We start from the raw sequence: 228096 nt of genomic DNA, 5'->3' as shown, positions 1-228096 counted from the left end.
GTCGCAAGGTGATCGACCCTCTCGGGTGACTGCGGGTGATAGGGCACCACGCAAACGAACTCGTCGCCGCCGAGACGGGCGAGCGATCCGCCTTCCGGCAGGAGCGAGGCGACGCGTCGTGCAGCGGTGCGCAGTACGAGGTCGCCAGCAGCATGGCCGTTGAGGTCGTTGACCTGCTTGAAATTGTCGAGGTCGATCGCAATCGCGGCCAGCGCGCGTTCGTCCCTGGGGCTGCTCTCCAACAGCGCGCCAAGCGTTTCGGCAAAACTGCGGCGATTGAGGCAGCCGGTAAGATCGTCGATCTCGGCGAGGCGGCGGGCCTCTTCCTCGGAAAGGCGGGTGCACTCCAGTTCGGTGTTGAGCGCCTTGTAGCGCTGCCAGCCAAGCAGGATCAGTGCGATATTGAGGAGAAGCGCATTGGTGAGCGCCACGTCGGGTCCCGCTCCGAAGCCCCTGAGTGCCTGGATGGCGAGGGGAAGGACCGAACTCGCGGTTGCGACGAACAGCATGGTCGCGGCAAGGGCGATGCCGAGAGTGACGAAATCGGTACGTTTGCGGACTTTCGACAGCGCACGCGCGGGACGTCCCGCATCCAGCACTGTCTTGCTCAAACGATTCACGCGAACCCCCGGGAAATTCCTGCGTGGAAAGGTGAGTAATTCGGCAAGCCTAAAAAGCGGTTAATCCTGCGCGCAAAGGAGCGCTCAGGGTGGCCAGCGCAGGGACGGCTCGCTAACGAGGCGCGGTACACGATAGTTCGACAGGAGAATGATGCAGATGGCGCGCTACTGGCTGATGAAATCCGAACCGTTCAAATACAGCTGGGACGACCTTGTTGCCGAAAAGGAAGGCACTTGGGATGGCGTTCGCAACCATCGTGCAAAGAACAATCTCGCGGCCATGGAAGTCGGCGACCAGGCGTTCTTCTACCATTCGCGCGAGGGTCTGGAGATCGTCGGGATCTGCGAGGTCAGCGTGGCAGGCATGACCGATCCGACCGATCCGGAAGGCAAGTGGGCGGCAGTGAAGATCGTGCCCAAGACCAAGCTGCCCTCTCCGGTCACGCTCAAGCAGATCAAGGCCGAACCCAAGCTTGCAGATTGCGAACTGGTCAAGCTGTCGCGCCTGTCGGTAGCCGAGATCAAGCCCGACGAATGGTCGATCATCTGCTCGATGGCAGGTATCTGAGCTTCGTCGCTCAGGGCAACCGGTTGGGCGCAAAGGTGCGGAACTGAATGCCCGGTGTGGCCGTTATCCTTTTGTAACCGCGCCGGATTTTCGGCGCATGCCAGACAAGAGGAGAAGCCACATGGGCGAACTGACAGAGAAGATCAAAGGCAACACCAACGAAGCCATCGGTAACCTGAAGCAGCATTCGGGCGATGCCGAAACGCGCGCCGAAGGCCGCCAGCAGGAACAGAAGGGCGAAGCCCAGCAGTTCAAGGGCGAAGTCGAAGGCGAGCTCGGTAACGACATCTGACGCACACCGTCGCGCTGACTTACAGCGAGAAAAGGCCGTTTCCCTATCGGGGACGCGGCCTTTTGCTTTGGCCTAGCGGTCGCGCAATCCGCTTACGGTGGCGCCGCTGGCAGCGAGCTGTTCGATCTCGATCTTGCAGTGGATCAGGCGCAGTCCGGAACGGCCCTCTGCCGCCACGAGTGCGTCCTTGAATTCTTCCGTCGTCGTCGCGGCTGCAGACCAGCCTCCGAAGGCTGAGGCAAGCGCGGCGAAATCGGGATTGGCCAGACGCGTACCGCTGATCCTTTCCTCGCCCGGGAATTCGCGTTCCTGGTGCATGCGGATGGTGCCGTAAGCCGAATTGTCGACCACGATTACCAGCAAGTTCGCGCCATGCTGGACCGCCGTGGCCAGTTCCTGCCCGTTCATCAGGAAATCGCCGTCTCCTGCCACGGCGACCACTGTGCGCTCCGGATGGCGCAGTGCGGCGGCGACTGCCGCAGGTACGCCGTATCCCATCGCGCCGCAGGTCGGGGCGAGCTGGGTCGGGAAGCCCTCGTAACGCCAGTAGCGGTGCCACCAGCCAGCAAAATTGCCCGCTCCGTTGCAGATGATCGTGTCGGCGGGCAGCGTATCGCGCATGAACTGCACGCACTGACCCATGTCGAGCGCATGGTCGGCGGGGTGCGCGGTCGCCCATGCTTCCCATTCGGCGTGGGCCTGCGCGCCCGCATCGAAGTCGATTGCGTCGCCATCGTCCCACAGGGCGGCGCTTTCGGCGAATTCGGCCATTCCCGCGCATATGGCGAGATCGGCGGGATAGACGCTGTTGAGCTCGTCCGCATCGGGATGGATGTGGATCAGCTTGCGATCTTCGGCCACCAGAGGCGGCACGGTGTAGCCATCGGTGGTCGCTTCACCCAGCCGCGCACCGACTGCGATGATCAGGTCGGCGTTCTTCACCCGCTCGACCAGCTTGGGGTTCGGGCCATAGCCGAGGTTGCCGGCATAGACGCGGCTGGACGGCGAGATCGCGTCCTGCCTGCGGAAGGCGGTGGCCACGGGAATGCCGAGCCGCTCGGCGAAGAGCTGGAAATGCTCGCGTGCCTTGGGATTCCAACCCGCTCCGCCGACAATGGCGACCGGCGATGCGGCATCGGAGATGAGCGCCATCATGGCCTGCATCGCGTCGGGACAGGGCGCCTGTGCCGGCGCATCGACCCGCGGACGCGGTGGGGACGCGGTGTCTCGGCTCAGCATGTCTTCGGGGAGGGCAAGGACAACCGGTCCGGGACGACCGGACACTGCCGTGGCATAGGCACGGGCAACATATTCCGGGATACGGTCCGCACTGTCGATCCGTGCCGCCCATTTCGCGATCGGGCCGAAGAAGGAGGCGAAATCGACCTCTTGGAAACCCTCCCGGTCGCGCATCTCGCTGTCGACGTCGCCCACGAACAGGATCATCGGCTGCGAATCTTGCATGGCCACATGGACGCCAATGCTGGCGTTGGTCGCGCCGGGGCCGCGGGTTACGAAGGCCACGCCAGGGCGCTGCGTCATGGCTCCGTCGGCACAGGCCATCATCGCGACTCCGCCTTCCTGCCGGCAGGTCACAAGGTCGATCTGGTCCTGCTGCCCCAGAGCGTCGAGCACCTGTAGGAAGCTCTCGCCCGGGACGGTGAAGATGCGCTCACATCCCTGTTCGATCAGGCAATCGACGAGAAGGTTGGCGGCGGCTGGCGTGGCGCGAGTGGTCATGGTTCCGGCGGTTAGCGGCGCGCGGGCCGCCGTGCAATTACCGTCTTCGAATGCGCTGTTTATCCACCGGATGTCGGGCCGCTGTCCCATTTTGGGGCAGGGTGGAATTTTCGGGAAACCAATGGTTAAAAAAGCGTTAAGTTGCCATCATGAGACGCGCACTTGTCCTCTCCAGCGAAGCCGCACGCCATTGGATGCGGGCCGGGATTCCCCAGCGACGCCGCCTGTTCGCGGACGCTCCGCAGGCGGAGCCGGTCGACTGGAAGCTGACTGCGAACGACGTCCGCGGTGTTGCGACGACCTACTTCGCGACTCTCGCCGCAGTTCTCGCCTTGATTATCTGAATTCAGGCAGCAGCCGCCGCAGCTGCATGGCGTTCCGCATTGAGCAGCCTGCGTCCGAGCCAAGCCGAGATGAGGCACATGCCCGCGCTGATCAGCACCTGTTCGACAATCGGGATGCCTGCCGCACTCATTCCCATCACCAGCAGCGACCCGATCACCATCGCACCCGAATTGACGATATTGTTCGCCGCGATCGTGCGCGAGGCCTGATCGGGCGCGGCGCGCGTCGTCAGGAAGGCGTAAAGCGGGACGACGAACATGCCGCCCGCGACTGCTATCCCTAGCAGGCACAGCAAGAGGACCGTGGCCATTGGCCAGGCAAGGAAACTCGCAACATCGAGCAGCTCGGTCGGCTTGTCTGCCGCCCAGAACTTGGCGACGAAGTAGAACGCCACCACGAAGAGCCCCATCGCGATGACCGATTGCGGGGCATAACGGGCCGACACATTGCCCTTCAGGAGCGCGTTGATGGCGACCGATCCGATCGCCACACCGACGGAGAAAACGACGAGGAAGATGCTCGCCACTTCCTTGCTCGCCATGATGACGTTCTTGGCGAGTGGCGGGAACTGGATGAACAGGACAGCGCCGATGGTCCAGAAGAAGCTGATGGCGAGGATCGCGTAGAACACTTCGCGATTGTGCATCGTGTCCACCACCAGTTTTCGCGATGCCCGCAGGATGTGCCAGTCGAGCTCTTCGACCTTGCCCAGCGGCGGCGCCTCGGGAACCTGGCGGCTGATGAGATAACCCACGATCGAGGTCGCAATGATAGCGATCGCCGCGACTTCCACGGGGATCCAACCGGCGAGGATCGTGCCCGCAAGAATGGCGATATAGGTTCCCGCTTCGACCAATCCGGTACCGGCCAGCACTTCGTCCTTGCGCAAGTGCTGCGGCAGGATTGCGTATTTGATCGGTCCGAGGAAGGTCGACTGGATGCCGGTCATGAACAGCGCCAGCAGCATGAGCAGGACGGGTATGCTCGTCTCGATACCGAAAAGGGTGACCGGCAGCTCGTAACCCTTCCACGCCAGCAATAGGCCGCTGGCGCCGATCACCATCAGCAGGATTTCGCAGGCCTTCACCTTGCGGATGATCGAGGCCTTGTCGCGCATGTCCGCCAGCTGGCCCGCCAGCGCGCTGAGGATGAAGAATGGCAGGATGAACAGACCCGAGGCGACGGCCGAGAACATCCCTTCCGCCTCTTCCGAATTATAGATCTGGTAGACGACGAACAGGACCATCGCGGTCTTGTAGAGATTGTCGTTGAAGGCGTTGAAAAGCTGCGTGACGAAGAGCGGCAGGAACCGCCTCGTGCGCAGCAGGTGTGTGGATGTAAACATGACCCCCCGGGAGGATACCTCTCGTCTCGGCAACCCTCGTAAAGACATCATGGCAGCGGACAACCCCGTGTGAAAGCTTTTGCGCCGCGACGTTTGGCGTTAGGGGAGGCCAAAGATGCTGACTTTGCCCAACATACTGACGCTGTCGCGCATCGTGGCGATCCCTCTCCTGGCCTTCCTCTTGTGGTGGCCAGGCTGGGAAGCAGGCTACCTGATGGCCTTCGCGCTTTATGCCGCCATGGGCATTACCGACTATTTCGACGGTTACCTCGCTCGTTCCAGCGGCGCGGTCTCGAAGCTGGGTATCTTCCTCGATCCGATTGCCGACAAGATCATGGTGGCTGCCGTCATCCTCGTGCTGGCAGCACAAGGCGTCCTGCGCGGTCCCTATGTTGGGGATGCGCATGTTATTGCAGGACTGATCATCCTCGTGCGCGAAATCGCCGTGTCCGGTCTGCGCGAATTCCTCGGCGGGCTGCAGGTGTCGGTTCCGGTCAGCCGGCTGGCCAAGTGGAAGACCACCTTCCAGCTGCTGGCGCTTGGCTCGCTTATCCTCGGACAAGGCTTGCCCAACTGGAACGTGATGATCGGTACAGTCGATGCCAATGTGCCGCATACGGTCGGGCTGGTCACGCTTTGGGCAGCGGCGGTGATGACCGTCATCACCGGTTGGGATTACCTGCGGGTCGGCCTCAAGCACATGGATTGAGGCCCGGCCCGGCCCGCGAATAAGGCGGGTTTCGCCACAATCCTGCGACGAAACGGTTCATCCCATAGATGCAACGCTGGTTGCATGATGAACTTTTTCTCAACCATTAGCGTTCATCTAGTAACCCATGAACGCAACGCTACACATGATCCTCGGCGCGCTCCTCAAGCTTGGAGGCATTGCCATCGCCTTTAACGAAGTGCGTGGCCTCGTGCTCGCGGCACCCGTTCTTTACGGCATGTGGACCTCGGGCGGAACGGCCATGGCCATCTGGCTGGGCTTCTGCGCTCTCGGGGGAATCGCGCTGAGCGTTATCGTGCCGCTGTTTGCGTACAAGAAGCTCGACAAATACGTGCAGTCGAAGGCGCCGGCCTGAACGAACCCGCCTAACCGGCGCGCAGTTCTTCAGCCAGTAGCTCGAAATCCTCGCGGCGCGGTGAATTCTTGCGCCAGATAAGCGCGATCTCGCGGCTCGCCTGATCCGATTTCAGCGGGCGCGCGACGACGTCCGTCCCTTCCAGAATACCTGCATCCACAGCCATCTTGGGCAGCATGGTGAGGCCGAGGCCGTTGTCCACCATCTGCACCAGCGTATGCAGGCTGGTCCCGATCATCGTGGTCGAACCGCGCAACTCGGGGCGGTTGCAGGCCGCGAGCGCATGGTCTTTCAGGCAATGCCCGTCCTCGAGCAGCAGCAGCCGCCCGTCGTCGATCATGTCCGCAGAGATTGTCGCAGGTGGATCGCGCGGGTCGTCCTTGGGAAAGGCGACGTAGAGCGGATCGTCCGAGATGTGCGCCTTGTCGACCTCGCCTGTCGTGAAGGGCAGGGCGAGCAGAACGCAGTCCACGCGCCCATGCTGGAGCGATTCTACTGCATCGTGGCTGGTCTCTTCACGCAGGAACAGTTCCAGGTCGGGCCGTTCCTTGCGTAGGCGCGGCAGGAAACGCGGCAGCAGGAACGGCGCGATCGTGGGGATCACGCTCATGCGCAGCTGGCCGGCGAGCGGCTTGCCAGCGGCCTGCACCAGATCGGCCAGTTCTTCCGCCTCGCGCAGCACGCGATGCGCCTTCTCGACAACCTGGTTGCCCAGCGCCGTGAACCGCACGACGCGGCGACTGCGCTCGACCAGTGTCACACCCAGCAGCGATTCGAGTTCGCGGATGCCCGCGGAAAGGGTCGACTGCGAGACGAAGCTTGCTTCCGCCGCACGACCGAAATGGCCGTGTTCGTGAAGCGCCACGAGGTATTGCAACTGCTTCAGAGTAGGGAGGTAGGTGCTCACTCTGCCGGAGCCCCGGCCTCTTCTGCAGGACCGGTGATGACTTCCTCTGCCGCGGCTTCGACCATGCCTGCATGGACATCGTCGACATGGGTCATGAGCAGCTTGCCGTCCTTGACTGCGAATGCGAGGCGGCCCTCGACGAGTTCGAGCGCATCCTTGCCGAACACCTCGTAACGCCAGCCTTCGAGGATCGGCAGCTTGCGGACACCTGCCGCAAGCGCCTCCATCTCGTCGGCGCGGGTCAACAGGCGCGCGGCCACGTCGATTTCGCGGGCACGGATCTTCAGCAGCAGCTTGAGGAGGTCGGCCACCAGCGCGCCTTCCTTGCCCAAGGGCGCGCCACGCTTGGGCTTGTCGGGCATTTCTTCCTTGGACAGCGGCTCGGCCTTGTCGATCACCTTGAGCAGGCGCTTGCCGATGTCGTTATCCTTCCACGCATTCGACAATCCGCGGACCTTGGTGAGATCGGCCTGCTTCTTGGGCGGGTGGCTGGCGATGTCTGCCAGCGTTTCGTCGCGCATGATGCGGCCGCGCGGGATATTCTTGTGCTGCGCCTCGCCCTCGCGCCACGCGGCCAGCGCCTTGAGTCGGCCGAGGACGGCGGGATTGCGGCCCGGCGAACGGATGCGTTTCCATGCAAGCTCCGCGTCATTGGCGTAATTGGCCGGGTCGGCGAGCTTGTCCATCTCGGCATTGAGCCATGCGCCGCGACCGGTCTTGATCAGCTTGCGAAGCATCTTGGGGAAGATGTTCGACAGGTGCGTCACGTCGCCGATCGCATATTCGATCTGGCGATCGGTCAGCGGACGGCGGCTCCAGTCGGTAAAGCGCGCGCCCTTGTCGACCGTGATGCCGAGCCAGCTTTCGACGAGATTGGCATAGCCGATCTGTTCGTTCTGGCTGATCGCCATCATCGCGATCTGCGTATCGAAGATCGGATGCGGGGTCTTGCCGGTGAAGTTGTAGACGATCTCGACGTCCTGCCCGCCTGCGTGGAAGACCTTGAGGACATCCTCGTTCTCGCACAATAGGTCCCACAGGGGAGTAAGGTCGATCCCGTCGGCCAGTGGGTCGATTGCCGCGGCTTCTTCCTCATTGGCGATCTGTACCAGGCACAGTTCCGGCCAATAGGTGTTCTCGCGCATGAATTCGGTGTCGACGGTGACGAATTCGCTTTCCGCAAGCCGCTCGCATAGGTCGCTGAGGCGTTCGGTATCGGTAATCAGGTCGTGTATTTTCATCGTTTCGTTTCTGTCTGTCGAGCGGAGTACCGCTCCCGCACCATCCAATGCCTCTGCCAAAACCTTGACAAAAGCCCGCTGGTGCCCTGTTAGCGCGCGCGATTCCTGCTAAGGAGCGCGGCGCCTGCGCCCTAGCGGCATAACTCCGAAAATGGAAAGATTTTAGATGCACGCCTATCGTACCCACAACTGCGCACAGCTGACGAAGGAAAATGTCGGCGATACCGTCCGCCTCTCGGGCTGGGTGCATAACAAGCGTGACCATGGCGGCGTGCTGTTCGTCGATCTTCGCGACCACTACGGTATCACGCAGATCGTTGCTGACAGCGACAGCCCGGCACTGCCCGTCCTCGAAAAGATGAAGCTGGAATCGGTCGTCACCATCGACGGCACGGTGAAGGCGCGTGACGAAGTGGCGGTGAACAAGAACCTACCGACCGGCGAGATCGAGGTCTTCGCCCGCGAAATCACGGTCCAGAGCCGCGCGGACGACCTGCCGCTGATCGTCAACCAGGCAGAAGATTATCCGGAAGAAACGCGCCTGAAGTACCGTTTCGTCGACCTGCGCCGCGAGCGTGTTCACAAGAACATCATGCTGCGTAACCAGGTCATCACGAGCCTGCGTCGCCGCATGACCGACCAGGGCTTCAGCGAGTTCCAGACGCCGATCCTCGGTGCATCGAGCCCTGAAGGTGCGCGAGACTACCTCGTGCCCAGCCGCCTCCACCCGGGCCGTTTCTACGCGCTCCCGCAGGCGCCGCAGATGTTCAAGCAGCTGCTGATGGTTGCCGGTTTCGACCGCTACTTCCAGATCGCACCCTGCTTCCGCGACGAAGACCTGCGCGCCGATCGCAGCCCCGAATTCTACCAGCTCGACTTCGAAATGAGCTTCGTGACGCAGGAAGACGTCTTCCAGGCGATCGAACCCGTCCTCGCTGGCGTGTTCGAGGAATTTGCGAACGGCAAGAGTGTGACGCCTGCCGGTGAATTCCCGCGTATCCCCTATGCGGAATCGATGCTGAAGTACGGCACCGACAAGCCGGACCTGCGCAACCCGCTGATTATCAGCGACGTCACGCACCACTTCGAAAAGTCGGGTTTCGGCCTGTTCGAGAAGATCGTCGGTACTGGCGGCAAGGTTCGCGTGGTCCCGGCTCCGAACACGCATGAGAAGAGCCGCAAGTTCTTCGACGAAATGAACGACTGGGCCCGCAAGGAAGGCTTTGCCGGCCTCGGCTACGTCACCCGCAAGGGCGGCGAGTTCGGTGGTCCGATTGCCAAGAACCACGGCACCGAAGGCATGGAAAAGCTCTATGCCGAGCTGGGCCTCGGTGAAAACGACGGCCTGTTCTTTGCTGCCGGCAAGGAAAAGGACGCTGCCAAGCTGGCAGGTGCCGCGCGCACCCGCGTTGCCGAGGTTCTCGAACTGATCGAGGAAGGCTGCTTCAAGTTCTGCTGGATCGTCGACTTCCCGATGTTCGAGTATGACGAAGAGGCGAAGAAGGTCGACTTCAGCCACAACCCCTTCTCGATGCCGCAGGGCGAGATGGAAGCGCTGGAGACCAAGGACCCGCTCGATATCCTCGCATGGCAGTACGACATCGTCTGCAACGGCTACGAACTGTCCTCGGGCGCCATCCGTAACCACCGCCCGGACATCATGTACAAGGCGTTCGAAATCGCTGGCTATACCCAGGCCGACGTGGACGAGAACTTCTCGGGCATGATCGAGGCTTTCAAGCTCGGCGCACCGCCGCATGGCGGTTCGGCACCGGGTATCGACCGCATCGTGATGCTGCTCGCCGACGAGCCGAACATTCGCGAAGTGATCGCTTTCCCGCTGAACCAGAAGGCGCAGGACCTGATGATGGGCGCACCGTCGCTCGTCTCGCCGCGCCAGCTGCGCGATGTGCATATCCGCACCATCGAGGCACCCAAGCCCGAAGGTGCAGAGGCCACTCGCGTCGACCGCGCGGGCGACGCGTAACTAACATCGGGTGCGGCACTTCGTCGCACCCACACCATACAATCTGGCGCAAAACCGGCTGCGGGATCGGCTTGGGGGAATTGCGTCCTGTTCATATTCCGATCACTTTTTCTGACTAAAAATGATGTTAGACACCACAGGGGGCGTCGACAAATGACTTTCAAGATCAACATTACCGCGGCTGCGACGCTTGCAGCCATGACCACCTTCGCCGCTCCGGCAACTGCGGAAACCCTTCCGGTTTCGGGTATTTATGCTGCAGGCGAAGATGCACCTTCGGAATTTAGGACCGTCGTAGTCGAGCGTTTCGATGGCAATGAGGGCACGAAGTTCGAACTCGAGCTGCGCAATGCGATTGCGCGCGCCACCATCGATGGCGAGGACTATTTTGACGTGCGCCGCAACACCGGCCCGGGCGAGGGCGCATCGCCCGTCGCATGGATCAGCGGGACCGCTTTCTCCGAAGTCGAACGCCTGCCCTCGGGCACCACCGAAGAAAGCAAGTGCGTACGTGAAGACAAGGATGGCAAGTGCATCCAGCGTCGCACGGTCACCTACAAGTGCCGCGAACTCAACGTGCGCTTCACGGGCGAAGTGCAGATGCTCGATGCGCGTGACGAGCTTGTCTATGATCGCGGCTATTCGACCAGCGGATCGCAGCGCTACTGCGCCAATGAGACCTCCGTTCCGACCGTCAGCAGTATGGTTTCGGGCATGATCGAACGGTTCGCATGGGAAGTGCGCCGCGATCTCGCGCCGATCCAGCGTAATGAGGACATTCGCGTGCTCGAAAGCCGCAGTGATATGGAAAAGGCGCTGCGCAAGCCGTTCAAGAAGGCGCTTAAGCTGACCAAGTCCGATTGGGGTGCTGCTTGCGCCGAATTCGATCGCCTCAACACGCTGCAGCCCGACAACGTCACCCTGACCTTCAATGCCGGCCTGTGCCGCGAAGTGGTCGGCGACCTCGACGGGGCCGCAGACCTGTATCGCCGCACGCTCGAACTCGAAGCGGGCAAGGACTATCCGACGGCCGGCCTGTCGCGCATTTCGTCGCGGCGCCGGGCGGAAACCCAGCTGGCTGCACATTTTGCCGAGCCCGAAGACGAACTTCTTGCAGATGGCGAAGAAGCGCAGCCTTCCGCCGATTCTCAGGGAAGCGGTGCAGGGCAGGACTGATCCGACGGCGCGTGCCGGTTTACGCTGGGTCAAGTGGCCCTTGCGCTAGCGCGCGCCGTTGATTAGGGCGAACCGCAACTATCAAACCCCCAAGATGAGAGGGAATAGAATGAGCGATACTGCCGACCGCGTGCAGAAAATTGTCGTCGAGCATCTCGGCGTCGAAGCAGACAAGGTGACCCAGGAAGCCAGCTTCATCGATGATCTGGGCGCAGACAGCCTCGACATCGTCGAACTCGTGATGGCCTTCGAAGAAGAATTCGGCGTGGAAATCCCCGACGATGCGGCTGAGAAGATCACCACCGTCGGCGACGCGACCAAGTACATCGAAGAGCACAAGGGCTAATCCCCAGGGGGGCTAAGCCCCCAGCTTTTCATTGCCCGTGCCAGTGCATGGGACCGGACAGGCCCGACCCTGAAGATGGGCCGGGCCTGTTGTCTTTTTTGCGGAGAAATTCATGCGTCGTGTGGTCGTTACCGGACTTGGCCTCGTCACCCCGCTGGGCGGCGACGTCGAAACCACCTGGTCCAATCTTATCGCCGGCAAGAGCGGGGCGGGACAAATCACCCGTTTCGATACCGAAGGCCAGAAGGCGACCATCGCCTGTGAAGTGAAGGGCAAGGACCACGAGTGGGGCTTCGACCCCGACAAGCGCGTCGACCACAAGGTCCAGCGACAGGTCGACCCGTTCATCGTGTACGGCATCGATGCCGCCGGGCAGGCGATCGAAGATGCCGGCCTTGTGGACGTGGACGATGACACCAAGCTGCGCGCGGGCGTTTCGATTGGGTCGGGCATCGGCGGCTTGCCGGGCATAGAGAGCGAATCGATCGTCTTGCATGAACGCGGCCCGGGTCGTGTCAGCCCGCACTTCGTCCACGGACGCCTGATCAACCTCATCAGCGGCCAGGTCTCGATCAAATACGGCCTCATGGGTCCGAACCACGCCGTTGTGACTGCCTGCTCGACCGGCGCACACTCGATTGGCGACGCTGCGCGCATGATCGCGCTCGACGATGCCGACATCATGCTGGCGGGCGGTGCGGAAAGCACCATCAACCCGCTTGGCGTGGCCGGATTCGCGCAGGCCCGCGCGCTCAACATGAGCATGAACGACCAGCCCGAAAAGGCGAGCCGCCCTTACGACAAGAACCGTGACGGCTTCGTCATGGGCGAAGGCGCAGGCGTCGTAGTTCTCGAAGAATACGAACACGCCAAGGCGCGCGGTGCGAAGATCTATGCCGAAGTCGTCGGCTATGGCCTTTCGGGCGATGCCTATCACGTCACCGCCCCGCATCCCGAAGGCAAGGGCGCGGAACTGGCGATGAAGATGGCACTCAAGAAGTCGGGCCTCGAGCCCTGCGACATCGATTACGTCAATGCGCATGGCACCTCGACCATGGCCGACACGATTGAACTGGGCGCGGTCAAGCGCGTGCTTGGCGATGATCTGTGCGGTGCTTCGATGAGCAGCACCAAGTCCGCCATCGGTCACCTTCTCGGTGGCGCAGGCGCGGTTGAAGCGATCTTCTGCATCCTCGCCATCCGCGACCAGATCGTCCCGCCGACGCTCAACCTCGACGATCCGGACGAAGGCACCGAAGGTGTCGATCTCGTGCCGCATAAGGCGAAGAAGCGCGAAGTGAAGGCTTGCCTCAACAACAGCTTCGGTTTCGGCGGCACCAATGCCTCGCTGATCGTCAAGCAGGTCGAGGACTGACGGTCGCTCCGCGGGTGACGCCGGACAGGTTCCAGCCGCTTCCCGTTGCGCAGAAGAGGCCGGCGAACGAGGCTGCTCGCCGGTGCCTGCGGCTGCTCGGCATGCTGCATGAATTGCACAAGGTCGGTTATCAGCGGCTGCGTGCGGACATGGGCATGTCGCCCAGCGGGATCCATTGGCGGTGCAAGATCTTCGTCGCCGACCGGCACGATATCGAACCCGCCTGTTACACCAGCGCCGACCAGACGAACTACTATCGCTGGACCGATGCGGACCACGATACCGCGCGCCAGATGGCCGCAAAGTTCATCGACCGCTTTCCCGAGCTTTGCGAAGCAGGCGCGGGGCTCGATTTCGCCAATGCCGGCTGGCTCACATGGATGCTCGGCAAGGCGGAGAGCGGGGCGCTGCCGGTATTTTTTGCCGATTACCCGATAGAGATCGATCCGCACGACCGGCCGCCGCCACCGGCTGCCGATTGAGCTTTCCCTTCCCCGCGCCGAACCGCTAGGGCGTTCGTGCTCAATTCAACCGAGGTATAGTTACGACGTGAAGAAGCTGGGTTGCCTGATTGCCGTGATCCTTCTTGCAGGTGCTGCGCTGTTCGCCGGCTCGCACATGGGTTCCGCGACGATCGAAGAGGATACGCCTTTCATCATCCCTGCCGGTTCCTCGCTGACCTCGGTCGCGCAGAAGCTCGAGGACGAAGGGCTCATCACCTCTTCCGACGGATTCCTGCTGCGCTCGAAGATATTCGGCGGTTCGGACCCGATCCAGGCCGGCGAGTTCATGCTTTCGGCGGGTATGTCTCAATCGGAAATCTTGGACGCCTTCCAGAACGGGGACGTCATCCGGCGCTTCGTGACGATCCCGGAAGGACTTCCCTCGATCCTCGTCTACGAAAGGCTGATGGCTGAAGACCTGCTCACCGGCGAGATCGAGGTGCCCGAAGAGGGCTCTATCCTTCCGGATACCTATGATTTCGAGCGGGGCGAAAGCCGTGCATCCGTCATCGCGCGCATGCAAAAGGCGATGGACGATTATCTTGCCGAGGCATGGGAAAAACGCACCGACAAGGCGGTCGTGAAGTCGCCTGAGGAAGCCCTGATCCTCGCTTCGATTGTCGAGAAGGAAACCGCGCAGGCTGACGAGCGACCGATGGTGGCCGGTGCCCTGTCCAATCGCGTGCGTATCGGGATGATGCTCGGCGCGGATGCGACCACGATCTATCCGATCACCAAGGGCAAGCCACTGGGGCGGCGGATCCGCGTTTCCGAGCTCAAGAGCACCAATCCTTACAACACCCGCGCTGTTGCGGGATTGCCGCCGGGGCCGATCACAAATCCGGGGCGCGAAAGCATCGCGGCCGTGCTCGACCCGGCTGAAACGAAGGCTCTCTATTACGTTGCCGACGGAACGGGAGGGCACGTCTTTTCCGAAACGCTCGAAGAGCATAATCGCAATGCCGCCAAATGGCGCGCGCTGCGCCGTGAACGTGGCGAGATGTGAGCGAGGGTGACGCGCCCCTGATCCTGACGGCGGAACTCCCGCCTGACTTGCATCGCCGTTATACCGACCTGCGAACCCAGTATTTTCCGCCCGAGCGGAATTATCTCGAGGCGCATGTCACCTTGTTCCACGCGATACCTTCCCCGTGCGAGGATGAATTGCGCCGCTATCTCGCGCGCCTTGCGGGCGAAGTCCCGCCGATCGAGGGGCAGGTGGAAGGCCTCATGTCGCTCGGCGGAGGTACCGCGATAAAGCTATCGAGCCCGCAATTGCTCGAGCTGAGAGACGAGATTGCAGAGCATTTTCGAGGAATGCTGACCCAGCAGGACCAGCACCGGCCGCGTCTTCATGTGACGATCCAGAACAAGGTCACCTCGAAAGAGGCAAAGGCGCTGCAGGCCCAGCTTTCCGGACTGATCGAGCCCAGTGGATTCGCATTTCCGGGCCTTGCGCTCCATGCCTATCGCGGTGGCCCTTGGGAATTCCTGCGCCGCTTCGCATTTCGCGGGAATTGAGTGTTGACCGTAGGCGAAGCGCGCCCTAAATGCGCCGCCTGCCGAGCGGGCGTATGCGCCCGCCGCATGGCCTTTCGGGGCGGAGTAGCTCAGGTGGTTAGAGCAGCGGAATCATAATCCGCGTGTCGGGGGTTCGAGTCCCTCCTCCGCTACCAATTTCAGGCATTGCGAGGCTCGCCAGCCAACACGACTGGCGAGCGACGCAGACAGCTATCGGATCAATCGTCGGAGCCGGAGCTTTTCGTCTCGCACAGCCAACCGAGAAAGCGCCAATCGCCGCCACGCTTGATGAGAGTATCGGCACATCGCTCGACGCTCGTCTCGCGCTCTCCCTTGTGGTTGGTCTCGACGATATTGGCGTAGTAATACGCGATTGCCGTATCTCCACTGACAGATATCTTGATGGGATCGAGCCGGTAATAGAGCACCTTGCCTTCGGCGCCGAAGACCCTTGTGCGTTCCGCCATCTGTTCGCGGGAGGTGGGGACGGGATAATCCGTGTTCCAACCGTAGCCTGCGGGATCCAGTTCTTCCGCCCATGTTCCGGCGTCGGAATGCTCCGACCATGCAGATGACACGTAGTTCCAGACCTCGGCCTGACCGCTATCCCATTCCTGTGCAAGAAGTGGGGCGGAGCTCATCATCAAGCCGATGCTTGCGATTGGAAGAATTAGGTTTTTCATGGAGTTTTCCCCTAGCTTAAGTCCGGAAGAAACCGGACTTTCGGACAGGGAGAAGGCGACCCTCAATCTTCAGGCAACCCCCAGTAGCGGCGATAGTAGAGACAAACCTAGTAAAGTCAAAAGCTGGCCAAGTGCCATTGGACTGCATCGTGTCTGGAGCCCTCCCGAACAATCGATAGAACGCGACCACTCTGCGCGTGTCGGGGGGCGAGTCCCTCGTGCGTTAGCAGGCATGCAACCATGATCGCCGCGCTTCGCGCCTGAGCCGGCACCCACGGCTGCGCGAACCTGTTGCATTGCGTGTTACCCGTCCTCCGTATAGCAAGGCCCTTCGCCCTTTGCCGGAGAGGCTTTTTTGGCTCAGATATTTATCTCTTATGCGCGGTCCACCGCCGAGCAGGCGCAGGCGGCCGCGCGCGGCCTGCGAGACGAGGGGTATGAGGTCTGGATCGACGATGCCTTGCCCGCGCATCGCGAGTTTTCGGTCGTCATCGAGGAAAAACTGCGCGAGGTCGACGCCGTGCTCGTCGTGTGGTCGGACGACGCGCGCCGCTCGCGCTGGGTGCTCGCGGAAGCGGACCTCGCGCATGAGCAGGGCAAGCTCGTACAATTCAGCCTCGACGGGACCATCCCGCCCTTTCCATTCAACCGCGTGCATTGCGAACAGGGAACCGGCTGGTCGGGCGACATTACTGCGGCCCCCTGGCGCAAGATCGTCGCATCGGTCGAGGAGTTGGCGGGTACCTGCGCGGATGCCTTGCAGGGTAGCGGCCAGGATTCAGGAAGTCCGACATCACGCGATCCCCTGCTCGCCGTCATGCCGTTCGACAATTTCAGCGCGGATGCCGAGCTCGACTTCTTCTGCGACGGGATTTCGGAGGAAATCCAGCGGACAGTGGCGAGCGGGAGCAGCCTCAAGGTCGTCGCGCGGGCATCGAGCTTCCAGTTTCGGGGCGCGGATAAGGACACTGCGCGCGTCGCCACGGCGCTGGGCGCGACCCACCTCCTCGATGGATCGGTGCGCCGGTCGCGAAACCGCGTGCGTATCAGCGCCGAACTGGTCGAATGCACTACGCGCAGCGCCGTCTGGGTCGACGGCTTCGACGGGGATCTGGACGACGTCTTCGATCTGCAGGAACGGATCGCGGAAAAGGTGGCCGAAGCGCTGAAGGTTGCGCTTACGCCGGCGCGCAAGGAAGAGGCACTCGATCCCGCCTCTTACGAAGCCTACATGCGTGCCCGCGGCATCATGGCCGAAGGCGATCCGCTGTTCGACGATGCCTATCGCGAGGCCATCCCCCTGCTAGAACGGGTGGTGGAGACTGCGCCCAGTTTCGCGCCGGCGTGGGAAAGCCTCGCCGAATGCCGCGCCTGGACGCTGCGCTCGGGGCGCTACGACAAGGCCTATCACATTGGGCGCGACGGGGTCATTGAGGCGGCGAAGACTGCGCTGCGGCTCGATCCGAAGAGCGGCGGCGCCTATGTCGCGCTCGCCATGCTCGAACCCTGGGGCGCTTATGCCGAGCGCGAGGCGCTGCTGCTGAAGGCGCTGGAAGTCTCCCCGCGCGATACGGCCGCGCTGACCGACATGAGCACCTTCTGCTGGAGCGTGGGCCGGTTCCGCGATGCGCTGCGGTATGCCGAGCGGGCCTGCGAGCTCAATCCGCTGATGCCATCCGCACGGCTCAACGTGGCGCAGATGCGCGCCTATGTCGGCGATATCGACATTTGCGTGGCGATGCACGAGCAGCTTCACAAGCAATGGCCGGAAAATCCCGGCATCCTGATCTCGCTGGTTAATACGGCGGGTACGCTCGGCTATTGGGACGCCTTCGACAGGGCAGTGCCGGATGTCAGCCAGCTCAACGAATGGCAGAGCCGCGACATGCGCGCCGCGCTCGCCTTTGCGCAGGCGGTGCGCACGAAAGACCCGGAGCTTATCGATCGGCGGATGACGCGTTATCGCGAATATCTCGACAAGACCGGCCATCTGCAGCTCAACCTGGTGGTGTCGATCGGGGAATTCGGACTGGCCGACGAAGCGCTCGATATGGCCGAGCGGGCGTCGTACGATTTCGTCTTCAACCCCGACGGTGCGCGGCCGAGCGCCTATTTCCCCGGCACCATCATGGGGCCATGGAGCAAGGTGCTGCAATTGCCGCGCTTCGTACATCTGTGCACGAGGCTGGGCTTTTCCGATTACTGGAAAAGCACCGACAAATGGCCCGATTGCGAGGACTGGGTGGAATATGATTTCCGCAGCGAGGTCGAGGCTTCGCTGAAAGCGGCTCAGGGAGAGAAGACGCCCGCTCCATAGGTGTGGAGCGTTTCCAGCACTTCGAATTCGGCGTCCGATTGGAAGGTGAGGGCGAAAACCACGTCCTTGCTGATGATCGGAAGATGCCAGTCGGTTGCCAGTTCGGACGGCGTAGCGTCGGAGAACGCGAAGTCTTCCTTTCCAGCGGCAGGCTCGTCGATATCGAAGAGTGTCTTCAATTGCTCGCCCATCGTTTCCGACCAGGCGAAGGCCAGCTTGACATCCGAGCCCCGGAAATAGCGCAAGTCCTTCACGTTTTCATGAGTTGCGCGCGAAGCGATAATGGCGCGATAGGCGGCCACCCGCATGTCGAACGCGTCGCGGAACTGCTTGAGCGTATCGATATGCACACCGTCGGCAGGTTTGTTGCGGTCGTGGCCAATGCCGGGGATCGACCTGCCCCATGTGTCGAGCAGGTCCTGCGCCTCGGTGTGAGCTTCGGCATGAGCGATCATGGAATCATAATCGACATCCTCGGTCCCGGGAGCGAGATTGATGCGTAACACTCCGATCGAATGCGAGCGCGAGCGAGGCTTGAACTTGGTAAAGCCCTGTATAGCCACGTCGAGGTGCAGGTCGTCGGTCTTGTCACCCGTGTGGAAACCGATGTCAGCCATCTGCTTCTCGCTCCCCCATATTTCGCGGCTGGCGAACATGACGGTCGAATTGTCGACGAGGTAAAAGGGCTGGATCCAGACGAGGTCCGGCTCCGTCGATGCAAGGTTGTGCCCATCGACTGCATAGCGATGGGCGGGAAACTGCCAGAAGACCTCCCGGAAGGCGACCGTGTCCCACCCTTCGCGGCGCCCGCCTGCACAAGAGAATTCGGGATGATCGGTCACCATCAATATGCCGTGCGTCGGTTCCTCCAGAGCCTCGTAGCGGTAAGGAGGTAGGTCGGGTCCCGGCGCATTGAGATGGGTGTCGAGATAGCCTTGCATGCAGCTGCGCGACACCTTGAGGACAAAGGCCCAATGCTTGCTGCGCAAGGTACGCCAGGGCGGGATGAGCGACTGGTCGGAAAAGGAGGGGACGAAATCGGTCATCGTTTGAAAAGACCCTCGAGCAGTCCCTTCATCGGCCGGAACAGGGGAGCAGTCAGGTCGCTGCGAGCAGCGCGCGGCTGGATTCCGTCGATCCCGTCGATCGGAAACTCGTGGATTACACGCATCTGGTCGTAATCGATATCGGCGCAAAAGCGGAAGGCTGCGACAGGATGGGTGCTCATCGTGGCGCCGAGGCCGACCTTGGGGCTGGATATCAGCGTCGAGATGATCTGGCGGAAACTGCCTTCGCTGTTGAAGCTGATGTCGACATCCTGCTCGTTGTAGAACTCGATCGAGCGCAGGTTTGAGAAGTAGGACCGGCACGTCACCAGCGCCTGGTAGACGGCCTTGTCGGGATGTTTCGCATCGCGATACTGCTTCAATCCGACGGTACGCATCACGGTCGGGATAGTCCCGAGAGATACGAAATTCATGAAGTTGGACAGCTTCGACATGGTCGCGATGAGCGCGGAGGCCTGCGGCGTGTCGAGCAGGGAAAAGAGCGATTGCTCGTCTCCCTGCGGCGTGGCGGTCGGCATCGGTGCTCCGGTGGTGACGGTGACGAAATCGCGATATGCCTGCACCTCGTGCGGAGCCCCGTCCTTCCAACTGGGCAGGCGGACCTTGCCAAAGAAACTGTCGGGCTCCTGGTTCTCGCCAAAGTCGATCTCGGCCAGCAGCTTGCCGAGGCCGAGCATCTCGCGCCCGCACACGCTCGACCACGGCTCGCTCACCACGATAACGGGGACGATCCATTCCACCGCCGCGCGGGTTATCGCCGTCAACGGGTTGGTCCCGTATCGCACCACGGGGATGGCGACGAATGCTTCGCGTTGGCTGGTGATCCCCCGGTCGGGATAGGGCGTCTCGCCGAAATCGAAGACATCGCGCGCCGAGCTGATCATCTCGGGATAGTCGAGGAACATCAGCGTGGCGTAAGGCCAGGCGGCGAGCGGGCGGTAGTGAAAGCCGCGCTCGGATGCGGTGCCGAGGTTGAGATAGGTATCGCAATAGGCCTGCACCTTGGCCATGTCTGCCGCCCAGATGAAGGTGTTCACCCGCACATTCGGGAAGTGATAAGGGGGCGGCACATCCTGGCTGATCGCCGACTGGACGTAGGGCACGAAGGTTTCGCCGCCGATCATGGCGCCGTCTCTGCCGGGGTGAGGCTTTCGAAAACTCCGGCGCCGGCGTCGACCACCAGTTGTGCCCCGAAAGCGCTGGCAGGCGTCTGGAAACCGGCGGGAGCCTCGCCGCCGAGGACACGCCGGACCACCTCGCCTGCACAGAGCACGCTTGAGGTGTACCCGTCGAGCGTATGCAACTTCAGCCGCCGCACGCGCCGCCATTTGTCGAGCGCTTCGACCACCATGGCAAAGCGCGCCCGTTCGCGCGCTTCCGGCGAAGGCGAGCGCGGCCAGGCCATCGAAAGCTGGTCGGCAAACTCGCGCGCCTGCCGTTCGCCCGTCACGCGCATGCCGATGCCCGACATGCGGTAGGCGGCGCGCTCGTGCCACCTCATCTCGGTGTAGACCTCGATATTGGCGACGTCGGTGGATACCGGGCCGGTGACGACATCCGCCCAGCTCATCGCGACGCAATCGCTAAGGCCGCTGCCGAAGTCGAACGGACGCTTCAGACTGCCGGCAGGCACGCGTTCCAGCTTTTTGTCGCGGCATATCATTGCGTCGGCATCGAGCAGCCGGGCGGCCGTCGAGACGCTTCCGCGCGAAATCACCTGCGCGCGTGAGATGCCGAGGCACATCCGATCCGTATCGGGCCACAGCTCCACCGCTCGTTTCATCAAGCAGTCGGTCGCCGCGACAGTCAGGCCGATCCCGGGGAGGATCATGACATTGGCATCGAACGCCTCCCGGTCGTGCGTTTTCAGCTGCTTGAATACGGGCCATTCGCCGCCAAGGTCGAGATAATGCGTTCCGTTCGCCGTGCAGGCGCGCACGAGGTGGCCGGCGGTCTCGTTGAAAGGACCTGCTGCGTTGAGCACGGCCCCGGCCTCGCCAACATGCTGCGCGGTCGCCTTGGTATCGTCGAGGCCGAAGGCAACCCAGGGGACGCCCAGCTCCTCGGCAATCGCACGGATCGCCTCGGGATTGCGCCCGGCAAGCTTCAGGTCGACCTTCCCGGCGAGGTGGTGAGCCACTTCGAGGCCGGTGACGCCGTTGGCGCCATAAAGAAGGAGGTGTCCGCTCATGGCCGGTCGAACACCCAGCTGGGCAGCATTTCAAGGAAGTCGAGTTCCACGCTTGGCGGCAGGCCGTCATAGGCAGTACGGAATTCCATCATGGCCACACCCGCCATCGCATCGGCGACTTGCCGCGCGTGGCGGATGGAACCGCGCTCTTCCATGAGGGCGGCAAGCCAGTCGATCTCTTCCGTCGCGCGTTCGGCGCGCGGCAGGCCGAGCAGGCGTTCGAGCCGCGTCCTTTCGACCGCCGAACAGGCTCCGTGGACATGGATCAGCATCAGCGTGCGCTTGCCCTCGTAAAGGTCCCCGTTGCGCTCCTTGCCGTAGCCGGGATTGTCGGTGAGATTGCGCAGATCGTCCTCGATCTGGAAGGCGAGACCGAGGAAATGCCCGAAGCGCATGACCCGCGCCGGGTCGATCCGGCCACGTCCGCCCATCAGCACGCCGAGCTGGGCGGGCCAGATCATGCCCATCCATGCCGTTTTCTTCAGCGCCATGCGCAGGTAATCGGCTTCGGTCAGGTCCAGCACGTTGCAGTCGCGCCAGCCGAGTTCAAGCGCCTGGCCCTCGGCAGTCTGCCGGGCCATGGCGATGGTGACTTCCAGCACGCGCTGACCGACCTCCGCGCCCAGCGGCCGGATGGCATCGAGAAGGGGCTGGAAAGCCGTGAAGAGGAGGGCATCCCCGGCGTTGATCGCCAGCGACACGCCGTGCTGGGCGTGCAGTGTGGGCAGGCCGCGACGAAATTCGCTTTCGTCCTGTACGTCGTCATGAATGAGCAGCGCATTGTGGAGTAATTCGACTGCCGCAGCACAGCGCGCCGCCTGTTTCAGCTCGCCGCCGAAGATCAGCGCATTGGCGATGCAGATACCCGGGCGCAGCATCTTGCCGCCGCGCTTGGGGTATTCGGCCATGAGCGTATCGAGATACGGCGCCTCGGTATCGGGAGTGAGGTAATGCTGCAGGTAGACGCGCGTCTCTTGCCCGAAGCGCTGCAACAGGCTCGCGGCCTCGCGGTGCTGGCGGTCGAAGCCCTGATGCGCTTCGGCGTTCATGAGGCTCCGAGGACTTCGATCGTGAGAACGCCCAGCGGCACATCCTGCCCGTCGGCCATGATGAGGCCGTTATAGAAGCCGGGCGGCTGGTCCTTGGGTATGCGGACGCTGATGGAAGGACACTCGCCCAGCGCAGCCGAAAAGGCGGTGCATTGGAGCGGTTCGGCCTTGGTGCCGTGCGGCTCGAGCCTGGTTGGCCGTATCTCTTCAGGGCGCGTCGGGCGCTTGGGTTTCAGCATGCGGTTCGAATGGCTGACCGCTTTGCCGTGGCCGGTGAAATGCGTCTCGAACTCTATCTCGCCGACATTGCGCGGCGCGGTATACGTGCCTTCGGCGTGACTGCCACCCTTGGGCATGGTGCTGCGGAACGGCGGGACCTGCGCGGCGACCACGCCGGGTTCGGGCGGGGCCGATGCAACGCTCATCTGCGTGACCATCTGTTCGCACAGGTTCAGTGTCGAGGTGCTGAGCTGGCGCACGGCCTCGATGGCTTTGAGCGAGATCGAGGCGAGATCGCCGGGCAGGGCGTTCATCGACATATCGCCCTTTTGCAGCCGGTCCATGTTGCTTCGAGTGTTGCGCACCGCTTCATCGAACACGTCCATACTGCTCTGCACCGCTTGGGCGACGGCCTCGTCCATGCTGGCTACCGGATCGCCTTCAGGGGTGTGGGAGGCAGTGCGCGAGCGGACGCCCGCTCCGCTGCGGATGGGCCGCGTGCGCTCGGCCTTAGGGGTTGTCTTGCGCGCGGAAGGATCACGGGTGGTCATAGGCGGTAATGTCCTCGAGCCTGGGTGAACCGGAAAGGGCGTGGGCGGCCAGCAGTCCCGACATGACCGCGCCCTCGACGCAGCCGGAGTGGAACCCGCTGTCGGTCCAGTCCCCGGCGATGGTAAGATTGTCGTAGGTGCGGTCGAGCGGCGAAATGCGGTAGCGGAAGCTGCCCGGCGTATGGATCACATAGCGGTCGGAAGGGTTGACATTGGCGCGCCAGTACTGGGTCGCGAACCGTCCTTCGTCGTTGAGCTTGCGGTCGCCGCCATATTCCTCGGCAACCGACAGCAGGTTCCACCGGAAATGACCGTGTTCGTCATAGGCGCCGGGCCACACTTCGCGCACCGGCCCTTTCAGGAAGCCTTCCGCGTTTGCGCGCACTTCTTCGGTCCGCAGCGAAAGATAGTCGGTGTCGTCATCGCTCGGCGGCGTCTCCGGATCGGGCAGGACGGCGCAGAAATAGACCGAGGTTGCCGGCGGCGTCTTCCACGCCTCTTCCGGGACGACATGGGCCATGTCGCACCATGTATCGAAGGGCTTGGCGAAGGCGCCGGTGATATAGGCGGGCCCCGGCCAGCCGAGGTCTTCGAGGCTCTTGTCCATCCAGATCTGGAAGGCCTGCGAGGCGACCGTCTTCACATGGAGGCACATGTCCGCCCAGCGCTGATCGTGGGCGACGATTTCGGAGGCGACATGCGGGATTGCGCCGACGCCGACGGTAAGCGCCACGAAGTCGAAATCTTCCGCAACGCGAAGGGTCTTGGTGCCGGCGCGCCGACGGTCCCAGTGGGATTCGAAATGCCAGCCCTCGGCCTCGATTTTCTTGCCGTCCTTGAGCTGTGCGTAATCCGGCTTTGACGGCCAGCACGGCTTGCCCGCCACTTCGACCAGCGGCTGGTATTCGCCATCGCGCTCGATCTCGGCCTGTACGTCGAAGGTGAGGCTGTCGACGTGATCCCCGCTTTCCGAAAGGCCGGTGTTGGTGAGGCGGTGGAAGAATTCGAACTTTACCCCGCGGTCGCGCATGGCGGTGTAGAGCGGGGCGAAGACCACATCGCCCATGCCGGCGCGCATCCGCCACATGAAGGCGCCGCGATAGCCGAAGAAGGTGCGCAAGGTCCCACGCAGGCCCTGACCGGCGGATAGGGCAGGCTTGCTCTCGTCCCCGTTCTCATAGCCCATCGACAGGTCGTAGAGGCCGCGCAGGAAGGGCGATTGCAGCGCCCGGATCGAAGCGCCGTTGATGCGCATCCATTCGCGGCATTCGTAATCGTCGATCGCGTCGAGGCCGCGCTCGTCGGTAAGGATGCCATAGCGGATCATGCCGGTGATCGTCGCCACCGTCAGATCGGCCACTTCCCACATGAAGCGGTGCTGGTCGTCGGCGATCCACTGGTCCTCCACCCATTGCCGCAGCTGCGACAATATGCCTTCGGACGCCTTGAGCAGCCCGTCCGACCTTGCCGGGGTGACCGACCGCAGGAGTGCGGCAAGAACGCCGAGCCCTTCGGCCAGGGCCGCCGCCCCGGCAAACCGGCCGAGCCGGGCAAGATGGGCGAGGCGGTGCGAAATATCGCCGGAGGCGGGATGCTCGAAATCGGTAACGGGCGTCTTGCCGTCGACCCTGGTGTCCAGCACCAGGGCCTGCATCAATTCGAAGGCCCGCGCCATGTAGTGGGGGAGCGAGAAACCAGTATCGGGGGGTAGCGGATCGCCGGGCAGGCCAGCGCGCGCGGGCATATGCACGCTCCAGCTGGTGAAGCCGCCGTGCTCGTCGGAAGAATGGAGGGCGATGTCGTTTTCAGGCGTCCAGGCGTCGCGCCAGTCGCCGTAGATGTGACCCTTGCCGGCGGCCTCTAGCTCGGCATGGCACTCGCGCATCATGCGAAAGGAATTGTCGTAGAAGCCAAGCCAGATGTGGAGGCCATGCTCTTCGATCCGGCCTGAAACGCCGCGGCCCGAAGCACCCTTGCCGCCCAGTCGCCAGCCTTCCTGATAGACGGTGACCTCATATTTCCCGCGGTGTTCGGGGCGAGAAAGTTCCCATGCCAGCGCCATTGCAGCGCAGCCACCGCCAATGACGGCAACCCGTGTGGGCGAGCCGCTCAAGCCGTCATTCCCGGCACGAATCGGCCAGCGTTTCTACAAATATTCCGCGCACGAGTTTTCGCCTCCCCAAGCGACCTAGCTGGAAACCTATAGAAAATTATTGGCGCTGGGAAGTCGCCCCTCCCGAATGGCGCCTCGGACTACGAATGAATTACAAATTCACCGCTGTTCTGCGTCGCCTGAGGCAATGTCCGGACTGGCGACATCGCTCGCTTGTCGATCGGGTGGCAGCAGGCGCGCGACCAAGCTTCGCCATTCTATGTTCTTCGGGCTGGTGCCTGTCCTGGCCTATGTATCTGGGGGTTCGGGCCAAGTAATGCGTGCAATGGCCGTGCTATTTTCTTGCAATCCATGGTTTACGTGGTTCGAGAACGGTCTTTTCAAACGCCTCTCGAAAGGAGAGGTCGGCAATGATTCGACTCGGTCCGTTCGATTCGAACAAAAGCGACGAATCTTTTTTGAGCAAGATCTAATATATTGGAAATGATAACGTTATTTCGAGCTCGGAATGTCGTTTTTGACCAAAGATTGCAAAAAAGTTTGACCACTTTTGGCCAATGGCTGCCGGTAAAAACTGCGTTGCATTTCAGTTAACTGGCGAGGGACGTGTAAGGGTTGCCGACAGTTTGAGAACGTTTCCTGCCCGGCGAAACGAGGGTGTCTGCCGTTTTGGCGCTTGTAGTCCCCGTGGAATCACGTATCTTAAGTATCGAAATCACAGATCGCTGGGTATTAGGACGGGATTCCAACCGCATCGCGATGTCGATTTCTTACAAAAAATAAAATTCTTACCCTGGGTTCGCGTACTTCCAATTACTTGGTCGGAGTACTCGAATATGTTGGACAAATCTGAAGTAAATGTGGCGCTTGTCTGTGCCAATTCTATCATGCGTGAGGGATTGCGTCGAATTCTTGATGAAGAAGAATTCGTAGTCGGTCATTCCTACAAAAACTGCGAAGCGATGCTCACTGGCGAGTTGGAGCCGGTCGATGGATCCGAACTGATCGTCATCGATGTGAGCGCTGCCCAGGACGTGAAGGCCGAAGTCCACGCCCTCCGCAAAGCCTATGCCAATTCGCGTCTCGTCCTGTTGACCGACGAGTTCGAATACGAGGTGATGGTCGATTCCTTCCGCGCCGGTGTCGACGGCTATATCGTGAAGGAAATCGCCTGTCGTTCGCTTGTGGAATCGCTGCGACTGGTCACCCTTGGTGAAAAGGTCCTGCCGAGCGCACTGCTTGAGCATCTGGCCGACCGTAGTGTCATGCCCGGACCGAGCGGCAAGAGCGGCGCAGACCTGGTCAAGCTGCTTTCGGAACGCGAAATCGAAACGCTGCGCTGCCTGATCATGGGCTATCCCAACAAGGTCATCGCGCATCGTCTCGATATCAGCGAGGCAACCGTGAAGGTCCACGTGAAGGCGATCCTGCGCAAGCTGATGGTCCAGAACCGCACCCAGGCAGCCATCTGGGCCGTCAATAACGGTGTCGATGCAAACGCGGCGTGTGCCACCGTGGCCGCAGAGGCCGCTCCTGCAGAGCAGGGCGAGGTACCCGAAATGGCGGTCGGTCAGCACGCTTAAGCGTCGATCCGATCACACGATCCAAGAGGGCGCGGGAAGCGGATTTGGTTCCGTTTCCCGCGCCCTTTCTCGTCGGCCCAGTCTCCGCATCGCGCCGCCCATTTGCCCTATATTTCCTAGCCTTAAGGACAATTGCAGGACCGACCCGGCTTTCGCATCATCTGGCTGACCAAGGACTGGAAAGGCAGTGGGAAATGCGGATCGGAGTTGTAGGTTCGGGCTATGTCGGATTGGTATCCGGTGCTTGCTTTGCCGATTTCGGCCATGACGTTGTCTGTGTCGATAATGACGAGGCGAAAACCGCCGCATTGCGCGCCGGGAAGGTCCCCATTTTCGAACCGGGACTCGATGCCCTGATCGAACGCAACGTGGCGGCCGGGCGGCTGTCCTTCACTACCGACCTTGCTTCCACCGTGGCCGGCAGCGACGTCGTTTTCATTGCCGTCGGGACGCCTTCAAGACGCGGAGACGGTCATGCCGACCTGACCTATGTCGAGGCAGCTGCCCGGGAGATCGGCAAGGCGATCGAGGGCTTCACGGTCGTTGTCACGAAATCGACGGTCCCCGTCGGCACCGGAGAGCGAGTGGAAGAGATCATCCGGGACGCGAATCCGGATGCCGACTTCGCCGTCGTATCCAATCCCGAGTTCCTGCGCGAAGGCGCTGCTATCGAGGACTTCAAGCGGCCCGACAGGATCGTGATCGGAAGCGACGATCCACGCGCCCTGGAGGTCATGCGGGAGGTCTACCGGCCCCTGTTCCTCAACAAGTCGCCCCTCGTGGAGATGAACCGGGCGTCTGCCGAGCTGGCGAAATATGCGAGCAACGCCTTCCTCGCCACCAAGATCGCCTTCATCAACGAGATCGCCGACCTTTGCGAGAAGACAGGCGCGGACGTCCAGAATGTTGCCCATGCCATCGGGCTGGACAAGCGCATCGGGCCGAAATTCCTCAATGCCGGTCCCGGCTATGGCGGAAGCTGTTTCCCCAAGGATACGCTCGCCCTGCTCAAGACGGCGCAGGACTATGACGTGCCCCAGCTGATCGTGGAATCGGTCGTGTCCTCGAACGACAAACGCAAGCGCGCGATGGGAAGGCGCATCGTCCATGCGATCGGCGACATGGCGCGCGGGAAGAAGGTTGCGATCCTCGGCCTCACTTTCAAACCGGAAACCGATGATACGCGCGATAGCCCTGCAATCGCGATCATCCAGGCGCTGCAGGATGCAGGGGCCAACGTGTCAGCCTACGATCCCCAGGGGACGGATCAGGCCAGACAGGTCCTGAGCAATGTTGACTATTGCACTTCGCCTTACGACGCGGCCGAGAACGCTGATGCGATAGTAATCGTGACCGAATGGGACGAGTTCCGCGCCCTCGACCTGTCGCGCATCCGTGACCAGCTGCGTGACCTCGTGTTGGTCGACCTGCGCAATATCTACCACCGCACTGAAGTGGAGCGGCTCGGCATGAAATATGTCGCAGTGGGACGCTAGGGGTGGACGACGGAACACCCGATCGCGCCGTACCGTACGATCTTGCCGAAATTGCGCGGTTCATCGCCGTTGGGGCACTGAATACGCTGGTCGGCTATGGCTTCATCCTTGCGGGACTGTTCCTCGGCGCAGGCGATTACCTCGCAAATGCGGTCGGCTTTGCGCTGGGCATGCCGGTCTCATGGTTGCTCCACCGCAAGCTGACTTTCCGCGTTCGGCGTCGGGTCTCGGCAGGCGAAATCGGACGCTATGTTGTCGCAGTAGCCATTTCCTATGGAGCGAACCTTGCGGTCGTGACGGCAGGACGCATGGCGGGGTTCTTCGAGAACCCGCTGGTCCAGTTGGCTGCGGTGTGCTGCTACGCTGCGGTGTTTTACGTGCTCAGCCGCCGTTTCGTATTTCGCGGAGGTGAGGGGGACGCGGCGGCTCGCGAAAATTGAGCCTCGTCTCGATGATCGGGTCGGCATCCGTGCGCGACTGGATGAACAGCCGGCCGATATATTCGCCCAGTATCCCCATGAAGATCGCGTTGATCGAGATCGACATCAGCAGGAGGATAGTGGTGGTTGCAAAACCGGCCGGCCATGCCTGTCCGAAAAACACCCTTCCCAGAATATAGACGAAGGACACGATCATGCTGATCAGGCCGACGGTTATGCCGGCAAAGGACGCAAGCCGGAGCGGCAGCAGCGAATGGTTGAGCAAGCCGTCGACTGCCAGCGAGACCATCGACCTGAACGGAAACTTGCTTTCCCCCGCAACCCGGTCGGCGCGGTCGTACTCGATGCCGATCTGCGAGAAGCCCATCGAGCTTATCAGTCCGCGCAGGTACGGGGTCGTGTCCTCGACCTTGTGCAGCTCATCCAGGATGCGGCGGTCGCACAAACGGTATTCGCCCACATTGATCGGCAGGTCGTCGTCGCTAATCTTGGAAATGAGCCGGTAGAAGCCGCGGCGAAGCTGACGAACGACAAATCCGTCGGGCAGCGAACGGCGGATGCCGTAGACCACCTGATGATCCATCCGCCACAGCTTGAGCATTTCGGGGATGAGGGAAGGTGGATCCTGCAGGTCGCAATCGAGCTGTATCGAACATGCCCCTGTCGCTGCCTTGTAGCCGCACAGCAGGGAGCGCTGGTACCCGAAATTGCGCGAGAACCGGATGACCTTCAACCGGGGGTCCTGTCGTGCCAGCCCCTCGAGGATCGCGAAGGTGCGATCCGTCGAGTGATTGTCGGTGAAGATGATCTCGTAATCGTAATCGGGCAGGCGCTCGAAGGTGTTCACGATGGCCTTGTAGGCCCGTTCGACATTGTCCTCTTCATTGAAGGCGGGGACGAGTACGGAGACGAGGGTGCGCGCGGTTTCAGGCATGGTGCTGCCTCAATGGCTTGTGCTCCTGGAGGTAGGAGTTGGCGAGCATCTCAAGACCTCGGTCGATACCGATCCTCGACCTCCAGCCGTAGATCTGGCCCGCGAGTGCCGCATCGGAAAGCAGGACGCTTGGCTTTTGCGAAGGTGAGTTGTCCTCGACGTCAACCAGATCGGCATTGCAGCCCATGACCTCGAGAATGCGCGAGGCAACCTGCCTCATTGTCGGTGCCTGACCCGTGCTGACATTGATGTGGCGGGCACCGGGAAGCGGGGCTTGCCCCATGACTAGCAGGGCATCGATCACATCGTCGACATGGATCAGGTCGCGCCGGTCATCGGGGTGTCTGAGCTTTATCGGGCGGCCCGTCTGGCAAGCCTCGAATAGGGCAGGCACGAAGAAATTCGGGGACTGGCCCTCGCCATAGGTCAGGGCGAGGCGCGCAGTCACGCTCGGGAAGGGGAGGTCGTCCTGCAGGAGCGCGAGGTAATGCGTGCCTGCAAGCATCGCCGTGCCATAAGGCGTCACCGGTGCTTCGCGCTGCTCTTCGCGATAGGGGAATGCCACGTTGCCATATTCCGCGATGGTCCCCGTCCGGACGAAATTGTCTGGCGGGCGGGGCAGATCGGCGAGAGCTGCCACTAGTGCGATCAAAGTCTGGACGATCGTTTCCATCGATGCGGCAGCATTGGCGACGGGGTCGCTGCCGGCAAACCTGGTCGGGGTTGCGAGGTGATAGACAACGTCCGGCTCTGCCTGTGCGAGGCAAGTAGAAAGCGCATCGCGATCCGCGACGTCGGCCCGGTGGATGACTAGCCTGTCTGCGAAACCCGCAATCCGCTCCAGACCCGTCCCCGGGCGGACCAGTGCATGAACCTGCGCCCCTTCATCGAGCAGCCGACGGCAAAGATGCGAGCCGATAAAGCCCGCGGCACCTGTCACAAGGCAGTTCTTCCCGTCCATGCTGGTTGCCTCCCTCGCAGTCAGGAAACCAGGCGGGGTTTCGGATACGGCACTATGAACTGGCCGCCACGCTCGCGGAATGCCTCTTGCTGCGCATAGATCTCGTCGAAGAAATTCCACGCCAGCATGAAGAGGACGTCCGGCTTCTCTTCCTCGATCGCTTCGACCGGCTTGATCGGAATGCGCGTGTTCGGGGAATAGAGGCCGTGCTTGAGCGGGTTCTTGTCGGCAAGGAAGGTCAGGTCGTCCGCACCAATCCCGTAATAGGTGATGGTGGTGCTGCCCCGGGCCGAAGCGCCATATCCGGCGATGGTCTTGCCCTCGGCCTTCAGCGCATCGATCATCTCGCGCAGTTCGCGTCCGATTTCGTCGAATTCCTGGGTGCGCCGGTCGTAGGTTCCCTGGTCGAGCATTCCGACCGCTGCTTCGTCGGCGAGCATGGCGGCGACATTCGGACCGATCGGAAAGCCAGCGCTCTTGCGGGTCATGAATGTGCGGAACGAGCCGCCGTGGATTCCGTCGAGATAGGTGACATCGCTCACTTCGAGATCGAACTTCTCCGCGAGCTTGACCATCGAGAGCACGCTGAATTCGGACACGTGCTCATGGTACATGTTGTCGAATTCAGCCTTCTCGAGCATCTCCTTGGCCCAGGGTACCTCGATGATGAAGGTGCCATCGTCCTCCAGCAGGATGCAGACAGCCTCCATGAAATTGTCGAGATCGCCGATGTGGTTGAAGGTGTTGGTGGTTGTGATGACCTTCGCCTTGCCGCGCGCATCGCGAACCTCGGTGGCGGATTGCGGGTGGAAATAGGCGATATGCGTTTCGACACCGCGCTCTGCCGCGATCTCGGCGATGTTTTCTGCCGGGTCGAAGCCCAGTGTCTTGCAGCCGCGCGAATTGCAGGCGGCCAGCAACAGTCCGTCATTGCTGCCGATATCGACCACAAGCCCGCCGTCGGCACGCTGTGCGATGACATCGGCAAAACTGTCGAAATGCGAATGCATCGTCGCCGCGCCTGAAGGCACGTAGAGATAGTGCGAGAAGAAACCTTCGGGGATCTGGTCGGCCACGGCGATGAGACCGCATTCGAGACAGGCATGGGCGTTCAAGGGGAAGGCGGGCTGTGCCTTGTCCATGTCCTCCGGACGGATCAACATCTGTCCGGGCGAATGCTCGCCATAACTCAAGAACAGGTAGGGATCCTTCGCTCCGCAAGCGCGGCAGGTGTCCATGGTGGACTTGGCAAGACGGTCTGTGGACTGGGGATCAAGCATGGGCGGCCTCGCTGACTGGTGAAGAAAGGCGAGACTTCGCGAACGCTTCGAATGTCTCGTGCATGTAGTCGATCTGCGCATCGTTGAGGCCGTGGTGGCAGGCGAGCAGGATGCCTCCACGCATGACAGCATCCGACACCCCATAATCGTCGGCAGATGTGCGTGATTCCACGTTCTGCATGGCCGGCTGGCGCAGGATATTGCCGGTGAAGACCGGGCGTGTTTGCACGTCCCGCTCCTCGAACCAGATCTGGAGCTCGCGACGCTCGAAGGGTGCCTCGGGGCGGATGGTAAGCGGGAACGACAGCCAGCCAGTGCGCGATTCCGGCATCTGGCGCGGCAGGATGAACCATTCCTCGTACTGGCGGAAAAAGTTCATCTGGCGGTCGAAATTGTATTCCCGGGCAGTGATATTGCCTTCCAGCTTGCCCAGCTGGACGAGGCCGAAAGCCGCGCCCATTTCGGATGGCTCGACGTTGTATCCGAGCTCGTCGAACAGGAATTTCGCATCATAGCTGATCCCGTCCACGTCGACGTTGAAGCGCTTCTCGATGCTCTCGCTGTCCTGGTACAGGGACGATGTCCGTCCCCAGGAACGCAGCAGCAGCGCCTTGCGTGCAAGCTCTTCGTCGGTGACGCAGAGCATTCCGCCGTTCCCGGCCGCATTGATGACATGCGAGCCATAGAAGCTGGTGGTGCTGATATCCGAGCGCGTACCGGTGCTCGTGCCGCGCAGGGTGGCGCCGAGCGTGTCGGCGCTGTCTTCGATGACCTTCAGGTCATGGGCATCTGCCAGCTCGCGGATACGGTCCCAGTCGGGCAGGTTGCCGATCAGCGAGGGGATCATCATCGCCCTGGTCTTCGGGCCGATCATCTCTTCGATCTTGTCGATGTCGATATTGTAAGTTCCCACGGCGGCGTCGACGAAGGCGGGGACCAGCCTGCCCCGCACGATCGGCGCCACCGTGGTGGCAAAGGTAAGAGCTGGCGTGATGACCTCGCTCCCCTCTTCCAAATCGAGCAGCTCCATCGCCAGGTAATTGGCGGAGGAGCCGGAATTGACCATGATGCCATGCTTCTTGGCGAAAAGCTTGGAGACACGCTCCTGCATTTCGCGCACCTTGGGGCCCATCTGTGTTGAGGTGCGCAGCACTTCGACAACGGCTGCAATTTCCTCTTCGCCGTGGACGGTTTGTCCGTAATTCACGCGCATACCGGGCGTTTCCCTTCAGGCTGGTTGATAGTTGTTTCCGTGCCGCAAAAGCGGTCAATCTGGGTAAGGGTGAGCGCGCGCATGTCGACTTCACCCTCGGCATAGGCGCGGTACCACTGGGCGATCATGGCGATCGCTTCGTCGGTGGAGAGGCGCGAGGCCCAGCCGAGACGTTGCATCGCCTTGCTGCTGTCCAGTGTGAGCATGCGGGCTTCGTGCGGTTCACCGCTGCGCTTGCCGAATGCGATCTGTGCCGCACCCGGACCCCACTCGGCCTGAAGCTTGCGCGCGATCGGTTCGACTTCCTGGAACGCCGCAGGAGGCGGCCCGAAATTCCAGGCCTCGGCGAAACGAGCGCCGTCGTCGGAGAGCAGCTTTGCCGCAAGCTCGAGGTAACCGGAGAGCGGTTCGAGGACGTGCTGCCACGGGCGCACGCTTGCCGGATTGCGGATCGTGACTGCGGTTCCTGCCAGAGTGGCGCGAATGATATCCGGGATCAGCCGGTCGACGGCCCAATCGCCGCCACCGATGACATTGCCGGCCCTGACCGTCGCGAGGTGCGGGCTGCCCGCTTGCGAGAAATAGGAGCGGCGAAACGAGCTGGCGACCAGTTCGGTGCAGCCCTTGGACGCGCTGTAGGGATCGCTGCCACCCAACTGGTCGCTCTCGCGATAGGGCCATTCCCACTCGTGGTTCTCGTAGCACTTGTCGCTGGTGACGACGACGATACCCTTGAGCGACGGCATTCGGCGCGCACGGTCGAGGACCACGGCGGTGCCCGTCACATTGGTGGCAAAGGTGTCGACCGGATCGTCATAGGACGGGCGCACGAGCGATTGCGCGGCAAGATGCAGGACGAGATCGGCATCGACGCCTTGTGTCGCGCGCCCGAAGTCTTCGCCAGAACGGACATCGCCGATCCGGTGATCGACCAGTTCGGCAAGGCCGACGCTTTCGAACATGGACGGGCCCGGCGGCGGTTCAAGCGCAACGCCGATGACCTCAGCGCCCATCTGCGCGAGCCACAGCGACAGCCAGCATCCCTTGAAGCCCGTGTGCCCGGTGACGAGCACGCGTTTGCCGGAAAAGCAGCTGGCCAACGCCTCCATCGGGACGGGGGGTATGTCAGGCATTGACCAGCTGCACCTGGGAATCGGTGGATAGGACGGGCTTGCCGTTTTCGAAATCGAGCCAGGGCGGATTGTCGCTCGCGGCATATTTGTTGAGCGTATCGCGGTCGCGGACGGTGTCCATCGGGTGCCAGAAGCCCTTGTGCTTGTAGGCCATCAGCTCGCCGTCGCGGGCGATCTTGGTCAGCGGGGCCTGCTCGAGCGGCTCGTCGTCACCGGTCAGGTAATCGAGCACGCCGGGCTCGAAGACGAAGAAGCCGCCGTTGATCCATGTTTCATGCTTGCGCACCTTCTCGGTGAATTCAGAGACCTGATCGCCGTCGAGCTCGAGGTTGCCGAAGCGTGCGGGCGGCTGGACGGCGGTGACCGTAGCCAGCTTGCCGTGCGACTTGTGGAACTCGACCAGCTTGCCGATGTCGATATTGCCCACCCCGTCGGAGTAGGTGACCATGAAGGGTTCGTCGCCGATCCAGTCGCGCAGGCGCCGCAGGCGTCCGCCGGTCATGGTCGAAAGGCCCGTATCGACGACCGAAACCTTCCAGTCGACCTTGGACGTGGGCTTGAGATCCATCTTGCCGTTCCCGATGCCGACCGTGAAGTCGTTGGTCATCAGGTGCAGGTCCTGGAAGAAACTCTTGATCGAGATCGCCTTGTATCCGCAGGCGATGATGAAATCGCTGAAGCCGAAGTGGTCGTAGATATCCATCACATGCAGCATGATGGGACGACCGGCGACCTCGACCATGGGCTTGGGAATACGGACGGTTTCTTCCGCAAGTCGGGATCCGAGTCCCCCTGCCAGTAGAACCACCTTCATCTCAGTTTCCTTTCGCCTTCAACGGTGGCGGGAGCCGTTTGAAGGCCCCCGCCGTGGTTGAAGTCTACGGAAACCGCGGGTTTTGCCGAAATGGGCATCGGGGTTAGGCAGGTTTAGCCAGCGCCCCTCCCAAGGGGCTAGCACCATACGAAAGGGTCAGCGCCCGGCGACGTAGAGATCGAAGGAATTGCCGGAATCCGGGCCACCGACCGGCTGATAGCCGCGCAGGCGGGCATATTCGGCCAGATCGGCCTCCATTTCCTCATCCCGATTGACCAGAATTGCCTTGGGCTGCTGCGCATCGAGGAAGCGGTTCAATTCGGCGGGCGAGGTGGTGCGGTAAAGCTTGCGATCCTTATCCGTCATGTAGGGCGCGACACGGTAGACGAACTGGCCCGCCGCGAACTCAGGATAGATCGAGTAGCCGCCTTCCAGCGCGAGGAGGGGTGATAGCGTTGCGATCCTTTCGCCCTGGTCCAGCCCTGCGTTGGCTCCTGCACCCTGGACATCGCGAGCGAGCCGGAGCGTGTCCCAGGACCCCGTGGAGGCAAAGCTGGCGAGCCCGCCTGCCAGCCTGGGCGCGGCGTTGAGTACGCTCAGAACCGCTGCAATTGCCATGAGCATCGTCACGGCCCTGCGGTGCTCGCCCGCGATTTTTCCGGCGAGGATGAGGATCAGCAAGACAAGGAAGGGGAGCGGCGGGACGTAATAGTGATCGAATGAGGGGGTCGGGACGAAGGACACCACGAAACCGCACAGCGCCATTCCGGCTACCACGAGCACTTTCCAGTCGGTCAACGCGCGCAGGCCTTTCGTGACGGTGGCGAGAGCTGCCATGGTGCCGACCATGACAAGCGCAAGCAGGCTCGTATTGCCCAGCCACATACGCTCGGCCAGCAGGATCTTGTCCTTGATGCCCACGGCTTTCGGCAGGTCTGCATCGGCCCAGTAGACCGGGTGCAATTCCATGAAATAACTGAGGGTATGCGCGAAGAATGCCTCGGGATCGGACAGCATGTGGGCGAGCGTGGGCAGGCCTGCGATGATGCCCCCGGCTGCCAGGGGCAATAAGCCGCGGACCAGTTTGTCCTTCAGGGAATGGACACTCGGCGCGATCAAGATCGCCAGCGCAAAAAACGGAGCGATGAAAATGTAATTCGCTTTGAACCCGATGGCGAACGAAGCGATCAGTCCGGCGAGAAACAGGCGGGTGGTCGAGAGACTTTTCCGCTCGATCCCGGAGGCCAGCAAGGCGAATGCCGGAAAGACGAGCGCGACCGGGATGAAATTGTTGGTCGCCAGCGCGCCCGCACCGGTCAGCAGCATCGTGTTGCAGAGCAGGACGAACGAAGCGGCAAGAAATGCCGTGGTTCCGGAAGACAGTTGCCGCGACAGCTTCCAGATCGATGCGATCGCGAGAAGCCAGAATCCGACCAGCAGCACGCGCGCGGAAAGGAGCGGGTTCGAGGTCCCGACGATCTCGTAAACCAGCCCGAGAAGATAGGGCAGGTTCGGCAGGTGGTTGTAGCCCAGGTCGCGATAGATATCGCCATTGCCGATATTGGCTGCGACCGTGACGAACAGGTTCTCGTCGCGGTTGAGCGGGTAGGACAGGATGCGGCCTGCAAGACCCGCCAGCACAAGGCCAAGCACGGCAAAACCGGCGAGGCGCAGCCTGCTGCTTGTACCTTCGATTGGCTCCTGGATCGCCATCGTCCCTGTTTCGACCGGTCTATGCATCTCCTGTCAGGATGGTCCCAAGCGCCCGCCATGACGAGCGCAAAGACGGGCTACCCCTTTAGGACGGCAAAGTGCCTGTCTGCCGGAGGTTGGCGAAGAGGGGCAGGGCATAAGGGGTTAGACCGTTTGCCCACCTCAACCGCCCGATCATGTGTGCTAGTTCAGGGGTTCCCGAGCGGCGGAGAGCGAAGACTTCAGGCGTGGCGCAGCATATTGCAATCTTGATCACTGCTCTTGGCGCAGGGGGTGCCGAGCGTGTTATCGGCCAGCTGTGCGACCATTGGCATGGCGCCGGACGCCGGGTGACCGTCATCAGTTTCGATGCGCCGGATGACCCCATCTATCACTCGATACCCGCTGGCGTGGAGCTTGTTCGGCTGAACTGCAATGGCGGCGGCGTAACCTCCGTCCTGCGCAAGATCTGGCGTCTCAGGAAGGCCCTCGTGCAGCTACGGCCCGACGTATTGCTGTCATTCCTCACGAAGAACAATTTGATTGCCGGACTTGCCGGTGCAGGGTTGGATCACGGCTGGGTCGCCTGCGAGCGTAACAATCCCGAGGTACAGGGCGCACATCCCCTGTGGAACCGGTTGCTTCGCCGCGCCTACCGTCGTGCCGATGCGATCGTGTGCCAGACCAGGGGTGTGAAGCGGTGCTTCCCGGTCGGCCTGAGGGATCGACTGGTGGTGATCAACAATCCCGTTTCGCCCCCGGTATTTGAGGCGGGGCGCGAAACACGAAGGATTGCCGGCGTCGGCAGGCTCGATCGGCAGAAAGGCTTCGACCTACTCGTAAAGGCCTTTGCCCGGATCGCACCGCGCCACCCGGAATGGCATCTCGATATCTGGGGTAGCGGAGATGAACAGGGGAACCTCCAGGCCCTGATCGTCGAGCGTGGTTTGCAAGCCAGCGTAACCTTGCGCGGGACGAGCGAGGTTCCCGGTGCATGGCTCTCGGAAACCGAGCTTTTCGTCCTGTCCTCCCGCTACGAAGGTTTTCCCAACGTCCTTGGTGAGGCCATGGCGGCAGGCCTGCCGGTGATCGCCACGCAATGCGATTTTGGGCCGGAAGAGATGCTTCACAACCAGGCGAGCGGCTTGCTGGTGCCGGCCGAGCAGGTCGGGCAACTGGCCGCCGCGATGGAGCGGCTGGTCAAGGATCCCGAACAACGTCGCCAGCTGGGTGAAGCCGCTCAGGAAGCTGCCCGGGCCTTCGCGCCCGAGAAGATCTTTCCGCAATGGGACGAGTTGCTCGACCATTTTGCCCGCCGCAAAGGTGTTGGCGCACCGGCCGGGACCCGGCGGCGGGAGGCGATGGCGGAAGGATGAGCGCTGAAGGCTTTCCCATTCTCTTCACCTCGGCCGGGCGAAGGGTCGAACTCATCCGCTGCTTTCGCGCGGCGGCAGGAAAGCTCGGTCTTGAGCTGGAAGTGCATGCCTGCGACTTGCAACCGGACCTGAGCGCAGCCTGCCGCGATGCCGATGCGCGTTTCGCCGTACCGCGCTGCACCGACGATGGATATGTCGAACGCCTTATCGAATATTGCGAGGCGAAGGGGATCAGGCTCCTCGTCCCGACAATCGATCCGGAACTGCACCCGCTGGCGTTGGCAAAGGACCGTTTCGCTGCGATCGGAACCATGGTCCATGTCAGTTCGCCCGAGACGATCGAGATCGTGCGCGATAAGGCACTGACGGCCGCGAGGCTGGCGCAAGCCGGCGTGCCTGTCCCGAAGACCGCCACGGCAGACGAAGTGCGCGCCGATCCGGCATCCTGGCGCTGGCCGTCCTTCATCAAGCCATCGGGTGGTAGCGCGAGCAGGGGGATCGGAGAGATCGCTTCGCCCGAAGAACTGCTGCCGCATTATGACGAGCCGATGATCCTGCAGGACCTGCTCGATGGCGAGGAATATACGGTCAATATCTACATCGATGCCCACGGACGGCTTGCCTCCGTCATCCCGCATGTCCGCCTGTCGGTCCGGGCTGGCGAGGTCGAAAAGGGGCGCACCACCAGATGCCCCGATATCGGGAAGATCGCCGAAAGTATCGTAGAGGCGCTGCCGGGGCTCAGGGGAGTCTCCTGCTTCCAGCTGATCGACGATGCGCGTTTCGGCATGCGCGTGTTCGAAATCAACGCCCGCTTCGGTGGGGGGTATCCCCTGGCGGACCATGCGGGCGGACGTTTCGCCGAAAGCGTCCTGGCGCTTGCAAATGGCCGTTCGGAATGCGCCAGCAATGTCTGGCAAGATGGCGCCACAATGCTGCGCTATGACGGGGCGGTATTCGTTTGATCGAGCTGACTGCGCGGACGGTTGTGCTCGATCTCGACGACACGCTCTATCTTGAGCGCGATTTTGCTCGCAGCGGTTACGCTGCGGTCGGGCGCTCGCTATCGCACCTCCTGAATAGCGAGCGCTTTGCGACTGTCTGCTATGAACTGCTCGCCATCGGCCATCGCGGCGACATCTTCGACAGGGCGCTCGATTATTGCGGCGTTGCGCCGGAAGATCGCGATATGCCCGAGCTCGTGCGCATCTATCGCACGCATGACCCCGACATCGCGCTATGCGACGACGTGGCCGGTTTCCTCGAGAGGTTTTCAGAGCGGCGGATCGGCCTGATCAGCGATGGGCCGGCTGACATGCAGGCGAGGAAGCTTGAGGTTCTCGGACTGAAGGATAGGTTCGATCACTGCATCCTGACGGGCCAGTGGGAAGGGGATTTCGGCAAGCCGCATCCACGCGCGTTCGCCGAGATACAGGAACGCAGCGGCCACTCTCCCGAAGAGCACGTCTACATTGCCGACAATGCGACCAAGGACTTCCTTGCGCCCAACCAGATGGGGTGGCTGACGATCCAGTTATTCCGACCCGGTCGCATACACAACAAGCCCCCGCCGAGCGACGATCACGCGCCGCGGCTTTCGCTGACGGATTTGAAGGGACTGAAGCCCGCCTGAGGTTTCAGCGATGCTGCGAAAGGTCGGGCTTGGCCCTGCCTGCCGCCGAAGTACGGCGCTCGCCCCCGATCATCACCCAGAACGTCCGCGTTATGATGACCAGATCCCGACCGAGGCTCGGGTTGCTGACGTAGTCCAGGTCGAGAGCGATTTTTTCGTCGAGGCTGAGCAAGGTGTTGCCGTTCACCTGCGCCCAGCCTGTCAGGCCGGGCCGGACCTTGCCCCGTTGCTTCCCCCGTTCTCCCAGTGAAGCGATCGTCTCGGGAAGAAGCGGTCTGGGGCCGACGAATGCCATGTCGCCCCGTGCGATCGACCAGAGGCCGGGCAGTTCATCCAGCCGCGAGCGGCGCAGGAACCTGCCCCATGCGGTGACCCGCTCGTCGTCAGGCAGCAATTCGCCGTTTGCATCGCGCCTGTCGGTCATCGAACGGAATTTCGCGATGCGGAAAGGCTTCCCGCCGCGTCCCGAACGCAGTTGCCTGAAAAGGACGGGCGAGCCTTGGCTCATGCGGGTGATAAGACCCAGAATCCCCAGCAGCGGGGACAGTCCCACCAGCAGGATTATGGCCAGTAGGCGCTGCATCCGGCCGGCAGGTCAGGCTGCGCGCGGGGTGCGCCTGAAGACCCTGCGCACCTGGTCGAGGAAGCTGATCTTTTCGGGCACGTCGTCGACGTAATACTCCGATGCCTCCATGTAGAACTGGACCGAGTCCCCGTACTTGCGGCGGGCGTGTTCGGCATAGTCGACATGGTTGTAGACCACGCCGTTGACCTGATCCCCCAAGAGCTCGAGCGTCGCCTTCATCTGGTCGACCGTTGTCTGGCCCCAGTGGGCGACGACCACCGTGTTGTCCGTGTAATCGCACATCGCGCGCGCATCGCGGACGGCGAGCGCTGCGGGCGCATTGATGATGACCTTGTCGAACATCTGGCTGAGCTTCTCGATCAGCATGGTCAGGCGATAGCTGGTCAGGATCGAAGCAGGATCGCTCACGGGACGGTTTGCGCTGAGCAGGACGATCCGGGGTTTCTCTTCCTCGCTCTCGTCGCCCTTGCGATGCCATTCGATCATGTCGGGCGCGGGATTGGACAGCAGCGCATCGAGGTCGGCGCGGCCGGTGATCACATCGACGATGTCCGGCGTGTCGAGCTCGTTCTGCAGCGTCTGCAACAGGCCGTGGCGGCGAAGGTCGAGGTCGACCACGACTGCCGTCTGCCCCATGCTGACCGCCGCTGCCGCCATGGTGAGCGACACGGTGGATTTGCCATCGCCGGGCAGGGGCGATGTGATGAGGACAGACTGGGAATCGGAATTCGGCGAGAGCGCCTTCAATTCGGCATAGGCCGACCTTGCCGCTTCGCCATAAAGCGACTGCGGGTTTCGCAATACCAGGTTCTCGTCGATCTTGTCGGATACGCCGCTCTGGATCGTCGGCAGCATGCCGAGGGTCGGCACGTTCACGAACCTGCGGATTTGCGCGGCGGTGCGCAGCCGGTCGTCGATAAGGTCGCGCGCGAAGGCGATCAGCATGGCGATCACACCCGATCCCAAAATGGCAAGCAGGATCATCTTTAGCGGTTCGGGCGAAATGCGATCGAAATCGGGGACGGCCGGCGACACGACGAGGGTATTGACCCCCTGGAGCTGCATCTGTGCTTCGATCTGCTCGATGCGATCCGCGATCTTGGCATAGGCGGTATCGGCCAGCACGCTGGCACGCTCCAATTGCGAAAGCTCGGCCATGTTCGCATTGTTCTGGTAGGCCTTCGCCGTCATCGAGGCGAGCGTACCCTGGAGACGCGAGGCGCGAGCAGCGTCCATCGCGGCATCGCTCCGGGCCAGGGCGGTCATGCGGGCGGCATCGGCAGATGCAACCTCGTTTGCAGCCGCGCGGGCACGGGCCTGCTCGCCTGTCAGGGCGCTATTGACCGATGAAAGCTGCGAATTGACGCGCTGTACGTCGGGGTGATTGGGACCATAAGTCGCACCGAGGCGAGCCTGTTCGGCAATCAGCTCGGATTGCTGGCGTTCGAGCTGCTGGACCGCTGCCGAGGTCGCCTGTGCAGTGCTGCGAAGGCGTGCGGCATTCGAGATACCGGCACTGCGCGAGGCAGAACCGCTGCTGGAGGCGCTCGCCGATGCTGCTTCGACAGCGATGCGGTTGATCTGTTGGAGGTCTTCCTGGCTACCGGCTCCGACAAGCATGCCCGTGCGCGCGCGGAAATCGGATAGCTCACGCGCCGCGTTTTCTGCGTCTGCCGCGCGGCTGGCCTGTTCCGACTTCAGCGATGCGAGCAATTCCTCCCGGCGCTGGTTGCTGTGCGAATTGCGCACGTCACGGACCGATTCCGGAAACTGGTTGGCGATACGGGCCGAGAGCGCAGGATAGCGGGTCGTTACAGCGACCTGTATCAGGTCGGACCCCGGCTCGCTCGCAACCGACATCATCGACAGCAGCAGGTTCGTCGCAGCCTGCATCTGGGCAGTGCGGCCCTCGGGCAGGCTGCCGAGTTCGTTCAGGAATGCCTCGTCTTCGAGGAGCGACAGATCGTCGATCACCCGCTCGGCTGAAGCACGCGACCGATAAAGGCGCACCGCATTGGCCACGCGCTGCTCGTTACGCGAATTCACATCGGCCTGGTTGGTCCCCACCTCGTCAACCAGTTCGACCTGTACCTGTGCCACCGAGCGGTACTGGCTTGGCGCCAGCAGCTGCTGGGCGGCCACGGCAAGTGTGGTCAGCCCGACGATCGCGATAATCAGCAGCTTGTGACGCTCCAGCAGGCGCAGCATGTCGCGCAAGGACATGACCTGCGGGGCATGCGAGCCTTCGTGGCTTATGGCACTCGCATAGCGGTGATCGACTGCCGTATTTCCGGAAGCGGTTTGTGGAGCAAGGTATTGGGACATGGTGGCGTCTCGGCTGCTAAAAAGGCTTCCGCCAAGGCAGCATAGCCCGGGCGTTTCCACCCGCAGTATGAACGTTCCGAGACGCTCACCATATCACCCATAGGATAAAATGATGGCTATTGAGATTAGCCAGACCACTTAGACCATAGGGCTATTAAACCATCGGACGACCGCAATTATAGGCAGGAAGCGCACCGGTTCCGGCATCGTAGATACCGCGATAGCGATTGTGATCCTGGGCCACGAAATTGAGGTATTCCTCGATGTTGGGATAGCCGTCACCGTCAGCATCGTCGTTCGCATCCCACTTGTCGGGATCGGTGCTAGTGAACTGCTCTTCCCACGCATCGGGCATGCCGTCGTTGTCGCGGTCGGGCAGTGCCCCGCCGGTCGCCGACAGGTTCGCATAGCCGGCGATGGCCGTGCGAATGTCGTTGGGCAGGTCGACCAGATAGGGAGGTGCATCGCAGGTCCGCACATCTTCGATGAAAGCCTTGTCGACATTGTCGCGGCAGCTTCCGTCACGGCACAGGTCCGCACCGGCGAATGCAAGCACGTTGCGCATGCCCTGCATCGGGCTGGAGATCATCCAGTCCTCGAACGTCCTGGTAAGTCCCGGTGCCAGCGCGAACTTGACACCCTGGACGACGTCCTTGCCCTGAATGGCGCAGTTTTCGAGGCCATTGGAAGTCAAACCGCAGACCGTCGTGGAATCGACACCGTCGAGGAAGCCGACCGAATCAAGATAGTTGTCGGTCACCGTCGACCCGAACTGGCCGGCAATCCGGGTCCGCGGGGTCACGTTGTTCTTCATGTATACGTCGAAACCGTAGGGCAGGCCGCTGACCGCGCGGTTGTACAGCGCGGGCCAGTAATTGCCCTTGCGGTTGGTGAAATACGAACCACGGAACCAGGTATTGCCGATGTAGTTGACGTACACCGAACCGAACTGGTTCGACAGCAGGCCGCCTTCTTCGGTAAAGTTGTAAAGGACGTTGTTGAGCACGTCGATCTGGCCGGTATCTCCGACCCCGCCGTTACGCACGCCCGGAGACAGGTTCATCCCGCGCTGCACGCCGTGCTGCGACAGGTTGTAGGCGATCGTCATGCGATTGCCCGGCTTGGTGAACCAGGTCTTGCAGTGAAGCGCCGAACTGTGTCCCGCATCGCGGCAGATGTTCGGGCCGGCAATCGACCACTGCACCGTGCAGTCGGAGCAGGTTACATCCATGCTCTCGTCGGTGCCGTACATGGAAGATACGTGGTCGACGACCTGGTAGCGGGTGTTGTTGAGGCGGATCGGGTCGCCGTTATCAGACGGCCGGTTGGGGTGTGGAGCAAACCGCAGCCTGATATGGCGCGCGATCATGTGGTTCCCGTCGCGGCGCGTATCGAGCAGCGAGTCCACCGGATTGTAGTTGTCGCCCAGGCGAAGCTCGATCCCGCCGGGCGAAGTCTGGCCCGCGATGTAGATCTTTTCGGTCGTAATCCACGCTTCGGACTGGAGCGTGATGGCGCCGGACACGTCGAACACGCAGTAACGCGGGCGACCTGCCGGGATGCTGTAGGGCGAATTGACCGGCAGCGCCTTGGCGCATTCGCGATAGGTGATCTTGCCGTCGTTCGGATCGGCCGTGTCTTCGAGCGAGTTGATCTTGTAGACCACCGCGTTCGGCGAACGAACGCTGGTGACGCGGCCATAACCAATGGCCGTCGGGAAGGCGATCGGGTGGATCGCCTTGTCGGGGATCCCGCCATCGTCCGGGTTCGCGAAAGCCGCCGCCGCACCGGCCGTTGGCGTTGGAGTAGGCGAGGGGCTGGGGCTCGGGCTCGGGCTGGGGCTCGGACTCGGGCTCGGACCGGGTACGCCCGTCGTAGGGGGAGCGCTGGAATCGCCGCCGCCACATGCGGCGACAAGGAGGGTTGCTGCGGCAGTCCCAAGTAGGACGCCGGGGTTTAACTTGGCCATTTGCCAACCTTTGCAGGGTATTTCAGGTGGATAGGGGAAGGCCTGGCGCAAATTGTACCGGCGACCCTCCTGCACTTAATGTTATCGAGAATATTTCTCTGACCGCGATGGTTAATAAATCAACACCGAACCGCGGAATTCCGCCAAACAGAGCACTATTTAGGGCGAGTTGTTTGGTTAGGTGGGTTCATTTCAGGCAACACATGGGCTAGCTTGGGAAATCAGCTTAGCGTGTTCGAGTTGCCGACCGAATGCTCCCCACGATTCGCGTTCGCTGTCCGGTTCGCCCGATTGCTGCTCACTTCCCGATATAGACGCTCGTAGTGCTCCGTGATCGCATTCAGCGAGTAATTGTCGACAATCCGTTCCCTGCCGGCGAGGCCGAGGCGGCTGCGCTCCTCACCCGACAGCTCCAGCATTCGCGCTATCGCCGCGGCAAGTGCCTCCGGGTCCTCGGGCGGAACGATCTCGCCTGCCGGGCCGACTATGGCCCTGCTGTCACCCACGTCGGTGGAGATGACCGGGACACCGCATGAGAATGCTTCCCCGATCACGTTCGGGAACGCCTCTCCCCACCCCGAGGGCACCACGAGTATGTCGAGACCCGGCAGCCATTCGGCAACGTCGAGCCGGGCGTCGCTGGTCGTGACGCGACCGGACGGCAGCTTTTCGATCATCTTTCGCAGGTCATCCGGCGGCTCGGCCAGCCCGTGTCCGACCATCAAAAGGTGAAAATCGCTGCCTTGCTGCATCGCGATTGTCGCAGCGGCCACAAGGTTCGCATGCCCTTTCATCGGGTGGAACCTCGCGATGCAACCTATGATAGGACGGCCAGCCGGTATCCCGAACAGGGCTTCGACCTTTTCTCGCGCCCCAGGATCGGGACGGAAGAGGGAACAGTCGAAGCCATTCGGAATGACTGTCCGCTGCGCGGTAGAAAAGCCATGGACTTCGTGCTGCGCTGCCGACGCGGTGGAGTTGTAGACGATGGCGCGGGGGCGATGCGAGAGGCGCCGGCTGATGGCCAGCAGGGCCCTCGTGCGCAGGGTCTCGCGCTGTGCATTTTCGAGGGAATGGCGAATATTCCAGATGGTCGGCATATCGCTTCGGCTGGCGAATTGCGCGTAGGTGACTGCCAGGTTCCCGTGATACATCCAGCCATGAAGGACATCGGGGCCGAGCTTTTTGACGAGCCTCATCAGGCGCCTTGCCGCACCGATGGTGGGCAAACCGCGCTTCATCCCAAGCGTATGAACTGTTGCCCCCGCCGCCGTAATTCGTTCGGCCAGCGGGCCGGGCTTGAGCAGGGAAAGCACGTGCTGCGTTTGCGACCGGGAATCGTTTTCGATCAGCTTGGCCAGCATGTTCTCGGCGCCACCCACGTTCAGTCCCGTGATGACGTGCAGGATCTTCATGCAGCGATTTCCGTATACAATTCCTCGATCGCACGGACGTGCTTGCTGATCCCGAAACTGCTCAACGCATGCTTGCGCGCGTTCGCCGCGATACGTGCGCCGAGGCCGGGATCGTCATCGAGACGCGCGAGCTGTTTCGCCATGTCTTCGGGATCGTCGGCCTTTGCCAGCAGGCCGGTCTCGCCATGTTCGATAGCCTCGATATTGCCTCCCGACGCCGCGGCGACGACCGGTGTGCCGACCAGCATGGCTTCGACGAGCGTGCGCCCGAAGGGCTCGTTGACGGCGGGCACCAGCAGCGCGTCGCAAGCCGCAATCCACCGCTCGGCAGGCTTGCGGAACCCCATCATGAGCACGCGCTCCTGAAGGCCGTTATTCTCTATCGCCTTGCGGACCTTCTCTTCGAAGCCGGCCTCATACTCTTCTCCAAAGAGCAGCCCGTAGATTTTCCTTTCGGGATTTTCGCGAAGGGCCGCGGCGATAGTTTCGACGAAGGTTTCCGGCCTCTTGCGGTCGCCGAACTGGGCGAAGAACCCGACGATGAAGCTGTCCGCGTCGAAGCCCAGCTCTTCCAGAGCTTCGCGCCTGCTTTCGTTGCGGTCGATGTCGGCACAGGACGTATCGAAAGGAGAATGGATGACGCGGCACCGGTCTCCGGCCGAATAGTTCGATGGCTGAGGCGATGCGTAATGCGATACGGAAACCACGGCCCTGGCCGTCAGGGGCGCGACGAAGCGCAGCCCCTTCGCCCGTGGATGGCCGCGATGATGCCAGACCTGTTCCACGCCGGCGATCTTCGCAGCGAGGCCCCAGACGACGTGGTTGCGGCCCTCGTTGGTGTGCACATAGTCGAAGCCGCCTTCTTTCAGGTGGGCGATCGCTGCGCGCACACTGGAAGTTATGCCGAAGAGCGTTTCGGAGCTCGGATCGGGCATGGCGATGCGGGAATAGGGTATGCCCTCGTCTTCCAGCATCCTTCCCAGATCACCCTCCGGCCCGGAAAGGAGCACCTTTGGCTCGAACCGCGCCGGGTCGAGTTCGCGCAGCATTGTCAAAGCCGAGATATGGCTGCCTCCGACCATTCCGTCGGTGAAAGGGAAACATATTCTGATCGGCATTCAACTGGCCTCGCCGTTGCGGCACGGTGAAATCCCGCGCTGTGTCGCCCACGATTATGGCGCAATCCCGGACCTCATGGGCAGATAAATAGGCCAATATCCAAAAGGCTACCAAGGCTTGTGACCGGTATCTCGGAGTGGCAGCGCCTCGCTCGCATGCTCAATTGCGACTTGGCACCGGATAGGCTGTTTATCGTGATGAAAAGAGCATCCTGAATCCATGTCCATCGCAGCTTCGCGCTTCTTCTCGCTGCCGCCCGAGCAGATCACACCGGCCCTGGAGGCCGCGTTCTTCAGCAGTTTGAAGACGGGTAACGATACCTTCAAGAAAACCGACGTCCGCCGGTTCGAGGAAATCGACGGCGTCGTCGCGGCCGAGCTTGCGAAGGCATTTCCGGGACAAGCGCTCGAACTTCTCGACGTCGGCATCTCCTCCGGCACGACCACGCTGGAACTTGCCGAGGCTCTCGAAAGCACAGGTCTCGACTTCCGTATCACCGCCACGGATCGCAGCTTTGCCGCGTCCATTCTCGACGGACCGCTCGGCAGTCGTGCGCTTGTGGAGGACAGTGGGCACATCTTGCAGTTCGAGATAATGGGCCGGCCGCTGCGAGCGTGGGACAGGCGGCTGGACCGCTTTACCGGAAGGTCGATCCTCAATGCAGCCTTGCGCAAGGTCATCGGCAGGTCGGCCAGGGAACAGGTGGGCGTTCGGCCAGTCGAACTCGTCAGTCCGCGCCTCAAGGAACAGCCCGGCGTCACCATAGCCGAAGATGATATCTTCACGCGGACCCCTGCGTTCGAGCACAAGTTCCACTTCGTTCGCGCGGCCAATATTCTCAATCTCGATTACTTCGACAAGGACCGGATCTCGACCGGAGTGGGCCATCTGCGCGCGTATCTGCGCAGTCCGGGTGCGCTGCTGCTTCTCGTCAGGACCGACAAGGTCACCAGCCGCAACCATGGGACGCTGTTTCGGCTCGATGAAGACTACCGTTTCGAGGTCGTCCGTAGGTTCGGCGACGGGAGCGAGGTCGAGGACCTCGTGCTGGCTGTCGCCTGAGGGCGGAGCCCCAATCAGCCAGCTACGAGCTGGTCGCTCAGGTCATCCAGGAATTGCTCGAGATTGGAGATCCCGTCTCCATCGCTGTCCGACCAGGAATCCGGCGTTTCGGGATCGGCTCCGTGGTCGCGTTCCCACCAGTCGTCCATGCCGTCTGCGTCCGCATCGGGATAGGGCGTGCCGGCCTCGATCGCGGGAATGCTGCCGGGCGCCTTTGCCAGTTTGCCGCCCCGGCGCTGGACTTCCGATACCACCTGGCGATCGAGCGCATCCCTCGGATGAGCGCCTGCAGATTGCAGGACCTGCGTATAGGCGTCCTGCGCTAAAAGAGGCTGCATGGTGAATTGGCAAGGCGGTGTATCCGTAGCGATGTCCGCGACCGAACCGTCGAGATGGGTGAAAGCACCGTCGAACAGGTTTCCGCGCATATAGGCACTTGCCTTGCCCTTGCTGCCGATTGTCTGCCGCACGATCCCTACGGCATCGCGCCTCGTGTCGGGCCCGGCGATGAAGCTGTTGCCGACAATCGAGACCGGGCTTCCGCCGTGGCTTTCCCAGACCTCCGCAAACTCGGATTCCGCATTGTAGAAGACGTTGTTGAAGATCTCGATGCACGAGCCCGGCGTGAAATTGATGTCCGGATTGCGGTCTCCATTGTGCGCGCACAAATTGCCGATGAAGCTGACTCGCTGTGGCTGGAAGGAATCCGCAGCGAGCAAGGCGCACTTGTCGTGCCGCGGGATTCCCCAGGAGAAAATCGAATTGCTGATCGTGATCTCGTCATTGTCGGCATAACCGTTGACGATCTCGTCCCGGGCCCAGCTGGCGCTGACATGGTCGACTATCACCCGCGAGCTATTCTCGATCGTGACGGCGTCTTCTGAGCCACGTTCGTTGCCGACGCGATCGGTCCGGACCCGCAAGTGCCTTACCACGACATCGTGCGTGTCCTTGATCACCAGCGGAGTCCTGCCGGCATCGCCCCCGCCGTGCGCCAGGGTTATGCCTCCGCCCGGCGCAGTTTGGCCGGCAATCGTGATGTACGGGTTGCGTATCCGCGGAGGGCGCTGGGTGAAGCGGATAACGCCGGAGACCCGGAATACGCAGACGCGCGGTTCACTTTCTTCTATACAGGCGCGCAGGCTGCCCGGGCCCGAGTCCTCGAGCGTTGTAACTGCGATCACCCTACCGCCGCGCCCTCCCTCGCTAACCGCGCCGAAGCCCTGCGCGCCCCGGAAAGCTAGCTTTGTGGCAGGCGAGGTTACCTGTTCCGCGTCGGTGTCGTCGATCTGCTGGGCAAGCCCGTTGCCCGGCCCCGAACAGGAAGTAACTGCAATGCATGTCGCGCTGAGCAAGGCTCGCATCTTGCTAGCTTTCCCGTGACCGTACGACGGCTTTCGCGATGAACTTTGAAGCGGTGGTGTCATGGCTACCCTTCAGACCCGCCATGGGGCAGGAAATCAGCGTATCCATACAGTATTTTAACAGTCGGAACGGGTCTCTTTGGGGGTAGCGGCATGACACCCTTGCGAGACCTGCGGTTCAAATGCGCCAATCCACTAGCCGCCTGACCCTTGGGCGCGGAGCGCAACTGGCGGTAGGTTCGCCGATATCGCGCAACCGAAAATCCCGGGATGACCTTGGCAAGCTCGACAGCAGACCAGCATTTCCTGCCTCCGGGCGGTGCCGTGAGGCGGGCAGAGCCTCGCACCTATGCATCGCGCTGGGAAAGGATCGCCTATTTCTGCCTGCTGGGAGGCATGTTCACGCTGACCTGGAACATCGTGCGGCTTGGCGATGTGAACCTTAGCCTGTCGGACGGACTGTTCCTGTTCGTGATCATGTTCCTTGTTGCGCGCGGGCACCTCAACGTACAGCCTTTTGGGGCTGCCACTCCGCTCTGGCACATCGGTCTGCTGCTGATGCTGGGCGGGTTGTTGATCAGCTCGATCGTCAATGGCGTCGCAACGCGCTGGATAAGCGTAGCCGCGCAATATTCCTTCGCGTTCCTCGCCATTCCGATGACGCTGGCGAGCTGGCGACGGCAAGTGCTCGACCGATGTATCGTCGCGTTCGCTCTCGGGGTGGTGCTTTCCCAGGCGATCGCCTTTGGCGCGAACATCTTCTTCACCTACCACGATACGTGGATGGTCATGGGGCGCGACTTCATTACCGCCACTGGGCGGGTCGGCGCGCTGTCGGGCAATCCGAATACCAACGGTGCAGTGGCGACCTTCTGCCTGCTGAGCCTGATCTATATCTTCCACCGGGGCCTCCTCCCGCGCTGGCTTATATTCCAGTGCGCAGCACTTGCCGGTTGGGGGCTGATCACCAGCGCGAGCTTTACCTCCTTCGTGCTTGCCTGCATCGCCCTGCCGCTAGCGTCGCTGATCCTCTGGCCGCGAGGCACGCTGGTTGCGATCCTCGTGATCCTGTTTGCCGTAGCGGTCGGAGTGACGTCCGAAGTTCCCCTGCCTGCCGTGTTCGAGCAACGCGTTGCGGAGGCACTTGCGCAAGGCAATCTGGACCAGGCAGGGACTTTCTCCGGCCGCTGGGAGATGGCGCTCGAGGCATGGCGCCTGTCGGGTGACACTGCGCTGATCGGCTTCGGTGCCGACGGCTATCGCGCTGTCAGCTCTCATCAGGCTCCGGTGCATGTTCTCCCGCTATTGCTGATGACCGAGGGTGGCCTTCTGTCCCTTCTCGGACTGATCGTGCTGCTCATCATGCTCTGGGTACTCGGTTTCAGCATCCTGCGGAGCATGAGGGCCGATGCGGCGCTGGTGCTCGGCCTGCTCGTCGTCTTCACCGGTTTTACCGTTTCGGTGCCGCACATGTATGCCCGCATGTGGATCGTACCCGTGCTGCTGGGCCTCGTGCATGCCCTCAAGTGGCGCGAGCAATTGCCTGTTCCATCGTGGGGTGATCCAAAACCACCAGGAGCCGCGAGCATGGGTGCCGAAGCGTCCGGCAAGGAAGCGTTCGCAGCCGGAGGGGCGCGCGAGCAGTGAGCCAGCCCACCCGATATCCTGCCGAGATAGCGGATACTCCGGCGGCCCAGGATGCAGATGTGCCTTCCGGTAAGCCGGGCAAATCCTTCTTCGGATCACGCTTCGTGAGCATCCTCCACCTGTTCGGCGGAAATATCGCCAACAGCCTGCTCATGCTACTCGGGACGGCATTGGCTGCGCGCACGCTCGGTACCGAGCAATTCGGGGTCTTCGTTCTCGTCCTTACACTGGGCCGGTTCAGCGAGCGTCTCGTCAGGTTCGAATCCTGGCAGCCGCTGATCCGTTTCGCGGCCAGCGAGGAACAGTCCTTCGACAGCGACCGCATGGGCTCGCTTTTCCTCTACGGGCTCCTGCTCGACACGGCGAGCTGCCTGCTGGCCGCCGCTCTCACCATTGGTGGCGGGTTGTTGCTGATGCAAACGATCGGCCTGCAGTCGGAAGATTTGCCCTTCGTCATGATCTTTGCCGCTGCGATCGCCCTGAACATTCGCGGATTTCCCACGGCTGCCCTGCGCCTTGGCGGCCAGTTCCGCACGCTTGCCTATCTGCAGACCGTTTCGAGCTTCGTTCGCATCATGCTGGCCTTTGCAGCCTTCCTCATGGGCTGGGATATTCTGGCATTCATCCTAATCTGGACCGGCGTGCAGATCTTCGACACTGCGCTTTTCCTGTTCATCAGCTTCAGGAGCCTGAAGAGGCAGGGCGTGGCAAATCCCCTGAAAGCCGATTGGAGAAACCTGCCGCAGCGTTTCCCGGGCTTCATGAGCTTTGCATGGTCGACGAATATCTCCAGCACGCTGCGGACCATGACGCAGGAAGCGGACACCCTGCTCGTCGGCGCCCTCGGAGGTGCGTCATCGGCCGGACTTTACCACATCGCCAAACGGGTCGCGAAAGTGGCGATGCAGATCGGGGCGAACGTACAGGCCGTGATGTATCCCGATATGGCGCGCCTGTGGGCCAGGCTTGAAATTCATGCATTCCGCACAGTCACCTTTCGTTTGCAGCTCGCCTTGATGGCGATCGGCCTTGCGGCGCTGGTCGCGACGATCCTGTTCGGCAAACAGGCACTCGCCCTGGTCCTGGGAAGCGAGTTCGTGGCGGCGTACGGGCTGCTGATCGCGCAGATGGTGGCGGTAATCCTGATCCTTCACGCGGCACCCTCGCGATCGGCCCTGCTTTCTATGCACAGGCCGGGTGTGGTCCTGATCGTTGCCGCACTGTCCACCGTCCTCTTCTTCATCACGGCGTTCGTTACGATGCCGATCTATGGCGCCCTGGGCGCCAACCTTGCACACATCGCATTCGGACTGCTGACCGCCGTCGCGCTCGACGTCTTCTGGTGGAGGGAATCGCGCAGGGCGATGGAAGGCACGACCGACTAGATTTCAGGTGGAGCTGCGGATGGCGGTTTGCGCCGGGTGTCAGAACCTGAGCCTGAGGCCGACCCCGCCACGGAAGCGGTCGAACTCTTCATTCACAAGGTCGCTCTGGCGGTCTCCATAGCTGGCATCGGCAACGATCGACACGTGCCGGCTTACGAGAAACTCCAGCTCGCCGCGCACGATCGCGGTTTCCTGATCGATGCCCGTTCCACGGAAGCGGCTGCGACGATACCCCGCCGAGAGCGAGGAATAGAGATTGTGGCGGATTTCCTGCTGCCAGGTCAGGCGCACAGTCGTGTCGGTTCGCCCGGTCGCCCCATTGCGGAACGTGGCGACATCGCCGCTCGAACCCGATAGCGTCAGCGCGGTGCGCCGCTGTGGCCGGTAGGTGACGTTGGCGGCAAGCGAAAACCCGGTCCGATCATCGAAAGTCGGTTCGTCGGGTTCGAAGCGGAAGATACCGGCCGAGATTGCACCTTCGACAAGCCCGCCCGGTGCGAAGCTGAGTCCTGCACGGCCGCCCCATGTCGTGGAATTGCGTTCCATCCCGGCAAGATCGGTCTCGAGCCGGAAATCGCGGCGGCTGGCAAACCCTGTCGCAGTCACGAAGACAGAGCCTGCGATCTGGAAACCGACGGTTGCGCTGCCGCTGTAGGAAGTGAAATCGCGGTTGTCGTCGACCACGGAGCGCGCGTCGTATTCCGCGACATCGGCCCTAAGGTCGAGCAGGATCCGTCCGCGTTCGCGGCGGTAATAGGCATTGCCGCTCAGGATATCGATCTCTCGCGGTCCCGGCGCCAGGAGATCGCGAGCTTCCGGGTCGCCCCTGTCCTCGATGGCGCGTTCGAATTGTGCGCCGAACCCAAGCGACTCTCCCTCGACGGGCGTCCAGGTGAAGTCGCCGAAGAAGCGTGCAGCCTCGGCATCCTCGGTTGTCTGCTCGGCATGGCGCCGAACGAGCGATTGCGTCCCGATTTCGAAGCGCGATTTCCCGTTGTCGATTGCTGCAACGACGAAGGGGGACAATTCGAAAACGACGTCGTCGATCTCGTTATCGGGCAGGGCATAGAGGTTGCTGTCGTATTGCGTGGTCGCGCGCACGCCGACCGTCACGTCGAATGGGCCGATGCGGGTCGGGTCGATCTCGTACTCGGGATCGTCGCGCGGGATAGCAGGTGCCGTATCGGGGAGCGATTGGGCGGCCAGCGGCGCATGGACGAGCGCCGCTGTTGCGACCGAGAGCGAGAGAAATGTTGCCCCCCGCATCGATCAGAACCAGCGCTCGTAGACGCGGATGCGGTCGCCCGGCATGACCAGCGTCGTTTCGTCTGCCTTGCCCACGACTTCGCGCCCATCGATGTTGCGCGTCACTTCCACCTCTCCGGAATCGGCGCGATAGGTGTAGCCGCCAGCTGCGGAAACGGCTGCGAGGACGGTCATCCCCTGACGGTAGGTGAATTCGCCGGGACGGTTCACTTCACCCAGAACATAGAACGGGCGCAGGGCCGCTGGTTGGACATTGACGACCGGCGCATTGAGAATGCCGGCGCTGCGATACTGGTCTTCGACCTTCGAGCCGATTTCGCGGAAGGTAAGTCCGCGAACGTCGATCTGCTTGACCATGGGAAGGGAAATGGCCCCGGAATCGTCGACCGTGTAGTCGCCTGATGCCGCATCGAGGTCCTGCACGGTGATCTTCAGCGTATCGCCGGTATTGACGCGGTATTCGCCGCCCGGAGGTGCCGGAATTGCCGCGAGTCCACCCGGTCCGCCGCACCCAGTGAGCGCTGCGCTTGAAAAGGCGGCGAAGAACGCCATGCCGAGCAATCCGAGTAAGCGGGACATTGTTTTCTCCGTTATTATTGCACCCGTCCTGATGGACCTTCACTGGTGACCCTAGCGCACACGGGGCGTGTGCTGGTGGTCAATTAAGTCGATGACCACAAAGCGGTTCTCGCGGCTAATCCTTATGGGGTAGGCGCGCTCAGGCGACGGCACTGGTCGCCGGCGCCTTCCATGCCGACAGGTCGAGGCCGGTCAGCTGCTCGGTCAGTTCAATATCTTCGCGGTAGAAGTCCTCCATATGCTCGCGAAGACCGGCATCGAGAGGGGGGTAGCGCACTTCCCGGGCAAGCAACGACCGGGCGCTTTCGAACCAGAACTTGCCCCTGAAAGGGCGCACAGGCTCCTTGAAAGGCGCCAGAACCTTGCGCATCAGCAGCGGGAGAAGCATTTCGCGGCTGTTGTTCTCGCGCTTGTAGATCAGCTCGTCATTAATGGTGATCGGGGCGCCGATGTGGCCGCATACCCGCTCGATGACGCCGATGGGATCGCGCGAGACATCTTCGTAGGTGAAGACGAGCAGCTGTTCGCGCGGGAAATGTTCGAGCCAGCCGGACAGATGCTTTCCGTAGAGCCCGTCCAGAAGGAAGCGTGGGTGGGGATTGTCCGGGTCGGAAAGGTAGTCCTCCGGCTGATCGTTTACCTCACCGCGGCGGTAGAACATCTTGTAGTCCGAATAGGCCCTGCCGACCGGATTGCGCAGCTGGACTACCAGGCGTGCGTCCGGGAGCATCTGTGCCATCCGTTTGGCAACATGTGCATCGGACAGGTAATCTGCGGATTTTTCACCCAGCAAGGTCGCCCGGGCAGGGTGGTTGCGGAACCAGTCGAGATAGTGATCCTCGCCCTTTTCATATTCGCGCGAAAAGAAGTGCGGCTCCGGATCGGGCATGAAGATTGCCGGATTGGCCTGAAGCTGCAACTGGATCCAGGTGGTTGCCGCCTTGGCTGCTCCGATGATGACAAAGTCTGGCTTGCGTGCTGCTGTCACCCGGCTTCCCCGTCCAGCGCGAGGAGCAGGGCAGTGGCAGTCGCGCGCATGTCGTCACACAGCAGCGTATGATCCGCTTGCAGCATCAGGGACCTGCGGCCGAGGTCGCGGGCGACCGGAAGGTCGCCATCCCGTTTCACCTCCAGCCCCTCGAATGCCCGCTCGAGGCTCATGTCGGGGCAGGAGCCCGTTCCGATGGCGATCCCGGTTGCGTGCAACCGCTCGATCAGGCGTGAACGCAGGTCTTCCACCGTCTCGCCAACCGGATCGGTGAGGGCGAAGTTGAATTTGTAGTAAGCGTGCTCGTAGCCCGCTGGCGTCTGTTGCAGGGAAACGCGAGGATCGCCTTCGAGCGCGCGGGTGAGGATCTCCGCATTCATCCGGCGACGAGCCAGCCAGCCTGGCAAAGTATGGAGTTGTCGGCGGCCGATCGCCGCCTGCATCTCGGTCATGCGGAAATTGGTCCCCGGCTGGTGGCAGACATAGCGAAATTGCCCCGGCTTGCCTTGCCCGTCGCGCATTGTTGCACGGCACTTGCCGTGATCCTTGTACGACCAGCCGCGTTCGCAATCGTCCTCTTCGCGGAACAGGCACATGCCGCCTTCGCCGCCCGTCGACATGATCTTGTCCGTGCAGAAGGAGAATGCCGCCGCATCGCCCCATGAGCCTGCCTTGCGGCCATCGATCGCAGCACCATGGGCCTGTGCGCAGTCTTCAATCACCTTCAATCCATGCCTGTCCGCAATCGCGCAGATGCTCCGCATGTCGGCGGGCAATCCGCCGAGGTGCACGCAGAGGATGGCCTTGGTTCGGGGGCCCACCAGCCGTTCGATCGACGCCGGATCGATATTGTGAGTGCTGGCGTCGATGTCGGCGAACGCGGGTGTCGCTCCCACGGCCAGCACCGCGCTGGCTGTCGCGAAGAAGCTGCGGGCAGGGACGATCACCTCGTCGCCCGGACCGATGCCGAGCGCCCGCATGGCTACCTCCAGCGCGACCGTGCCATTGGCCACGCAGAAGCCATGGGGCATGTCGATGTATTCGGCAAACTCCTGTGCAAACAGCGTCGTCTGCTGTGCATGGACGAGGCCGTTCACTTGCCCGGTGGCGAGAACCGAGACGACGGCATCTATCTCGTCCTGTTCGTGACGCGGCCAGTGGCTGGCGCGTGGACGCAGCGCTGCGACGGGTTTCTCCTTGGGGGTGAAGATGTTCATGGGGTCGCAGCCGTATCGACCAGGCTTGGCTTCTTTTTGGGCGTAATGAGGTCGAAGCGTGCCCCGCTGCTGGGAATTTTTACGAGGTGGTGGGCGATGCGCTCTGCCTCTGCCGCGTCATTGCGCTTCACGGCTTCGAACAGCCGGTCGATGCTCTTGTTGATGAAGGGCAGCGGGATCGGGTGCGAGCGTGCTTCGAAGATGCCGCCGATCTTGGAAGGCACCTCTTCCTCGCAATCGTCGAACAATTCCTCGTAGAGTTTTTCGCCCGGTCGCAGGCCGACATACTGGATTTCGACATCGACTTCCGGCTCGAGGCCGTACTGCGCGATCAACCGATAGGCGAGATCGACGATGCGGACCGGTTTGCCCATGTCGAGGACATAGATGCTGCCACGCTCCAGGTCTTCGGCCAGCGCCGATGCACTGCTCTGCAGGATGAGCTGCACTGCCTCGCGTACGGTCATGAAAAAGCGTTCGATGTCCGGATGGGTAACGGTGAGCGGCTTGCCCTCTTCCAGCTGACGCCGGAATAGCGGCAGGATAGAGCCGCTGGAGCCAAGGACGTTGCCGAAGCGCACGGTCATGAAGCGCGGTGCATCGGGATCATCGACACCGCACATGTCGAGCGCCTGGCTGTAGAGTTCACCGACACGCTTGGTGGCACCCATCATGCCGACGGGGTTCACTGCCTTGTCGGTCGAGACCTGGACCATCGCCCGGGCGCCGAATTCGGTGACGGCGTCGGCGATGTGCTTGGTGCCGATGATATTGGTGTGCACGCCCGCGCAGGGATTGAGCTCGACAATGGGCACATGTTTGAGGGCTGCGGCGTGGTAGACGACCGCAGGACGATGCTTCTCGAAAACGCGGTGCACTTCGTCGCGGGAGCGGATGTCGCATAGTTCGGGATGGATCTCGAGATCGGGATATTTTTCCCGCAGCGTCATCTCGATCGAGTAGAGATTGAACTCGCACAGCTCGAGCAGGATGAGATGCGATGGCCGGAAGCTTGCAAGCTGGCGCGCCAGTTCGCCGCCGATGGTGCCGCCGGCTCCGGTGACGAGAACGCTCTGGCCCTCGATCTGGCGCGTGATGACGTCGCCCTGCATTTCGAATTCGTTTCGACCGAGCAGGTCGGGGACCGAAAGGTTCTTGGGGTCTTCGGCGCCGGGACGCTGGAGGATCTGGCTCCAGTGGTTCTTGATGCGGGAGAGCTCTAGCCCGAGCTCGCGCGCCCGGTGCGTGAGCCGGGTCATCTCGCGATTGCCGAGATACATTCCATCATCCAGCGTGATTGCGAGCGAGAACGGTCGACCCTGCGCTTCTGCTGCCTTGGCGATTTCAACCAGCTTGTCATGACTGCCAAGGACGCGCACTCCGCCGATCCGGTCGATCACGTCGGCTTCGGACGGCAGCAGGATACCAGCGATGGCGAATTGCGGGTCGTCCTCGGCCCGCATCAGTTCGATGACCGACATGGCCCATTGAGCGGGGCCGATCAGCAGGGCTTGCGGAAGGTCGGCCCTGACGGCCGTGCCAAGCCTTATCTTGGTGCCAGCCATGTTTTCACGGGCGATCCTGCGCAGGGACCGGAGGCCTATCAGCAGTCCGGTCGCAAGCATCCACTGGGTAAGCGCAGCGGCGACCAGGCCAAGCCCCAGCGTCGCTTTCTGGCCGAGGATCAGCAGCGTCCAGCCCAGTGCCGAGCCAAGCAGTCCCAGGCCGATAACGGCTGCAGCATGAGCGAAGCCGAAGAAGCGCCAGCTCTGGCGATAGATGCGGAACACCAGCAGGGTCGCCGTCGCGGTCGCGGCAAATCCCAGCAGCGCGGGAGGGAAGGTGACGTCGAGGCCATATCCCGACAGCGGAACCATCATTCCCACCGCGAGCAGGCTGACGACGAATGCCATCATGTCGAGCAACGCCAGCAGCACTGTCCTCAGCAGCCAGCGGATGGAGGTGCGGCGATAGGGACGCATCTGGCGGTGCGCACGTCCCAGGCCGACGACCTTGCGGATCGGAGGAGTCACGCCGGCGTCGGCATTCCAATCGTCGTTCGCGGATCTAACCTTGTCGGTCATGCTGGCGATCGGCCTTCCTGTGCGTGCGGATGGTGGGACAAGAAATCGGTGAGGCTCAGGGATAGTCGATCACGGCACGCTGGGCAGCGGCGCAATGAGACATCAACCGGAATGGTCGCAATCAGCCCAAGGTGGTGGTGGGGCTAATCCCATGTCGGAACGGATGGGCAGGTCCTTACCCATTTGGCCTGATCGTCCCGGTGCCATCTCAAAGGAGTATGCCCCCTATTGCCGATTGAACCCGCGCCCGCTTCGCGCCGATTATGTCCTTGCGTGGAGGACGAATTTTCCCGTCCTCCGGAGAACATGGCACGAGAACCGGCCGGAAGGACCCGCGAAGTTGAAGATCGTCGTATTATCGAGCCTCGCATATTCGCTGACGAATTTTCGCGGCGACTTGCTGCGGGCGATGAAGGCGAACGGACACGAAGTCGTGGCTGTCGCTCCCGATCACGATGAGAAGGTCGAACGCGAACTGGCCGAAAGCGGCATCGCGTTTCGCACGGTCCCGATGAGCCGGGCAGGGATGAACCCATTCGCCGATCTCTGGCTGATGCTCCAATATTTCTTCCTGTTCCTGCGCGAGCGGCCCGAACTGGTTCTTGCCTATACGCAAAAGCCGATCGTCTACGGTGGCCTGGTCTCGCGGCTGCTCGGCATTCCGCGCTTCTTCCCGCTGATGTCGGGACTGGGGCATGTCTTCAGCCCGGATAGCGGCGTCCGCCCGCTGATCCGTTCGGCAGTGGCGCGCCTCTACCGGCTGGCGGTGCGCCGGGCGCAGACGATCTTCGTTTTCAATTCGGACGACCGTCGGGACATGCTGGACCTGGGCATTATCGGGCCCGATCAGAACGTCCTTCAGGTCCCGGGTTCCGGGGTCGACCTGCAGCGCTTTCCCAAGGTCGAGCCACCTCATGGCAGGATGCACTTCCTGCTGGTAGCCCGCCTGTTGCGCAACAAGGGCATCCTCGAATTCCTCGAGGCCTCAAGCGTGGTGAAGCGGTCTTGCGATCGCTGCGAGTTTACTGTGCTCGGACATATTGATGGGGAGAACCCCGCGGGCTTCACAAAAGACGAAATAGCCGGCTTTGCGCGGGATTATCCTGTCGAATTCGTGCCGGGGACCGACGACGTGCGGCCTTTTCTAGCCGACAGTTCGGTATTCGTCCTGCCATCCACTTATCGCGAGGGGCTTCCGCGCACGATCCTCGAAGCGCTTTCGACGGGGCGGGCCGTGATCACGACCGACATGCCCGGTTGCCGCGATGCGATCGACGACGGGTCAAACGGGTTTCTCGTAAAACCCGGCAATGCGGATGATCTTGCGCGCGCGATGATGAAATTCGTGGCCGAGCCGAACCTCGTGTTCGACATGGCGACGCGTTCGCGCACGCGTGCCGAGCGCACATATGACGTCGAGATCGTCAATCGCATGCTGCTCTACGAGATGGACTTGCTCAGACTTTCCGGCGGGCCGACCAAGCCTCGTCCGACCGACAAGCCCGCCGAAAACCTCGCGCCGCGTCCTGCTTTTGCGGAAAAGCGCAAGGTGGGCTGAGTGGAGCAGCGAACCAAGCGCGCAGTGGTGGTGGGAGCCGTCGGTAGCACCGAAGTGGTGCTGGATGCCTTCGCCCAGGCACAGGGCTGGGAAGTGGCGCTGGTGGTGACGCTTCCGCTGGAATTGAGTTCACGGCACTCCGATTTCGTCGACCTTGGCCCGCAGGCGGAAACGCTCGGAGCAGAAGTCTTCCGCACGGGGAAAACCAATGATCCCCAAACTCTCGATGCAATCCGCGAGGCACGGCCCGACTACATCTTCGTCGTCGGTTGGTCGCAGCTGTGCGGGAGCGAGTTCCTTGGCATTCGCCCCGGCAAGGTGATTGGCTACCACCCGGCAGCTCTGCCCAGGCTGAGGGGAAGGGCGGCTCTTCCCTGGACGATCCTGCTCGACGAGAAGATCACTGCCGGAAGCCTGTTCTGGATGGAGGAGGGGACCGATGACGGCGATATCCTCGCCCAGTCCTATTTCCACCTTGCGCCCGACGAGACTGCCGCTCAGCTATACGAAAAGCACATGGTCGCGCTGCGCGAGATGCTGGAACAGTGCCTGCCGCTTCTTGCCGACGGCAATGAACCGCGCCGCGTGCAGGACGAGCGTTATGCCACATGGGCAGCGAAACGGACCGCGCGTGACGGGCTGATCGACTGGAAAGCCGATGCCGCTGCGATCGACCGGCTGGTCCGCGCTGTCGGCCGTCCATATCCCGGTGCGTTCACGAATGTGGGCGGGGATCGCCTCGTGATCTGGAGCAGCGAACCTGTCTTGGGCGGAAGGCTTCATCATGCAGCGCCCGGACAGATCGTCGAACGCGAGGGGGATAGGCTTACTGTCCAGACAGGATCCGGCCTTCTTCGAATTCTCGAATGGGAATGTGATAGCGTGAAGCCTCTTCGCATGCATGAAATCCTCGGGAGGGACGATTGAACAAGATTCACGATCTCGGACGCGTGCTTGTCGTGGCTCCGCATCCTGACGACGAAGTGCTGGGGTGTGGCGGAACCATGGCGCGCCTCGCCGAGGAAGGGCATGCGGTCCATGTGCTCGTCGCAACGCGCGGCCAGCCGCCCGCTTTCCCGGAGGAGGGCGTGGCGCGGGTGCGTGCCGAAATGAAGAAGGCCCATGCACTGCTGGATATCGCCGAAACGCATGAACTCGACCTCCCGGCTGCCGCCCTCGACACTGTTCCGGCAGCGCAGGTGAATGCAGAGATCGGCGATATCGTCCAGGCGGTTTCGCCCGATACGCTGTTCCTGCCCTTCTACGGGGACATCCACGGCGACCATGCGATCGTGTTCCAGGCGGCAATGGTGGCCGCCCGGCCGCGCCACAACCGTGCCCCGGCCCGCATCCTGTGTTACGAAACGCTCTCGGAAACGAACTGGTATGCGCCGCCGGTGACGCCGGCTTTCATTCCCAACGTCTACATCGACATCGCCGATACGCTGGAGCGCAAGCTGGACGCATTCAAGTGCTTTGAATCGCAGGTCCGACCATTTCCTGAGGAGCGCTCCGTCGAAGCTCTGGAAGCGCTCGCCCGCTCGCGTGGCGCAACGGTCCATCTGCGCGCCGCCGAAGCCTTCGCGAATATCCGCCAGATAGTCCGTTAGGTCGGTCTTCCAGACAGATGTTTCAGCGGTAGGAGAAGTTGGCCTGCATCGCTGTCACGCCGTCGCATCGCACTGCCTCGACGCTGTCATCGGCTGCTTCGCGCAGATAGACAGGCTCACCCAGGAATAGCGGTGCAGTGGCGCGGAAACTGAAGCTGGCAAGGTCGCCCTTGCGCATGGCGAGGTCCGCCAGCTTGGCGGCAGTGAAGGGGCCGTGGATTATCAGGGCCGGATAGCCTTCGACACCTGTCGTATAGGGATAATCGTAATGGATACGATGGCCGTTGCAGGTCGCGGCGGAGAAGCGGAACAGCGAAACCTCGTCGGGTTGCCAGGCTTCGCCATCAGGAGCTTCGGCAGCGGGCTGCGGCATGGGCACGGGATCGCCTGCGTCGCGGTAGACATAGGTCTGGACTTCGCGCACCCGCAGCTCGCCGCCCTGTTCGATCCGCTTCTCGACCTTTGCGAAAACCAGATCGCCCGTTCGTCCGCTCTTGTGAGTAAGCTCGGCGACGCGGCTGGTCTGCTTGGCGGAAGCGCCGAGATCGAGTTCGCCGGGAAATTCGATGCTGGATGCTGCGAACATCCGCCTTGGTAGTGTGACGTCAGGAAGGAAACCGCCGCGTTTCGGATGTCCGTCAGGCCCGATTTCTCCGTTTAGCGGATTGGGCAGGAAAAATGCCCAATGCGGCAAGGGCGGCCGATCGTGTTCGTCTTCCTTTCCGACTGAGCGGGCGAAGCGGCAAAGGACGAGAGGGGCCAGAGTTTCCTCTTCCACAATCTCGCGGCCAACGGCCTTCTGCCATTCGCTCAACTGGGCTTCGGACACGCCCGTCATGTTCAGGCGCCCTTGAACGCTGCCTTGCGCTTCTGGAGGAAGGCAAGCGCGCCTTCGACGGCATCCTGCGTGCTGCCCGCCTTGCGCTGGGCCTTCGCCTCAGCGGCGAGAGTGGCGGCGAAATCCATTTCCAGCCCGTCGCGAAGTGTCTGTTTCATGAGGCCGAGGGCTACCGTCGGCCCATCGGCCAGTCGCTCGACCAGCGCCTTCGCTTCTCCGGCGAGCGCATCGTCCTCGACACACTTATAGATCAGGCCGATACGCTCCGCTTCTTCGGCGTGGATCTTCTCGCCCAGCATCACCATGCGGGTCGCCTGCGCCGTGCCGATCAGGCGCGGCAACATCCAGCTGGAGCCGCCATCGGGAACCAAGCCGATATTCGCGAAGGCCTGGAGGAAATAGCCGCTCTTGCCGGCAATCACGAAGTCTGCCGCCAGCGCGATGGAACAGCCGACACCGGCTGCCGGACCCTGGACCACCGAGACCACCGGAACGGGCAGCGAGGCGAGCGCCTGGACCATCGGGTTGTAATGCTGGCTGAGCGAAGCATAGGCGCGGTCGCCGCCGCTGACCGACATTTCCGCATTCGCTGCAAGGTCTGCACCCGAGCAGAAGGCCCGGCCTTCGCCTTTCAGCAAGACTGCGCGGGCATCGCCCAGATCGCGGATGGCGGTAAAGATTTCGTCCGCCATTGCAGGCGGGCAGGCATTCAAGCGCTCGGGGCGGTTCAGCGTGATGGTGAGGACATTGCCCTCGCGCTCAGCCCGGATGGTTTCGAAATCGCTCATTGCCTGCTCCCAAGATTCTCGTTGCCCGAACCTCTTGGGCAAGCCGGTCTGGAAAAGCAACCGATCGAATGGCTCAGGCGGGCTCGTACTGGAAAACCTTCGTAGCCTCATCCGAGAGGCGGTGGCCCAGAACGAAAGCGTGAGGCGTAGTGGTAAAATAGCGCCAGAAAAGGTGTCGGGGATTGATGATCATACGATGCAGCCATTCCAAGCTCGCATCTTGCATCCACTGCGGAGCCCGACTGTAGTCGCCGGTGATGAAGTTGAAGCAGCCACCACAAGTGATGGTCCAAACCGCATCCAGACGATCCTTGTATTGCACACAGAATTCCTGCTCGAGTGGCTTACCTAAACCAACCCACAAGAAGTCGGGCTTCTTCTCCTCGATGTCCGCGAGTATCTCTTCCTCTCTACCTTTGAAGAATCCATGGTGTCGCCCCACGATCTTCAGTTTCGGATACATCCTCTTGAGTACGCGTGCGCACTCGGAGTTGATCTCCTCGGGAGCTCCGAGAAGGTAGAAAGTGCGACCACTTTTCTCGCAAGCCTTGGCGAAATCATGGATCATATCCGTTGTCGGTGTGCGCTCCGGAATAGGCTCAGAGCAGTATTTTCTGGAGACATCGACTATGAACTGGCCATCAGCGTGAATCACATCTGCGTGTTCGAGCGCTTGGCGAAACTTCGGGTTCGTTCGGGCCATGGAAACGCCTTGGCCGTTTGAATCGAAAATCAATCGCGTGCGCACACGCCCATGCTCGTCGGCGAAACTTGCATCACTGTGGGCGGCGTCGACGAAATCCTGTCTGCTTGCCGCAGCAACCCATTGGTCAGCGACGCGCACATGTTTGATAGGCGTCCATACTTTGTCAGTCATCACTCTCTTTCGGGTAATCTTTAGCGTAGCGCCCTGCCCTTTTTATGCATTGGCCCGTTGCCAAATTCCCATGCCCTTTTCGTCCCGGAGGATCAATCCCGCTGTGCCGACCGGCTCGTGTGAGCCATCGGTAAACCACGCCAGGGCGGCGCTATCGCTTCCCGGCACCAGCGCGAGAGTGCGTTTGCCTTCGGGGGTGCGGGCAACCACGACGCCCGAGCGAGGCGATCCGTCCCTCGCGTAGTGGACCGTATAGGTTTCGACCTCGGCCTCGCCTTGATATTCCTCGTCCAGTTCCGGAACGGCCCCGCGCTTTGCATCGGCTTCCTGCTGGTAGTCGAATTCCTGCGGGAAGCTTGCGCCTGTAGGAGCTCCGGACAGGAGTATGGTGTGATTGTGCGTGGCATATCCGCCATTGGCGAACAGCAATCCCTTGTCGGTCGTTCCGCGCAGGCGGAGCACCATCTCGGCGACCGCATGGCTCATATAATTGCCGATCGGGCCGCCGCCGAAAGTCAGCCCGCCAAAGACGGTGGCCGGGCGATCGAGCGGCCAACCGAGGACGCGCCGCGCCATCTTGGGGACACAGGGGAAGCAGGAATAGAGCTCGACATGGGCGAGGTCGTCGGCGCTCACACCGTTCAGTTCCAATGTCCGCTCGATCGATGTCGAGAGGCTGGGCGAATGGTCGTAGCGGTCGCGGGCGAGGAAATTGCCGTCCTCATGCGCCGCTGCGCCGTGGCCGACGAACACCAATTTCTCATCCGGCACTCCATGCTCGCGCGCCTCGGCAAGGCTGGTGACGATGAAGCCCGCGCCCTGGTTTACCGATGAGTTGGCGACCTGGAGCTTGGTGTAGGGGAAAGCGATCGGGCGGTTGGTCGGCGAGGGGGTGATGACCTCTTGCGCGCTGACTGCCTCGCGTATCCACGCGCTGTCGTTGCCCGCGGCCACTTCGCTCATGCCCGACCAGATGGCGCCGCTTTCGGCCTGCCCTTCGGCGAGCGACTGGCCATAGGCAGCGCGTCCGGCATTTTCGTAGAGCGGATAGACGTCGGTCGGCACGACGAGGCCGTAACTGGGCGCATAGCCGCTCCGCTTGCGGTGGCTCGCATCGCGCAAGGCATTGGGCTTTTCGCCATCGTCGCGTGGTTTGAGTGCAGCGAGCTTTGCCGCAGTACGCAGCGCCTCGCCGCCGACTATTGCGCAAACGCTCGCTTCGCCGCGAGCGATGCGGTTGGCCGCTTCGTGTAGAAGCAGGATCGGACTGTCGCCATTGGGCATGGCAGTCTGCATGCGATGGGCAGGATCGATACCGAGCGTCTCGGCGAGCGTCCCGTCCACCGGATTGAGCTGGGGCCAGGCCAATTGGGCCACGACCGAAAGCGAATCGCAGCGAGCCAGCCAGTCGCCACCGGCGTCTTCGTCGGCATGGCGCAGGGCTGCTGCCATCAAGCCGATCGGATCGAGCCCGTCTCCGGGATCTTCGGGGCGATCGTTGATCTGGCCAACGCCAATGATGACGGGAGTTTTGCGCGGGTCGGCTTCGCTCATCCGCACAGGCTTAGCGATGCGCAGCGATTTCGCAAATGAAGGAGGCTGGCTGGGGTGGCAGGGATCGAACCTGCGAATGGCGATACCAAAAACCGCTGCCTTACCACTTGGCTACACCCCAGCAGCGGGCGCTCCTATAACGCCCCCATCGCGAATGTGAAGGGGTAGCAGTTCGCGTTTCTATGGGCGATAGCGCTTTTCATGACGGACTTGGCCAAGGCACGATCGATCCTCGAAACGCTGGTGGCATTCGACACCACTTCGGCGCGCAGCAACCTTGCACTGATCGAGTGGGTCGAGGCCTATCTGGGCGAACATGGCATCGCCTCGAACAGGGTGCCGAACGAGGGCGGCGACAAGGCAAACCTGTTCGCCACCTGCGGCCAGGTGGTCGAGGGTGGGGTCATCCTTTCAGGACATAGCGACGTGGTGCCGGTGGAAGGGCAGGACTGGAGCAGCGATCCGTGGATCGTCCGGGAAGCCGACGGGAAATACTTCGGGCGCGGGACCTGCGACATGAAGGGTTTCCTTGCCCTCGCGCTGGCATGGGTCCCGCAGTTCGTGAAAGGGTCGAGGCCGGTCCATCTGGCGATCAGCTATGACGAGGAAGTCGGCTGCAAGGGGGCACCCGCCATGATCGAACGGATGGCTGTCACCATTCCCGCGCCGCGCCTTGCCGTCATCGGCGAACCGAGCAGCATGAAGATCATCACCGGCCACAAGGGAATTTGCGCTTTCGAGGTGAATATCCGGGGGCACGAGGCGCATAGCTCGCTGGTCGACCACGGCATTTCGGCCAACATGGTTGCGGTTCACCTGATGTCGAAGCTGGCCGAGATCGCGCGCGAGCTCGAGGCTTGCGCCAATCCGGACAATGGCTTCGATCCGCCGCAGGCGACGCTTACCATCGGCGAGATGCAGGGCGGGACGGCGGTCAACATCCTTGCCGGGCATGCACGTTTCGTGTTCGACCTGAGGTGCCCGCCCGATGTCGATCCGGACGCCGCGATCGAGCCCTTCAGGGAGCTCTGCGGCAAGGTCGATGCGGAAATGAAGGCGAAGTTTCCCGCCACCGGTGTGGAGTTGCAGCAGCTCGCATCCGCGCCTGCGATGACGCATGCGGGCAGCGATGACGCCGTGGAGTTCGTCCGCAAGCTGACAGGCGAGAATACCGCGCCTTCGCAAGTGGCCTATGGCGCGGAGGGCGGGCAATTCCAGAGGGCCGGCTTCCCGACGCTGATCTGCGGGCCGGGGTCGATCGAGCAGGCGCACCAGCCCGACGAATGGCTTGCGATATCGCAGTTCGAGGAAGGCGCCCGCTTCATGGAGCGCCTTGCCCGCGAACTGGCCTGATCAGAGCTTCTTGCCCTCGAAATCGGCGGCGGAGTGGCGTTCGAGGAGCTGCGTATCCTCGTCGCCCCAGGCCTTGTTGACGATGCGTCCGCGCTTCACTGCGGGACGTGCAGCAATCTGTCTGGCCCAGCGTCCGACGTTCTCGTATTCGTCGATCGAGAGGAACTTGCGCGCCTCGCCATAGATCGTGCCTTCGACGAAAGGTGCCAGCCACGGCCAGGCCGCGATATCGGCGACCGTGTATTCGTCACCGCCGAGATATTCGGTCTTGGCGAGGCGCTGGTCGGCAACGTCGAACAGGCGCTTCACTTCCATCGCATAGCGGTTGATCGGGTATTCGTACTTCTCCGGCGCATAGGCGTAGAAGTGGCCGAAACCGCCGCCGATGAAGGGGGCGCTGCCGATCTGCCAGAACAGCCAGCTCAGCACTTCTGCGCGGGTATGATCGGTGGGAAGGAAGGCGCCGAATTTCTCGGCCAGATGCAGCAGGATCGCACCGCTTTCGAAGATGCGAACGGGCGTTTCGCCGCTGCGATCGAGCAGGGCAGGGATCTTGCTGTTGGGGTTCACATCGACAAAGCCGCTGGTGAACTGGACGCCGTCGCCGATGTTGATCGTGTAGGCGTCATACTCGGCACCCGAGTGCCCTGCTTCGAGAAGCTCTTCGAGCATGACGGTCGCCTTCACACCGTTGGGCGTGGCAAGCGAATAGAGCTGGAAATCATGCTCGCCTGTGGGCAGGTCCTTATCTTCTCGCGCGCCTGCCGTGGGGCGGTTGATATTGGCGAACTTGCCGCCGTTTTCGGCGTCGTGGGTCCAGACTTCGGGCGGTGTGTAGGTCGGATCGGCCAAATCTCATCTCCTGTTGGCTGGGTCGCTATTACGCCCAACCGTTCGTCGCAAGGTGGGGAACGGATACAGCCTCGCCACGGTTCTTCCCTTCGCCATGACGAAGCTCATCTATGTCGACGATCAACTGCCCGGTATCACCCGCAAGGGTGCGGGTAAGGGGTGGGCCTATTACGACCCTACGGGCGAACTGATTACCGACCGGGCAGAGAAGAAGCGCCTCAATGCGATCGCCTTGCCACCGGCCTATATCGATGCGTGGTTCTGCCCGGCTCCCAATGGACATATCCTTGCCACCGGCGTGGATGCCAAGGGTCGCAAGCAATACCGCTATCATCCCGAATTCCGCAGCCAGCGCGAGAGCGAGAAGTTCGACAAGTGCCTGGCCTTCGGACAACTCCTTCCGCTGGTGCGCAAGAAGGTGGAAGAAGACCTGCGCGGACGCAAGCTCACGCGCGAGCGTGCCGTGGCGAGCGTCGTTCGCCTGCTCGATCTGGGCGCGGTCCGCGTCGGGAACGAGGGGTATGCCGAACGGAACAATAGCTACGGGGCCACCACCCTGCGTCGCCGGCATGCCGAGGTGACCGGCAAGACATTGAAGCTGCGCTACAAGGGCAAATCGGGCAAGATGCGCGAGGTCACGCTGACCGACGGTAGTCTCGCTCGCATGGTGCGCAACATGCAGGATCTTCCGGGTCAGAACGTCTTCAAATATGTCGACGAGGACGGAGACGTGCAGGTCGTTGGTTCAAGCGACGTGAACGAATATCTCGAAGCCTGCATGGGAGAACGCTTCACCGCGAAGAATTTCCGCACCTGGCACGCCAGCGTCATGGGGTTCGAATGCCTGCGCACGGGTGAGGGGCGGATGCCGATGAAGGCATTGCTCGAATGCGTCGCCGAACAGCTGGGCAATACGCCTGCTGTTACGCGCAAGAGCTATATCCATCCTGCTGTGATCGACCTCGTCGACCGTCAGGAAGACTGGCGCGAAGGCCTCCAGCTTCCCCGCGCGACACAATGGCTGACCCGCGAAGAACGCGGCTTGCTCAGCCTGTTGCAGGAAAGCCCTGCGGCCGCCGAACTTCTGGCAGCATGAGCATCGTCCTTGCGGTAATTATCCTTTTGAGATAATCGCCCTGCCATGCATCTGGCAGGGCAGAAACTGAAAGCCTGGCGACTGGCGCAGGACCCGCCGCTCTCTGCGGAAGAATTCGCCTCGCGACACGGTTTCAAGACGCAGACCGTCTTCGGCTGGGAAAGCAAAGGGCGCATTGCCCGCGCCGGTGCCCAGCGCAAGCTCGCAGAGCTGAGTATCTGCCAGCCGGCGGACTGGATCGAACCTGCCATTCAGGAAAAGAAAGACACTTCACGCATGGCGAAGAGCGATACGCATCCCTTCTACGACCTTCACACGCACGGCTTCGTGCGCGTGGCGACCGCAACGCCGAAAGTTCGCACGGCCGACGTCGCCTACAATGCGGAAGGGATACTCGAGCAGGCGCGCAAGGCGCACGAGCGTGGGGTGGACCTGCTGCTCTATCCCGAGCTGTGCCTGTCGTCCTACGCAATCGACGATTTGCATCTCCAGACCGCGCTGCTGGAGGCCGTCGAACGCCACCTAGCCGACATCGTCGAGGCATCGCGCGATCTAGCGCCGGTGTTGGTAATCGGCGCACCGCTGCGGCGGAATGGGCGGATATACAATTGCGCGGTGGCGATTGCGCGCGGCAAGCTGCTGGGTGTCGTGCCCAAAAGCTACCTGCCCAATTATCGCGAATTCTACGAAAAGCGCTGGTTCAGCCACGGCCGCGAATGTGTGGGCCTGGAAATCGAAGTGAACGGCAAGACCGTTCCCTTCGGTACAGATCTTGTTTTCGATGCCGATGACCTGCCGGGCTTCACATTCGGTATCGAGATCTGCGAAGATTTCTGGTCGCCCAACCCGCCCGGCACGCTGGCCGCGCTGGCAGGGGCGACGGTCCTGCTGAACCTTTCGGCGTCCAACATCACCATCGGCAAGTCGGACGAGCGCCACATGCTGACGCGCGCCAGCTCAAGCCGGTCGGTCTGTGCCTATGCCTATTCGGCCAGCGGCTATGGCGAGAGCACGACGGACCTCGCGTGGGACGGGCAGGGCATGATCTACGAGCTCGGAGACCTGCTGGTTGAAAGCGTGCGCTTCGACCATGCGCCCGAGCTGTGCGTTGCCGATGTGGACACCAAGCGCATTCTTGCCGAACGCATGCGGATGCAGACATGGGGCGATGCGGCCGACGCTGCAGGCCGGCCCGAGGACTGGTATCGCCGTGTGCGCTTCGAACACGGCCATTCTCCCAAGGACATCGGCCTCGAACGCCCCGTCCGCCGCTTCCCCTTCGTGCCCAACCGGCGCGAGAAGCTGGACGAGGATTGCTACGAGGCATTCAACATCCAGGTCGATGCGCTCATGCGCCGGATCGAGGCGACGCGGCCCAAGTGCCTAACCATCGGTATCTCGGGCGGGCTCGATAGCACCCATGCGCTGCTGGTCGCGGCCAAGGCGATGGACCGGTTGGGAATGCCGCGCACCGATATTCGCGGCTATACCATGCCCGGCTTCGCGACTTCTGATGGGACCAAGTCCAATGCATGGAAGCTGATGAAGGCATTCGGCATCACCGCCGAAGAGATCGACATCAAGCCGACTGCCACCTTGATGCTGGAAAATATCGGCCACGCCTTTGCCGATGGCGAGCCGGTCTATGACGTGACCTTCGAGAATGTGCAGGCGGGCCTTCGCACCGACTACCTCTTCCGTCTTGCCGGACAGCACGGCGGCTGGGTTATCGGGACGGGCGATCTGTCCGAACTGGCGCTCGGCTGGTGCACCTATGGGGTTGGCGACCAGATGAGCCATTATGGCGTCAATGCGGGCGTGCCGAAAACGCTGATCCAGTACCTCATCCGCTGGACCACCACGACCCACCAATTCGATAACGGCGTGGATGAGGTCCTGCTCGACATTCTCGATACGGAAATCAGCCCCGAACTCGTGCCCGCTGGCGAAGACGGGTCGATCCAAAGCACGCAGTCGATCATCGGACCTTACGAACTCAACGATTTTTTCCTGCATCACGTTATCCGCTGGGGACAAAGTCCCAGCCATGTCGCCTTCCTCGCCTGGCATGCGTGGAAGGACGCTGAGGCTGGTCAGTGGCCGATCGATTTCCCCGAGGACGCGAAAAACGAATACGACCTCGCTACGATTGCGAAGTGGCTGGAAAACTTCGTGAAACGCTTCTTCGGTTTCAGCCAGTTCAAGCGCAGCGCGCTTCCCAACGGGCCGAAGGTCAGCGCTGGCGGTGCCTTGTCGCCGCGTGGTGACTGGCGTGCACCAAGCGATGCCGTAGCGGATCTGTGGCTCGAAGACCTGCGCCGCAACCTGCCCGGCTGACCTTGCAGCCTCGGCTGCAATAGGGCAGCTTGCCCTCAATCGGATCGTAGGGACGCGATCGGCCAAGGGCACAGAGCCAGCCGACACTCTTTCAAGGGGGGTAGCGATGGCGTCTGCCGCGTCGGGCAATTCGATGATCCTGGAAAACAACCAGCGACTGCGGCTGTTCACACTCTTCATCCTTTATGTGGGGCAGGGGATGCCCATCGGGCTGTTCTGGTTCGCCATTCCGGCATGGATGGCGGTGAACGGTGCGCCAGCCGCCGATGTCGGCTCGGTCGCTGCGCTGACGGCGCTGCCGTGGTCGCTCAAGCTGGTGAACGGCTTCATCATGGACCGCTACACCTTCCTTCCGATGGGACGGCGCAGGGCGTGGATCCTCGGGGCGCAGATCGTGATGATCGCATTCCTCGTGATCGGGGCGCTGGTCGATCCCGCCGTTACCGATGTCGCGATCCTCGGCGGTATCGGATTCGCGGTGAACATGGCGACAACCTTTCAGGACGTTGCGGTCGACGGTCTTGCGGTAGACATCATGACCGAGGACGAACGCGCGCGGGGCTCGGGGATGATGTTCGGCGGTCAGGCGATCGGCATTGCCGCTGCCACGGCCATTTGCGGGTTCGTGATCGAGGATTTCGGCGCGCCCGCGGCATTCCTGATCGTTTCGGCCCTGATCTTCGCGCTCTGCATCTACATCGCTTCATTCAGGGAACGCAGCGGCGAACGATCGCTGCCGTGGTCGACCGGTCAGGCCCATGAACGCAATCTCGCTATCCAGCTCGATGCCTGGTGGCCGCTCCTGAAGGCGACGTTCAATTCGATGCGCAGGCTGGTCAGCCTGCTCTGGATACCATGCCTATTCGGACGAGGTGTCCTCTATGGCGGCTTCACCGGCGCCACTCCGCTGATCGGGGCCAATTACGCCGGCTGGGATACTTCGGAAATTTCCAGCCTCACTGCGACGGCCGGCCTGCTGGCGGGCGTGTTGTGCATTACGCTGGGAGGATGGCTGGGAGACAAGTTCGGCGCGAAGCGGATCGGTATCATGTGGATCGCATCGGGCATCGCCCTGTGCGCCGTAATGTATCTGGGCGTCGGGTACTGGAGCAACTCGGCGGTGTTCATGGCCTTTGTGTATTTCTGGATACCGCTGGATATGCTGATCACGGTTGCCCTGCTGCCGATTTCCATGCGCCTGTGCGATCCGACTGTCGCAGCCACGCAGTTCACTATCTACATGGCGGTTTCCAACTTCGGCATCTCTTTCGGAGCCTTCATGCTCGGCAAGACCGATGCCTTGGGAGGGCTGCCGTCGATCTTCATCATCGTGGGGACCGGGCTGTCGGTTGCTCTGGCCCTGCTGCTTACCGTCAAATACCCGCGCCGCCCTGAATATTACGAAATCCAGAAGCGGCGCGAGATTTTGGCGGCTCACAAACCGGCCTGATCAGGCGGCGAGGCGTTCGACCTCTTCGTGGGCTTCGGCGATCTTCTCTTCGCCGCCTTCGCCCATGATGCCATCTGCTGCGACCAGCTCGACGTCATGGATGCCGAGGAAGCCGAGGAAGAACTTGAGCCAAGGGGTCATGAAATCCATGTCGCTGCCAACCGGCGTTCCGCCCGATGCCGCGGTGATGTAGGCCTTCTTGCCAGTGAGAAGGCCTTCGGGACCATTCGCCGTGTACTGGAAGGTCGTGCCGGCGCGGGCAACGAGATCGGCCCATGCCTTCACCGTTGCAGGGACGGAGAAGTTATAGATGGGCACACTGAAGACCAGCGTATCGGCAGCCTTCAGCTCCTCGATCAGTTTGTCGGCGATCTTGGCGAGTTGGTGCTGGTCGTCGGAGCGTTCGGCATAGGGCGCAAGATTGGCGGCGAAACGCTCGGCATCGATGAAGGGAATGTCGTTCTTCGACAGGTCGCGAGTGACCACATCCGCGCCCTTCTTGGTGGCCAAGCCGTCAACCAGCTTGTTGCCAAGGCTGCGCGAGACGCTCTCGCCGTCGCGGATGCTGGCAGTGATGTGAAGGATAGTGCTCATGTCTGTGTCTCCTGATCAGGCCGCGTCGACGAGGACGAGTTCGCTGTCCTCGAGCGCGGTGATGGTGATGCTGTCTTCCTTGGTGATGGCGAGACCGTCGCGGGCCTGTGCCTCGATGTCGCCCACGCGGATGCTGCCGGTGGCGGGGACGAGGTAGAGGTGACGGTCGGCGGTGCGCGGTGTGTACGTGACGCTCTCGCCAGCTTTGACCGTCGCGCCCAGAACGCGGGCATCGGTGCGGATCGGCAGCGCGTCCTCGTCATTGGCCACGCCGCTGGCTAGCGGCACGAACTGGCCCGCACGGTCGCCCTTGGGGAACTGGCGCGCGCCCCAGCCGGGGTCGCCTCCGCGTTCCGAGGGGATGATCCAGATCTGGAAGAGGGTGGTTTCCTCGTCCTCGAGGTTCATTTCCGAATGCGCCACACCGCGTCCTGCGCTCATGACCTGCACGTCGCCCGCTTCGGTGCGGCCTTCATTGCCCATGCTGTCGCGGTGGGTGATGGCACCGGTGCGGACATAAGTGATGATTTCCATGTCATTGTGCGGATGGGTCGGAAAGCCGCTTTTCGGAGCGATCTTGTCGTCGTTCCAGACGCGCAGCGCGCCCCAGTTGACGCGGGAGGGATCGTGATAGCCGGCGAAGGAAAAATGGTGGTTCGCATCGAGCCAGCCGTGATTGGCCTTGCCGAGGGTGCTAAAGGGACGATGTTCGATCATGCTTGGTCTCCTTGGGAGAATGCTCTGTTGGACCAAGAGATAGACGTTGCGCCGTGTTCCGATAACTGCGATAAAATGCGCTAAGATGTTCAGGAAATACGAACAATGAAGCTGGGCGAACCAAGTCTCGATCAATTGCGCATCTTCCTCGCGGTGGCCGAGGAAGGCAGCTTTGGTGCGGCCGCGCGAAAGATGGGGAGGGCGGTGTCTGCCGTCAGCTACGGTATCGCCCAGATGGAAGCCCAGCTGGGCGTCACCCTGTTTGCCCGCGAAGGTTCGCGCAGGCCGGTGCTGACCGAGGAGGGAAAGGGCCTGCTGGCAGAGGCCAAGGCGGTCGCCGACGGCATAGATACGCTGCTCGCGAAGACCCAAGGCTTGCACGCAGGGCTGGAAAGCGAGGTCTCTCTGGTTGTCGACGTCATGCTCCCCGGCGAGGTCACGGCGAGCGTCCTGCGCGAGTTCCGGCGAATGTATCCCAATGTCGCCCTGCGATTGCAGGTGGAAGCACTCGGTGCCGTCGCCGCCTGCCTGCTCGATGAAAGTGCCGACCTTGCGATCGGAGGTCCGGTCATGGCCGATCACCCCGAGCTCGAACGGCAGGCCATCGGCGCGGTGGAGCTGGTTCCGGTTGCAGCGCCCGACCATCCGCTGTCACGCTCGGGCATCAAGCCGGGGGAGAGCCGCAAGCACCTCCAGCTCGTGCTCACCGACCGTTCGCCGCTGACCGAAGGGCGCGAGTTTTCGGTCCTTGCGCCCGAGAGCTGGCGGCTCGCCGACCTCGGCGCAAAACATGCGCTGCTCAAGGAAGGGATCGGCTGGGGCAACATGCCGCGCCATATGGTCAGCGGCGATATCGAAGAAGGGCGGCTGTGCGAGCTCGACCTGCCCGAGAAGCCCGGCGCGAACTATATTCTCAGCGCATTATGGCGCCGCGATGCACGGCCGGGCCCCGCGACCAGCTGGCTGATCGACGCGATACGGGATCGGCTTGGAAAATGCAGCGGGGTCGAGCCGTCAGTTGTCGGTGCCGGTGACTGAGGAGGCGTGACAGCCGCCGGGCGCTACTTCGATATTCATGCCGGTCTGCACCAAGCCGATTTTGGCGCCGATTTCGCAACCCTGCTGGATGTTGCTGTCGATTGGCACATCCCTGGTCGATCCGTCGACGAGCCGCACTCGGGCCAGCGGGCTGTTGCCGTTGTAGCTCGCCGCCATGCCGAAGGATTCGACGGTACCGGTAATCTGTTTGGCGGGTTGCGGTTCGGCAGTCATGACCCAGAAGAGGCCATATCCGATCACTAGCAAAGCGATCAGCACGACCACCGCTGAGAGTACTCCGCCCTTCGCGGGGCCAGATTGCCTCACAACTTCGTCACCCAACCATGGGTGTCCTCGACGCTGCCCTTCTGGATGCCGACGAGCCGCTCGCGGATCTTGTTGGTCATCTGGCCGGTGCCGCCGGAGCCGATAGTGAACTCTCCATCGGGACCGAGCACGGTACCGACCGGGGTCACGACGGCTGCCGTGCCGCAGGCCATGGTCTCGAGCAGCTTGCCGGTGACCGCATCGGCGCGCCACTGGTCGATGCTGTAAGGCTCTTCGCGCACCTGCAGGCCTTCTTCGCGCAGCAGCTCGATCAGGCTGTTGCGGGTAATGCCGGGCAGGATCGTGCCGGTGAGCGGCGGAGTAATCACGGTGCCATCATCGAAGACGAAGAACAGGTTCATACCGCCCAGTTCCTCGACCCACTTCTTCTCGACCGCATCGAGGAAGACCACCTGGTCGCAGCTGTTTTCGATGCCTTCGGCCTGCGGGACGAGGCTGGCAGCATAGTTGCCGCCAGTCTTGGCCGCACCGGTGCCGCCGGGGGCGGCGCGCGTGTAGTTGCGGCTGACCCAGATCTTCACCGGCTTCGCGCCGCCCTTGAAATAGGGGCCGACGGGGCTGGCGATCAGGATGTACTTATACTGCTTTGCCGGTCGCACGCCGAGGAAGGCTTCGGATGCAAACATGAAGGGACGCAGGTAGAGCGAGCCATCGGGATCGCCCGGCACCCAGTCACGGTCCGCAGCGACCAGCTGGCGGATCGATTCGAGGAACAGCCTCTCGGGAAGGTCGGGCATCGCCATGCGGCGTGCGCTCTCGTTGAAGCGGCGCGCGTTCTGCTCGGGGCGGAAGAGGGCGAGCGTATCGTCACCCTGCTTGTAGGCCTTCATCCCCTCGAAGATTTCCTGGGCGTAGTGGAGCACGGCCGCTGCCGGATCGAGGCTGATCGCCTCGCGCGGGCCCAGCGTCGCCTTGTGCCAGCCGCCCTTTTCCTCGTCATAGTCGATCACGACCATGTGGTCGGTGAACAGCTTGCCGAAACCGGGGTCTTTCAGCGCCTGTTCGCGCGTGTCGGCAGGCGTCGGGGCGGGGTGGGGGAGATGCTCGAATTCCATGCCCGCGCGGTTAGTGGGAAGGGAGCCTTGGTGCAAGTATGCAGCCCAAAATGAGAAGGGCAGCGACACCCGGAGGTGTGCTGCCCTTCGCATGGTCAGCGGCGGAAGTGCCGCTCACGAAGTCTCTAAGGGTATCTGCCTACCGATAGTACCTCGCGCGGAAACTTGCCGACCTCTCTGCTGAACCATGAGACATCGGATCACCTCCTTTCGCGCTTGTGAGCTAAGAACCGCCGTATCACCGGGGTCCAAGACCGCGTTCGCCGCTGATCTTGAGTACAATTTGAGTCGTTTTGGGTCTTAAAACAACCCTTGCAAAAAAGTTTTCCCACGTCAGAATTGGCGTTTGTGGCTCGGAGCGTTTTCCGGGCCTTTTTCATGCCTGAAATGGTAACCCGTCGCAGTCGGTAATCCGCACAGGGAATCGGCTCAGCGGCAGGCCTCGATGACACGGGTCACCTCTGCCCATGGCGGCAGGTAAAGTGTGCGCATCCCTGAAGTTTCCACAGCGAATCGTCCGCGGGTCACAGCCATGGCGTCCAGAAGGCGATCGTTCGATGAAAGCATCACTGTCGCCAGCGCCGGGTCCTCCAGCGGTTCGGTCTCGAAGGCGCGGTCCATGGTTTCGGTTCTGATCTGCATGACCAGCGGGGTCGAGCTTGCCGATGGGCGCGCGAAACCGAACCTCTTGGTGGCTTTCTCGCAGCGCATGAAGAACAGCGGGACCATCGCGTCGGTGCGATAGACGGCGAGTGCCTCATCGCGTTCGTCGTCGAAAATCCATTCACCAGCCGAACGCGGTTCGTTTATCCAGTCTTCGAATTCGACCTCGGTAATCGGCGCAGGCGATGACGCAGCCGTTGGCGTGGGAGTGTGGGCAGGCGCAGGAGCGGATGCCTGTGCAGCCGGGCTCGGACTGGGTGCGGGTGTGGAGTCCGGGGCGGGCACGCAGGCGGCGACACACAGCACGCTGGAAAGAAAGATCGAGCGGGCAAGGGCGGTATACGAGGCTTTCATGCCTCACCAATGCTCGCTAACGGCTATGTTTCCAATGGCAAAGAAACGTCGCCTCGATCAGATGCTGGTGGACCGCGGGCTTGTCGAGAGCCGGACGCGGGCGCAGGCGCTGGTCATGGCGGGGCTGGTTTTCTCCGGCGAGCAGAAGCTGGCCAAGCCCGGACAGCAGATGGCCGAAGACGTCCCACTCGACGTGCGCGGGCGCGATCATCCATGGGTCAGTCGCGGCGGGATCAAGCTGGCGCATGCGATCGAACACTTCGGGCTTGACCCCAAGGGCGTCACCGCGATGGATATCGGCAGCTCGACCGGCGGCTTCACCGATGTGCTGCTCCAGGGCGGGGCGGAACATGTCTTCGCAGTCGATAGCGGCACCAACCAGCTCGCATGGAAGCTGCGGCAGGACGAGCGTGTCACCGTGCTCGAACAGACTAGCGCACGCATCCTGACGCCCGAGATGATCGACCGGCCCGTCACATGGGTGGTGTGCGATGCAAGCTTCATCGGCCTTGCAAAGGTGCTCGAACGCCCGCTCGAACTGGCGCAGCGCGAGTGTCGGCTCGTTGCCTTGATCAAACCGCAATTCGAGGTCGGGCGGGAGGAAGTGGGCAAGAAGGGCGTCGTCAGCGACCCCGCACTTCACCAGCGCGTATGCGACGAAGTCCGGGACTGGGTCGAGGAGCTCGGTTTCGAGGTCCAGGGCATTGTCGAGAGCCCGATTACAGGCCCCGAAGGCAATGTGGAGTTCCTGATCTCTGCAATGCGAAGTTAGCGTGATGCGACATTGAATTTACGTAAAACATAAAAAATATCTTGCGAATCGTTATTCTATGGCGCTAGAGGCCCTCATCCGAACAGATTGAGGGCAAGATAATGAATGCAATTTGGGTACGGCGCTTCGTGGATGCGCTGGTTCTGCTTTTCGCGCTGGTGATCCTGGCATCGCTGATCCAGCTTTTCGGCTCTATCGCCGGCAACACTTTCGGCAGTGTGAGCTGGGAAGCAACGGGTCTTCCCGGACCGGAGACTGCGCTTGGCGATTTTGCCAGCTTCGCCAAGAAGACCGGCAACCTCACGGTCGAGGGGCTGTACCTGACCAATGCGTTCTATTGGGCAGCGCGCCTCGCGGTGCTGGGCCTCATGCTTGCATCCTTCGTCAAACTTCGCGGCATCCTTGGCCGTATCGCGACAGGTGAAGTCTTCTGCGAAGCCAATGTCGGCGCGCTGCGCACGATCGGCTGGTATCTTCTTATCGGCAGCCTTGTCTCGGTTGTCGCCACCATCGTGATCCAGGCTGCCATGCTGAACGCCCTGCCGCCGGTCGAAGGTATCGAAGTACACCCTTCGATCAGCTGGGACGCGAAAGGTGCCGAGAACATCTGGCTCGAATACGACCCGCCTATCGTTCACCTGCTGATGGCGTTTATCGCCTTCCTTTGCGCCTCGGCATTCCAGTTGGGCATGAACTTCCGCAAGGACAGCGAGAGTGTGGTCTGATGGCGATTGTTACCAATCTCGATGTGATGATGGCGAAGCGGAAGGTCAGCTTGAAAGAGCTGGCCGACCGCATCGGCATTTCGAACACCAACCTTTCGCTGCTCAAGACGGGCAAGGTGCAGGGCGTGCGCTACAAGACATTGAACGCACTGTGCCGCGAGCTGGATTGCCAGCCCGGCGATATCCTCGAATATCGGCCCGGCGACGAGGAAGAAGAGGCGGGCGGCGATTGACGTTGCCACGCTCCCCGCTCTAGGCGCTTGGCCGAGAGACCAAACGGAGAGAACATGTCCGCCAATATCGCCGAAATGGAACGTCGCCGCGAAGCTGCCGAGCTTGGCGGGGGCGAGAAACGCATCGCCGCGCAGCACGCCAAGGGCAAGCTGACCGCGCGCGAGCGGCTCGATGTGCTGCTGGATGAAGGCAGTTTCGAAGAGCTCGACCGCTATGTGGAACATGACTGCGTCGATTTCGGCATGGCAGAGCAGCGTATTCCGGGCGACGGCGTAGTTACTGGCAGCGGCACGATCAACGGCCGCCTCGTCTATGTTTTCTCCCAGGATTTCACCGTCTTCGGCGGCTCTCTTTCCAAGCGCCATGCAGAAAAGATTTGCAAGGTTATGGACACCGCGATGAAGGTCGGCGCGCCGGTGATCGGCCTCAACGATTCCGGCGGTGCGCGTATCCAGGAAGGCGTGGCCTCCTTGGGCGGCTATGCCGAGGTGTTCCAGCGCAACGTTCTCGCCAGCGGCGTGGTGCCGCAGATCAGCCTCATCATGGGGCCGTGCGCGGGCGGCGCGGTGTACTCGCCCGCGATGACCGACTTCATCTTCATGGTGGAGGACAGCAGCTACATGTTCGTCACCGGGCCCGACGTGGTGAAGACGGTGACCAACGAGGTCGTCACGCAGGAAGAACTGGGCGGCGCGAAAACGCACACCACCAAGACCAGCGTCGCCGACAACAGCTTCGAGAACGACATCGAGACGCTGCTCGCGACGCGCGATTTCTTCGATTACCTGCCGCTGTCGAACCGCGAGGAAGTGCCCGAGCGCCCGACCAGCGACCCGTGGGACCGCATGGAGGAAAGCCTCGACACGCTGATCCCCGACAACGCCAACCAGCCCTATGACATGCACGAAGTCATCCGGAAGACGCTGGACGAGGGCGATTTCTTCGAAGTGCAGCCGAACCATGCCGCCAACATCATCTGCGGCTTCGGCCGGGTGGAAGGGCGCACGGTGGGCGTGGTGGCAAACCAGCCGATGGTGCTCGCTGGCGTGCTCGACATCAACTCCTCCAAAAAGGCCGCGCGCTTCGTGCGGTTCTGCGATGCCTTCGAAATCCCGATCCTGACCTTCGTCGATGTGCCCGGCTTCCTTCCCGGCACGGCGCAGGAGCATAACGGCATCATCAAGCACGGCGCGAAGCTGCTCTTCGCCTATGCCGAGGCGACCGTGCCGAAGATCACCGTGATCACCCGCAAGGCCTATGGCGGCGCCTATGACGTGATGGCGTCCAAGCACCTGCGCGGCGACCTCAATTACGCCTGGCCCACCGCCGAAATCGCCGTGATGGGTGCAAAGGGCGCGGTGGAGATCATTTTCCGCCAGGACCGCGACGATCCGGACAAGATCGCGGAGAAAACCAAGGAATACGAAGACCGCTTCGCCAACCCATTCGTGGCGGCGAGCCGTGGTTATATCGACGAGGTGATCTACCCGCACTCGACGCGGAAGCGGATCGCGCTGGGACTACGTAAGCTGCGGACTAAGCAACTCGAGAACCCGTGGAAGAAGCACGACAATATTCCGCTGTGATATGGATGCGCTGGCCAAACTGCTGATTTTTGGGATCATCGCCGGATGGGCTGCGAACATGATCGGAGCATTGGCCACAGGAAAGATCGTGCGATTTCCATCGCGTCTGCTTGTGTTTTTCGATCGTGAGGAAGACCGCGGTGCATTCTATGTGCAGATGATCATCACCACGATATTATCTTTGCTTGGCCTCGGCCTCATTCTGGCAATTTATTGGGAAGCGTTATGAAACTCGGCCGTCTCAACCACATCGGCGTCGCCACGCCCTCGATCGAAGAATCGATCCGCTATTACCGTGATGTCATGGGCGCGACCTCGTTCCACAAGCCCTTCGATCTCGAGGCGCAGGGGGTGAAAGTCTGCTTCGTCGACACGCCCGGCGAGAACGGCACGAATGGCACGCAGATCGAGCTGATCGAGCCGCTCGGCCCCGACAGCCCGATCGCCAAGTTCCTCGAAAAGAACCCCGCCGGCGGGCAGCACCACGTCTGCTACGAGGTCGAGGACACCGAGGACGCGCGCAAATGGTTCGAGGACATGGGCAAGCGCATCCTCGGCCCCACGCGCATCGGCGCGCATGGCACGCCCATCTTCTTCCTCCACCCCAAGGACATGATGGGCCAGCTGACCGAGATCATGGAAACGCCCAAATCGGGCGCGCACTGGTCGAACTGATCCTGTGCCATGACGCGCAAGAGGGAGCGGCATCTCTTCGAATGGAACGAGGCCAAGCCGTTCAGCTGGAAGGGTTTCCTGCAAGGGCTCAAGGAAGACCGCCGCAGGGCGGAGGAACGATCCGAGGGCTGGGGCGGCGTGGTTGCGCTCGTCGCTCTCACCGCCTTCATATTCGGCGCAGGTTATGTCGAGTTTTTCGGCCCCGGCCTTGAATCCACCAATTATATCCGCCGCAACTGGCCGCCCGATCCCGAGCTGGGGAAATATTATCGCTGGGTCGGCTGGGGCTTTCTGGGTCTGGGGGCATGGACAGCCCTTGGTACCCTATGGATAGCGGGGCGCGAGGGGATGTCGGCGGCGCGGTTCGTCAAAAGCCTCTGGGTCGTAGCAGTGATCGCGCTGGGCGGGCTCTACTGGTTTGCAACGGCGCACCAGTACGACCGCTGGTTCGCGATCCATGGCGAGATGACGCAGGAAGAATTGCGCGCAGCACCCGCCTGGACCGAGCCGGGTCTGCCGCCTCTCGACGAGCTTTTCTAAGCACCGGCTTTTCTGCGCATAGGAATGCGGTTAGGGGATCGGCCATGACCGATGCACCCAAATACGAAGACTGGAAGCCCCTCGCCGACAAGGAGGTGAAGGGGCGCGACCTGACTTGGCACACGCCTGAAGGCATTGCGGTGAAGCCGCTCTATACCAGCGAGGACACCGCCGATCTCGACCCCGGCGTTCCCGGCATCGCGCCGTTCACGCGCGGACCCTATGCCTCGATGTACACCGGCCGTCCGTGGACCATCCGCCAGTATGCGGGTTTCTCCACCGCCGAGGAATCGAACGCCTTCTATCGCCGCAACCTCGCGGCGGGTCAGAAGGGGCTGAGCGTCGCTTTCGACCTTGCCACCCACCGCGGCTATGACAGCGACCACCCGCGCGTAGTTGGCGATGTCGGCAAGGCGGGCGTCGCGATCGATACCGTGCGCGACATGGAAATCCTGTTCGACCAGATCCCGCTCGACACGATGAGCGTCAGCATGACGATGAACGGCGCGGTGATCCCCGTGCTGGCCTTCTACATCGTCGCGGCGGAGCGGCAGGGCGTTTCGCAGGACAAGCTTGCCGGGACCATCCAGAACGACATCCTCAAGGAGTTCATGGTCCGCAACACCTATATCTACCCGCCCGAACCGAGCATGCGGATCGTCTCCGACATCATCGCATATACCTCGGCCAACATGCCGAAATTCAACAGCATTTCGATCTCGGGCTACCACATGCACGAGGCCGGGGCGACGGCGGTGCAGGAGCTCGCCTTCACCATTGCCGACGGCAAGGAATACGCCAAGCGCGCGATGGAAGCGGGCCTCGATATCGACGCTTTCGCGCCGCGCCTGTCCTTCTTCTGGGGCATCGGCATGAACTTCTTCATGGAGATCGCCAAGATGCGCGCCGCGCGTGCATTGTGGCACGATGTCATGACCGACCTCGGCGCGCAGAACCCCAAGTCGAAGATGCTGCGCACGCACTGCCAGACTTCGGGTGTCTCGTTGCAGGAGCAGGACCCCTATAACAACGTCATCCGCACCACGATCGAGGCGATGGCAGCGGTGCTGGGCGGCACGCAGTCGCTTCACACCAACGCGCTGGACGAAGCGATCGCGCTGCCGACCGATTTCAGCGCCCGCATTGCGCGCAACACGCAGCTGGTGATCCAGGAGGAGACCGGTATCACCAATGTCGCCGATCCCTTGGGCGGCAGCTATTACATCGAAAGCCTCACCGCCGCGCTGGTGGAGCAGGCCAAGGCCATGCTCGACGAGGTCGAAGCGTCAGGCGGCATGACCGAATATGTCGCCAGCGGCAAACCCAAGGCGCAGATCGAGGAAGCGGCCGCAGCGAAGCAGGCAAGCGTCGACAAGGGCGAGACCGTGATCGTCGGCGTGAACAAGTACCGCCTCGCCGAAGAGGCCGATATCGACACGCTCGACATCGACAACCACGCCGTTCGCCAGAGCCAGATCGCACGCCTCAAGAAGGTGCGCGAAGGACGCGACGAGTTCGCCTGCCGGGCCGCGCTCGATGCGCTTGCACGCGGTGCGGGACAGCGCGAAGGCAATCTGCTCGAACTCGCGGTCGAGGCTGCCCGCCACGATGCGACGCTGGGCGAAATCAGCCAGGCGATGGAAGACGCCTACGGCCGCTACGACACCATGCCGAAGCCCGTTCGCGGCGTGTATTCGCAGGCCTATTCGGAAGACGCCCGCTACCAGCAGGTTGTTGCGGGCGTGAAGGCGGTCGAACGCCGTTTGGGCCGCGCGCCGAAACTGATGGTCGCCAAGATGGGCCAGGACGGCCACGACCGCGGCGCCAATGTCATCGCCTCCGCCTTTGCCGACATGGGTTTCGAGGTCGTCTCCGGCCCGCTGTTCCAGACGCCGGAGGAAACGCGCGACATGGCGCTCGAAAACGATGTCGACGCCATCGGCGCGAGCAGCCTTGCGGCGGGTCACAAGACGCTCATCCCCGAACTGATCGGCCTTCTGAAAGACGCGGGCCGCAGCGACATCAAGGTCATCGCCGGCGGCGTGATCCCTCAGAAAGATTACGACTTTCTGCGCGATGCCGGGGTGCAGGGCATCTACGGCCCGGGCAGCAATGTGGTGGAATGCGCGGCGGACGTACTGCGCCTGCTCGGTCACAATATGCCGCCTGCAGGCGAGGATCTGGACGAGGCGGCGGAGTGAAGAAACTATCGTTGCTCATGGCTGCATCAGCATTGCTGATCGGACCTCCAGCCTTGGCCGAAGACGGTGTCCAAGCCATCTTTGCCGACGAGGGGTTGTCGGTCGGGCAGCAGTATTCAAAAGCGGCTCATTTTTGTGCGAACGACGCCTACCCCAATGAATTCAATTGCGCGCAAGCTCTTTCGAAACGCGCGGAAGCCCAGCTGGCCATGTCGGTTCGCAAATACGAGCAGGTTGCCATGCTCATCTCCAAGGAAGAAATTTCGAGATGCTCAGCTACCGCTGACACTGAAAGTAGTCCGCAATGCGATGGCACCGATATCGTCACCGACCTCATGGAATCGCAGCGCGCTTGGGAATTGTACCGCAATCATCAATGCTCCTTGGAAGCGCGTGATTCACGCGGTGGATGGGGAGCGAGTGCCAACTACTGGCTTTGCAACGCTCGCCTTATCGGCAATCGCCTAAGCAATTTGCAAACCATCTTTCGCTCTTACGAAGCACAATTCGAGGTTCAATGACCCAAATCCGCACCGACTGGACCGGCGAGGAAATCGCGGGGCTGTTCGACCTTCCCTTTACCGAACTGCTGTTCCAAGCCGCCACCATCCACCGCGAGTTTCATCCGCCCGAGCAGATCCAGCTCTGCACGCTGCTGTCGATCAAGACCGGCGGGTGTCCGGAGGATTGCGGCTATTGTTCGCAGTCCGTGAAAGCCGATAGCGGGGTCGAGGCGACCAAGCTGATGGAGGTGCAATCGGTCCTCCAGCGCGCGGCGCAGGCCAAGGATTCAGGCTCCCAGCGTTTCTGCATGGGCGCGGCGTGGCGCAATCCCAAGGACCGCGACATGCCCGCGATCGTCGAGATCGTGAAGGGCGTGCGCGCCATGGGGCTGGAGACCTGCATGACATTGGGCATGCTGACGCCGAAGCAGGCGGATATGCTGAAAGAAGCAGGTCTCGATTACTACAACCACAATGTCGACACGGGCCCCGAATATTACGAGCGCGTGATATCGACCCGCAATTACCAGGACCGGCTCGATACGCTGCAGAACGTGCGCGATGCGGGCATCAATGTGTGCAGCGGCGGGATCGTGGGCATGGGCGAAACGCGCGAGGATCGGGTGGGCTTCGTCCACACGCTCGCCACGCTGGAGCGCCATCCCGAAAGCGTGCCGGTCAACGCGCTGGTGCCGGTCAAGGGGACGGTGCTGGACGACATGCTGGCCGACACACCACTCGCCAAGATCGACGATATCGAATTCGTCCGCACCGTGGCGGTGTCGCGTATCACCATGCCGATGAGCATGGTGCGGCTGTCGGCGGGGCGCGAGAGCATGAGCGAAGCCACGCAGGCGCTGTGCTTCATGGCGGGCGCGAACTCGATCTTCACCGGCGACAAGCTGCTGACCGCTCCGAACGCAGGCGACGACAGCGACGCGGCGCTGTTTGCGAAGCTGGGGCTGACGGCGCTGGCGCAGGAAGAGCCGATGCGGGCGTGCAGGGTGGCGGAGCCTGCCGAGTGAGGCTTGGCTTCTCCGTCGACGCGTTGCTGCGCAAGGCGCGGGGGGGCGGCGTGCTGAAGATGGGGCTCGCCAAGCTGGACGAGGGGGCATGGCTCCAGCCCGATCCCGACCTTGCTGCGCGCGCGGCGGGGTTCGAGGACTTTCCTGAAGGCATCAAGACCTCTTCCGAGGGTGACGCTGCGGGGGCAGAACTTGCCGCCATGCTTGGCCTCACCGGCGGCCTGCCCGAAGCCGCCGCAGCGCATCACGAGGACATGTGCCTCCTCACTTTGCGTCCCGGTGAAGATCAATATCGCGTTGTCGGCGCAGCCGTCGCATGGCCTTCCGACTGGACGCCCGCCGACAAGATGGGCCTCCCCTTGCGCGCACTTCATGCGCCGATCCAGGGCTATGAGGAGCAGCTTGCGAGCGGGGTCGATCATTTCATGGCCAAGCTCAAACCGGGCGCAATCTACGGGCGCTGCAACTGGTTCATCGCCGCCACTGGCGAGAAGCGTTGGGTGGCCGGGCCGCCCGAGCAAGCTTTCGCCCATGTCACGCCCAACAATGCAGGCGAGACCCTGTTCGTGCGCTCCGAACGGCAAACCCTGCGCCGCCTTTCGGAAACCAACGCGATCCTCTTCACCATCGGCATTTATGTCTCGCCGCTGGGCGAACTTTCACACGAGAACCAGCAGCGTCTCGCCACTGCCGTCACCTCGCTGCTCGAAGGCGAAGGCGGCCGCCGCGGCGCACAGGCCTATGCCCACGCGCTGGCAGGCTATGTGGCGCATCGGGAGTAACCCTCCTGCCCCGGCCATGGGCAATTGACTTTATCGCTTCTGAAGCCTGTTTTCCCCCTTGTTCCGATCCCAATCAAGGATCGGGTTCCGGGTCGCTTCTCGGGGTCGCGTTCCTTTACAGGGGAGTGGACTGTATGAAGAAGCTTGTACTCGCTGTGGCCGCAATCGGCCTTGCAATTCCGGCAGCGCCGGCATTTGCAGACAATCACGAAGAACCCGTACTGGCAGAGCTCGACTGGTACCGGATCAACTTGATGAAGTGGAAACCGGGCAAGGGCGAACGTGCTCATGAGATCATCGAGATGTTCCAGAAGGTCGATGAAGCTCTCGGGCAGAGCGGCGTGATCGATTTCCACATGGCTACCGGCGAATGGGATTCGATCGTCGCCCTGCCGATGCGACAGGGCATCGCTGCCATGGGCTGGAGTGAAAACCCCGAAGGCAAGAAGTGGGAAGCCGAGTTTATCCGCCAGGCAGGCGGCGAGGACAAGGCGAAAGCCATCTGGGAAGAATTCGATTCCCTGATCGCGCGTCAACAGCGCCATATCGGTCATATCGACCGCGATTGAGGCATCTGCCTTGATACCGGGCCTCCGCTACGGCATGGGCGTGCATACGTTTGTACACCTGCCTTTCGGAGGCCCGATTGTTTTCCAAGATCCTGATTGCAAACCGCGGCGAGATTGCCTGCCGCGTCATCAAGACCGCCAAGCGCATGGGTATCCAGACGGTTGCCGTCTATTCCGATGCCGATGCCCGCGCGCCTTTCGTGCGCATGGCGGACGAGGCGGTACATATCGGGCCCGCTCCTGCGGCGGAAAGCTACCTGATCGCGGACAAGATCATCGACGCCTGCAAGCAAACCGGCGCCGAAGCGGTGCATCCGGGCTATGGCTTCCTGTCCGAACGCGCGAGCTTCGTCGAGGCGCTTGAGGCGGAGAACATCGCTTTCATCGGCCCGCCGACCAATGCCATCGCTGCGATGGGCGACAAGATCGAATCCAAGAAGCTGGCGAAGGAAGCGGGCGTGAATGTCGTCCCCGGCTTCGTGGGCGAAATCCGCGATACCGACCACGCGGTCGAGATCAGCAACGACATCGGCTATCCGGTGATGATGAAGGCCAGCGCCGGCGGCGGCGGCAAGGGCATGCGCCTCGCGTGGAGCGAGAAGGATGTGCGCGAAGGCTTCGAGGCGACCAAGCGCGAAGGTCTCAACTCCTTCGGCGATGACCGCGTCTTCATCGAGAAATTCATCGAGAACCCGCGCCACATCGAGATCCAGATCCTCGGCGACAAGCACGGCAACGTGATCTACTTGAACGAGCGCGAATGCTCGATCCAGCGCCGCCACCAGAAGGTCGTGGAAGAGGCGCCGTCGCCCTTCGTGACGCCCAAGATGCGCAAGGCCATGGGCGAACAGTGCGTCGCATTGTCCAAGGCGGTCAATTATCACAGCGCCGGGACGGTCGAGCTGATCGTCTCGGGTGCCGATCCGACGGGCGAGAGCTTCTACTTCCTCGAAATGAACACCCGCCTGCAGGTGGAACATCCGGTGACCGAAGCTATCACCGGTGTCGATCTCGTCGAGCAGATGATCCGCGTTGCGGCAGGCGAAGAGCTCCAGATCAAGCAGGACGATGTAAAGATCGACGGCTGGGCGATCGAAAACCGCGTCTATGCCGAAGACCCCTATCGCGGCTTCCTGCCCTCGACTGGTCGCCTCTTGCGTTACCAGCCTCCGGTCGAGCCCTGGGCCGATGACGGCGAGGAAAACGGCCGTCGCGGGATCGACGGCATCCGCGTCGACGATGGCGTATTCGAAGGCGGTGAAGTGTCGATGTTCTACGACCCCATGATCGCCAAGCTGATCACATGGGGCGAGACGCGTGACGAGGCAGCCGACCTGCAGGTCGCCGCTCTCGACGCCTTCCGTATCGAGGGACTTGGCCACAATGTCGATTTCCTCAGCGCGATCATGCAGCACGAGCGCTTCCGTTCGGGTGAGCTCACCACCGGCTTCATCGCCGAGGAATATCCCGAAGGTTTCGAGGGCGCGCCGGCAAGCGACCAGCTGAAGAGCGTCCTGGCCGCCGTGGGCGGCGTGATCGCGACGGCCGATGCGGACCGCGCGCGCCGGATCAACCAGCAGCTCGATGGCGACGAATACGCGCCGGGCGACTGGACGATCCGCATCGGCGAACGCGAGGAAGGTTCGACCACGCACGAGGTCGTGCTGGAGGAGAATGCGCTCACGGTCGATGGCGAACAGGTTACGATCGAAATGCAGTACACGCCCGGCGAGCCGATGGTGGATGTCGCGCTGTGGGATAATGATGCAGGCGAGGATGACGAGAAGGTGGATATCTACACGATCCAGCTCGCACCCACCCGCACGGGCTACAAGATGACTACGCGCGGTGCGACGCATACCCTCCGCATCCTCCAGACGCGGATCGCCGCCCTTGCCGGTCACATGATCGAGAAGGAACCGCCCGATCTTTCCAAGATGCTGATTTGTCCGATGCCGGGGCTGCTGGTGAAGCTGCACGTGGCCGAGGGCGAGGAAGTCCAGCCCGGACAGCCGCTCGCCACGGTCGAGGCCATGAAGATGGAAAACATCCTCCGCGCCGAAAAGCAGGCGACGGTCGGCAAGATCAATGCAGGCGAGGGCGACAGCCTTGCCGTGGACGAGGTCATCCTCGAACTCGAATAGGTTTATTTCAGAATCGAAAAGCGCGCGCGGCGATTAACCAAATCGCCGCGCAATTGCGTGTTTCCGGACCTTTTCGAATCTTGCGAATTCGCGGCTTCAGTCGCGATTCAAGGTAAATGCACTTTTAAGAATTGGCCCGTGCGGTGATAATTCCTGTCTTCGAGTCGCTTCGGAAACACTGAAGCAGGAGCAAATTATGGCACACAGGGGAACAGGGTTCTTCGATACCAGGGGCAATTATTACAAGACCCCCGAAGACGCGACGATCAGCGACCTCGCTGGCATTCTGGGAAAGATCGGCGAAGGCGACAGTCTTGCGCCGGGCATCGCACAGATGCTGCTCGACCGCCGCAGCGAGATTGAACGTCTTTTTGCCGAACACGACACGATGATGGCCGAATACCAGCCGCATGGCGCTGGCAAGGTCACCCAGCTGAAGGCACGCGCGAGCTAATTCGCGCGGCCTTCCCAAGGCTGGCGGTCAGGTCAGAACGTATCCGAGAAGCTCACGTTGGTGATGGTCAGTCCACCCGGCAGTTCATCGACGTTGAACTTCCACTGGATCAGCAGATCGCGATGCTGGCAGACGTAATTGAGATGGAACCGCAGTTCCGTCGTGTAGTCCCGCGATTGCAGGATGCACCGCTCTACCGGTCCGTAGATATCGACAGCGTTGCGTGCCTGCCCGCCGAGTGAGGTGAGCTCGGCGCCCTTCGACGCGAATAGCGGGCTGCCGCTGGCCGCAGCATGGATCGCTTCCTGCATTTTCTCCGCTTCGATAAGCGCGATAATCGGTGCGACTGCTGCTTCGGCACGGGCGAAATCTGCGGCATCGGGTTTGGACACGATTTCACGAGTGGTGTCCTGGGCCATGCTCGGTACGGCGACCGCGGCAAGCGCGGCACTCAAGAAAATCCTTTTCATGCAATGCCTTCTAGCATCGCCACTGCGCGAATCCACCCCGCACTTGCCCGCTCGATCTTCACGGGAAAGCAGCTGAAGGTGAAACCATGTGACGGCAGGCTTTCGAGGTTGGTGAGCTTCTCGATCTGGTAATAGGGCCGGATGCGGCCGGCCTTATGACCTTCCCAGATAATGGCCGGATCGCGGTTCTCCGCCCAGCGCTTTGCCGTGTGGCTGAAGGGGGCATCCCAACTCCATGCATCGGTACCGACCACTTCCACACCGCGCTCGGTCAGCCACAGGGTCGCTTCCGCGCCGAGGCCTACGCCCTGGTCGGTGAAATTCTCGGTGCCGTAGATAGCGCCCGACTGCACCAGCACGATGTCGAGAGGCTGAAGGTCGTAGCCGATCCTGTCGAATGCCTCTTCTACCTCCGCAGCGCTCACCACGTGGCCGTGCGGCAAATGACTGAAATCGAGCTTCACTCCCGGCCGGAAGAACCGGTCGAGCGGAGCCTCGTCGATGCTCGGTGCGGGGCTGGCGCCGTCATCTGTGGTCGAATGGTAGTGCCACGGCGCATCCATATGGGTGCCGTTGTGGGTCGAAAGTTCGAGCATTTCGACCGCCCAGCCTTCGCCATCCGGCAAATCGGACTTCTCAAGCCCCGGGAAGAACATGGCGATCTGCTCCCACGTGTTCTCGTGGGTCATGTACTGGATCTTGGGCCGCATCACCTCCGGGTCGGAGACGACATCGTTGGTGATCGGGATGGACAGGTCGATAAAGCGCGTCATGGGCGCTAAGACTAATGCGCCTGAAGCTCTTCGTCGAGGAAGGCCGCAATGTCGGCCATGTCGACATCGCGCGCCAACCATGCCTCGCCAATGCCGCGCAGCAGGATGAAGGGCAGGGTGCCCGCGTCCATCTTCTTGTCGTGGAGCATGTGATCGGCGAGCTTGCGTCCGTCGCAATCGAGGCCGAGCGCGGAAATTTCGGCAGGTAATCCCGCAGCATCCACTGCACGCGTCACGCGGGCCGCATCGTCCAGCGACAGTTCGCCGCGCCGTGCGGAATAGCGGGCCGCCAGAACCATGCCCAGCGCCACGGCCTCTCCATGAAGGAGGCGATCGGAGAAGCCCGTCTCGGCTTCGAGCGCATGGCCGAAGGTGTGGCCGAGGTTGAGAAGGGCGCGCGCGCCGCTGGTCTCGCGCTCGTCCTCTGCGACGATCCGCGCCTTGGCTGCCACGCTGTTCGCAACTGCCCGTTCGAGCGGTTCCGGCTGGAGCGCGACGACATTGCCGCCTTCGCCTTCGAGCCATTCGAAAAAGCCTGCGTCGCCCAGAACGCCGTATTTCAGCACCTCGGCATAGCCCGCCCGCAATTCTCGCGGGGGAAGGGTGGACAGCGCATCGAGATCGGCCAGCACCAGAGAGGGCTGGTGGAACGCGCCAATCAGGTTCTTGCCCGCAGGGGTATTGATTGCGGTCTTTCCACCGACCGAGCTGTCTACCTGAGCCAGCAGGGTCGTGGGCAATTGCACGAATCCGCAGCCGCGCTTGAGGATGGCGCAGGCAAATCCGGTGAGATCGCCGACAACGCCGCCGCCAAGGGCCAGCACGTGATCCCCGCGCTCGACACCTTCGGAAAGCAGCCAGTCGGTCAGTCGTGCGAGGCTGTCCCAGCTTTTCGATCCTTCGCCCGGTTCGACATCGTACCAGCGCGGCTCCTTGCCTGCTGCCTCGAGCGATCGGGCGAGCGCTTCGCCCCAATGTTGGCGTGCATTGGCATCGGCCACGATCGGCACGCGGGTCTTGCGCAGGAAGGGGGCTGCTTCCTCGGCCACATTGGCGAGCAGGCCGGTGCCGACACGCACTTCGTAGCTGCGTCCCGCAAGATCGACGGGGATTACTGCCATGCGTCGAGCTCCTGCAGGATGCGTTCGACGGTCGCTTCGTGCGGTCCGTCATCGGTTACGACATGGATTTGCGCCTGCGAGTAGGCAGGGCCGCGCTGTTCCTTGAGGTTGAAAAGGATCTCGCGCGGATCGCCCGTCTTCAGGAGCGGGCGGGTGTCGCGGCGTGAAGTGCGTTCGACAAGCGTGTCGAGATCGCAATCGAGCCAGATCGCCAAGCCCTTTTCCAGCACCAGCGCACGGGTCTCTTGGTCGACGAAGGCGCCACCGCCGGTTGCGATCACGCCGTAACCCTCTTCCATCAACCGGGCGATCACGCGTCGTTCGCCATCGCGGAAATAGGCCTCTCCATGGGCTTCGAAGATTTCGCTCACCGATCGGTCGGCGGCACGTTCGATTTCCTCGTCGGCATCGACGAAGCTGCGCGAGAGCGCATTGGCGAGCCTGCGGCCGATGGTCGACTTGCCCACGCCCATCAGCCCGACCAGCACCAGCGGGCGCGTGATACGCCCTGCCAGCGCCGGAAGGTCCAATTCACCGGTCGAAGTGTGTGCGTTGCTCATTGCCGCTCGGCCTATAGATGCGCTAGGGCGCGGGCAAGGCATCGGATTGTTCACCGGGGATACGAAAAACTTGGCCGTCAAACGTTCGCGCATCGCAGGCATTGCCATCCTCGGCATCCTCGCTGTCCTGATCATCGCCTGGATCGACGGCGGGGAAGAGCCGTTGCGCACCATTTCCGAACCTGTCGAATTGCCGGAGTCGCTGCGATGAAGCGCGCTTACCTCCTCGCAGGCGGCGCGCTTGTGCTGTGCTCTACGCTGGTCATGGCCCAGAGCGCTCCGGAAAGCCTTCTTCCTCCCGGCGTCGGGCAGCCCGCGCCGACGCCCACACCGGCGCCTGTGCCGACTGCGACCAGCGCGCCCTCGGCTCCTGCCGATCCGACGGCCCCGGCACCGCCGCAGGGCTCCGAAGTCGTTCAGCCGATCCCCAGCACGCCCGGGCCGGTCGATACTTCCGGAGTATCGCTGTCGGACATTCCATCGGTAGAGGAACTCGAAGAACTGACGGTCGACGAGCTCGACGATCTTCTGGGCCTCAAACCGCGCTACGACATTCCTCCTGCGGCTCGCCGGTCGACCGAACGGGTCGGCATTATCGATGAAAGGGAAGGCGGACTGCCGGTCGCTTCGCTTGCCCGCCAGCCGGCTTCCATCGTGCGTGCTGCCCTGGCCAATACCAGTCAGCCGCTCGTCTCGCGCTGGGGGCATATCCTCATGCGCCGCGCACTCGCGAGCCGCCTTGCCGCGCCAGAAGGCATGAATCCGGTCGAATTCGCCGCGCTGCGGGCCGCAGCGCTCAACGCCATGGGCGAGCATTCCGCGGCCCGAGCGCTGGTCCAGGACGTGGATACGGCAGACTATTCTTCCGAACTGACCGAAGCCGCGCTCGACGCCTATGTCGGGACTGGGGACATCACCGGCGCCTGTCCTGTCGTGCGCCTCGGACAAGCCGATCGCGACGATGTGCAGTGGAAGATGTTCGAGGGTATTTGTGCCGCCTACGCAGGCGAAACGACCGCTGCGAACAATGAACTGCGCCGCCTGCTCAGCCGTACGGAAGAAGACCGCATCGATGTCCTGCTGGCGCAGCGTTACGCTGGTGCCGCCGGGCAGGGCCGGCGCGCGGTCACCATCGAATGGGACGGTATCGAGGCGATGAACCCCTGGCGGTTTGCGCTCGCCAACGCGCTTGGCGAACCGATTCCCGATGGTCTGCTCGAACAGCTCGGCCCTTATTACCTCAAGGCAGGGGCCAGCACGCCTGCGCTTCCAATTGTGCAGCGCCTGCGCGGTGCCGACCTGGCAGCCGCGGCGGGCATCTTCTCTTCCGCTGCGATGGTGGACCTCTATTCGCAGCTCTATGCTGACCGCGGAGAGCAGCAGGATGCCGATGCGGCAATCGCCCGCGCTGCCCGCCTGCGCGACGCCTATGTCGACCCCGATGCCGGCGCCCGTCTCGCAGCGATCCGTGATGTCTGGTCGGGCGATGACGAATATGCCGGACTGGTCCTGACCGCCTATGCTTCCGCGCGCCTCACGCCGAGCAATGATTTCGAGGACGATGCCCCGCGGCTGATCGCTTCCATGCTGACGGCAGGCCTCGATCGGGATGCGATGCGCTGGGCCGATGTCGTGGAAGAAGGAAGCGTGGGCTGGGCGCTGCTGGCGCTCGCCAATCCGCAGGATGTCGCGGTGACCGACGGGCAGCTTGCCACGTTCGAGAATGGCGACGAATCTTCCGGCCAGCGCAAGTCGAAGATGCTGCTAGCAGGGCTCGCGGGTCTGGGCCGCACCGATGCCGATAATATCGCTGAATATAGCGAGCGACTGGGCGTCAACCTGCGCGCCCCGACCGCATGGACCCGCATGATCGACAAGGCAGCCGAGGCCAACAACGGCGCGCTTGTCGTGATGCTCGCCGGACTTGGCATGCAGGGCACGAACTGGGACCAGATGACCGCGCGTCATCTCTATCACATCGTGTCGGCACTCAATCGCGTCGGCCTCAATGCCGAAGCCCGGATGATCGCCGCGGAGGCGGTCGCGCGGGCCTGATCGGGCCATGAGCGATATCGAGGATTTCCTCGCCATGCTCGCCGCAGAGCGGGGAGCGGCGCGCAATACCCTTCTGGCCTACGGGCGGGACCTGCACCAGGCCGAGGAACTGCTCGGGGGCGACTTGGCGAACGCTACACCGGCCCAGCTCGCCAAGCTGGGGCAGGGCTGGTCCTCGCTCGCGCCTTCCACCATGGCGCGCAAGATTTCCGCGCTGCGCCAGTTCTTCGGCTTCCTGATGGACGAGGGCGAGCGCGAGGATGATCCGACCCACGCGCTGCCGCGTCCCACGACCCGTAGGCCGCTGCCCAAAATTCTCGGCCATGCGCAGGTGGAGGCGCTGTTCCAGCAAGCAGAGGCAGAGGCAAAGAGCGACCGGCCGGAATCGGTTCGCATGCTGGCCATGCTCGAACTGCTCTATGGCTCGGGACTGCGCGCAACCGAACTCGTCTCGCTGCCGATGTCCGCAGTTCCTCGCGACGAACCGTTCCTGACGGTTACGGGCAAGGGTGGGCAGGCCCGCCTCGTCCCGGTGAGCAAGCGCGCGAAGCAGGCTCTGTCACGCTGGCTGGCGGTGCGACCGACCGGTTCGCAATGGCTGTTTCCCTCACGCACCAAGCATCTCTCGCGCGTCAGATTGTTCCAGACGCTGAAAGAACTCGCGGTGCGGGCCGATCTCCCACCTGAAAAGCTGAGCCCCCACGTTCTGCGCCATGCCTTTGCAACGCACCTGCTGGAGGGCGGGGCGGACCTGCGCGCGCTTCAGACCTTGCTAGGTCATGCCGATATCGCGACCACGCAAATCTACACGCATGTCGACGCAGCGCGGCTCGTGAAGCTGGTCAACGAGCGCCACCCGCTTGCGCAGTCCCGCCGTAGCGACTAGCGGGTCTGCGATGGTTTCCTATCTCGAATTCGAAAAGCCGGTCGCAGAACTTGAAAAGCGCATTGCCGAATTGCGCAATGCGTCGGAAGGCGACGATGTCGATATCTCCAAGGAGCTTGAAAGGCTCGAGGTGAAAAGCGCGGACTTGCTCGCGACCACCTACGAATCGCTTTCGCCCTGGCAGAAGACGCAGGTTGCACGTCACCCCTCGCGCCCGCATTTCCGCGACTATGTGGAGCATGCGTTCGAAGAATTCGTGCCGCTGGGCGGTGACCGCGCCTTTGGCGAAGATGAAGCGATCCTTGGCGGCTTTGCCAAGCTGAATGGCCGCAAGGTCATGCTGATCGGCCACGAGAAGGGCAACGATACTGCCAGCCGCATCCGTCACAATTTCGGCATGGGTAAGCCCGAAGGCTACCGCAAGGCGATTCGCCTGATGGAAATGGCCGGGCGTTTCGGACTTCCCGTGGTGACGCTGGTCGACACCTCGGGCGCATTCCCCGGCGTGGAAGCCGAAGAGCGCGGCCAGGCAGAAGCCATTGCCCGTTCGACCGAGGCCTGCCTTGCGCTGCCGGTCCCGATGGTCGCAACCATCGTGGGCGAAGGTGGCTCGGGCGGCGCAGTCGCGCTTGCCAGCGCCGAGCGCGTCCTGATGCTCGAACACGCGGTCTATTCCGTGATTTCGCCCGAAGGCTGCGCCTCGATCCTGTGGCGCACGGCCGAAAAGGCTCCCGATGCCGCCGAAGCGATGAAGATCACCGCGCAGAACCTGAAGAAGCTCGGTGTGATCGACCGGATCGTCAACGAGCCTGTCGGCGGGGCGCATCGCGATCCCAAGGCAATGGCGGAAGCGCTGGGCCAGGCGATCGGCGAAGAACTGGACATGCTGTCGAAAACCTCTCCCGACGAGCTCAAGCGAATGCGTGAAGAGCGCTTCCTCAGGATCGCCGGCTGAACCGTTCCGGAAGCGTGCGGGAACAAAGCTCCGCATCCCCTTGTTATCTCTGACACAAACGAACCGGCTGCGCGGCGGATAGATCCGTGCGGCTTTGCGAAGGGGAGCTTCCATGACCGCAACCAAGAGAATCGCCTTATCTTCCGTTGGCTTGGCCTTCGCTCTTACGGGCTGCGCTGCGCTACCCGGAGGCGGGTCGATCCCGGATGCTTCGGCACCCATTACGCAGGACGAGGCCCAGATAGGCGCGGAGGCTCATCCCCAATTGCTCGCTGAATTCGGCGGCGCGATGACCGGATCGCAGGCGCAATATGTCGAGCAGGTCGGCAAGAATATCGCCGTTCAGTCAGGCCTCGGCAATGCACGCGAGAGCTTCACCATCTCGCTGCTCAACAGCTCGGTGAACAACGCCTTCGCGATCCCGGGTGGTTACGTCTACACGACGCGGCAGCTCGTCTCGCTGATGAACAACGAGGCCGAACTGGCCGGCGTGCTGGGTCATGAGGTCGGTCATGTTGCCGCCCGCCATTCGCAGCGACGCCAGAAGACCGCATCGCAGAACCAGATACTCGGTGTGCTCGGGGCAATCGCGTCGAGTGTGCTCCTCGGCGATACGGGTATCGGGCAGCAATTGGGGCAGCTTTCGCTCCAGGGGGCGCAACTCTTTACCCTCAGCTATTCACGCAGGCAGGAAACGGAAGCCGACAATCTCGGCATTACCTATCTCGGGCGCGCCGGATACGATCCGCGCGCGATGGGAACCGTCCTGGCGAGCCTAGCTGCCCAGAATGCGCTCGATGCCCGCTTGCAGGGACGCGACAGTGCGCGCCTGCCGGAATGGGCTTCGACGCACCCCGATCCTGCCAGCCGGGTGCAGGCCGTTCTGCAGCAGACGCAAGGGATGACCGGAGTCGTCAACCGCGATTCCTTCCTGACGCGGATAGACGGGCTCATCTATGGAGACGATCCAAAGCAGGGTGTGATCGAGGGCCGCCAATTCATTCACCCGGATCTGCGGCTTTCCTTCACCGCACCGCAGGGTTTCTACATGATCAACGGCACGCGCGAGGTCAGTATTTCGGGCCAGTCCGGCAAAGCCGTATTCTCGCTGGCGCCGTACAATGGCAATCTCAACGCCTATGTGCAGAGCGTCTTTTCCGCGTTGAGCCAGCAGCAGCAGATCACACCGTCCAATATCCAGACGCGTACCGTCAACGGATTGCCGGCGGCTTTCGGGACGGCGCGGGTCAATAACGGCCAGAGCCAGGTCGATGTGACGGTCTTCGCGTATGAATTCGCGAACGATCGCGCCTATCACTTCCTCGCGATCACTCCGGCCGGACAGGCGAGCACGTTCAACCAGATGTATTCGTCGGTCCGCCGTATCTCGACGCAGGAGGCGGCGCAGGTCGTACCGCGCGTGCTCGATGTAATCACCGTTCGTAGCGGCGATACCGTGAGTTCGCTCTCGCGCCGGATGGCTTATTCCACTGCGCAGGAAGAACGCTTCCGCGTCCTCAACGGCCTTGGTGCGAATGATCAGCTCCAGGCCGGCCAGAAGGTGAAGATCGTCATCCGCGGAAGCTGATCGACATTTCCTTCAGGCAAAGAAAAAGGCGGCGAGGGGAAATCCCTCGCCGCCCTTTTTGTATCGACAATCGCCGATTAGACGTTGGCGGTAGCCATTTCGTCCGACACCGTGGTGAAGGTGGCGTCGAGCTGGTTGCCGAGTGCGCCCATTGCGGTCATTGCAGCAACGGCGATCAGAGCAGCGATAAGGCCGTACTCGATTGCGGTTGCGCCTTCTTCGTTGTTGCGCAGCTTGTTGATGAACTTCATGTTATGTCTCCTGGTTCAGTCTTCGTACCCGGCTCGCACCGCGTCCTACGGCTTGAGCTATCCTCGTTCTGACGCCGACAAGTTGACAAATCGTAACCGTGCCAGCGTCTTTTTGACCTCTTCACCCTGCGTCTTAGATTCCTGCGTTCTGCATTTCGGTCGAGATCCCATTCCACATGTCGATCGTCGTTTGTCCGAAAGCTTCCACAGCCCCCATCAGGGCCAAGAAGATCAGTGAGAGGATCAGCCCGTATTCAACAGCAGTCGCACCGCGGTCGTCGGCTTTCAGTTTTTTCAGAAACTCGACCACTTCGGTTGCCCCCAATGTCAATTCGTAGCTGACATCCTTTGGGTACTCGGGCAGGTGTTAAGAAAAAGTTGCGGGGTCACGAAAGTTTGGAAAATTTCCCGACAATCACCTTGGTAGTTGCCCTAGCCCTGCGGGGCGGGGACGGGCGCTGGCTCATGCACAAACGGCCCGACCACAAGCATCACGGTGGCTTGTGGGAATTTCCTGGCGGTAAGGTCGAGTCGCACGAAACCCCTGCAAATGCGCTGGTTCGAGAGATCGAGGAGGAACTCGGGATCGCGATTCGGATCGAAGATCTTGCGCCGTCCGGATTCGCACAGGAGGCAGACGGCACGCGTGAGCGCCCGATTGTCATACTCCTTTACACATGTTCCCATTGGGAGGGTGAGCCGCAGGCACTCGAAGGCGGGGCAGTGGACTGGTTCGGCGCCGATGAAGTGGCTGCGCTGGACAAGCCGCCGCTCGATATCGCGCTTGCGGCATCATTGATGGAAAAATACGCGGATTAGGTGTTGCCAAGGCCGCAGCACCCACCTATGTGCCGCCCTCCAACGCGCCAGTAGCTCAGCTGGATAGAGTACCTGACTACGAATCAGGCGGTCGGAGGTTCGAATCCTTCCTGGCGCGCCATAAAAGCCCATGACCCCGCAAGGGTCGTGGGCTTTTGTGGTTTTGGGCCTTTTTCCAGCTGCCAGTGTCACCCGGATATGTGACAGCAGCTGGACACAGTCTCCTCACAACATGCGCCTGACGGTCGATGGTCCATTGCGCCGCGCCAGAACCCCAATAAGGTGCGCCTGCATCCTGCGATCAATGGCTTGGGGACGAAGCCTGCGCGGGATGGAAGGGGACAAGCATGGTCATAAGGTCGCACGAATCCATCCGGCGCGCTGCAGCGTTTAACCGGGCCAGTATTCATAAGGGGCAGGTCGATGCGGCCGGTCCGGCGCAAGAGTTACAGGGAAGCGGAGGGTCTTTCCGCACCTGTCTTACGCAGCCGGGCTTTGCAGCATCCCTGGGCGCGGCGGACACCAGCCAGCAGGCCTGAACGCCCGCGCGTCAGTCCGCGTTGTCTTCCAGCCAGTGCATGTCGTCGTCGGAAAAGCCGAAGTGATGGCCAGCCTCATGAATCACCACGTGACGGACGAGGTCATCCATGCGGACGCCGGTGTCGCGCCATTCGGCGATGAGCGGTTCGCGAAATAGCCAGATCCGCGCAGGCATGCGGTGGCTTTCCCAGACGGATCGTTCGGTCAGTGCCACGCCTTCGTATAGGCCGGTCAGCTCCCACTTGCTGGCAAGCCCGACCGATTCGAGCTGTTCGGCCGTGGCGAAGTCTTCCACGCGCATCACGATCTCGCCCATCTGCTCGCGGAATTTCTCCGGCAGGTCGCGGACAACCGCTTCTGCCATCTGCTGCATCTGCGCCTGGGTGGGGCCGGAACGGTCTTGGCTCATGCCGCTGATATGCGGTGCCAGGTTCCTGCATTCAAGCATTGCTGGAACCGCCTTGCCTTCGGCCTGTTCTGAAAGGCGATAGGAGAATCAACCCGATGTCCGATGCCACCGAAATCTTCGCCCGCCTCAAGAAGGACCACGATAAGCACCGCGAGCTGCTGGACAAGCTTCTCCAGACCAGCGGCGACACCAAGGAGCGCGAAGAGCTTTTCGAAGAGCTGACCAAGGAATTGAAGGGCCACGCTGCCGCAGAAGAGCAGGCGCTTTATTCCACGATGCTGCGCAAACCGCCGACCACCGATGAGACGCGCCACTCGGTTGCCGAACATCACGAAATCGACGAAGCGCTCAACGATCTCGCCGCGACCGACATGTCGGAAGGTGCCTGGCTGACGAAATTCAAAAACTTCGACCACCAGTATCGCCATCACATCGAGGAAGAGGAGGAAGACCACTTCCCCGATTTCGAGAAATATCTCGACGAGAAGGACATGGAGCATATGCGCGCGGTCTTCGATCGGCGTAAGGAAGAAGAGAAGGCCGAAGCGGAAGTGACGCCTGAGAAAAAAGAGGACGCCAAGGAATAGCCATGAGCGCGGAGGGGGCATCCGAAACGCAATCCGAAGGGGCATCGAGCCGCACTTCGCAGCTGGAACCCGGCGTGGAGCCGGGTGTCTGGCGCTATGAAATGGCCAGCAAGGCATCGGTGATTGTCGATGCTGCCGACTATTTCGCCTACATGCAGGAAGCCATGCTGCACACGCGCCGGCGCATGCTGCTGATCGGCTGGGATTTCGATACGCGAATCCATCTCGAACGCGGCCGGCGCTGGTGGCAGCGCCCCTGGAAGCGTGGATATCCCCGGCGGCTGGGCAGTTTCATCGCCTGGCTCGCGCGGCATCGCAAGAAACTCGATATCCGACTCCTGAAATGGAATTTCGGCATTTTCACAATGCCGCTTCGCGCTTCGATGATGTGGGACCTTGCCCGCTGGGTTCGCCACCCGCGGATCAATTTCAAGTTCGATACCGCACATCCGGTGGGGTGCAGTCATCACCAGAAGCTGGCGATCCTCGACGGCAAGGTCGCGGTGTGCGGCGGGATCGACATGACCGACAAGCGCTGGGACACGCGCGACCACAGGGAAAACGACGAGCGCCGCGTCACCCCGCGCGGCAAGCCTTACGAGCCGTGGCATGATGCCACCATGATGATGGAAGGCGACGTCGCCAACGCCCTCGAAGAGCTTGGCGAGGACCGCTGGACCAGAGCCGGCGGCGGCACTCTTCCCCAATACGAACCGAGCGTTGCTTCGCCATGGCCCGAACCGCTGAAGGCCCAGTTCGAGAATGTCGAGATCGGTATCGCCAGGACGCGGGCCGCCTATCGCGACTGGGAAGAGGTAAAGGAGATCGAGCAGCTCCACCTCGCGCATATCAAGCGCGCCAAGCACTTCATCTATGCCGAAAGCCAGTACTTCGCCTCGCGTGCGATTGCCGAAGCGATCATCGAGCGGGTGCAGGAAGACGATCCGCCGGAGATCGTGATCGTCCATCCGGCCAATGCCGACGGCTGGCTCGAGCAGCAGGCGATGGACCATGCGCGCGCGGAACTGGTCCGCGCTATCGAGGAGGCCGACAAGAAGAGCCGCTTCAGCATCTGGACCCCGCTGACCGGCGAGACGCCGATCTATGTGCATGCCAAGATCATGATCGTCGATGACGAAATCCTGCGCATCGGTTCCGCGAACATGAACAACCGCTCGATGGGGCTGGACAGCGAATGCGACGTGTTCATCGATTCTACCCGCAAGGCGAATGCGGGGACGAGCAGCATGATCGCGAGCCTGCGCCATTCCTTGCTGGCGGAGCATTGCGGCATCGAAGAGGACGAGGTGCCGCAACTCCAGGCCCGCTATGGTTCGATGGCCGCGTTGATCGATCACACGCTGACTCCGGGCGAGGGCCGCAACCTGCAGCGTTACCATCCGCCGGACCTCAACGACGCCGAGGAATCGCTTGCCCAGAGCGCGCTGCTGGATCCCGAACATCCCGACGATATGTTCGAGCCGTTTGCAAAGGGCGGACTTTTCCGCAAGGGAAGCCGCCTCGCGCGCATGCGCAACAAGTTCAGAAGGAAGAACGGCAAGTGAGCAGCCTGGTCGGCCCCGACGAAGACAACCCGCTTGGCAAACCCCCGGTCCCCGAACACGTCCAGGACGCGATCCGCACGCTGATCGAATGGACGGGCGACGATCCGACGCGCGAGGGCCTGCTCGACACGCCTGCACGTGTCGCGCGCGCTTGGAAGGAATACTGCCTGGGTTATGAAGAGGACCCGGGTATCCACCTCAGCCGCGTGTTCGAGGAAGTGGGCGGGTATAACGAAATCGTCCTGTTGAAGGACATTCCCTTCCAGTCGCACTGCGAACACCACATGGCCCCGATCATCGGCAAGGCGGCAATCGCTTACCTGCCCAACGACCGCGTAGTCGGTATCTCCAAGCTCGCCCGCGTGCTCCACGGATATGCACGCCGCCTGCAGGTGCAGGAACGCCTGACTGCCGAGGTTGCCGACTGCATCTGGGAAAACCTCCAGCCGCAGGGCGTGGCTGTTGTGATCGACGCCCAGCACAGCTGCATGACCGCCCGCGGCGTCCGCACGCCCGGCGTCGGCATGGTCACCAGCCGCATGATGGGCACCTTCCTCGAAGACCAGCGCAGCCGCAAGGAAGTGCTGAGCCTGATGGGGTATGGCTGAGAAGGGGCGTTAGTCGCCCGATAATAGTAGTTCAGTTAACGAGCTGATCGGGGACATTTCAATTCAAGGCTCAATTAAAGCTCCCTAAATTAAGAATGTCGGTTCCTTCCAATTCGCTAAACTTTGGCAAAATTAAATGTAACAGCTCGCTTTTGGTGGGATAAATGGAGGGAACCATGAAGAAAATTGCTGTCGTCGCCGCACTTGCTTGCGGCGCGCTTGCTACTCCTGCTTTGGCACAGGAGGAGGAAAAGGAATTTGAAGGCCCGCGAGTTGAAGTAATGGTCGGATACGACCGCTTCGACGCTGGCCTCGATGGCTTTGACGATAGCAGCAACGCTGAAGATATCTTCTACGGTGCAGCAATTGGCTATGATTTCCAAAGCGTCGGGCTCGTATTTGGCGTCGAAGGCGAAATTGCTAGTTCGGGCAATGGCGCCGAAGAAACCTTCGACGATGGTATCGATAGCGCAACTGTCAGCCTCGAAGATGGTGTAAATCTTTATGTCGGTGGGCGGGTTGGGACCGTGGTTGGAGACGATGGTCTATTCTACTTCAAGGCAGGCTTCGCTCACACGACCCTCGACCTGGATGCTACCGCCACGATTGGCGGGGTGACGGAATCGGAAAGCGCAGACATTTCATTTAGCGGTCTGCGGCTTGGTGGTGGCTACGAGTATTCATTCGGCGGCGCGTTTGCGAAGCTTGAATATCGATATACGAACTACTCTGATGGAGATATCAAAGCTGATGGCCAAAGCGTCGATCTAGACGCCTTTGGCGACATCGACATCGAGCGCCACCAGGTCGTTGTGGGCGTTGGTTATCGATTCTGACTGAATGAGTGAGGAGGGGACGATCCTCTCCTCACCCGGCCATCATGGCACATGGGCCCTTGAACAATTTCCGGTTTCCAAGAACCGACAAGTCGCCGGTCAGCTACCCGCCGAACAGCTTGGCAAAGAACCCGCGCTTCTTACGCGTAGGTGCAGTCTCGCCCGCAACACCGTAAAGATAATTCCCCAGCTGCACCGCCTGCTGCTTGGTGAGGAAATAGCGGAACTCGCGCACGTCTTCGTTGCTGTCGACGACCTTGCTCGTGCTCTGCATCAGCAAGGCGATCTTCTCGCCGGCAGGGTCCGCCCTCCAGCCGAGCAGCATTCCGAACTTGTCATCGCCTGCGGTCTTGTCTTCCATGGTCACGTTTCCCCGAAGTGCGCGCAAAAGACTGCGCCCCGCCGTGCCGGGTGGCAAGGCGGGGCGCGCGTTTGTCCTCAGACGGGACGGGTAACCGGATTACATCTGGCCGAGCATGTGCTCCGCACTCGAGACCGAGAAATCGCCCGGCGCTTCGACATTGAGCTGCTTCACCACGCCGTCTTCGACCAGCATCGAGTAGCGCTGGGCGCGCTGGCCCATGCCGAAGCCGGAGAAATCGGCATCGAGGCCGGTGGCCTGCGCGAATTCGCCATTGCCGTCGGCCAGCATGGTGATGTCCTGGCTGCCGGCTGCCTGGTTCCACGCACCGAGCACGAAGGCATCGTTGACGGCGGTCGCGACGATCTCGTCGACGCCCTTGGCCTTCAATTCATCGGCCTTTTCGACATAGCCGGGCAGGTGTTTCGCAGAGCAGGTCGGGGTGAAAGCCCCCGGTACGCAGAAAAGCGCAACGGTCTTGCCCTTGAAATAGTCCGAAGACTGGACCTGCTCGGGGCCTTCGGCGGTAGCCTTGACCAGTTTTACGTCGGGAAGGCGGTCGCCTACGGCAATTGTCATTTGTTAAAACTCCTGTGTCTTGAAATCCACACAGAGCATCTAGTGCGACAGGCCGTGCTTGCAAGTGCGGTGGATGGTTAACCGCGGTTTACTTCGCACCTTTAAAACCCGGTAAACATTCTGCAGGCACACCTTGGTTGTGGACACGGGACGTCCGCACGACGGGAGACCAAGGGACATGCATTTCAAGAAAACCATGGCAGCCGCCGCGACGGCCGCTGCTCTTCTCATGACGCCGACAACTGCCAGCGCTGCGAGCCAGGACGAACAGGTCCGCAAGCTCGACATTATGCTGATGGTCACCTCGCTTCGCTGCCGCATGGGGTCGGACGACTTCCAGCCGCAGTATCGCAAGTTCTCGGCCAATCACATCACGGCGCTCAACCAGGCTGCTCGTCGTCTCGAGAGCGGCCTTGTCGCGCGCCACGGCAAGAAGGGCGCCAAGCGCGCTCTCGATCGGATCAGCGTTGGCATGGCCAACCAGTACGGCCAGGGTCACCCGTGGCTCGGCTGTGCAGAGCTGAAGGAAATTACCGAGGACCTTTCGAAAACGAAGGATCCGGCAGTGCTTACCCAGGCAGCCGACGAGTTGCTTGGACCGGCACCGCGCAGCGGGGGTCGCTGGGCGCGGCGCTAAGGCCTTTCGGGATCGAAAGAGGTAGAGCGGAGGGGCAGTTGCTCTGCCTCCGCTGAAAGGCTAGGGGCGGCGCTTCGACAGTGCCGCCCCTTCTTCGTGCGCGGCGTATTTTTCCTGCATTATCAAGGACTGCCCGTGACCGAATTCTCCGATTACGTCATCAAGGACATTGCGCTGGCCGATTACGGCCGCGAGGAAATCCGTATCGCGGAGACCGAAATGCCCGGCCTGATGGCCACGCGCGAGGAATATGGCGATGCCCAGCCGCTCAAGGGCGCGCGCATTACCGGCTCGCTGCACATGACCATCCAGACCGCGGTCCTGATCGAAACGCTGACCGCTCTGGGTGCCGAAGTGCGCTGGGCGACCTGCAACATCTTCTCCACTCAGGATCACGCCGCTGCTGCCATGGCTGCCAACAACATTCCCGTTTTCGCGGTGAAGGGCGAAAGCCTCGCCGAATACTGGGATTATGTCGGTCGGATCTTCGACTGGTCCAGCGACGAAGACCCCGATTGCACCGCCAACCTCATCCTCGACGATGGCGGCGATGCGACCATGTTCGCCCTGTGGGGTGCGCGCATCGAGGCAGGCGAGGAAATGCCCGAGCCGCAGAACGCCGAAGAAATCGAGATGCAGCGCGCGCTGAAGGAATTCGTCGCGAAGAAGCCGGGCTACCTCACCAAGTCGGTGAAGGCGATCAAGGGCGTGTCGGAAGAAACCACCACCGGTGTCCACCGCCTCTACCACCTCGCCAAACAGGGCAAGCTGCCGTTCCCCGCGATCAACGTGAACGACAGCGTGACCAAGTCGAAATTCGACAACCTCTATGGCTGCCGCGAGTCACTGGTCGACGCGATCCGCCGTGCGACCGACGTGATGCTTTCGGGTAAGGTTGCCTGCGTTGCCGGCTATGGCGATGTCGGCAAGGGGTCGGCCCAGTCGCTGCGCAATGGCGGCGCCCGCGTGCTCGTGACGGAAATCGACCCGATCTGCGCGCTGCAGGCGGCGATGGAAGGCTTTGAGGTCGTGACGATGGAAGATGCGGTAAAGCGCGCCGACATCTTCGTCACCACCACCGGCAATGAAGACGTCATCACTGCCGAACACATGAAGGCGATGAAGCCGATGAGCATCGTGTGCAACATCGGCCACTTCGACAGCGAAATCCAGATTTCCGCGCTCGACAATTACGAGTGGACCGAACTCAAGCCGGGTACCGACCTCGTGAAGTTCCCCGATGGCAAGGAAATCATCGTGCTGGCCAAGGGGCGTCTCGTGAACCTCGCCTGTGCCACCGGCCATCCCAGCTTCGTGATGAGCTGCTCCTTCACCAACCAGGTGCTGGCGCAAATCGAGCTCTGGGAAAACACCGATGGCTACGAGAACGACGTCTACGTCCTGCCCAAGCAGCTCGACGAAAAGGTCGCCGCGCTCCACCTCGACAAGCTGGGCGTCAAGCTGACCAAGCTGAGCAAGGAACAGGCCGACTATATCGGCGTGCCGGTCGAAGGTCCGTTCAAGCCGGAACACTACCGCTACTAAGACAATCGGGCGCGCTGCGCATATTTTGCGCCGCGCGCCCGAATCTTCACGTTGCATCCACGCCGCTAGCCTAATAGCTGGCAGGTAATGGAAATTTCGCCCGTCCTCCTTCCTATCATCGGACTGATGCTGGCGCTGTGGACCGTCACGGCGATGTGGCTGATGATAAAGGCCAGCCGGGACAGCCAGGCGTCCGCGGCGCACAAGAAGGTTGCCCGCCGCCTCTCACGCATGGTCGAGGAAGGCCCCGCCATCCCGTTGCTGGTGCGCGTGGACGGAAGGATCGAGGCGCCCGACCGCTTTGCCCGCTGGATCGGGCTGGACAAGGTCCCCGAATATCTGAGCGAACTGGCCGGCACGGACGACAGGGGCCTGTCCGAAGAGCAGGTCGAAGAACTCTCAACGCTGGTCAGGCGCACGCAGAAAAGCGCCAAGCCCTTCAAGCTGGCCCTGCGGCCGCCGGGTTCGCGCAAGTCGCTTGCCCTGCGCGGCGCGCTGGCCGATCCGGCAGTCTCGCCCAGCGGCGCGGCGCTGATCTGGGTCTTCGATTTCACCGAAACCGATGACGAACTCGCCCGCCTTGGCGAGGAAGCAGCGCGTGCGCGTGACGATTTCGGCGCACTGGTCGGCCTGATCGAGGCTGCGCCGATGCCCATGTGGTTCCGCGGTGCCGACATGCAGCTACGGTTGGTCAACAAGGCCTATGTCGAGGCAGTCGGCGCGAAGAGCGCGGATCAGGTCGTCGCCGAACAGATCGAGCTTGTCGAAAAGGTCGGCGGGCGCAGTGCGGCGCAGGTCGCGCAGCAATCGGCAGATCGCCGCCAGCCGATCGAGCGTATTCTCTCGGCCACGATCAACAACGCCCGGCGCACGATCCGCGTCACCGACCTGCCTCTGGTGGGTGAGGGTATCGCCGGCTACGCGGTCGATATCGAGGAAATGGAAGAGCAGGCGCGCGAATTCCGCGCCTTTCGCGAAGCGCAGCGCTCTATGCTCGACCAGCTTTCGATCGGCGTGGCCCAGTTCGATGCGCAGCACCGGATGACCTTTGCGAACCAGCCGTTCCACCGCGTCTTTTCGCTGCCGCCGGGTGTGGTCAACGAGCGCACGACCTTCGAGCAGATGCTGATGGTTGCGCGCGAAAACGGCCGCATTCCCGAAGTCCGCGACTTCCCTGCCTGGCGCAAGGAGCTGGGCGAATGGTTCCAGATGGACGAGCCCGAGGAAGTCGCCTGGCCGCTGCCCGACAGCACGCATTTGCGCCTCGTCGCGCAGCCGCTCCCCGATGGCGGTCTCGTCCTGATCGCGGAGGACCAGACCGAACAGCTGGCCCTTTCGGCCACGCGAGACACGCTGCTGCGTACGCGTACCGCGACCTTCGACAGCCTGTTCGAAGCGCTCGCGGTTTTTGCGCCGGACGGGCACCTCGAACTGTGGAACCGCGGCTTTCCAGTCGCCTGGGGACTCGAGGGCGAGGAACTGGACGGGCATCCGCAGGCCGAACAGCTGCTCGAGGCGATCTCGAAACAGCTCGCCGACCCGAAACAGATATCCGAAATCGGTCAGACGATCCGCTCCGCCACGCTCGACCGCAAGAACCGTCGTGGCCGCATCGCGCTCGCCGACGGCCGCACGCTCGACTATGCAGGCGTTCCGCTGCCCGATGGCAACGGCCTGATCACCGTACTTGACGTTACGGCGTCGCAGCAGGCGGAAGAGGCGCTTCGCGAACGCAACCGCGCGCTGGAAGAGGCAGACGCGGTGATGACCCGCTTCCTCGCCAACATGTCTTACGAATTTCGCACACCTCTGACGTCCATTGGTGGATTTGCCGAACTGCTCTCGCAAGGCATCGCCGGCGACCTCTCTCCGCAGGCAAAGGAGTATGTGCAGGCCATCACCATGTCGGTGGGCAAGCTTACCGCGCAGGTTGAGAACGTCCTCGATCTCTCGCAGTCAGAGGCGGGCCTGATGCCGCTGCGCAAGTCGAAACTGGAGATGATCCCCTTCATCGAACAGATCGTCCGCAAGCGCGAGGATCGCATCGTCGAAGGCGGGCTCACGCTCGATGTGAAAGGCAATGCCAGCAATGTTATCGAGGCCGACCGCCAGCAATTGCAGCGCGCGATCGGTCACCTCCTCGACAATGCCATCGCCAATACGCCGCGCGGCGGACGCATCCTGATCGATATCGCCAAACGCCGCGGCCAGAACCGCATCGTCATCTCGGATAATGGGCAGGGCATGAGCCAGCACGAACTTGCCCGCGCTCTTGAAGGCATCCGCATGAGCGCGGACGGCAAGGGGATCGAACGGCGCCAGGGCCTTGGCATCCCGCTCGCGCGGCAGCTGGTCGAAGCACATGGCGGGGCGCTCGACATCCAGAGCCGGAAGAATGCCGGGACAACGGCAACGATTACCCTGCCGTGACCCGCGACCTTCCCGATCTCGATGCGATGGAAGCCTTCGGTGCACTGATTGCGGAGCGGTTGCAGCCGGGCGACGTCGTGGCGCTCACCGGCGGGCTGGGCGCCGGCAAGACGACGCTTGTGCGCGCCATCATCAGGGCACTAGGCCACGAGGGTGAAGTGCCCTCGCCCACCTTCACGATCATCGAGACCTACGACCACCTGCGCGTGCCGCTGGTGCATGCCGATTTCTACCGGCTGGAGGACCCGTCCGAAGCGATGGAAATCGGGCTCGACGATTATCGCGAGGGTGCGGCGCTGCTGGCCGAGTGGCCCGATCATGCGGGCGGCTTCGAGCATGAGCCGGGTTGCCTTGCAATTACGCTCGAAACGGTGGGCGATGGACGAAGGGCCATTGTGAAGCCGGGCGAGGCTTGGCAAAGCCGCATCCCATGAGCGCACTACCCGACGGCATTCACGATTTTCTTGGCGACACCGAATGGGAAGGCGCGGAAATCGCGCCGCTGGTGGGCGATGCGAGCTTCCGCCGCTATTTTCGTCTCAGGATGGGTGGCCACACGGCAATGCTGATGCATGCACCGCCGCCGCATGAAGATCCCGCACCCTTCCTTCACGTGGCCCATTGGCTGGAAGAACAGGGCATGCGCGGCCCTGCGATCCTGCTGGAAGACGCGGCGAATGGCTGGGTGCTGACCGAGGATTTCGGCGACCAGCGGATGAAGGAATGGATCGACGACCATCCGGGCGACGAACACGATACCTACGCGCAGGCGATCGACGCGCTTGTGCAGCTCCACCAGCTGCCGCCGGGCCCGTTCGAACCCTATGATATGGCGGTCTACCAGCGCGAAGCGGCGTTGTTCACCGAATGGTATTGTCCTGCCGCCGGCCTGTCGGTCGATGAAGCAGGCTGGACCGCCGCATGGGAAGAGGCGCTTTCTCCCATGCTCCCGCGCCAGAACCCGGGCGTGACCGTTCTGCGTGATTATCATGCGGAAAACATCATGCTGCTCGAACCGGGCAAGCTGGCAGGCGAGCAGGGGCTGATCGATTTCCAGGACGCACTGGTCGGCCATCCTGCCTATGACCTTGTGAGCCTGCTGCAGGACGCGCGCCGCGATGTGTCGGAGCAGCTCGAGCACGACATGCTGTGCCGCTATCGCGCCGCCGCCGATCCCGGCGAGCATTTCGAGGCGGACTATGCGCGGCTCGGTGCGCAGCGAAATGCCAAGATCGTCGGCATCTTCACGCGCCTCTACAAGCGCGACGGCAAGCCCCGCTATCTCGGCATGATTCCGCGCGTCTGGAAGGCGATGGAGCGCGACCTTGCTCACGAGGCGATGGCGCCGGTTGCCGCCTGGTTCGATGCCAATATCCCGCAGGACCTGCGCGATGCCCACGGCGGAGAGATCGCGTGAGCAAACTCGTTTCGGATACCGCCATGCTGATGGCGGCAGGCCTCGGCAAACGCATGCGACCGCTCACCGCGACCATGCCCAAGCCGATGGTGCGTGTGGCAGGCAAGCCGCTGATCGACCGCGCCCTCGATCGGGTCGAGGATGCCGGCATCGAAAAGGCAGTGGTCAATGTCCACTACCTTGCCGAGAGCATCGAAGCGCACTTGAAGCCGCGCAAGATGCCCTCCGTCACCTTCTCCGACGAGCGCGAGGAACTGCTGGAAACCGGCGGCGGCATGACCAAGGCGGTGGGAGCAGGGCTGCTTCCCGATCCGTTCTTCGCCTGCAATGCCGACAGCATCTGGCTCGACGGGCCGCGCAATGCCTTTGCCGACCTGTCGGCTGCCTGGGATCCTGACAAAATGGATGCGCTGCTGCTGGTCGTGACGCACGCCCGCGCGCGGAATTTTGACGGGACGGGCGATTTCTACATGAATGGTGCAGGGCGGCTGTCGCGCAAGAAGCCCGACCGGATCGCGCCCTTTATCTACACCGGCATCCAGCTGGTGTCGCACCGGTTGCTGCGCGATGCGCCCGACGGGAAATTCTCCACCAACATCCTGTGGGATCGCGCGATCGAGGAGGATCGCCTGTTCGGCGTCGCCTTTACCGGCATGTGGTACGAGGTCGGCACGCCGCAACATATCAAGCCGACCGAGGAGGCGTTGACGGGTGGCTGAAGAAGGCAGGGTCGCAAGCCAGCCGAAGGTCTATTCCATCGCTGCCCATCGCGGGTTCGCCGATGCCCTCGTAGCGGGGTTGGTGCCGCGCTATTCCGATCCCGAGCTGGGCCTGTCGAAACTCACCCTTCTGCTTCCCAGCTCGCGTGCGCGGCGGACCGTATCGGAAGCCTTCATTCGCCATGCAGGCGAGGAGGGCCGGGCAGGCCTGCTGATGCCGCGCATGGCCGTGGTGGGTGACCTCGATCTCGACGAAGCGCTCGGGCCGCTGCTCGACCCGCTGGGCACGAGCGATATCCCGCCCGCCATCGATCCTCAACGCCGGATGTTTGCGCTTGCCAGGCTGATCGCCGAGGAAATGGGCGATGAGGCACCCAGGGGCGCGACGCTCCTGCGCCTTGCCCGTGAGACCGGAGCGACGATGGACCGGTTGCTGGTCGAGGATGTCGGGCCTGAACAGCTGCGCGACGAGAAGGTCGCCGGCATCTTCCCCGACCTCTCCGGACATTGGCAGGATTCGATCAGGTTGTTCGCGAATGTGCAGGCGCACTGGCTCGCGTGGCTGGGGTCCGAGGGCATGCTCGATGCCGCCGCCCGCCGCAATCGCCTGTTCGACAAGGCGCGCAAGGCCTGGAAGGCCAATCCTCCTAAAACGCCCGTCGTCGCTGCCGGTGTCACCAGCGCCGCGCCCGCGCTCGCGAAGTTGCTACGGGTTGTGAGCGAGTTGCCGCAAGGCGCATTAATCCTACCCGATTTCTACCTGACCATGGACGAAGATGTGTGGGACGAGCTGGGCCGGGCCGGGGCAGCCCCGACACCTGAAGACACCGCTTTTGCCCGCGACGATGCGGTCACCCACCCGCAATATCACCTCAAGCTTTTGCTCAACCGGATGAGCGTGCGCCGCGAGGAAGTGCAGCCGTGGCACCGAAAGGGCATGACTGCCGCTCCGCCCGAGCGCAGCCATGCGATCTCCGCCCTCTTCTTGCCGCCTGAAGCGAGCAAAGCCTGGGTCGAGCTCAAGCCCGAGAAGCGCCGCCTGTCTGGTGTGCGGATCATGCAGTCTGCCAACCGGGAGGAGGAAGCGCAGGCCATTGCATTGCTGGTACGCAAGGCGCTTTCCGAACCGGAAAAGCGCGTTGCGGTGGTCACGCCCGACCGCCCGCTCGCTCGCCGCGTGGTCCATCACCTCGCCCGCTGGAACATCGTGGCCGACGATTCCGCCGGTCGCCCGCTGTCTCATACTCCGGCCGGCCGCGCATTCCTGCTCGCCGCCGAGGTCATGGCCGAAGGGGCCAGGGCGGTGCCTTTGATGGCGCTGCTCGGCCACCCGCTGGCAGACGGCGGCATGGAGCGCGGGCGCTGGCTGAGGCGGCTGCGTGTGCTGGAACGCGCCTTGCGCGGCCCCAGGCTTGCGCCGGGTCTTGAACCGGCACGCGCCGAGATCGACCGGATCGCAGAGAAACGTCCTGAAATGGCCGAGTGGTGGGCTGTAGCTGAAAAGGCAGTGCTGCCGTTGGTCGAGGTCGACCGCGACACGCCTGCCGGCCTTGCGGCCATGATCGATACGCTCGCGTCTAGTGCAGAGGCGCTGTGCGGCGAGCAATTATGGGCGCAGGAGGATGGCCGTACGCTTGCAGGGTTCGTCGAGGAATTCCGCCTCCACGCCCGCGAGGCAGGCTTTACTGTCGCCCCGCGCGACATCGCGCAGGTGCTCGCCGATGCAATGGAAGAGCGCGCGGTGCGCCCCCCCTATGGCGGCCATGCCCGCGTACAAGTGCTCGGCCTGCTCGAAGCGCGCATGAACCGGGCCGATCTCGTCATCTGTGCGGGTCTCAACGAAGGCGTGTGGCCTGCGCGCGGCAGCGTGGATGCGCTGCTCGCACCTCCCGTCCTGCGCACGCTCGGCGTGCCCGGAGGCGATTTCCGTATCGGCCTTTCGGCGCACGATCTTGCCGGCGCAATGGGTGCGCCCGAAGTGGTCCTGAGCCGCAGCGAGAGGGACGAAGGCGGTCCGGCGATCCCCAGCCGCTTCCTGCTGCGTGTCCAGGCGCTGCTCGGCGATTTGCTCAGGAATTACGAGGATCATGAGACCATCGCGCTCGCCCGCGCCATGACCCGCGCAGAGGCGGCTCCCGATTATCCGCGCCCGATGCCCAACCCGGGCCCGCAACAGCGCAATGTCGACATCTCCGCCACTGCGCTCGACCGGCTGCTGGGTGACCCCTACCAGTTCTTCGCGCAGAAAATCATGGGGCTGTCGGATCTCGACGAGCTGGATGCCGACCCCAATCCGCTGTGGCAGGGCAATGTGGCGCACGAAATTCTCGAACGCTGGCACAAGGCAAAGACGGACGACCCGGCGGCGCGCATTGCCCCGATCATGGAGCAGGTGCTCGACGAGGAGAACGCGGATGCGCTGGTGCGCGGCTTGTGGCAACCGCGGCTGCAGAAGGCGCTCGAATGGATCGAGGAAACGGTAAATGCCTATTCGGGCCGCGAAGTGCTCGCGGTCGAGGTGAAGGGCTCGATGCATTTCGATGACGTCTTCGTCCACGGGCGCGCCGACCGGATCGATCGGCTGGAGGATGGCTCGCTCGGTATCATCGACTACAAAACGGGTAAGCCGCCTACTGCCAAGATGGTCGAGCAGGGGTATGCGCTCCAGCTCGGAATCCTTGGACTTATCGCAGAGGACAACGGCTTCAAGGACATCACGGGCGAGCCGGGTGGCTATGAGTACTGGTCACTGGGCCGCGCGAAGGACGATAATCCGCACGGCTTCGGCTATGTCGATATCCCGCTGAAGGTGGGTAAGAAGCAGACCGGCCTTCTGCCGGAGGATTTCCTCCCCACGACCCGCAAGAAGCTGACCGAGGCAATCGACAGATACATCAAGGGCGATGCGCCATTCACCGCGCGCGCGAACCCCGATTACCCGGCCTACGATACCTACGACCAGCTGATGCGGCTGGAGGAATGGCTCCCGCGCCAGGCGGACGAGGGAGGCGCCTCGTGAGCGGCAACGTCTATAAACTTCAGGACGCGCAGGCAGACAGCGTCAATCCGCAGGAAAGCGTCTGGCTTTCGGCGAGCGCGGGGACAGGCAAGACGCAAGTGCTTTCGGCACGTGTGCTCCGCTTGCTGCTGGAACCCGGTGCCGACCCGTCGCAGATCCTCTGCCTCACCTTTACCAAGGCGGGGGCTGCCGAAATGGCGGTGCGCGTCAATTCGGTGCTGGCGCGCTGGGTGCGCATGGACGCGGGGCAATTGGGGACCGAACTCGGCTATCTCGGGGCGCCATCCGATCCCGAAACGCGGGAACGCGCCCGATCGCTCTTCGCGCGCGTGCTCGATTGTCCGGGCGGCGGACTACGCATCGATACGATCCACGCCTTCGCGCAATACCTCCTCGCCGCCTTTCCGAGCGAGGCAGGCGTGCTTCCCGGAAGCCAGCCGATGGAGGACCGCGACCGCGACCTCCTGAGCCGCGATGTCCTCTCCGACCTGCTCTCCGAGGGCGATCCCGCCATTCGCGAGGCGGTGGCCGAGATGAGCCGCCGCAAGGGCCCCGACGCGGTGCTCGGCTGGCTGATGCGGTGCGCACGTCACAGGGAATTGTGGGACCAGCCGGGCTGGCAACACGGCTTGCGCGATCCGGTGCGCCGCGTGCTGGGCATTCCCGCAGATGCGCACGAGGGCTGGGTGGCAGAAGGCTGCTCGGACGATGTCTTCCCGGTGGCGGATTTGCTCGCGTGCAGCCGGATCAACGCAGAATGGGGCGCAAAGACCGGCCTCGACAACGCCGACTTCGCGGCGGGGTGGCTGGCCGCAAGCCCGGTCGAGCGCCTCGCGCGGATCGACGGATTTTTCGGAACGCTGCTGACCAAGAAGGGCGAGCCGAGCCGGCTATCGAACCTCGAAAAGGTCGATCCCTCTTATGGCCTCCACATCGAACGCGTATTGGAAGGAGTCACGCAAGTTCGCGAACGCGCAGCGATGCTCGATCTAGCCGCCTTCCTCACACCGCAGCTCGAAGCCGGTCGCGCTTTCACAAAGCGGTGGGAAGAGGCCAAGGCCCGCGAAGGTCTCGTCGATTTCGACGACCTGATTCACCGCGCCGCGCACCTGCTGTCGTCCAACGCCATGGCCGACTGGATCCGCTACAAGCTCGACCGCAGCTTCGACCACATCCTCGTCGATGAAGCGCAGGATACGAACGAGGCTCAGTGGAAGATCGTCAGGGCGCTGACCGACGATTACTTCGACGGCCTCGGCGCGCGCGGGACCGCGATCCGTACGATTTTCACCGTGGGCGATTACAAGCAGGCGATCTTCGGTTTCCAGGGCACCAGTCCGGAGAACTTCCGCAAGGCGCGTGATTTTTTTCGCGACAAGATGGAAGCGGCTGCCACGGCCGCGGAAGAGGCTCGCGCGAACGCCACTGCGGGACGGCTGGAAGAATACGACCTCTTGCGCAGCTATCGTACCAACCAGACCGTGCTGAGCTTCGTCGACCGGGCGATGCTGGGCATCGGCTACGAGGGATTCGGCCTCGAAGAGCCATCGCCGCCGCACGAGGGTGCCGATGCACCGGGGCTTGTTACCCTCTGGAAAGACGTCCGGATAACCGAAGGCGAGGATGATGACGGCGAGCAGGAGAACGGCTGGCTCGCACGCCACGACCGCCTGATGGCCGACAAGATTGCGCGGCAGGTTGCCCAATGGCTCGACCCCGAAGGCGAGGGCTTCACGCTGGTGAAGGGCGAGCCGCGCCGCGCGGCTGCGGGCGATGTCATGGTGCTGGTCCAGAAGCGCCGCGAGCTTGCTTCGCTGATCGTCGCAAGGCTCTATGCGCATGGCGTGCCTGTCGCGGGTGTCGACCGGCTCCGGCTCGGCAATCCGCTGGCGGTTAAGGACCTGATGGCGGCGATCCGCTTTGCCGCGCAGCCACTGGACGATCTGACGCTCGCCAACCTCCTCGTCTCGCCGCTGATCGGCTGGAGCCAGGAAGATTTGCTCGTTTTCGGCTATCGCGAAAAGGGTATCCGCCTGTGGGAGCACCTGCGCGGATCGGATGAACCGCGCGTCGCGCAAACCGTAGACATCCTGCGCGAAATCCTGCGGCGCGCGGATTACGATACGCCGCAGCAATTGCTGCACTGGATCCTCGTCGGATCGATGGACGGGCGGCGCAAGTTGGTCGCGCGACTGGGGCGCGAGGCGAACGACCCGATCGACGAGCTGCTGAACGCTGCCAATGCCTATGCAAGCGCGCATGTCGCCAGCCTTCAGGGCTTCATCCGCTGGTTCGACGCGGGCGATGGCGAGCTGAAGCGTGAAGCCGGCGAAGGCGGGGACCAGGTCCGCGTGATGACCGTGCACGGATCCAAGGGGTTGCAGGCCCCCATCGTGATCCTGGCCGATGCGGCGATCAAGCCCGATGCCTCTGGCGATCTATCGCTACAAGAAACGCCGCTTGGAGCAGACCGGGCCAATGTGATCCCGCTCCCGTCGCTGACCAGGGCAGAAAAGGTCGGTCCGGTTCTCGCTGTGGAAGAGGAAAACGCAGCGCGTTCGATGCAGGAGCACTGGCGCCTACTCTACGTCGCGATGACCCGCGCGGAAGAGGCGTTGTTCGTAGGCGGCTCGCTCGGGCCGCGTGACGCTAAGAACGGTCCGCATGAAGACAGCTGGTACGCCCGTCTGGCGCAACTGTTCGAAGCCGACGAGGGTTTGGAAGACACGATATGGGGTGCTCGCTGGGAAGTAGGCGAGCGCGCCCCTCCCGTGCCGGCTTCTGCCCGGAAAGTGCAGGAAACCACAACCGAACTCCCCGACTGGGCGAAGCAGCCGGTCGGCCCGGAGCCGCGTCCGCCGCGTCCTCTGGCGCCTTCGGGTCTCGGCGAGGTGGAGGGCAGCGATCCGCCGCTTCCGCCAGAGGTTGCAGCCGGTGCCGCAAGGCGCGGGGTGCTGATCCATGCGCTGCTCGAACGCCTCCCCGAAGTCGCGCTCGATAGGAGAGAGGAAAAGGCGCGGGACTGGCTGGCACGGCAGGCACCTGACCTGGACGATGCCGAACGCGAGGAAATGCTGAACCGCGCGCTCTCCGTACTAGAAGAACGGGGCTTTGCAGACATATTTGGCCCGGATGCACTGGCGGAGATCCCGCTCGCTGCCACGGTCGAGGGTCAGGTGGTCATGGGGACGGCCGACCGGCTGCTGGTCACGTCCGACAAGGTCACCGTGGTCGATTTCAAGACCGCGCGCCGCCCGCCGACTACGCTCGACGCTATTCCGGACAGCACCTTGCGGCAGATGGCAGCCTATGTCGCGGCGCTCGAAGTCATCTATCCGGGCCGCGCGGTCGAGGCCGCAGTGCTCTATACCCAGACGCCGCAGCTGATCGCCTTGCCTGCCGACAAGCTCGCTGCTTACAAGGCCGCGTTTGCAGATCGGCAGGAAAGCTTTGGCCTGCCACCCGTTGAGTAATTGCACCCGCCTCCCATATGGGCGGGCAAGACATCAGATAGCAGGAGTATTCCCATGGCCACCATCAACGTCACCGACGAAGGCTTCCAGAAAGACGTTCTCGACAGCGACAAGCCCGTTCTCGTCGATTTCTGGGCCGAGTGGTGCGGGCCGTGCAAGATGATCGCACCGGCGCTTGAGGAACTCTCCGAAGAACTCGGCGACAAGGTCACCATCGCCAAGATGGACATCATGGAAAACACCGGCGTGCCCGGCGCGATGGGCGTGCAGTCGATCCCGTACCTCGTGCTTTTCAAGGATGGCAAGCCGGCGGCCAACATGCGCGGTGCTGCGCCCAAGGGCCAGCTCAAGCAGTGGCTCGAGAGCGAGCTCTAACTCCCGCAACCCTCTCCTTCGACCGCAATCTTGCGTTGCGGTGCAACATTGCTAAACGCGTGAGACCATGAAGCGCACGCATCTGCCCCTGAACGCCTTGCGCGTCTACGACGCCGCCGCCCGGCACCTCAGCTTCACCCGCGCGGCGGACGAGCTGGCGGTGACGCCTGCGGCCGTCGGCCAGCAAATCCGTGCGCTGGAGGATCACCTCGGCACGGTGCTGTTCCGTCGTACCAGCAAGGGTTTGGAACTGACGCAGGAAGGTGCAGCCGGTCTCGACGCGCTGCGCGAAGGGTTCCTGAAGTTCGAGGAAAGCGTCTCCGCCATGCAGGCCGGACAGGCTTCGGACAGCTACACGATTGCCTGCCCGCGTGAATTCTACGCCCAGTGGCTGGCGCCGCGCCTTGCGGAATTCTCCAAGGAGAACCCGGAGATCAAGTTCGTCTTCGTGGCGGACGAGAATGCCGACTTTACCGAGGCGAACCTCGATTGCGCGATCCGCCTCGTCGATGGTCCTGGCGATTTGCAGGGCGTCGAACTGGCCGCCGCACGCCGCGTGACCGTGGCTGCCCCTGGCGCTCCCGATCGCTGGATCGACTGGGGCCTGCCGCTGCAGGATGGTGTGCAGGCGCACATCACGGTCAGCAATGCCGGCCAGGCGCTCTCGGGCGCCATGGCGGGGCTAGGCAAGGCGATCCTTCCCGAACTTCTCGCCAAGGAAGCGCTCGAAGCAGGGCGCCTCGAACTGCTCGATGGCCCGGAAACGGGCACGCGCGCCTACTGGCTGGTCGCTCCCACGCCGCAATGGCGGACCAAGAAGGTCAAGGCGCTGGTGGCTTTCCTCGCGGATTAGGGAGCATAGGGCTGCGGTGCGATGATCGCCGCAGTCAGACGCATTGAGGCTTCTTCGGGCATATTGCCCGCCGCTTCGTACAATGCGAGCCCTGCCGCGCACTGATTGGTCAGCGGCAGCGCTTCGAAACCCGTCCCGTCGATCACCGCAATTGCATCCTGCTCCGGGATGGTACCGACCAATATTTCATAGAGAGTGTCGATGTCTTCCTGCGTGACTTCGCCGCGCGGGTTCGGGTCCTGCTGGCCCGCAGCGATGGACTTCAGGGTTTGGACGCTTACCGAAATTATGCGGCGCTGGACCGTGGGAGAATAGGTATTGCCCGGCTGCAGGCCGGTGGCGATCATCTGTGCGCAGAGGGGCACGCTCTCGTCCCGCAGTGCGCGGACCAAGGCCAGATTGCGCTTCATCAGCTCGAGCAGGGCCTCGTCCGGCGCGGCGACGAGGTGCTCGCCGTTGGTTAATGTAAAATTTCGCATGTAGCCGAAACCAAACTGGCTCAGCTGCTCGTTCGATGCGCCTTCCCTTGCCATCACCGCGAGTCTGCTCCGGAATTCGGCATATTCGGCCGGAAACTCGTCGCGGAAGGTGTCGTAGAGCGGTGCATGGATGAAGTTGCCATGCATCTCGAAATCCATCTGCGAGCCGAACTTGTAGCTGCGATAGCCATCGAGGACGGCTGGCATCATCACGAAGATGATCAGCAGGACAGCAATGAACACGCCAACGCGTTTAAGCTTGGGGCCGATACCTTCGCCCTCACCGTGAACGTCCGCGTAACTCATTGTCCTGCCCCCTCGAATGCTGCGTAACGCGCGAGAAGGGCGTGCGACCCCTTTCCCCCACAATTCCTTTGCGAGGCTTGGCGGATCGGTCGCCGGAGGGCAAGTGGGCGGAATGACTATTCGCCGCGTTCCCGAACTGAGCACCGAACGCTTCATCCTGCGCCCCTTGCAGGAGAGCGACTGCGCGGCCCTGCTCCCCACGCTCTCCGATGCGGACCAGTGTCGTTTCCTGACCCGGCCCGAGTTTACCAGCCATGAAGAGCTGTGGGGCTGGCTGGCCGATCCGACGTGGAACGGACGGACGTGGATTGCCGAGGATGGGGAAGGGCAGGTCGCGGCCCGCTTCGTATCGGTCCCGGCGCATGAGGAAGGGGTCGAGGAAATCGGCTATATCACCTGCGCGCACCGTCAGCGGGAGGGCGTCGCCCGCGAATGCACCGAAGCGCTTGTCCGCCACCTGTTCGAGACCGACGGATTGCGCAAGCTCACTGCCGAGGTGGATGCGGAAAACACCGCTTCGGTCCGGCTGCTCGGCGCCTTGGGCTTTACGCGCGAGGCATATTTTCGCGAACACGAGACTACGCATATCGGCCTGCGCGACGTGATGATGTACGGGTTGCTCGCGAAGGATTTCCTCGCCCCGAGCGAGCCTGTCAGATTTGGTCGAAGGCCCTGAATACTTTCGCCATGCCGGGGGGATCGCATTCGGCGCGAAGGCGTGCGATGGCCTCGGTTATAACCAGATCGTATTCCATCACTCCGTCCTGAAGCCCCTGGTAATTGCCTCCAAGCGAACGGGTAAAGTCGCGTGCGCTGCGATTGTCGCTGAGGATGTTGACCGAGAACTCTTTCAGCCCTTCCGCCTGGGCATCGAGCAGCATCGTCGCAGTCAGGAGCTTGCCGAGGCCAAGGCCGTGATAATCGTCTAGCACGCCGACCGAGAACTCCGCGCTGTTCTTGTCATGCTCCTCGCGAAAGGCGTGGACGGCGCCGATCGCCGCATGCTCGTCGCCCGATGAATCGATGGCTCCCCAGGCGATGTGGTCATATCCGTCGACGGTGGTGAGGCGCTCGATCACCCAGCTGGGCGGTGCCGATGCGCCGGAAAAGAACCGCAAGTAGCGCGACTGGGGCGACATCCGGCCGATGCCGACCCGCATGCGTTCTGCGTCGTCTTCGCGTATGGTGCGAATGCAAACCGGATGCCCGTTCTCCAGCTCGGTATGGATGACTAGGTCGGATTGACGCACGACTGATGAACCTCCTGGCCCGTTCGCAACCGTCCTATCACGGTTCCCCCTCATCTCACTCGTGAATTTCGAAGCCGGGAAACCTCAATGATTTCCGGGCGAGCAAGAGCACCGGCCCGGCGGAACAATCCGCCGGGCCGGGCCAATTGAGGTCAGAAGCTTGCAGAGACCCTGATCCATGCTCCGCGACCGGGGCCATACAAACGATCGCCGACGGCGATGTCCGAAGCTGCCACCCGATTTCGGCCTGCAAGATGCGGTTGGTAACTTTCGTCGAAAAGATTCTCGACCCCTGCCTCGACGCTGATCGTATTCGTCAAAGAATAGCGGCCGAAAAGTCCGACGATGGCGTATCCTTCACTCCGCTCTTCGTCGTTCGAGATGGAGATCTTGGTTTGCCCCGCGGCGGCGACAAGTTCCGCACCGAGCGCCAGACGGTTATTGGACCACGTTCCCGACAAACGAAAATTGGCAGGTGCCACCCGATAGAGGTTATCCTCGATGTCTCGGCGTTCACCTCTGACATAGCTGGCCGTTCCCGACACTTCGAACTGCCGGACCGGACGGAACAAGAAGTCGAGGTCGGCCCCATAGAGTTCGGCATCGACATTCCCGAAGCGTAGCGGCGTGGCGTCGCCGTTCATGGCGGCAATCATCTCCACCGGGCTGTCGATCACGCCAACCGTTGAATCGAACGGGACCCCCTGAATGTAATCATCGACACGCCGGTAGAAGATTGTCGGACGCAGGGCGATAAACTCGCTGGACCAGTCGAATCCGATCTCGGCAATCCACGCAGTTTCGGGTGCAAGATCGAGGTTGCCGACATAGATGCTCCCATCGGCAAGACCGTAGCTTGCCTCGGTCGGGAGCCAGCCGAAGCGTTCGAGCAAGCTGGGTACCCGTTCCTTGCGAGCAAGAGACAGACGCGGTGTGAGGTCGCCCAGGTCAATCCAGAGCCGGGCAACAGCATCGACCGTTGTCTCATCCCGCTCCCGGTCGGAAGCGATGAAATCCGCTGCGATGATACGCGGCCCCATCGGGACAGCCGTCCCCAGCGTCGGGTTTCCTGCCGATTGGCGGGTTCTGTCGATGCGGGCACCCACCTCGAATGCGAGCGCCTCGATACCACCTCGCCATTGTGCGTACGCCCCGATGCGCTCGTTCGAGACATTCGGCTGTGCATCGATGAAGAAGGCATCGTTGAAAGGATTGGTGATCCGAACGAACTTGTCGGTCAGTTCGACATCGCCCCCAATCTCCAGATGCGCCGCCGATGACCCGAATTGCAGCGAAACTTCGACAGTATTCGTATCTGCGTCGGCGAACGTGGCGCGTGCACGCATCGGTTCTGCTGCAGGCAATCGCGTTGTCTGGTTATCCATGAGATGCCGGACCGAGACGTGGCCCAGCTGGATGTCGATCCCGATGTCCTCGGCGATCTCGCCGCGAAAGCCGCCACGCACGAAGTCCGTGTCGAAGTATACGATGTCGAGCGCGAAGGGTGGATTGCCTGTCGGGTCGGTTTCGCTTCGTCGGTATTCGAGGAAAAGTTTGCCGGGTCCGGCCTTGAACCCGCCATGCACGCCATAGAGATTGCGCTCGAAGGATGTTCCGACCGCAGTTCCGCCGGGAAATTCGTAACTTTCGCCCTCCTCTCGGCTTGCAATCACACCCAAGCGCCAGCGGTCATTGGCAACACCGGCAAGGCCCGCCACAGCGAAGCTGTCATCATTGCTTCGATACTGGCTCGTCATCCTAGCCTGGACATCCAGTGCGGGCCCGTCGGTAAAGTGAGCTTCAACCAGCTTTGCATCGACCGATCCGGCCAGTGCCGGGCCGGAGGATACCGGCGCGACACCACGGGCAATCTCGACCCTGTCGACTAGCAACGAGGGAGCGTAGTGCAGCGGCGGGTCCATGGCATTGGGGCCGCCCGAGGCGAACCTCTGGCCATTGATGCGTCCGAGAACCCGCTTACCGGCAAGCCCGCGGTAGGAAAGCTGGCCCGACAATACACCGTTGCCCACAAGTGCGCCGCCCGGCGCGCGAGCGGCTATCGAAGCTGCATCTGCCGGAATGGCTATCTGATCGGGAAGTTCACTCGTGTCTGTCGCGATGTCGTCGCGGCGGAACGCGGTTACGAGGATCGTATCGGTAAGGATTGTCTCGTCATCAGTTGCATCAGGCCTGTCCTGGGCCACGGCCGGATGACAGATGAAGATGGAGCAGGACGCAAAGAGTGCGGCCCTGCGCAGGGAATTTTTTCGCATTGAATGTCTCGTTTATCTGAGTGGCAAGCGGACGTGCGCCGAAATTCGGTCGCTCCATTCGTCCGGTTTTCAGGTCAAACGAGATTGGGGGGCGCCCTCGCCAGATAGGAACGTGCAGGCCGGCTTGGTGTGAGGTCACGTAGCCGTTGGGCAGAGAATGCTGCGAGGTGCTTGGTTGCCGCTTGGAACAGAACCGGCTCCCCAGGGAGCACCGGGCCACACGCCGAGCAACATGGCTTGGCGCGATTGTCTTCGCCGTGTTCCTCATGGGGGGAGGGCTCGCCCTGATCGTCTTTTCCATGCATCGCATGGGCCATGGAGGTATGGGCCGGAGCTTCCAGCGCCGGTGGCTTGGCGTCTGTCCCCGTCCAGCAGCAAGGAGCGCCAAAGACCACTCGCAAGCCGATCGACATCAGCAGCAAGAAGTTGAGGAAGGCGTGGCCGCGCTGTCGCATTGCGGTCGCATTAGCGCGCCGAGCACCAAGTTCAAGGCAAAGGAACGCCGCCGGACTTGACTAGCGACGCTTCTCCAGCAGCTCGACCAGTTCCTCGAATTTCTGTCGCTGCTCGGTTTCGTCGCCGCTGGCAATCGCTTCTGCCACGCAGCACGCGGCATGATCCTTGAGTACCTGCGTCTCGACCTTGGTGAGGGCCGATTTGATGGCCTGGATCTGGTGAAGGATGTCCACGCAGTAGCGATCGTCCTCGACCATCCTGGCGACGCCGTTCACCTGTCCCGCAATCCGATTGAGGCGATTGATTTTTGCGTCCGTATTCGCAGCCACGTGGGACCTCCGGTTGTAATACCCTGTGGGGGTATATATGTGATCGCCCGAAGTCCTTCAACCGAGCCTTTTGGACGGTAGCATTCATGTCGATTGATCGCCGCAAGTTCATCACGAGCTCGGCCGCGCTGGGAGCGGCCATGTCGCTTCCGCTTCCTGCGTGGGCCCGCGGTGAAAGCCTGACGCATGCCAAGCAGGGTTTCGGCGAGGTTTCGGGAGAGAAGATCGCGCTGAGTGTCGGCGATCACCACTTCGGTGTCGGCGGGCGCAAGGGACATGCGATTGCCGTGAATGGCAGCGTGCCCGGGCCTCTGGTGCGCCTCAGGGAAGGCCAGAACGTCCGCATCGATGTGACCAACAATCTCGATGAAGATACCTCGATCCACTGGCACGGCCTGCTGCTGCCGTTCCAGTTCGACGGTGTCCCGGGGGTCAGCTTTCCCGGTATCAAGCCGGGCGAGACCTTCACCTACGAATTTCCGATCCGGCAGAATGGCACCTATTGGTGGCACAGCCATTCGGGCTTGCAGGAGCAGGTCGGGCATTACGGCCCACTCATCATCGAGAGCGCCGAGCCCGATCCGCGCTATGACCGCGACTACGTGGTATTGCTAAGCGAGTTCACGCCGGTCCACCCGCACGAGATTGCCCGCAAGCTCAAGGTCGGCGAGCATTACTACAACCGCCAGATGCAGACCGCGACCGAGGGCGACATGCCCTTGAAGGAGCGGTTGATGTGGGGCGGGATGCGCATGAACCCGCGCGATATCTCGGACGTGACCGGGTCGACTTACACATTCCTCATCAACGGCCATGGTCCGATGGACGGGTTGGAATACCTGTTCGCGCCTGGAGAGAAGGTTCGCCTGCGCGTGATCAACGGCTCGGCGATGACCTTCTTCAACATCCGCATCCCCGGCGTCCCGATGACGGTCATTGCTGCAGACGGGATGGACGTGGCGCCGGTCGAGGTGGACGAGTTCCAGATCGGCACGGCAGAGACCTACGACGTGATCGTCGCCCCGCCCGCGGGCAGCCATGCGCTGGTGGCAGAGGCGATGGACCGTTCGGGCATGGGCGTAGCCTCGCTAACCTCTCACAAGGGCCACCGAGCTACGCCCCCGCCACTGCGCGAGCCGGTGACGCTGACCATGGCAGACATGGGCATGGGCTCGATGGACGGCGCGCATGGCGGCGCTATGGACCAGGACGCGCATGCCGGTCACGGCTCGATGGCGGGCATGGACCACGGCGGGATGGATCATGGCGCAATGGGGCATGGCGACATGGACCATTCGATGCGCGACACGTCAAAACTCCCGCCCGACGCTCAGGTCGGTCCGGGGCTCGACATGGTTTCACCCATGCCGATGGACCGGATGGATTACCCCGGCCTCGGGCTCGACAATGTGGGGCACCGGGTGCTGCGCTACACCGACCTCAAGGCGAAGCGGATGAACCCGCATCGCATGCCGACGCGCCAGCTTGAGATCCATCTCACCGGCAACATGGAGCGCTACATGTGGAGTTTCGACGGCAGGAAGTTCTCCGCCGTGACCGACGATCCGATCCGCTTCTCCTATGACGAGCGGGTGCGGGTAAAGCTGGTCAACGACACGATGATGGCGCACCCGATCCACCTGCACGGCCACTTCTTCGAGCTGGTCAACGGGTCAGGGATGATGAACCAGCCGCTGAAGCACACGGTCATCGTCCAGCCGGGCAGCACGGCGACTTTCGACGTCACCGCGAACGAGCCGGGCGACTGGGCCTTCCACTGCCACCTGCTCTACCACATGCATGCCGGCATGATGCAGACGGTGACCGTGCGTCCGTTCCCCGCAGCGGGAGAGGGCGCATGATGCTCCGCCTCTGCCTTGCAAGCACACTCGCGCTCGCCGCAGCGCCGCTGTCCGCGCAGGATATGTCGGGCCATGAAGGGCACGGCGCGCAGGCGGAAGAGCCCGCGGCCGAGCAGCCCCCGAAGGACGATCATTCGGGCCATGGCAACATGAAAAAGCCGCCCGCTCCGTTCAAGCTCCCCGATATGACCGGCGCGCCGCAGATGGACCATTCTGCGCATACCATGGGCGACATTCCCTCCGGCCCGCCGCCCGCAGAGGCCTTCGAAGGCCCGCAGCACGCGGCCGATGAAATCTTCGGCGCCGAAGCGATGGCCGAGGCCCGCAAGACCAACCACGCCACCCACGGCGACATGCTGACCGGCACCATCATGGCCGAGCGGCTGGAGGTGCGCATTTCCGACGGCCACGAGGCGTTCCTGTGGGACGTGCAGGGCTGGTACGGCGGCGATATCGACAAGTTCGTGATCAAGTCAGAGGGTGAGGGCGAGTTCGGCGAGAGCGTGGAAGACACCGAGATACAGGCGCTGTGGGGCCATGCGATCGGACCCTTCTTCGACCTGCAGGCAGGCGCGCGCATCGATCTCGAGCCGGAAACCCGCAGCCACTTCGTTCTCGGCGTGCAGGGCCTCGCGCCCTATATGTGGCACGTCGACGGCGCGCTGTTCCTGTCCGACCGCGGCGACCTTACCGCGCGGCTGGAGGGCGAGTACGACCAGAAGATCACGCAGCGCCTGATCCTGCAGCCGCGGGTGGAACTGGAACTGTCCGCACAGGACATTCCCGAACGCGAGATCGGGGCAGGGCTCACCAAGATCGAGACGGGACTGCGCCTGCGCTACGAAATCGCCCGCGAATTCGCCCCCTATGTCGGCATCGGCTACGAGGCCAAGCTGGGCGAAACCGCGGATATCGCACGCCTCGCGGGCGAGGACACGGACGGCGTGGCAGCCGTCTTCGGCATCCGTGCCTGGTTCTAGGACCTCTCTGTCGAGACGGAGTTCCAGCGCGAAGTCGGCTGGTCGGGGCCAACGCGAGGAGGGGATCGTCTTCGGACTCGGGCGCCACATGCGTAACGGCCGGGGTGGTTTGCCTGACCGTCTGCCGCAAGCAATCGGTCTGCGCTGGAGCGGGATTCAAATCGTGTCGAGCCGAGGGCTGCACCGAGGCGCCAGGGTCCTCGGCAGACGAATCAGACCGGGATTTGCGGGCCTTAGCGAACATAGCTCATGGCACGATGTACAAGCCATGAAGTGGGGCAATGATTTCTAGGTAGCGAAATTGCCGAGCCGCCGGCGAGGCAAAGGAGGCTACACGCCTGAGCTTAGGCGATAAAACTCAGCCAAGCGGGCGCACCGCGTCAGGTTCCGGCAATAAAACAGGCGAAGTATTAATAAAATGAAATAAATATATCTATCTTGATGGAGTGAGGTTTGGGTTGACCAAACTATTTGGTATTCATGATCCTATCAATTTGCAATCGCACTTGTGCCATTATCATTCTTGTCGGATTTTTATTGTACTCCATCCTGTAGATATTCAAATCCCACTCATCGTTTTTCATTTCAGAAATGGTGCAATAAACGCCATCGATCTCGTCTAGGGTTTCTTCAATTTTGCTCGCTTTCTCGGCGTCGGCTTTTACTACTAGTGAACCCACCAATTCGCTGATTGCCTCGCTTTCATCGCTCGACATTTGATCTCTTGAGCGTTGCAAGCGTGAGATACTGGCTGACAGGTTGTCTAATTTGTCGATTATATATTTGGTCTCTGTCACCGTCTCAGTTTTAGGCTCAACCATTTCAAAGGTGAAGTTTTCCACGAACGACTTGTAGGTTCCTTCGCTAAACGTACGTTGAACTTCCTCGATTTTCTTGGCTAAACGATCAATAAAATTATCGATAGAATTGTACTCGAGATCTCTTCTGTAATCGATGTAGCCAATATTATTAATGTCGAATGGCGGCTTTTTTTGGCCATCTGTAACAATGATTGTAGGCTTCTTCGTTGACAATCTGAGTCCGGTTTCAAGCATTACATTTGGGTTCAGGCCACTGACATCGCAAATGATCACGTCATTCTCGTAGATATTTTGGAGAATTGCGGATTGAATCACGTCCAAGGCTGGATTTTCCCAGACGAGCTTGGGCTTGAGTCCGGCTTTTTCAATCGCTCGGCGATGGATTTTTTGAACTTTGGCCCAATGTTCCTCTGGATAAAGCTCGCCCATAGATGCGATGGGCATTACGATCCCACAACTCTTCTGATTAGTCTTTGGTTCTTTCGCCATGATCACAATCCTCTACTGCGGCGAGTGCGGTATCTTTGGCCTATGTGTTTGTAAAGGTTGCTTGAGTTTGCAAACCAAGAGGGTGCTACAGATATTTCTTCAATTATGTATATGTTCTCCCTCCCAGTCTCTCCCTTGACCAATCCCCCCTCCCGCACTATGTGCGCGCCCATCCGGTGAGGGAATCGCCCTGTGCGAAGCCAACGCTGGCCAGATAGAGCTGAACATTGCCGGTCATGACCCGGGGGCCTGTCGCAGATGCGATAAGGCTCTTTTCTATTGCAGCGAACCTCATGGATCGCTCGGGGCAGCCGTCAAAGTAACCCGGTGGCCGTGTGGGCCGATGGGTGGAGCGTTTCAGGCTCGTGCGAACAGACCGCCCCGGTGCTTGCCAGCGCCGCGTGCGTCGCAACTGCACGAACCCGATCGTAACACCATCAACCCGCTAGTCGCCGCCATCACACGGTGAAGAGAGAACTCATGCCGACTATTAACCAGCTGGTCCGCAAGGGCCGCGTTCCGCAGAAGGCCAAGTCCAAGGTCCCTGCAATGGAAGCCAACCCGCAGAAGCGCGGCGTTTGCACCCGCGTCTATACGACGACCCCCAAGAAGCCGAACTCGGCACTTCGTAAGGTTGCCAAGGTTCGCCTGACCAACCAGCGCGAAGTCATCTCCTACATCCCGGGCGAAGGCCACAACCTGCAGGAGCACAGTGTTGTGCTCATCCGCGGCGGCCGTGTTCGCGACCTTCCCGGCGTTCGCTACCACGTCCTTCGCGGCGTGCTCGATACGCAGGGCGTGAAGGATCGCAAGCAGTCGCGCTCGAAGTACGGCGCGAAGCGTCCGAAATAATCCACGGGACTTAGGAGATAATCAATGAGTCGTCGTCGTCGTCCCGAGAAGCGGGAAATCCTGCCTGATCCGAAGTTCAACGATCAGGTCCTTTCGAAATTCATGAACAACCTCATGTATGACGGCAAGAAGGCCGTCGCTGAAGGTATCGTCTACACCGCGCTCGACACCGTCGAGAACAAGGCCAAGACGAACCCGGTCGAGCTGTTCCATGAAGCTCTGAACAACATCAAGCCGCAGGTCGAAGTGCGCAGCCGCCGTGTCGGTGGTGCGACCTACCAGGTGCCGGTCGAGGTTCGCCCCGAGCGTGCCCAGGCACTCGCGATCCGCTGGCTGATCGGCGCTGCACGCGGTCGTCCCGAAACGACCATGGCTGCACGCCTGTCGGGCGAGCTGATGGATGCTGCGAACAACCGCGGCAACGCCGTCAAGAAGCGCGAAGACACGCACCGCATGGCGGACGCGAACCGCGCCTTCTCGCACTACCGCTGGTAAGCACCGGTTCGGAGACCGTTTCGCCTTCGGGTGGAACGGTCGCCGGACGGTCACATTAGTTTTCCAAAGGGGCGGCAAAACTGTCGTCCCAACCCCACGAGGAATTTCACATGGCACGCGAATATCCGCTGGAGCGGTACCGCAATATCGGCATCATGGCCCACATCGATGCCGGCAAGACCACCACGACCGAACGTATCCTCTACTACACCGGCAAGTCCTACAAGATCGGCGAAGTCCACGACGGCGCTGCGACCATGGACTGGATGGAGCAGGAGCAGGAACGCGGCATCACCATCACCTCGGCTGCCACGACCACTTTCTGGCAGAACGAAGATGGCAAGGGCGAAAAGCACCGCATCAACATCATCGACACCCCGGGCCACGTCGACTTCACCATTGAGGTCGAACGTTCGCTGCGCGTGCTCGACGGCGCGGTTGCAGTCTTCGACGGCGTTGCCGGCGTTGAACCGCAGTCCGAGACCGTGTGGCGCCAGGCCGACAAGTACGGCGTTCCGCGCATGTGCTTCGTCAACAAGCTCGACCGTACCGGCGCAGACTTCTACTACTGCGTCCAGTCGATCATCGACCGTCTCGGCGCGAACCCGCTGGTCCTCTATCTCCCGATCGGCGCGGAAAGCGACCTTCAGGGCGTTGTCGACCTCGTGAACAACCGCGGCATCGTCTGGGAAAACGACGGTCTGGGCGCGACGTTCAACTACGTCGACATCCCGGCTGACCTGGCCGACAAGGCTGCCGAATACCGCGAGAAGCTGATCGAGACCGCCGTCGAACAGGACGACGATGTCATGGAAGCTTACCTCGAAGGTAACGAGCCCGACGCGGCAACGCTCAAGCGTCTCATCCGCAAGGGCACCATGGCGCGCGACTTCGTTCCCGTGCTGTGTGGTTCGGCGTTCAAGAACAAGGGAGTCCAGCCCCTGCTTGACGCGGTTGTCGACTACATGCCGTCGCCGCTCGACGTTCCGGCCATCAAGGGCGTCCTGCCCGACAGCGACGAAGAGCAGAGCCGTCCGTCCTCGGATGACGAGCCGTTCAGCGCGCTGGCCTTCAAGATCATGAACGACCCGTTCGTCGGTTCGCTCACCTTCACCCGCATCTACTCGGGCCAGCTCGCCAAGGGCAGCGTCCTGAACTCGGTGAAGGACAAGAAGGAAAAGATCGGCCGTATGCTGCTGATGCACTCGAACAACCGCGAGGACATCGATGAAGCATTCGCAGGCGACATCGTCGCCATCGCAGGTCTCAAGGAAACCACCACCGGTGACACGCTGTGTGCACCGAGCGCTCCGATCATCCTCGAGCGCATGGAATTCCCTGAGCCGGTGATCGAGCTTTCGGTCGAACCGAAGACCAAGGCCGACCAGGAAAAGATGGGCGTCGCCCTCAACCGCCTGGCAGCCGAAGATCCGAGCTTCCGCGTCACCACCGACCACGAAAGCGGTCAGACGATCATCAAGGGCATGGGCGAGCTTCACCTCGACATCCTCGTCGATCGCATGAAGCGCGAGTTCAAGGTCGAAGCAAACGTCGGCGCACCGCAGGTCGCTTATCGCGAATACCTCGGCAAGCCGGTGGACGTGGACTACACCCACAAGAAGCAGTCGGGTGGTTCGGGTCAGTTCGGTCGCGTCAAGCTCAAGGTCACCCCGGGTGAGCGCGGTCAGGGCTTCGTCTTCGAAGACGAGATCAAGGGCGGTAACATTCCGAAGGAATATATCCCGGCGATCGAAAAGGGTCTGCGCGAGCAGGCCGAGAGCGGTCACTTGGTCGGCTTCCCGATCATCGACTTCACCGTGAACCTGTATGACGGTGCTTACCATGACGTCGATTCGAGCGCGATCGCGTTCGAAATCGCCGGCCGTGGCGCAATGCGCGAAGTCGCAGAGCGTGCAGGCATCAAGCTGCTGGAACCCATCATGAAGGTTGAAGTCGTGACCCCCGAGGACTACCTCGGCGATGTCATCGGCGACCTTAACTCCCGTCGTGGCCAGATCCAGGGCACCGACAGCCGCGGCAACGCCCAGGCAGTCGAAGCCAACGTGCCGCTCGCGAACATGTTCGGTTACGTGAATGAGCTGCGCTCGTTCACCCAGGGCCGCGCACAGTACACGATGCAGTTCAGCCACTACGACGAAGTTCCGGCTAACGTTGCACAGGAAGTCAAGGAGAAGCTTGCGTAAGCGAGCCGACCGGTCTAGGGGCGGCGCCTGATTCAGCGGGCGCCGTTTCCTCCCCGCAGAAATCCCAAATTTTAAGACAGAGGTTATTGGAAAATGGCGAAGGAAAAGTTCGAGCGTAATAAGCCGCACGTTAACGTCGGCACCATCGGTCACGTTGACCACGGCAAGACCACGCTGACCGCGGCGATCACCAAGGTCATGGGTTCGGCCGTCGATTTCGCAAACATCGACAAGGCTCCCGAAGAGCGTGAGCGCGGCATCACCATCTCGACCGCACACGTCGAGTACGAAACCGACGCGCGTCACTACGCACACGTCGACTGCCCGGGTCACGCCGACTACGTGAAGAACATGATCACCGGTGCAGCCCAGATGGACGGCGCCATCCTGGTCGTGAACGCAGCTGACGGCCCGATGCCGCAGACCCGCGAGCACATCCTGCTTGCACGTCAGGTCGGCGTTCCGGCTCTGGTCGTTTACATGAACAAGGTCGATCAGGTCGACGACGAGGAAATCCTCGAGCTCGTCGAACTGGAAGTTCGTGAACTCCTTAGCGAGTACGGCTTCGACGGCGACGACATCCCCATCATCAAGGGTTCGGCTCTGGCCGCTCTCGAAGGTCGTGACGAAGAAATCGGCGAAAAGTCGATCCGCGAACTGATGGAAGCTGTCGACACCTACATCCCGCAGCCCGATCGTCCGGTCGACAAGGACTTCCTGATGCCGATCGAAGACGTGTTCTCGATCTCGGGTCGTGGTACGGTTGTCACCGGCCGTGTCGAAACCGGCGTTGTGAACGTTGGCGACGAAGTCGAAATCGTCGGCATCAAGGACACCACCAAGACGACCGTCACCGGCGTCGAAATGTTCCGCAAGCTGCTCGATCGCGGTGAAGCTGGCGACAACATCGGTGCACTGATCCGCGGCGTTGGCCGTGAAGAAGTCGAGCGTGGCCAGGTTCTCGCGAAGCCGGGTTCGGTTACGCCGCACACCGAGTTCAGCGCAGAAGTCTACGTCCTGTCGAAGGACGAAGGCGGCCGTCACACGCCGTTCTTCGCGAACTACCGTCCGCAGTTCTACTTCCGCACCACCGACGTCACCGGCGAAGTGATCCTTCCCGAAGGCACCGAAATGGTGATGCCGGGCGACAACGTGACGATCGACGTCAAGCTGATCGCACCGATCGCCATGGACCAGGGCCTGCGCTTCGCAATCCGCGAAGGCGGCCGTACGGTCGGCTCGGGTGTTGTCGGCACCATCAAGAAGTAAGCTCTTAGCTGAAACTTAGAGAGGGGCCCGTCCTCCCGTCAGGGGAGGGCGGGCCCTTCGCTATTAGTGTGGGCGTAAAAAACCGGCAGAAATGCACGGTTCGGCGCACTCGATGAATGCCTGTTCAGTCGGGCGGAAATCGGGGGTTGCCAGAATGGGGTCTCCCCCGTATATGCGCGCCCACAGACAGGGATTCGTCCCTATCGATAGAATTCACGGAAGGTCGCCCGCAACCGGGAAACCGGGCTCGCAGTGGGGCTGACCTTTCTTTTTGTTTGCGGGCCACCCGCTGGTCCGCTTGGCTCTTTCGCATCGGTGTAGGTAATGGAAGCACAGAATATCCGCATTCGCCTTAAGGCGTTCGACCATCGCGTTCTCGACCAGGCAACTGGAGAGATTGCAGACACCGCGCGCCGGACGGGTGCACTTATTCGTGGTCCCATTCCCATGCCGACGCGCATCGAGAAGTTCACCGTGAACCGCGGCCCGCACATCGACAAGAAGTCGCGCGAGCAGTTCGAGGTGCGCACCTACAAGCGGCTGCTCGACATCGTGCAGCCCAACGCCCAGACCGTCGACGCGCTGATGAAGCTCGACCTCGCTGCTGGCGTGAACGTCGAAATCAAGCTCGCCTAAGCGTTTGGTTTCGGTCCACCTGCCGGACCTAAAGCCGCAGGAAAATTTCGGGGCACTCGATAGCCCCGCCTGATCCACGGATCAGGCAAGACATCGGGATACCGCCGGGCAATCGCCCGGGACTGCGTCCCCCGTCTGCTTCCTTCGGGAAGCAATCAGCCCGGACGGGGGCACGCATCGCACAATCGGGCTGGCACGCACCCTGGGGATGAGCTCCTTGGTGCCTCTGTTGAGGAGTTTGACGATGCGCACAGGCGTTATCGCAAAGAAAGTCGGGATGACCCGCCTCTTCCAGGAGGACGGACGGCACGTACCCGTGACCGTTCTTTCGCTGGAAGATTGCCAGGTCACCGCACATCGCACGGAAGACCGTGACGGCTATTACGGCGTCCAGGTCGGTTCGGGCGAAGCGAAACAAAAGAATGTAGCCAAGCCGCAGCGCGAAGCCTTTGCCAAGGCTGAAGTCGCGCTGAAGATGAAGGTCGGTGAATTTCGCGTGGACAGCGAGGAAGCCCTGCTTCCCGTTGGTGCCCGCATTTCGGCCGAACACTTCGTCGCAGGCCAGAAGGTCGACATCACGGGCCACACCCAGGGTAAGGGCTTTGCCGGCGCCATGAAGCGTTGGGGCTTCGGCGGTCTGCGTGCCACCCACGGTGTTTCGATCTCGCACCGCTCGCACGGTTCGACGGGTAACCGTCAGGATCCGGGCCGCGTGTTCAAGGGCAAGAAGATGGCCGGTCACATGGGTGACCGCCAGCGTACGCAGCAGAACCTCGAAATCGTGCGCACCGACGCCGATCGCGGTCTCCTCTTCGTCAAGGGCTCGGTCCCGGGTGCGAAGAATGGCTGGCTGATGGTTCGCGATGCCGTGAAGGTTGCCATGCCCGACGATCTGCCGTTCCCCGGCGTGATGCGTCGCAACGAAGATGAGTTCAAATCGGAAGAAGCCGATGCAGGTCTCATCGAGAGCGCAGCAGAGCACGAAGTCGGCACCGAAGTTTCCGCTGAGCAGCAGGAAAAGCTGATGCAGCAGCAGGAATCGGGTGCGGACGCCGAAACCACCACCGACGGCGATGCCGGCGGTGAAAGCAAGGAGTCCTGATCGTGAAGGTCAAGGTCCAGAAAATCGACGGCAAGGCGTCGGGCGATATCGAGCTGAGCGACGATGTGTTCGGCGTCGAGCCGCGCGCTGACATCCTGCACCGCGTTGTCACTTGGCAGCTCGAGAACCGTCGCGGCACCGCACGTCCCACGCGTGAGCGTTCGGACGTTGCCCGCACCGGCAAGAAGTTCGGTCGTCAGAAGGGTTCGGGCGGCGCACGTCACGGCGATCGTGGCGCTCCGATCTTCATCGGCGGTGGTAAGGCTCACGGTGCGCGCAAGCGTGACTTCGAGCAGTCGCTGAACAAGAAGATCCGTGCCCTCGGTCTCAAGATGGCTCTCTCGAGCAAGGCTAAGGACGGCCTCGTCGTCGTCGACAGCCTCGAGCTCAAGGACGCCAAGACCAAGGCGCTCAAGGGTCACTTCGACAAGAATGGCTGGGCCGGCAAGGTCCTGATCATCGACGGCGAAAGCGTGAACGACGGCTTCAAGAAGGCTGCCGGCAACCTGCCGGGCGTGAACGTCCTCCCCGCGATGGGCGCCAATGTCTACGACATCCTGAAGCACGACACGCTCGTCCTCACCAAGGACGCGGTCGAGAAGCTGGAGGGCCGTTTCAATGGCTAAGAAGCAGGAAGTGGAAGCACGTCACTACGACGTCGTGCTGGCACCGCACATCACCGAAAAGTCGACGCTTGCTTCCGAGCATAACGCCGTCGTCTTCAAGGTGGCTAACGATGCGACCAAGCCGCAGATCAAGGAAGCCGTCGAGGCGATCTTTGGCGTGAGCGTCACGGGCGTCAACACCATCAACGTGAAGGGCAAGACCAAGCGCTGGAGGGGCAAGCCCTACAAGCGCAACGACCTGAAGAAGGCCGTGGTCACCCTGAAGGACGGCGACTCGATCGACGTCACCAGCGGTATCTGAGGGGCTAGAGAGTAATGGCACTCAAGAACTACAAACCGACGAGCCCCGCGCGCCGCGGCCTCATCCTCGTCGACAAGTCGGGCCTGTACAAAGGCAAGCCCGTCAAGTCGCTCACGGAAGGCAAGCGCAAGACCGGTGGCCGGAACAACAAGGGCCATGTCACCTCGCGTGGCATCGGCGGCGGTCACAAGCAGAAGTACCGCTTCATCGACTTCAAGCGTCGCAAGTGGGACGTTGAAGGCACCGTGGAACGGATCGAATACGATCCCAACCGCACCGCTTTCATCGCACTCGTGAAGTACGAAGACGGTGAGCAGGCCTACATCATCGCTCCGCAGCGTCTCGCTGTTGGCGACAAGGTGATCGCTGGCGAAAAGACCGACACCAAGCCCGGCAACGCAATGCTGCTCGGCCAGATGCCGGTCGGCACCATCTGCCACAACGTCGAAATGAAGCCCGGCAAGGGCGGTCAGATCGCACGTTCGGCAGGTGCCTATGTCCAGCTGGTCGGTCGTGACCGCGGCATGGTCATCGTGCGTCTCAACAGCGGCGAGCAGCGTTACCTGCGCGCCGACTGCATGGGCACCGTTGGCGCCGTTTCGAACCCGGACAACCAGAACCAGAACCTGGGCAAGGCCGGTCGTCGTCGCTGGATGGGCATCAAGCCGCTGACCCGCGGTGTCGCCAAGAACCCGGTCGATCACCCGCACGGTGGTGGTGAAGGTCGCACGAGCGGTGGCCGTCATCCGGTTACTCCGTGGGGCAAGCCGACCAAGGGCGCCCGTACCCGCAAGAACAAGCAGACGGACAAGATGATCATCCGTTCGCGTCACGCCAAGAAGAAGAGGTAACCCGACATGGCTCGTTCCGTCTGGAAAGGTCCGTTCGTCGAACTCAGCCTTCTGAAGAAGGCAGAAGAAGCGCAGGACGCAAACAATGCCAAGCCGATCAAGACCTGGTCGCGCCGCAGCACGATCCTGCCCCAGTTCGTCGGTCTCACGTTCAACGTGTACAACGGCCACAAGTTCATCCCCGTATCCGTTTCGGAAGAAATGGTCGGCCACAAGCTCGGTGAATTCGCGCCCACGCGCACCTTCCCGGGTCACGCTGCCGACAAGAAGGGCAAGCGCTGATGAGCAAGCAGAAAGCACCCCGTCGCGTCGCCGATAACGAGGCACTGGCAGTGGGCACCACCATCCGTGGTAGCGCCCAGAAGCTGAACCTCGTTGCCGAGCTCATCCGCGGCAAGAAGGCCGAAGAGGCCCTCAACATCCTCGCATTCTCCAAGAAGGCGATGGCGAAGGATGCCACGAAGGTTCTCGCTTCGGCGATCGCCAACGCGGAAAACAACCACAACCTCGATGTCGACGCACTGGTCGTCGCTGAGGCTTCGGTCGGCAAGTCGATCACGATGAAGCGCTTCCACACCCGTGGTCGCGGCAAGTCGACGCGCATCCTGAAGCCGTTCAGCCGCCTGCGCATCGTCGTCCGCGAGCAGGAAGAGGCGTAAGATGGGCCATAAGAGCAATCCGATCGGTCTGCGCCTGCAGATCAACCGCACCTGGGACAGCCGCTGGTACGCCGAGGGGCGTGACTATGCCAAGCTGCTGGCCGAGGACATCGAGATCCGCAAGTACATCCTCGAGAACGCTGCCCAGGCCGCTATCTCGAAGGTTGTGATCGAGCGTCCGGCAAAGCTTTGCCGCATCTCGATCTACGCTGCGCGTCCCGGTGTCATCATCGGCAAGAAGGGCGCGGACATCGAGAAGCTGCGCGCCCAGCTGTCGAAGATGACCGAAAGCGAAGTGAAGCTGAACATCGTCGAAATCCGCAAGCCGGAAGTCGATGCCAAGCTCGTCGCCCAGGGCATCGCCGACCAGCTGATCCGCCGTGTGGCATTCCGTCGTGCGATGAAGCGCGCCATGCAGTCGGCCATGCGCCTTGGTGCCGAAGGCATCAAGATCATGTGTGGCGGCCGTCTCGGCGGTGCGGAAATCGCCCGCGTCGAACAGTATCGCGAAGGCCGCGTGCCGCTGCACACGCTGCGCGCCAACATCGATTACGCTGAAGCCGAAGCACTTACCGCTTATGGCATCATCGGCATCAAGGTGTGGGTCTTCAAAGGTGAGATCCTCGGCCATGACCCGACCGCGCAGGACCGTCTGATGATGGAATCGCAGACGTCTGGCGTGCGTCCGGCTCGCTGATTGCAGGTATAGGAAAGAACCATGCTGCAACCGAAGAAAACCAAGTACCGCAAGGCGTTCAAGGGCAAGATCCACGGCAACGCCAAGGGCGGCACCACGCTCAACTTCGGCTCGTACGGGCTGAAGGCTCTCGAGCCCGAGCGTATCACCGCGCGCCAGATCGAAGCGGCTCGCCGCGCGATCACGCGTCACATCAAGCGCCAGGGTCGTCTCTGGATCCGCGTCTTCCCGGACGTGCCGGTTTCGAAGAAGCCTGCCGAAGTCCGTCAGGGTAAGGGCAAGGGTTCGGTCGAATACTGGGCAGCTCGCGTGAAGCCGGGCCGCATCCTGTTCGAACTCGACGGTGTTGCCGGTCCGCTGGCCGCCGAAGCGTTCAGCCGCGCAGCCATGAAGCTGCCGGTGAAGACCAAGGTCGTGGCCCGCCTGGGCGACACCTCGCACCTCGGAGGCGAATAATGAGCAAGATCGAAGATCTGCGCCAGAAGAGCGACGACCAGCTGGGTGAGGAACTCACCACCCTGAAGCGCGAGGCCTTCAACCTCCGCTTCCAGGCGGCGACCAACCAGCTCGAAGCTCCGGCGCGCATCCGCGAAGTCCGTCGTACGATCGCCAAGATCAAGACGCTGCAGGGCGAACGTGCCCGCGCAGCGGCAGCCAAGGCGTAAGGAGTAGACCATGCCAAAGCGTATCCTTATCGGCACCGTCACCTCCGACAAGACCGACAAGACCGTGACCGTACTGGTCGAGCGTAAGGTGAAGCACCCCCTCTACGGGAAGATCATCCGCCGCTCGAAGAAGTACCACGCACACGACGAAAAGAACGAGTACCAGCTCGGCGACGTCGTGCGCATCGAAGAAACCAAGCCGATCTCGAAGACCAAGACCTGGATGGTCAAGGACCGCGTGACGGCAGGCGGAACCCAGGCTGTCGAGGCTGACCTCGAAGTCGAAGCCGCAGGCAACTGACGTTTTAGGAACTGCCGGGCAGATGTCCCGGCAAGCCAAGAGAAGGAACCGGATCAATGATCCAGATGCAATCCAATCTCGACGTCGCGGACAACAGCGGCGCAAAGCGCGTCCAGTGCATCAAGGTACTGGGCGGCTCCAAGCGCCGCACCGCGTCCGTCGGTGACGTGATCGTGGTTTCCGTCAAGGAAGCCCAGCCGCGTACGAAGGTGAAGAAGGGCGATGTCCATCGCGCTGTCATCGTGCGCACGAAGAAGGACGTACGCCGCCCCGACGGCAGCGTGATCCGCTTCGACAGCAACGCCGCTGTTCTCGTGAACAAGAGCGAAGAACCCATCGGCACCCGTATCTTCGGCCCGGTCGTCCGCGAACTGCGCGGCCGCGGCTTCATGAAGATCATCTCGCTTGCTCCGGAGGTGCTCTAAAATGGCATCCGCAAAGATCAAGAAGGGTGACACCGTCGTCGTCCTGTCCGGCAAGGACAAGGGCAAGACCGGTACCGTCGCGAAAGTCAGCCCCAAGGACGGCAAGGTCGTCGTTGAAGGCGTCAACATCGCTGCGCGTCACCGCAAGCCGACCCAGCAGAACCCGCAGGGTGGCATCGACCGCTTCGAAGCACCGATGCCCATCAGCAAGGTTGCTGTGGCGGATCCCAAGGATGGCAAGCCCACCCGCGTCCGTTTCGAAGAAAAGGACGGCAAGAAGGTGCGTGTTGCCGTGAAGAGTGGGGAGACCATCGATGGCTGATTACACCCCCCGTATGAAGCAGCGCTATGACGACCAGATCGTCAAGGCGATGACCGAGAAGTTTGGTTACAAGAACCGCCTCGAAGTTCCGAAGCTGGAAAAGATCACGCTCAACATGGGCGTTGGCGAAGCCAGCCAGGACAAGAAAAAGGTTCAGACCGCTGCGGAAGAAATGGCCAAGATTGCCGGTCAGAAGCCGGTCATCACCAAGGCCAAGAAGTCGATCGCACAGTTCAAGCTGCGCGAAGGCATGCCGATCGGCGCGAAGGTCACCCTCCGCCGCGAGCGCATGTACGAATTCCTCGACCGCCTCGTGACCATTGCAATGCCCCGCATCCGCGACTTCCGTGGCCTCAACGCCAAGTCGTTCGACGGTCGTGGCAACTACGCAATGGGCCTCAAAGAGCAGATCATCTTCCCCGAAATCTCGTACGATCAGATCGAGAAGGTCCGGGGCATGGATATCATCGTAACCACCACGGCGAAGACCGACGAAGAAGCCCGCGAGCTTCTCAAGCTGTTCGGCTTCCCGTTCCCGGCTGAAAAGTCGGAAGAGAAGGAGGCGGCGTGAGCCGCTTCCGGATCGCAGGATAAGGAAGGAACTTAAGTCCAATGGCGAAACTGAGTTCGATCAACAAGAACGAGCGTCGCAAGAAGCTCGTCAAGCAGTACGCGGACAAGTACGCAAAGCTGAAGGCTATCGCTAATGACGAGAGCCTCGACGAAGGCGAGCGTCTGATCGCACGTCTCAAGATGGCTGAGCTGCCGCGCAACGCGAACCCGACCCGCGTGCGCAACCGCTGCGCCACCACCGGCCGCCCCCGCGGCTACTACCGCAAGTTCGGCCTCAACCGTATCGAACTGCGTGACCTCGGCAACAAGGGCCTGATTCCGGGCCTCACGAAGTCGAGCTGGTGAGGTAAAGACAGATGGCTATGACCGATCCCCTGGGTGATATGCTCACCCGTATCCGCAACGGCCAGCAGGCGAAGAAGGACAGCGTCCTTTCGCCGGCTTCCAAGCTGCGTGCGAACGTCCTCGAAGTGCTCCAGCGCGAAGGCTACATCCGTGGCTACAGCGACGATGCTTCGGGCAAGCACCCGCAGCTGCGGATTGAACTGAAGTATTTCGAGGGCGAACCTGCGATCAAGCACGTTGCCCGTGTCTCCAAGCCCGGCCGCCGCGTCTACGCGGGTTCGAAAGAACTCCCCGTCGTTCGCAATGGCCTTGGCATTACCATCGTCTCGACGCCGCGCGGCGTGCTTTCGGACAACGAAGCACGCAACGAAAACGTCGGTGGCGAAGTGCTGGCGGAGGTGTTCTGATGAGCCGCATCGGCAAAAAGCCGGTAGCGATCCCCAGCGGGGTCACTGCCACGATCGAGGAAGGCACGCTCAACGTGAAGGGTCCCAAGGGCACCCTTTCGATGGGTCTGTCGGATCTCGTCGAATACAAGCTCGAGAATGACGAAATCTCCGTCACTCCGGCCAACGATACGCGCGCCGCTCGCAACCACTGGGGTATGCAGCGCACGCTCGTGTCGAACCTGGTCGAAGGTGTGACCGAAGGTTTCACCAAGGTTCTCGAAATCAACGGTGTCGGCTACCGTGCACAGGCGCAGGGCAAGAAGCTCAAGCTTCAGCTCGGCTACTCGCACGACGTCGATCTCGACGTTCCCGAAGGTATCGAGGTGAAGACCCCGGACCAGACGACCGTCGAAATCAGCGGTTCCGACAAGCAGGCCGTGGGCCAGTTCGCGGCGAATGTCCGCAAGTGGCGCAAGCCCGAACCCTACAAGGGCAAGGGTATCAAGTATCGCGGCGAGTATATCTTCCGCAAGGAAGGGAAGAAGAAGTAAGATGGCAAAGCTTTCTCTTTTCGAACGTCGCCGTCGCCGCGTCCGCACTGCGCTTCGCAACCGTGCCGGTGGCAAGCCCCGTCTGTCGGTGCACCGCACCGGCAAGCACATTTACGCCCAGGTTATCGACGATGCAGCGGGTAAGACCGTCGCTTCGGCTTCGACTCTCGGCGTGAAGGGCTCGGGCGCGAACGTCGATGCCGCCAAGCAGGTCGGTAGCGACATCGCTGCTGCTGCCAAGAAGGCTGGCGTCACGACCGTCGTGTTCGACCGCGGTGGTTTCCTGTTCCATGGCCGCGTCAAGGCGCTGGCCGACGCCGCTCGTGAAGGCGGGCTGGAGTTCTGATGATGGCTGACGAAAACAAGAACGAAGAAGCCGTGACGGCTGAAACCGAACACGCTGTGACCAATGAGACGCCGGCTATTGCCGACACTCCGAGCGAAGCAGCTGCAAACCAGGATCCCGCACAGGGCGCCGAAGGCCAGCCGCGTGAGCGTGGTGGCCGTGGCGGTCGCGGTGGCAACCGTGACGGTGGTGGCCGTGGCCGTGGCGGTCGCGACAACCGCCGTAACAACCGCCGCGAAGAAGAAGACGACGGCATCATCGAGAAGCTCGTCCACATCAACCGCGTCAGCAAGACGGTGAAGGGCGGTAAGCGCTTCGGTTTCGCTGCACTTGTGGTCGTGGGTGACGGCTCGGGCCGTGTCGGCTTCGGCAAGGGCAAGGCCCGCGAAGTGCCGGAAGCGATCCAGAAGGCAACCGCAGCCGCTCGCAAGAAGATGATTCGCGTCCCGCTGAAGGAAGGTCGTACCCTCCATCACGACGGCAACGGTCGCTTCGGTGCCGGCAAGGTTACCGTGCGTACGGCACCTCCGGGTACCGGTATCATCGCCGGTGGTCCGATGCGTGCAGTGTTCGAGAGCCTCGGCGTCGCCGACGTGGTGACCAAGTCGGTCGGCACCTCGAACCCCTACAACATGATCCGTGCCACCTTCGACGCGCTGACCGACCAGACTTCGCCGAAGTCGGTTGCCCAGCGTCGCGGCAAGAAGGTCGCCGACCTGCTTGGTCGCGGTGGTGCATCGGAGGCCGAGGCTGAAGCCGACGCCGCCGCTATCGCGGAGTAATTGAGATGGCGAAAGCAAAGACCATCAAGCTCAAGCAGATCGGTTCGCCGATCCGCCGTCCCGAAGGCCAGCGCAAGATCCTCATCGGTCTTGGCCTGAACAAGATGCACAAGGTTGTCGAGCGTCAGGATACTCCTGAAGTGCGCGGCGCCGTGGCCAAGGTCCCGCATCTGGTGGCGATCGTCGAAGACTGAGGCGCAAGCCTTCGTCGGATACGATTACAATTTGACGGGGGCGGCCTGCTGCGATAGCGGGCCGCTTCCATTTTTCAGCGCGAACAAAGCGAAAGCGAGTGCAGACATGACTATCAAACTCAACGACATCCGCGACAACCCCGGCGCCCGCAAGGAGCGCATCCGTGTCGGCCGTGGCATCGGTTCGGGCAAGGGCAAGACCGGCGGCCGCGGCCAGAAGGGCCAGAAGAGCCGTTCGGGCGTCGCCATCAAGGGCTTCGAAGGCGGCCAGATGCCGCTTCACATGCGCCTGCCGAAGCGCGGCTTCAACAACCCGTTTGGCAAGGACTACGCCGAAGTGAACCTGGGCATGGTCCAGAAGTTCATCGACGCGAAGAAGCTCGACGCCAAGAAGGACATCGACCACGCTGCACTGAAGGCCGCTGGCCTCGCACGCGGTGGCAAGGACGGCGTCCGTCTCCTCGGCAAGGGTGAACTCAAGGCCAAGGCCAAGTTCATCGTCGCCGGTGCCTCGAAGGGCGCCATCGAGGCGGTCGAGAAGGCTGGCGGTTCGGTCGAAGTCATCGCCAAGGGCGAGAGCGAAGCCGAGAAGAAGGCCAAGCGCACCGAAGCCAACAAGGCCAAGAAGTCCAAATAATACCGAAAATATGGGGGGCGGGGTTCGACAAAGGTCGCCTCGCTCCCTATCTGTCCGGTCTATGCCGGGACGGGCCGGCGACAAGCTAGGATCGAAGACGACCAATGGCATCAAGCGCCGATAATTTCGCGAGCAACATCAGTCTCGCCAATTTCTCCAAGGCCACGGAGCTCAAGCAGCGTATCTGGTTCACGATCGGCGCGCTGATCGTTTTCCGTTTCCTCAGCTTCGTGCCGCTGCCGGGCATCAACGCCCGCGCACTGAGCCAGCTCGCCGACCAGACGCAGGGCGGCATCATCGACATGTTCAACATGTTCACGGGCGGTAGCCTTGAACGTATGAGCCTGATCGCGCTCGGCGTCATGCCCTACATCACCGCCTCGATCGTGGTGCAGATGGCCTCGGCCCTGCATCCCACGCTTGCTGCGCTGAAGAAGGAAGGCACCACCGGTCGCCAGAAGCTGAACCAGTACACGCGTTACGGTACGGTCTTCCTGTGCACGATCCAGGGCTGGTTCCTTGCCGTGGGCCTCGAGAGCTTCGGCGCGTCCAGCGGCATTGCTGCCGTTGTCGACCCCGGCCTCATGTTCCGTATCGGCGCTGTCATCAGCCTCGTCGGCGGCACCATGTTCCTGCTGTGGCTGGGTGAGCAGATCACCAGCCGCGGTATCGGCAACGGCGTTTCGCTGATCATCATGGCGGGCATCGTCGCCCAGTTCCCGACCTTCGTGACCAACATGGCCTCGGGCTACAGCGAAGGTTCGATCGCAACCGGCATCCTGCTCGGCTTCATCGTCATGGTCGTCGGCCTGATCCTGCTGATCAGCTTCTTCGAGCGCGCACAGCGCCGCCTGCTGGTCCAGTATCCCAAGCGTGCGACGCAGCGCGGCATGATGCAGGCAGACCGCTCGCACCTGCCGCTCAAGCTCAACACGGCCGGCGTGATCCCTCCGATTTTCGCCAGTTCGCTCCTGCTGCTCCCGCTCACGATCACCCAGTTCGCAGGTAATGCGCTGGATCCGGAAGGCGGCGTCGGCGGCAGCTTCGGCACTGTGCTCCAGTACCTGCAGCACGGCCAGCCGCTCTATATGACGCTGTACGCGCTCGGCATCATCTTCTTCTGCTTCTTCTACACTGCCGTCGTCTTCAATCCCGAAGAGACCGCGCAGAACCTGAAGAAGAACGGCGGGTTCATTCCGGGTATCCGTCCGGGCAAGCGGACCGAGGAATATCTCGACTATGTGCTGACCCGCATCACCGTGATCGGTGCCATCTACTTGACCTTCGTCTGCGTGGTGCCCGAATACATGATCGCGCAGACCGGTGTTCCGCTGTTCCTTGGCGGTACTAGCCTGCTGATCGTCGTGAACGTCACGGTTGATACCATCAGCCAGATCCAGTCGCACCTGCTGGCGCACCAGTACGGCGACCTCATCAAAAAGGCGAAGCTCAAGGGCCGCCTGCGTTAAATCCCGAGACGAAGGGGACACCTCTCGATGGACATCATTCTTCTCGGCCCTCCGGGCGCTGGCAAGGGCACGCAGGCACAGCGGCTTGTCGAGCATCACGGCATGCTCCAGCTGTCGACCGGCGATATGCTCCGCGAAACGCGCAAGGCCGATACCGAACTTGGTCGCAAGGTCGCCGACATCATGGACTCGGGCGGTCTCGTGTCGGACGATATCGTCTCGGCAATGATCGATGCCAAGCTGGCCGATATGGGTCCCGAAGTGGGCGCCATCTTCGACGGCTATCCCCGCACGGAGCATCAGGCAGCGCAGCTCGACGAAATTCTCGCCAAGCACGGTCGCAGCCTCGACCATGTCATCGAGCTCGAAGTGAATGAAGACGCGCTGGTTGAGCGTATCACCGGCCGTTATACTTGCGCCAACTGCGGCGCTGGCTATCACGACACCTTCAAGCAGCCCAAGGTCGAAGGCGTGTGCGACCAATGCGGTTCGACCGAGTTCAAGCGCCGTCCGGACGATAACGAGGAAACCGTGCGTCACCGCATGTCGGTCTATCGCAACGAGACCGCACCCATCCTCCCCGGCTACGAGAAGCGCGGCATCGTGAAGCGCGTCGACGGCATGGGCGCGATCGACGAAGTCACGAACGCGATCGATGCAATCCTGAGCTGATCCGGCTTTCCAAAGCCTGCATTGCTGCATAGAACCTCCCCCGAACAGGGAGAGGTTGATGAACAGGTTCGCATTCTTTGCTGCAGCGTCCGCGCTGGTTCTTGGCACACCTGCTGCGGCAGAGGTGATGGAGCAGGGTGACGACAGCTTCGTCACGTCCGACAGCGCCACTGTGGCGGCGACACCGCGCCAGACCTGGCTTGCACTGATCAAACCTGGCGAATGGTGGAACGACAGCCACACCTGGTCGGCCGATGCCAGCAACATGTCGTTGGTGCCAAGCGCGGGTGGCTGCTTCTGCGAGAAGATCCCGGGCGAGGGCGATATTCCTCTGGACGGAAGCGTCCAGCACGCCGTCGTGGTGCAGGCCGTTCCCGATAAGGCACTCCGCCTACGTGGTTCGCTCGGGCCCCTGCAGGCTGTGCCCGCCACAGGCATCCTGACCGTCATGCTCGAAGAGGTCGATGGCGGCACGAAGATCAACTGGCAGTATCACGTCGGCAATGTCAGCGGCTTCCCGATCGATACGATCGCCGGCGCGGTCGACGGAGTGATGACGGAGCAGCTTCACGGCTTGCGCGACTATCTCGGCGCGCTCGACGACGAGGATGAGAGCGAGGACTAGGTCCTCGCTCATATGAACGAAAAGCCGGTCCGGACGTAGATTGCGAAAGCGGAGCATCTCCGCATCCAGTCTCGCCCGGAGAAGCAATTGCCCGACAAGATCCCCGACCTCGAAACTTTCATCGAAGGCGTTCGCAAGCGTAATCCCGGCCAGGACGAGTTCGTCCAGGCGGTCGAGGATGTTGCGCAGGACATCATCCCCTTCATCGCCGATCATCCCGAGTATCACGAGGCAGAGATACTCCGCCGAATTGCCGAGCCCGACCGGATCGTGTCCTTCCGTGTGTGCTGGGAGGACGACGATGGCAACGTTCGCGTCGAGCGCGGGTGGCGGGTGCAGAACAACAATGCGGTCGGCCCCTACAAGGGCGGCCTGCGCTTCTCGGAAAACGTCAATGAAAGCGTCCTGAAATTCCTCGCCTTCGAGCAGACTTTCAAGAACTCGCTCACCGGCCTGCCGATGGGCGGCGGGAAGGGCGGTTCTAATTTCAATCCCAAAGGCAAGTCAGACCGCGAGGTGATGCGCTTCTGCCAGAGCTTCATGTCTGAACTGTTCCGCCACATCGGTCCGGACCGTGACGTGCCTGCCGGTGATATCGGCGTGGGCACGCGCGAGATCGGGTACCTCTTCGGGCAGTACAAGAAGCTAACCGGTCGCTGGGAAGGCGTGCTAACTGGCAAGGCCAGCGAATATGGCGGGTCCAAGCTGCGCACCGAGGCCACCGGCTATGGTGTCGTCTACTTCCTGCGCGAGATGCTGAAGGACCGCGAAGAAGGGCTGGAGGGCAAGAGTGCCGTCATATCCGGATCGGGCAACGTCGCCCTGCATGCGGCGGAAAAGCTGATGAGCGAGGGTGCGAAGGTTCTCACGCTGTCCGACAGCGACGGCTTTATCCATGATCCCGACGGGATCGACGAGGAGAAGCTTGACTGGGTGAAGACTCTCAAGATCGAGAAGCGCGGACGCATCTCGAATTATACCGACAAGTTCGACGGTGCCGAATTTCACGAAGGCAAGGCGCCCTGGGATGTCGATTGCGACATCGCCTTGCCCTGCGCGACGCAGAACGAATTGGACGAAGGCGGTGCCAAGGCGCTGCTCGGCAATGACGTGATGGCCGTGGTGGAGGGTGCCAATATGCCGAGCACTGCCGAAGCATCCGCGCGCTTTCGCAAGTCGGGCATATTGTTTGGCCCGGCCAAAGCCGCCAACGCCGGCGGAGTGGCGGTATCGGGCCTGGAGATGAGCCAGAATTCCGAGCGGGTGAGCTGGGACCACGAGACGCTCGACAACATGCTCACAGGGCTGATGCAGGACATTCATGACAAGTGTGTGGAAAGCGGAACCGATGATGATGGCAATGTCGATTACGTTCGCGGTGCCAATATCGCGGGATTCCGGAAGGTTGCCGATGCGATGCTGGCCTTCGGCGTGGTTTGAGGCTGATTTTGACCTATCGGGCAGCCGCGTGTAGGGCTTGTGGTTGAAACCTAGCGGAGACCGCCCATATCGGCGGCCTCGGTGCTTGCGCGCGCTGGCTGTTGACGCGAGAAGCGAATCCTACTAAGCGCGCCTTTCATTCGACACTTGCGGTTAGTCCGGCAGGCGACAGCCTTTGTGCACGCCATCCGGGCTTTTTGCGCTACCAGCGTCCGCCGATGTCAATGAAAACAAAGCGTTGAGATGGGGTCCCGCTTCAAGAGACCCTGTGGAGCATGGAGAATTAAGTGGCTCGTATTGCCGGGGTAAACATCCCCACAAACAAGCGCGTTATCATCGCGCTCACCTACATTCACGGTATCGGCCGTACCAAGGCTGTCGAAATCGCCGACAAGCTCGGCATCGATCACGCCACGCGCGTCCAGGACCTCACCGACGAGGAACTGCTTCGCGTTCGTGAAACCATCGATGAAGAGCATACGGTAGAAGGTGACCTTCGTCGCGAAACCGCGATGAACATCAAGCGCCTCATGGACCTGCGTTCCTATCGCGGCCTTCGCCATCGTGCCGGTCTGCCCGTTCGCGGCCAGCGCACCCACACCAATGCCCGCACCCGCAAGGGTAAGGCCAAGCCGATCGCCGGCAAGAAGAAGTAAGCTTCGGCTCGTCCGATAAGCTTTTCCCTTCTTGATAGAATAGAGGAATACACACCATGGCACGCGAACCAGGCCGCGTAAGGCGCCGCGACAAGAAGAACATCTCTTCGGGCGTCGCGCACATCAACGCCAGCTTCAACAACACGATGATCACCATCACCGACGCGCAGGGCAATGCTATCAGCTGGTCCAGCGCCGGCATGATGGGCTTCAAGGGTAGCCGCAAGTCGACTCCCTATGCCGCACAGGTTGCCGCCGACGACGCAGGCCGCAAGGCTGCCGAACACGGCGTCCGCACCCTCGAGGTCGAAGTGAAGGGCCCGGGTTCGGGCCGTGAGAGTGCACTGCGCGGTCTCGCCGCAGTGGGCTTCACGATCACCTCGATCCGCGACGTGACGCCGATCCCGCACAACGGGGTCCGTCCTTCCAAGCGTCGCCGCGTCTGATCCGTACCTGCCTGGTGGCTCGGATACGCTGAGCCACCGACACATTCACGGACCGGGCGCTCGATAGAGAGCTCCGGTCCTGCCCGCATCCACACCAGGGGAAATCCATGTCCGTCAACATCAAGAACTGGCAGGAACTCAAGAAACCCAACACCCTCGACATCAAGGACGGTGGCGACAAGGACCGCAAGGCAACCTTCGTTGCAGAACCGCTCGAGCGCGGCTTCGGCCTCACGCTCGGCAACGCGCTGCGTCGCGTCCTCCTGTCCTCGCTGCAGGGTGCAGCCATCACCTCGATCAAGATCGAGAACGTGCTGCATGAATTCTCTTCGCTCGCAGGTGTGCGCGAAGACGTCACCGACATCGTCCTGAACGTGAAGCAGATCGCGCTCAAGATGGAAGGCGAAGGCCTGAAGCGCCTCCAGCTCTCGGCCACCGGCCCGGGCGAAGTGAAGGCTGGCGACATCGCCGTTTCGGGCGACATCGAGGTCATGAACAAGGATCTCGTGATCTGTCACCTCGACGAAGGCGCCACGCTCAACATGGAGCTGACCGCCGACACCGGTAAGGGCTACCGCCCGGCAGTGATGAACCGTCCGGCCGACGCGCCGATCGGCCTCATCCCCGTCGACAGCCTGTACTCGCCGGTTCGCCAGGTGAGCTACAAGGTCGAGAACGCCCGCGTTGGCCAGGAACTGGACTACGACAAGCTCTCGCTGACCATCGAAACCGACGGCACCGTCACCCCGGAAGACGCCGTGGCCTATGCCGCGCGCATCCTCCAGGACCAGCTGACGCTGTTCGTCCACTTCGAAGACGGCATCCCGCAGCCCAGCTCGGCCATGATCGGCCAGGCTGCAGAGCCGCAGGAAAGCGACACCAACCAGCTCAACCGTTACCTCCTCAAGAAGGTCGACGAGCTGGAACTGTCGGTCCGTTCGGCAAACTGCCTCAAGAACGACAACATCATCTACATCGGCGACCTGGTCCAGAAGACCGAGGCCGAGATGCTCCGTACGCCGAATTTCGGCCGCAAGTCGCTCAACGAGATCAAGGAAGTGCTCTCGTCGATGGGCCTGCGCCTCGGTATGGACATCCCTGGCTGGCCGCCGGAGAACATCGAAGAAATGGCCAAGAAGCTCGAACAGGAACTTCTCGGCTAATCAGGGCCCTCGGGCTCTCAAGGGCAATGGCGGCGGGCCCTAACCGCCGCCAGCACTGGGCTACCTAGAACGGGCCCTTTTCGAACTAAGGAAAAGATACAATGCGTCATAAAATTGCAGGCCGTAAGCTTCAGCGTAAGACTGGCCACCGCAAGGCCCTGTTCCGCAACATGAGCGCCGCGCTCATCAAGCACGAACAGATCCTCACCACGCAGGCGAAGGCCAAGGAACTGCGTCCCTACATCGAAAAGCTGATCACGCTGGCAAAGCGTGGCGGTCTTTCGAACCGTCGTCTTGCGATGAGCAAGCTTCAGGACGAAACGCAGCTCAAGAAGCTCTTCGAAGTTCTGGCAGAGCGTTATTCGGACCGTGACGGCGGTTACACCCGCGTCATCAAGGCCGGCTACCGCGGCAGCGACGCTGCGGCCATGGCCGTGATCGAATTCGTCGACCGTGACGTCGACGCCAAGGGCCAGGACAGCGGCCCCGTCATGAGCGACGAGGAAATGGAAGACGCGTAAGCCGCGGCTCCATACCGAGACAATGAAAGGCCGGGGGAGAAATCCTCCGGCCTTTTTCTTTATGCGCTTGACTCTCTGCTCGCTTGGGCAGATATTTCTGTCATGACAGAAAAAAGTGACAGGATCGAATTGTCGCCTTCCATCGCACGCTTCGTGCTGCATTGGGGCGATCTCGGCAGCCAGTGGGGCGTGAACCGCTCTGTGGCGCAGATCCACGCGCTGCTGTTTATCTCCGACGAGCCGCTCAATGCCGAACAGGTCGCTGCCACGCTTGGCCTTGCACGGTCGAACGTGTCTAATTCGATCCGCGAACTGCTTTCGTGGAAGCTGATCGAGCGTGTGCCCGTGCTGGGCGAGCGGCGCGATCATTTCACGGCCGAAGCCGACATCTGGGAAATGGCGACGCGCATCGCCAAGGGGCGCAAGGAACGCGAGATCGATCCGGCAGAAGCCGCTCTCAAGCTCTGCAACGAAGAAGCGGCGAACGATCCCAAGATCAGCCCGCAGGCCCGCCAGAAGCTCGCCGACATGCTCGAATTCGTCTCCACGATGTCGCGCTGGCACGACGAGATGCTGAATGTGCCCAAGGGCGCTCTCATGACGCTGATCGGACTGGGATCGGGCATCGTGAAGGTGATCGGATGGAGGCCTGGCAAGGGCAGGAAATAGCGACCCCATCGAAGGGGCAACAAAGGGGAAGTGCGATGCAGGCGCAGCTGCAGGAAGTCGGAAAGGTCGAGCCACTCAGGGGCGCCGAGGCTTACGATACGCGCTTCCGGGCCCTTGTTGGCGAAGATGCATGGCGCGACCTGCCTCTTGCGGTCCAGAAGCGCTTCTCCAAGCGTCTCGCCGAAGCCAAGGTCGCCATTTATCCCGGCATCATCGATGAAGTCCGCTTCAGCCGCGCTGGCTGGTTGCTGGCCCAGCTTTGCCGCGTGATCGGCGCGCCATTGCCTCTCCATCCCGACAAGGGCGTGCCCGCCACGGTCTCGGTCAGCGAAGACGGAGCAAGCGGCGGGCAGTGCTGGACGAGGATATACGGTCGCAAACGCGGCTTCCCGCAGGTGATCCACAGCGCGAAGCGTTTCGCCGGCAGGTCGGGCCTCGAGGAATACCTCGGCCGCGGGATCGGCATGGCGCTGAAAGTCGTCGCGATCGAAGCCGGTCTCGAATTCCGCAGCGATCACTACTTCCTCGATATTGGTCCCGTACGCCTGCGCCTGCCCCACTGGATCGGGCCGGGCCGGACGGTGGTGCGTCACCGCGACCTTGGCGAGGGCAGCTTCGAGTTCTCGTTGCAGCTGGTCCACCCGCTGCTTGGCGAGATGGTCTACCAGTCGGGAGTATTCCGCGATGGCTGAACCGCTCAAGGTCCTGCTGGTCGGCGCAAGCGGCGTCTTCGGTTCGCGCCTGGCCGAACTCGCGGCGTGCGAGGAGGGCATCCACCTTACGCTTGCGGCGCGAAACCTAGGGAAGCTCGAAGCGCTTGCCGCGCGGTTGCCTTCCAGGGTGGGACTCGCCCGGATAGACCGCGACACGGTGAAATCGGTCGACCTCGTGGGCTACGACCTGGTGATCGACGCGGCCGGTCCATTCCAGTCGTCGCACAGCAGGCTGATCGATGCTGCGATCGGCGCGCGTGTTCACTATATCGACCTTGCCGACGGGCGCGATTTCGTAGCGCAATTCCCGCGCTTCGATGCACAGGCGCGAGAGGCCGGTGTTTCGCTCGTGACCGGGGCGAGCTCGATCCCCGCGCTCAGCCATGCCGTGATCGACGAATTGACGGCCGACTGGCGCGCCATCGACAATCTTCGCATTGGCATCTATCCTGGCAACCGCGCACCGCGCGGTCGGTCTGTGGTCGAGGCCATCCTCTCCTATGTCGGCAAGCCCGTCCGCGTTTTCCGCGAAGGCGAATGGCAGCATGTGCCGGGCTGGGGCGGGCTTCATCGCGAAGAGATCCCGCGCATCGGCAAGCGCTGGGCCTCGGTCTGCGACACGCCCGAGCAGGATTTGCTTGTGAAGCGATACAGCCCGCGCCAGTCGGCCGAATTCTTTGCGGGTCTGGAATTTGGCTTGCTGCACGTCGGCCTATGGCTCTGCTCGCTTCCGGTACGCTGGGGCTGGCTCAAGAGCCTTCGCCCCTTTGCCCACCCGATGCTCAAACTGGCCGAGCTGGTTCGGCTCGTCGGCTCCGATCGCGGCGCCATGACGGTCCGGGCAAGCGGAGAAGGGGCCACGGGCGAGGAAATCGAGCGTATGTGGACGCTGCGCGCGGATGCCAATCGCGGGCCTTATGTTCCCGTGCTCGCCGCACTCGCCATGATCCGCCGGCATCGCAACGGCAGCGGGCCGGAGGCTGGAGCGCTCGTCTGCTCGGGTCTGCTCGGGCTTTCCGACTTCCTGCCCGACATGGAGGCGCTTGGCATGGAACACTGGACGGATGGCGACACGCAGGACTTTGACTTGGAGGCCAAGCCGCTGCAATCCTCCGCTGCATGATCAGGACCGCCCTCGCAGCCGCCACGCTGCTCGCCGCTACGCCCGCGCTCGCTCAGTCGACGACGCAGGACGAGATAGATGCCCGCTACGACCGCGCACTGGCGGCGGGGTACAAGGCGCTGTTCCTGTGCAGCGCCATCGCGAATGCGGAGCGAAACGGAGCTACTCGCACTCCCGAGAGCATCGAGCGGTGGGAGCTGGTCGGAATTCAGTCTCCACTGGATAAGATAGTCGCTGAGCTGGACTTCGAAATCCATCGCAGAATGGGCTGGATGCAGCGCGTGGAGGTTGTGTGGGCCGATGACGCATCTGCGAGAGTTGCAGTAACAGATGGCCGGAACGGCTGTCATCTACAGCCTATCGGCACAATACCTGCTGATGACGAGACGGTTGCTCTGGTCAAAGGCGGCACAGGGCCGGGCAAACTGATATCACTACCTTGGGGTGCTGAGCGATCGAGTCGCCATTTCTACCGTGTATTGCGGGGGACGGCTGACCGCGCATTTGCGGGCGATTACGGCGAAGGGACGCGTACCACTGCCGTTCTCGTCAAACGACGTGGTCAAGTCTTCGAACGTTATGCCGATGATTTCGGTCCGTTGACGCCCCAGCGCACATGGTCGGTGGCCAAAAGCATAGCGGCTACCCTGGTCGGTGCAGCCCAGCTGCGCGGCGAGACTGATGTCCAGCGCCGCACGGGAATCACTGGCTGGGCGGACGATGCGCGCCGAGCTGTTACAATCGATCAGTTGTTACGCATGTCATCAGGTCGATATTCGGACACGCCAGGAAACCGAACCGATCCTCTGTATTTCGGAGGCTCCACCGTCGAAGAAACCGCGCTTCACTGGTCGCTCGTTAGCGAGCCGGGGACGATCTATCGTTACGCAAACAACGATACGCTGGCTGCAATCAAGGCCATCGAGGAGACGTTCGAGACCAATCCGCCTAGCGCGTTCCTTGCAAAGATCGGCATGAATGACACAGTGGCCGAGACTGACTGGCAGGGAGACTACATTCTGTCGTCACAAGTCTGGGCGACAGCTCGCGACCTCGCAAGGCTAGGTCAACTTTACCTCGATGACGGTGTCCTTCCAGACGGGACGCGTATCCTGCCCGAAGGCTGGGTCGAATACGTCTCGACCCCCAGCGGCCCTCAGCCAGATGGTCCTTTCGGCTACGGAGCAGGCTTCTGGTTGCTCAACAAGTCCGAGGGCATTCCGCCCGACACAATCGCCGCCATGGGGAATCGTGGACAATTCATAATAATCGTCCCGAGTCTGAACGTCGTGATCGTCAGAAGGGGCGAAGATCCTGCAGGTTCGCGCTTCGATATTGCGTCCTTCACGCGCGATGTGCTTGAATCTATTACGAATTAAGTATTCAGGAAAATCGACACTTATCTGAACATCGCCTGCAATCGCGATTCAGCGTCACCTCAGAGCGACTCGCCTAGAACCTCAATCAACCGAGGCAATCCCGCCACGGTCGAAATGAGGAGAGCCTCACATGAACATCAAGACAAAGGCTTTTGCGAAAGGTGGGATCGCAACCGCTGCCGTCGGCGCAATGGCGCTGGCAGGAGCTACACCCGCATATGCAGGTGACCGCGACGATGACGGCATTTCCGTTGGCGACGTGATCGCCGGTGCCGTGATCATCGGTGGTATCGCCGCGATCGCCAACTCGGCGAGCAAGGACCGCGATTACTACCGCGACGGCCGCTATTACCGTGACGGTCGCTACTATCGCGATGGCCGCGAATATCGTCGCGGCGCCTATCGCCATCGTGGCAGCCCGCGCGACGCAGTCGAACGCTGCATCCGCAAGGCCGAGCGCGTCGCTTATAACAATGGCTATCGCTTTGCCCGCGTGACCGACATCCGCGATGTCGATGACAATCGCTATGGCTGGCGTGTGAAGGGTCGCATCGTCGTAGACGGCTATCGTGGCCACCGCGGATACGACCGTTACGATCGCTATGATCGTCGTGGACGCGATTACCGTCGCGGCGGAGATGAAGGCAAGTTTACCTGCCACATCCAGCGTGGTCGCTATGCCGAAGTAGACTTCAAGGGTATCCGCGGTCTTCGCTGATAAACCGAACGCCGACATTACCAGTCGTCATGGGCGGCCCGGACCACATCTCCGGGCCGCCTTTTTCGTGCGTGGTTCAGGATGAGGTCAGCAGCGCGCGCGCATGAGATCGGCATTGTGAAACCAATCGCGCCAGGTGGGGGTGCGAGCTTGAACAGGGACCGGCCCATGCCGAACTTCAGAACTCTCGCCGCTGCGCCTGCAATTCTCGCGGTTTTCTCCATGACGGCTGCGCCGGCAGTGGCTGCCGAACTCCCCCACATGCAGCCCGTCTCCGCAGGCTGGGCCGATCTTGATCCCGCCTATGATGCGACCAAGGCCCAGACGGTCGAGCACCGCCGCTACCACCGCTATCGCTATCGCCGCGGACCCGACGCGGGCGATGTCATTGCAGGGGTGCTGATCATCGGCGCCATTGCGGCAGCTGCCGACCGCGCCAGCAAGCGCGAACGCGACAGGGATTATCGGGACAGGGACTACCGTGACAGGGACTATCGCGACCGCGAGTACCGCGATGATTCGCGTTTGCGCGATGGGCTCGGGATCGACCGCGCGGTGAATATGTGCATCGCGCGGGTCGAGCGCGATACGCGGGTCGAAACCGTGGACCGTGTCGATCGCACCGCACGCGGATGGCAGGTCGCCGGCACGATTTTCAACGGCGACGGCTTCACCTGCATGATCGACGAAGACGGCCGTATCAGCGATGTCGACTACGGACAGCGCGGCGCCGGTTACAAACGCGATGACGATGATCGCTATGACGATGAAGCCTTTGACGACGATTATGCCGTCGCTCCGGAGAACGATCGCCAGTGGGAAGACGACCGCTATGCCGCGGAACGTGAGCGCCTTGAGCGCGGTGCGACCGCCGATGCTGGCGATGCGCGTGCAGCCTATCCCGGCGGCCCGATCGAGGGAGACGATGCGGACGAAGTCGATGGCGATCTGGAAGCCGGGGACGGCTACACCACCATCTAGCTCTCGTCCGGCTTGGCGCGCCGCTCGTCATAGGAGGGCAGGGCGAGGTTCCAGTGGATCGCGGCGAAACGCAGGCTGAAACCGGCCAGCGTCGCTGCGATCCAGACCCACCAAAGTTCTATCCCGAGCAGCGAGCCGAACACGTTCAGGCTGGCCGCAAGGGCAGCTGCGGTCACGTAAAGTTCGGGGCGCATCAGGATCGATGGACGGCCTGCCAGCACGTCGCGGATGATGCCGCCTGCCGTGCCGGTTATCACGCCCATCAGGATCGCCGGGACGACCGGCACGCCGTATTCCAGCGCCTTGGCCGAACCGAGCACGGCGTAGGCGGCAAGGCCGAGGCCGTCGGCAATCGAGAGGAACTTCCCCTCCCACCAGCGCGTCGGAGTGAACCAGGCGAACAGTGCGATGCCGAGGCATACGACAGCCACCCAGGGGTCGGTGATCCAGAAGACAGGCGCACCGATTAACAGGTCGCGGATCGACCCTCCGCCCACACCGGTAATCAGCGCGAAGAAGACCAGCGTGACGAGCGTCTGCTTCTCCTTCGCTGCGACCAGCGCACCGGTGAGCGCAAAAATGGCGACACCGGCGAGGTCCAGCCAGTCGAGGACCGGGGTGAGGATTTCCTCGTTCAAGCGGGCACCTGCACCCGCGCCTTGCGGCGGCGGAACATGAGGATGCAGCCCAGCAGCGAGCCGATGACGCCGAGACCTGCAAACAGGATCAGGATCGGGTGGCTGGTATCTTCGCGCGTTTCGAGGTCCATGATGTGCAGGCCCCAGACGAAGTCGAAGGTCCGCCACCACTCTGTGCGCACGGCCTCGATCCGACCGGTTTCGGTACCGACGTAGACGTGAGTCCCGTCTTCCAGCGCAACCTGCCAGACGGGCAGGGGGCGGCGGAAATCGAACGGCACATTGTCAGCTTCGAACCGGGTGGCGCTGACCACCTTCTCGCCGCCGTGGATCCCTTCTTCCACGATCATGCGCGCTTCGATTTCGGAGAGCGGCGACATCTTTTTGCCGTTGGCGCGAAAGCGTTCGCTCGTCCCGTCCATATAGGTGATGCGCGTGACGGTTTCGCCGCGCTCGACCTGCGTCGCTACCGAGCGCACCGGTGCAGTGCTTTCGGAGGGGAGCGACACCGCGATATTGGTATCGGCAGGCAGCGCCTGTTCGGTCACTTCCTTGCGCAAGTGGTTGCCGCGAACTTCCTCGATCGGCTTGATGACCATGATGAGGCCAGTGACGGTCCACATCAGGACGGGCACACCTACCAGCCAGCCAAGCCAGATATGCCACTTGGCGAATTTCTGCATCATGCGCATGCGCGCCATTGGTAAAACTCCCGTCGATCCGCCCGATCCATGGGCAAGAGCGATCAGGAGTGCAAGACCTCGCCGATTTGCTCCGCAGCTGCGATGCAGGCGAGGTCCGACCAGCGCGGTCCCATGACCTGGACGCCGCACGGAAGGCCGGCTGTCTCGCCGATGGGCAGCACGGTTGCGGGGAGGTTGGGGAAGGTCGCGAGACCGGCCCAGCACAGACCCGCAGCGCCCGGCACCTCTGCCCCGTTTATATCGATCATCCCGTCGAAAATGCGCTTGTCGCTATGCGGCACGGCAAGCACCGGCGCGGGCGGGGCGAGGACGAAGTCGTAGGTCTCCAGCAGATGCGCCCAGGCCATTTCATTGCGCGCCTGTATGTCGAGCATGTTGAACCAGTCGGTTGCGCTGGCACGTTTGCCATCCTTGGCAGGGGCCCCGCGAGCCATGGCGATGTTGAGCATCCGCATGTAATCGCCATGCTGCTTTTCGAGGTCGGGCAGCAGATCGCTCGACCGGTCGACCGTCACGCCAGCGCGTTCAATCTCCGCGGCCATCGCTTCCATCGGTCCGCGCACGGCATCGTCGGTCGGGCAGGAGGGATGATCGACCAGCATGAGCACCCGGCATCCGCGCAATTCGACCGGCTGTTCTTCCAGCGGAAGCGAGGCGGTGATCCTGAGAAGTGCGGCAAGATCGGCGGAATTGCGGGCGAGGGGGCCGGCAATCGAGAGCGCGCCGTCATGGGCACCGCGCCCTGCCATCAGCGGGTGATCGTGGCCTTCCTTGCTGATCAGGCCCCAGCTCGACTTGTGGCCCCAGACACCGCAGAAATGGGCCGGAACACGGACGGAGCCGCCGATGTCCGTACCGAATTCGCATGGCACCATGCCTGCCGCAACCGCCGCCGCAGAGCCGCCCGAGGAGCCGCCGGGCGAGCGTTCGTGATCGTGCGGATTGTGTGTGCGGCCGTAAACGGGGTTGTTCGACTGCCAGTCGGCAAGGTCGGGCGGGACATTGGTCTTGCCAAGGAAGACCACGCCTGCCTGCTTGAGCTTGCGGACCACCATGGCATCGCTCTTCGCGATATTGTCGGCATAGGCTTCGTGGCCCCAACAGGTCGGCAAGCCTTCGATGTCGAAGCTTTCCTTGATCGTCATCGGAACGCCGAACAGCGGGCGGTCGTCTGGCGAAGTGCCAAGCGCTTTTGCCGCGTCGCGCGCCCGTTCGAAATCGCACACGACCACGGCATCGACCAGCGCGTCGAGATGTTCGATGCGGGCGATCGCGGCATCGGTCGCCTCGAGCGGTGTCATCTCGCCGCGCGCGATGGCAGCCGCGGTTTCAAGCGCGCCGGGCTGGTCGGTCAGTTTCGGATAGGCCAAGCAGGTTCCCCCCTCTCTCTCTGGCGCGTTCTACGCCAAGGGCGGGAGAGGGGCAATCTGTGCCGGGCTACTCCTTGATGCCGGTCGACTTGTTGCCGTTCTGGTGAAGCGTGACCGATACGATCTCGCCATCATCGTCGCGGTTGAAGGTAAGCTTGGCGTCGACGACCTTCAGGAAGAACTCGTCCTTGCCCTGTGCGAATACCGGAAAAGCATCCTGACCGGTGGCCTGCGTCATGAACTGGTCGCCATCGGCCCAGAATTTCAACGCGAAGGTGGGTGCGATACGATAGGTTCCTTCGTATTCGGCGAGGTCGGACGCCACCACAGCAATTTCCTCGCGCTCACTCGCCAGCTCTACCTCGCCGCCGCGCGCCAGCGTCATCAGTGACAAGCCGAGAGTTCGCGCATTGCCGCCGTTGAGGTTGGCGAGGACGACGACGGTGATGTCGCTTTCGGGATCGTAACCAAGCCAGCTGTTAAAGCCCTCGATGCCGCCGCCGTGCCAGTAGGTGGTCTTGCCGTCGAGTTCCTCAACGAGGATGCCGGATGCATATTTCGCATCGCCGAAGGCCGCCAGATCGGCCGGTTTCGTGTATTCCGCGAGCGCCGCATCATTCAGGATCTTCCCGCCGAACAGGCCGCGCTGCCACTTCAGCAAGTCGCCAGTGGTCGAGTATAGCGCTCCAGCCCCCTGCGGGATCGCCATGTTGACATAGTCGGCGTTGACGATGCCATTTTCCGAGGGGGAGTAGCCCGAGGCCCGATGGTCCAGGATTTGCGACGAGACGTCGATGCCTGTGTCATCCATGCCGAGGACGTCGAAGATTTCGGTCTGCACGAATTCGGCATAGGACTTGCCGCTCACTTCCTCGACGATCGCGGTCAGCATGAGGTAATTCGAGTTCGAATATGCCCACTTTTCGCCGGGGGCGAATGCGAGCGGCAGGTCCGAGAAGCGACCGATCAGTTCCTCGCGGGTGGTGGGCAGGTATTTCCAGGTTCCGAATTCGTCGAGCGAAGTGACGTTGGGAATGCCCGAAGTGTGGTTCAGAAGGTCGCGCACGGTGATCGCGTCCCACGCTGCGGGGGCTGTGGGCCAATAGGTCTTCACCGGCTCGTCGATGTCGAGCTCACCGCGCTGCTGGAGCAACAGGGTTGCTGCGGCGGTGAATTGCTTGGTGACCGAGCCGAGCCGGAATTTCGTATCCGTCGTATTGGCAATGTCCCATTCGAGGTTGGCCGAACCGTAGCTACGGTCGAGGAGGATCTCGTCACCCTTCGCGACCAGCACCGATCCCATGTAGGTGCCTGCCTCGGTATCCGCCGATACGACCTCGTGCATTCTCTCGCTATCCTGAGCGAGGGCAGGGGTGCCGGCTCCGGCCAGCAGGGCGAGGGGGCTGAGGATATGGGTGGCGAGCTTCGAGCGGATCATGTCTCTCTCCGTAGTAGTGATGTGCTTCACTAATACAGTATGCATCGAGATGATCAAGCCGTTGCGGTTTCATCCTTTTCGGGTTCGGCGGCCTCGTTCTGGTGCCCGGTAGCGAGGCCCAGCGCGAGGCCGAAGCCGAGGATGGGGGCGGCCCCGAAGCCAATGAGGACGCTCGGATAATTCGACATGAGCGACAGGATCGTGAAACCGAACAGGCACCCCGCCAATGTGAATCGTATTGCCTTCGACGCAGGGATTGCGCGCAGGATGAGGAAGAAGCTCACCACCAGAGAAAGGAACAGGCCGAGAGCCGCGAAAGGTGACAGGCCGGCGGCGGTGACGAGAACGCGCTCCACGAATTCCTGCGGCGGCGGATTGCCGCGGACCGCCATGACGATTGCGGCGAAGAACGTGAAAATGCAGGTCGTCCCGATGCGCCAGTCGCGCGGGACGTCGTGCAGTCCGATTGCCGCAAACAGCAGCGCAAAGCCGAGCGCTGCATCCGGCTGGAGCAGGCCTGCGAATGCCGCGGCAAGCAGGATCGGCGGTGTATATTCGCGCTCGCGCACTGCGAGAACGAGGATGGAGGGGAGCAGGAGTCCCGAGGTGTGTAGGTTGAACGGACCAACCGGCAACCACCGTGCGACACCGTCATGCCAGGGGCCCGTCAGGAGCGGGAGGAACAGCCCTGCAAGCATGACGACGGTGAGAGCGCGCCGTGCCTTCTCGGTTGAAGGTGCTGAGATGAGCAGGGCCATGCCGAGCCCGGCAACAAGCACGCCCGCATTGATAGCGAGATAGTGCCGAGGGGCGCCCGCGAGATGCAGGAAAACAAGGCCCGCGAGGACAGGAATCGAAAGGGCGAGCAGGGCAGGTAGCCGTGTCCGCAACCTGCCCATCGCTCGCCCTCCCGCTTTACGATCAGATGTGGATCGGCTTGCCCTGTACCGCCATGGCGGCTTCCTTGACCGCTTCCGAGTGCGTCGGGTGAGCGTGGCAGGTGTAGGCGATATCTTCGGATGTAGCGCCGAATTCCATGGCCTGTGCTGCCTGCGCGATCATCGTGCCGGCGACGCTGGCGATGCACCAGACGCCGAGCACGCGGTCGCTTTCGGCTTCGGCGATGACCTTCACGAAGCCGTCGGGTTCGTGATTGGTCTTTGCGCGGCTGTTCGCCATCATCGGGAACTTGCCGACTTTGATCTTCGACTTGTCGCCGCCCATCTTTTCGATGGCTTCTTCCTGCGTCAGGCCGACACCGGCAAACTCGGGCCAGGTGTAGACCACGCCCGGAATGATGTCGTGGTTCACGATGCCGGTCTGTCCCGCGATATTCTCGGCGCAGGCGATGCCTTCGTCTTCGGCCTTGTGCGCCAGCATCGGGCCGGGGACACAGTCGCCGATCGCCCAGACGCCGTCGACGGCGGTGCGGAAGTCGTGATCGATCTCGATCTGGCCGCGCTGGTTGGTTTCGAGACCGATGTTCTCGAGGCCGAGGCCCTGGGTATTCGGCTTGCGGCCGATCGAGACGAGCACGCAATCGGCTTCCAGCGTCTCTTCGTCGCCGCCGGCAGCGGGTTCGAGCGTCAGCGTGGCCTTCTTGCCCTTGACCGTCACACCGGTGACCTTGGTCTTGAGCTTGAGTTCCATGCCCTGCTTCTTGAAGATCTTGGCCGCTTCCTTGCGGACATCATCATCCATGCCGGGCAGCAGCTTGTCGAGATATTCGACCACGATCACTTCGGCGCCGAGGCGGTTCCAGACCGAGCCGAGTTCCAGCCCGATCACGCCGCCACCGATGACGACCATTTTCTTCGGCACCTTGGGCAGCTCGAGAGCGCCGGTGGAATCGACCACTACGTGATTGTCGTTATCGACCTCGACACCGGGCAGCGGAGTGACCGAAGAACCGGTAGCGATGATCACGTTCTTGGCGGTGACCGTCTCGTCACCGACCTTGACCGTGTGCGCATCCTGGAAGGTGGCGCGGCCTTTCTTCCAGTCGACCTTGTTCTTCTTGAACAGGAATTCGATCCCGCCGGTCAGGCTCTTTACCGCATCGCGGCGCTGGGCGTGCATCTTGTCGAGATTGAGCTTGGGAGCGACCTCGATGCCCATGTCGGCCATCGCGCCGTTCGCGGCAGCGTCGTAGAACTCGGATGCGTGCAGCATCGCCTTGGAGGGAATGCAGCCCACGTTGAGGCAGGTCCCGCCCAGCGTCTCGCGGCTTTCGGCACAAGCGGTCTTCAGACCCAGCTGCGCAGCGCGGATTGCAGCGACATAGCCACCCGGGCCAGCGCCGATGACGAGGACGTCGTAGTCGTATTCAGCCATGTGTCTTTCCTCAGAGGTCGATCAGCATCCGGGTCGGATCTTCGATCGCTTCCTTGATGATTTTCAGTGCGGTGACCGCCTCGCGGCCGTCGATCAGGCGGTGGTCGTAGGACAGGGCGATATACATCATCGGGCGGATGACGATTTCGCCGTCGACGACGACCGGGCGGTCTTCGATGCGGTGGAGGCCGAGAACGGCGCTCTGCGGCGGGTTGATGATCGGGGTCGACATGAGCGATCCGAACACACCACCGTTGGAGATGGTGAAGGTGCCGCCCTTCATGTCTTCCATGGTCAGCGTGCCTTCCTTGGCGCGCTTGCCGAAGTCCGCGATGTCCTTTTCGATGCGGGCAAAGCCCTTGTCCTGCGCGTCACGGATGACGGGGACCACGAGGCCGTTGGGGGCCGAGACGGCGACCGAGATGTCGACGTAGTCGTGATAAACGATCTCGTCGCCCTCGATATAAGCGTTCACCGCGGGTACGTCCTTCAGCGCAAGGCAAGCGGCCTTGGCGAAGAAGCCCATGAAGCCGAGACGGATGTCGTGCTTCTTGGCGAACATGTCCTTGTACTTCGCGCGCGCTTCCATGACGGCGCTCATGTCTACGTCGTTGAAGGTGGTGAGCAGCGCGGCGTTGTCCTGCGCGCCCTTGAGGCGCTTGGCGATCGTCTGGCGCATGCGCGTCATCTTGACGCGTTCCTCGCGGCGCTCGCCGGTGGCGGCAGGTGCCGGGGCGGGAGCCGAGGCTGCCGGAGCCGGGGCTTGCGTGTCGCCCTTGGCTTTGGCTGCAGCAATCACATCTTCCTTGGTCAGGCGCCCGTCCTTGCCAGTGCCCTTGATGGTGGAGGGGTCGACCCCGTGCTCAAGGACGGCGCGGCGCACGGCTGGCGAAAGCGTCTGCGATGCGTCGGAAGAAGCCGCTTCGGCGCGTTCTTCCTTTCCCTCTTCACGCTGTTCGGCAGCACGACCGGCTTCCTCGCCGGTGGCAGCGCCCGTGGCGCCTTCTTCGATGATCGCGAGAACGGCGCCAACTTCGACGGTATCGCCGACTTCGACCTTGAACTCCTTGATCACGCCGGCAACGGGAGAGGGCGCCTCGACAGCGACCTTGTCGGTTTCGAGGCTGACGATGGGTTCGTCCACTGCCACGGCATCGCCGACGTTCTTGAGGAACTCGCCGATGGTAGCTTCGGTGACGCTTTCACCGAGAGTGGGGACTTTGATTTCAGTGGCCATGGTGATTGCTTTCCTCTTCGGGCCTCGATCAGTTGCTCGTGCCGCCGTTCAGGCCGAGCGCGATATTCACGAGCGCTTGCTGCTGGACCTGGTGGCGGCTGGCAAAACCGGTTGCTGGTGACGCGGCGACTTCGCGGCCGGCGTAGGTCGGGCGCATGCCGTCCTTGCCTGCCTTGGTTGCCGCTTCCTCGATCAGGCGATCGACGAAGAACCATGCACCGTTGTTCTTGGGCTCTTCCTGGCACCAGACGATCTCTTCGAGATTGGTCATGCGCTCGAGGCGCACGGCCAGCGGTTCGCCCGGGAAGGGATAGAGCTGTTCGATGCGGACGATCGACACGTCCTTCAGTTCCGCTTCGTCGCGGCGCTGCATGAGGTCATAGGCGACCTTGCCGCTGCACAGGACGAGCCGCTTGATCTTCGTGTCGTCGATCTCGGTCATGTCGGACTTGATCCGCATGAAGTGGTGATCGCCCATGAACTCTTCCGCCGTCGACTTCGCCAGCGGGTGACGCAGCAGCGACTTCGGGGTCATGATGACCATCGGCTTGCGGAACGGACGCAGCATCTGGCGGCGAAGCACGTGGAAGTAATTCGCCGGCGTGGTGATGTTGCAGACCTGGATATTGTCGTTCGCGCACAGCTGGAGGAAGCGTTCGAGACGCGCCGAGCTGTGTTCGGGACCCTGGCCTTCATATCCATGCGGGAGAAGCATCACGAGACCGTTCGCGCGCAGCCACTTCACTTCGCCAGCTGCGATGAACTGGTCGATCATGATCTGGGCACCGTTGGCGAAATCGCCGAACTGCGCTTCCCACATCACGAGGCTCTTCGGGTCGGCCATGGCGAAACCATATTCGAAGCCGAGCACGCCATATTCGCTCAAGGGGCTGTCATAGACCTCGAACTTGCCGTGCGGCAGCGTGGTGAGCGGGATGTATTTACGCTCGTCCTTCTGGTCGATCCAGACGGCGTGGCGCTGCGAGAAGGTGCCGCGCCCCGAGTCCTGGCCGGACAGGCGCACACCGAAACCTTCGGTGACGAGGCTGCCGAAGGCGAGCGCTTCGCCGGTCGCCCAGTCGAAACCTTCGCCGCTGTCGAACATCTTGCGCTTGGCATCGATCACGCGGCCCAGCGTCTTGTGGATGGTCACATCGTCGGGGACGGTGGTCAGCGTACGGCCGAGGCTGTCGAATAGCTTCTGGTCGATGCCGGTTTCGACATTGCGGCGTGCGGTTTCGGGATCGGCCGGCTTGTTGAGGCCCGCCCAGCGACCGCCGAACCAGTCGGCTTCATTGGGCTTGTAATCCTTGGCGGCGGCGAATTCCTCTTCGAGGTGCTGGTCGAATTCGCTGCGCAGCGCATCGGCATCGCCCGGTTTGATAACACCTTCGCTCTCGAGACGCTTGGTGTAGAGCTCGCTCACACGCGGGTGCTTCCGGATCTCGTCATACATCAGCGGCTGGGTGAATTTCGGTTCGTCGCCCTCGTTGTGGCCGAAGCGGCGATAGCACCACATGTCGATCACGATATCGCGGCCGAACGTCTGGCGGTATTCGATGGCCAGCTTGCAGGCGAAGGTCACGGCCTCCGGATCGTCGCCGTTGACGTGCAGGATCGGGGCCTGGACACCCTTTGCCACATCACTGGGGTAGGGGCTGGAGCGCGCGAACTGCGGGCTCGTGGTGAAGCCGATCTGGTTGTTGATGACGAAATGCAGGCAGCCGCCGGTGTTGTAACCGCGCACGCCCGAGAAGCCGAGGCACTCCCAAACGATGCCCTGGCCCGCGAAGGCGGCGTCGCCGTGCAGCAGCACCGGCAGGACCTGCTCGTGCTGCTTGAGATCGTCGCGGATGGCCTGCTGCGCGCGGGTCTTGCCGAGCACTACGGGGTTCACCGCTTCGAGATGCGAGGGGTTGGGCACGAGGCTCATGTGCACGTCGATACCGTCGAATGAACGGTCGGTGCTGGTGCCGAGGTGATACTTCACATCGCCCGAGCCGCCCACATCGTCGGGGTTCGAGGAACCGCCCGAGAATTCGTGGAAGATGACCTTGTACGGCTTGCCCATCACGTTCGCGAGGACGTTGAGGCGGCCACGATGGGCCATGCCGTAAATGATTTCGCGCACGCCGAGCTGGCCGCCATACTTGATCACCGCTTCGAGCGCGGGGATCATGCTCTCGCCGCCATCGAGGCCGAAGCGCTTGGTGCCGACGTATTTCTTGCCGAGGAACTTCTCGTATTCCTCGCCGCGGATCACCGAGGCAAGGATCGCGCGCTTGCCTTCATCGGTGAACTGGATCGTGTCTTCGGGGGTCTCGAACTTGTCCTGCAGGAAACGACGCTCGGTCGTGTCCGAAATATGCATGTATTCGAGGCCGACCTTGCCGCAATAGGTCTCGCGCAGCACGCGGTAGAGATCGCCGATGGTGACCCATTCGAAACCGAATACGCCGCCGACATAGACTTCGCGCGCTTCCTGCCCGGCAAGGCCGTGCCATTCGAGCTTGAGATCGTCGGGTACGTCGCGGTGCGAGAGGCCCAGCGGGTCGAGATCGGCCGCCAGATGTCCGCGGACACGGTAAAGCCGCACGAGCAGCATCGCCTTGATGCTGTCGTCTGCCGCCTGCTCGATCGCCTTGGGATCGGTGGCCTTGCCGGCTTTTTCTGCTGCCGCTTTCACCGCAAGGCGCATCTGCGTGGGGTCCAGCGCCGCGGTTAGATCCGCGTCGCTGTCCACCACCTGCTGCAGCCAGTTGGGATTGCCCCAGCTGGGGCCCTGCTGCGGACCTTCCTGATCGCCCATTTCGGGCAGGAAGTTCTGGCTCTCGTTACCCATTTTCGTACCTTTCGAAGAAGGAGCGCTTGGCGGTTACGCCAGTTCCTTCAACATCGCGTCGAGCGTGGTGCCGAGTTCGCTGGGCGAGGGGCTGACGCGGATGCCCGCATCTTCCATCGCTGCGATCTTGTCGTCCGCGCCGCCCTGGCCGCCTGAAACGATGGCACCGGCATGACCCATGCGGCGGCCCGGAGGCGCCGTGCGGCCCGCGATGAAGCCGACCATGGGCTTCTTACGGCCCTTGGCAGCCTGTTCCTTGATGAAGGCCGCGGCTTCTTCTTCCGCGCTGCCGCCGATTTCGCCGATCATGATGATCGACTTGGTGTCGTCGTCGTCGAGGAAGAGGTCGAGTACGTCGATGAAATTGGTGCCGTTTACGGGATCGCCGCCGATGCCGACAGCCGTGGTCTGGCCGAGGCCAACCATGGTGGTCTGGTGGACGGCTTCATAGGTCAGCGTGCCCGAACGCGAAACCACGCCGACGCTGCCCTTCTTGAAGATGGAACCGGGCATGATGCCGATCTTGCATTCGCCGGGCGTCAGCACGCCGGGGCAGTTCGGGCCGATCAGGCGGCTGTTCGAACCGCGCAGTGCGGCCTTCACGCGCACCATGTCGAGCACGGGGATGCCTTCGGTGATGGCAACGATCAGTTCCATCTCGGCGTCAATCGCCTCGAGGATGGCGTCAGCCGCGAACGGCGGCGGCACGTAGATGCACGAAGCGGTCGCGCCGGTTTCGGCCTTGGCTTCCTTGACGGTGTTGAACTGCGGCAGGCCGATGTGGTCGGTTCCGCCCTTACCGGGGGTCACACCCGCAACCATCTGCGTCCCGTAATCGAGCGCCTGCTGCGTGTGGAAGGTGCCGGTGTTGCCGGTCATCCCTTGCGTGATGACCTTGGTGTTCTTGTCTACGAGGATGCTCATTTGGATTTGTCCTACGCTTTGCCGAAGAGTCGGGAGAAAAATGATCGAGGTTTGGGGAGATCGGCCAGTGGACCGTCGGGAAAAACGATATGACGTCCCTCTCTTCCGTCATCCGACATTATATCATACGTGCCAAGACCAAGCGCCCGCGCTTGCTCCTTCGCCAGCTTTTCCGCTTCCCCAAAATCTCCCGGACCGCGCGGCATATCGAACAGTATCGCGGAACCCATAAGGCTGTAATCCATGGCATTCGGGCTATTCGTGTCGGTGCGGATAAAATCAGGAAATCGAGCGGTCATCGCATCATACCAAGCGCGCAATTCGGGGCTCAGTCGATCGAATTCCCCCTCTTCGGGATGATCGCTTTCTTGAATCTTCTCGAACCATTCACGCCAAGCTTTCGCGTCTCGTGGTGCTTCGGAGGGATCAAAGACGACAGAGTCCGCGCTCATTTGAGGCTCTCGTCGAGACTCTTGCATGCCTCAAGCAATTCCTCGACCGCGTCGGTCGAGACCTTGAGGTTGCTCTTTTCTTCGTCCGAGAGTTTGATCTCGATCACTTCCTCGGTGCCGCCTGCGCCGATCATCGTGGGCACGCCCACATACAGCCCGTCGAGGCCGTACTTGCCTTCGACATAGCTGGCGCAGGGCAGGATACGCTTCTGGTCGCCCAAGTACGCTTCGGCCATCGCGATCGCGCTGGTGGCGGGGGCGTAATAGGCCGAGCCGTTGCCGAGCAGGCCGACGATCTCGCCGCCGCCCTTGCGGGTGCGGTCGACGATTTCGTCGATGCGGCTTTCCGACACGCCCTTGATCTTGGCGAAGTCGTTGACCGGGATGCCGTTGATCGTGGTGTAGCTGGTGACGGGGACCATGGTGTCGCCGTGGCCGCCAAGAACGAAGGCGTTTACGTCCTTCACCGACACATCGAATTCCCACGCAAGGAAGGTGGCGAAGCGCGCGCTGTCGAGCACGCCGGCCATGCCGACGACCTTGTTGTGCGGCAGGCCGCTAAACTCGCGCAGCGCCCAGACCATCGCGTCGAGCGGGTTGGTGATGCAGATCACGAAAGCGTCGGGGCAGTTGTTCTTGATGCCTTCGCCGACCGACTTCATCACCTTGAGGTTGATGCCGAGCAAATCGTCGCGGCTCATGCCGGGCTTGCGGGGGACACCGGCGGTGACGATGACGACGTCCGCGCCTGCGATGTCGGCATAATCGTTCGAGCCGGTGATCTTCGCGTCGAAACCTTCGATCGGGCCGCACTGCGAAAGGTCGAGCGCCTTGCCCTGCGGCATACCCTCGGCGATGTCGAACAGGACGATGTCGCCCATTTCCTTCTTCGCGGCGAGGTGGGCGAGGGTGCCGCCAATCATGCCGGAGCCGATGAGCGCGATCTTCTTGCGTGCCATAGGGGGTGTGCGTCCTTTACGAGCTTCGCGGGACCCGGGTTTCCCACCGATGTGGCGTGCGCAATCGTCCCGCGTGGGTGCGCGCGCCCGGCGTTTCGGGGTGCGACCTAGGCCCGCACGGGTACGATTGCAACCGGAATCAAGCGGTCCCCGGAACTATCTTTGCAAATAGTTCGCAATAGCAATAAGGTCCTGCAGTGGCGGAAGTTCTACCAGCAGGACGCATAAGGTGCGCGAGTGGTTCCACCTGCCGCGAGGGCAAAGTGTCTGGTTAGCCGATGAGGAGGTCTTCTGCGGTCTTGCCGCGTGATGCGACCTGGTTGGCGAGCCTGCCGTCCAGCTTGCCGCAAATGCCGATCCAGTGGCGGTATTCGTCGTCCGAGCCCGCTCCAGCTGCGTCGCTGGCCTTGCGGGCCGCGTCATTTGCCGCATCGAGGCCGTGTTCGGCGAAATGCAGGAGTGCGTCTCGCAGCGACTGGTCGATGGCGACGTTGCGATCGGCATTGTCATTGGCAGCAGGTGCCACCGGTCGCTTGGCAAGGGCTCTCGCGAGAGGAGACTGGGTCGTACAACGTGCAGCAGCAAAGTGGACGGACATGTCTTGCGTTCTCCCGAAGTCTCGGCGGGAAAACGTCCCGGCCAGCTCACGAGAAGGGCTCTAGCGGGTCGCTCGCTAAACATCGGTTCCACTTCATGCTTGAGAGAATGTAAATGTTGCGCTTTCGGTTTCGATCATTGCGCGCCCAGCTTGCCGAGCCGGGCATTCGGGCCTATTGCGCAGGGATTGGTACGGGTTGGGCTGCGCAAGTGGCCCCTAAGAGGGAACGCGATTGAATGCCGCGGCTGCCCCCGCAACTGTAACCGGGGAGCGATCCCGCCACATGCCACTGGCCCTCGGGCCGGGAAGGCGGCGGGGGAGCGATGATCCGGAAAGCCAGGAGACCTGCCTGTACCAGTCGTTCAGCCGCGGGCGGGGTGTACCGATGGCAAGCGGGGAAGAGAGCAATTCCGCTCCCTCCCGTCATGGACGGCAATGCGTTCATGATAGGAGGTTTCGTGTATAAATACCTGTTTTTCCTGACTGCCTCGGCAGTTCCCGGCGCTGCACTCGCGCAGGATTCCACCGAGGATGCGCTGGCGGAAATCCTCGCTGCGCAGGATGCGACGGGGCCCGCGGAACAGCCCGCCGACAATGGCGGCGAGCAGATCACGATTGCGGACCAGCTGGTCCCGTCGATCACTGTGACGGCCAATGGTCTTGGCACGGACATTCGCAACACCGGCCAGGCCGTCACCGTCATCGACCGCGAGGAACTGGTCTCGATTCAGGGCGCAGACCCGACCCGTGCGCTCCAGCGGGTGCCGGGCGTTTCCTTTTCCCGCAACGGTCCGGCTGGCGCCTTCACGGGGGTGAACCTGCGCGGTGCCGGGTCTGAGCAGGTTCTCGTCCTTATTGATGGCGTTCCCGTCGCCGACCCTTCCTCGCCTGCGGGCGGTTTCGATTTCGGCAGCCTGCTGACCGGCACTGTGTCCAAGATCGATGTCCTGCGCGGATCGAACAGCACCATCTGGGGGTCTGACGCGATCGGCGGCGTGATCGATATCTCGACCCGCGCCGATACCGGTATGCAGGGCAGCCTCGAACTCGGCTCGCGCGGGACCGCGTTCGCCAGTGCGCTTGCCGGTGTGAGCGAGGATGATTTCTACGTCGGTCTCACCGGTTCATGGTACGAGACCGACGGCTTCTCCAGCGCCGCCTCGGGCACGGAGGAAGATGGCTTTTCGCAGATAGCTGTAGGTGTCACGGCCTTTTACGACATTGCCGACAGTCTCGAACTTTCCGGCCATCTCAACATGAGCGAGGGCCTGCTCGACATCGATGGCTTCCCGGCACCGAATTTCACTTTGGCCGACACGGCTGAAACACAGAAAACCCTGCGTTACTGGGGGGATATCGGGCTCACTTATTACGGAGCCGACCTGACGCTGCGCGCTCGTTACAGCCGCGCCGATACCGATCGCAGCAACCGCGCCGACACTGGCACGCTCAGCTTCGAGAGCAAGGGCCAGATGGAACGCGCGGACCTGCGCGGCGAATATCGCCTTGTCGGGGGCCTGTCCGCCGCATTCGGCTACGACTACCAGCGCAACCAGTACGAAACGAGCTTCGACAGCTTTGCGCAGGCGAATATCCAGGGCGCCTATGTCCAGCTCGGCTGGGTGCTGGGCAAGCTTGCCGTCCACGCCGGGGGCCGCATCGACGACCACGACTTTTTCGGCAGCGAAACCAGCTTTGGCGGCGACGTCAGCTATGGCCTGAAGGATGACTGGCGCCTGCGGGCAAGTTTCGGCGAGGGTTTCAAGGCCCCTTCGCTGTTCCAGCTCTTTTCCGACTACGGCAATCGCGACCTCCAGCCCGAGCTCAGCACCAGTTTCGATCTCGGCATCGAGAAGGGCCAGCGCGGTACGGGCACTCACTTCGCGCTTTCCGGTTTCCGCCGTGACAGCGAGGACCTGATCGACTTTGTTTTCTGCACCGGCCTGCTGCCGTCGCCCTGCAGCCCCGGCCAGTTCGGCACATATGACAATACCGAGCGCGCGCGTGCGCAGGGGATCGAGGCGGAAGCCGGCATCGACGTGGTCGGCACGCTGCGGATTTCAGGTGTCTATTCCTTCGTCGACGCGGAGGATCGCATGACAGGCCTCGAACTCGCCCGCCGTCCGCGCCACTTCGGAACCCTCTTCGCCGATTGGGAGGCGGGTTTCGGCCTGTCGCTCGGCGCGGACCTGCGGATCGTGGGCGACAGTTTCAACGACGCGGGCAATTTCACGCAGATCGACGGCTACGAACTGCTCGACCTGCGCGCGGCCATGCCCTTTGGTGACAATCTCGAGGTGTTCGGGCGTGTCGAAAACGTCTTTGACATCGAATACGAGACCGTCAGCGGCTACGGGACCGCCGGAAGAGGCGTCTTCGCCGGAGTGAGGGCCCAGATGTGAAGCCGCTGATGGCGGCTTTGGTGCTGCTGCTCGCGGGCTGCGCGGGCAACGATGCTCCTGCGCAGCAGGTTGGCGAGAGGCCCACAATCGTCAGTCTCAATCCCTGCACCGATGCGATCCTCGCCGAGGTAGCTGCTCCCGGCCAGATCCTCGCGATCTCGCATTACAGCAAGGATCCCGGTTCCAGTTCGATGGCGGCGCGCGACGCGGCGCGTTTCGCATCCACCGGTGGTACGGTGGAGGAGGTCTTGGCGCTTCAACCCGATGTGGTCGTGGCCAGCACGTTCCTCCCGCCTGCGACCATGGCGGCGATGGTCGACCTTGGCCTCGACGTACGCACATTCGGAACGGCTTCCACGGTAGAGGAGAGCATCGCCCAAATACGCGAGCTTGCTGGGCTTGCAGGCCGCGCAGAGGCGGGCGAGCGGCTTGTCGCGCAGATCCGGCAGGCGCTGGAAGATGCAGCTTCGTCCGGCGAGCCTGTCGAGGTGGCGCTGTGGCAACCGGGCGGTATCGTCCCGGGCGAAGCGTCTCTTGTCAGCGATCTCCTGCGCAGGACCGGCTTCACCAGCTATGGAGTCCGCCGCGGCATGGGGCAGGCAGATTACCTGTCGCTCGAGCAGGTCATGGCCGACCCGCCGCAGGTGCTTCTGGTCGCGGGGACTGAGGTGGGGCAGTCGCATCCGGCTCTCGATGCCGTGCCCGATATGCGCCGCGAGACCCTCGATACGCGGCTCCTTTACTGCGGTGGACCCACGATCATCGAGGCGGCGCGCCGTCTGGCCGAAATCCGGGAGGGCTCGGCATGAACCGCGCGTCCCTGATTTTCGGCGTCCTGGTACTGGTGGCGTTGCCGCTTTCGCTCTTAGCCGGGCGCGTCTGGATCGATCCGGCGAGCACGCCGAATGCGGTCCTGATCGTCGCAGAACTGAGGTTGCCGCGCGCGTTGCTGGCAATCGTCGTAGGCGCAGGGCTTGGAGCTGCCGGCGCGGCGATGCAAGGATACCTGCGCAACCCGCTCGCCGACCCAGGGCTGTTCGGGATCGCCCCGGGAGCCGCTCTCGGCGCAGTGATCGCCCTATGGTTCGGCTATGCCACAAGCGCCTGGTTGCTGCCGCTCTTCGCATTGGTCGGGGCCGCCTCTGCCATGGCACTGCTCGCCGCGATTGCCGGCCGCACCGGCGGCATCGCGCTTTTCACCCTCGCAGGTCTCATGGTCGCGAGCCTCGCAGGCGCCTTGACCGCGCTCGCGATCAGCATGGCGCCCAACGCCTTTGCGATGAGCCAGATCGTCCTGTGGCTCAACGGTGCGCTGACAGACCGCAGCTGGCGGGAGGTATGGCTCGCCGCGCCGCTCGTCCTGCTGGGCATAGTGGTACTCTGGCGCGCAGGTCGTTTTCTCGATGCGCTGACGCTGGGTGAGCCGGTGGCGCGTTCGCTCGGTATCGATACGACCCGGCTCTTGTGGCTGCTGGTGGCGGGGATCGGCCTGACCGTGGGGGCAGGCGTGGCCGTTGCCGGGATCATCGGCTTCGTCGGCCTGATCGTCCCGCATCTCGTTCGTCCGCTGACAGACCGGCGGCCATCGCAGCTGATCGTGCCGAGCGCGCTTGCAGGAGCATTGCTGGTGCTTGTGGCAGACAGCGTGGTGCGTGTCCTGCCCCTGGTGACCGAATTGCGGCTGGGTATTGCCCTCAGCCTTCTCGGCGCGCCCTTCTTCCTCGGATTGCTGGTGCGTATGCGGAAGGGGACAATCTGATGCTGTCGACCCATGAGCTGAGCATCGGGGATCGCCTCAAGCACGTCACTTGCGCGCTGCAGCCCGGAAAGATAACGGCGATTTGCGGACCGAACGGGGCGGGCAAGTCCACGCTTCTCGAGGCCATGGCGGGTTTGCTTGATCCGGATGTCGGCAGTGTCGAGCTGGACGGAAGCGGGCTTTTCGACCTGCCGCCGAGACGGCTGGCAAAGCGTATCGGCTACTTGCCGCAATCGGCAGAGGTGGCTTGGGACGTGTCGGTCCGCACACTAGTGCAACTCGGCCGCATGCCGCATGGCGACCAGTTGGCCGAGCCTGTCGATGCGGCGCTCGCAGCGCTCGATCTAGCACCGTTAGCCGACCGCCGTGCCCAATCGCTTTCGGGTGGCGAGACTGCGCGAGTGTTACTTGCGCGTGTGCTCGCCGGCGAGCCCGACTGGATCCTCGCCGATGAACCGCTTGCAGCGCTCGACCTGGGCCACCAGCTCGATCTTCTCCGGCACTTGCGCCGCGCAGCCGACGCGGGTGCAGGTGTCGTCCTCGTGCTCCACGACCTCGCCCATGCGATGAACCACGCCGACCGGGTGCTTGTGCTCGATCGCGGTGCACTGGTGGCCGATGATCGGCCAGAAAGTGCGCTGGACGATGTGACGATCCTCGATGTCTGGGGTGTCGCGGCAAGCTGGGTCGGGGAGAGCGGAAAGCGGGCACTGGTCACGGCCTGACGCGTTAGGGCGTCATGAGTCGCGAAAATCTTGTCGATCAATGGTTTGCCCTGACGCGTGAGCGCATGCCCGGCCTTGCCGAGCAACGCGGCTGGCCGGTCCGTTTGGACCATTGCTTCATGCGTATCCTGCTCGACAACGCGCTGGGTGCGAAGTGGAACGACGAGATTCCGGCGCCTGCCTACAGCAATGCCCCGACGGAGGTGCTCGAGCGTGCGATTGCTCTCGGAGAGGCAGTCATTTCGGGCGACGAGGATCTTGCCGAACTCAATCGAAATTCGCTCGGCTGGCGCGGTAAGCAATAGCGCTTCCTTGCACCATGCGCGCAATGGGCTAGGCGTGGCGCATGGCTGATACGAATACGATCGCAAGCGATCCCTGCTGGCTGCCGCACCGGATCGATGTCCCTGCACGCATGGTGGAATTCATCCGTGTCGAGCGGGACGAGCTTTCTGCGCAGGGCTTCCTTGCCGAGCGCGAGCCGGGTCCGGAGGGAAGGGCGCTGGCTTCGTGGGACGAGGTGATCGCCATGAAGCCGGAAAGCGGCCAGCTGCACTTCATCTTCCACACGGCTTTCTGCCGTTCGACGCTGCTGGTTCGCGCACTCGATGCGCCCGGTGTTTCCGTGGGGCTTAACGAGCCGGGCATCATCGCAAGCATGGTCAATGCAGGCGATGCGGCGCGCGCACTCATTGCCCCGATCCTCGCGTTGCTGGCGCGTCCGCACACGGCTGGTGAGGCGGTGTTCGTCAAGCCGACCAATCACGCGAACATGCTCATGCCGGCGCTGCTTCAGGCGCGGCCCGATGCGCGGGCTGTGCTGATGACGAATGACCTTCCGGTCTTCCTGAGGTCGGTGGCGCGCAAGGGCCTCATGGGCCGCCGTTGGGGCCGCCAGCTGTTTCTCGAGATGCAGGGCTATGCCGGCATGGATTTCGGCATGGATGCGCGCGAGAATTTCGCCATGAGCGACATGCAGGCCGCAGGACTTGCGTGGTTCCTGGCCCAGCGCTGGTTCACGGTCCATCTCGGTGGGCAGGTTCAGGGAGTGAGCAGCGACAGGCTGCGGGTCCTCGACGGGGACCGTTTCGATGTGGACCGCGAGCAGGCGATCGCATCGGTTCTCGATCTTGCGGGTATCGGGACGCCCGATGGGCTCGCGCACTCGCTCGCGACCGGTCCCGTGTTTTCGCAGCACTCCAAGCTCGGCGGCTCCTTTGCAGAAAAGGCCCCAGCCGAAGAGGATGCAAAGCTGAGCGAGGAGATCGAACAGGTCGGCCAATGGATCGGCATGATCGCGCAGCAGGCGGGCCTGCAGGTCCCGCTCAGGCAGACGCTCTTCTGACCACGAAATAGGGCCGGACCTCGCGGCCCGACCCTTCATTAGCGTGTGAGCGTGCGGCTTAGTTGACCGCGGTGCCCGGCAGCTTGCCGTCCGACACTTCGGTGTCGGCTGCTTGGTCACCCTCGGTGAGACCACGTGCTTCGAGCATCGGTGTCACGTCGGGCGCGCGGCCGGCGAAGTTTTCGAACATTTCGAAGTAATCCATCGTGCCGCCACGGCTGAGCACCTTGGCGCGATAGTGATCGCCATTCGCGCGCGTTAGGCCGCCGTTCTCGATGAACCACTTGCGGCTGTCACGATCGAGCATCTCGGTCCACAGATAGCTGTAATAGCCCGCGGAATATCCCGAGGGCGAGCTGAAGATGTGGTTGAAATAGGTGCTGCGATAGCGCGGCGGGACGAGATCGATCTCGAGGCCGAGCTCTTCCAGCGACTGGCGTTCGAAGGCATCGACCTTCTCCGGCGTGTCGATGGCTGCCGCTTCAGCCGGGCTGAGCGCGCTCCACTTCATGTCGAGCAGGGCGGCTTCGACGACTTCACCGAAGTCGTAGCCTTGGTTGAACTTGGCCGCGGCCTCGATCTTGTCGATCAGTTCGGCCGGGATCGGCTCGCCCGTCTTGTAGTGGACGGCGTAGTTCGACAGAACGCTCGGCCAGGTGGCCCACATTTCGTGGACCTGGCTGGGATATTCGACGAAGTCACGCGCCGTCGCGGTGCCCGAGAGGCTCTCGTAACGCTGGTCGGCGAAGAAGCCGTGCAGCGCGTGGCCGAATTCGTGGAAAGCCGTGTTGACCCAGTCGAAGCTGACCAGCTGCGGTTCGCCTTCCGGTGCCTTCGGGATGTTGAGCACGTTGTAGATCACCGGCTTGGTACCCCACAGGTAGCTCTGGTCGACGAAGTTGCTCATCCACGCACCGCCGCGCTTGGACGGGCGCTGGAACGGGTCGAAGTAGAACAGGCCAAGTTCCGATCCGTCGCGGTCGAACACGGTGTAGACCCACACATCGGGGTGGTAGACCGGGATGTCGGTACGACGTTCGAAGGTCAGGCCGTAGAGTTCCTTGGCCATGAAGAACACGCCATCTTCCAGCACCTTGTCGAGCTGGAAATATTCCATCACCGCGTCTTCATCGAGATCGTAGCGGTCCGCCTTGATCTTGTTGGCATAGCGATACCAGTCCCACGGCTTGACTTCATAGTCGCCGCCGTCGGCCTTGATGGCTTCGTTGAGCATGGCGGCCTCTGCACGCTGCGTGGCGGCGAGGGCGGGGACCATCTGCTCCATGAAGTCGAGCGCGGTCTGCGGCTTTTCGGCCATGCGGTCCCACATGGCATAACTTGCCCAATCGGCTTCACCGAACAGCGCAGCCTTTTCGGCACGCAGCGTGGCGATCTTGGCGATCAGCATGCGCGTGTCGACGTCCATCTGGCCATCGGCGCGATGGTAGCTTGCCATGAACAGCTTTTCGCGGGCGTCGCGGTTTTCCATCGCCGGCAGGAGCGGCTGCTGCGTGGTGTTCTGCAGGGCGATCGCGAACTTGCCCGGCTGGCCGTTTTCGGCGGCGAGATCGGCAGCTGCCTGGATATCGCTGTCCGACAGGCCGGCAAGGTCTTCGCGGCTGTCGAAGAAGACCGGATTGTCGTTCATGGCCGAACGCGCAAGCTGTCCGAACTCGGTCGTCAGCGTCGAGAGCTCGGAGTTGATCGCCTTCACGCGCTCGCGCTGGGCGTCGGTAAGGAGCGCGCCTGCGTGGACCATGCTTTCATAGGTGTTCTCGAGCAGGGTCGCGTCTTCGGGCGTCATCGTCATCGCGGCGCGATTGTCGTAGACTGCCTTCACGCGGGCGAAGAGCTCCGGATCGAGCGTGATGCTGTCACCATGGGCGGTCAGCTTGGGGCTGATCTCGGTGTTGATTTCGTCGAGACGGTCGGTGGTGTTCGTGCCGGTCAGCGCGAAAAAGACGCGCGCAACGCGGCCGAGCATACGGCCAGACTTTTCCATGGCGACGATGGTGTTTTCAAAGGTCGGCGCGGCCGGGTTTGCCTTGATGGCCTCGATCTCGGCCTTCTGGATTGCCATGCCCTGCTCGAAAGCGGGGAGGTAATCGTCTTCCGAAATCTTGGTGAAATCGGGCGCGAGGAAGGGCAGCGTGCTGTCCGAAGCGAAGTAGCCGGTGCCTTCGGGGATGATGACGGTGCTTTCGACCTCTGCGTCTGCAAGCGGGTCCATTTCGCCTCCGGGGGTTGTGCTGCAAGCTGCAAGCAGGGCGGCGGCGGCGGTGGTGGCCAGGATTTGGGCCTTCATGTTCTCTCCAATATTTCTGCGGTGGCGAGGGGTGTCGAGGCACAAGCCCAAAACCCCACGCGTGCGACGCGCGGGGTTAGAGGGGATTTGCGCCCGTTTCGCAAGGCAAACCCCGTCCAACCGCCGACTCTCGTCGGCAGCGGACAATGGGCTATTGGCTATGAACGCTGTCTTAGCGGTCGAGGTTCTGGAGCAGGCGGCGCATGAGCGCCTGGATATCCAGACCCTTGATGCGACCGTCTTCGCCCTCGCGCACCGGAAGCATGGGCGTGAGCTTGTAAGCTTCGCCCACCGGTTCCAGCGCGTAGGAACCGCCACCGATCTCGATCAGCGCCTTGCCGTCTTCATCCTTGATGATCACGATTTCGGTGCTTGAGGTCACTTCGTCACCCAGCAGCACCTCTTCGGTCAGCGTATAGAGGTTCTTGCTCGCTTCCTTGATCGAATACCGGAAGTAGAGCGGCGCTCCGAAATCGGCAGTCGGACGCTCGGCCACCGGCGGCGGGCCGTCATTGGTCGAAATGTCGACGTTCATGCGCATGCTGCGGACGGCAAGAGCGGGCGACTGGTCCTTGAGGATCGTGTGCTGGCCCATATTGTTGTCGGGCAGGCAGGTGGCGGTCCACTCGACCTTGAAATTGCCCGTCGGACGGTTGCGCTTGTCCACCAGGGGCACTTCCTCACGGGTGGGCAGGCACCAGATGACATCGATATCGATGTTGCGTTCGACCGCAGGCGTACCGGGAATGACCCCGCCATACCCGCCATAGGTGACAACCGTGCGCTTTGCAGGCACGCCGTATACCGGCAGGCCGCCTTCGACCGAACGGCTCGAGAGCAGCGTGCGGATCTTAACTTCTTCGGTCACGACACCGGTGTAGCCGTGGCGGAAGCCAGCGGTGATGAAAGGCTCGCCCGCTTTGAACTCGCCTTCGACGGCGGTGATTTCGCCCGTGCTCTGGTAGGGCAGGCGGTCGTGTTCCTGGTTGGCGGCAAGCTGGGCCTGCTGCGGCGCGAAGCCGACGCTCAGCGGGGCGAACTTGTCGCGCGCTTCGATGCGATAGAGCTCATCGGTGCTGAGCAGGCGGCGCATCTGGATTGCGGCGCCCGACTTCTTGGAGCTGATTTCGGCAACGGCGGGGCCCATGCGCGCGATGCGGGCACCCTTCTGTTCGGGCGTCATGCTCTCGAAGGTGGTCGCCTTCGCGCAATAGGGATCGCCGTAATAGGAACCGCGGCCGCCGTCGGTAACGTCACCGTGTTCGTCCCTGGCAAGGCGCAGCTGGTAGAAAGGAAGGTCCCAGTCCTTGCCGCAAGTGGTCCATTCGGCCTTGAGCTGCGGCAGGCCCTCGGTACGCACGGTATAGGGGGCCGGCGTAACCATGGGGACAGCCGCGGTCAGCACGACCGCGCCATGGACCGACTTGCCGGACCGTTCCGCGATGAAGGCATATTCATCGAAGGTGCCGTCCATATCGCGGTCGATCAGGCAGGCATCTTCCTCGCCCGTAGGTGCTTTCAGTTTCGTGGCGCAATAGACCTTGCCGTTAAGCGAGGTCAGGCTGCGAGGATCCTTGGTGGAGCGGAATCGCGCTTCGTAAAGCTCGACGTCCGACACGCTGCCGTCCTTCCAGGTCATCGTTGCGGTGGCGGCAGATGCTGCGCGCGCATTGGTCTGGAGCAGGAGGCGGTTGCTCGGCGCACTGCCCCTATGCCAGACATTGCCCGTCGGTTCGTCACCGGTCTGCGGGGCGAGTTTTACCGGCACATCGATGGCGACCGAGCGGTGCAGGATTTCGTCGCGAGTGAACATTTCGGCGAGAGCCATCGGCTCTACCGCGATATTCACTGGAATGTCTTCCAGGAGGGCTTGTGCGCGCTGCTCGGGATCGAGGCGCGTGTTGGCCGACTTGGTCAGCGTGTCGAACAGCGAGGGAGTTTCTTCCTCGCTTTCGATAGCGACCGTCGGTGGCGGCGGAACCATGACCGGCGGCGGAGCTGTCGTCTGCGTCGGGGCCGGTGTTGCCTTGACGGGTACGGGAGGCAGGCTCTGCCGATCCTGAGCGATTGCCGCCGAGCCAACGCCCAGAGACACGATTGCCGCCATCGTGGCGACGCCATTCAAACTTTTCATGATGCAACCCCTGCATTTACGATCCGCGCCGAATTTGCCGAGGTTTGCCGCCGAATACAACCGATTCCGGCAATCGATAGGACTTTGACGCTTTTATACTACGCAGGGCGCTATTCGATGTCTCGACCCTGGCCGAGTTCGGTCTGCTCGCGGGCCGTTTCTGCCGCTTCGACGAGCGCTTGCCGGTTGACGGTCACGACCTGCGGGCGGCCGCTTTCGCCGACCACCAGCCACAGCGTGCCGAGCTGGAAGAAGCCGCCGCGATCCTTTTCCACCGTCATTTGCGACAGGTCGAGCTTGCGCAGCATCTCGAGCATGCGCTCGTCGAAAATGTCGTCGAACAGCGCATCGACCTGTTCCTCGGTGAGGTCCTGCTGGCGACCGTCTTCGTCGATGTACAGAAGCGGGATGCCCAGCTGCTCGAGAAGGCGGGCCTTGTCGCCGCTTTGTGCCGCTTCGCGCAAGGCGCCGATTGCGGCCTCGAAACGGCTCGGGCTGGTGTCGGTGGCGCAGGAGATCGCGCCGCCCTTCGCGACATCGTGGGCGCGGTCGAATTCGATATCGGGCTCTTCTTCGCCGGACCATACGTAGAGCAGGCAGTCGTCCGGCGGCGCTTCGGACCCGACTTCCTCGATCGTTTCGAGCAATTGTTGGCGCGCGGGATCCTCGTCGGCTTGCGTATCTGCAACGGGCGAGCAGGCCGCGGCCAGAAAGGCCCCGGCAATAACTGGCAATCTGGTGGCCAATGCGCGCTTCATGGGTCCTTGCAGCGATAAGTGACGATGGGTTCGTAAAGCGATCCCTGCGGGCGAAGGTGGCTCTCATACAGGATGTAGTCGTCAACCTGCCACGGTCCAAGCGAAAGCCCCGTGTTCCGTGCAAGGAACGGGGCCGAAGGACCGCAGGAGGCATTGAGCCGGGCCATGGTGATATGGGGCGCGAACTTGCGCGTTTCCGGCGCAAGTCCGACCGATGTGCAGGCGCGCTCGACCTTGCGTTGCAGGCGCAGCAGGGGCTCACTGGGCGCGATCCCTGCCCACAGCGTATGTGGCACGCCCTTGCGTTCGAAGAAATCGACCCCGCTCACGCGAAGCTCGAAAGGCTCAATGCGGATCTCGGCGAGAGCCTCGACAAGGTCGTCCGCTGTGTGGGGGTCGGTTTCACCGACGTACCGCAGCGTAAGATGGAGCTGGTCCTCGTACTGCCAGCGGGCGTTGTCGACGCCGTCCATAAGGTCGATCAACGCATCGCGAATGGCCTCGGGCGGGCGGATGGCGACAAAAAGGCGATGGGTCATGTTTCTGGCCGGTGCGGTCCGGCGGGCCTGGAGAGTGAGTACGGGCACCCCGGATTGTAGCAGACCTGGTTTCGTCCGGCGGATTTCGCCTCGTAGAGTGCGTCATCGGCCCGTTGCAAGGCATCGCCGACGGTTTCGTTCTTGCGCAGCGCTGACAGGCCGATCGATGCTGTGGCCAGCCCCACAGGCAACTTCTCTTCGCTGGCGAGATTTTCGATGTTGAGGCGCAGTTTCTCTGCAATGGCGATGGCATCGTCAACGTCCGGAACATCGATAAATACGGCGAACTCTTCGCCTCCCAGGCGTGCTGCAAAGTGGGTATCGCCATCGAGTTCGCGCAGGCCGTCGCGGATCGAGGCGGCTATAGCGATAAGCAGGCGATCACCCCTGTCGTGACCGAATTTGTCGTTCACCCGTTTGAAGCGGTCCACGTCGATGATCATCATGTGGCCCGGATCGCACAGGGCTTCGGCGTGGAGTTCGTGCTCGAAAATAGCGCGCCGGTTGTAGAGCCCTGTCAATGGATCGCGTGTGGCGAGAAATTCGGCCTGGCTAAGCGCTTCGGATAGTTCCTCACCCAGACGCATGTTCTGGACCAGCATGTCCGCAGCGACAATGCGCTGCTTGGCCGCCCCGAAACTGAACAGCGACACGGCGGCAAAGACGAGGACCAGACCCGGCCCCATGACCAGCGCGAAGTCGGTCGGTGCGGCGGCAAGACCGATCCCGCCAGTCGCGAGAAATGCGAATATGAACGGCGCCCAGATATGCAGGGTGGAGGAGGTGTTTGTTACGACCAGCGAAACGCAAATCATGATCCCGCCGAACACGAGGAATGCAGCAGGATGAGTCGAAGGCTCAAGCAACAGCGGCATCAGCAGTAGTGCCCAGCTCGACCCGCCCAGCACACCGACTGCCATGCCGGCGGTAATCGTGCGCTGGATCGAGCGGCTTGCACTGATTTCCCTGCGCATACGCTCGTAGACGATGGCGGTTAGCAGGATCGCAATGAACCGGAACAGGGCAGGGAACAGGAAAGCAGTGCGGTTGGGGAGCATCTGCGCAATGCCGACGATCAGGGCTGTGCCCAGAATATTGGCAAGGAGCGTGCGTTTCTCGACTTCGGAAATCGCGCGCAGGACCTCATATTGCCGTTCGGCAATCCATCCTTCATCGCGATCCGCTTCGGGAAGGCCTGAAATTTCTGTGCGCCCGTTGTTATGCACGCGATCGTAGTAGCGCCTGACCACTGGTTTACCAGTAATAATCCCTTATGTAGTTACACGGGTGGCGCCGGTTTCGCGCGGGTCATCATAGCTTGCGTCCATGAAGATCTGGGCCCTGCGCTCCGAACGGTATTCAAGTCCGCGTGCAACCTTGCCGGCTGCATGCGTATAGTCGAGTTCGGCGGCAATCGCTTCGTAATCCCGGTCGGCAATAGCGGCGTTGAGGCGCGGGCTTTCGCGCTCCGAAACATTACCGAGGCCGACATTGTAAACGAGGTCGAGCAACGCATCGAATTCGTGCTGGTAGAGGGGCAGGTCGCCCACAAGGATCCTCACGCCGCGTTCGGCGGTCTTCAGGTCTTCTTCCAGGAAATCGAGCACGCGCTGCTCGGACACCCTGTCGCCAACGCGCAGATTGTCTGCGGGGCGGACCAGGTGGCCGACACCCACGGTGGGGTAGCCCGCGACGTCGCGATATACGGTATAGCGTACGCCTTCTTCTTCGATCAGCGCCTGCTTAAACTCGTCGCTTGCCTTCAGGATGACTGCCGGCTTGCGCACGGTGTCGTTCTCCGCAAGCGGCTCGGTCACGGCCACGGTCTGCTTTGTCTTGGGACGCTGGACCGGAGGGCCGGTAAAGGCGGCAAGGCTCATCGCGCCTGCGCCCATCATAAGCGATGCACGCTTGCGGGTGGAGAGCCTCGGTTTGACATTGTAGACCCCGGCCGCAGCCTTTCGTGCGCGCTTCAGTGCGCGCCGATGGTCGCGATGGCGACGGATGCGGCGGAGCATCCCCGACGCCTTGCGGTTCTCGCCTGCATGCGGGGTAGCGGTCCATTTTTCGTTGTCGAGCGGACGGTCGAGCTCCTTCATGATCGCCTTGAGCCGTTCGCTCTGGATCGATCGCCGTTCGTCGGCGGCCGTGGAGGCGGATGAAGTCGGCGCGACCTGACCTTTATCTGTTGTGTCTGGCATTAAGAAAATGCGCCTTCGTTCTAGTATTTCTGCGCGAGGAGCCTCAATGCGCCTCGTCTGCCTGCTCAGTGCGCGCAACTATCGAAAAGAGCGCATTGGCGACTTGTGCTTGTCTATAGAACGTACGGGAGAGGGTATTGGGTCCACGACCCGCCGACAACGGGCCACGCTTTGCGGAGGACACCAAGAAAATCAGGCGACCGCGCTGACCCGGTTCCGGCCTTCGCCTTTGGCCTGGTAGCAGGCAAGATCGCTGCGCTGCAGGACATCGTCTAGCGTCTCGTCGGGGTGCCACCGCGCAAGGCCGATCGAGGCAGTGACCGTTTCACGACCAGCCCCGTCAATGCCCACGTCGATGCTGGCAATATCCTCGCGCAGGGCCTCTGCGAAACGGCGCGCCTCGGCACAGTCGCAGCCATCGAGGATGACGATGAATTCTTCCCCGCCATGGCGGAAGGCAGGAAGGTGGTCTGCGCCGAACGCCCGAAGGCGGGCGCGAATGACGTCGGCCGATGCCACCAGCACGCGGTCCCCCGTCGCATGGCCGTGGCGATCATTGATCCCCTTGAAGTGATCGAGGTCGATCGCAAGGACATGGCGCGCCGATCCGTTTTGCGGGTCATGCTCGCGCTCTTCGAACAGCTTACGGCGATTGAAGAGGCCTGTCAGCGGGTCACGCCAACTGAGGAATTCGGCATGGGCGAGCGCTTCGGAAAGCTCATCGGAAAGTTCGCGGTTCTCGACCAGTATCTCCGCCGATGCGATGATATGATGGCCGGTATTGGCGGAATAGACCCTGATCCCGATAACCGCCATTGCTCCGATCGCAAGGATCGTCGGGTTCTGGCCGTCAGGATAGAAGAAAGCCAGCACGGCAAGGGTCAGCAGGAAGCTCGCCAGCATGCCGTCGCGCGGGCCAGGCAGGGCAGCCAGCGTAACCGCGATCAATGTCAGGATCATCAGCACTGCGGCGTAGATCATCAGGCCGGAAGCGACCAAGGCGGTTTCAGGCGGTGGAAGGGCCATCAGCCCGAGCGTGGCGCCGGTCAGGCACATGGCGATGAACAGGATACGGCGCGGCCAGACCGTGTCGCCGCGCTCGCGATAAACCCGCTCGAGATCGGTCGCCGCCCAGCGGGTAAAAAGGAAAGAACAGGCGCGCAGACAGATGGCAATCACATGCAGCTGCGGCATGCCCATCAGCGCAATTGCACAGAGCAATATTGCCAGCCCGAAAAGGCTCGCGGTGAGCGACCGTCGCTCGCGTTCGAGCATGGCGAGGATCGCCTCGCGCTGGACCTCGTATTCGGCATCCATCGCGGCGGCACGCGCGGTGCCTCCTTTGCTTGCCCTGACGGCATCGGGATGTTCTCTAGCGAGCAATGGTCTTGCAGGTCCTCTTTCGGGGGAGGGCCTAGCACATGAAGGTTAATGAACCGTCCTAGTATTGTTAATCCTTTTACCTCGCCCCGTGAAATCCAGCATGCCTGCGCAAGTTATTGCTAAAGCACGAAATCGGCGCCCTGCAGCGCGATGTCGCCGTCAAGCACAATGATGAAGTCAGCAGTGCCGTCACCGTCGACATCGCCTTCGACCATCGTCTGGTTGCCGTCGCTGGAATAGCGCAGTTCGCCCGCAGTGCCGCTGAATGCGGCATCGCCAATGAAGGTGAATTCATCGTCCGCGCCGCTCGAGGTGTCGGCATCGAAGGCGCTGAGGTCGATGAGGTCGCCGTCGGCCTGGCTGAAGTCGGTGATGACATCGGCGCTGCTGAGCCACTTGCCGGTTTCGTACCTGCCGAAGACGAAGGTGTCTGCACCGGCGCCGCCGGTCAGTATGTCCTTGCCCCATTCGCCGCGCAGCCAGTCGTTGCCTTCTCCGCCCAGCAGCACGTCGTTGCCGGCGCCGCCAAAGAGCAGGTCGTCGCCGATGCCGCCGTCGATCGTATCATTGTCCTTGCCGCCGAGGATGCGATCATTGCCGTCCTCGCCGAAGATCAGGTCGGCACCGGTGCCGCCATAGGCACGGTCGTGACCATTGCCGCCGTGGATTTCGTCATCGTCCGCGCCACCGAAGAGGTAGTCGGTGCCGTTGCCGCCAGCCATCCAGTCATTGCCGTCGCCGCCGTCGAGGCGGTCCCAGCCGGTGCCGCCGTATAGCGTATCGTCGCCAGCCTCGCCCCAGACGCGGTCCGAGTGATGGCCGCCATCGACGATATCATTGCCGTCACCGCCGTAGATATAGTCGACGTCGTCGTCGCCATTGATCGTGTCGTTGCCGTAGACACCGTAGAGGAAATCCTGGCCGTCGCCGCCGTGGATGATGTCGTCCGCGTCATAGGTCGCGTGCATCTCCGCACCTTCGACATCGCCATAGATCGTGTCCGATCCTGCCATGCCGCTCAGCGTCTCGTTGCCGTTCGAGCCGGTAATTACGTTGTCGAGTTCGTTGCCGGTCAGCTGTGCGCCATTGGCATGCCAGAATTCGCGGTAGGTGATGTTCTCAAGGTTGGCACCAAGCGTATAGCTGTAGTTGACGAGGACCGTGTCGATGCCTTCGTCGGCATACTCGACAATCGTGCCGGTTTCCCAAACCCGATAGGTGTCGTTACCCGCGCCACCGTAGAAAGTACCGTACTGGCCCGCGAGGACATTGTCCTGTTCGTTGCCGTAGAGCGTGGCATTGTTGAAGACGGTCGCTTCCTCGACATTGAGCGCCATGGTATAGCTCGAGCCGGTAATGAGCTGTACGCGATCGTATCCACCATCGGCATCTTCGACCACGGTCGCATCGCCGCTGTTGAGGTAGTAATAGTCGTTGCCGCCACCGCCGATTGCCGTGTCGAGCGCGTCCATCCCGCGGAAATGGTTGGTGCTGTCGGTACCGACCACCGTCTGGGTGTATCCGCTGCCCTCGAACCGGACGTCGAAGATGCCTTCGGGAATGACGTAATAGTCGGCCGTGGTGTGCAGGTAATTGGTGGGGTTGCCCGACCAGTAATCGACCCCGCTGCCGACGATCACTACATCGTCGGTGTCGTCGACCCAGAAGAAAACGTAACCCGTGGCAAGGCTGGCATCGAGCGTATCGATCCCGGCGCCGCCATCCAGCGTGGAGTTGCCCGATCCGGCGACGGTCAGGTAATCTACCCCGTCGCCACCATAAAGATCGTTCTGGGACCCGGCGGCGTAAAGAAGGTCCGCACCATCGCCGCCGTAGAGCTGGTTGTAGCCAAAGTCGCTGCCGAAGAGTGTATCGTTGCCTTCTCCGCCGTCGAGCAGGATCGTCCAGCCATTCCAGGACTGCAGCAGGCTGGCATCGATATAGTCGGCGCCGCCAAGGCCATAGGCTTCGAGCGAGCCCAAACCGTCAATGATGTAGGTACCGAGTTCCATCCGGTTGTCGAGTTCATTGCCGGTCAGCACGAAGTCGGTCGCGTCGCCGGTAATGCCAAGGTTCTCGACATTGTCGGGCAGCGTGTAGGTGCCGTAGGACGTAATGACGGTGTCGGTGCCTTCATTTGGCAGTTCCACGACGAGATCGCCCGGATTATCCACGTAATAGGTGTCGTCGCCGAGCCCGCCGGTCATGGTGTCCTCGCCAATCCCGCCGTCGAGCACATCGTCGCCGGGTGTGCCCTCGAGAATGTCGTTATCGGCTGGATTGCCAGTTCCGCCGCCCGATAGCGCGACCGACAGGATGCCGGCGGTCGTATTGAGGAATGCCTGGCTGCCGTCGGCTGAGATCGCCATTTCGATACCGTAGGGCAGTACCGCGGCCGTTATACCGTCGACGGCAAAGGTTTCGCCCTGCGTGAAGGTCGGGCCGGTGAAGTCGTCAAAGCCCGCCACGTAGCTCACGATCACGCCTGCCGCCGCATCATAGGCATACAGCGTCTCGCCATCGGCGCTGAAGGCGAGGGCGGCGATATCTCCCGAGAAGCCATCATACATCGACAGCGTGTCGATGTAATAGAAGTCCTTCGTGAAGATGTTGAGCGCGCCGTCTGCGAACACTGCGATATAGCCATCGTAGTCGTTGCCCGACACGGCTTCGACACCGCTCGAGAAGTCCATCACTCCAGGCTGCGTGAAGGTGTTGTCGGTGAAGACATAGCCATCGGGCGTGACGAGGCTGAACTGGCTGTCTGCCTGGTAAAGTTCGCCCACCAGCGTCATCGAATAGGCACCAGAAGGCGTGAGTGACACAGCGGTTCCGTCGCCGGGTATATCGCCCAGATCGGTCATTCCGCCGTAGCCAAGGTCGAGGCTGATGAGCGAAGACGAGGTTCCGTTTGCGCTGTGTAGCGACACCAGCACTTCGCCGTAGTCGCTGACCGAGATGTCGGCGATCCCGCGATCATCTCCGGAAATCGGCACCTCGAAATAGCTGACGTAGAAATCGCCGGTATAAGGGTCGGGACCGTAGCCGACGTCGATCAGTGCGAGATGTCCGGTTGCGGTGAAGTCGGCTCCGGTGCCGGCTTCGTTGGTCAGCGTCGCAAGGCTGACGAAGAGAAAGACGCCATCGGGCGAAATTGCGATTGCGTCCAGGTCGTCGCCCACGAAGGTTTCGACCTGTAGCTCTCCGGTCGAGGCATCGTAGGTGCGCACGTAACCATCGTTACATGCCACGTAGATGAAGGCGCCATCGGGGCTAAGCACCCAGTTTTCGTCACCCTGGGTTTCAATCAGAAATTCGGCCATTTGCGTTGCGTCCCTTGTGAATCAATCGGATTCAGCAAGGAGAGCTAGGTCGAAATACTTTACGAAATCTGACGTTTGCGAGAGAAAGTCACAAAAAAATCCGCGAATACTCGAAAGGTGCAGAAATTAGAGAACGAAGTCCGCCGCCGTCATCGTCAGGTCGCCGGCGAGCTGGATGAACATATCGGCCGATCCGTCGCCATCGACATCGGCGGCAAGAAAGGTATCGCCGCCACTGCGGAAGAAGCGCAGTTCGCCTGCCGTGCCGGTGAACCGGCCAGACCCGATGAAAGTGAAGGCGTCGTCTCCCGCAGTGCCGGCTATCGCATCGATTGCGGACAGGTCGATCACATCGCCTTCGGACTGGCTGAAATCGGTGATGAAGTCCGCGCTGGCGAAGTAGCGGCCCGACTGGCTGGTCCGCTCGAACAGGAATGTGTCCGCACCGTCGCCTCCGGTCAACTCGTCGACGCCCCAGCTGCCGATCAATATGTCGTTGCCACTGCCGCCATCGAGGAAGTCGTTGCCCGTGCCTCCATGCAGGCGATCGTTGCCGAACTCGCCGAACAGGCGGTCATCGCCATTCTCGCCGAACAGGCCGTCCGACCAGCCGCCACCGCGGATCGTGTCCCAGCCGGTCCCGCCGAAGATCCAGTCGTTGCCGATCCCGCCTTCGAGCGTGTCGCTGCCGCCATTGCCGCGGATCTGGTCGCGCCCATCACCGCCAAGGATCATGTCGACGGACATGCTTCCTCCGAGCACATCGTCGAAAGCAGAGCCTTCGAGCATTTCGATGGATACCAGCGTGTCGATGCCGGCACCCAGCGTCTCCTGAGTGGCACCCTGGATCGCCAGAGTGACCGAAACGCCGCTTTCCGCATCGGTGTAGGATGCCATGTCGAAACCCGCACCGCCGTCGAGAAGGTCGTTGCCCGTTCCGCCCGCCAGTTCGTCGGAACCGATGCCGCCGAACAGTTCGTCGTCGCCGCCGGCTCCGCTCAGGTAATCGTCGCCTTCGTCACCGAAAAGGTGATTGACGATGTCGCCGCCAAAGACCTGGTCGTTGCCTTCGCCGCCGCGAAGGTAATCGTGAAGCGGGACGTCGAGCACATCGTCGAGGATCGTGCCGAGGCCGGTGTCGGCCAGGATGGCGAGGTCGAGTTCGCCGATCGTATAGGCATAGCCGCGATAGAAGACGACGCCGTTCATCAGGCCCAGCCGAGGATCGTCGCTGTCGCCGGGAAAGGCGTTGCTGTTGCCGTAATGCGCGGCGTTTCCGAATGTCAGGTCCAGCGGGCCGCCGAAATAGGCTTCCACGTTGGGGCCGAGGAAATGCGGGTCGCCCTCTATCGTAAGGCGCCGCAGGTCGTAGGGGGTCGCATAAGCGAATTCGTTCGACGAACCGTAATAGCCGGTAAAGCCCAGGGCGTGGCCGATCTCGTGCAGCATGACGCTGAGGCCGTCGGTCCGGTCGGAGGGAATATCGTCGCGCGTCTGCGGGGTGGAATCGAGGAACAGCTCGTTGAGCAGGTAGTCGCGCGAGATGTAGATTACGATGTCGTGCCCGCTGTCGCTGACATTCTGCCCGGTCTGCAATTCATAGGCAGGCGCGCCAACCAGCACATTGCGGCCCTCGAAAACACCAAGATTGGTGCCGTTACCCCAGGTCGCCGCGGCGGTCCCGGTGCTGGTGGACTCTACCAATTCGATCCGCACCGCAACATTCGCATCACCGGCAAGAACCGCACCCCAAAGCCGGAATGCCTCGTCCGTCACGCCGAGCAGCAAATCGATGATATCCTGTGGGATATCGGCGAGATTGACGACGTTGTAGGTGGGATTGAGCGCCATGGTCGCGACTCCGGATTTCTGCGATGAAGCGGAGCCTTTCGCTAATTTCGATGCGGGTCAAGCGGAACGCATTGGTGGCGCTTACAAAACGAAGTCCGCAGCCGTCATCGTCAGGTCTCCGTTTAGCTGGATGAACATGTCGGCCGATCCATCTCCGTCCACATCGGCTGCGAGGAAGGTGTCGCCTCCATTGCGGAAGAAGCGCAGTTCGCCGGCCGTTCCGGAGAACGCGTCCGAACCAATGAAGGTAAAAGCATCGTCGCCTGCCGTGCCAGCGATCGCGTCGATTGCGGAGAGGTCGATCACATCGCCGTCGGACTGGCTGAAATCGGTGATGAGGTCAGCGTTGCCGAAGAAGCGGCCCGTATGGTCCGCGCGCTCGAACACGAAGGTGTCCGCGCCGGCACCGCCGGTCATGGTGTCCTTGCCCCAGCTGCCGTTCAGGATGTCGTTGCCGAAGCCACCATCAAGGAAGTCGTTCTGGCCGCCACCGTCGAGACGGTCGTTGCCGTAATCGCCGAAAAGCCGGTCGTTGCCGTTGTCGCCGTAGATCGTGTCCGACCAGCCGCCGCCACGGATCTCGTCCCAGCCTGCACCGCCGAACAGCCAGTCGTTGCCATTGCCGCCCTCGATCGCGTCGCTGCCGGAATTGCCTCGGATTTCGTCACGCCCGGCATCGCCGAGCAGAGTATCGGCTTCTGCACTGCCGTGAAGCTGGTCGTCGTATGCGGATCCGCGCACAGCTTCGATCGAGATAAGAGTGTCTACACTGCCGCTAGAATTATCCCGTACGACGGAGGGCGTGTCGAGTGTGATATGCACCCCGGTGCCTGCATTTGAGTAGGAGGCGATATCAAAGCCTGCTCCTCCATCCAGGACATCGTTTCCAGCGCCCCCGACAAGTTCGTCATTCCCCTCGAGCCCTCTAAGAATGTCGATCCCGCTTGTTCCCGTGAGCAAATCTGATGAAGCCGTGCCGTTGGTGACATCATAGAAGGTCCGCGACGCAAAGCTGGTTGGGGAGTTGAAGTCCCTGAACATGAAATAAAGATCGCCGGATCCGAATTCGACGACGGAGGGAAGGTCTTGGCCAAGCTCTGAGACTTGGTTGACGACAATCCTGTCACCAACAGGAGTTGCCTCGGCGTCATATCTTTGGGCGTAGATTTCGCCCCTTTGAAAATAATTGGAACCGCCATCATCTGTATCTGCTCGCCAGGTGACCACAAATCCCCCGTCTGCCAAAGCTACTACAGAAGATTGACCCGTTTCTGGATCGCTTGAGCCGATTTGAAACGGATCTCCAATTGCGGAGCCGCTGGCATCCAGTCGCTGACCGTAAACGAAGGCATTCGGATAGGGTGAGTCCGTCCAGGTGACTATGATGTCTCCGGAAGTGAGGACCGCAATAGAACTGAAAAAGGCGTCGTGGCTGGCAGGGCCTTCGGAGATATCCCAGCTCGAAAAGCTGACCGGCTGCATCTGATATTCGGAATCGACAATCCGAACATTGACTTCCCTGGAGGAGCCGCCCGACCGCCAGTCTTCGGTCGGACCTGTCCACGAAATGGCGAAGCCGCCGTCATTGAGAGCTGCAAGGCGGGGATAATAACTTTGGGCGAAATCGTCGGACGTTACCGAGACCTGCCCGCTGATCGACCAGCCGCCGCTTGCGAAGAGGCGATAGACGATATTCCCTACACCGTTGTCCCCGTTGTCAGTCCACGCCACGGCAAGATTGCCATCGGCTAGCTGGACAATATCTGGCTGACTCTGATTTCCGAACGTCTGGACGTTGACGGCGCGAACTGGACTTGTTGCTACGCCGGCAGAATTGAAAACTTGGAGGTATATACCGTTCAGACTAGCGTCGGACGCCTGCCAAACCACAGCGAAACCGCCCGAAGCCAATCCCACGATCTCAGGATCGTAGCCGTTCGAGGCCACCAATACCTCGGAACCGGTTTGCAGGCCGTCTGCATCGAAGATCCTTACGAGGATATTCCCGTCGCTCTCGGCAACCGAGACAAATCCGCCGTCTGACGTCCTCGACAGCGAATTTTGCCCGGATGACCCGCCTCCAAGATCGACTTGTTCGAAACCCGCGTAATCTGAATCGGTTGTGAGATAATACATTGCGACCCCAAAAAGCACCCTAAAAATCCGTAGTTTATGAACTGTTATTTGTTTTCTCGAAGTAGTCAATCAATTGGCAAAGCAAATTATTCCGGAACAGGTTCTGGCGCTCCGGAAAGCTGGCGATGCGTTGTAAAATCGACCGCTAATCCTACATCATTCGGAACCGTTCTCGCGCTCATCGACTCATTACGCGTAGCCATCTCCAGTCGGGTGTGCGTGGCGACTTGACCCAAGCGAACAATTCAGGAACACGCTTCCTCCATGGCACTTACCAAGATCTCCGTACGCGGCGCACGCGAGCATAACCTCAAGGGCGTCGATATCGACCTGCCGCGCGATAGCCTTATCGTCATCACGGGGCTGTCGGGCTCCGGCAAGTCGAGCCTTGCCTTCGATACGATCTATGCCGAGGGGCAGCGGCGTTATGTCGAGAGCCTCTCCGCCTATGCGCGCCAGTTCCTCGAGATGATGCAGAAGCCCGATGTCGAGCATATCGACGGGCTGTCTCCCGCTATCTCGATCGAGCAGAAGACCACGAGCCGCAACCCGCGCTCGACCGTGGCGACGGTGACCGAGATCTACGACTACATGCGCCTCTTGTGGGCGAGGGTGGGGGTGCCGTACTCGCCCACCACCGGCCTGCCGATCGAGGCGCAGACGGTCTCCAACATGGTCGACCGGGTGATGGAATTGCCCGAGGGCACGCGCCTCTACCTGCTCGCCCCCGTGGTGCGCGGGCGCAAGGGCGAATACCGCAAGGAGCTGGCCGAATGGCAGAAGGCGGGCTTCACCCGCGTGCGCATCGATGGCGAGATGTACCCAATCGAGGAAGCGCCCGCGCTCGACAAGAAGTTCAAGCACGACATCGAAGTGGTGGTCGACCGCCTCGCGGTGAAGGAAGGGCTGGAAACCCGCCTCGCCGACAGTTTCGAGACCGCGTTGAAGCTGGCCGATGGCCTTGCCTATGTCGACCTTGCCGATGGCGTGGTTCCGGGCCGCGAGGACGAGGGAGCTTCGGGCGGCGCGATGAAGGGCGCAGGGCTGCCCGCGAACCGCATCGTGTTTTCCGAGCGGTTCTCATGCCCGGTCTCCGGCTTCACCATCGAGGAAGTCGAACCGCGCCTGTTCTCCTTCAATGCGCCGCAGGGGGCCTGCCCGACCTGTGACGGCATCGGCGAAAAGCAGCTGTTCGACCCGCAGCTGGTCGTGCCGAACGAGGCGCTCAGCCTCAAGAAGGGCGCCGTGGTCCCCTGGGCCAAGAGCAACCCGCCTTCTCCCTACTACATGCAGGTGCTCGCCAGCCTCGCGAAGGAATACGAGTTCGACCTGACCACACCGTGGGAGGAGTTCGACAAGGAAATCCGCGACATCATCCTTTACGGAACCAAGGGCCGCGCGATCCCGCTCACCTTCAAGGACGGGCGCAAGGAATACACCGTGCGCAAACCGTTCGAGGGCGTGATCGGCAACCTCAACCGCCGCATGCTGCAGACCGAAAGCGCGTGGATGCGCGAGGAGCTGGCCAAGTTCCAGACCGCGCAGCCTTGCGAGACCTGCCACGGCAAACGCCTCAACGAGAAGGCGCTGGCGGTGAAGATCGCGGGCACCGACATCGCCACGCCCACCAAGATGAGCGTCGCCGATGCGAAGGACTATTTCCTCAAGCTGCCCGATGCGCTGGGCGACACGCAGCAGCAGATCGCCAAGGCCATCCTCAAGGAGATCAACGAGCGGCTTGGCTTCCTCGACAACGTGGGGCTCGACTACCTCAACCTCGACCGCACCAGCGGAACTCTGAGCGGCGGCGAGAGCCAGCGCATCCGTCTCGCCTCGCAGATCGGCTCGGGCCTCTCGGGCGTGCTCTACGTGCTCGACGAGCCCAGCATCGGCCTCCACCAGCGCGACAACGACCGGCTGCTGGAAACTCTCAAGCGCCTGCGCGATCTCGGCAATACGGTGATCGTAGTCGAGCATGACGAGGACGCCATCCGCACCGCCGACCATGTGGTCGACCTCGGCCCCGGCGCGGGCGTGCATGGCGGCGAGGTGGTGGCGCAGGGCTCGCTCAAGCAGGTGCTCAAGTCGAAGAGGTCGCTCACCGCTGACTACCTCACCGGGCGGCGCGAGATTGCCGTCCCGCAGACGCGCCGCAAGGGCAACGGGCACGAGCTCACCGTCCACGGCGCGCGGGCGAACAACCTCAACAACGTCACCGCCAGCATCCCGCTCGGCACCTTTACCTGCATCACCGGCGTTTCGGGCTCGGGCAAGTCGTCCTTCACCATCGACACGCTCTACGCCTCCGCCGCGCGCCAGCTGAACGGCGCACGCATCGTGGCGGGCGCGCACGACAAGGTGACCGGCCTCGAATATTGCGACAAGGTGATCGAGATCGACCAGTCGCCCATCGGCCGCACCCCGCGCTCCAACCCGGCGACCTACACCGGCGCCTTTACCCAGATTCGCGACTGGTTCGCCGGCCTCCCGGAAAGCCAGGCGCGCGGCTACAAGCCCGGGCGCTTCAGCTTCAACGTCAAGGGCGGCCGCTGCGAGGCATGCCAGGGCGACGGGCTGATCAAGATCGAGATGCACTTCCTGCCCGACGTTTACGTGACGTGCGAGGAATGCGGCGGCAAGCGCTACAACCGCGAAACGCTGGAGGTGAAGTTCAAGGGCCACTCCATCGCCGACGTGCTCGACATGACGATCGAGGACGCGGAAGGCTTCTTCAAGGCAGTCCCCCCGATCCGCGACAAGATGCACATGCTCAACGAGGTGGGGCTGGGCTACGTCAAGGTCGGCCAGCAGGCGACCACCCTATCCGGAGGCGAGGCGCAGCGGGTGAAGCTGGCCAAGGAACTGTCCAAGCGCAGCACCGGCCAGACGCTCTACATCCTCGACGAGCCCACCACGGGCCTCCATTTCGAGGATGTGAGGAAGCTACTCGAAGTGCTGCAAAGGCTGGTGGACCAGGGCAATTCGGTCGTCGTGATCGAACACAATCTCGACGTCATCAAGGTCGCAGACCACATCCTCGATCTTGGCCCCGGAGGCGGCGTGCGCGGCGGCGAGATCGTCGCCCAGGGCACGCCGGAAGAGGTAGCTGCGGTCGAGGGGAGTTATACGGGGCAGTATCTCAAGCCGATGCTGGAGCGGCAGCGGGAGGCGGCGGAGTGACGAGGCGCTAGCGAAGATTCTGAAGTGACTGGTTTAGTGCCTTCAGAACATCCTTCAACCTTGTGATTGTATCCCGAGTCAGCGGCAGCCGAGTGCCCGACGCATTCGCTTCCTGGAAAAGGCGCGATAAGGTCTTTTTGTTTGGCTTTCGCGGCAACGACAGCTGCGTTTGAATGCGGGTTATATCCTCAGCATCTAGTAGGTCTTCGATTTCCTTCCCTGTCTGCACGTAGTCAGAAAGTAAAACGACCTCATGGTCGAGATCTAACGATCTTCGATATTCCTTTTGGGCAGCCTTCCCCTCATTGTCACCGTCAAGCAAGATAAGATAATTACTGCCCCACCCTCTCAGGATCGCAATGACAGGCTTCATAGTGGTGGCGCCAAGTGCCGGCACGATTGGGACAGAGCTGGTCAGGTAAAGTCGTCGAATATATGAGAGGATATGAAAATCTGATTTTCCTTCCACAACGATACATTCATCTTGTAAATCAAGATTGCTGGGTTTTACTTCCAAGCGGTCCAAAACCGGTTGAAAGTAGGTCAAGCTCCCTGAACCTTGGTCGGCTTCAGAGACGAACTTCCGATATTTTATTGCTTCGACGCGCGCGTCTGCGGATGCGCTACCTTCGCCACTCGGATCAGCATAGTCGATCGCGTCGTTCTTAACGATGTAAGCTCGTTCAAGCCACAGTGGGTCGACCATGTAATGTGAATGCGTCGAAAATATCAGGCTGTTGGGTGCTTGTGAAATATCCCTAAAACTGTCTAACAATTTTTCTTGAGCCTTGGCATGAAGATTCGAAGCCGGCTCATCGAACAAAAACAATATACCACGATTGCTCTCGCGTGTGGCCATGAATTTGGTAAACAGCAGGAAGCAAAAAAACCACCTGAAGCCGAGTGATCTGTCAGCAATATTATACCTATTTCCGGAATCTCTTACCTTAAATTCTATCCATACATCATGACTTGTGGTTTCGTCGTCGTATTCCGTAAATTTATCGTATGCGTCGATTGAAATTTCCTTACGCACAGGCGAGTGGGTAAAAATCTCATCCCATTTTCGGATGATGAAGTCAGAGACAGTATCCGCCGCACGATCGACGGTTTGCTTTATCATCTCTCGATTGGACCGTTCCGCCGCGCCTTGGGCAACCGGTTCTTTGTACTCACCGTCCTTCGTTCGCCCGTGCAGTTCGTCAAACCGTTTCACTATGTGTGGCGCGATCTTGTGGCCCGCGCCTCCGGAGTCCAGAACGGATTGGAATATATTCTTGTAGAATTCGTTCAGGGCCTTCTTTTTACCGTGACCCGGACCGCCACTAAGATAAATTTTCTCAGGAAAGTCAAAAACGAACGTCGGAAAATATGCTATTCGTGGCAAGAAGGTTAACAAAATCGAGACTATGTTTTGGCGTTCTTCGTTTGATGGGTCTCGAAAATTCTTTTGTTTACCGGTCCGGACTTTTGGAGATAAATTCCAGCGATGGATCCGGAACTTGTGTTTTGAGGCTTCGTAGGAGTGTCCCGATCGTATTGTGAAGCTGAGGGGTATCGACTGGGGATCAACTTCTATCGCATGTCGGCGCTTCATCAGTTCAATAGCATCGTCGCGCTCTTCTTCGCCCCATTCGACCTCTGCTTCTACCGTCGAGGCACCGTTGAAGTTTGAAAAATGCTTGCGCGGTATGAAGTACGCTGGATTGTCGCTGAGTAGCACACTCTCGTCGTAGAGTGCTTTGCTTTCAGGATCAGGTGAGAAGCTGTAGATTGCCTCAAGAATAGTGGTCTTTCCGCTTTCGTTCAGACCTATCAGGGTGGTTGCCTGAGCTCCTTGGGAAGTGGGCAACTCGATTTGAGTCTTCTCGATGCCTCGATAATTTTCGATTGAGAACTTTCTATAATGCATATCGTTTCTCCAGCGATGGAGATTACGAATGCAATCGCCTATTGCAACAAATGCAGCGCGAAGTTCAATTTATTTCGGTGCAAAACCTAGTTATTTCGAGTGCCAGTTTCCGCGGTCAGCCTATCCTCATTTCTTTCGAGAAGGCCCCAAACCTCGATGCCTGCATTATCTTCGAATTTCAGCGCTCCTGATCGAAGAAGTATGCGCCGAAGCTCGTTGTCGTCATACCCGCCGATATGGTGCTTTAGGGTCTTAAAGGTTCTCAAACGGTAGTTCTCATGCTCCAATAGTTTTTTGATCAGCTCCTCTGTTTTGTATTCAAGCTGAAATTCTCTTTCCGTTCGCATTCTAGCTAGATGGATAGTGACGAGCGAGGTCAAAACTGCAACTGAAACTGTTGCGAGAATATCTAGCAGGGTCATGCAGCGGGTCCTTTTTCTTTCCTACGCATGGAGGCTGTCATAAATCGCGTGGTTCATTCAAGCCCATGAGGTGAACCATGAACGCTCTCGTCACCATCGAAGCCGCCCCCACCGCCGGTCCTCACGGGGAGGGGCACACGATCTTCGGCCCCAAGTCGCAGGCCGAGTTTCTCCAGAACCTCCAGCTGTTCGGCCCAAGAGGCGCCCAAGATCCGGTTCGCGGCCCAAGCGATGCGGGTTTCGGCGTGGCTTGTGCGGACTGTTGCCCGAATGTCTCGCTTCCACCGCGAGGGGTGACAAAGGCCTGAGGCTATAACCTATGTTTTAACGCTCGCCCGAGTGTGGGTGGTAGATGGCTTCCCATCGCCGGACCACGCATTGGCTTATCGGCGACTGAGAGAAGCCCCGGCATTGCTCCCGCCTCGTGCACTGGAGTTCTCCCATGTCTGACTGGCTTGTCGTCCTTATCACCATACTCGCCGCGCTGGTCCTGGCGATGATCGTCAGCGAATGGATGGTTGGTCGCCGGCGCCGCTGAGCGCGCGCTTGCGGGGCGGGCGGTCCCGAAAGGTGGCTGCTCACCTGTAAAGTGGCCTTGGCGGCGGCGCTGGGGATGTCTCCTTCCGGTGCTTGAAATCCCGATCAACCGACGTTTATGAAGCGGGCGGGGTAAAATTTGGGGACTGCACCATGGCCACTGCTGCCAAAGCCGCGCCTGCGCGCGAATTCACCGTGAAGCCGCTCTTCGCAGAGCCGTATTTCGTGATGAACATCAAGGATGCGATTTCGCCGAAACAGGTGAAGTTCATCCAGTCGCTCAAGATGAATGCGAACCAGGTGAACCACATCTCGGAAGAGCTGCGGCTGTTCGACCGGCCGGAGATGAAAAGCATCAACAAGGCGGTAGACGAGGGGCTTGCGACCTTTGCGCGCGAGGTGATGGGGATATCGCACGAACTGGCCGTCACGCAGAGCTGGTCGCTGATGAACCCGCCGGGCGTCGGCATGCATGCGCATACGCACTCGAACTCGCTGATCTCGGGCTCGCTCTATTACGCGCCGCTGCCCACTCCGCCGGGCAACATGATCTTCGAGCGCGACAATGGCTATCGCCAGATCGAGATGAAGGTCCACGAGGCGAAGCAGAACGTCTACAACACGCCGCGCAATGCGGTGGTGCCGAAAGAAGGGGACCTGGTGCTCTTCTCGAGCGCGATCCAGCACTATGTCGAGGTGAACAATTCGAACGAGAACCGCTACTCGATCGCCTTCAACACCTTCCCGCGCGGGAAGATCGGCAGCTTCCGTGAAGTGAGCGAGCTGGAGCTCTAATCTAAAAGCTTAATCGAGCAGTGCGAGTTCGACGCTGCCGTGTCCGCGGCGGACCAGGCCGATTTCCTCTGCCGCTGCGCGCGAGAGGTCGATCGTGCGACCCGGAGTGAAGGGGCCGCGATCGTTGATGCGCACGATCACCGACTTGCCCGTGCGGGGGTTGGTGACCTCGACCATGCTGCCGAAGGGCAGTGTCTTGTGGGCAGCGGTATAGGCATTCATGTCGAACCGCTCACCACTGGCGGTGCGGCGACCATGGAAGCGGCGCCCGTAATAGGACGCAACGCCGCTGCCGAGCGGAGTGCTGGCAGGCCCTTCCTCGATCGGCGGTTCGAACGTGTCGATGTCGACCACGCCGGGACCGGCCTCGGGTGCCTCGGGCAGCTCGGCATAAGGCGCAAAATGCGCTTCAAATGTCGGCTCTGGGATGATCTGGGATTCGGGCTCTTCGGAATGACCGGCCGTGCCGGGCAGCGCCAGGGCTGCAAGGAAGAGCATGCTGCGAAACGCGCGTTTGGCCATGAATGGACCTCCCGTCTGGTTCGGGAGGATATAGGTGAGGTCGGCGCGAGAGTCGTTAACGCGGACGGAAACCGCCTCGAAATGGCCACGTTTCGCCGCGTCTCGCCCTCGTAAAAAGCTGCCCTACAGCATTTTGGGGGTCTCACCGGGAAAGGACACCAGCAGATTATTCGACCTCTGCGGAACAGTTCCTTGATATGGTCGGATTGGCAGTGGCCCATAGCAAATGGGGCCGGCATCGCTGCCGACCCCACTCTCACCGATACGTGGCCGTGTTCCTTCAACCGAAGTTCAAGGGACGCAGACTTGGCATCCGATGTTTTCCCATCAGGCTGTTCGAAAACAGTCATCAGGTTCTATCACCGGCGCTCGCACCGGCATCCGGATCTACCCTCCACTCGGCCCGGTGTCGGTCGCGTCGCGATCCGAAGATCGTTCGCTTACCTTGCCCAGCCGCGCTTCAACGGGCGGTTCCGCAGCCTGACCTTCCGTTGGTGGCCGGTGCCTCGAACGGTCACATCGCCTTCAGGTCCGAAGACCTTTATACGACGCCACCTTCGGCAATCGGCCGGGTTGGTCCGGCTCACAGCTGGAAACCTTCGCACTTCCGTCATCGACCCACCTTGCGTCCGGCGTGAACCTTCTGCACGAGGGTCTCGTGATGTGCGCGGACAGATCCCGCTGCGTCTTCCCGGTTCCGAATTTCCGTTTCCTTTCAGGTCGTTAGACCGTCTTGGCTGGAATTTTTCTTCGCCGTTCCGATGAATTGAAGCTGCGCCTGATCGGCCGATTCTTCAAGCTTGCAAGAGGCGAGTTATCCACTTTCCCCACTTTTCGCTGTGGAGGGGGGTGGATAAGTCAACGGTTCATCGTAAAAATCGGAACGCCAAAGCGTCGGGGGGCGAAATTTTCAGCCCCCGAAGCGATTTCGACGCGAAATTTTCTACCGATCGCGTTTGGCGAGCAGGCGCAGACGCAGCGCGTTGAGCTTGATGAAGCCTTCCGCATCCTTCTGGTCATAGGCCCCCGCATCATCCTCGAAGGTGACATGCGCTTCGGAGTAGAGCGAGTTGTCCGACTTGCGGCCCACCACCATCGCATTGCCCTTGTAGAGCTTGAGGCGGACCGTGCCGCTGACCTTCTCCTGGCTGAGATCGATCGCCGCCTGCAGCATTTCGCGCTCGGGACTGAACCAGAGGCCGTTGTACACCAGCTCGGCGTAGCGCGGCATCAGTTCGTCCTTGAGATGCGCCGCGCCGCGATCGAGCGTGATCTGCTCGATGCCGCGATGAGCGCGGGCGTAGATCTCGCCGCCGGGGGTTTCATACATGCCGCGGCTCTTCATGCCGACGAAGCGGTTCTCGACCAGGTCGAGGCGGCCGATGCCGTGCTTGCGGCCAAGATCGTTGAGTGCGGTCAGCAGCGTGGCAGGGCTCATCGCCTCGCCGTTGAGGGCAACGCCGTCACCCTTCTCGAAGTCGATCGTGATATATTCAGGCGTATCGGGCGCGTCCTCGGGATGGTCGGTGCGCGAATAGACGTAATCGGGGGTCTCTTCCCACGGATCCTCGAGCACCTTGCCTTCGCTGGAGGTGTGCAGGAGGTTCGCATCGGTGGAGAAGGGACTTTCTCCGCGCTTGTCCCTGGGGACGGCGATCTGGTGCGCCTCGGCCCAGGCGATGAGCGCCGTACGGCTCGTCAAATCCCACTCGCGCCACGGGGCGATGACCTTGATGTCCGGATCGAGCGCGTAGGCGGAAAGCTCGAAGCGGACCTGGTCATTGCCCTTGCCGGTTGCGCCGTGGGCGATGGCATCAGCATTCGTCTCATGCGCGATCTCGACGAGGCGCTTGGAGATCAGGGGGCGCGCGATGCTGGTGCCGAGCAGGTAGTCGCCCTCGTAGCGGGCGTTGGTGCGCATCATCGGGAAGACGAAATCGCGGACGAATTCTTCGCGCAGGTCCTCGATGAAGATGTGCTTGTCGGGAATGCCCATGGCGCGGGCCTTCTCGCGCGCCGGCTCGATTTCCTCGCCCTGGCCCAGATCGGCGGTGAAGGTCACGACCTCCAGCCCGCGCTCGACTTCGAGCCACTTGGCGATGACGGAAGTGTCGAGGCCGCCGGAATAGGCGAGGACGACGCGCTTGATATCGGACATGGGCAGGCACCTTGGTTGCGTTTGCCGCGCCGCTAGCAGGGGGGCAGGGCGCGTGGCAATCAAGAAGCGCTGTTGCGGCGGTCAGGCAGCCTTTTCGTCGCGTGCGGAACTGGTGGGCGGCGCGTAGATGGACACACGGTTCCGTCCGTCCTGCTTGGCAGCATAAAGCGCGTGGTCTGCCCCTTTGAGCGGGAAAGGCCGATCCTCATTGCGCAGGACGTCGATCCCGATGCTGATGCTCAAAGGGCATAACGCACCTTCGGGCGAGCGAAAGTCGAGTGCAGCCACGCGTTTGCGCAGTCTCTCGGCACAATCGCGCGCTTCGGCGAGGGTGGCATCGGGAAGAAGCACGCCGAATTCTTCGCCGCCCAGCCGCGCGACCAGTGCCTCTTGTGGGACCCCGTCGGCGAAGAGGCGCGCAAGCGCCTTGAGGGCTTCGTCACCCGTATGGTGTCCATGGCTGTCATTCACCGACTTGAACCGGTCGGCGTCGATCAACAGCAGCCCTGCATCCTTACCGGCAATCAGCCGGCGCTCCACCGCGTCGAAGAAGGCGCGTCGGTTGGGCAGGTCGGTCAGCGCATCGTGCGTGGCCTCGTGCTCGAGCAGGGCGTTGAGCTGTGCCAGCCTTTCGCCTTGCGAGGTCACGTAGAGTCCGACCGGAATGCTGCACACCAGCGGGATCACGAGCGCCAGCGAAAGTGCGAGGGCTATATTCTCACCATTGCTGGGCTGGAACGCCATGACGATCAGCGTGCACAGCAGCGATCCTGCCGTCAGCGTGGCGGCGATGATCGCGGTGTTCTTCACCACCCGACGGTTAATGAGCAGGTCTGAAGCCATTGTGCATCCCTAGGACTGAGGTGTTGATGGGCAATTAACCGCTACCCCGTAGTCGCTTTCCCAGAGGGCCGCCATTTGGCATAGCGACACGGGTAACGGGGCAAGGGACGCGCGCATGGGATTGTGGAACAAGGCGAAATCGCTGGCAGAGCAGGCACCGCCGGAGCGTAACCGCTACGTCGATTTCCTGCGCGCGCTGTCTATCCTGGCGGTGGTGGTCGGCCACTGGCTGGTCGCCGCGCCCTATATCGCTGCGGACGGCGAGGTGGTGGGCGGTCACCTGCTCGGCATCCTGCCGTGGACGCAGTGGCTGACCTGGGGCTTCCAGGTCATGCCGATCTTCTTCCTCGTCGGCGGCTATTCGAACGGGGTGAGCTGGGCCTCGACCCGCGCGAAGGACAGCCATTATTCGGACTGGTTCGCCAGCCGCATCCAGCGCCTCATCAACCCGGTCTTTCCCGTGCTGCTGGTGTGGGCAGCCTTCGCCTTCATCGCCACGCAGGTCGGCATGGCGCGCGAGACGGTGCGCATGGCGGTCTTCCTTGCGCTGATCCCGGTGTGGTTCCTCGCGGTGTACCTACTGGTAACTGCACTCGCGCCGCTGACATACGCCCTCTGGCGCAAGATGGGCTTCCGCTCCTTCTTCCTGATGGTCTCGGCAGCGATCCTCGTCGATTATCTGGCAGTGTTCGAGGGCGTTCCCTATGTCGACTTCCTCAACTTCATCTTCGTGTGGGTCGCCATCCACCAACTCGGTTACGCCTGGCACGACGGCGCATTCCGGAGCACGGGCCATCGCCTGTTCTTCTTCGCGGCGAGCCTCGCGGTGCTACTCTTCCTGACGCTGGTCGGCCCCTATCCCATCGCCATGATCGGCGTGCCGGGGGCAGAGCTGTCAAATTCCATGCCGCCGACGATCGCGCTGCTGGCACTCGGCATGACGCAGACGGGGCTGGTGCTGGCGCTGGAGCCGTGGGGCAGGAAACTGCTCGACAACCTCTCGATCTGGACCGCGACGGTACTGATGAACGGCATGATCATGACCGTCTATCTCTGGCACCTGACGGCTTACGTGCTGGTGATGGTCGCCGCTTGGCTCGCCCGAGGGATCGGCCTGCGCGTCATGCCGGGGACGGAGGAATGGTGGTGGAGCCGCCCCGTCTGGTTCGCGCTCTACATCGCCGCGCTGCTGCCGCTGATCGCCATCTTCGCCCGCTACGAACGCGGCAGCGGTGCCGCCAAACGCGAGACACCCATTCCGCGCCTGCGCCTCGTGATCGGCATGATCGCAATCTGCATCGGCCTCGCCATGACCGCCGCCATCAGCATCGCCAGCCCCGAGGGCGTGACTGGCGTGCGCCTGTGGGTCGTGGCTTTGCCCTTCGTGGGAGCGGCTCTGGTGGGGTTCGGGCCGGTTTACCGGTGGGTGCGGGGGTAGGAAGTTGGAATTCTTTAGCAGCGTCGTGTCAGGTGGTGAGAAGTCGGAAGACGTAACGTGGCTGAGTGACCAAATGTGTAACTGGCTGTCTTCCAAGCTCGAGCAGTTCGAGGTCGATGGGAAGATTGAACGCATCCTCTTTCAGCCAATTTGCTTGCCCAAAGACCTATCGCATTTTGAAGAATCTTTCGCAGTCCGGGAGCGTGGCGCTCTCCTGCATATCTGTCCAGAAATCGACTACGATGCTTTCGAGCGCGAAGATCGTGCTTCCGCCTCCGCCTTGATATTCTCGGGATTGGTCGAGGGTATTCGAACATTCCTGGGCAGAGGCCGATACAAGCAGCAACTGATTGCGATCATCGAGCGACTGGAAGAAGTACAGATAGACCGGTTTGTAGCCTCGATCGCCGACAAGAAAATGGATTTGCCGAAGCGCGAACCCATCGACCCAATGTCAGTGGAAAGGCTTGAAGCACTTCTCGAGAGCTGGCCGGACGGTAAGAACGTCAGAGATCGAAAAACGGCAGAGCGGCTACTTGTCCGGCTCAAAGAGGGACACGGCCACGAAGGCTAGGGCCATCAGCATCGCCAGCCCCGAGGGGGTGACCGGCGTACGCCTTTGGGTCGTGGCGCTGCCGTTTGTGGGAGCGGCGCTGGTGGGGTTCGGGCCGGTTCATGGGTGGGTGCGGGGGACATAAGGTTGCCTCAAATGAGCCGATGTTATGTGGCTCAGATTGCTAATCACCTGAGACCGCATCAAGGCACGAAGGGGAATGTCAGATCGTGTTCGAGGAAAACGCCAATGTTGCCTTTGGCAGGAATATTCTCACCGTAGAATGTCTCGCCATCCGAGGTGTAAGTGATTTTAAGTCCTGCTTTCAGCGTTCCATCGCCGTCGATGGCGAATGCAATGGGCAGCGATGCGGTCCATTGGTCGACTGCGGTGTCATATGATCCGAAGAGGCCCATGTATGGCCTTCCGACGAGTGTCCTAGGCGGGCGGACATTGAATCCAGCGCCGATGAGAACGCCGTCAGTTTCATACGGCGCTGCAAGATTTATTTTCTTGCACTTCGAGAAGCCGAAAGTCGGGTTTTCAACATTTGTGTCTTCGTAACAAACTGACACATCCTCGGCGTCCTTTGGGTAGCGTACAGAGCGTTGCCATCCCAATGAACCTGCTATCCCCAAATCCCAGCCGTTGTCGTCAAAGGTTACAAGTGCATGGCCGGCGTAGAGCTTGAATTCGGCAGGATTGAAGCTTTCCTTAGTGAGAGCATTGTTATTCAGATCTGTTGGAAGGGCGGGTAGAATTGTGACACCTGTTCCTGCTGGGTCTCGCAATGCGTAGAACGACTCTCTGAGAAATCCGTACTTGCCCTGGGCCCCGAGGTAGAACTCCGGGATCTGCTCTTTTCCATCATCGCCGATGCCCCAGAATTGGGCGACGTATTTCCCGAAATATTTGTTCTGACGATCCTTGTCGTCGGCGATCCATTCGCGGCAATCACTGTCTGAATGCAATGAAGGTGTGTAGGGCTTTCCAAGTCCTACGGCGCAATCCCGACTGATCGTTTCGAGCATTTTTGCTAGCCTGTCGCGTCCGTCCTTGAGCTGGCGTGGAGCCATCCAACTTCGACGCCAATCGAGGCCCAATGCCCAGTCAGAGTTGCCAGAAAGGCCGTCGCCCGCAGACCAACTTCCAAGTGTAATGGAATTGTCCTCTGCGATACTCGCAAATCCTTTGATCCCAAACCGATCTACCCGGCTTCGATACTGCTCGCCATCTATCCTTATGAGCGCGCGGTTGACAAAGACCGGCCCGAGGCTCGCGTATTGCCCCTCCTTACCGCCCTGTATGAAGAAGCCCAGTTCTGCGGAGTTTTTGTAGTCGGCTATCCGAGCGAGGCCCAATTGGTCTTTGGCAAAGGCGGATAAGGTTTCATCGCTGTCACAGGAAGCGTCAAAGCATAGTGCCTTGTCGATGGTTTCCGAGATGCTGTCAGGTGTTGGAACGGCTGTTGGCGTCGTTCCGTCAGTCGATGCAGCCAACATTCGTTCTGCTCTCGCCAAGGCCTCATCAGCTTTCTGCAATGCTTGGAGCGCCTCAGCGCGGGCAGCCTTAGCCTGCTCCAGTGCCTCCGTAGCCGCTTCGGCTGTTTGGTCCTGCGCAAAAGCAGCGGTGGGTCCCACAAATATTGCGGAAACCATCGCCGCTACCCTAATTGATCGATGCATATCCTTCCCTCCCCAAAAAATACGCCAAGAAGCGATAGCATCTTAAGCAAATAAATCAATCTAACTACAAAATGCGCTCTATTTATTGACGTAGGAAAGAGGTGTTATGGAATTCAGATTCGCTGTTTCCTACTCGATATGTCACTTTTAAGAGTATGGGTTGGTGCGATTTCGCTCAATTGTGGGTTGTCGAAAACGCGGGCGGAATCCGAGCGTATCAGAGGAGTTCCCCCAGGACAGTGTTTCATCCGTTTCACCGTCTAGGGCTTCGCGGGCCGAAACCCAACCTCGGTCCTACAGCCCGCTACTCCGCCGCTTCCCGCTGTGCGAAGCGCCACTCCGGCACCTTGTCCGCGTCGGCGGTGCGCAGGCGGGCGCTTTCTTCCGTGATCCATTCGCGGGTCATGGGGATCGCGCTGCGGTCCTTCACGTAGATCAGCTGCCAGTTGACCATGTCGCCGTGGCGGAAACTCTGTTCGGCGCCGGCGAGGTAGTAGAGCCACATGCGGTAGAAGGTCTCGTCGTACATATCGACGATCTCTGCGCGGTGCTGGACCGTGCGGTTGTACCATTCCTCCAGCGTGTGGCTGTAGTGGAAGCGCATCGCCTCCACGTCCATCACCTGCCAGCCGTATTGCTCGGACTGGCTGACCAGTTCGGACAGCGCCGGGATGTAGCCGCCGGGGAAGATGTAGGTGCGCGTCCAGGCGTCGGTAAAGCCGGGAGCGCCGGCGCGCCCGCAGCAGTGGCTCATCATCACGCCATCGGGTTTGAGCAGGCGGTTTGTGTGCTCGTAGAACTGCGGGTAATGCGGGGTGCCCACGTGTTCGAGCAGGCCGACCGAGCTGATGCGGTCGAACTGGCCGGTGACGTCGCGGTAGTCGGTGAGGCTGAACTTGACCCGGTCGGCCACGCCCGCTTCCTCCGCGCGTTCCTGGCAGAACTTGATCTGGTCGGGGGCGAGGGCGACGCCGTGGACCTCCACGTCGTAATGCCGCGCAAGGTAGAGCGCAAAGCCGCCCCAGCCGCAGCCGATGTCGAGGATGCGCTGACCGGGCTTGATGTGCATCTTGGCGGCAAGATGCGCCTTCTTGTCGAGCTGCGCCTTCTCGAGCGAGGTAGTTGCCGGGTCCTCGCGGTAATAGGCCATGGTGTACTGGCGATCCTCGTCGAGGAAGCGCTCGTACAGCTCGCGGGTCAGGTTGTAGGTATGCTCGGCGTTCTTCTTCGCCTTGCCGCGAAGGTTTATGCTGTCGGCCTTGGCGATGAGCTTTTGCGCGGCGGTGCGCAGCTTGCCCTTGGGCTTGAGCGCCTTGTCGCCGGGCCTCCCCGCCTGTTCGGTGACGAAGAGGATGAGGTCACGGATGTCGTGCGGCTCTTCCACCTTGAGCCAGCCCCACATGAACGCCTCGCCAGCACCCATCTGCGGATAGCGGGCGATATGGTTGGCGGCCTTCTTGTTGGTGAGGGTGATCCTGAGCGGCGGCTCGGCAGCGTCGCCGGTGCCGTATTCATAGGTCTTCCCGTCATGATCGGTGACGATCAACCGCCCGTGCTTCACCGCGGCCTTCAGGAATTTGTCGAGCAACCACATTGTATTCTTCTCCCCCACGAGAAGGGCAGAGCATGGCATGCGTTGGTGATGAGTCAATCGACTGCTAGGGTTTGTCCATGACCGAAGCGAAAACCCAGATCACCAAGGTCGATCCTGCCAACTTCATCGCCGGCGTCGAGCCGGAGAAGAAACGCGAGGAAGCGAAGGTGCTCGACACGCTGTTCCGCAAGGTGACCGGCGAAGAGCCTCAGATGTGGGGCCCGAGCATCATCGGCTATGGCGAGTACCGGACAACCTATGCCAGCGGCCGCGACGTTCACTGGATGCGCAGCGGGTTCAGCCCGCGAAAGGCGAAGCACTCGCTCTATTTGATGGGCGGATATTGCGACGAGAATGCTGGCAAGCGGCGCGATGAACTGCTGGGCAGGCTGGGCAAGTACAAGACGGGTAAGAGCTGCCTCTACATCAACAAGCTGGCCGATGTGGATATGGAGGTTCTGGAGGAGTTGCTGCGCAACGACTGGGAAGCGATGGCGCGGACCTATCCCGAGTGATCAGATCCCGGCGTACCACTGGTAGCCGGACCGGTCTTCCCAGTAGCCGCCCTGTCCTTCGCCGATATCGTCGAGGCTGGCGACCGCCTCGATCGCGGTAAGGTACTTCGCGTGCTTGTAGCCGAGCTGCCGTTCGATCCGCATGCGCAGCGGCGCTCCGTTGCGGATGGGGAGGGGCTCTCCGTTGAGCTTGTGTGCGATGATCGTTTGCGGGTGATAGGCGTCGATCAGATCGACGCTCTCGTAATAGTCCTGCCCGTTGAGCTTGTCGGCGCAGCGGAAGACGATGAACTGCACTTCCGGCCTGAGCTTGGCTTCATCGAGGATCACCGAGAGTTGCGGTCCGGTCCATTCACCGATCGCGCTCCAGCCCTCGACACAGTCATGGCGCGTGACCTGCGTTCGCTGCGGGAGCCTGCGAATATTGTCGAGGCTGAGCTGCATCGGATTATCGACCAAGCCGCGGACTTCGAGCCGCCAGTTGGCGAAGTTGTCCGCAGCCTGCGCCTGGTAGTCGCCGTTTTGCGGATCGGTCGAACCATTGCCGCGGAAGAACGGCGAAATCGCCGAGCGAGGGTATTCCGGCGCCAGCGCCTCGCGATCGGTGAGCAAGCGGTGCGCGCCCTTGTGCCACCTCTCTGCCGCGCCGAGCAGTTTGGAGCCGGCGTCGCTGTCCGCGATCTTGTTGCAGCCGGCAACGAATGCAGCGGCAGTTACGGCGAGAAATCCCCTACGCTTCATCACTCTTCCCTCCGGTGATCATGTCGCGGATCTGGCCGATTGGCCCGGCGAGGATGACCAGCACCACGTGCACGACGAAAAAGCCGAACAGGGCAAAGGCGAAAATGAAGTGCAGGCTTCGAGCCGACTGGCGCCCGCCGAGCAGCTCGACAAGCCAACCGAATGTCGGCTCCATCCCCGGGCTTATCGCAATGCCGCTGAAGATCATCATCGGCAGGAAGACGCCCAGCACGAGGCCGTATGCGAGCTTTTGCAGGAAGTTGAACTTCCCGCCTTCGTGATCGAAATTCAGTTTCAGGTGCTGGACGACATCATGCCAGATCGCAGCCGGCTTCCATTCCGACGGGCTGGTCATGAGGTCACGCTTGAAGTGGCGATTGACCAGCATCGCGACCCACATGAAGAGCAGCAGCAGCGCGAAGGGCCATGCCATCAGGATATGCCAGTCGCGCGCCACGGCGAGGCTGTAGTAGCCGGGGATCGTCATCCAGTCGGGGAAGCGAGGGACGATGAGCCAGGCCTGTTCGGGGGCGAAGCCCCAGTCACCCCAGTAAAGGCGGCGGTGGGCATTCGAAATCGTCAGGCCAGACATGAACAGCACGACAAGGCACACGAGGTTGAGCCAGTGCCAGATCCTCGTGCTCAGCGCGTGGCGTTTCATGCAGCGTGTCCTTCGCGGGCAAGATAAATCACGTCGCGGGGCTGGCGAAGCAAGTGCTGCCCGCTGTCGACATAGAGCGTCTGTCCGGTTTTCAGAGCGCCGCCTGCGAGGAACACAGCGGCCTTCGCGATTTCCTCGGCATCCGTGCGACGCTTGAGCAGGTTCATCCGGTGCGAAATTTCCGCTTCTTCGCTGGTCTGGTCGTGGCTGGCGAGGATCGCTCCAGGCGCGAGGCCGTAGATGCGGTCATCGTCCCTCGCGGCCCCCATCGACAGCATTTCGATCGTCGCGTCGAGGGCGTGTTTGCTCATCGTGTAGCTGAAGAAATCCGGATTGGGATTGGCGAGTTTCTGGTCGGTGATCTGGATCACGCGGCGGCCGCCATCGGATCGCGCCTTGCTTAGATAGGCTTGCGCCATGCGCGCGGGGGAGAGGGCGTTGACCTGCATCGCCTTCCGGTTCGTGTCAGGATCGAGATTGGTTACATCGTCGGGTGCAAAGATCGATGCATTGTTGATCAGCGCGGCCCAGTTCGGGAGCTTGCCCGCAAGGTTTTCGATCATGGCGACAGCGGCATTGCCGTCCGACAGGTCGCAGCCGACTGTCTCGGCGCTATCCAGCGACGCGGCGAGTTCGTCCGCCTCTGTTCCGGAGCTGTTGTAATGGATGACGACGTGCCATCCCGCCTTGTCGAAAGCCCGCGACATGGCGGCGCCGAGCCGTTTTGCCCCGCCCGTGACGAGAACCGATGGTTTGTGTTCGCTCATCGCCCACGAGCATAGGGGGCTGAAGCCCGATAGCAAAGCGGCGCCGCCACCCTTTTGGGTGACGACGCCGCGGGTTCGAAGGTGCGACCCTTGGGATTAGCGGCAGCGAAGGCTTCCGCGGTCGATTTCACGACCGATAACGGCACCAACTGCACCGCCGAGAATTGCGCCCAGCGTCTTGTCGCCGCGACCGGCAAGCTCGTGGCCTGCCAGCGCGCCGACACCTGCGCCGATCACGAGGCCGGTCGTGCCATTGTCACGCTTGCAATAGTAACGGCCGTCGCGTCCGCGCCACATGTAGCTATCGCGGGTAATGCGGCGCGGCTCGACGTAGTAACCGCGTGAATCGTAACGTGCGGCGCGGTCCTTGGCGCGCTTGCCATGGGCGGGCGCCCAGGACGGCGGATCTGCGGCTGCCGGAGCGGAGGTGCCGATACCGGTCACGGCGAGCGTGCCGGCAGCAAAGGCGATTGCAAATTTCTTCATTCTGCGTCCCCAAATGAGAGTGGATCGGCGTGCACATTGCTCGAAGGATTACAACCGCGGCTGAACGAACGCCGTTAATCCGAAATTAGCGATAAACCGACCGTTGAGGCGCGATGAGCCGTCACGATTCCAGTGCATTGCGGGCCTTTGCGCGCCAAAGCTCGCAGAGGCGATCGAGCGCGGCGATCTCCTCCAGCTCGGTCTGGGAAGGGTTATCGGCGGGGTCGTAAAGCTTGGCGAAGAGGCGCGCCACGCTCCACCCTTCATGGCCATTCTCGACCTTCTCGAAAGTGTCGCCCGCCTGTGCTTCGCCTTCTTCCAGAACGCGGTAGTACCACCCGCAGATATGCTGTTTCACGATGCGCTTCACCATGCCCTTGCGGCCGAAGCGGTGTTCGATCTTCCAGCATGGCTGGCGGGGCTGGCTGACTTCGAGCAGCGCGCCGCCGATACGGAAGCGGTCGCCGATGAGTACGCCGGTTTCGACAAAACCATCCATCATCAGGTTTTCGCCAAAGGCCGCAGGTCCCGCGAGGAGGTCGTGCCCGCCAAGCCAAGCGTCCCAATCGGCGTAATGATCGTGGGGGTAATGGTGCACGGCCATGTCGGGCCCGCCGTGGTGCTTGGTATCGGCCACCATGTCGCCTTCGATACCGAAAGTGCGGATCATAACGGGCCCGTCGACCGGTTGCTTGGCGATCGCGCTGAGTTCGGCGCCGTTGAAGGGTTGGGGCAGGCCGGTGCAGATCGCCTGGACGGTAACACTCATGTCACTGCTTCTCCTACAGGGTGGAACGCGTGGACCACGGTCCGGCGCGGAAAAAATGCCGGAGCTACCCAGAGCATGTTTCCCGGCGGTTTGCTCCTGTTTTCGGGCCGGCATGTGAGCTTTCCAGCACAGGGTGCATTCCTGGGAAAGCGTCATCTGGTTTGTCAGCTCTCCGGAGACTGCAAGGTCAGCGCATACCAGTCGCGTTGCACGCCGTCTGCACCTTCGCCGCGATAGCGCTCGGCCGCTGCGATCCGGAAACCCGCATCGTGATAGATCGCCTCCAGCCAGTTCTCGTCTGGCAGGTTGGTCAGGCGGCCAAGCGGGTCGCGTCCCTCCGCATCGCCGAGCTTGTAATTGGCAAAATGCCACCCGCTGGGGCGCAAGGCCTTGCGTACAGCGGCGAGCACTGCGGGCAAATCCGCGCGGGCGACGTGGAGCAGGCAGGCATGCGCCCAAACCGCATCATATTCGGCTTCAGCGTTGAGTTCATCGAACCGCATGACCCGCGCACCCACGTCGAAGCGCTCGTTCGCCTTGCGGACCATTGCGGGGGTCCCGTCGGTGGCATCAAGGTCGAAACCGCGCTCGATTATACGCGCAGAATCCCGTCCGCCGCCGCATCCCAGTTCAAGGACTGTTGCGCCCGGCTCGAGGTGATCGAGGAACCGGTCGAGATGCCGGCTCGGCGCCTGTCCGAAGCTCAGCGTGTAGCGCGGCGCGTTTGCCTCGTAATAGGCGATAGTTGCTGGGTCGGCGCTCACGCCTCGGCGGCCTGTTCCGCCTCTGCCTCCTCGCGATCGCGCTGGGCGCGGCTTTTCTTTTCCGCTGCCGTCTTGAGCTGGCCGCAAGCCGCATCGATGTCGCGGCCGCGCGGGGTGCGCACAGGAGCCGAGATACCGCCTTCGAAGACGATGTTCGAGAAGCTGCGCACGCGCTCGGGCGTGGAGGTCTCGTAGGCGGCGCCGGGCCAGGGATTGAACGGGATGAGGTTCACCTTGGCGGGCAAATCGTACTGCTTGAGCAGGCGAACCAGTTCGTGCGCGTGCTCGTCGCTGTCGTTCTTGTCCTTGAGCATCACATATTCGAAAGTGATGCGACGGGCATTGCTGGCGCCCGGATAGGCAGCGCAGGCTTCGAGTAGTTCCTCGATGCCGTATTTCTTGTTCAGCGGGACGATCTCGTCGCGGATTTCCTTGGTCACCGCGTGGAGCGAGACCGCAAGGTTCACGCCGATTTCCTCGCCGCAGCGCTGCATTGCAGGGACCACGCCGCTGGTCGAAAGCGTGATGCGGCGCTTGGACAGCGCAAGGCCCGCACCGTCCATCACCAGCTTGAGCGCGCTCTTCACATTGTCGAAGTTATAGAGCGGTTCGCCCATGCCCATCATCACGATATTGGTGAGCAGGCGACCGTCCGAACTGTAGTGGCCTTCGTCCTCGGCATCGTCGAGACCGGCCATCGAACCCTTGGGCCATTCCCCCAGCGCATCGCGCGCCAGCATGACCTGGCCGACGATTTCGCCCGGCGTCAGATTGCGCACCAGCTTCATCGTGCCCGTGTGGCAGAAACGGCAGTTCAGCGTGCAGCCGACCTGGCTGGACACGCACAGCGTTCCGCGATCGGCGTCAGGGATGAAGACCATTTCGAACTCGTGACCGTCCGCGGTCTTGAGCAGCCACTTGCGCGTGCCGTCGGTCGAGTGCTGGGCCTCGACCACTTCCGGCCGGCCGATGACAAAACGCTCGGTCAGCCAGGGGCGCATGGTCTTGGCGATATCGGTCATCGCGTCGAATTCGGTGACGCCGCGATGGTAAAGCCAGTGGAACACCTGCTTGGAACGCAGCTTGGCCTGCTTGGGATCGAGGCCGGCATCTTCGAACAGTTCGCGGATGCGCTCCTTGGGCAGACCGATCAGGTCCACGCGGCCATCGGCGCGCGGCGTGATGTCACGCGCAACGGGAACCGGGTCCACTTGCCCGGGAATGCTCATCAGGTTCGTATCTGCCATGGGAGCGGCGCATATAGTCCTGCCTGAGCCAAATTGAAAGCCTGCGCGCGGGCGCGAAACAATCCTGCCGCGAGCATTGCGTTCCCACCTCCCATCGAACAGGTTGATCGGTTCGTCGCAGCTTTCGAGTTTCCGCTGTTTGTCGCTCGAAATCGTCCACTCATCGACGATTATGTGACTAAAAAACCACGTTTTCCCGTTGTGCCACGTTCATGAAACTGAACTCGGTCGCGCTCCGTTTCACTGGTCCACGCTGTCGCGATGACGGCGGAAAACAATAACGGAGTACACACATGAAAAAGACTGCAGCCCTTCTCGTCGCGGGATCGATCCTGGCAACGGCAGCACCCGCAATGGCACAGGATTCGGATGAAGAAACCTTCACCGGTTTCCGTGCGGAGATCCTTGGCGGTTACGATGTCAGCCAGGCCGGAAGCAGCGTCGACGACGATTCCGCAGCCGACAACGACCAGTCGATCGACGGCCTCAACTACGGTGTTGGCCTCGGCTACGACTATGACGCAGGTGGCGTCGTGCTCGGTCTCGAAGGCGAATACACCGGTTCGACTGCCGAAACCGAGTTCGCCGATGGCGATTTCGAAGGCTTCGGTATCGGTAACGTCGAAGCGGGCCGCGACCTCTATGTCGGCGCACGCGTAGGCGTGAAGGCCAATGACGACCTGCTCGTCTACGCCAAGGGCGGTTACACCAACATGCGCTACAACCTGCGCTCGAATGACGGGACGCAGGACTTTCGTGCCGATCTCGAGGCTGACGGTTACCGTCTGGGTGCCGGCGTCGAATATGCGCTGAGCGACAATACCTACACCAAGGTGGAATACCGCTACTCGAACTATGGCGATGCCACGATCAAGTTCGAAGGAAATGCGCCCGATGTGCAGGTTGGCGACATCGACATCGACCGCCACCAGGTCATGGCCGGTTTCGGTCTGCGCTTCTAAGCGACGCAAAACATGAAATGAAATCGGGTCGGGAGCGCTTTGCTTCCGGCCCTTTTTCTTGGCTATCGCCGGGGGCAGGCGAGGGTGGCCGCATCCATTGCAGTGGCCGACCCGGCGAGCGAGTAGCTGTCCGCGAAGCGTCGCCCGCGCGTATCCGTCCCGCGGACCGTCATGGTCTCGGCAGAGCGCATTGCAGCCACGATCGCAGCGTCCATCGTCGGGTTCTGCGCCCAGGCATCGGCCTTGCCGCCGGTGAGGGTGAAGGTCTGGCGCCCGATACGCAGCGAAACGCGGCTTCTCTCGCGGATTGCGCGCGACAGGCGGAAATGGACCTGTCCGCGCAGGCGCCGTGCAGGCCATGTCCCGATCGTGGCATAGGGTTCGAACTCGCGCGAAAAGCGGCTCTCCTCGGCCTCGGCAATGGCATAGCAGCGCGGCACCGACGGATCGCGGAATGCGCCCCAGTCGGAAAAAATGCCGAGGCTTTCCTTGGCAGAGAGCGGGGCTGCGATTGCGGCCACGGCCGCCAGCGTCAGGAGGGCGGGGCTACGCATATTCGATCGCCATCACTTCCCATTCCTTGTCGGCGCCGGGAAGGCGGACCACGCGAAGATCGCCTACGGCAGCACCCTTGAGGGCACGTGCCATGGGGCTGGACCATCCGATCCGCCCGGCGCTGGCTTCCTGTTCGTCGTCGCCGACGAGCGTGACGACCTTCTCGTTGTCGTCCTCATCCGCCAGCGTGATGGTGGCGCCGAAGAAGGCGCGCGACTTGTCGGGTTGCTCTGCAGGGGTGATGACACGCGCGGCCTTCATCCTTCGCGACAAATGGCCGAGCTCGCGATCGATCTCGCGCATGCGCTTGCGGCCGTAGAGATAATCGCCGTTCTCGCTGCGATCGCCATTGCCTGCCGCCCAGCTGACGATTTCCACGATCTCGGGCCGCTCCTTGCCAAGTAGGTGGTCGTAGCGCGCCCTCAGCGCGGCATAGCCTTGCGGCGTTATCGGATTTGTCTTGCCCTGCATTGCAGGAGCGTCCCTAGCGGCAAAACTCAGCGCAGGTAATGGCGGATATCGCGTTCGTAGCTGCGGGACTTGTCCGGATGCATGTTCGCATAGGTCACCGCGTTGCCGATCACCCGCATGACGTAATACCGGGTTTCGAAATTCGCGGGGATCTGCTCGACCCAGGTCACCCAGTCGACTGCACCGGTGCGCGGATCGCCATTGAGGCGGAGCCATTGGTTCACGCGGCCGGGTCCCGCATTATAGGCGGCAATCGCCAGCGGATAAGCACCGTCATAACGGTCCATAAGGCGGGCAAAGTGCGCATCGCCGAGACGGATGTTGTAGCTCGGGCTCTCGGTCAGGTTGGCGGACATGTACTGCACGCCGATCTTGCCTGCTTCCTCGCGAGCGGTACCCGGCATGAGCTGCATCATGCCACGTGCACCTGCGTGACTGACGCGAGTGCGGTCGAATTCGCTTTCCTGGCGGGCGATCGCATGGATCATGGTCCAATTCGCGCCCGAATGGGTCGGGACGGTGGGAAAGCCCAGCCGCTCGAAACCGGCGACACCGGTCTCTCCGGCAACCATGCCAGCCACGACAGCCATTTCATTGAGTCCGGTTTCCTGCGCGAGTTCGGCCACGAGGGCCATCTGCGTCGGGGTTCGTGCCTTTTCGGAAAGCGCCTCGAAGAAAGCGCGCTCGGTCTGCCATGCGCGGCGGTTGTTCGCCATTTCGCGCAGCGCCTGCGTGAGCGGGTCGGCGTTGAAAGCCGTGCGGTCGGCCTCGGTGATGCCCGCAGTCTGGATTGGTGCGAAAGCCGGGACGGATCGTCCAAGCTCGCTCAATGCCAGTTGGCCGTAATAATAGTCGGGATAGGCCGCGGCCATGTTCCAGTAGCGCTCTGCCTCGGCGCGGTTGCCGGCCTTTGCGGCGGCGCGGCCGGCCCAGAAAAAGCCCTTGGAACGGGTGAGCGGAGTCTTTGCGGCAGCGCCGTAGCGATAGAAGAGCGGCGCTGCCTGCTCGCCATCACCCAGCGACCAGAGCGCCTTGGTCCCGCCAAGCCACATCAGGTCGGTGTATTTGTCGCGCAGCGAGAAGGAGCCGTCCGAGATATCGGTGCCCGGCTCGAACAGGTCGTCGACCTTGGAGGCGATGCGAACGGCGCTGCGGGCATCGGCGCCCTGCGCAATACGCAGGCTTTCGGTGACGAAGGCGGTGCCGTCGAATGCGGGCGTCGCGAAATCGGCGCGGGTCGCCAGCAGGTTGATCGCCTGCGGCAAATTGCTGGTCGAGCGATAGTGGCGGGCGAGGTTAAACACATAGCCGCTGTCGTTGAGCGCACCGCTTGGCACGGCAATGTCGGCTTCGTTGGGCGTCGAACCCTGAAGGACCGCAAGGCGAGCCTGTGCCATGTCGCGATAGGCAGGCGAAACGCGCACGATCTGGCGCGAAGCGGCTTCCATCTCGCCCTGCCACAGCAGCGCGTTCATGCGCGCATCGTGATCTTCGGGCGTCAGCGCCTGGCCAAACAGGCCCTGCATATAGGCCTCGGCGGGGCCGCTCATCCGGCCGCCGCGCCAGGCTTCGCGGGCAAGGTCCTGCGCTTCGGGGCGGTTCAGTGAGGCGAGGGCAAGCGCGTAGCGCGCCTTTGCGCCATTCGTGATCGGAGGATGCTTGTCGAAGAAGGCCACCAGCTGCTGCGGCGATACCGCATCGCGGTCGAGCGCGGCTTCGGCGCGCCGCTGCAGCAATTCCTGCTTCGGGAAATGGGGGTAGCGGGTGACGAAACCGGCATAACTCGCGAAGGAGAGGTCATCGCGCTTGGTCAGATATTCCCAGTCGGAAAGCACCTGCGCCATGCGCGAGGATTGCTGGGCGACCATGGAATTGCTGCCATCGGGCCAGCTGGTCGGCGTCTGCGCCATTGCAACGGCAGGGAACGCCAGCGAAGCGCTGGTTGTAAGTGCAAGCGAGATAACAGTTTTTCGGCCCATGCTGGACATAATGCCCGGCCCCTCCTTATCAGGCGGTGAATGAATTGCGACATCGGGTGCCCAAAAGCGCCCTATTTCATATCTCTAACGCAGGACTTCCGTAAATGTTCTCAGGCTCGATACCGGCTCTGGCGACTCCTTTTCGCGACGGATCGTTTGACGAGGCTGCTTTCCGCAGGCTCGTGGACTGGCAGATTGAAAACGGCAGCAAGGGCCTGGTCCCTTGCGGCACCACGGGCGAGGCCTCCACGCTTTCGAACGCAGAACATCACCGCGTGATCGAGGTGTGCATCGAACAGGCTGCCGGCCGCGTGCCCGTCATCGCGGGCTGCGGGTCCAACGACACGCGTAACGCACTGCTCCATATGCAGTTTTCCAAGAAGGCCGGCGCTGCAGCGGGCCTGTGTGTCGCGCCCTATTACAACCGCCCCAGCCAGACCGGCCTGATTGCGCATTTCAGCTTCCTTGCAGAAAACAGCGACCTGCCGATCGTTCTCTACAACGTGCCCAGCCGTACGGTGACCGACATCGAGGACGAAACCGTCTGCGAGCTGGTCAATAAGTACCCGGACCGCATCATCGCCATCAAGGACGCGAGCGGCGACCTTTCGCGCGTCGCCGACCACCGGATGGGTATCGGCCGCGATTTCTGCCAGCTGTCGGGCAATGACGAGCTGTGGCTCCCGCATTCGGCCGCGGGCGGGTCAGGGTGCATCTCGGTCACCGCGAATGTCGCGCCGGCCCTGTGCGCCGAATTCCATGATGCAATTGCTGCCAACGATCTCGTCAAGGCGCGCGAGCTCAACGACCGTCTCTTCCCGCTGCATTACGCGATGTTCTCCGACGCGAGCCCCGCGCCGGTGAAATACGCACTCAGCCGCGTCCATGACTGGATCGAATGCGACGTGCGCCTGCCGCTGTGCAACGCCAGCGAAGCATCGCGCAAGGCAGTCGACGAGGCGCTGGTCCACGCCGGGCTTATCGAAAACGCCTGAGGTAATGACCCGGCCGATCAATCGGCCGGGTTATGCTCCTCGACGAAGGAAATCGCGGCATCGAGCATCGCGGTGCGCGTGGGTGCCTGCGAAAGCCAGTGGTCCTCGCCCTTGAGTTCAAGCAGGCGGACCTGTTTTCCGGCATCGCTTAGCGCGTCTTCCATCAGTACTGACTGTTCGAAAGGCACGACGGTATCGTCGCGGCCGTGGATCAGCAGGACCGGGGCCGACGCTCTGGAAGCCTGCGCAGTGGGCGAAAGGGCGTCCAGATCGGCGTTCTTGCCGATGAGGCGTTCGACCCCGCGGGTGAAGACGGTGGACTTTCCGCTCAGGTCGTAGCGGAAGAAGTCCTCGATGTCGTAGACGCCGTTGACGCCTACGGCGCAGCGGTATCCATTCTGGTGCGTCGTGACCCCGGCCAGCGCAGAATAGCCGCCGAAGCTTGCACCCACGATGCAGGCTCGGTCGGCATCGACGATGCCTCGCGCCGCAAGCGCCTTGAGGCTGTCGCCGATATCGGTCTGCATCTTGCCGCCCCATTCGCCATCACCCGCCTCGACGAATGCTTCGTCGCGATTGGTCGAGCCGCGGAAGTTGGGCTGGATGACCGCATAGCCGCGCGCTGCAAAGGCCTGTGCCCACCAGTCGAAAATCGGTTCGTCATGCGCCGTAGGTCCGCCATGGGGCAGAACGATTGCGGGAAGGTTCGTGTGCTCGCGGCCCGGGGGGAGGGTCAGCACGCCCTCGAGCGAAAGGCCGTCGCCTGCCTCGTACTCGAAGGTTTCGATAGGCGCGATTGCCTGCCCCTGGATGAAGGGACGCTCGAGGCCGAGCATGGCGCGCGAGCCGCTCGCCGTGTCCATGCGGAACCAGCTGCCGCTGTCGTAATTCCCGCTCGTCGAATAGGCGAGGGTGGAGAAGTCTGGCGTCCAGCCCGCCAGCGAAACGCTGCCCTGCGGGCGGCCTTCCAGAAGCGAGGCGAGCGGCGCTGGCTGGGTTCCGTCGGAGAGCAGGATACCGCCCGTCTTATCGACGACGCCGAGCACCCGTTCGTCCGCAGTGCGGATGACCCAGTCGACTTCGATATCCGACCATAGTTCGCTGGCTTGCCCGCCCTCCAGAGGGAGCGAGAAATACCGCCAGTCGGCCCCATCGCTGTCGTAAGTCGTATAGACCAGCGCATTGCCCGCCTTGTCGAGACCGCGCAGCGAAATCCGTCCGTCTTCCTGGACGCCGCGAGCGATGATCGAGCCCGAGGGATTCTTGATCGTGTACTTGCCGTTCTCAAGGTCGAAATCGAGCGTGACAGCGATCTTGCCATCACTTCCGATGATCCAGTCACGTGAGCGACCTTCTCCTGCAGGGAAGGCGACTTGATCGGTCTCGCCCGTCAGCAGGTCGACTGCAAACAGCGCAGGGCGATAGCTAAGGATGCGCATTTCCTCGCCCGAGGCGCGGCCCATGCGGAAGCCGGAGAAATAGCCGACCCAGCGACCGTCGACACGGTGGATGCCGCTGAAGCCCGCAACGAAATTGGCGACCTGACGCTGCTCTGCGAAGACCGAGATGACTTCGCGGCTGTCGTCGAGTGGCAGGACGTTCACACGCATCCATTCACCCATCACGCGATTGGTCTTGAGGGCCAGTTCCTGCGTTTCGGACCGGCGTAGCAGGATCGCCTCGTCACCGACCCAGTCGATCCCGCGAACCTTGGCGTCGCCGACGATAAATTGCTTCACCGGTGCGCCGCTGCTGTCGAGCACCATGATCTGGCGTTGGTTGTTCACCGTCATCAGCATGGCGGTGTAGGCGCCCGAGTTGGAGATAACGGCCCGCTCGATTGCGGGCAGAGCGCCATAGGCCTCGATAGGAGGGGCTGCGGGTGCCTGCGCATGAGCCGGTGCAGCCGAGAGCGCGATTGCGCCGGCTGCAGCCAGCATTCCGAATTTCGCGCCGATCAGAGCAAAGGTGTTGGATGTCATTTTCTCGGTATCCGTGAAGTTTGGTTCTTGCCAAGCGTCAGTCGGCGGGATTGTGCTTTTCGACGAAGCCGACTGCAGCTTCGAGCATCTGCTGGCGCGTGGAGGACAGCGAGAGCCAATGGTCCTCGCCCTCGAGTGTGACGAGTTCGTAGGGCTTTCCGGCGTCCTTGAGCTTGTCGGCCATCTTGTACGAGTGGTCGTAGGGCACGACCGTATCGTCCTCGCCGTGGATCAGCATGATCGGGGCATCAGCCTGAGCGGCAAGACGGCGCGGCGAGACTGCATCCCACCGGTCTTTCGGGCCGAGCTGTTCGAGCAGGGCTGCCTTTGTGATCCTCTGCCGGCCGGAAGCGCGATAATCCTCGTTGTACATGTCCCCGATGTCGCTGACCGGGGCCACCGCGACGGCGCATTGGTAGAGGCCCTGCTGCAAGGTCACCCCGGCTAGCGCTGCATAGCCGCCATAGCTTGCCCCGACGATACAGGCGCGATCGGGATCGACGATGCCTTTATCCGCCAGCGCGGCAAGACCGTCCGAAAGGTCGGTCTGCATCTTGCGACCCCACTCTCCGTAACCTGCCAGCTTGAAGGCCTGTTCGCGATTGGTCGAGCCACGGAAATTGGGCTGGAACACGGCATAGCCCCGCGATGCAAAAGCCTGCGCCCACCAGTCGAACTCTTCCTTGTCATGCGCATGAGGTCCACCGTGCGGCAGCATGACAAGCGGCAGGTTCTTCGCTTCACGGCCCGGCGGAAGTGTCAGGATGCCGTCGAGATCGAGGCCATCTGCAGCAGTGTAGGAGAAGGTCGAGATCTGGCCCACCATGTCGGGCAGGATCCGCGTGCGCTCATAAGCGAAACCGTCAGCGCGCATCGTGCCAAGATCGACCACATACCATGACCCGCTGTCTTTATTGCCGCTGGTCCGCACGAGCACCTTTTCGAAGTTCGGGGTCCAGTCGATCATGCGCATGTCGTACTTGGCGAATGCCTTGCGAATGCGGCTTACGGCCTTCTGGTGTGCGGGCTCTGCGAAAACCGGCCCCTTTTCGCCGTCGAGATAGCCGGTCAGCCTTCCGGTCGGGGCGTCGAAATAGAGGCGGTCGATGTCGGCATCCGGCAGGAACGGGGTGGACGCTCCGCCCGCCAGGGGCACTTCGTACCACTGCGACACGCCGTCATCGTCGCGCAGGTAGTAGATGACCGATGCGCCATCATAGCCGAGGCCGACCAATCCGACGCGGCCTGCGGCATGGGTGCCCTCGGCAATGGTCGTCCCTTGGGAATTCGAAATCTTCCAGTTGCCGTCGCGTCGACTGAGATCGAACACCGCGGCGACGCCGCCTTTGGTCCCGACCAGCCAGTCCCGATAGTGGTCTTCAGCCGAAGCCGTGTCGATCCGTGTCACATCTTCAGTGTCTACGGTGAACCTGTAGAGATACGGGCGGCTGTGCTTGAATGCGTAACCGTTGCGCTGGTCGCGGCGCAGTTCCAGCGCGCCGAAATAGGCCTGCCAGCGGCCATCGACAAAGCGGATGCCGTGCGAACCAAACACGGCGTCGACCAGGCGACGATTGCGCTGGAACACGGTCGTGACTTCTCCGTCAAAGGTGACGGGCACAACATGGGCGCTGTAAAGCTCTGCCTTATCGACAGTGAAACCCCAGAGATCTTCGGTCTTGCTGGTTTGCAGAAGGACCCGGTCATCGCCGATCCAGTCGAGACTGCGGACCTTGGAATCGCCTACTTCCATCTTGCGGATCGGCCGCATGTCGGGGCCGAGAAAGAGCACCAGTCGCGTCTCGCCGATCGTAGTGAGAACCGCGATATTGGTGCCGCTGGGCGAAATTGCAGCCATTTCGACACCTGGCAGCGCGCCATAGGCCGAAAGCGGCGGCGGTTCTTCGACTTGCGCATGCGCAGTCGTCCCTGCCGAAATAAATAGAATAGCCGCGAATAGCGGCATGAAGCGACCCAGCTTCAGCATACGACCCCCAAAGTACTTACGATCCACTTGTAGTGTCTTCGATCTGCCTCTCGATTGCAAGCAGCCTTCAAGCCCCTTGGCCTTTTGCTTCCGAGCGCCTACATGCGCGCACCCTATGGCACGTCCCAAACCCGCCACATTCGACAAGCAGAAGACCGTCGCCGACAACCGGCGCGTGCGGTTCGATTATCATATCGAGGAAACCTTCGAGGCGGGTCTTGCGCTGCAAGGCACCGAGGTAAAGGCGCTGCGGGCAGGCGAGGCGAGCATCAAGGAAAGCTATGCCGAAGTGCGCGACGGGCAGGTCTGGCTGATCAATGCGAACATTCCCGAATATTCGCACGGCAACCGCCTGAACCACGAACCGCGCCGCCCGCGCAAGCTGCTGCTCCACGAGCGCGAGATCGACAAGCTGTTCGGGGCTGTCGAGCGCAAGGGCATGACGCTTGTCCCGCTGTCAGTCTATTTCAACTCGACCGGCAGGGCCAAGGTCGAGCTTGCACTGGCCAAGGGCAAGCAGGCTCACGACAAGCGCCAGACGATCAAGGAACGCGACTGGAAACGCGACAAGGCCCGCTTGATGCGCGAAAAAGGCTGATCGACACTCGTTACCCCTTTTTCAACGCCGATCGGCTACCACATGGAACATCATGCCAGGTTCACTTCTTATCGCCGATAAAGCGCCCTTGCGTCCCGCGGTTGCGGCGCGCATTGCGGGAGCGTGGCGTTGAGCGGACCCAGGTCAAAGACTTTCCTTGCGGATCTCTTCCGTAAATACATGCCCACGCGCGAAGAAATGGCGCGCAACAAATATCTCAAGCCCATTGCCCATCGCTTCCTGACGCCGGAACTCTGGCGCTTCACGCGGCGCAGCGTGCCGCGCGGTGTCGCGCTGGGGCTGTTCGCTGCATTCATCGTGCCGATCGGGCAGATTTTCCTCGCGGCATTCCTTGCCCTGCCGGCGCGTGCGAATGTGCCGTTGAGCGCGCTTGTGACCTTCGTGACCAATCCTTTCACCCTCCCATTCTGGCTGTTCTTCGCCAACAAGACGGGTGGCTTTGTCCTCAACATCGATCGCGCCATGGGGGCACGGGCCGGTCACCTTGCCGAAGACGGTGGCGCACTCGCGCGCTGGCTCGAGGTCGGCGGCGTGACGGCTTTCGGCTTCCTGGTGCTCGCTATCGTCAGCGCCGGCGTGGGATATCTGGTGGCAAGTTTCGCGTGGCGCTTTGTCGTTGCGCGCCGCCGTCGTAAGCGTCTCGTCGCGATGGAAAAGCGTCTCGACGAGCGTATGGGGGAGAAGGGCGAGTGAGTTTCGTCAGCGACGAAACCCCGCAAGGCCTGCCGCCACTGCCGCTCCTGCTGGGTATCATCCTGGCATTCGTCGTTTCGGTCGGGGTCGTCTGGCTTGCGGCGGGTACATCGCTTGCAGCGGTTGCCTATGGCGGCGGATTGCTGGCGATCCTGTTCGCATTGCTGCTTGCAGCGCGGCTGCGCACGGCGCCGGTATCGAGCGAGCCGGGCCAGCCCGATTGGTCCGTCACTGCCGCTGCCATCCGCAATTCGCATCGTGCCGTGGCCATCGTCGACCGCGCCAATCGCCTGACCTGTTCGAACGAGACGTTCGAAGAATGGTTCGGCGGAGATACGCCGCCGCATGAACTCGAGTTCGGCGAGGAATCCCGGCAGAAGCTGCTCGATGCTCAAAGGCAGGCATGGCGGGAAGGCAACGCCAAGTGCGAGGGGCTGCGCCTTTCATCGGGTGAACGCTCTTTCGTCCTGAAGATCGAGCGCGTCGGTCGCGGCGAGGATTACCTTGTCTGGCGCTTTGCCGAAATCGTCCGCCAGAAATCCTACGAGGGTATCGCGGAGCGGGTTTCCGGCCCCTTCGGCGCGATGATGTCGCGTGCAGGTATCGAACTCGCGCTGGTTGCCCCTGATGGCATCGTCCAGGCTGCCACTCCGGGCCTTGGCGAGCGGGCGACCGGTGCCAAGAACACCTCGCTGGCAGGCCAGGAATTCGTCCAGCTGCTGCGCTCCGACGATCGCGACCGCATTTTCTTCGCTCGCGAAGGGCAGCAGGGCACGCCGCAAACGCTGGTCCACGTGCCGCTCGATGCGCGCCAGACCGGCAGCGATCTGCCGCCCGACCAGGCGCCATCGCTCATGCTGCTGGTCGATAGTGGCGTCGGCATCGGCGGTGGCTGGCAGAGCAGCGGCAAGGCAGCGATTCCCCAGCTCGAGGCGCTGCTGTCGGCCCTGCCGCTCGGCCTCGCGCTGACCGACCGCGACGGGCGCTTCCTCTTCGCCAACAAGGCATTCCTGCGCGCGGTTGAACGCGAGAGCCAAGGCCTGCCGCAATTCCCGTCCGATCTCGTCGTACGCGAGGACAAGTCGGCCATGGCCGATACTGTGCGCCGCTTCGCCAAGGGAGCTACCTCCAGCGGTGACATGGCCGTGAGGCTGGCGGGCGACAAGGAAGAGCCGGTGTCGATCGGGCTCGCAGGCGTTCGCGGGCTGGGCGAGGCGGCCGTGCTGCTTTCGATCAGCGATTCCACCGAAGAAAAGCGCCTGCGCCGCCAGGTCGCGCAAGCCACCAAGATGCAGGCTGTCGGCCAGCTGGCAGGGGGCGTCGCGCACGACTTCAACAACGTGCTGACCGCGATTATCGGCTATTGCGATCTCATGCTTCTGCGCCACACGCCGGGCGACAGCGATTACGATGACATCCAGCAGATCAAGGCGAACTCGAATCGCGCCGCCAGCCTGACGCGCCAGCTGCTCGCCTTCAGCCGCCAGCAGACGCTGCGACCCGTCGTGCTCCAGATGCCCGACGTGGTCAGCGAGGTCAGCCAGCTCTTGAAGCGCCTCATGGGCGAGAAGATCGAGTTCACCGTGCGCCACGACCGCGAGCTCGGTGCCGTCCGCGCCGACCCGCAGCAGCTCGAACAGGTCATCATCAACCTTGCCGTGAATGCGCGCGATGCGATGCAGGCGCATGCCGAAAAGACCGGCAAGCAGGACTGGAAGGGCAGGCTCACGCTGGCTACCCGACGCATCTCGGCGCGCGATGTGCGCAAGATGGGCATCGATATCATGCCCGCCGACGACTACACCGTGCTGATCGTGCAGGACACGGGCGGCGGCATTCCCGAACAGCACCTCAACAAGATTTTCGAACCCTTCTTCACGACGAAGGAGCAGGGCAAGGGTACCGGCCTCGGCCTGTCGACCGTTTATGGTATCGTGAAGCAGTCCAACGGATTCATCTTCGCCGACAATGTCAGCGGTGCCGATGGATCGCCGGCCGGTGCGCGGTTCACCGTCTACCTGCCGGTCCACAAGGGCGAACTGCCCGAAATCCAGCGCAAGGAAGAGCAGGAAGAAGCCAAGGCCAGCGAATGGTCGGGCGGCGGCAACCTGCTGCTGGTAGAGGATGAGGACATGGTCCGCGCCGTCGCCGAACGCGCACTCGCCCGTGCAGGCTACCAGGTGACCACTGCGCGCGATGGCGAGGAAGGCCTTGCCGCCATCGCCAATGGCAATACCGAATTCGACCTGATTGTTTCCGACGTGGTCATGCCCGCGATGGACGGCCCGGCCATGGCCCGCGCGATCCGCAAGGTGAAGCCCAGGATCCCGATCCTCTTCATGTCGGGCTATGCAGAAGAGACGCTTCGTAACGAAATCGACATCGACAACATGCACTTCATTCCGAAGCCGTTCAGCGTACAGCAAATAAATGCCAAGGTATCTGAAGTGCTTGGAGAGCAGGTCAAGGTTGACGCCTGAGTGAAAGGCGGTGCAATCCTGTCCTGGAAAAGGGGGGATTGCCATGAGGGTACGCAGTTATTCGTTCGCAGCCACGATCGCACTTCTGGGCGCGGCACCTTTGCTCGCCCAGTCGACCGAGCAGGCGCTGGAAAACCCTGACCAGACCGCGCAGGGCGATGTCTCGATCACGATCTACAATGGCGGGCGCAGCCTGGTGCAGGACGTTCGCCAGCTGTCTATTCCTGCCGGACAGACGACCATTGCATTCCCCGATGTTTCGGCCCGCATCCAGCCCGAGACGCTGAGCTTTGCTGCGGCAGGCACCTCGATCGTCGAACAGAATTTTGATTTCGACCTGCTGACGCCGTCCAAGCTCATGGAAAAGGCGATCGGCAAGACGATCACGCTGGTGCGGACCAATCCGGCCACCGGAGTGGAAACCCGTGAACGGGCGACCGTGCTGTCGACTGCCGGTGGCGTGGTGGTGAAGATCGGCGACCGAATCGAGGTGCTGCGTGACGATGGCCTGCCGGTCCGCGCAATCTTCGACCGCGTGCCTTCAAACCTGCGTGCCCGGCCGACGCTGTCCGTCACGCTCGATTCGACCCGCTCGGGTACGCGCCCGGCCTCCATCCGTTACCTCACCTCGGGACTTGGCTGGTCGGCTGACTATGTCGCCCTCTTCGACGAGGGCAACAGCACCGTCGACATGCAGGGCTGGGTCACACTGACCAACCAGACCGGCACGACGTTCAAGGACGCGGACCTGCTGCTGGTTGCTGGTGATGCGACCGGCGGAAACGGCCGCCGTCCGCAGCCGCGCAGCATGCGTACGCCGGGTACCGAAGCGGCCGAGCGCGAATCGCTGGGTGAATTCT

General features: G+C 62.0%; 219 protein-coding genes, 3 tRNA genes and 1 riboswitch (2 of these 223 only partly in view). Of the genes, 126 read left to right on the top strand and 96 right to left on the bottom strand.

The window, feature by feature from the left end:
• Positions 1-620: the beginning of a putative bifunctional diguanylate cyclase/phosphodiesterase gene (locus tag K3136_RS03325; protein WP_247711418.1), read on the bottom strand. The gene continues 1099 nt to the left of window position 1, outside the view; 620 of the gene's 1719 nt are visible here — the first part of the coding sequence; the start codon lies at positions 618-620; its stop codon lies off the left edge, out of view.
• A gap of 157 nt (positions 621-777) precedes the next feature.
• On the opposite strand from K3136_RS03325, the gene K3136_RS03320 reads away from it, so the two are divergent.
• Both K3136_RS03320 and K3136_RS03315 read left to right on the top strand, forming a co-directional pair.
• Entirely contained in the window at positions 778-1188 is a 411-nt protein-coding gene (locus K3136_RS03320) for an EVE domain-containing protein (RefSeq protein WP_221431497.1), read from the top strand.
• Positions 1189-1309: 121 nt separating this feature from the next.
• Positions 1310-1480 (top strand): CsbD family protein, encoded by a 171-nt coding sequence (locus tag K3136_RS03315; RefSeq protein WP_221431496.1) that lies wholly within the window; start codon positions 1310-1312, stop codon positions 1478-1480.
• Between the two features lie 72 nt (positions 1481-1552).
• Here K3136_RS03315 and K3136_RS03310 read toward each other — a convergent pair whose 3' ends face one another.
• Complete coding sequence (locus K3136_RS03310) at positions 1553-3220, bottom strand: thiamine pyrophosphate-binding protein (RefSeq protein WP_221431495.1); 1668 nt, start codon at positions 3218-3220, stop codon at positions 1553-1555.
• A 149-nt stretch (positions 3221-3369) separates the two neighbouring features.
• On the opposite strand from K3136_RS03310, the gene K3136_RS03305 reads away from it, so the two are divergent.
• Positions 3370-3564, top strand: coding sequence for a hypothetical protein (locus K3136_RS03305; protein WP_221431494.1), 195 nt, complete (start codon positions 3370-3372; stop codon positions 3562-3564).
• Positions 3565-3566: 2 nt separating this feature from the next.
• Here the strand turns inward: K3136_RS03305 and K3136_RS03300 are convergent, their stop codons facing one another.
• Entirely contained in the window at positions 3567-4910 is a 1344-nt protein-coding gene (locus K3136_RS03300; protein ID WP_221431493.1) for an MFS transporter, read from the bottom strand.
• Positions 4911-5025: 115 nt separating this feature from the next.
• Here K3136_RS03300 and pgsA point away from each other — a divergent pair, with 115 nt between their 5' ends.
• Positions 5026-5619, top strand: a complete 594-nt coding sequence (gene pgsA / locus K3136_RS03295) for a CDP-diacylglycerol--glycerol-3-phosphate 3-phosphatidyltransferase (protein ID WP_221431492.1) — start codon at positions 5026-5028, stop codon at positions 5617-5619.
• A gap of 127 nt (positions 5620-5746) precedes the next feature.
• The gene (locus K3136_RS03290; RefSeq protein WP_221431491.1) at positions 5747-5995 is read left to right on the top strand and encodes a hypothetical protein; all 249 of its coding nucleotides are present in this window, start codon (positions 5747-5749) and stop codon (positions 5993-5995) included.
• A gap of 10 nt (positions 5996-6005) precedes the next feature.
• Here K3136_RS03290 and K3136_RS03285 read toward each other — a convergent pair whose 3' ends face one another.
• A complete protein-coding gene (locus K3136_RS03285; protein ID WP_221431490.1) occupies positions 6006-6902 on the bottom strand; it encodes a hydrogen peroxide-inducible genes activator in 897 nt (298 codons plus the stop codon).
• Positions 6899-8143 carry a ribonuclease D gene (gene rnd / locus K3136_RS03280; protein WP_221431489.1) on the bottom strand — a complete coding sequence of 415 codons (1245 nt, stop codon included), beginning with the start codon at positions 8141-8143 and terminating at the stop codon, positions 6899-6901. Before rnd ends, K3136_RS03285 begins: the two co-directional genes overlap by 4 nt.
• A gap of 166 nt (positions 8144-8309) precedes the next feature.
• Between rnd and aspS the strand changes: the two genes are divergently transcribed.
• From aspS to K3136_RS03240, 8 genes are all read left to right on the top strand, one after another.
• On the top strand, positions 8310-10130 hold the full coding sequence (aspS, locus tag K3136_RS03275) for an aspartate--tRNA ligase (protein WP_221431488.1): 1821 nt from the start codon (positions 8310-8312) through the stop codon (positions 10128-10130).
• Between the two features lie 153 nt (positions 10131-10283).
• Positions 10284-11306: a class I SAM-dependent methyltransferase gene (locus K3136_RS03270; RefSeq protein WP_221431487.1), complete on the top strand. Its 1023-nt coding sequence runs from the start codon at positions 10284-10286 to the stop codon at positions 11304-11306.
• Positions 11307-11415: 109 nt separating this feature from the next.
• On the top strand, positions 11416-11652 hold the full coding sequence (locus tag K3136_RS03265) for an acyl carrier protein (protein WP_006834437.1): 237 nt from the start codon (positions 11416-11418) through the stop codon (positions 11650-11652).
• Positions 11653-11764: 112 nt separating this feature from the next.
• Complete coding sequence (gene fabF, locus K3136_RS03260; protein ID WP_221431486.1) at positions 11765-13027, top strand: beta-ketoacyl-ACP synthase II; 1263 nt, start codon at positions 11765-11767, stop codon at positions 13025-13027.
• A 14-nt stretch (positions 13028-13041) separates the two neighbouring features.
• The gene (locus tag K3136_RS03255; RefSeq protein WP_221431485.1) at positions 13042-13509 is read left to right on the top strand and encodes a hypothetical protein; all 468 of its coding nucleotides are present in this window, start codon (positions 13042-13044) and stop codon (positions 13507-13509) included.
• A 67-nt stretch (positions 13510-13576) separates the two neighbouring features.
• Complete coding sequence (mltG, locus tag K3136_RS03250) at positions 13577-14536, top strand: endolytic transglycosylase MltG (RefSeq protein WP_221431484.1); 960 nt, start codon at positions 13577-13579, stop codon at positions 14534-14536.
• Complete coding sequence (locus K3136_RS03245) at positions 14533-15051, top strand: 2'-5' RNA ligase family protein (protein WP_221431483.1); 519 nt, start codon at positions 14533-14535, stop codon at positions 15049-15051. The genes mltG and K3136_RS03245 overlap by 4 nt, the downstream gene beginning before the upstream one ends.
• 78 nt (positions 15052-15129) lie before the next feature.
• Positions 15130-15206, top strand: a tRNA-Met gene (locus K3136_RS03240).
• A gap of 63 nt (positions 15207-15269) precedes the next feature.
• Here K3136_RS03240 and K3136_RS03235 read toward each other — a convergent pair.
• Positions 15270-15695: a nuclear transport factor 2 family protein gene (locus K3136_RS03235; protein WP_221431482.1), complete on the bottom strand. Its 426-nt coding sequence runs from the start codon at positions 15693-15695 to the stop codon at positions 15270-15272.
• Between the two features lie 394 nt (positions 15696-16089).
• Here K3136_RS03235 and K3136_RS03230 point away from each other — a divergent pair, with 394 nt between their 5' ends.
• Positions 16090-18051 (top strand): TIR domain-containing protein, encoded by a 1962-nt coding sequence (locus tag K3136_RS03230; protein ID WP_221431481.1) that lies wholly within the window; start codon positions 16090-16092, stop codon positions 18049-18051.
• On the opposite strand, the gene K3136_RS03225 is transcribed toward K3136_RS03230, so the two are convergent.
• From K3136_RS03225 to K3136_RS03200, 6 genes are read right to left on the bottom strand one after another with little or no spacing between them, the layout of a single operon-like run.
• Positions 18024-19097: a hypothetical protein gene (locus K3136_RS03225; RefSeq protein ID WP_221431480.1), complete on the bottom strand. Its 1074-nt coding sequence runs from the start codon at positions 19095-19097 to the stop codon at positions 18024-18026. The genes K3136_RS03230 and K3136_RS03225 overlap by 28 nt on opposite strands.
• Positions 19094-20242: an acetoacetate decarboxylase family protein gene (locus K3136_RS03220; protein WP_221431479.1), complete on the bottom strand. Its 1149-nt coding sequence runs from the start codon at positions 20240-20242 to the stop codon at positions 19094-19096. Before K3136_RS03220 ends, K3136_RS03225 begins: the two co-directional genes overlap by 4 nt.
• Positions 20239-21309: a saccharopine dehydrogenase family protein gene (locus K3136_RS03215; protein WP_221431478.1), complete on the bottom strand. Its 1071-nt coding sequence runs from the start codon at positions 21307-21309 to the stop codon at positions 20239-20241. The genes K3136_RS03220 and K3136_RS03215 overlap by 4 nt, the downstream gene beginning before the upstream one ends.
• Positions 21306-22358, bottom strand: a complete 1053-nt coding sequence (locus tag K3136_RS03210; protein ID WP_221431477.1) for a polyprenyl synthetase family protein — start codon at positions 22356-22358, stop codon at positions 21306-21308. The genes K3136_RS03215 and K3136_RS03210 overlap by 4 nt, the downstream gene beginning before the upstream one ends.
• Entirely contained in the window at positions 22355-23128 is a 774-nt protein-coding gene (locus K3136_RS03205; protein WP_221431476.1) for a hypothetical protein, read from the bottom strand. Before K3136_RS03205 ends, K3136_RS03210 begins: the two co-directional genes overlap by 4 nt.
• Positions 23115-25241, bottom strand: a complete 2127-nt coding sequence (locus K3136_RS03200) for an FAD-dependent oxidoreductase (protein WP_247711417.1) — start codon at positions 25239-25241, stop codon at positions 23115-23117. The genes K3136_RS03205 and K3136_RS03200 overlap by 14 nt, the downstream gene beginning before the upstream one ends.
• Positions 25242-26203: 962 nt before the next feature.
• Between K3136_RS03200 and K3136_RS03195 the strand changes: the two genes are divergently transcribed.
• From K3136_RS03195 to K3136_RS03185, 3 genes are all read left to right on the top strand, one after another.
• Positions 26204-26824 carry a LuxR C-terminal-related transcriptional regulator gene (locus K3136_RS03195; RefSeq protein ID WP_221431475.1) on the top strand — a complete coding sequence of 207 codons (621 nt, stop codon included), beginning with the start codon at positions 26204-26206 and terminating at the stop codon, positions 26822-26824.
• A gap of 194 nt (positions 26825-27018) precedes the next feature.
• The gene (locus K3136_RS03190) at positions 27019-28320 is read left to right on the top strand and encodes a UDP-glucose dehydrogenase family protein (protein ID WP_221431474.1); all 1302 of its coding nucleotides are present in this window, start codon (positions 27019-27021) and stop codon (positions 28318-28320) included.
• 2 nt (positions 28321-28322) lie between these two features.
• A complete protein-coding gene (locus K3136_RS03185; RefSeq protein ID WP_221431473.1) occupies positions 28323-28760 on the top strand; it encodes a GtrA family protein in 438 nt (145 codons plus the stop codon).
• Here K3136_RS03185 and K3136_RS03180 read toward each other — a convergent pair.
• The 7 genes from K3136_RS03180 to K3136_RS03150 form a co-directional block, all read right to left on the bottom strand.
• Positions 28702-29694: a glycosyltransferase family 2 protein gene (locus K3136_RS03180; protein ID WP_221431472.1), complete on the bottom strand. Its 993-nt coding sequence runs from the start codon at positions 29692-29694 to the stop codon at positions 28702-28704. The genes K3136_RS03185 and K3136_RS03180 overlap by 59 nt on opposite strands.
• The gene (locus tag K3136_RS03175; RefSeq protein WP_221431471.1) at positions 29687-30655 is read right to left on the bottom strand and encodes an NAD-dependent epimerase/dehydratase family protein; all 969 of its coding nucleotides are present in this window, start codon (positions 30653-30655) and stop codon (positions 29687-29689) included. The genes K3136_RS03180 and K3136_RS03175 overlap by 8 nt, the downstream gene beginning before the upstream one ends.
• A gap of 20 nt (positions 30656-30675) precedes the next feature.
• Complete coding sequence (locus tag K3136_RS03170) at positions 30676-31935, bottom strand: class I SAM-dependent methyltransferase (RefSeq protein WP_247711416.1); 1260 nt, start codon at positions 31933-31935, stop codon at positions 30676-30678.
• A complete protein-coding gene (locus K3136_RS03165; protein WP_221431470.1) occupies positions 31928-33148 on the bottom strand; it encodes a DegT/DnrJ/EryC1/StrS family aminotransferase in 1221 nt (406 codons plus the stop codon). Before K3136_RS03165 ends, K3136_RS03170 begins: the two co-directional genes overlap by 8 nt.
• The gene (gene rfbG, locus K3136_RS03160; protein ID WP_221431469.1) at positions 33139-34281 is read right to left on the bottom strand and encodes a CDP-glucose 4,6-dehydratase; all 1143 of its coding nucleotides are present in this window, start codon (positions 34279-34281) and stop codon (positions 33139-33141) included. Before rfbG ends, K3136_RS03165 begins: the two co-directional genes overlap by 10 nt.
• Positions 34274-35095 (bottom strand): glucose-1-phosphate cytidylyltransferase, encoded by an 822-nt coding sequence (rfbF, locus tag K3136_RS03155; RefSeq protein WP_221431468.1) that lies wholly within the window; start codon positions 35093-35095, stop codon positions 34274-34276. Before rfbF ends, rfbG begins: the two co-directional genes overlap by 8 nt.
• Before the next feature lie 156 nt (positions 35096-35251).
• Positions 35252-36835 (bottom strand): glycosyltransferase family protein, encoded by a 1584-nt coding sequence (locus K3136_RS03150; RefSeq protein ID WP_221431467.1) that lies wholly within the window; start codon positions 36833-36835, stop codon positions 35252-35254.
• A 221-nt stretch (positions 36836-37056) separates the two neighbouring features.
• On the opposite strand from K3136_RS03150, the gene K3136_RS03145 reads away from it, so the two are divergent.
• Genes K3136_RS03145 through K3136_RS03135 form a run of 3 tightly spaced genes read left to right on the top strand, consistent with a single transcriptional unit; the run spans position 37057 to position 39796 of the window.
• Positions 37057-38163: a glycosyltransferase family 4 protein gene (locus K3136_RS03145; protein WP_221431466.1), complete on the top strand. Its 1107-nt coding sequence runs from the start codon at positions 37057-37059 to the stop codon at positions 38161-38163.
• On the top strand, positions 38160-39128 hold the full coding sequence (locus K3136_RS03140; RefSeq protein ID WP_221431465.1) for an ATP-grasp domain-containing protein: 969 nt from the start codon (positions 38160-38162) through the stop codon (positions 39126-39128). The genes K3136_RS03145 and K3136_RS03140 overlap by 4 nt, the downstream gene beginning before the upstream one ends.
• The gene (locus K3136_RS03135; protein WP_221431464.1) at positions 39125-39796 is read left to right on the top strand and encodes an HAD family hydrolase; all 672 of its coding nucleotides are present in this window, start codon (positions 39125-39127) and stop codon (positions 39794-39796) included. The genes K3136_RS03140 and K3136_RS03135 overlap by 4 nt, the downstream gene beginning before the upstream one ends.
• 4 nt (positions 39797-39800) lie before the next feature.
• On the opposite strand, the gene K3136_RS03130 is transcribed toward K3136_RS03135, so the two are convergent.
• The 5 genes from K3136_RS03130 to K3136_RS03110 form a co-directional block, all read right to left on the bottom strand.
• Positions 39801-40379, bottom strand: a complete 579-nt coding sequence (locus K3136_RS03130) for a sugar transferase (RefSeq protein WP_221431463.1) — start codon at positions 40377-40379, stop codon at positions 39801-39803.
• A gap of 12 nt (positions 40380-40391) precedes the next feature.
• Positions 40392-42707 (bottom strand): GumC family protein, encoded by a 2316-nt coding sequence (locus tag K3136_RS03125; protein WP_221431462.1) that lies wholly within the window; start codon positions 42705-42707, stop codon positions 40392-40394.
• A 154-nt stretch (positions 42708-42861) separates the two neighbouring features.
• Positions 42862-44676 (bottom strand): hypothetical protein, encoded by a 1815-nt coding sequence (locus tag K3136_RS03120; RefSeq protein ID WP_221431461.1) that lies wholly within the window; start codon positions 44674-44676, stop codon positions 42862-42864.
• Positions 44677-44897: 221 nt separating this feature from the next.
• A complete protein-coding gene (locus tag K3136_RS03115; protein ID WP_282100005.1) occupies positions 44898-46091 on the bottom strand; it encodes a glycosyltransferase in 1194 nt (397 codons plus the stop codon).
• Positions 46088-47173, bottom strand: coding sequence for a glycosyltransferase family 4 protein (locus K3136_RS03110; RefSeq protein WP_221431459.1), 1086 nt, complete (start codon positions 47171-47173; stop codon positions 46088-46090). The genes K3136_RS03115 and K3136_RS03110 overlap by 4 nt, the downstream gene beginning before the upstream one ends.
• A gap of 256 nt (positions 47174-47429) precedes the next feature.
• Between K3136_RS03110 and K3136_RS03105 the strand changes: the two genes are divergently transcribed.
• Positions 47430-48272: a hypothetical protein gene (locus tag K3136_RS03105; RefSeq protein WP_221431458.1), complete on the top strand. Its 843-nt coding sequence runs from the start codon at positions 47430-47432 to the stop codon at positions 48270-48272.
• A gap of 14 nt (positions 48273-48286) precedes the next feature.
• Here the strand turns inward: K3136_RS03105 and K3136_RS03100 are convergent, their stop codons facing one another.
• Positions 48287-49456, bottom strand: coding sequence for a pectate lyase family protein (locus K3136_RS03100; RefSeq protein WP_247711415.1), 1170 nt, complete (start codon positions 49454-49456; stop codon positions 48287-48289).
• 456 nt (positions 49457-49912) lie between these two features.
• Between K3136_RS03100 and K3136_RS03095 the strand changes: the two genes are divergently transcribed.
• Both K3136_RS03095 and K3136_RS03090 read left to right on the top strand, forming a co-directional pair.
• Positions 49913-51283, top strand: a complete 1371-nt coding sequence (locus K3136_RS03095) for a hypothetical protein (protein WP_221431456.1) — start codon at positions 49913-49915, stop codon at positions 51281-51283.
• Positions 51280-52668 (top strand): lipopolysaccharide biosynthesis protein, encoded by a 1389-nt coding sequence (locus K3136_RS03090; protein WP_221431455.1) that lies wholly within the window; start codon positions 51280-51282, stop codon positions 52666-52668. Before K3136_RS03095 ends, K3136_RS03090 begins: the two co-directional genes overlap by 4 nt.
• Positions 52669-52707: 39 nt before the next feature.
• Here the strand turns inward: K3136_RS03090 and K3136_RS03085 are convergent, their stop codons facing one another.
• From K3136_RS03085 to K3136_RS03065, 5 genes are all read right to left on the bottom strand, one after another.
• Positions 52708-53934 (bottom strand): outer membrane beta-barrel protein, encoded by a 1227-nt coding sequence (locus K3136_RS03085; protein WP_221431454.1) that lies wholly within the window; start codon positions 53932-53934, stop codon positions 52708-52710.
• Between the two features lie 3 nt (positions 53935-53937).
• Positions 53938-54513, bottom strand: coding sequence for a polysaccharide biosynthesis/export family protein (locus K3136_RS03080; protein ID WP_221431453.1), 576 nt, complete (start codon positions 54511-54513; stop codon positions 53938-53940).
• Between the two features lie 139 nt (positions 54514-54652).
• The gene (locus tag K3136_RS03075; RefSeq protein WP_221431452.1) at positions 54653-55501 is read right to left on the bottom strand and encodes a sulfotransferase family protein; all 849 of its coding nucleotides are present in this window, start codon (positions 55499-55501) and stop codon (positions 54653-54655) included.
• On the bottom strand, positions 55498-56718 hold the full coding sequence (locus K3136_RS03070) for a DegT/DnrJ/EryC1/StrS family aminotransferase (RefSeq protein ID WP_221431451.1): 1221 nt from the start codon (positions 56716-56718) through the stop codon (positions 55498-55500). Before K3136_RS03070 ends, K3136_RS03075 begins: the two co-directional genes overlap by 4 nt.
• The gene (locus tag K3136_RS03065) at positions 56715-58802 is read right to left on the bottom strand and encodes a polysaccharide biosynthesis protein (RefSeq protein WP_247711414.1); all 2088 of its coding nucleotides are present in this window, start codon (positions 58800-58802) and stop codon (positions 56715-56717) included. The genes K3136_RS03070 and K3136_RS03065 overlap by 4 nt, the downstream gene beginning before the upstream one ends.
• A 340-nt stretch (positions 58803-59142) precedes the next feature.
• Between K3136_RS03065 and K3136_RS03060 the strand changes: the two genes are divergently transcribed.
• From K3136_RS03060 to K3136_RS03050, 3 genes are read left to right on the top strand one after another with little or no spacing between them, the layout of a single operon-like run.
• Positions 59143-60360 carry a glycosyltransferase family 4 protein gene (locus tag K3136_RS03060; RefSeq protein ID WP_221431450.1) on the top strand — a complete coding sequence of 406 codons (1218 nt, stop codon included), beginning with the start codon at positions 59143-59145 and terminating at the stop codon, positions 60358-60360.
• The gene (locus K3136_RS03055; RefSeq protein WP_221431449.1) at positions 60361-61287 is read left to right on the top strand and encodes a methionyl-tRNA formyltransferase; all 927 of its coding nucleotides are present in this window, start codon (positions 60361-60363) and stop codon (positions 61285-61287) included. It begins immediately after the preceding gene.
• Positions 61284-61970 (top strand): PIG-L deacetylase family protein, encoded by a 687-nt coding sequence (locus K3136_RS03050; RefSeq protein WP_221431448.1) that lies wholly within the window; start codon positions 61284-61286, stop codon positions 61968-61970. The genes K3136_RS03055 and K3136_RS03050 overlap by 4 nt, the downstream gene beginning before the upstream one ends.
• 22 nt (positions 61971-61992) lie before the next feature.
• Here K3136_RS03050 and K3136_RS03045 read toward each other — a convergent pair whose 3' ends face one another.
• The 5 genes from K3136_RS03045 to K3136_RS03025 form a co-directional block, all read right to left on the bottom strand.
• The gene (locus tag K3136_RS03045) at positions 61993-62808 is read right to left on the bottom strand and encodes an HTD2 family dehydratase (RefSeq protein ID WP_221431447.1); all 816 of its coding nucleotides are present in this window, start codon (positions 62806-62808) and stop codon (positions 61993-61995) included.
• A gap of 2 nt (positions 62809-62810) precedes the next feature.
• Positions 62811-63596, bottom strand: coding sequence for an enoyl-CoA hydratase-related protein (locus K3136_RS03040; protein ID WP_221431446.1), 786 nt, complete (start codon positions 63594-63596; stop codon positions 62811-62813).
• A 73-nt stretch (positions 63597-63669) separates the two neighbouring features.
• Positions 63670-64473, bottom strand: a complete 804-nt coding sequence (locus K3136_RS03035; protein ID WP_221431445.1) for a WecB/TagA/CpsF family glycosyltransferase — start codon at positions 64471-64473, stop codon at positions 63670-63672.
• A gap of 42 nt (positions 64474-64515) precedes the next feature.
• The gene (locus K3136_RS03030) at positions 64516-66027 is read right to left on the bottom strand and encodes an acetyl-CoA acetyltransferase (protein ID WP_221431444.1); all 1512 of its coding nucleotides are present in this window, start codon (positions 66025-66027) and stop codon (positions 64516-64518) included.
• A gap of 46 nt (positions 66028-66073) precedes the next feature.
• Positions 66074-66148: transfer RNA gene (locus K3136_RS03025), tRNA-Gln, on the bottom strand.
• 80 nt (positions 66149-66228) lie between these two features.
• Here K3136_RS03025 and argE point away from each other — a divergent pair.
• Positions 66229-67380: an acetylornithine deacetylase gene (argE, locus tag K3136_RS03020; protein ID WP_221431443.1), complete on the top strand. Its 1152-nt coding sequence runs from the start codon at positions 66229-66231 to the stop codon at positions 67378-67380.
• On the opposite strand, the gene yghU is transcribed toward argE, so the two are convergent.
• Positions 67381-68232, bottom strand: a complete 852-nt coding sequence (gene yghU, locus K3136_RS03015) for a glutathione-dependent disulfide-bond oxidoreductase (RefSeq protein ID WP_221431442.1) — start codon at positions 68230-68232, stop codon at positions 67381-67383.
• A 94-nt stretch (positions 68233-68326) separates the two neighbouring features.
• On the opposite strand from yghU, the gene K3136_RS03010 reads away from it, so the two are divergent.
• From K3136_RS03010 to K3136_RS03000, 3 genes are all read left to right on the top strand, one after another.
• The gene (locus K3136_RS03010; protein ID WP_221431441.1) at positions 68327-69328 is read left to right on the top strand and encodes a DNA topoisomerase IB; all 1002 of its coding nucleotides are present in this window, start codon (positions 68327-68329) and stop codon (positions 69326-69328) included.
• A 276-nt stretch (positions 69329-69604) separates the two neighbouring features.
• Positions 69605-71665, top strand: coding sequence for an NAD(+) synthase (locus K3136_RS03005; RefSeq protein WP_221432188.1), 2061 nt, complete (start codon positions 69605-69607; stop codon positions 71663-71665).
• 106 nt (positions 71666-71771) lie between these two features.
• A complete protein-coding gene (locus K3136_RS03000) occupies positions 71772-73115 on the top strand; it encodes an MFS transporter (RefSeq protein ID WP_221431440.1) in 1344 nt (447 codons plus the stop codon).
• Here the strand turns inward: K3136_RS03000 and K3136_RS02995 are convergent, their stop codons facing one another.
• Both K3136_RS02995 and K3136_RS02990 read right to left on the bottom strand, forming a co-directional pair.
• The gene (locus K3136_RS02995) at positions 73116-73709 is read right to left on the bottom strand and encodes an FMN-dependent NADH-azoreductase (protein ID WP_221431439.1); all 594 of its coding nucleotides are present in this window, start codon (positions 73707-73709) and stop codon (positions 73116-73118) included. It lies immediately after the preceding gene.
• 15 nt (positions 73710-73724) lie between these two features.
• Positions 73725-74426, bottom strand: coding sequence for a pirin family protein (locus tag K3136_RS02990; protein WP_221431438.1), 702 nt, complete (start codon positions 74424-74426; stop codon positions 73725-73727).
• Positions 74427-74531: 105 nt separating this feature from the next.
• Between K3136_RS02990 and K3136_RS02985 the strand changes: the two genes are divergently transcribed.
• A complete protein-coding gene (locus tag K3136_RS02985; protein WP_221431437.1) occupies positions 74532-75464 on the top strand; it encodes a LysR family transcriptional regulator in 933 nt (310 codons plus the stop codon).
• Here the strand turns inward: K3136_RS02985 and K3136_RS02980 are convergent.
• The 3 genes from K3136_RS02980 to K3136_RS02970 form a co-directional block, all read right to left on the bottom strand.
• On the bottom strand, positions 75441-75743 hold the full coding sequence (locus K3136_RS02980) for a hypothetical protein (protein WP_221431436.1): 303 nt from the start codon (positions 75741-75743) through the stop codon (positions 75441-75443). The genes K3136_RS02985 and K3136_RS02980 overlap by 24 nt on opposite strands.
• Before the next feature lie 44 nt (positions 75744-75787).
• Positions 75788-76867 (bottom strand): branched-chain amino acid aminotransferase, encoded by a 1080-nt coding sequence (locus K3136_RS02975; protein WP_221431435.1) that lies wholly within the window; start codon positions 76865-76867, stop codon positions 75788-75790.
• Positions 76868-77296: 429 nt separating this feature from the next.
• The gene (locus tag K3136_RS02970; protein WP_221431434.1) at positions 77297-77884 is read right to left on the bottom strand and encodes a hypothetical protein; all 588 of its coding nucleotides are present in this window, start codon (positions 77882-77884) and stop codon (positions 77297-77299) included.
• 34 nt (positions 77885-77918) lie between these two features.
• Here K3136_RS02970 and K3136_RS02965 point away from each other — a divergent pair, with 34 nt between their 5' ends.
• The 14 genes from K3136_RS02965 to K3136_RS02900 all read left to right on the top strand — a co-directional run bounded on the left by K3136_RS02965 (position 77919) and on the right by K3136_RS02900 (position 90094).
• The gene (locus tag K3136_RS02965) at positions 77919-78656 is read left to right on the top strand and encodes a TlyA family RNA methyltransferase (RefSeq protein WP_221431433.1); all 738 of its coding nucleotides are present in this window, start codon (positions 77919-77921) and stop codon (positions 78654-78656) included.
• A 101-nt stretch (positions 78657-78757) separates the two neighbouring features.
• Positions 78758-79381, top strand: coding sequence for a DUF2975 domain-containing protein (locus K3136_RS02960; RefSeq protein WP_221431432.1), 624 nt, complete (start codon positions 78758-78760; stop codon positions 79379-79381).
• On the top strand, positions 79381-79614 hold the full coding sequence (locus K3136_RS02955; protein ID WP_221431431.1) for a helix-turn-helix domain-containing protein: 234 nt from the start codon (positions 79381-79383) through the stop codon (positions 79612-79614). The genes K3136_RS02960 and K3136_RS02955 overlap by 1 nt, the downstream gene beginning before the upstream one ends.
• Positions 79615-79668: 54 nt before the next feature.
• Positions 79669-81201, top strand: a complete 1533-nt coding sequence (locus K3136_RS02950) for an acyl-CoA carboxylase subunit beta (RefSeq protein WP_221431430.1) — start codon at positions 79669-79671, stop codon at positions 81199-81201.
• A gap of 1 nt (position 81202) precedes the next feature.
• Complete coding sequence (locus K3136_RS02945) at positions 81203-81430, top strand: hypothetical protein (protein WP_221431429.1); 228 nt, start codon at positions 81203-81205, stop codon at positions 81428-81430.
• Complete coding sequence (gene mce / locus K3136_RS02940) at positions 81427-81876, top strand: methylmalonyl-CoA epimerase (RefSeq protein WP_221431428.1); 450 nt, start codon at positions 81427-81429, stop codon at positions 81874-81876. Before K3136_RS02945 ends, mce begins: the two co-directional genes overlap by 4 nt.
• A gap of 9 nt (positions 81877-81885) precedes the next feature.
• The gene (locus K3136_RS02935) at positions 81886-82416 is read left to right on the top strand and encodes a hypothetical protein (RefSeq protein WP_221431427.1); all 531 of its coding nucleotides are present in this window, start codon (positions 81886-81888) and stop codon (positions 82414-82416) included.
• A 44-nt stretch (positions 82417-82460) separates the two neighbouring features.
• Positions 82461-84617: a methylmalonyl-CoA mutase gene (gene scpA / locus K3136_RS02930; RefSeq protein ID WP_221431426.1), complete on the top strand. Its 2157-nt coding sequence runs from the start codon at positions 82461-82463 to the stop codon at positions 84615-84617.
• 17 nt (positions 84618-84634) lie between these two features.
• Positions 84635-85138 carry a lysozyme inhibitor LprI family protein gene (locus K3136_RS02925; RefSeq protein ID WP_221431425.1) on the top strand — a complete coding sequence of 168 codons (504 nt, stop codon included), beginning with the start codon at positions 84635-84637 and terminating at the stop codon, positions 85136-85138.
• The gene (bioB, locus tag K3136_RS02920) at positions 85135-86145 is read left to right on the top strand and encodes a biotin synthase BioB (RefSeq protein ID WP_221431424.1); all 1011 of its coding nucleotides are present in this window, start codon (positions 85135-85137) and stop codon (positions 86143-86145) included. Before K3136_RS02925 ends, bioB begins: the two co-directional genes overlap by 4 nt.
• Positions 86142-86927, top strand: a complete 786-nt coding sequence (locus K3136_RS02915; protein ID WP_221431423.1) for a heme-dependent oxidative N-demethylase family protein — start codon at positions 86142-86144, stop codon at positions 86925-86927. Before bioB ends, K3136_RS02915 begins: the two co-directional genes overlap by 4 nt.
• A 134-nt stretch (positions 86928-87061) precedes the next feature.
• Positions 87062-87496 (top strand): hypothetical protein, encoded by a 435-nt coding sequence (locus K3136_RS02910; protein WP_221431422.1) that lies wholly within the window; start codon positions 87062-87064, stop codon positions 87494-87496.
• Positions 87497-87573: 77 nt separating this feature from the next.
• Positions 87574-89640 (top strand): acetyl-CoA carboxylase biotin carboxylase subunit, encoded by a 2067-nt coding sequence (locus tag K3136_RS02905; protein WP_221431421.1) that lies wholly within the window; start codon positions 87574-87576, stop codon positions 89638-89640.
• Positions 89641-89836: 196 nt separating this feature from the next.
• Entirely contained in the window at positions 89837-90094 is a 258-nt protein-coding gene (locus tag K3136_RS02900; protein WP_221431420.1) for a hypothetical protein, read from the top strand.
• Positions 90095-90126: 32 nt separating this feature from the next.
• On the opposite strand, the gene K3136_RS02895 is transcribed toward K3136_RS02900, so the two are convergent.
• Genes K3136_RS02895 through K3136_RS02880 form a run of 4 tightly spaced genes read right to left on the bottom strand, consistent with a single transcriptional unit; the run spans position 90127 to position 93018 of the window.
• Complete coding sequence (locus K3136_RS02895) at positions 90127-90513, bottom strand: hypothetical protein (protein WP_221431419.1); 387 nt, start codon at positions 90511-90513, stop codon at positions 90127-90129.
• Positions 90514-90560: 47 nt separating this feature from the next.
• Positions 90561-91337: a cyclase family protein gene (locus tag K3136_RS02890; RefSeq protein WP_221431418.1), complete on the bottom strand. Its 777-nt coding sequence runs from the start codon at positions 91335-91337 to the stop codon at positions 90561-90563.
• 11 nt (positions 91338-91348) lie between these two features.
• A complete protein-coding gene (aroB, locus tag K3136_RS02885) occupies positions 91349-92458 on the bottom strand; it encodes a 3-dehydroquinate synthase (RefSeq protein ID WP_221431417.1) in 1110 nt (369 codons plus the stop codon).
• A complete protein-coding gene (locus K3136_RS02880) occupies positions 92449-93018 on the bottom strand; it encodes a shikimate kinase (RefSeq protein WP_221431416.1) in 570 nt (189 codons plus the stop codon). The genes aroB and K3136_RS02880 overlap by 10 nt, the downstream gene beginning before the upstream one ends.
• A 70-nt stretch (positions 93019-93088) precedes the next feature.
• Here K3136_RS02880 and K3136_RS02875 point away from each other — a divergent pair, with 70 nt between their 5' ends.
• The 5 genes from K3136_RS02875 (at position 93089) to K3136_RS02855 (ending at position 98502) form a co-directional block, all read left to right on the top strand.
• Positions 93089-93229, top strand: a complete 141-nt coding sequence (locus K3136_RS02875; protein WP_221431415.1) for a hypothetical protein — start codon at positions 93089-93091, stop codon at positions 93227-93229.
• On the top strand, positions 93226-95073 hold the full coding sequence (locus K3136_RS02870) for a hypothetical protein (protein ID WP_221431414.1): 1848 nt from the start codon (positions 93226-93228) through the stop codon (positions 95071-95073). The genes K3136_RS02875 and K3136_RS02870 overlap by 4 nt, the downstream gene beginning before the upstream one ends.
• 7 nt (positions 95074-95080) lie before the next feature.
• On the top strand, positions 95081-95959 hold the full coding sequence (locus K3136_RS02865; protein ID WP_221431413.1) for a tyrosine recombinase: 879 nt from the start codon (positions 95081-95083) through the stop codon (positions 95957-95959).
• A gap of 10 nt (positions 95960-95969) precedes the next feature.
• Positions 95970-96914 carry an acetyl-CoA carboxylase carboxyltransferase subunit alpha gene (locus K3136_RS02860; protein ID WP_221431412.1) on the top strand — a complete coding sequence of 315 codons (945 nt, stop codon included), beginning with the start codon at positions 95970-95972 and terminating at the stop codon, positions 96912-96914.
• A 112-nt stretch (positions 96915-97026) separates the two neighbouring features.
• On the top strand, positions 97027-98502 hold the full coding sequence (locus K3136_RS02855; protein WP_221431411.1) for a M48 family metalloprotease: 1476 nt from the start codon (positions 97027-97029) through the stop codon (positions 98500-98502).
• Between the two features lie 77 nt (positions 98503-98579).
• On the opposite strand, the gene K3136_RS02850 is transcribed toward K3136_RS02855, so the two are convergent.
• Positions 98580-98753, bottom strand: coding sequence for a Flp family type IVb pilin (locus K3136_RS02850; protein WP_221431410.1), 174 nt, complete (start codon positions 98751-98753; stop codon positions 98580-98582).
• Positions 98754-98886: 133 nt separating this feature from the next.
• Positions 98887-99063: a Flp family type IVb pilin gene (locus K3136_RS02845; protein ID WP_221431409.1), complete on the bottom strand. Its 177-nt coding sequence runs from the start codon at positions 99061-99063 to the stop codon at positions 98887-98889.
• A 155-nt stretch (positions 99064-99218) separates the two neighbouring features.
• On the opposite strand from K3136_RS02845, the gene K3136_RS02840 reads away from it, so the two are divergent.
• Positions 99219-99572 (top strand): (deoxy)nucleoside triphosphate pyrophosphohydrolase, encoded by a 354-nt coding sequence (locus K3136_RS02840; protein WP_247711413.1) that lies wholly within the window; start codon positions 99219-99221, stop codon positions 99570-99572.
• A 44-nt stretch (positions 99573-99616) separates the two neighbouring features.
• Positions 99617-99693 (top strand) — tRNA-Arg (locus K3136_RS02835).
• A gap of 429 nt (positions 99694-100122) precedes the next feature.
• On the opposite strand, the gene K3136_RS02830 is transcribed toward K3136_RS02835, so the two are convergent.
• Positions 100123-100521 carry a metallopeptidase family protein gene (locus K3136_RS02830; RefSeq protein WP_221431408.1) on the bottom strand — a complete coding sequence of 133 codons (399 nt, stop codon included), beginning with the start codon at positions 100519-100521 and terminating at the stop codon, positions 100123-100125.
• A 95-nt stretch (positions 100522-100616) separates the two neighbouring features.
• Here K3136_RS02830 and K3136_RS02825 point away from each other — a divergent pair, with 95 nt between their 5' ends.
• The 4 genes from K3136_RS02825 (at position 100617) to K3136_RS02810 (ending at position 104117) form a co-directional block, all read left to right on the top strand.
• On the top strand, positions 100617-101108 hold the full coding sequence (locus tag K3136_RS02825) for a hemerythrin domain-containing protein (RefSeq protein ID WP_221431407.1): 492 nt from the start codon (positions 100617-100619) through the stop codon (positions 101106-101108).
• A 2-nt stretch (positions 101109-101110) separates the two neighbouring features.
• Positions 101111-102673 carry a phospholipase D-like domain-containing protein gene (locus K3136_RS02820; RefSeq protein WP_221431406.1) on the top strand — a complete coding sequence of 521 codons (1563 nt, stop codon included), beginning with the start codon at positions 101111-101113 and terminating at the stop codon, positions 102671-102673.
• A complete protein-coding gene (folE, locus tag K3136_RS02815; protein WP_221431405.1) occupies positions 102670-103281 on the top strand; it encodes a GTP cyclohydrolase I FolE in 612 nt (203 codons plus the stop codon). The genes K3136_RS02820 and folE overlap by 4 nt, the downstream gene beginning before the upstream one ends.
• Before the next feature lie 176 nt (positions 103282-103457).
• Positions 103458-104117 carry an outer membrane protein gene (locus K3136_RS02810; protein ID WP_221431404.1) on the top strand — a complete coding sequence of 220 codons (660 nt, stop codon included), beginning with the start codon at positions 103458-103460 and terminating at the stop codon, positions 104115-104117.
• A 103-nt stretch (positions 104118-104220) separates the two neighbouring features.
• Here K3136_RS02810 and K3136_RS02805 read toward each other — a convergent pair whose 3' ends face one another.
• Positions 104221-104478: a hypothetical protein gene (locus tag K3136_RS02805; protein WP_221431403.1), complete on the bottom strand. Its 258-nt coding sequence runs from the start codon at positions 104476-104478 to the stop codon at positions 104221-104223.
• A gap of 99 nt (positions 104479-104577) precedes the next feature.
• Entirely contained in the window at positions 104578-105057 is a 480-nt protein-coding gene (locus K3136_RS02800; RefSeq protein WP_221431402.1) for a peroxiredoxin, read from the bottom strand.
• 178 nt (positions 105058-105235) lie between these two features.
• Here K3136_RS02800 and K3136_RS02795 point away from each other — a divergent pair, with 178 nt between their 5' ends.
• The 10 genes from K3136_RS02795 (at position 105236) to K3136_RS02750 (ending at position 119525) form a co-directional block, all read left to right on the top strand.
• Entirely contained in the window at positions 105236-105694 is a 459-nt protein-coding gene (locus K3136_RS02795; protein WP_221431401.1) for an S-adenosyl-L-homocysteine hydrolase, read from the top strand.
• 129 nt (positions 105695-105823) lie between these two features.
• Complete coding sequence (gene ahcY, locus K3136_RS02790; RefSeq protein WP_425594365.1) at positions 105824-107239, top strand: adenosylhomocysteinase; 1416 nt, start codon at positions 105824-105826, stop codon at positions 107237-107239.
• A gap of 87 nt (positions 107240-107326) precedes the next feature.
• The gene (locus K3136_RS02785) at positions 107327-109669 is read left to right on the top strand and encodes a sensor histidine kinase (RefSeq protein WP_221431399.1); all 2343 of its coding nucleotides are present in this window, start codon (positions 107327-107329) and stop codon (positions 109667-109669) included.
• Positions 109666-110103: a tRNA (adenosine(37)-N6)-threonylcarbamoyltransferase complex ATPase subunit type 1 TsaE gene (tsaE, locus tag K3136_RS02780; protein WP_221431398.1), complete on the top strand. Its 438-nt coding sequence runs from the start codon at positions 109666-109668 to the stop codon at positions 110101-110103. Before K3136_RS02785 ends, tsaE begins: the two co-directional genes overlap by 4 nt.
• Positions 110100-111086 (top strand): aminoglycoside phosphotransferase family protein, encoded by a 987-nt coding sequence (locus K3136_RS02775; RefSeq protein WP_221431397.1) that lies wholly within the window; start codon positions 110100-110102, stop codon positions 111084-111086. Before tsaE ends, K3136_RS02775 begins: the two co-directional genes overlap by 4 nt.
• Positions 111083-111805 carry a nucleotidyltransferase family protein gene (locus K3136_RS02770; protein ID WP_221431396.1) on the top strand — a complete coding sequence of 241 codons (723 nt, stop codon included), beginning with the start codon at positions 111083-111085 and terminating at the stop codon, positions 111803-111805. The genes K3136_RS02775 and K3136_RS02770 overlap by 4 nt, the downstream gene beginning before the upstream one ends.
• Positions 111798-114824 carry a double-strand break repair protein AddB gene (gene addB, locus K3136_RS02765; protein ID WP_221431395.1) on the top strand — a complete coding sequence of 1009 codons (3027 nt, stop codon included), beginning with the start codon at positions 111798-111800 and terminating at the stop codon, positions 114822-114824. The genes K3136_RS02770 and addB overlap by 8 nt, the downstream gene beginning before the upstream one ends.
• Positions 114821-118297, top strand: coding sequence for a double-strand break repair helicase AddA (gene addA / locus K3136_RS02760; protein WP_247711412.1), 3477 nt, complete (start codon positions 114821-114823; stop codon positions 118295-118297). Before addB ends, addA begins: the two co-directional genes overlap by 4 nt.
• A gap of 54 nt (positions 118298-118351) precedes the next feature.
• Complete coding sequence (gene trxA / locus K3136_RS02755) at positions 118352-118672, top strand: thioredoxin (RefSeq protein WP_221431393.1); 321 nt, start codon at positions 118352-118354, stop codon at positions 118670-118672.
• Between the two features lie 67 nt (positions 118673-118739).
• On the top strand, positions 118740-119525 hold the full coding sequence (locus tag K3136_RS02750; RefSeq protein ID WP_221431392.1) for a LysR substrate-binding domain-containing protein: 786 nt from the start codon (positions 118740-118742) through the stop codon (positions 119523-119525).
• Here K3136_RS02750 and K3136_RS02745 read toward each other — a convergent pair.
• Positions 119522-120310, bottom strand: coding sequence for a hypothetical protein (locus K3136_RS02745; protein ID WP_221431391.1), 789 nt, complete (start codon positions 120308-120310; stop codon positions 119522-119524). The two genes, K3136_RS02750 and K3136_RS02745, sit on opposite strands and share 4 nt — an antisense overlap.
• Positions 120311-120422: 112 nt before the next feature.
• Here K3136_RS02745 and K3136_RS02740 point away from each other — a divergent pair, with 112 nt between their 5' ends.
• Positions 120423-120986 carry a GNAT family N-acetyltransferase gene (locus tag K3136_RS02740; RefSeq protein WP_247711411.1) on the top strand — a complete coding sequence of 188 codons (564 nt, stop codon included), beginning with the start codon at positions 120423-120425 and terminating at the stop codon, positions 120984-120986.
• Here K3136_RS02740 and K3136_RS02735 read toward each other — a convergent pair.
• The 3 genes from K3136_RS02735 to K3136_RS02725 form a co-directional block, all read right to left on the bottom strand.
• A complete protein-coding gene (locus K3136_RS02735) occupies positions 120964-121560 on the bottom strand; it encodes a GNAT family N-acetyltransferase (RefSeq protein ID WP_247711410.1) in 597 nt (198 codons plus the stop codon). The two genes, K3136_RS02740 and K3136_RS02735, sit on opposite strands and share 23 nt — an antisense overlap.
• A gap of 152 nt (positions 121561-121712) precedes the next feature.
• A complete protein-coding gene (locus tag K3136_RS02730) occupies positions 121713-123833 on the bottom strand; it encodes a TonB-dependent receptor plug domain-containing protein (RefSeq protein ID WP_221431390.1) in 2121 nt (706 codons plus the stop codon).
• A gap of 515 nt (positions 123834-124348) precedes the next feature.
• A complete protein-coding gene (locus tag K3136_RS02725) occupies positions 124349-124618 on the bottom strand; it encodes a metal-sensitive transcriptional regulator (protein WP_221431389.1) in 270 nt (89 codons plus the stop codon).
• Between the two features lie 86 nt (positions 124619-124704).
• Between K3136_RS02725 and K3136_RS02720 the strand changes: the two genes are divergently transcribed.
• Together K3136_RS02720 and K3136_RS02715 are read left to right on the top strand one after the other, a co-directional pair.
• Positions 124705-126480: a copper resistance system multicopper oxidase gene (locus tag K3136_RS02720; protein ID WP_221431388.1), complete on the top strand. Its 1776-nt coding sequence runs from the start codon at positions 124705-124707 to the stop codon at positions 126478-126480.
• The gene (locus tag K3136_RS02715; protein ID WP_221432184.1) at positions 126480-127460 is read left to right on the top strand and encodes a copper resistance protein B; all 981 of its coding nucleotides are present in this window, start codon (positions 126480-126482) and stop codon (positions 127458-127460) included. The genes K3136_RS02720 and K3136_RS02715 overlap by 1 nt, the downstream gene beginning before the upstream one ends.
• A 467-nt stretch (positions 127461-127927) precedes the next feature.
• Here the strand turns inward: K3136_RS02715 and K3136_RS02710 are convergent, their stop codons facing one another.
• The gene (locus K3136_RS02710; protein ID WP_221431387.1) at positions 127928-128770 is read right to left on the bottom strand and encodes a hypothetical protein; all 843 of its coding nucleotides are present in this window, start codon (positions 128768-128770) and stop codon (positions 127928-127930) included.
• Positions 128771-129250: 480 nt separating this feature from the next.
• Here K3136_RS02710 and rpsL point away from each other — a divergent pair, with 480 nt between their 5' ends.
• The 39 genes from rpsL to K3136_RS02515 all read left to right on the top strand — a co-directional run bounded on the left by rpsL (position 129251) and on the right by K3136_RS02515 (position 156567).
• Positions 129251-129622 (top strand): 30S ribosomal protein S12, encoded by a 372-nt coding sequence (gene rpsL / locus K3136_RS02705; RefSeq protein ID WP_115366484.1) that lies wholly within the window; start codon positions 129251-129253, stop codon positions 129620-129622.
• Between the two features lie 24 nt (positions 129623-129646).
• Positions 129647-130117, top strand: coding sequence for a 30S ribosomal protein S7 (rpsG, locus tag K3136_RS02700; protein ID WP_221431386.1), 471 nt, complete (start codon positions 129647-129649; stop codon positions 130115-130117).
• A gap of 110 nt (positions 130118-130227) precedes the next feature.
• Positions 130228-132321: an elongation factor G gene (gene fusA / locus K3136_RS02695; protein WP_221431385.1), complete on the top strand. Its 2094-nt coding sequence runs from the start codon at positions 130228-130230 to the stop codon at positions 132319-132321.
• 93 nt (positions 132322-132414) lie between these two features.
• On the top strand, positions 132415-133590 hold the full coding sequence (gene tuf / locus K3136_RS02690; RefSeq protein WP_221431384.1) for an elongation factor Tu: 1176 nt from the start codon (positions 132415-132417) through the stop codon (positions 133588-133590).
• A gap of 324 nt (positions 133591-133914) precedes the next feature.
• Positions 133915-134226, top strand: a complete 312-nt coding sequence (gene rpsJ, locus K3136_RS02685; RefSeq protein WP_006831877.1) for a 30S ribosomal protein S10 — start codon at positions 133915-133917, stop codon at positions 134224-134226.
• A gap of 244 nt (positions 134227-134470) precedes the next feature.
• A complete protein-coding gene (rplC, locus tag K3136_RS02680) occupies positions 134471-135328 on the top strand; it encodes a 50S ribosomal protein L3 (protein ID WP_221431383.1) in 858 nt (285 codons plus the stop codon).
• Between the two features lie 2 nt (positions 135329-135330).
• The gene (gene rplD, locus K3136_RS02675; protein ID WP_221431382.1) at positions 135331-135954 is read left to right on the top strand and encodes a 50S ribosomal protein L4; all 624 of its coding nucleotides are present in this window, start codon (positions 135331-135333) and stop codon (positions 135952-135954) included.
• Positions 135947-136255, top strand: a complete 309-nt coding sequence (locus K3136_RS02670) for a 50S ribosomal protein L23 (protein ID WP_221428663.1) — start codon at positions 135947-135949, stop codon at positions 136253-136255. Before rplD ends, K3136_RS02670 begins: the two co-directional genes overlap by 8 nt.
• A gap of 14 nt (positions 136256-136269) precedes the next feature.
• On the top strand, positions 136270-137106 hold the full coding sequence (gene rplB / locus K3136_RS02665; protein ID WP_221431381.1) for a 50S ribosomal protein L2: 837 nt from the start codon (positions 136270-136272) through the stop codon (positions 137104-137106).
• Between the two features lie 6 nt (positions 137107-137112).
• The gene (rpsS, locus tag K3136_RS02660) at positions 137113-137388 is read left to right on the top strand and encodes a 30S ribosomal protein S19 (RefSeq protein WP_221431380.1); all 276 of its coding nucleotides are present in this window, start codon (positions 137113-137115) and stop codon (positions 137386-137388) included.
• Positions 137388-137765, top strand: coding sequence for a 50S ribosomal protein L22 (rplV, locus tag K3136_RS02655; RefSeq protein WP_067690121.1), 378 nt, complete (start codon positions 137388-137390; stop codon positions 137763-137765). Before rpsS ends, rplV begins: the two co-directional genes overlap by 1 nt.
• A gap of 1 nt (position 137766) precedes the next feature.
• Positions 137767-138462 carry a 30S ribosomal protein S3 gene (rpsC, locus tag K3136_RS02650; RefSeq protein WP_221431379.1) on the top strand — a complete coding sequence of 232 codons (696 nt, stop codon included), beginning with the start codon at positions 137767-137769 and terminating at the stop codon, positions 138460-138462.
• 21 nt (positions 138463-138483) lie between these two features.
• A complete protein-coding gene (rplP, locus tag K3136_RS02645; protein WP_040963569.1) occupies positions 138484-138918 on the top strand; it encodes a 50S ribosomal protein L16 in 435 nt (144 codons plus the stop codon).
• A complete protein-coding gene (gene rpmC / locus K3136_RS02640) occupies positions 138918-139127 on the top strand; it encodes a 50S ribosomal protein L29 (protein ID WP_221431378.1) in 210 nt (69 codons plus the stop codon). The genes rplP and rpmC overlap by 1 nt, the downstream gene beginning before the upstream one ends.
• A 10-nt stretch (positions 139128-139137) precedes the next feature.
• Positions 139138-139428 carry a 30S ribosomal protein S17 gene (gene rpsQ, locus K3136_RS02635; protein ID WP_090478788.1) on the top strand — a complete coding sequence of 97 codons (291 nt, stop codon included), beginning with the start codon at positions 139138-139140 and terminating at the stop codon, positions 139426-139428.
• A gap of 56 nt (positions 139429-139484) precedes the next feature.
• On the top strand, positions 139485-139853 hold the full coding sequence (gene rplN / locus K3136_RS02630; RefSeq protein ID WP_067464754.1) for a 50S ribosomal protein L14: 369 nt from the start codon (positions 139485-139487) through the stop codon (positions 139851-139853).
• A 1-nt stretch (position 139854) separates the two neighbouring features.
• A complete protein-coding gene (gene rplX, locus K3136_RS02625) occupies positions 139855-140175 on the top strand; it encodes a 50S ribosomal protein L24 (RefSeq protein WP_221431377.1) in 321 nt (106 codons plus the stop codon).
• Positions 140168-140746, top strand: a complete 579-nt coding sequence (gene rplE, locus K3136_RS02620; protein ID WP_221431376.1) for a 50S ribosomal protein L5 — start codon at positions 140168-140170, stop codon at positions 140744-140746. The genes rplX and rplE overlap by 8 nt, the downstream gene beginning before the upstream one ends.
• Positions 140747-140787: 41 nt before the next feature.
• Complete coding sequence (gene rpsN / locus K3136_RS02615; RefSeq protein ID WP_221428656.1) at positions 140788-141093, top strand: 30S ribosomal protein S14; 306 nt, start codon at positions 140788-140790, stop codon at positions 141091-141093.
• Between the two features lie 11 nt (positions 141094-141104).
• On the top strand, positions 141105-141500 hold the full coding sequence (gene rpsH, locus K3136_RS02610; RefSeq protein WP_221431375.1) for a 30S ribosomal protein S8: 396 nt from the start codon (positions 141105-141107) through the stop codon (positions 141498-141500).
• On the top strand, positions 141500-142033 hold the full coding sequence (gene rplF / locus K3136_RS02605; protein ID WP_221431374.1) for a 50S ribosomal protein L6: 534 nt from the start codon (positions 141500-141502) through the stop codon (positions 142031-142033). The genes rpsH and rplF overlap by 1 nt, the downstream gene beginning before the upstream one ends.
• Before the next feature lies 1 nt (position 142034).
• On the top strand, positions 142035-142379 hold the full coding sequence (rplR, locus tag K3136_RS02600) for a 50S ribosomal protein L18 (RefSeq protein WP_221431373.1): 345 nt from the start codon (positions 142035-142037) through the stop codon (positions 142377-142379).
• The gene (gene rpsE, locus K3136_RS02595; protein WP_247711409.1) at positions 142379-143161 is read left to right on the top strand and encodes a 30S ribosomal protein S5; all 783 of its coding nucleotides are present in this window, start codon (positions 142379-142381) and stop codon (positions 143159-143161) included. Before rplR ends, rpsE begins: the two co-directional genes overlap by 1 nt.
• 5 nt (positions 143162-143166) lie before the next feature.
• On the top strand, positions 143167-143355 hold the full coding sequence (rpmD, locus tag K3136_RS02590) for a 50S ribosomal protein L30 (RefSeq protein WP_221431372.1): 189 nt from the start codon (positions 143167-143169) through the stop codon (positions 143353-143355).
• A gap of 106 nt (positions 143356-143461) precedes the next feature.
• The gene (gene rplO, locus K3136_RS02585; protein ID WP_221431371.1) at positions 143462-143992 is read left to right on the top strand and encodes a 50S ribosomal protein L15; all 531 of its coding nucleotides are present in this window, start codon (positions 143462-143464) and stop codon (positions 143990-143992) included.
• Between the two features lie 104 nt (positions 143993-144096).
• A complete protein-coding gene (gene secY / locus K3136_RS02580) occupies positions 144097-145461 on the top strand; it encodes a preprotein translocase subunit SecY (protein ID WP_221431370.1) in 1365 nt (454 codons plus the stop codon).
• Between the two features lie 27 nt (positions 145462-145488).
• A complete protein-coding gene (locus K3136_RS02575; protein ID WP_221431369.1) occupies positions 145489-146133 on the top strand; it encodes an adenylate kinase in 645 nt (214 codons plus the stop codon).
• A gap of 58 nt (positions 146134-146191) precedes the next feature.
• Positions 146192-146758 (top strand): SRPBCC family protein, encoded by a 567-nt coding sequence (locus K3136_RS02570; RefSeq protein ID WP_221431368.1) that lies wholly within the window; start codon positions 146192-146194, stop codon positions 146756-146758.
• Positions 146759-146845: 87 nt separating this feature from the next.
• Positions 146846-148198 carry an NADP-specific glutamate dehydrogenase gene (gdhA, locus tag K3136_RS02565; protein WP_247711408.1) on the top strand — a complete coding sequence of 451 codons (1353 nt, stop codon included), beginning with the start codon at positions 146846-146848 and terminating at the stop codon, positions 148196-148198.
• 287 nt (positions 148199-148485) lie between these two features.
• A complete protein-coding gene (rpsM, locus tag K3136_RS02560) occupies positions 148486-148854 on the top strand; it encodes a 30S ribosomal protein S13 (protein ID WP_006831903.1) in 369 nt (122 codons plus the stop codon).
• Between the two features lie 56 nt (positions 148855-148910).
• Positions 148911-149300 (top strand): 30S ribosomal protein S11, encoded by a 390-nt coding sequence (gene rpsK / locus K3136_RS02555; RefSeq protein WP_006831904.1) that lies wholly within the window; start codon positions 148911-148913, stop codon positions 149298-149300.
• 107 nt (positions 149301-149407) lie between these two features.
• Positions 149408-150463: a DNA-directed RNA polymerase subunit alpha gene (locus K3136_RS02550; RefSeq protein ID WP_221431367.1), complete on the top strand. Its 1056-nt coding sequence runs from the start codon at positions 149408-149410 to the stop codon at positions 150461-150463.
• Positions 150464-150564: 101 nt separating this feature from the next.
• Positions 150565-150984 (top strand): 50S ribosomal protein L17, encoded by a 420-nt coding sequence (gene rplQ / locus K3136_RS02545; RefSeq protein ID WP_221431366.1) that lies wholly within the window; start codon positions 150565-150567, stop codon positions 150982-150984.
• Positions 150985-151086: 102 nt separating this feature from the next.
• The gene (locus K3136_RS02540) at positions 151087-151653 is read left to right on the top strand and encodes a GbsR/MarR family transcriptional regulator (RefSeq protein WP_221431365.1); all 567 of its coding nucleotides are present in this window, start codon (positions 151087-151089) and stop codon (positions 151651-151653) included.
• Positions 151654-151688: 35 nt separating this feature from the next.
• Positions 151689-152345 carry a DUF4166 domain-containing protein gene (locus tag K3136_RS02535; protein WP_221431364.1) on the top strand — a complete coding sequence of 219 codons (657 nt, stop codon included), beginning with the start codon at positions 151689-151691 and terminating at the stop codon, positions 152343-152345.
• Positions 152338-153489 carry a saccharopine dehydrogenase NADP-binding domain-containing protein gene (locus K3136_RS02530; protein ID WP_221431363.1) on the top strand — a complete coding sequence of 384 codons (1152 nt, stop codon included), beginning with the start codon at positions 152338-152340 and terminating at the stop codon, positions 153487-153489. The genes K3136_RS02535 and K3136_RS02530 overlap by 8 nt, the downstream gene beginning before the upstream one ends.
• The gene (locus K3136_RS02525) at positions 153486-154868 is read left to right on the top strand and encodes a serine hydrolase domain-containing protein (protein ID WP_221431362.1); all 1383 of its coding nucleotides are present in this window, start codon (positions 153486-153488) and stop codon (positions 154866-154868) included. The genes K3136_RS02530 and K3136_RS02525 overlap by 4 nt, the downstream gene beginning before the upstream one ends.
• Positions 154869-154998: 130 nt before the next feature.
• Entirely contained in the window at positions 154999-155586 is a 588-nt protein-coding gene (locus K3136_RS02520) for a hypothetical protein (protein WP_221431361.1), read from the top strand.
• A 168-nt stretch (positions 155587-155754) separates the two neighbouring features.
• On the top strand, positions 155755-156567 hold the full coding sequence (locus K3136_RS02515) for a hypothetical protein (protein ID WP_221431360.1): 813 nt from the start codon (positions 155755-155757) through the stop codon (positions 156565-156567).
• Here the strand turns inward: K3136_RS02515 and K3136_RS02510 are convergent.
• The 12 genes from K3136_RS02510 to K3136_RS02455 form a co-directional block, all read right to left on the bottom strand.
• Positions 156564-157205, bottom strand: a complete 642-nt coding sequence (locus K3136_RS02510; RefSeq protein ID WP_221431359.1) for a trimeric intracellular cation channel family protein — start codon at positions 157203-157205, stop codon at positions 156564-156566. The genes K3136_RS02515 and K3136_RS02510 overlap by 4 nt on opposite strands.
• A complete protein-coding gene (locus K3136_RS02505) occupies positions 157202-157906 on the bottom strand; it encodes a PepSY domain-containing protein (protein ID WP_221431358.1) in 705 nt (234 codons plus the stop codon). The genes K3136_RS02510 and K3136_RS02505 overlap by 4 nt, the downstream gene beginning before the upstream one ends.
• Positions 157907-157950: 44 nt before the next feature.
• Complete coding sequence (locus K3136_RS02500; protein ID WP_221431357.1) at positions 157951-159279, bottom strand: amidase family protein; 1329 nt, start codon at positions 159277-159279, stop codon at positions 157951-157953.
• Positions 159280-159346: 67 nt separating this feature from the next.
• On the bottom strand, positions 159347-160717 hold the full coding sequence (locus tag K3136_RS02495) for a serine hydrolase (RefSeq protein ID WP_221431356.1): 1371 nt from the start codon (positions 160715-160717) through the stop codon (positions 159347-159349).
• Positions 160718-160770: 53 nt separating this feature from the next.
• Positions 160771-161616 carry a hypothetical protein gene (locus K3136_RS02490; RefSeq protein WP_221431355.1) on the bottom strand — a complete coding sequence of 282 codons (846 nt, stop codon included), beginning with the start codon at positions 161614-161616 and terminating at the stop codon, positions 160771-160773.
• 22 nt (positions 161617-161638) lie between these two features.
• A complete protein-coding gene (gene lpdA, locus K3136_RS02485; RefSeq protein WP_221431354.1) occupies positions 161639-163051 on the bottom strand; it encodes a dihydrolipoyl dehydrogenase in 1413 nt (470 codons plus the stop codon).
• A gap of 10 nt (positions 163052-163061) precedes the next feature.
• Positions 163062-164288: a 2-oxoglutarate dehydrogenase complex dihydrolipoyllysine-residue succinyltransferase gene (gene odhB / locus K3136_RS02480; protein WP_221431353.1), complete on the bottom strand. Its 1227-nt coding sequence runs from the start codon at positions 164286-164288 to the stop codon at positions 163062-163064.
• A gap of 28 nt (positions 164289-164316) precedes the next feature.
• Positions 164317-167130: a 2-oxoglutarate dehydrogenase E1 component gene (locus tag K3136_RS02475; RefSeq protein ID WP_221431352.1), complete on the bottom strand. Its 2814-nt coding sequence runs from the start codon at positions 167128-167130 to the stop codon at positions 164317-164319.
• A 33-nt stretch (positions 167131-167163) separates the two neighbouring features.
• Entirely contained in the window at positions 167164-168054 is an 891-nt protein-coding gene (gene sucD, locus K3136_RS02470) for a succinate--CoA ligase subunit alpha (RefSeq protein ID WP_221431351.1), read from the bottom strand.
• Positions 168055-168065: 11 nt separating this feature from the next.
• Positions 168066-168506 (bottom strand): hypothetical protein, encoded by a 441-nt coding sequence (locus K3136_RS02465; RefSeq protein ID WP_221431350.1) that lies wholly within the window; start codon positions 168504-168506, stop codon positions 168066-168068.
• Entirely contained in the window at positions 168503-169465 is a 963-nt protein-coding gene (gene mdh / locus K3136_RS02460) for a malate dehydrogenase (protein WP_221431349.1), read from the bottom strand. Before mdh ends, K3136_RS02465 begins: the two co-directional genes overlap by 4 nt.
• A 271-nt stretch (positions 169466-169736) precedes the next feature.
• Positions 169737-169991 (bottom strand): hypothetical protein, encoded by a 255-nt coding sequence (locus K3136_RS02455; protein ID WP_247711407.1) that lies wholly within the window; start codon positions 169989-169991, stop codon positions 169737-169739.
• A gap of 248 nt (positions 169992-170239) precedes the next feature.
• Positions 170240-170430: riboswitch (cobalamin riboswitch) on the top strand.
• 91 nt (positions 170431-170521) lie between these two features.
• Here K3136_RS02455 and K3136_RS02450 point away from each other — a divergent pair.
• From K3136_RS02450 to K3136_RS02425, 6 genes are read left to right on the top strand one after another with little or no spacing between them, the layout of a single operon-like run.
• Positions 170522-172465 (top strand): TonB-dependent receptor plug domain-containing protein, encoded by a 1944-nt coding sequence (locus K3136_RS02450; protein WP_221431347.1) that lies wholly within the window; start codon positions 170522-170524, stop codon positions 172463-172465.
• On the top strand, positions 172462-173274 hold the full coding sequence (locus tag K3136_RS02445) for an ABC transporter substrate-binding protein (protein ID WP_247711406.1): 813 nt from the start codon (positions 172462-172464) through the stop codon (positions 173272-173274). The genes K3136_RS02450 and K3136_RS02445 overlap by 4 nt, the downstream gene beginning before the upstream one ends.
• Positions 173271-174224, top strand: coding sequence for a FecCD family ABC transporter permease (locus tag K3136_RS02440; protein WP_221431346.1), 954 nt, complete (start codon positions 173271-173273; stop codon positions 174222-174224). Before K3136_RS02445 ends, K3136_RS02440 begins: the two co-directional genes overlap by 4 nt.
• Complete coding sequence (locus K3136_RS02435; protein WP_221431345.1) at positions 174224-174949, top strand: ABC transporter ATP-binding protein; 726 nt, start codon at positions 174224-174226, stop codon at positions 174947-174949. The genes K3136_RS02440 and K3136_RS02435 overlap by 1 nt, the downstream gene beginning before the upstream one ends.
• Positions 174950-174963: 14 nt before the next feature.
• Positions 174964-175254 carry a GCN5-related N-acetyltransferase gene (locus tag K3136_RS02430; protein ID WP_221431344.1) on the top strand — a complete coding sequence of 97 codons (291 nt, stop codon included), beginning with the start codon at positions 174964-174966 and terminating at the stop codon, positions 175252-175254.
• Between the two features lie 41 nt (positions 175255-175295).
• Positions 175296-176294, top strand: coding sequence for a hypothetical protein (locus tag K3136_RS02425; protein ID WP_221431343.1), 999 nt, complete (start codon positions 175296-175298; stop codon positions 176292-176294).
• A gap of 58 nt (positions 176295-176352) precedes the next feature.
• Here K3136_RS02425 and K3136_RS02420 read toward each other — a convergent pair whose 3' ends face one another.
• The 10 genes from K3136_RS02420 to K3136_RS02375 form a co-directional block, all read right to left on the bottom strand.
• Entirely contained in the window at positions 176353-178599 is a 2247-nt protein-coding gene (locus K3136_RS02420) for a M3 family metallopeptidase (protein ID WP_221431342.1), read from the bottom strand.
• 172 nt (positions 178600-178771) lie between these two features.
• Complete coding sequence (locus K3136_RS02415; RefSeq protein ID WP_221431341.1) at positions 178772-180733, bottom strand: hypothetical protein; 1962 nt, start codon at positions 180731-180733, stop codon at positions 178772-178774.
• A gap of 110 nt (positions 180734-180843) precedes the next feature.
• Positions 180844-181491: a TDP-N-acetylfucosamine:lipid II N-acetylfucosaminyltransferase gene (locus K3136_RS02410; protein WP_221431340.1), complete on the bottom strand. Its 648-nt coding sequence runs from the start codon at positions 181489-181491 to the stop codon at positions 180844-180846.
• The gene (thpR, locus tag K3136_RS02405) at positions 181488-182030 is read right to left on the bottom strand and encodes an RNA 2',3'-cyclic phosphodiesterase (RefSeq protein ID WP_221431339.1); all 543 of its coding nucleotides are present in this window, start codon (positions 182028-182030) and stop codon (positions 181488-181490) included. The genes K3136_RS02410 and thpR overlap by 4 nt, the downstream gene beginning before the upstream one ends.
• Positions 182027-183280 carry a GGDEF domain-containing protein gene (locus K3136_RS02400; RefSeq protein WP_221431338.1) on the bottom strand — a complete coding sequence of 418 codons (1254 nt, stop codon included), beginning with the start codon at positions 183278-183280 and terminating at the stop codon, positions 182027-182029. Before K3136_RS02400 ends, thpR begins: the two co-directional genes overlap by 4 nt.
• A gap of 21 nt (positions 183281-183301) precedes the next feature.
• A complete protein-coding gene (locus K3136_RS02395) occupies positions 183302-184231 on the bottom strand; it encodes a lysozyme (RefSeq protein WP_247711405.1) in 930 nt (309 codons plus the stop codon).
• Positions 184232-184423: 192 nt separating this feature from the next.
• Positions 184424-185614 carry a GGDEF domain-containing protein gene (locus K3136_RS02390; protein ID WP_221431337.1) on the bottom strand — a complete coding sequence of 397 codons (1191 nt, stop codon included), beginning with the start codon at positions 185612-185614 and terminating at the stop codon, positions 184424-184426.
• Between the two features lie 119 nt (positions 185615-185733).
• Positions 185734-188937 (bottom strand): hypothetical protein, encoded by a 3204-nt coding sequence (locus K3136_RS14110; protein ID WP_221431336.1) that lies wholly within the window; start codon positions 188935-188937, stop codon positions 185734-185736.
• 126 nt (positions 188938-189063) lie between these two features.
• Positions 189064-190788, bottom strand: coding sequence for a calcium-binding protein (locus tag K3136_RS02380; RefSeq protein ID WP_221431335.1), 1725 nt, complete (start codon positions 190786-190788; stop codon positions 189064-189066).
• An 81-nt stretch (positions 190789-190869) separates the two neighbouring features.
• Positions 190870-192924, bottom strand: coding sequence for a calcium-binding protein (locus K3136_RS02375; protein ID WP_221431334.1), 2055 nt, complete (start codon positions 192922-192924; stop codon positions 190870-190872).
• Positions 192925-193188: 264 nt separating this feature from the next.
• Between K3136_RS02375 and uvrA the strand changes: the two genes are divergently transcribed.
• Complete coding sequence (gene uvrA, locus K3136_RS02370; protein ID WP_221431333.1) at positions 193189-196104, top strand: excinuclease ABC subunit UvrA; 2916 nt, start codon at positions 193189-193191, stop codon at positions 196102-196104.
• Positions 196105-196111: 7 nt separating this feature from the next.
• Here uvrA and K3136_RS02365 read toward each other — a convergent pair whose 3' ends face one another.
• Complete coding sequence (locus K3136_RS02365) at positions 196112-198016, bottom strand: ATP-dependent nuclease (RefSeq protein ID WP_221431332.1); 1905 nt, start codon at positions 198014-198016, stop codon at positions 196112-196114.
• An 86-nt stretch (positions 198017-198102) separates the two neighbouring features.
• On the bottom strand, positions 198103-198438 hold the full coding sequence (locus K3136_RS02360; RefSeq protein ID WP_221431331.1) for a hypothetical protein: 336 nt from the start codon (positions 198436-198438) through the stop codon (positions 198103-198105).
• 77 nt (positions 198439-198515) lie between these two features.
• On the opposite strand from K3136_RS02360, the gene K3136_RS02355 reads away from it, so the two are divergent.
• Together K3136_RS02355 and K3136_RS02350 are read left to right on the top strand one after the other, a co-directional pair.
• Complete coding sequence (locus K3136_RS02355) at positions 198516-198746, top strand: hypothetical protein (protein ID WP_221431330.1); 231 nt, start codon at positions 198516-198518, stop codon at positions 198744-198746.
• Positions 198747-199128: 382 nt separating this feature from the next.
• On the top strand, positions 199129-199770 hold the full coding sequence (locus tag K3136_RS02350) for a TIGR02466 family protein (RefSeq protein ID WP_221431329.1): 642 nt from the start codon (positions 199129-199131) through the stop codon (positions 199768-199770).
• A gap of 9 nt (positions 199771-199779) precedes the next feature.
• Here the strand turns inward: K3136_RS02350 and K3136_RS02345 are convergent, their stop codons facing one another.
• From K3136_RS02345 to K3136_RS02335, 3 genes are all read right to left on the bottom strand, one after another.
• On the bottom strand, positions 199780-200292 hold the full coding sequence (locus K3136_RS02345; RefSeq protein WP_221431328.1) for a septal ring lytic transglycosylase RlpA family protein: 513 nt from the start codon (positions 200290-200292) through the stop codon (positions 199780-199782).
• A 943-nt stretch (positions 200293-201235) separates the two neighbouring features.
• Positions 201236-202450, bottom strand: coding sequence for an argininosuccinate synthase (locus K3136_RS02340; RefSeq protein WP_221431327.1), 1215 nt, complete (start codon positions 202448-202450; stop codon positions 201236-201238).
• A gap of 81 nt (positions 202451-202531) precedes the next feature.
• Positions 202532-203293, bottom strand: a complete 762-nt coding sequence (locus K3136_RS02335) for a GGDEF domain-containing protein (protein WP_221431326.1) — start codon at positions 203291-203293, stop codon at positions 202532-202534.
• Between the two features lie 115 nt (positions 203294-203408).
• On the opposite strand from K3136_RS02335, the gene K3136_RS02330 reads away from it, so the two are divergent.
• Together K3136_RS02330 and K3136_RS02325 are read left to right on the top strand one after the other, a co-directional pair.
• The gene (locus K3136_RS02330; RefSeq protein ID WP_221431325.1) at positions 203409-204731 is read left to right on the top strand and encodes an acyltransferase family protein; all 1323 of its coding nucleotides are present in this window, start codon (positions 203409-203411) and stop codon (positions 204729-204731) included.
• Positions 204732-204735: 4 nt separating this feature from the next.
• The gene (locus tag K3136_RS02325) at positions 204736-205305 is read left to right on the top strand and encodes a hypothetical protein (RefSeq protein ID WP_221431324.1); all 570 of its coding nucleotides are present in this window, start codon (positions 204736-204738) and stop codon (positions 205303-205305) included.
• A 182-nt stretch (positions 205306-205487) separates the two neighbouring features.
• On the opposite strand, the gene K3136_RS02320 is transcribed toward K3136_RS02325, so the two are convergent.
• A complete protein-coding gene (locus K3136_RS02320) occupies positions 205488-206942 on the bottom strand; it encodes a hypothetical protein (protein ID WP_221431323.1) in 1455 nt (484 codons plus the stop codon).
• 331 nt (positions 206943-207273) lie between these two features.
• Complete coding sequence (locus tag K3136_RS02315; protein ID WP_221431322.1) at positions 207274-208563, bottom strand: SAM-dependent methyltransferase; 1290 nt, start codon at positions 208561-208563, stop codon at positions 207274-207276.
• Between the two features lie 77 nt (positions 208564-208640).
• On the opposite strand from K3136_RS02315, the gene K3136_RS02310 reads away from it, so the two are divergent.
• Complete coding sequence (locus K3136_RS02310) at positions 208641-209078, top strand: DUF1801 domain-containing protein (RefSeq protein ID WP_221431321.1); 438 nt, start codon at positions 208641-208643, stop codon at positions 209076-209078.
• Here K3136_RS02310 and K3136_RS02305 read toward each other — a convergent pair whose 3' ends face one another.
• From K3136_RS02305 to rlmN, 7 genes are all read right to left on the bottom strand, one after another.
• Positions 209079-209819, bottom strand: coding sequence for a molybdopterin-dependent oxidoreductase (locus tag K3136_RS02305; RefSeq protein ID WP_221431320.1), 741 nt, complete (start codon positions 209817-209819; stop codon positions 209079-209081). It lies immediately after the preceding gene.
• A complete protein-coding gene (locus K3136_RS02300) occupies positions 209809-210480 on the bottom strand; it encodes a cytochrome b/b6 domain-containing protein (protein ID WP_221431319.1) in 672 nt (223 codons plus the stop codon). Before K3136_RS02300 ends, K3136_RS02305 begins: the two co-directional genes overlap by 11 nt.
• The gene (locus K3136_RS02295) at positions 210477-211247 is read right to left on the bottom strand and encodes an SDR family oxidoreductase (protein ID WP_221431318.1); all 771 of its coding nucleotides are present in this window, start codon (positions 211245-211247) and stop codon (positions 210477-210479) included. Before K3136_RS02295 ends, K3136_RS02300 begins: the two co-directional genes overlap by 4 nt.
• Positions 211248-211343: 96 nt before the next feature.
• On the bottom strand, positions 211344-211733 hold the full coding sequence (locus K3136_RS02290) for a glycine zipper 2TM domain-containing protein (RefSeq protein WP_221431317.1): 390 nt from the start codon (positions 211731-211733) through the stop codon (positions 211344-211346).
• A gap of 121 nt (positions 211734-211854) precedes the next feature.
• On the bottom strand, positions 211855-212502 hold the full coding sequence (locus K3136_RS02285; protein ID WP_221431316.1) for an MOSC domain-containing protein: 648 nt from the start codon (positions 212500-212502) through the stop codon (positions 211855-211857).
• A gap of 164 nt (positions 212503-212666) precedes the next feature.
• Positions 212667-213266, bottom strand: a complete 600-nt coding sequence (locus K3136_RS02280; RefSeq protein ID WP_221431315.1) for a class I SAM-dependent methyltransferase — start codon at positions 213264-213266, stop codon at positions 212667-212669.
• On the bottom strand, positions 213263-214513 hold the full coding sequence (gene rlmN, locus K3136_RS02275; protein WP_221431314.1) for a dual-specificity RNA methyltransferase RlmN: 1251 nt from the start codon (positions 214511-214513) through the stop codon (positions 213263-213265). Before rlmN ends, K3136_RS02280 begins: the two co-directional genes overlap by 4 nt.
• 293 nt (positions 214514-214806) lie before the next feature.
• Between rlmN and K3136_RS02270 the strand changes: the two genes are divergently transcribed.
• Positions 214807-215475, top strand: coding sequence for an outer membrane protein (locus K3136_RS02270; RefSeq protein WP_221431313.1), 669 nt, complete (start codon positions 214807-214809; stop codon positions 215473-215475).
• Positions 215476-215537: 62 nt separating this feature from the next.
• Here the strand turns inward: K3136_RS02270 and K3136_RS02265 are convergent, their stop codons facing one another.
• The 3 genes from K3136_RS02265 to K3136_RS02255 are packed head-to-tail and all read right to left on the bottom strand — an operon-like array spanning position 215538 to position 218411.
• Positions 215538-216029 carry an invasion associated locus B family protein gene (locus K3136_RS02265; protein ID WP_221431312.1) on the bottom strand — a complete coding sequence of 164 codons (492 nt, stop codon included), beginning with the start codon at positions 216027-216029 and terminating at the stop codon, positions 215538-215540.
• Positions 216022-216501 carry a transcription elongation factor GreB gene (greB, locus tag K3136_RS02260; RefSeq protein WP_221431311.1) on the bottom strand — a complete coding sequence of 160 codons (480 nt, stop codon included), beginning with the start codon at positions 216499-216501 and terminating at the stop codon, positions 216022-216024. Before greB ends, K3136_RS02265 begins: the two co-directional genes overlap by 8 nt.
• Positions 216502-216527: 26 nt before the next feature.
• Complete coding sequence (locus tag K3136_RS02255; RefSeq protein ID WP_247711404.1) at positions 216528-218411, bottom strand: lytic transglycosylase domain-containing protein; 1884 nt, start codon at positions 218409-218411, stop codon at positions 216528-216530.
• 173 nt (positions 218412-218584) lie between these two features.
• Between K3136_RS02255 and dapA the strand changes: the two genes are divergently transcribed.
• Positions 218585-219475: a 4-hydroxy-tetrahydrodipicolinate synthase gene (gene dapA, locus K3136_RS02250; RefSeq protein ID WP_221431309.1), complete on the top strand. Its 891-nt coding sequence runs from the start codon at positions 218585-218587 to the stop codon at positions 219473-219475.
• Between the two features lie 17 nt (positions 219476-219492).
• Here the strand turns inward: dapA and K3136_RS02245 are convergent, their stop codons facing one another.
• Together K3136_RS02245 and K3136_RS02240 are read right to left on the bottom strand one after the other, a co-directional pair.
• Positions 219493-221457, bottom strand: coding sequence for an alpha/beta hydrolase family protein (locus tag K3136_RS02245; RefSeq protein WP_221431308.1), 1965 nt, complete (start codon positions 221455-221457; stop codon positions 219493-219495).
• Between the two features lie 37 nt (positions 221458-221494).
• A complete protein-coding gene (locus tag K3136_RS02240; protein ID WP_247711403.1) occupies positions 221495-223444 on the bottom strand; it encodes an alpha/beta hydrolase family protein in 1950 nt (649 codons plus the stop codon).
• Between the two features lie 115 nt (positions 223445-223559).
• Here K3136_RS02240 and smpB point away from each other — a divergent pair, with 115 nt between their 5' ends.
• The 4 genes from smpB to K3136_RS02220 form a co-directional block, all read left to right on the top strand.
• Positions 223560-224042: an SsrA-binding protein SmpB gene (gene smpB, locus K3136_RS02235; RefSeq protein ID WP_221431307.1), complete on the top strand. Its 483-nt coding sequence runs from the start codon at positions 223560-223562 to the stop codon at positions 224040-224042.
• 180 nt (positions 224043-224222) lie between these two features.
• Positions 224223-224756 (top strand): DUF2062 domain-containing protein, encoded by a 534-nt coding sequence (locus K3136_RS02230; protein ID WP_221431306.1) that lies wholly within the window; start codon positions 224223-224225, stop codon positions 224754-224756.
• A complete protein-coding gene (locus K3136_RS02225; protein ID WP_221431305.1) occupies positions 224753-227236 on the top strand; it encodes a hybrid sensor histidine kinase/response regulator in 2484 nt (827 codons plus the stop codon). The genes K3136_RS02230 and K3136_RS02225 overlap by 4 nt, the downstream gene beginning before the upstream one ends.
• A 43-nt stretch (positions 227237-227279) precedes the next feature.
• Positions 227280-228096, top strand: the 5' portion of a protein-coding gene (locus K3136_RS02220) for a DUF4139 domain-containing protein (protein WP_221431304.1). The gene runs 683 nt beyond the window's last position; 817 of the gene's 1500 nt are visible here — the first part of the coding sequence; the start codon lies at positions 227280-227282; its stop codon lies off the right edge, out of view.

The sequence above is a fragment of the Qipengyuania gelatinilytica genome, assembly GCF_019711315.1.
Taxonomy (GTDB): domain Bacteria; phylum Pseudomonadota; class Alphaproteobacteria; order Sphingomonadales; family Sphingomonadaceae; genus Qipengyuania; species Qipengyuania gelatinilytica.
Note: the sequence above shows the minus strand (reverse complement) of the source record. Positions and strands in the feature narration are given on the sequence as shown.

What these genes read in the sequence shown, in the direction of transcription:
- K3136_RS03320 (WP_221431497.1), top strand. Translation starts at nt 778, where the DNA reads ATGGCGCGCTACTGGCTGATGAAATCCGAACCGTTCAAATACAGCTGG.
- K3136_RS03315 (WP_221431496.1), top strand. Translation starts at nt 1,310, where the DNA reads ATGGGCGAACTGACAGAGAAGATCAAAGGCAACACCAACGAAGCCATC.
- K3136_RS03310 (WP_221431495.1), bottom strand. Translation starts at nt 3,220, where the DNA reads ATGACCACTCGCGCCACGCCAGCCGCCGCCAACCTTCTCGTCGATTGC.
- K3136_RS03305 (WP_221431494.1), top strand. Translation starts at nt 3,370, where the DNA reads ATGAGACGCGCACTTGTCCTCTCCAGCGAAGCCGCACGCCATTGGATG.
- K3136_RS03300 (WP_221431493.1), bottom strand. Translation starts at nt 4,910, where the DNA reads ATGTTTACATCCACACACCTGCTGCGCACGAGGCGGTTCCTGCCGCTC.
- pgsA (WP_221431492.1), top strand. Translation starts at nt 5,026, where the DNA reads ATGCTGACTTTGCCCAACATACTGACGCTGTCGCGCATCGTGGCGATC.
- K3136_RS03290 (WP_221431491.1), top strand. Translation starts at nt 5,747, where the DNA reads ATGAACGCAACGCTACACATGATCCTCGGCGCGCTCCTCAAGCTTGGA.
- rnd (WP_221431489.1), bottom strand. Translation starts at nt 8,143, where the DNA reads ATGAAAATACACGACCTGATTACCGATACCGAACGCCTCAGCGACCTA.
- aspS (WP_221431488.1), top strand. Translation starts at nt 8,310, where the DNA reads ATGCACGCCTATCGTACCCACAACTGCGCACAGCTGACGAAGGAAAAT.
- K3136_RS03270 (WP_221431487.1), top strand. Translation starts at nt 10,284, where the DNA reads ATGACTTTCAAGATCAACATTACCGCGGCTGCGACGCTTGCAGCCATG.
- K3136_RS03265 (WP_006834437.1), top strand. Translation starts at nt 11,416, where the DNA reads ATGAGCGATACTGCCGACCGCGTGCAGAAAATTGTCGTCGAGCATCTC.
- fabF (WP_221431486.1), top strand. Translation starts at nt 11,765, where the DNA reads ATGCGTCGTGTGGTCGTTACCGGACTTGGCCTCGTCACCCCGCTGGGC.
- K3136_RS03235 (WP_221431482.1), bottom strand. Translation starts at nt 15,695, where the DNA reads ATGATGAGCTCCGCCCCACTTCTTGCACAGGAATGGGATAGCGGTCAG.
- K3136_RS03225 (WP_221431480.1), bottom strand. Translation starts at nt 19,097, where the DNA reads ATGACCGATTTCGTCCCCTCCTTTTCCGACCAGTCGCTCATCCCGCCC.
- K3136_RS03220 (WP_221431479.1), bottom strand. Translation starts at nt 20,242, where the DNA reads ATGATCGGCGGCGAAACCTTCGTGCCCTACGTCCAGTCGGCGATCAGC.
- K3136_RS03215 (WP_221431478.1), bottom strand. Translation starts at nt 21,309, where the DNA reads ATGAGCGGACACCTCCTTCTTTATGGCGCCAACGGCGTCACCGGCCTC.
- K3136_RS03210 (WP_221431477.1), bottom strand. Translation starts at nt 22,358, where the DNA reads ATGAACGCCGAAGCGCATCAGGGCTTCGACCGCCAGCACCGCGAGGCC.
- K3136_RS03205 (WP_221431476.1), bottom strand. Translation starts at nt 23,128, where the DNA reads ATGACCACCCGTGATCCTTCCGCGCGCAAGACAACCCCTAAGGCCGAG.
- K3136_RS03195 (WP_221431475.1), top strand. Translation starts at nt 26,204, where the DNA reads ATGCTCACTGGCGAGTTGGAGCCGGTCGATGGATCCGAACTGATCGTC.
- K3136_RS03190 (WP_221431474.1), top strand. Translation starts at nt 27,019, where the DNA reads ATGCGGATCGGAGTTGTAGGTTCGGGCTATGTCGGATTGGTATCCGGT.
- K3136_RS03180 (WP_221431472.1), bottom strand. Translation starts at nt 29,694, where the DNA reads ATGCCTGAAACCGCGCGCACCCTCGTCTCCGTACTCGTCCCCGCCTTC.
- K3136_RS03175 (WP_221431471.1), bottom strand. Translation starts at nt 30,655, where the DNA reads ATGGACGGGAAGAACTGCCTTGTGACAGGTGCCGCGGGCTTTATCGGC.
- K3136_RS03170 (WP_247711416.1), bottom strand. Translation starts at nt 31,935, where the DNA reads ATGCTTGATCCCCAGTCCACAGACCGTCTTGCCAAGTCCACCATGGAC.
- K3136_RS03165 (WP_221431470.1), bottom strand. Translation starts at nt 33,148, where the DNA reads ATGCGCGTGAATTACGGACAAACCGTCCACGGCGAAGAGGAAATTGCA.
- rfbG (WP_221431469.1), bottom strand. Translation starts at nt 34,281, where the DNA reads ATGCCTGACATACCCCCCGTCCCGATGGAGGCGTTGGCCAGCTGCTTT.
- rfbF (WP_221431468.1), bottom strand. Translation starts at nt 35,095, where the DNA reads ATGAAGGTGGTTCTACTGGCAGGGGGACTCGGATCCCGACTTGCGGAA.
- K3136_RS03150 (WP_221431467.1), bottom strand. Translation starts at nt 36,835, where the DNA reads ATGCATAGACCGGTCGAAACAGGGACGATGGCGATCCAGGAGCCAATC.
- K3136_RS03140 (WP_221431465.1), top strand. Translation starts at nt 38,160, where the DNA reads ATGAGCGCTGAAGGCTTTCCCATTCTCTTCACCTCGGCCGGGCGAAGG.
- K3136_RS03130 (WP_221431463.1), bottom strand. Translation starts at nt 40,379, where the DNA reads ATGCAGCGCCTACTGGCCATAATCCTGCTGGTGGGACTGTCCCCGCTG.
- K3136_RS03125 (WP_221431462.1), bottom strand. Translation starts at nt 42,707, where the DNA reads ATGTCCCAATACCTTGCTCCACAAACCGCTTCCGGAAATACGGCAGTC.
- K3136_RS03120 (WP_221431461.1), bottom strand. Translation starts at nt 44,676, where the DNA reads ATGGCCAAGTTAAACCCCGGCGTCCTACTTGGGACTGCCGCAGCAACC.
- K3136_RS03115 (WP_282100005.1), bottom strand. Translation starts at nt 46,091, where the DNA reads ATGAAGATCCTGCACGTCATCACGGGACTGAACGTGGGTGGCGCCGAG.
- K3136_RS03110 (WP_221431459.1), bottom strand. Translation starts at nt 47,173, where the DNA reads ATGGTCGGAGGCAGCCATATCTCGGCTTTGACAATGCTGCGCGAACTC.
- K3136_RS03105 (WP_221431458.1), top strand. Translation starts at nt 47,430, where the DNA reads ATGTCCATCGCAGCTTCGCGCTTCTTCTCGCTGCCGCCCGAGCAGATC.
- K3136_RS03085 (WP_221431454.1), bottom strand. Translation starts at nt 53,934, where the DNA reads ATGCGGGGGGCAACATTTCTCTCGCTCTCGGTCGCAACAGCGGCGCTC.
- K3136_RS03080 (WP_221431453.1), bottom strand. Translation starts at nt 54,513, where the DNA reads ATGTCCCGCTTACTCGGATTGCTCGGCATGGCGTTCTTCGCCGCCTTT.
- K3136_RS03070 (WP_221431451.1), bottom strand. Translation starts at nt 56,718, where the DNA reads ATGAACATCTTCACCCCCAAGGAGAAACCCGTCGCAGCGCTGCGTCCA.
- K3136_RS03065 (WP_247711414.1), bottom strand. Translation starts at nt 58,802, where the DNA reads ATGACCGACAAGGTTAGATCCGCGAACGACGATTGGAATGCCGACGCC.
- K3136_RS03045 (WP_221431447.1), bottom strand. Translation starts at nt 62,808, where the DNA reads ATGACGGGCGTGTCCGAAGCCCAGTTGAGCGAATGGCAGAAGGCCGTT.
- K3136_RS03040 (WP_221431446.1), bottom strand. Translation starts at nt 63,596, where the DNA reads ATGAGCGATTTCGAAACCATCCGGGCTGAGCGCGAGGGCAATGTCCTC.
- K3136_RS03035 (WP_221431445.1), bottom strand. Translation starts at nt 64,473, where the DNA reads ATGACTGACAAAGTATGGACGCCTATCAAACATGTGCGCGTCGCTGAC.
- K3136_RS03030 (WP_221431444.1), bottom strand. Translation starts at nt 66,027, where the DNA reads ATGAGCGAAGCCGACCCGCGCAAAACTCCCGTCATCATTGGCGTTGGC.
- argE (WP_221431443.1), top strand. Translation starts at nt 66,229, where the DNA reads ATGACGGACTTGGCCAAGGCACGATCGATCCTCGAAACGCTGGTGGCA.
- K3136_RS03010 (WP_221431441.1), top strand. Translation starts at nt 68,327, where the DNA reads ATGACGAAGCTCATCTATGTCGACGATCAACTGCCCGGTATCACCCGC.
- K3136_RS03005 (WP_221432188.1), top strand. Translation starts at nt 69,605, where the DNA reads ATGGCGAAGAGCGATACGCATCCCTTCTACGACCTTCACACGCACGGC.
- K3136_RS03000 (WP_221431440.1), top strand. Translation starts at nt 71,772, where the DNA reads ATGGCGTCTGCCGCGTCGGGCAATTCGATGATCCTGGAAAACAACCAG.
- K3136_RS02995 (WP_221431439.1), bottom strand. Translation starts at nt 73,709, where the DNA reads ATGAGCACTATCCTTCACATCACTGCCAGCATCCGCGACGGCGAGAGC.
- K3136_RS02990 (WP_221431438.1), bottom strand. Translation starts at nt 74,426, where the DNA reads ATGATCGAACATCGTCCCTTTAGCACCCTCGGCAAGGCCAATCACGGC.
- K3136_RS02985 (WP_221431437.1), top strand. Translation starts at nt 74,532, where the DNA reads ATGAAGCTGGGCGAACCAAGTCTCGATCAATTGCGCATCTTCCTCGCG.
- K3136_RS02975 (WP_221431435.1), bottom strand. Translation starts at nt 76,867, where the DNA reads ATGGAATTCGAGCATCTCCCCCACCCCGCCCCGACGCCTGCCGACACG.
- K3136_RS02970 (WP_221431434.1), bottom strand. Translation starts at nt 77,884, where the DNA reads ATGAAAGCCTCGTATACCGCCCTTGCCCGCTCGATCTTTCTTTCCAGC.
- K3136_RS02965 (WP_221431433.1), top strand. Translation starts at nt 77,919, where the DNA reads ATGGCAAAGAAACGTCGCCTCGATCAGATGCTGGTGGACCGCGGGCTT.
- K3136_RS02960 (WP_221431432.1), top strand. Translation starts at nt 78,758, where the DNA reads ATGAATGCAATTTGGGTACGGCGCTTCGTGGATGCGCTGGTTCTGCTT.
- K3136_RS02955 (WP_221431431.1), top strand. Translation starts at nt 79,381, where the DNA reads ATGGCGATTGTTACCAATCTCGATGTGATGATGGCGAAGCGGAAGGTC.
- K3136_RS02950 (WP_221431430.1), top strand. Translation starts at nt 79,669, where the DNA reads ATGTCCGCCAATATCGCCGAAATGGAACGTCGCCGCGAAGCTGCCGAG.
- K3136_RS02945 (WP_221431429.1), top strand. Translation starts at nt 81,203, where the DNA reads ATGGATGCGCTGGCCAAACTGCTGATTTTTGGGATCATCGCCGGATGG.
- mce (WP_221431428.1), top strand. Translation starts at nt 81,427, where the DNA reads ATGAAACTCGGCCGTCTCAACCACATCGGCGTCGCCACGCCCTCGATC.
- K3136_RS02935 (WP_221431427.1), top strand. Translation starts at nt 81,886, where the DNA reads ATGACGCGCAAGAGGGAGCGGCATCTCTTCGAATGGAACGAGGCCAAG.
- scpA (WP_221431426.1), top strand. Translation starts at nt 82,461, where the DNA reads ATGACCGATGCACCCAAATACGAAGACTGGAAGCCCCTCGCCGACAAG.
- K3136_RS02925 (WP_221431425.1), top strand. Translation starts at nt 84,635, where the DNA reads ATGGCTGCATCAGCATTGCTGATCGGACCTCCAGCCTTGGCCGAAGAC.
- bioB (WP_221431424.1), top strand. Translation starts at nt 85,135, where the DNA reads ATGACCCAAATCCGCACCGACTGGACCGGCGAGGAAATCGCGGGGCTG.
- K3136_RS02910 (WP_221431422.1), top strand. Translation starts at nt 87,062, where the DNA reads ATGAAGAAGCTTGTACTCGCTGTGGCCGCAATCGGCCTTGCAATTCCG.
- K3136_RS02900 (WP_221431420.1), top strand. Translation starts at nt 89,837, where the DNA reads ATGGCACACAGGGGAACAGGGTTCTTCGATACCAGGGGCAATTATTAC.
- K3136_RS02895 (WP_221431419.1), bottom strand. Translation starts at nt 90,513, where the DNA reads ATGGCCCAGGACACCACTCGTGAAATCGTGTCCAAACCCGATGCCGCA.
- K3136_RS02890 (WP_221431418.1), bottom strand. Translation starts at nt 91,337, where the DNA reads ATGACGCGCTTTATCGACCTGTCCATCCCGATCACCAACGATGTCGTC.
- aroB (WP_221431417.1), bottom strand. Translation starts at nt 92,458, where the DNA reads ATGGCAGTAATCCCCGTCGATCTTGCGGGACGCAGCTACGAAGTGCGT.
- K3136_RS02880 (WP_221431416.1), bottom strand. Translation starts at nt 93,018, where the DNA reads ATGAGCAACGCACACACTTCGACCGGTGAATTGGACCTTCCGGCGCTG.
- K3136_RS02870 (WP_221431414.1), top strand. Translation starts at nt 93,226, where the DNA reads ATGAAGCGCGCTTACCTCCTCGCAGGCGGCGCGCTTGTGCTGTGCTCT.
- K3136_RS02865 (WP_221431413.1), top strand. Translation starts at nt 95,081, where the DNA reads ATGAGCGATATCGAGGATTTCCTCGCCATGCTCGCCGCAGAGCGGGGA.
- K3136_RS02860 (WP_221431412.1), top strand. Translation starts at nt 95,970, where the DNA reads ATGGTTTCCTATCTCGAATTCGAAAAGCCGGTCGCAGAACTTGAAAAG.
- K3136_RS02855 (WP_221431411.1), top strand. Translation starts at nt 97,027, where the DNA reads ATGACCGCAACCAAGAGAATCGCCTTATCTTCCGTTGGCTTGGCCTTC.
- K3136_RS02850 (WP_221431410.1), bottom strand. Translation starts at nt 98,753, where the DNA reads ATGAAGTTCATCAACAAGCTGCGCAACAACGAAGAAGGCGCAACCGCA.
- K3136_RS02840 (WP_247711413.1), top strand. Translation starts at nt 99,219, where the DNA reads ATGCACAAACGGCCCGACCACAAGCATCACGGTGGCTTGTGGGAATTT.
- K3136_RS02830 (WP_221431408.1), bottom strand. Translation starts at nt 100,521, where the DNA reads ATGAGCCAAGACCGTTCCGGCCCCACCCAGGCGCAGATGCAGCAGATG.
- K3136_RS02825 (WP_221431407.1), top strand. Translation starts at nt 100,617, where the DNA reads ATGTCCGATGCCACCGAAATCTTCGCCCGCCTCAAGAAGGACCACGAT.
- K3136_RS02820 (WP_221431406.1), top strand. Translation starts at nt 101,111, where the DNA reads ATGAGCGCGGAGGGGGCATCCGAAACGCAATCCGAAGGGGCATCGAGC.
- K3136_RS02810 (WP_221431404.1), top strand. Translation starts at nt 103,458, where the DNA reads ATGAAGAAAATTGCTGTCGTCGCCGCACTTGCTTGCGGCGCGCTTGCT.
- K3136_RS02805 (WP_221431403.1), bottom strand. Translation starts at nt 104,478, where the DNA reads ATGGAAGACAAGACCGCAGGCGATGACAAGTTCGGAATGCTGCTCGGC.
- K3136_RS02800 (WP_221431402.1), bottom strand. Translation starts at nt 105,057, where the DNA reads ATGACAATTGCCGTAGGCGACCGCCTTCCCGACGTAAAACTGGTCAAG.
- K3136_RS02795 (WP_221431401.1), top strand. Translation starts at nt 105,236, where the DNA reads ATGCATTTCAAGAAAACCATGGCAGCCGCCGCGACGGCCGCTGCTCTT.
- K3136_RS02785 (WP_221431399.1), top strand. Translation starts at nt 107,327, where the DNA reads ATGGAAATTTCGCCCGTCCTCCTTCCTATCATCGGACTGATGCTGGCG.
- K3136_RS02775 (WP_221431397.1), top strand. Translation starts at nt 110,100, where the DNA reads ATGAGCGCACTACCCGACGGCATTCACGATTTTCTTGGCGACACCGAA.
- trxA (WP_221431393.1), top strand. Translation starts at nt 118,352, where the DNA reads ATGGCCACCATCAACGTCACCGACGAAGGCTTCCAGAAAGACGTTCTC.
- K3136_RS02750 (WP_221431392.1), top strand. Translation starts at nt 118,740, where the DNA reads ATGAAGCGCACGCATCTGCCCCTGAACGCCTTGCGCGTCTACGACGCC.
- K3136_RS02745 (WP_221431391.1), bottom strand. Translation starts at nt 120,310, where the DNA reads ATGAGTTACGCGGACGTTCACGGTGAGGGCGAAGGTATCGGCCCCAAG.
- K3136_RS02740 (WP_247711411.1), top strand. Translation starts at nt 120,423, where the DNA reads ATGACTATTCGCCGCGTTCCCGAACTGAGCACCGAACGCTTCATCCTG.
- K3136_RS02730 (WP_221431390.1), bottom strand. Translation starts at nt 123,833, where the DNA reads ATGCGAAAAAATTCCCTGCGCAGGGCCGCACTCTTTGCGTCCTGCTCC.
- K3136_RS02720 (WP_221431388.1), top strand. Translation starts at nt 124,705, where the DNA reads ATGTCGATTGATCGCCGCAAGTTCATCACGAGCTCGGCCGCGCTGGGA.
- K3136_RS02715 (WP_221432184.1), top strand. Translation starts at nt 126,480, where the DNA reads ATGCTCCGCCTCTGCCTTGCAAGCACACTCGCGCTCGCCGCAGCGCCG.
- K3136_RS02710 (WP_221431387.1), bottom strand. Translation starts at nt 128,770, where the DNA reads ATGGCGAAAGAACCAAAGACTAATCAGAAGAGTTGTGGGATCGTAATG.
- rpsL (WP_115366484.1), top strand. Translation starts at nt 129,251, where the DNA reads ATGCCGACTATTAACCAGCTGGTCCGCAAGGGCCGCGTTCCGCAGAAG.
- rpsG (WP_221431386.1), top strand. Translation starts at nt 129,647, where the DNA reads ATGAGTCGTCGTCGTCGTCCCGAGAAGCGGGAAATCCTGCCTGATCCG.
- fusA (WP_221431385.1), top strand. Translation starts at nt 130,228, where the DNA reads ATGGCACGCGAATATCCGCTGGAGCGGTACCGCAATATCGGCATCATG.
- tuf (WP_221431384.1), top strand. Translation starts at nt 132,415, where the DNA reads ATGGCGAAGGAAAAGTTCGAGCGTAATAAGCCGCACGTTAACGTCGGC.
- rpsJ (WP_006831877.1), top strand. Translation starts at nt 133,915, where the DNA reads ATGGAAGCACAGAATATCCGCATTCGCCTTAAGGCGTTCGACCATCGC.
- rplC (WP_221431383.1), top strand. Translation starts at nt 134,471, where the DNA reads ATGCGCACAGGCGTTATCGCAAAGAAAGTCGGGATGACCCGCCTCTTC.
- K3136_RS02670 (WP_221428663.1), top strand. Translation starts at nt 135,947, where the DNA reads ATGGCTAAGAAGCAGGAAGTGGAAGCACGTCACTACGACGTCGTGCTG.
- rplB (WP_221431381.1), top strand. Translation starts at nt 136,270, where the DNA reads ATGGCACTCAAGAACTACAAACCGACGAGCCCCGCGCGCCGCGGCCTC.
- rpsS (WP_221431380.1), top strand. Translation starts at nt 137,113, where the DNA reads ATGGCTCGTTCCGTCTGGAAAGGTCCGTTCGTCGAACTCAGCCTTCTG.
- rplV (WP_067690121.1), top strand. Translation starts at nt 137,388, where the DNA reads ATGAGCAAGCAGAAAGCACCCCGTCGCGTCGCCGATAACGAGGCACTG.
- rpsC (WP_221431379.1), top strand. Translation starts at nt 137,767, where the DNA reads ATGGGCCATAAGAGCAATCCGATCGGTCTGCGCCTGCAGATCAACCGC.
- rplP (WP_040963569.1), top strand. Translation starts at nt 138,484, where the DNA reads ATGCTGCAACCGAAGAAAACCAAGTACCGCAAGGCGTTCAAGGGCAAG.
- rpmC (WP_221431378.1), top strand. Translation starts at nt 138,918, where the DNA reads ATGAGCAAGATCGAAGATCTGCGCCAGAAGAGCGACGACCAGCTGGGT.
- rpsQ (WP_090478788.1), top strand. Translation starts at nt 139,138, where the DNA reads ATGCCAAAGCGTATCCTTATCGGCACCGTCACCTCCGACAAGACCGAC.
- rplN (WP_067464754.1), top strand. Translation starts at nt 139,485, where the DNA reads ATGATCCAGATGCAATCCAATCTCGACGTCGCGGACAACAGCGGCGCA.
- rplX (WP_221431377.1), top strand. Translation starts at nt 139,855, where the DNA reads ATGGCATCCGCAAAGATCAAGAAGGGTGACACCGTCGTCGTCCTGTCC.
- rplE (WP_221431376.1), top strand. Translation starts at nt 140,168, where the DNA reads ATGGCTGATTACACCCCCCGTATGAAGCAGCGCTATGACGACCAGATC.
- rpsN (WP_221428656.1), top strand. Translation starts at nt 140,788, where the DNA reads ATGGCGAAACTGAGTTCGATCAACAAGAACGAGCGTCGCAAGAAGCTC.
- rpsH (WP_221431375.1), top strand. Translation starts at nt 141,105, where the DNA reads ATGGCTATGACCGATCCCCTGGGTGATATGCTCACCCGTATCCGCAAC.
- rplF (WP_221431374.1), top strand. Translation starts at nt 141,500, where the DNA reads ATGAGCCGCATCGGCAAAAAGCCGGTAGCGATCCCCAGCGGGGTCACT.
- rplR (WP_221431373.1), top strand. Translation starts at nt 142,035, where the DNA reads ATGGCAAAGCTTTCTCTTTTCGAACGTCGCCGTCGCCGCGTCCGCACT.
- rpsE (WP_247711409.1), top strand. Translation starts at nt 142,379, where the DNA reads ATGATGGCTGACGAAAACAAGAACGAAGAAGCCGTGACGGCTGAAACC.
- rpmD (WP_221431372.1), top strand. Translation starts at nt 143,167, where the DNA reads ATGGCGAAAGCAAAGACCATCAAGCTCAAGCAGATCGGTTCGCCGATC.
- rplO (WP_221431371.1), top strand. Translation starts at nt 143,462, where the DNA reads ATGACTATCAAACTCAACGACATCCGCGACAACCCCGGCGCCCGCAAG.
- secY (WP_221431370.1), top strand. Translation starts at nt 144,097, where the DNA reads ATGGCATCAAGCGCCGATAATTTCGCGAGCAACATCAGTCTCGCCAAT.
- K3136_RS02575 (WP_221431369.1), top strand. Translation starts at nt 145,489, where the DNA reads ATGGACATCATTCTTCTCGGCCCTCCGGGCGCTGGCAAGGGCACGCAG.
- K3136_RS02570 (WP_221431368.1), top strand. Translation starts at nt 146,192, where the DNA reads ATGAACAGGTTCGCATTCTTTGCTGCAGCGTCCGCGCTGGTTCTTGGC.
- rpsK (WP_006831904.1), top strand. Translation starts at nt 148,911, where the DNA reads ATGGCACGCGAACCAGGCCGCGTAAGGCGCCGCGACAAGAAGAACATC.
- K3136_RS02550 (WP_221431367.1), top strand. Translation starts at nt 149,408, where the DNA reads ATGTCCGTCAACATCAAGAACTGGCAGGAACTCAAGAAACCCAACACC.
- rplQ (WP_221431366.1), top strand. Translation starts at nt 150,565, where the DNA reads ATGCGTCATAAAATTGCAGGCCGTAAGCTTCAGCGTAAGACTGGCCAC.
- K3136_RS02540 (WP_221431365.1), top strand. Translation starts at nt 151,087, where the DNA reads ATGACAGAAAAAAGTGACAGGATCGAATTGTCGCCTTCCATCGCACGC.
- K3136_RS02535 (WP_221431364.1), top strand. Translation starts at nt 151,689, where the DNA reads ATGCAGGCGCAGCTGCAGGAAGTCGGAAAGGTCGAGCCACTCAGGGGC.
- K3136_RS02530 (WP_221431363.1), top strand. Translation starts at nt 152,338, where the DNA reads ATGGCTGAACCGCTCAAGGTCCTGCTGGTCGGCGCAAGCGGCGTCTTC.
- K3136_RS02525 (WP_221431362.1), top strand. Translation starts at nt 153,486, where the DNA reads ATGATCAGGACCGCCCTCGCAGCCGCCACGCTGCTCGCCGCTACGCCC.
- K3136_RS02520 (WP_221431361.1), top strand. Translation starts at nt 154,999, where the DNA reads ATGAACATCAAGACAAAGGCTTTTGCGAAAGGTGGGATCGCAACCGCT.
- K3136_RS02515 (WP_221431360.1), top strand. Translation starts at nt 155,755, where the DNA reads ATGCCGAACTTCAGAACTCTCGCCGCTGCGCCTGCAATTCTCGCGGTT.
- K3136_RS02505 (WP_221431358.1), bottom strand. Translation starts at nt 157,906, where the DNA reads ATGGCGCGCATGCGCATGATGCAGAAATTCGCCAAGTGGCATATCTGG.
- K3136_RS02495 (WP_221431356.1), bottom strand. Translation starts at nt 160,717, where the DNA reads ATGATCCGCTCGAAGCTCGCCACCCATATCCTCAGCCCCCTCGCCCTG.
- K3136_RS02490 (WP_221431355.1), bottom strand. Translation starts at nt 161,616, where the DNA reads ATGGGCAGGTTGCGGACACGGCTACCTGCCCTGCTCGCCCTTTCGATT.
- lpdA (WP_221431354.1), bottom strand. Translation starts at nt 163,051, where the DNA reads ATGGCTGAATACGACTACGACGTCCTCGTCATCGGCGCTGGCCCGGGT.
- odhB (WP_221431353.1), bottom strand. Translation starts at nt 164,288, where the DNA reads ATGGCCACTGAAATCAAAGTCCCCACTCTCGGTGAAAGCGTCACCGAA.
- K3136_RS02475 (WP_221431352.1), bottom strand. Translation starts at nt 167,130, where the DNA reads ATGGGTAACGAGAGCCAGAACTTCCTGCCCGAAATGGGCGATCAGGAA.
- sucD (WP_221431351.1), bottom strand. Translation starts at nt 168,054, where the DNA reads ATGAGCATCCTCGTAGACAAGAACACCAAGGTCATCACGCAAGGGATG.
- K3136_RS02465 (WP_221431350.1), bottom strand. Translation starts at nt 168,506, where the DNA reads ATGAGCGCGGACTCTGTCGTCTTTGATCCCTCCGAAGCACCACGAGAC.
- mdh (WP_221431349.1), bottom strand. Translation starts at nt 169,465, where the DNA reads ATGGCACGCAAGAAGATCGCGCTCATCGGCTCCGGCATGATTGGCGGC.
- K3136_RS02440 (WP_221431346.1), top strand. Translation starts at nt 173,271, where the DNA reads ATGAACCGCGCGTCCCTGATTTTCGGCGTCCTGGTACTGGTGGCGTTG.
- K3136_RS02435 (WP_221431345.1), top strand. Translation starts at nt 174,224, where the DNA reads ATGCTGTCGACCCATGAGCTGAGCATCGGGGATCGCCTCAAGCACGTC.
- K3136_RS02430 (WP_221431344.1), top strand. Translation starts at nt 174,964, where the DNA reads ATGAGTCGCGAAAATCTTGTCGATCAATGGTTTGCCCTGACGCGTGAG.
- K3136_RS02425 (WP_221431343.1), top strand. Translation starts at nt 175,296, where the DNA reads ATGGCTGATACGAATACGATCGCAAGCGATCCCTGCTGGCTGCCGCAC.
- K3136_RS02420 (WP_221431342.1), bottom strand. Translation starts at nt 178,599, where the DNA reads ATGAAGGCCCAAATCCTGGCCACCACCGCCGCCGCCGCCCTGCTTGCA.
- K3136_RS02415 (WP_221431341.1), bottom strand. Translation starts at nt 180,733, where the DNA reads ATGAAAAGTTTGAATGGCGTCGCCACGATGGCGGCAATCGTGTCTCTG.
- K3136_RS02410 (WP_221431340.1), bottom strand. Translation starts at nt 181,491, where the DNA reads ATGAAGCGCGCATTGGCCACCAGATTGCCAGTTATTGCCGGGGCCTTT.
- thpR (WP_221431339.1), bottom strand. Translation starts at nt 182,030, where the DNA reads ATGACCCATCGCCTTTTTGTCGCCATCCGCCCGCCCGAGGCCATTCGC.
- K3136_RS02395 (WP_247711405.1), bottom strand. Translation starts at nt 184,231, where the DNA reads ATGCCAGACACAACAGATAAAGGTCAGGTCGCGCCGACTTCATCCGCC.
- K3136_RS14110 (WP_221431336.1), bottom strand. Translation starts at nt 188,937, where the DNA reads ATGGCCGAATTTCTGATTGAAACCCAGGGTGACGAAAACTGGGTGCTT.
- K3136_RS02380 (WP_221431335.1), bottom strand. Translation starts at nt 190,788, where the DNA reads ATGGCGCTCAATCCCACCTACAACGTCGTCAATCTCGCCGATATCCCA.
- K3136_RS02375 (WP_221431334.1), bottom strand. Translation starts at nt 192,924, where the DNA reads ATGTATTATCTCACAACCGATTCAGATTACGCGGGTTTCGAACAAGTC.
- uvrA (WP_221431333.1), top strand. Translation starts at nt 193,189, where the DNA reads ATGGCACTTACCAAGATCTCCGTACGCGGCGCACGCGAGCATAACCTC.
- K3136_RS02365 (WP_221431332.1), bottom strand. Translation starts at nt 198,016, where the DNA reads ATGCATTATAGAAAGTTCTCAATCGAAAATTATCGAGGCATCGAGAAG.
- K3136_RS02360 (WP_221431331.1), bottom strand. Translation starts at nt 198,438, where the DNA reads ATGACCCTGCTAGATATTCTCGCAACAGTTTCAGTTGCAGTTTTGACC.
- K3136_RS02355 (WP_221431330.1), top strand. Translation starts at nt 198,516, where the DNA reads ATGAACGCTCTCGTCACCATCGAAGCCGCCCCCACCGCCGGTCCTCAC.
- K3136_RS02350 (WP_221431329.1), top strand. Translation starts at nt 199,129, where the DNA reads ATGGCCACTGCTGCCAAAGCCGCGCCTGCGCGCGAATTCACCGTGAAG.
- K3136_RS02345 (WP_221431328.1), bottom strand. Translation starts at nt 200,292, where the DNA reads ATGGCCAAACGCGCGTTTCGCAGCATGCTCTTCCTTGCAGCCCTGGCG.
- K3136_RS02340 (WP_221431327.1), bottom strand. Translation starts at nt 202,450, where the DNA reads ATGTCCGATATCAAGCGCGTCGTCCTCGCCTATTCCGGCGGCCTCGAC.
- K3136_RS02335 (WP_221431326.1), bottom strand. Translation starts at nt 203,293, where the DNA reads ATGGCTTCAGACCTGCTCATTAACCGTCGGGTGGTGAAGAACACCGCG.
- K3136_RS02330 (WP_221431325.1), top strand. Translation starts at nt 203,409, where the DNA reads ATGGGATTGTGGAACAAGGCGAAATCGCTGGCAGAGCAGGCACCGCCG.
- K3136_RS02320 (WP_221431323.1), bottom strand. Translation starts at nt 206,942, where the DNA reads ATGGTTTCCGCAATATTTGTGGGACCCACCGCTGCTTTTGCGCAGGAC.
- K3136_RS02315 (WP_221431322.1), bottom strand. Translation starts at nt 208,563, where the DNA reads ATGTGGTTGCTCGACAAATTCCTGAAGGCCGCGGTGAAGCACGGGCGG.
- K3136_RS02310 (WP_221431321.1), top strand. Translation starts at nt 208,641, where the DNA reads ATGACCGAAGCGAAAACCCAGATCACCAAGGTCGATCCTGCCAACTTC.
- K3136_RS02305 (WP_221431320.1), bottom strand. Translation starts at nt 209,819, where the DNA reads ATGAAGCGTAGGGGATTTCTCGCCGTAACTGCCGCTGCATTCGTTGCC.
- K3136_RS02300 (WP_221431319.1), bottom strand. Translation starts at nt 210,480, where the DNA reads ATGAAACGCCACGCGCTGAGCACGAGGATCTGGCACTGGCTCAACCTC.
- K3136_RS02295 (WP_221431318.1), bottom strand. Translation starts at nt 211,247, where the DNA reads ATGAGCGAACACAAACCATCGGTTCTCGTCACGGGCGGGGCAAAACGG.
- K3136_RS02290 (WP_221431317.1), bottom strand. Translation starts at nt 211,733, where the DNA reads ATGAAGAAATTTGCAATCGCCTTTGCTGCCGGCACGCTCGCCGTGACC.
- K3136_RS02285 (WP_221431316.1), bottom strand. Translation starts at nt 212,502, where the DNA reads ATGAGTGTTACCGTCCAGGCGATCTGCACCGGCCTGCCCCAACCCTTC.
- rlmN (WP_221431314.1), bottom strand. Translation starts at nt 214,513, where the DNA reads ATGGCAGATACGAACCTGATGAGCATTCCCGGGCAAGTGGACCCGGTT.
- K3136_RS02270 (WP_221431313.1), top strand. Translation starts at nt 214,807, where the DNA reads ATGAAAAAGACTGCAGCCCTTCTCGTCGCGGGATCGATCCTGGCAACG.
- K3136_RS02265 (WP_221431312.1), bottom strand. Translation starts at nt 216,029, where the DNA reads ATGCGTAGCCCCGCCCTCCTGACGCTGGCGGCCGTGGCCGCAATCGCA.
- greB (WP_221431311.1), bottom strand. Translation starts at nt 216,501, where the DNA reads ATGCAGGGCAAGACAAATCCGATAACGCCGCAAGGCTATGCCGCGCTG.
- K3136_RS02255 (WP_247711404.1), bottom strand. Translation starts at nt 218,411, where the DNA reads ATGGCGCAGACGCCGACCAGCTGGCCCGATGGCAGCAATTCCATGGTC.
- dapA (WP_221431309.1), top strand. Translation starts at nt 218,585, where the DNA reads ATGTTCTCAGGCTCGATACCGGCTCTGGCGACTCCTTTTCGCGACGGA.
- K3136_RS02245 (WP_221431308.1), bottom strand. Translation starts at nt 221,457, where the DNA reads ATGACATCCAACACCTTTGCTCTGATCGGCGCGAAATTCGGAATGCTG.
- K3136_RS02240 (WP_247711403.1), bottom strand. Translation starts at nt 223,444, where the DNA reads ATGCTGAAGCTGGGTCGCTTCATGCCGCTATTCGCGGCTATTCTATTT.
- smpB (WP_221431307.1), top strand. Translation starts at nt 223,560, where the DNA reads ATGGCACGTCCCAAACCCGCCACATTCGACAAGCAGAAGACCGTCGCC.
- K3136_RS02230 (WP_221431306.1), top strand. Translation starts at nt 224,223, where the DNA reads ATGCCCACGCGCGAAGAAATGGCGCGCAACAAATATCTCAAGCCCATT.